This window comes from uncultured Psychroserpens sp. (genome assembly GCF_947492715.1).
Taxonomy (GTDB): Bacteria; Bacteroidota; Bacteroidia; order Flavobacteriales; family Flavobacteriaceae; genus Psychroserpens.
The window spans coordinates 1-191,164 of record NZ_CANLNS010000008.1; the positions used below are offsets into that span (position 1 = coordinate 1).

Annotated in this window: 168 protein-coding genes and 2 tRNA genes; 71 read left to right on the forward strand and 99 right to left on the reverse strand. The window is 34.0% G+C overall.

Features of this window, described 5'->3' with window-relative positions; translation table 11 throughout:
* A partial coding sequence (locus Q0787_RS16725; protein ID WP_298904024.1) for a T9SS type A sorting domain-containing protein occupies window positions 1-5,490 on the forward strand: 5,490 nt, incomplete at its 5' end.
* Between the two features lie 181 nt (window positions 5,491-5,671).
* Here Q0787_RS16725 and Q0787_RS16730 read toward each other — a convergent pair.
* Window positions 5,672-6,037 carry a hypothetical protein gene (locus tag Q0787_RS16730; protein WP_298904026.1) on the reverse strand — a complete coding sequence of 122 codons (366 nt, stop codon included), beginning with the start codon at window positions 6,035-6,037 and terminating at the stop codon, window positions 5,672-5,674.
* An 84-nt stretch (window positions 6,038-6,121) separates the two neighbouring features.
* The gene (locus Q0787_RS16735) at window positions 6,122-8,671 is read right to left on the reverse strand and encodes an ATP-dependent Clp protease ATP-binding subunit (protein WP_298904326.1); all 2,550 of its coding nucleotides are present in this window, start codon (window positions 8,669-8,671) and stop codon (window positions 6,122-6,124) included.
* A gap of 257 nt (window positions 8,672-8,928) precedes the next feature.
* On the opposite strand from Q0787_RS16735, the gene gyrA reads away from it, so the two are divergent.
* Together gyrA and Q0787_RS16745 are read left to right on the forward strand one after the other, a co-directional pair.
* A complete protein-coding gene (gene gyrA / locus Q0787_RS16740) occupies window positions 8,929-11,475 on the forward strand; it encodes a DNA gyrase subunit A (RefSeq protein ID WP_298904028.1) in 2,547 nt (848 codons plus the stop codon).
* A 29-nt stretch (window positions 11,476-11,504) separates the two neighbouring features.
* A complete protein-coding gene (locus tag Q0787_RS16745) occupies window positions 11,505-12,782 on the forward strand; it encodes a tetratricopeptide repeat protein (protein ID WP_298904030.1) in 1,278 nt (425 codons plus the stop codon).
* A gap of 56 nt (window positions 12,783-12,838) precedes the next feature.
* On the opposite strand, the gene Q0787_RS16750 is transcribed toward Q0787_RS16745, so the two are convergent.
* Window positions 12,839-13,588 carry a C40 family peptidase gene (locus Q0787_RS16750; protein WP_298904032.1) on the reverse strand — a complete coding sequence of 250 codons (750 nt, stop codon included), beginning with the start codon at window positions 13,586-13,588 and terminating at the stop codon, window positions 12,839-12,841.
* A gap of 9 nt (window positions 13,589-13,597) precedes the next feature.
* Complete coding sequence (locus Q0787_RS16755) at window positions 13,598-14,776, reverse strand: acetyl-CoA C-acyltransferase (protein ID WP_298904034.1); 1,179 nt, start codon at window positions 14,774-14,776, stop codon at window positions 13,598-13,600.
* A 157-nt stretch (window positions 14,777-14,933) separates the two neighbouring features.
* On the opposite strand from Q0787_RS16755, the gene Q0787_RS16760 reads away from it, so the two are divergent.
* The 3 genes from Q0787_RS16760 (at window position 14,934) to Q0787_RS16770 (ending at window position 17,256) form a co-directional block, all read left to right on the forward strand.
* Window positions 14,934-16,979 (forward strand): HDIG domain-containing metalloprotein, encoded by a 2,046-nt coding sequence (locus Q0787_RS16760; RefSeq protein ID WP_298904035.1) that lies wholly within the window; start codon window positions 14,934-14,936, stop codon window positions 16,977-16,979.
* 95 nt (window positions 16,980-17,074) lie between these two features.
* Window positions 17,075-17,158: transfer RNA gene (locus Q0787_RS16765), tRNA-Ser, on the forward strand.
* Between the two features lie 20 nt (window positions 17,159-17,178).
* Window positions 17,179-17,256 (forward strand) — tRNA-Pro (locus Q0787_RS16770).
* A gap of 431 nt (window positions 17,257-17,687) precedes the next feature.
* On the opposite strand, the gene Q0787_RS16775 is transcribed toward Q0787_RS16770, so the two are convergent.
* The 7 genes from Q0787_RS16775 to Q0787_RS16805 form a co-directional block, all read right to left on the reverse strand.
* On the reverse strand, window positions 17,688-18,152 hold the full coding sequence (locus Q0787_RS16775) for a T9SS type A sorting domain-containing protein (RefSeq protein WP_298904037.1): 465 nt from the start codon (window positions 18,150-18,152) through the stop codon (window positions 17,688-17,690).
* Between the two features lie 48 nt (window positions 18,153-18,200).
* The gene (locus Q0787_RS16780; RefSeq protein WP_298904039.1) at window positions 18,201-18,971 is read right to left on the reverse strand and encodes a hypothetical protein; all 771 of its coding nucleotides are present in this window, start codon (window positions 18,969-18,971) and stop codon (window positions 18,201-18,203) included.
* 23 nt (window positions 18,972-18,994) lie between these two features.
* Window positions 18,995-19,750: a hypothetical protein gene (locus tag Q0787_RS16785; protein WP_298904041.1), complete on the reverse strand. Its 756-nt coding sequence runs from the start codon at window positions 19,748-19,750 to the stop codon at window positions 18,995-18,997.
* 42 nt (window positions 19,751-19,792) lie between these two features.
* Window positions 19,793-20,263, reverse strand: coding sequence for a hypothetical protein (locus Q0787_RS16790; RefSeq protein WP_298904043.1), 471 nt, complete (start codon window positions 20,261-20,263; stop codon window positions 19,793-19,795).
* A gap of 37 nt (window positions 20,264-20,300) precedes the next feature.
* A complete protein-coding gene (locus tag Q0787_RS16795; RefSeq protein ID WP_298904045.1) occupies window positions 20,301-21,773 on the reverse strand; it encodes a tail fiber domain-containing protein in 1,473 nt (490 codons plus the stop codon).
* 9 nt (window positions 21,774-21,782) lie between these two features.
* Window positions 21,783-21,935: a hypothetical protein gene (locus Q0787_RS16800; protein WP_230937270.1), complete on the reverse strand. Its 153-nt coding sequence runs from the start codon at window positions 21,933-21,935 to the stop codon at window positions 21,783-21,785.
* Between the two features lie 114 nt (window positions 21,936-22,049).
* A complete protein-coding gene (locus Q0787_RS16805; protein WP_298904047.1) occupies window positions 22,050-24,833 on the reverse strand; it encodes a response regulator in 2,784 nt (927 codons plus the stop codon).
* A gap of 135 nt (window positions 24,834-24,968) precedes the next feature.
* On the opposite strand from Q0787_RS16805, the gene Q0787_RS16810 reads away from it, so the two are divergent.
* The 4 genes from Q0787_RS16810 to Q0787_RS16825 all read left to right on the forward strand — a co-directional run bounded on the left by Q0787_RS16810 (window position 24,969) and on the right by Q0787_RS16825 (window position 26,850).
* Window positions 24,969-25,382, forward strand: a complete 414-nt coding sequence (locus Q0787_RS16810) for a LuxR C-terminal-related transcriptional regulator (RefSeq protein WP_298904049.1) — start codon at window positions 24,969-24,971, stop codon at window positions 25,380-25,382.
* Between the two features lie 127 nt (window positions 25,383-25,509).
* Window positions 25,510-26,013, forward strand: coding sequence for a DUF4199 domain-containing protein (locus Q0787_RS16815; protein ID WP_298904051.1), 504 nt, complete (start codon window positions 25,510-25,512; stop codon window positions 26,011-26,013).
* A gap of 13 nt (window positions 26,014-26,026) precedes the next feature.
* On the forward strand, window positions 26,027-26,503 hold the full coding sequence (locus Q0787_RS16820) for an MGMT family protein (protein WP_298904053.1): 477 nt from the start codon (window positions 26,027-26,029) through the stop codon (window positions 26,501-26,503).
* A complete protein-coding gene (locus tag Q0787_RS16825; RefSeq protein ID WP_298904055.1) occupies window positions 26,500-26,850 on the forward strand; it encodes a nuclear transport factor 2 family protein in 351 nt (116 codons plus the stop codon). Before Q0787_RS16820 ends, Q0787_RS16825 begins: the two co-directional genes overlap by 4 nt.
* A 42-nt stretch (window positions 26,851-26,892) precedes the next feature.
* On the opposite strand, the gene Q0787_RS16830 is transcribed toward Q0787_RS16825, so the two are convergent.
* Window positions 26,893-27,372: a hypothetical protein gene (locus Q0787_RS16830; protein WP_298904056.1), complete on the reverse strand. Its 480-nt coding sequence runs from the start codon at window positions 27,370-27,372 to the stop codon at window positions 26,893-26,895.
* Between the two features lie 213 nt (window positions 27,373-27,585).
* Here Q0787_RS16830 and trxB point away from each other — a divergent pair, with 213 nt between their 5' ends.
* Together trxB and Q0787_RS16840 are read left to right on the forward strand one after the other, a co-directional pair.
* Window positions 27,586-28,563, forward strand: coding sequence for a thioredoxin-disulfide reductase (gene trxB / locus Q0787_RS16835; protein WP_298904058.1), 978 nt, complete (start codon window positions 27,586-27,588; stop codon window positions 28,561-28,563).
* Between the two features lie 67 nt (window positions 28,564-28,630).
* A complete protein-coding gene (locus Q0787_RS16840; protein ID WP_298904060.1) occupies window positions 28,631-29,143 on the forward strand; it encodes a flavodoxin family protein in 513 nt (170 codons plus the stop codon).
* 66 nt (window positions 29,144-29,209) lie between these two features.
* On the opposite strand, the gene Q0787_RS16845 is transcribed toward Q0787_RS16840, so the two are convergent.
* From Q0787_RS16845 to Q0787_RS16880, 8 genes are all read right to left on the reverse strand, one after another.
* Window positions 29,210-30,043 carry a DUF2807 domain-containing protein gene (locus Q0787_RS16845; RefSeq protein ID WP_298904062.1) on the reverse strand — a complete coding sequence of 278 codons (834 nt, stop codon included), beginning with the start codon at window positions 30,041-30,043 and terminating at the stop codon, window positions 29,210-29,212.
* A gap of 106 nt (window positions 30,044-30,149) precedes the next feature.
* Window positions 30,150-31,013, reverse strand: coding sequence for a hypothetical protein (locus Q0787_RS16850; protein ID WP_298904064.1), 864 nt, complete (start codon window positions 31,011-31,013; stop codon window positions 30,150-30,152).
* A gap of 21 nt (window positions 31,014-31,034) precedes the next feature.
* A complete protein-coding gene (locus Q0787_RS16855; RefSeq protein ID WP_298904066.1) occupies window positions 31,035-31,763 on the reverse strand; it encodes a head GIN domain-containing protein in 729 nt (242 codons plus the stop codon).
* A 29-nt stretch (window positions 31,764-31,792) separates the two neighbouring features.
* A complete protein-coding gene (locus Q0787_RS16860) occupies window positions 31,793-32,380 on the reverse strand; it encodes a TlpA disulfide reductase family protein (protein WP_298904068.1) in 588 nt (195 codons plus the stop codon).
* Window positions 32,380-33,174: a DUF4440 domain-containing protein gene (locus tag Q0787_RS16865; protein ID WP_298904071.1), complete on the reverse strand. Its 795-nt coding sequence runs from the start codon at window positions 33,172-33,174 to the stop codon at window positions 32,380-32,382. Before Q0787_RS16865 ends, Q0787_RS16860 begins: the two co-directional genes overlap by 1 nt.
* A gap of 89 nt (window positions 33,175-33,263) precedes the next feature.
* Window positions 33,264-35,096 carry a PspC domain-containing protein gene (locus Q0787_RS16870; protein ID WP_298904073.1) on the reverse strand — a complete coding sequence of 611 codons (1,833 nt, stop codon included), beginning with the start codon at window positions 35,094-35,096 and terminating at the stop codon, window positions 33,264-33,266.
* Window positions 35,096-35,434, reverse strand: a complete 339-nt coding sequence (locus Q0787_RS16875) for a PadR family transcriptional regulator (RefSeq protein ID WP_298904075.1) — start codon at window positions 35,432-35,434, stop codon at window positions 35,096-35,098. The genes Q0787_RS16870 and Q0787_RS16875 overlap by 1 nt, the downstream gene beginning before the upstream one ends.
* A gap of 164 nt (window positions 35,435-35,598) precedes the next feature.
* On the reverse strand, window positions 35,599-36,045 hold the full coding sequence (locus tag Q0787_RS16880; protein WP_298904076.1) for a DUF4870 domain-containing protein: 447 nt from the start codon (window positions 36,043-36,045) through the stop codon (window positions 35,599-35,601).
* A 144-nt stretch (window positions 36,046-36,189) separates the two neighbouring features.
* Here Q0787_RS16880 and Q0787_RS16885 point away from each other — a divergent pair, with 144 nt between their 5' ends.
* The 4 genes from Q0787_RS16885 (at window position 36,190) to Q0787_RS16900 (ending at window position 40,312) form a co-directional block, all read left to right on the forward strand.
* Window positions 36,190-36,648 (forward strand): DUF4442 domain-containing protein, encoded by a 459-nt coding sequence (locus Q0787_RS16885; RefSeq protein ID WP_298904078.1) that lies wholly within the window; start codon window positions 36,190-36,192, stop codon window positions 36,646-36,648.
* A gap of 59 nt (window positions 36,649-36,707) precedes the next feature.
* A complete protein-coding gene (locus tag Q0787_RS16890; RefSeq protein ID WP_298904080.1) occupies window positions 36,708-37,505 on the forward strand; it encodes a TIGR00266 family protein in 798 nt (265 codons plus the stop codon).
* Between the two features lie 103 nt (window positions 37,506-37,608).
* On the forward strand, window positions 37,609-39,930 hold the full coding sequence (locus tag Q0787_RS16895; RefSeq protein ID WP_298904082.1) for a T9SS type A sorting domain-containing protein: 2,322 nt from the start codon (window positions 37,609-37,611) through the stop codon (window positions 39,928-39,930).
* A gap of 184 nt (window positions 39,931-40,114) precedes the next feature.
* A complete protein-coding gene (locus Q0787_RS16900) occupies window positions 40,115-40,312 on the forward strand; it encodes a hypothetical protein (protein WP_230937252.1) in 198 nt (65 codons plus the stop codon).
* 55 nt (window positions 40,313-40,367) lie between these two features.
* Here Q0787_RS16900 and Q0787_RS16905 read toward each other — a convergent pair whose 3' ends face one another.
* A complete protein-coding gene (locus Q0787_RS16905) occupies window positions 40,368-41,306 on the reverse strand; it encodes a LysR substrate-binding domain-containing protein (protein WP_298904084.1) in 939 nt (312 codons plus the stop codon).
* 103 nt (window positions 41,307-41,409) lie between these two features.
* Here Q0787_RS16905 and Q0787_RS16910 point away from each other — a divergent pair, with 103 nt between their 5' ends.
* The gene (locus Q0787_RS16910; protein ID WP_298904086.1) at window positions 41,410-41,889 is read left to right on the forward strand and encodes a Dps family protein; all 480 of its coding nucleotides are present in this window, start codon (window positions 41,410-41,412) and stop codon (window positions 41,887-41,889) included.
* An 89-nt stretch (window positions 41,890-41,978) separates the two neighbouring features.
* Here Q0787_RS16910 and Q0787_RS16915 read toward each other — a convergent pair whose 3' ends face one another.
* Complete coding sequence (locus Q0787_RS16915) at window positions 41,979-43,469, reverse strand: hypothetical protein (RefSeq protein WP_298904088.1); 1,491 nt, start codon at window positions 43,467-43,469, stop codon at window positions 41,979-41,981.
* Window positions 43,470-43,597: 128 nt separating this feature from the next.
* Here Q0787_RS16915 and Q0787_RS16920 point away from each other — a divergent pair, with 128 nt between their 5' ends.
* The 3 genes from Q0787_RS16920 (at window position 43,598) to Q0787_RS16930 (ending at window position 47,395) form a co-directional block, all read left to right on the forward strand.
* On the forward strand, window positions 43,598-44,110 hold the full coding sequence (locus Q0787_RS16920) for an RNA polymerase sigma factor (protein WP_298904090.1): 513 nt from the start codon (window positions 43,598-43,600) through the stop codon (window positions 44,108-44,110).
* Between the two features lie 61 nt (window positions 44,111-44,171).
* Window positions 44,172-45,098: a FecR family protein gene (locus Q0787_RS16925; RefSeq protein ID WP_298904093.1), complete on the forward strand. Its 927-nt coding sequence runs from the start codon at window positions 44,172-44,174 to the stop codon at window positions 45,096-45,098.
* The gene (locus tag Q0787_RS16930) at window positions 45,095-47,395 is read left to right on the forward strand and encodes a TonB-dependent receptor (protein ID WP_298904095.1); all 2,301 of its coding nucleotides are present in this window, start codon (window positions 45,095-45,097) and stop codon (window positions 47,393-47,395) included. Before Q0787_RS16925 ends, Q0787_RS16930 begins: the two co-directional genes overlap by 4 nt.
* Before the next feature lie 85 nt (window positions 47,396-47,480).
* Here Q0787_RS16930 and Q0787_RS16935 read toward each other — a convergent pair whose 3' ends face one another.
* The 12 genes from Q0787_RS16935 to Q0787_RS16990 form a co-directional block, all read right to left on the reverse strand.
* On the reverse strand, window positions 47,481-47,900 hold the full coding sequence (locus Q0787_RS16935; protein ID WP_298904097.1) for a DUF2141 domain-containing protein: 420 nt from the start codon (window positions 47,898-47,900) through the stop codon (window positions 47,481-47,483).
* Window positions 47,901-48,067: 167 nt separating this feature from the next.
* The gene (locus Q0787_RS16940) at window positions 48,068-48,814 is read right to left on the reverse strand and encodes an SDR family NAD(P)-dependent oxidoreductase (RefSeq protein WP_298904099.1); all 747 of its coding nucleotides are present in this window, start codon (window positions 48,812-48,814) and stop codon (window positions 48,068-48,070) included.
* A gap of 65 nt (window positions 48,815-48,879) precedes the next feature.
* Window positions 48,880-49,440 (reverse strand): TetR/AcrR family transcriptional regulator, encoded by a 561-nt coding sequence (locus Q0787_RS16945; RefSeq protein WP_298904101.1) that lies wholly within the window; start codon window positions 49,438-49,440, stop codon window positions 48,880-48,882.
* Window positions 49,441-49,491: 51 nt separating this feature from the next.
* Window positions 49,492-50,511 carry a phytanoyl-CoA dioxygenase family protein gene (locus Q0787_RS16950; protein ID WP_298904103.1) on the reverse strand — a complete coding sequence of 340 codons (1,020 nt, stop codon included), beginning with the start codon at window positions 50,509-50,511 and terminating at the stop codon, window positions 49,492-49,494.
* A 46-nt stretch (window positions 50,512-50,557) separates the two neighbouring features.
* Window positions 50,558-51,076 carry a contractile injection system tape measure protein gene (locus tag Q0787_RS16955; protein WP_298904105.1) on the reverse strand — a complete coding sequence of 173 codons (519 nt, stop codon included), beginning with the start codon at window positions 51,074-51,076 and terminating at the stop codon, window positions 50,558-50,560.
* Window positions 51,077-51,156: 80 nt separating this feature from the next.
* Window positions 51,157-52,488, reverse strand: a complete 1,332-nt coding sequence (locus Q0787_RS16960) for a DUF58 domain-containing protein (protein ID WP_298904107.1) — start codon at window positions 52,486-52,488, stop codon at window positions 51,157-51,159.
* A gap of 17 nt (window positions 52,489-52,505) precedes the next feature.
* A complete protein-coding gene (locus Q0787_RS16965) occupies window positions 52,506-52,985 on the reverse strand; it encodes a hypothetical protein (protein WP_298904109.1) in 480 nt (159 codons plus the stop codon).
* 56 nt (window positions 52,986-53,041) lie between these two features.
* The gene (locus tag Q0787_RS16970; protein ID WP_298904111.1) at window positions 53,042-54,133 is read right to left on the reverse strand and encodes a MoxR family ATPase; all 1,092 of its coding nucleotides are present in this window, start codon (window positions 54,131-54,133) and stop codon (window positions 53,042-53,044) included.
* A 2-nt stretch (window positions 54,134-54,135) separates the two neighbouring features.
* Entirely contained in the window at window positions 54,136-55,332 is a 1,197-nt protein-coding gene (locus Q0787_RS16975) for a DUF4350 domain-containing protein (protein WP_298904113.1), read from the reverse strand.
* On the reverse strand, window positions 55,329-56,063 hold the full coding sequence (locus Q0787_RS16980) for a DUF4129 domain-containing protein (RefSeq protein WP_298904116.1): 735 nt from the start codon (window positions 56,061-56,063) through the stop codon (window positions 55,329-55,331). Before Q0787_RS16980 ends, Q0787_RS16975 begins: the two co-directional genes overlap by 4 nt.
* A 16-nt stretch (window positions 56,064-56,079) precedes the next feature.
* Window positions 56,080-57,018, reverse strand: coding sequence for a hypothetical protein (locus tag Q0787_RS16985; RefSeq protein ID WP_298904119.1), 939 nt, complete (start codon window positions 57,016-57,018; stop codon window positions 56,080-56,082).
* The gene (locus tag Q0787_RS16990) at window positions 57,005-57,982 is read right to left on the reverse strand and encodes a stage II sporulation protein M (RefSeq protein WP_298904120.1); all 978 of its coding nucleotides are present in this window, start codon (window positions 57,980-57,982) and stop codon (window positions 57,005-57,007) included. The genes Q0787_RS16985 and Q0787_RS16990 overlap by 14 nt, the downstream gene beginning before the upstream one ends.
* A gap of 23 nt (window positions 57,983-58,005) precedes the next feature.
* Between Q0787_RS16990 and Q0787_RS16995 the strand changes: the two genes are divergently transcribed.
* Both Q0787_RS16995 and Q0787_RS17000 read left to right on the forward strand, forming a co-directional pair.
* Complete coding sequence (locus tag Q0787_RS16995; RefSeq protein ID WP_298904122.1) at window positions 58,006-58,761, forward strand: RDD family protein; 756 nt, start codon at window positions 58,006-58,008, stop codon at window positions 58,759-58,761.
* Between the two features lie 144 nt (window positions 58,762-58,905).
* Window positions 58,906-59,517, forward strand: a complete 612-nt coding sequence (locus tag Q0787_RS17000; RefSeq protein ID WP_298904123.1) for a trimeric intracellular cation channel family protein — start codon at window positions 58,906-58,908, stop codon at window positions 59,515-59,517.
* A gap of 7 nt (window positions 59,518-59,524) precedes the next feature.
* On the opposite strand, the gene Q0787_RS17005 is transcribed toward Q0787_RS17000, so the two are convergent.
* The 3 genes from Q0787_RS17005 to Q0787_RS17015 form a co-directional block, all read right to left on the reverse strand.
* A complete protein-coding gene (locus Q0787_RS17005) occupies window positions 59,525-59,953 on the reverse strand; it encodes a hypothetical protein (protein WP_298904125.1) in 429 nt (142 codons plus the stop codon).
* An 83-nt stretch (window positions 59,954-60,036) separates the two neighbouring features.
* Window positions 60,037-62,184 carry a M3 family metallopeptidase gene (locus tag Q0787_RS17010; protein WP_298904127.1) on the reverse strand — a complete coding sequence of 716 codons (2,148 nt, stop codon included), beginning with the start codon at window positions 62,182-62,184 and terminating at the stop codon, window positions 60,037-60,039.
* Window positions 62,185-62,282: 98 nt separating this feature from the next.
* Complete coding sequence (locus Q0787_RS17015; RefSeq protein ID WP_298904129.1) at window positions 62,283-62,990, reverse strand: peptidylprolyl isomerase; 708 nt, start codon at window positions 62,988-62,990, stop codon at window positions 62,283-62,285.
* Between the two features lie 7 nt (window positions 62,991-62,997).
* Here Q0787_RS17015 and Q0787_RS17020 point away from each other — a divergent pair, with 7 nt between their 5' ends.
* Together Q0787_RS17020 and Q0787_RS17025 are read left to right on the forward strand one after the other, a co-directional pair.
* Window positions 62,998-63,636, forward strand: a complete 639-nt coding sequence (locus Q0787_RS17020) for a CoA pyrophosphatase (RefSeq protein WP_298904131.1) — start codon at window positions 62,998-63,000, stop codon at window positions 63,634-63,636.
* Between the two features lie 47 nt (window positions 63,637-63,683).
* Complete coding sequence (locus Q0787_RS17025; RefSeq protein WP_298904133.1) at window positions 63,684-64,481, forward strand: 1-acyl-sn-glycerol-3-phosphate acyltransferase; 798 nt, start codon at window positions 63,684-63,686, stop codon at window positions 64,479-64,481.
* Here Q0787_RS17025 and Q0787_RS17030 read toward each other — a convergent pair whose 3' ends face one another.
* From Q0787_RS17030 to Q0787_RS17040, 3 genes are read right to left on the reverse strand one after another with little or no spacing between them, the layout of a single operon-like run.
* A complete protein-coding gene (locus Q0787_RS17030) occupies window positions 64,482-64,970 on the reverse strand; it encodes a hypothetical protein (protein ID WP_298904135.1) in 489 nt (162 codons plus the stop codon).
* Complete coding sequence (locus tag Q0787_RS17035) at window positions 64,970-65,611, reverse strand: hypothetical protein (protein ID WP_298904137.1); 642 nt, start codon at window positions 65,609-65,611, stop codon at window positions 64,970-64,972. The genes Q0787_RS17030 and Q0787_RS17035 overlap by 1 nt, the downstream gene beginning before the upstream one ends.
* A gap of 4 nt (window positions 65,612-65,615) precedes the next feature.
* Window positions 65,616-66,110: an RNA polymerase sigma factor gene (locus Q0787_RS17040; protein WP_298904139.1), complete on the reverse strand. Its 495-nt coding sequence runs from the start codon at window positions 66,108-66,110 to the stop codon at window positions 65,616-65,618.
* Between the two features lie 136 nt (window positions 66,111-66,246).
* Here Q0787_RS17040 and Q0787_RS17045 point away from each other — a divergent pair, with 136 nt between their 5' ends.
* Window positions 66,247-67,518, forward strand: coding sequence for an NAD(P)/FAD-dependent oxidoreductase (locus Q0787_RS17045; protein ID WP_298904141.1), 1,272 nt, complete (start codon window positions 66,247-66,249; stop codon window positions 67,516-67,518).
* A gap of 130 nt (window positions 67,519-67,648) precedes the next feature.
* Here the strand turns inward: Q0787_RS17045 and Q0787_RS17050 are convergent, their stop codons facing one another.
* Entirely contained in the window at window positions 67,649-68,329 is a 681-nt protein-coding gene (locus Q0787_RS17050) for a lysoplasmalogenase (RefSeq protein WP_298904143.1), read from the reverse strand.
* Between the two features lie 138 nt (window positions 68,330-68,467).
* Between Q0787_RS17050 and Q0787_RS17055 the strand changes: the two genes are divergently transcribed.
* Window positions 68,468-70,618, forward strand: a complete 2,151-nt coding sequence (locus Q0787_RS17055) for a carboxypeptidase-like regulatory domain-containing protein (RefSeq protein WP_298904145.1) — start codon at window positions 68,468-68,470, stop codon at window positions 70,616-70,618.
* A gap of 49 nt (window positions 70,619-70,667) precedes the next feature.
* Here Q0787_RS17055 and Q0787_RS17060 read toward each other — a convergent pair whose 3' ends face one another.
* Both Q0787_RS17060 and Q0787_RS17065 read right to left on the reverse strand, forming a co-directional pair.
* Window positions 70,668-71,645 (reverse strand): DUF2268 domain-containing putative Zn-dependent protease, encoded by a 978-nt coding sequence (locus Q0787_RS17060; RefSeq protein ID WP_298904146.1) that lies wholly within the window; start codon window positions 71,643-71,645, stop codon window positions 70,668-70,670.
* Between the two features lie 119 nt (window positions 71,646-71,764).
* Complete coding sequence (locus Q0787_RS17065; RefSeq protein WP_298904147.1) at window positions 71,765-72,439, reverse strand: YceI family protein; 675 nt, start codon at window positions 72,437-72,439, stop codon at window positions 71,765-71,767.
* A gap of 158 nt (window positions 72,440-72,597) precedes the next feature.
* Here Q0787_RS17065 and Q0787_RS17070 point away from each other — a divergent pair, with 158 nt between their 5' ends.
* The 7 genes from Q0787_RS17070 (at window position 72,598) to Q0787_RS17100 (ending at window position 79,738) form a co-directional block, all read left to right on the forward strand.
* Window positions 72,598-73,143, forward strand: coding sequence for a nucleotide exchange factor GrpE (locus tag Q0787_RS17070; protein WP_298904148.1), 546 nt, complete (start codon window positions 72,598-72,600; stop codon window positions 73,141-73,143).
* An 8-nt stretch (window positions 73,144-73,151) separates the two neighbouring features.
* Entirely contained in the window at window positions 73,152-74,279 is a 1,128-nt protein-coding gene (gene dnaJ, locus Q0787_RS17075) for a molecular chaperone DnaJ (RefSeq protein ID WP_298904149.1), read from the forward strand.
* A 242-nt stretch (window positions 74,280-74,521) separates the two neighbouring features.
* The gene (locus tag Q0787_RS17080) at window positions 74,522-75,448 is read left to right on the forward strand and encodes an ABC transporter ATP-binding protein (RefSeq protein ID WP_298904150.1); all 927 of its coding nucleotides are present in this window, start codon (window positions 74,522-74,524) and stop codon (window positions 75,446-75,448) included.
* Window position 75,449: 1 nt separating this feature from the next.
* Entirely contained in the window at window positions 75,450-76,766 is a 1,317-nt protein-coding gene (locus Q0787_RS17085; protein WP_298904152.1) for an ABC transporter permease, read from the forward strand.
* Window positions 76,767-76,768: 2 nt separating this feature from the next.
* Window positions 76,769-77,650: a mechanosensitive ion channel domain-containing protein gene (locus tag Q0787_RS17090; RefSeq protein WP_298904154.1), complete on the forward strand. Its 882-nt coding sequence runs from the start codon at window positions 76,769-76,771 to the stop codon at window positions 77,648-77,650.
* 99 nt (window positions 77,651-77,749) lie between these two features.
* Window positions 77,750-78,571 carry a DUF6268 family outer membrane beta-barrel protein gene (locus Q0787_RS17095; protein WP_298904156.1) on the forward strand — a complete coding sequence of 274 codons (822 nt, stop codon included), beginning with the start codon at window positions 77,750-77,752 and terminating at the stop codon, window positions 78,569-78,571.
* 3 nt (window positions 78,572-78,574) lie between these two features.
* Window positions 78,575-79,738: a sigma-54 dependent transcriptional regulator gene (locus Q0787_RS17100; protein WP_298904157.1), complete on the forward strand. Its 1,164-nt coding sequence runs from the start codon at window positions 78,575-78,577 to the stop codon at window positions 79,736-79,738.
* Between the two features lie 3 nt (window positions 79,739-79,741).
* Here the strand turns inward: Q0787_RS17100 and Q0787_RS17105 are convergent, their stop codons facing one another.
* Complete coding sequence (locus Q0787_RS17105) at window positions 79,742-80,953, reverse strand: hypothetical protein (protein WP_298904159.1); 1,212 nt, start codon at window positions 80,951-80,953, stop codon at window positions 79,742-79,744.
* 56 nt (window positions 80,954-81,009) lie between these two features.
* On the opposite strand from Q0787_RS17105, the gene Q0787_RS17110 reads away from it, so the two are divergent.
* From Q0787_RS17110 to Q0787_RS17135, 6 genes are all read left to right on the forward strand, one after another.
* Window positions 81,010-81,888: a PPK2 family polyphosphate kinase gene (locus tag Q0787_RS17110; RefSeq protein ID WP_298904160.1), complete on the forward strand. Its 879-nt coding sequence runs from the start codon at window positions 81,010-81,012 to the stop codon at window positions 81,886-81,888.
* A 73-nt stretch (window positions 81,889-81,961) separates the two neighbouring features.
* The gene (locus Q0787_RS17115) at window positions 81,962-83,365 is read left to right on the forward strand and encodes a M20/M25/M40 family metallo-hydrolase (RefSeq protein ID WP_298904162.1); all 1,404 of its coding nucleotides are present in this window, start codon (window positions 81,962-81,964) and stop codon (window positions 83,363-83,365) included.
* 42 nt (window positions 83,366-83,407) lie between these two features.
* Entirely contained in the window at window positions 83,408-83,992 is a 585-nt protein-coding gene (locus Q0787_RS17120; RefSeq protein ID WP_298904164.1) for a hypothetical protein, read from the forward strand.
* On the forward strand, window positions 83,992-84,378 hold the full coding sequence (locus Q0787_RS17125) for a glyoxalase superfamily protein (protein ID WP_298904167.1): 387 nt from the start codon (window positions 83,992-83,994) through the stop codon (window positions 84,376-84,378). Before Q0787_RS17120 ends, Q0787_RS17125 begins: the two co-directional genes overlap by 1 nt.
* Window positions 84,375-85,910, forward strand: coding sequence for a carboxypeptidase-like regulatory domain-containing protein (locus Q0787_RS17130; protein WP_298904169.1), 1,536 nt, complete (start codon window positions 84,375-84,377; stop codon window positions 85,908-85,910). The genes Q0787_RS17125 and Q0787_RS17130 overlap by 4 nt, the downstream gene beginning before the upstream one ends.
* A gap of 4 nt (window positions 85,911-85,914) precedes the next feature.
* A complete protein-coding gene (locus Q0787_RS17135; RefSeq protein ID WP_298904171.1) occupies window positions 85,915-88,293 on the forward strand; it encodes a hypothetical protein in 2,379 nt (792 codons plus the stop codon).
* A gap of 43 nt (window positions 88,294-88,336) precedes the next feature.
* Here Q0787_RS17135 and lysA read toward each other — a convergent pair whose 3' ends face one another.
* Complete coding sequence (gene lysA / locus Q0787_RS17140; RefSeq protein WP_298904173.1) at window positions 88,337-89,542, reverse strand: diaminopimelate decarboxylase; 1,206 nt, start codon at window positions 89,540-89,542, stop codon at window positions 88,337-88,339.
* Between the two features lie 119 nt (window positions 89,543-89,661).
* On the opposite strand from lysA, the gene Q0787_RS17145 reads away from it, so the two are divergent.
* The 5 genes from Q0787_RS17145 (at window position 89,662) to Q0787_RS17165 (ending at window position 94,167) form a co-directional block, all read left to right on the forward strand.
* A complete protein-coding gene (locus Q0787_RS17145; protein ID WP_298904174.1) occupies window positions 89,662-90,318 on the forward strand; it encodes a hypothetical protein in 657 nt (218 codons plus the stop codon).
* Between the two features lie 139 nt (window positions 90,319-90,457).
* Window positions 90,458-91,648 carry an ADP-forming succinate--CoA ligase subunit beta gene (sucC, locus tag Q0787_RS17150; RefSeq protein WP_298904176.1) on the forward strand — a complete coding sequence of 397 codons (1,191 nt, stop codon included), beginning with the start codon at window positions 90,458-90,460 and terminating at the stop codon, window positions 91,646-91,648.
* Window positions 91,649-91,863: 215 nt separating this feature from the next.
* Complete coding sequence (locus Q0787_RS17155; RefSeq protein ID WP_298904178.1) at window positions 91,864-92,649, forward strand: hypothetical protein; 786 nt, start codon at window positions 91,864-91,866, stop codon at window positions 92,647-92,649.
* A 134-nt stretch (window positions 92,650-92,783) separates the two neighbouring features.
* Window positions 92,784-93,620 carry a hypothetical protein gene (locus tag Q0787_RS17160; protein WP_298904179.1) on the forward strand — a complete coding sequence of 279 codons (837 nt, stop codon included), beginning with the start codon at window positions 92,784-92,786 and terminating at the stop codon, window positions 93,618-93,620.
* A gap of 163 nt (window positions 93,621-93,783) precedes the next feature.
* Window positions 93,784-94,167: a hypothetical protein gene (locus tag Q0787_RS17165; RefSeq protein ID WP_298904181.1), complete on the forward strand. Its 384-nt coding sequence runs from the start codon at window positions 93,784-93,786 to the stop codon at window positions 94,165-94,167.
* Window positions 94,168-94,214: 47 nt separating this feature from the next.
* Here Q0787_RS17165 and Q0787_RS17170 read toward each other — a convergent pair whose 3' ends face one another.
* The 4 genes from Q0787_RS17170 to Q0787_RS17185 all read right to left on the reverse strand — a co-directional run bounded on the left by Q0787_RS17170 (window position 94,215) and on the right by Q0787_RS17185 (window position 96,726).
* The gene (locus Q0787_RS17170; RefSeq protein WP_298904183.1) at window positions 94,215-94,745 is read right to left on the reverse strand and encodes a hypothetical protein; all 531 of its coding nucleotides are present in this window, start codon (window positions 94,743-94,745) and stop codon (window positions 94,215-94,217) included.
* A 138-nt stretch (window positions 94,746-94,883) separates the two neighbouring features.
* Entirely contained in the window at window positions 94,884-95,585 is a 702-nt protein-coding gene (locus Q0787_RS17175) for a phosphoadenylyl-sulfate reductase (protein ID WP_298904185.1), read from the reverse strand.
* 81 nt (window positions 95,586-95,666) lie between these two features.
* Window positions 95,667-95,909 (reverse strand): DUF1456 family protein, encoded by a 243-nt coding sequence (locus Q0787_RS17180; protein WP_298904187.1) that lies wholly within the window; start codon window positions 95,907-95,909, stop codon window positions 95,667-95,669.
* Between the two features lie 7 nt (window positions 95,910-95,916).
* A complete protein-coding gene (locus Q0787_RS17185) occupies window positions 95,917-96,726 on the reverse strand; it encodes an alpha/beta hydrolase-fold protein (protein ID WP_298904189.1) in 810 nt (269 codons plus the stop codon).
* A 270-nt stretch (window positions 96,727-96,996) separates the two neighbouring features.
* On the opposite strand from Q0787_RS17185, the gene Q0787_RS17190 reads away from it, so the two are divergent.
* Complete coding sequence (locus Q0787_RS17190; RefSeq protein ID WP_298904328.1) at window positions 96,997-97,398, forward strand: TerB family tellurite resistance protein; 402 nt, start codon at window positions 96,997-96,999, stop codon at window positions 97,396-97,398.
* Here the strand turns inward: Q0787_RS17190 and uvrB are convergent.
* From uvrB to Q0787_RS17345, 31 genes are all read right to left on the reverse strand, one after another.
* Window positions 97,395-99,401, reverse strand: coding sequence for an excinuclease ABC subunit UvrB (uvrB, locus tag Q0787_RS17195; RefSeq protein WP_298904191.1), 2,007 nt, complete (start codon window positions 99,399-99,401; stop codon window positions 97,395-97,397). The genes Q0787_RS17190 and uvrB overlap by 4 nt on opposite strands.
* A 79-nt stretch (window positions 99,402-99,480) precedes the next feature.
* Window positions 99,481-100,125, reverse strand: a complete 645-nt coding sequence (locus tag Q0787_RS17200; RefSeq protein WP_298904193.1) for a hypothetical protein — start codon at window positions 100,123-100,125, stop codon at window positions 99,481-99,483.
* 7 nt (window positions 100,126-100,132) lie between these two features.
* Window positions 100,133-101,500 (reverse strand): amidohydrolase family protein, encoded by a 1,368-nt coding sequence (locus tag Q0787_RS17205; RefSeq protein WP_298904195.1) that lies wholly within the window; start codon window positions 101,498-101,500, stop codon window positions 100,133-100,135.
* Window positions 101,501-101,532: 32 nt separating this feature from the next.
* A complete protein-coding gene (locus Q0787_RS17210; protein WP_298904197.1) occupies window positions 101,533-102,876 on the reverse strand; it encodes a serine hydrolase in 1,344 nt (447 codons plus the stop codon).
* A 46-nt stretch (window positions 102,877-102,922) separates the two neighbouring features.
* Entirely contained in the window at window positions 102,923-105,106 is a 2,184-nt protein-coding gene (locus Q0787_RS17215) for an FG-GAP repeat protein (RefSeq protein ID WP_298904199.1), read from the reverse strand.
* A 6-nt stretch (window positions 105,107-105,112) separates the two neighbouring features.
* Window positions 105,113-107,005: a tail fiber domain-containing protein gene (locus tag Q0787_RS17220; protein ID WP_298904200.1), complete on the reverse strand. Its 1,893-nt coding sequence runs from the start codon at window positions 107,003-107,005 to the stop codon at window positions 105,113-105,115.
* Between the two features lie 11 nt (window positions 107,006-107,016).
* A complete protein-coding gene (locus Q0787_RS17225; RefSeq protein WP_298904202.1) occupies window positions 107,017-107,427 on the reverse strand; it encodes a lipocalin family protein in 411 nt (136 codons plus the stop codon).
* Between the two features lie 16 nt (window positions 107,428-107,443).
* Complete coding sequence (locus Q0787_RS17230; protein ID WP_298904204.1) at window positions 107,444-108,238, reverse strand: T9SS type A sorting domain-containing protein; 795 nt, start codon at window positions 108,236-108,238, stop codon at window positions 107,444-107,446.
* Window positions 108,239-108,243: 5 nt separating this feature from the next.
* Complete coding sequence (locus Q0787_RS17235) at window positions 108,244-109,224, reverse strand: hemagglutinin protein (protein WP_298904206.1); 981 nt, start codon at window positions 109,222-109,224, stop codon at window positions 108,244-108,246.
* A gap of 32 nt (window positions 109,225-109,256) precedes the next feature.
* Complete coding sequence (locus Q0787_RS17240; RefSeq protein WP_298904208.1) at window positions 109,257-110,480, reverse strand: hypothetical protein; 1,224 nt, start codon at window positions 110,478-110,480, stop codon at window positions 109,257-109,259.
* A 359-nt stretch (window positions 110,481-110,839) separates the two neighbouring features.
* Window positions 110,840-114,718 carry a hybrid sensor histidine kinase/response regulator transcription factor gene (locus Q0787_RS17245; RefSeq protein ID WP_298904210.1) on the reverse strand — a complete coding sequence of 1,293 codons (3,879 nt, stop codon included), beginning with the start codon at window positions 114,716-114,718 and terminating at the stop codon, window positions 110,840-110,842.
* A 76-nt stretch (window positions 114,719-114,794) separates the two neighbouring features.
* A complete protein-coding gene (locus Q0787_RS17250; protein ID WP_298904212.1) occupies window positions 114,795-117,122 on the reverse strand; it encodes a choice-of-anchor L domain-containing protein in 2,328 nt (775 codons plus the stop codon).
* Window positions 117,123-117,195: 73 nt separating this feature from the next.
* A complete protein-coding gene (locus Q0787_RS17255) occupies window positions 117,196-122,037 on the reverse strand; it encodes a T9SS type B sorting domain-containing protein (RefSeq protein ID WP_298904214.1) in 4,842 nt (1,613 codons plus the stop codon).
* 187 nt (window positions 122,038-122,224) lie between these two features.
* A complete protein-coding gene (locus tag Q0787_RS17260; protein WP_298904216.1) occupies window positions 122,225-122,527 on the reverse strand; it encodes a hypothetical protein in 303 nt (100 codons plus the stop codon).
* 437 nt (window positions 122,528-122,964) lie between these two features.
* Entirely contained in the window at window positions 122,965-124,806 is a 1,842-nt protein-coding gene (locus Q0787_RS17265) for a gliding motility-associated C-terminal domain-containing protein (RefSeq protein ID WP_298904218.1), read from the reverse strand.
* Between the two features lie 39 nt (window positions 124,807-124,845).
* Window positions 124,846-127,284 carry a T9SS type B sorting domain-containing protein gene (locus Q0787_RS17270; protein WP_298904220.1) on the reverse strand — a complete coding sequence of 813 codons (2,439 nt, stop codon included), beginning with the start codon at window positions 127,282-127,284 and terminating at the stop codon, window positions 124,846-124,848.
* Between the two features lie 7 nt (window positions 127,285-127,291).
* Entirely contained in the window at window positions 127,292-130,114 is a 2,823-nt protein-coding gene (locus Q0787_RS17275) for a T9SS type B sorting domain-containing protein (RefSeq protein ID WP_298904222.1), read from the reverse strand.
* A gap of 13 nt (window positions 130,115-130,127) precedes the next feature.
* Window positions 130,128-133,568, reverse strand: coding sequence for a T9SS type B sorting domain-containing protein (locus tag Q0787_RS17280; protein WP_298904224.1), 3,441 nt, complete (start codon window positions 133,566-133,568; stop codon window positions 130,128-130,130).
* 129 nt (window positions 133,569-133,697) lie between these two features.
* Complete coding sequence (locus Q0787_RS17285) at window positions 133,698-134,522, reverse strand: ABC transporter permease subunit (protein WP_298904226.1); 825 nt, start codon at window positions 134,520-134,522, stop codon at window positions 133,698-133,700.
* 55 nt (window positions 134,523-134,577) lie between these two features.
* Window positions 134,578-135,474, reverse strand: coding sequence for an ABC transporter ATP-binding protein (locus tag Q0787_RS17290; protein WP_298904228.1), 897 nt, complete (start codon window positions 135,472-135,474; stop codon window positions 134,578-134,580).
* Window positions 135,475-135,587: 113 nt separating this feature from the next.
* A complete protein-coding gene (locus Q0787_RS17295; RefSeq protein WP_298904232.1) occupies window positions 135,588-136,166 on the reverse strand; it encodes a HupE/UreJ family protein in 579 nt (192 codons plus the stop codon).
* Between the two features lie 12 nt (window positions 136,167-136,178).
* The gene (locus Q0787_RS17300; RefSeq protein ID WP_298904234.1) at window positions 136,179-136,697 is read right to left on the reverse strand and encodes a hypothetical protein; all 519 of its coding nucleotides are present in this window, start codon (window positions 136,695-136,697) and stop codon (window positions 136,179-136,181) included.
* A gap of 47 nt (window positions 136,698-136,744) precedes the next feature.
* On the reverse strand, window positions 136,745-137,770 hold the full coding sequence (locus Q0787_RS17305) for a heme A synthase (RefSeq protein ID WP_298904236.1): 1,026 nt from the start codon (window positions 137,768-137,770) through the stop codon (window positions 136,745-136,747).
* Between the two features lie 2 nt (window positions 137,771-137,772).
* The gene (locus Q0787_RS17310; protein WP_298904238.1) at window positions 137,773-138,222 is read right to left on the reverse strand and encodes a GNAT family N-acetyltransferase; all 450 of its coding nucleotides are present in this window, start codon (window positions 138,220-138,222) and stop codon (window positions 137,773-137,775) included.
* A gap of 70 nt (window positions 138,223-138,292) precedes the next feature.
* Window positions 138,293-138,691, reverse strand: coding sequence for a hypothetical protein (locus tag Q0787_RS17315; protein WP_298904240.1), 399 nt, complete (start codon window positions 138,689-138,691; stop codon window positions 138,293-138,295).
* The gene (locus Q0787_RS17320; RefSeq protein WP_298904242.1) at window positions 138,688-140,106 is read right to left on the reverse strand and encodes an HD domain-containing protein; all 1,419 of its coding nucleotides are present in this window, start codon (window positions 140,104-140,106) and stop codon (window positions 138,688-138,690) included. The genes Q0787_RS17315 and Q0787_RS17320 overlap by 4 nt, the downstream gene beginning before the upstream one ends.
* A gap of 23 nt (window positions 140,107-140,129) precedes the next feature.
* Complete coding sequence (locus Q0787_RS17325) at window positions 140,130-140,702, reverse strand: L-threonylcarbamoyladenylate synthase (RefSeq protein ID WP_298904244.1); 573 nt, start codon at window positions 140,700-140,702, stop codon at window positions 140,130-140,132.
* A gap of 41 nt (window positions 140,703-140,743) precedes the next feature.
* Window positions 140,744-141,472 carry a glycosyltransferase family 2 protein gene (locus Q0787_RS17330; RefSeq protein WP_298904246.1) on the reverse strand — a complete coding sequence of 243 codons (729 nt, stop codon included), beginning with the start codon at window positions 141,470-141,472 and terminating at the stop codon, window positions 140,744-140,746.
* 12 nt (window positions 141,473-141,484) lie between these two features.
* On the reverse strand, window positions 141,485-142,132 hold the full coding sequence (locus Q0787_RS17335; RefSeq protein WP_298904248.1) for a class I SAM-dependent methyltransferase: 648 nt from the start codon (window positions 142,130-142,132) through the stop codon (window positions 141,485-141,487).
* A gap of 25 nt (window positions 142,133-142,157) precedes the next feature.
* Window positions 142,158-143,114: a glycosyltransferase family 2 protein gene (locus Q0787_RS17340; RefSeq protein WP_298904250.1), complete on the reverse strand. Its 957-nt coding sequence runs from the start codon at window positions 143,112-143,114 to the stop codon at window positions 142,158-142,160.
* Window positions 143,093-144,145: a glycosyltransferase gene (locus Q0787_RS17345; protein ID WP_298904252.1), complete on the reverse strand. Its 1,053-nt coding sequence runs from the start codon at window positions 144,143-144,145 to the stop codon at window positions 143,093-143,095. Before Q0787_RS17345 ends, Q0787_RS17340 begins: the two co-directional genes overlap by 22 nt.
* Window positions 144,146-144,223: 78 nt before the next feature.
* Between Q0787_RS17345 and Q0787_RS17350 the strand changes: the two genes are divergently transcribed.
* Window positions 144,224-144,973 (forward strand): Kdo domain containing protein, encoded by a 750-nt coding sequence (locus Q0787_RS17350; protein ID WP_298904254.1) that lies wholly within the window; start codon window positions 144,224-144,226, stop codon window positions 144,971-144,973.
* On the opposite strand, the gene Q0787_RS17355 is transcribed toward Q0787_RS17350, so the two are convergent.
* Window positions 144,970-145,731, reverse strand: coding sequence for a glycosyltransferase family 2 protein (locus tag Q0787_RS17355; RefSeq protein ID WP_298904256.1), 762 nt, complete (start codon window positions 145,729-145,731; stop codon window positions 144,970-144,972). The two genes, Q0787_RS17350 and Q0787_RS17355, sit on opposite strands and share 4 nt — an antisense overlap.
* A 42-nt stretch (window positions 145,732-145,773) precedes the next feature.
* On the opposite strand from Q0787_RS17355, the gene Q0787_RS17360 reads away from it, so the two are divergent.
* Window positions 145,774-146,604 carry a glycosyltransferase family 2 protein gene (locus tag Q0787_RS17360; protein WP_298904258.1) on the forward strand — a complete coding sequence of 277 codons (831 nt, stop codon included), beginning with the start codon at window positions 145,774-145,776 and terminating at the stop codon, window positions 146,602-146,604.
* Here the strand turns inward: Q0787_RS17360 and Q0787_RS17365 are convergent.
* Genes Q0787_RS17365 through Q0787_RS17375 form a run of 3 tightly spaced genes read right to left on the reverse strand, consistent with a single transcriptional unit; the run spans window position 146,591 to window position 148,881 of the window.
* Window positions 146,591-147,649, reverse strand: a complete 1,059-nt coding sequence (locus tag Q0787_RS17365) for a glycosyltransferase family 9 protein (protein ID WP_298904260.1) — start codon at window positions 147,647-147,649, stop codon at window positions 146,591-146,593. The two genes, Q0787_RS17360 and Q0787_RS17365, sit on opposite strands and share 14 nt — an antisense overlap.
* Window positions 147,650-147,661: 12 nt before the next feature.
* A complete protein-coding gene (locus tag Q0787_RS17370; RefSeq protein WP_298904262.1) occupies window positions 147,662-148,054 on the reverse strand; it encodes a hypothetical protein in 393 nt (130 codons plus the stop codon).
* An 11-nt stretch (window positions 148,055-148,065) separates the two neighbouring features.
* Window positions 148,066-148,881 carry a 2,3,4,5-tetrahydropyridine-2,6-dicarboxylate N-succinyltransferase gene (locus tag Q0787_RS17375; RefSeq protein ID WP_298904264.1) on the reverse strand — a complete coding sequence of 272 codons (816 nt, stop codon included), beginning with the start codon at window positions 148,879-148,881 and terminating at the stop codon, window positions 148,066-148,068.
* Window positions 148,882-149,447: 566 nt separating this feature from the next.
* Between Q0787_RS17375 and ruvX the strand changes: the two genes are divergently transcribed.
* The 4 genes from ruvX (at window position 149,448) to mazG (ending at window position 151,823) form a co-directional block, all read left to right on the forward strand.
* A complete protein-coding gene (gene ruvX / locus Q0787_RS17380; protein WP_298904266.1) occupies window positions 149,448-149,861 on the forward strand; it encodes a Holliday junction resolvase RuvX in 414 nt (137 codons plus the stop codon).
* 65 nt (window positions 149,862-149,926) lie between these two features.
* Window positions 149,927-150,517 carry a peptide deformylase gene (gene def / locus Q0787_RS17385; protein ID WP_298904268.1) on the forward strand — a complete coding sequence of 197 codons (591 nt, stop codon included), beginning with the start codon at window positions 149,927-149,929 and terminating at the stop codon, window positions 150,515-150,517.
* Window positions 150,518-150,533: 16 nt separating this feature from the next.
* On the forward strand, window positions 150,534-150,959 hold the full coding sequence (locus Q0787_RS17390; protein WP_298904270.1) for a DUF5606 domain-containing protein: 426 nt from the start codon (window positions 150,534-150,536) through the stop codon (window positions 150,957-150,959).
* Window positions 150,960-151,049: 90 nt separating this feature from the next.
* Window positions 151,050-151,823 (forward strand): nucleoside triphosphate pyrophosphohydrolase, encoded by a 774-nt coding sequence (mazG, locus tag Q0787_RS17395; RefSeq protein ID WP_298904272.1) that lies wholly within the window; start codon window positions 151,050-151,052, stop codon window positions 151,821-151,823.
* A gap of 195 nt (window positions 151,824-152,018) precedes the next feature.
* On the opposite strand, the gene Q0787_RS17400 is transcribed toward mazG, so the two are convergent.
* On the reverse strand, window positions 152,019-152,999 hold the full coding sequence (locus tag Q0787_RS17400) for a M64 family metallopeptidase (protein ID WP_298904274.1): 981 nt from the start codon (window positions 152,997-152,999) through the stop codon (window positions 152,019-152,021).
* Window positions 153,000-153,193: 194 nt separating this feature from the next.
* On the opposite strand from Q0787_RS17400, the gene Q0787_RS17405 reads away from it, so the two are divergent.
* Together Q0787_RS17405 and Q0787_RS17410 are read left to right on the forward strand one after the other, a co-directional pair.
* Window positions 153,194-153,643: a hypothetical protein gene (locus Q0787_RS17405; RefSeq protein ID WP_298904276.1), complete on the forward strand. Its 450-nt coding sequence runs from the start codon at window positions 153,194-153,196 to the stop codon at window positions 153,641-153,643.
* Window positions 153,643-153,843, forward strand: a complete 201-nt coding sequence (locus Q0787_RS17410; protein ID WP_298904278.1) for a helix-turn-helix transcriptional regulator — start codon at window positions 153,643-153,645, stop codon at window positions 153,841-153,843. Before Q0787_RS17405 ends, Q0787_RS17410 begins: the two co-directional genes overlap by 1 nt.
* A 29-nt stretch (window positions 153,844-153,872) precedes the next feature.
* On the opposite strand, the gene Q0787_RS17415 is transcribed toward Q0787_RS17410, so the two are convergent.
* Window positions 153,873-154,553 (reverse strand): NAD-dependent deacylase, encoded by a 681-nt coding sequence (locus tag Q0787_RS17415; RefSeq protein WP_298904280.1) that lies wholly within the window; start codon window positions 154,551-154,553, stop codon window positions 153,873-153,875.
* Window positions 154,554-154,559: 6 nt separating this feature from the next.
* Window positions 154,560-155,777 (reverse strand): hypothetical protein, encoded by a 1,218-nt coding sequence (locus Q0787_RS17420; RefSeq protein ID WP_298904281.1) that lies wholly within the window; start codon window positions 155,775-155,777, stop codon window positions 154,560-154,562.
* A gap of 37 nt (window positions 155,778-155,814) precedes the next feature.
* Between Q0787_RS17420 and Q0787_RS17425 the strand changes: the two genes are divergently transcribed.
* The 3 genes from Q0787_RS17425 (at window position 155,815) to Q0787_RS17435 (ending at window position 157,560) form a co-directional block, all read left to right on the forward strand.
* On the forward strand, window positions 155,815-156,471 hold the full coding sequence (locus Q0787_RS17425; protein ID WP_298904282.1) for an RNA methyltransferase: 657 nt from the start codon (window positions 155,815-155,817) through the stop codon (window positions 156,469-156,471).
* A 184-nt stretch (window positions 156,472-156,655) separates the two neighbouring features.
* Window positions 156,656-157,180 carry an SRPBCC family protein gene (locus Q0787_RS17430; protein WP_298904284.1) on the forward strand — a complete coding sequence of 175 codons (525 nt, stop codon included), beginning with the start codon at window positions 156,656-156,658 and terminating at the stop codon, window positions 157,178-157,180.
* A 5-nt stretch (window positions 157,181-157,185) separates the two neighbouring features.
* Entirely contained in the window at window positions 157,186-157,560 is a 375-nt protein-coding gene (locus Q0787_RS17435) for a VOC family protein (RefSeq protein ID WP_298904286.1), read from the forward strand.
* Window positions 157,561-157,563: 3 nt separating this feature from the next.
* Here Q0787_RS17435 and Q0787_RS17440 read toward each other — a convergent pair whose 3' ends face one another.
* The 4 genes from Q0787_RS17440 to Q0787_RS17455 all read right to left on the reverse strand — a co-directional run bounded on the left by Q0787_RS17440 (window position 157,564) and on the right by Q0787_RS17455 (window position 161,833).
* Window positions 157,564-158,406 (reverse strand): carboxypeptidase-like regulatory domain-containing protein, encoded by an 843-nt coding sequence (locus tag Q0787_RS17440; protein ID WP_298904288.1) that lies wholly within the window; start codon window positions 158,404-158,406, stop codon window positions 157,564-157,566.
* A gap of 131 nt (window positions 158,407-158,537) precedes the next feature.
* Window positions 158,538-160,508: a DEAD/DEAH box helicase gene (locus Q0787_RS17445; protein ID WP_298904290.1), complete on the reverse strand. Its 1,971-nt coding sequence runs from the start codon at window positions 160,506-160,508 to the stop codon at window positions 158,538-158,540.
* 259 nt (window positions 160,509-160,767) lie between these two features.
* The gene (locus tag Q0787_RS17450) at window positions 160,768-161,220 is read right to left on the reverse strand and encodes a hypothetical protein (protein WP_298904292.1); all 453 of its coding nucleotides are present in this window, start codon (window positions 161,218-161,220) and stop codon (window positions 160,768-160,770) included.
* Window positions 161,221-161,257: 37 nt separating this feature from the next.
* Window positions 161,258-161,833, reverse strand: a complete 576-nt coding sequence (locus Q0787_RS17455; RefSeq protein ID WP_298904293.1) for a non-canonical purine NTP diphosphatase — start codon at window positions 161,831-161,833, stop codon at window positions 161,258-161,260.
* 125 nt (window positions 161,834-161,958) lie between these two features.
* Here Q0787_RS17455 and Q0787_RS17460 point away from each other — a divergent pair, with 125 nt between their 5' ends.
* Together Q0787_RS17460 and Q0787_RS17465 are read left to right on the forward strand one after the other, a co-directional pair.
* The gene (locus Q0787_RS17460; protein ID WP_298904294.1) at window positions 161,959-162,987 is read left to right on the forward strand and encodes a metallophosphoesterase; all 1,029 of its coding nucleotides are present in this window, start codon (window positions 161,959-161,961) and stop codon (window positions 162,985-162,987) included.
* Window positions 162,988-162,997: 10 nt separating this feature from the next.
* Window positions 162,998-164,395, forward strand: coding sequence for a TIGR00366 family protein (locus Q0787_RS17465; protein WP_298904295.1), 1,398 nt, complete (start codon window positions 162,998-163,000; stop codon window positions 164,393-164,395).
* A gap of 70 nt (window positions 164,396-164,465) precedes the next feature.
* Here the strand turns inward: Q0787_RS17465 and Q0787_RS17470 are convergent, their stop codons facing one another.
* Both Q0787_RS17470 and Q0787_RS17475 read right to left on the reverse strand, forming a co-directional pair.
* Window positions 164,466-165,119 carry a hypothetical protein gene (locus tag Q0787_RS17470; RefSeq protein WP_298904296.1) on the reverse strand — a complete coding sequence of 218 codons (654 nt, stop codon included), beginning with the start codon at window positions 165,117-165,119 and terminating at the stop codon, window positions 164,466-164,468.
* 25 nt (window positions 165,120-165,144) lie between these two features.
* On the reverse strand, window positions 165,145-165,423 hold the full coding sequence (locus Q0787_RS17475) for a hypothetical protein (RefSeq protein ID WP_298904297.1): 279 nt from the start codon (window positions 165,421-165,423) through the stop codon (window positions 165,145-165,147).
* 358 nt (window positions 165,424-165,781) lie between these two features.
* On the opposite strand from Q0787_RS17475, the gene Q0787_RS17480 reads away from it, so the two are divergent.
* Window positions 165,782-166,081 (forward strand): HPF/RaiA family ribosome-associated protein, encoded by a 300-nt coding sequence (locus tag Q0787_RS17480; protein ID WP_298904298.1) that lies wholly within the window; start codon window positions 165,782-165,784, stop codon window positions 166,079-166,081.
* Between the two features lie 25 nt (window positions 166,082-166,106).
* Window positions 166,107-166,526 (forward strand): HXXEE domain-containing protein, encoded by a 420-nt coding sequence (locus Q0787_RS17485; protein WP_298904299.1) that lies wholly within the window; start codon window positions 166,107-166,109, stop codon window positions 166,524-166,526.
* Here the strand turns inward: Q0787_RS17485 and rlmH are convergent.
* On the reverse strand, window positions 166,492-166,965 hold the full coding sequence (gene rlmH, locus Q0787_RS17490; protein ID WP_298904301.1) for a 23S rRNA (pseudouridine(1915)-N(3))-methyltransferase RlmH: 474 nt from the start codon (window positions 166,963-166,965) through the stop codon (window positions 166,492-166,494). The genes Q0787_RS17485 and rlmH overlap by 35 nt on opposite strands.
* A 69-nt stretch (window positions 166,966-167,034) precedes the next feature.
* On the opposite strand from rlmH, the gene nadC reads away from it, so the two are divergent.
* From nadC to priA, 5 genes are read left to right on the forward strand one after another with little or no spacing between them, the layout of a single operon-like run.
* The gene (gene nadC, locus Q0787_RS17495; RefSeq protein WP_298904302.1) at window positions 167,035-167,892 is read left to right on the forward strand and encodes a carboxylating nicotinate-nucleotide diphosphorylase; all 858 of its coding nucleotides are present in this window, start codon (window positions 167,035-167,037) and stop codon (window positions 167,890-167,892) included.
* Window positions 167,892-168,845, forward strand: coding sequence for a YihY/virulence factor BrkB family protein (locus Q0787_RS17500; RefSeq protein ID WP_298904304.1), 954 nt, complete (start codon window positions 167,892-167,894; stop codon window positions 168,843-168,845). The genes nadC and Q0787_RS17500 overlap by 1 nt, the downstream gene beginning before the upstream one ends.
* The gene (locus tag Q0787_RS17505; protein ID WP_366915897.1) at window positions 168,832-169,266 is read left to right on the forward strand and encodes a DUF2147 domain-containing protein; all 435 of its coding nucleotides are present in this window, start codon (window positions 168,832-168,834) and stop codon (window positions 169,264-169,266) included. The genes Q0787_RS17500 and Q0787_RS17505 overlap by 14 nt, the downstream gene beginning before the upstream one ends.
* 7 nt (window positions 169,267-169,273) lie before the next feature.
* Window positions 169,274-170,056: a hypothetical protein gene (locus Q0787_RS17510; RefSeq protein WP_298904306.1), complete on the forward strand. Its 783-nt coding sequence runs from the start codon at window positions 169,274-169,276 to the stop codon at window positions 170,054-170,056.
* Window position 170,057: 1 nt separating this feature from the next.
* A complete protein-coding gene (priA, locus tag Q0787_RS17515; RefSeq protein WP_298904332.1) occupies window positions 170,058-172,511 on the forward strand; it encodes a primosomal protein N' in 2,454 nt (817 codons plus the stop codon).
* A gap of 59 nt (window positions 172,512-172,570) precedes the next feature.
* Here the strand turns inward: priA and Q0787_RS17520 are convergent, their stop codons facing one another.
* Window positions 172,571-173,266: a LytTR family DNA-binding domain-containing protein gene (locus Q0787_RS17520; RefSeq protein WP_230937136.1), complete on the reverse strand. Its 696-nt coding sequence runs from the start codon at window positions 173,264-173,266 to the stop codon at window positions 172,571-172,573.
* 200 nt (window positions 173,267-173,466) lie between these two features.
* Between Q0787_RS17520 and rpsF the strand changes: the two genes are divergently transcribed.
* From rpsF to Q0787_RS17545, 5 genes are all read left to right on the forward strand, one after another.
* On the forward strand, window positions 173,467-173,805 hold the full coding sequence (gene rpsF / locus Q0787_RS17525) for a 30S ribosomal protein S6 (protein ID WP_298904308.1): 339 nt from the start codon (window positions 173,467-173,469) through the stop codon (window positions 173,803-173,805).
* A gap of 2 nt (window positions 173,806-173,807) precedes the next feature.
* Complete coding sequence (gene rpsR, locus Q0787_RS17530) at window positions 173,808-174,104, forward strand: 30S ribosomal protein S18 (protein WP_028873640.1); 297 nt, start codon at window positions 173,808-173,810, stop codon at window positions 174,102-174,104.
* Between the two features lie 13 nt (window positions 174,105-174,117).
* Window positions 174,118-174,567, forward strand: coding sequence for a 50S ribosomal protein L9 (gene rplI, locus Q0787_RS17535; protein WP_298904310.1), 450 nt, complete (start codon window positions 174,118-174,120; stop codon window positions 174,565-174,567).
* A 102-nt stretch (window positions 174,568-174,669) separates the two neighbouring features.
* Complete coding sequence (locus Q0787_RS17540; RefSeq protein ID WP_298904312.1) at window positions 174,670-177,789, forward strand: carboxypeptidase regulatory-like domain-containing protein; 3,120 nt, start codon at window positions 174,670-174,672, stop codon at window positions 177,787-177,789.
* Between the two features lie 63 nt (window positions 177,790-177,852).
* The gene (locus tag Q0787_RS17545; protein WP_298904314.1) at window positions 177,853-178,326 is read left to right on the forward strand and encodes a DUF6495 family protein; all 474 of its coding nucleotides are present in this window, start codon (window positions 177,853-177,855) and stop codon (window positions 178,324-178,326) included.
* Between the two features lie 2 nt (window positions 178,327-178,328).
* On the opposite strand, the gene Q0787_RS17550 is transcribed toward Q0787_RS17545, so the two are convergent.
* Both Q0787_RS17550 and Q0787_RS17555 read right to left on the reverse strand, forming a co-directional pair.
* On the reverse strand, window positions 178,329-179,234 hold the full coding sequence (locus Q0787_RS17550; protein ID WP_298904316.1) for a GyrI-like domain-containing protein: 906 nt from the start codon (window positions 179,232-179,234) through the stop codon (window positions 178,329-178,331).
* Window positions 179,235-179,425: 191 nt separating this feature from the next.
* Complete coding sequence (locus tag Q0787_RS17555; RefSeq protein WP_298904318.1) at window positions 179,426-180,664, reverse strand: ABC transporter permease; 1,239 nt, start codon at window positions 180,662-180,664, stop codon at window positions 179,426-179,428.
* A gap of 157 nt (window positions 180,665-180,821) precedes the next feature.
* Between Q0787_RS17555 and hisS the strand changes: the two genes are divergently transcribed.
* On the forward strand, window positions 180,822-182,192 hold the full coding sequence (gene hisS / locus Q0787_RS17560) for a histidine--tRNA ligase (RefSeq protein WP_298904320.1): 1,371 nt from the start codon (window positions 180,822-180,824) through the stop codon (window positions 182,190-182,192).
* Window positions 182,193-182,278: 86 nt separating this feature from the next.
* On the opposite strand, the gene Q0787_RS17565 is transcribed toward hisS, so the two are convergent.
* Both Q0787_RS17565 and Q0787_RS17570 read right to left on the reverse strand, forming a co-directional pair.
* The gene (locus Q0787_RS17565) at window positions 182,279-188,551 is read right to left on the reverse strand and encodes a choice-of-anchor D domain-containing protein (protein ID WP_298904322.1); all 6,273 of its coding nucleotides are present in this window, start codon (window positions 188,549-188,551) and stop codon (window positions 182,279-182,281) included.
* Window positions 188,552-188,800: 249 nt separating this feature from the next.
* Window positions 188,801-191,164: T9SS type A sorting domain-containing protein (locus tag Q0787_RS17570; RefSeq protein ID WP_298904324.1), on the reverse strand; the 2,364-nt coding region annotated here is incomplete at its 5' end.

Consider the following 191,164-nt stretch of genomic DNA (forward strand, 5'->3'; position numbering starts at 1 on the left):
TCATTCGAGCCAGGATCATTAGGATACACTAATGGCGGAACTGGAGCATGTGAGATTTCAGGATCAGTTCAAGGAGAGTTAAGTGGATCATACGATGAGTGTGGTGGAACTTTATATGTAGATTGGACTTACACTGATGATTGTGACAGAACAATCACAGCTAAGAAAACAATCACAGTATTACCAGCGCCAATGGCTGAATTTGATGAAGTGGAAGACATGGAGATTTCATGTGAAGAAGCGAATTCATACGAAGCAGGATCATTAGGATACACTAATGGCGGAACTGGAGCATGTGAGATTTCAGGAGAAGTTCAAGGTGAGTTAAGTGGATCATACGATGAGTGTGGTGGAACACTTACAGTGAACTGGACTTACACAGATGATTGTCAGAGAACAATCGAAGCTAGTAAGACTATTACTGTATTACCAGCACCAATGGCTGAGTTTGATGAAGTGGAAGACATGGAGATTTCATGTGAAGAAGCAAATTCATTCGAAGCAGGATCATTAGGATACACTAATGGTGGAACTGGAGCATGTGAGATTTCAGGATCAGTTCAAGGAGAATTAAGTGGATCATACGATGAGTGTGGTGGAACACTTTATATAGATTGGACTTACACTGATGATTGTGACAGAACAATCACAGCTAAGAAAACAATCACAGTATTACCAGCGCCAATGGCAGAGTTTGATGAAGTAGAAGACATGGAGATTTCATGTGAAGAAGCGAATTCATACGAAGCAGGATCATTAGGATACACTAATGGCGGAACTGGAGCATGTGAGATTTCAGGAGAAGTTCAAGGTGAGTTAAGTGGATCATACGATGAGTGTGGTGGAACGCTTACAGTAAACTGGACTTACACAGATGATTGTCAGAGAACAATCGAAGCAAGTAAGACAATTACTGTATTACCAGCACCAATGGCAGAGTTTGATGAAGTAGAAGACATGGAGATTTCATGTGAAGAAGCAAATTCATTCGAGCCAGGATCATTAGGATACACTAATGGCGGAACTGGAGCATGTGAGATTTCAGGAGAAGTTCAAGGAGAGTTAAGTGGATCATACGATGAGTGTGGTGGAACACTATATATAGATTGGACTTACACTGATGATTGTGATAGAACAATCACAGCTAAGAAAACAATCACAGTATTACCAGCGCCAATGGCAGAGTTTAACGATGTACAAGATATTTCTATAGCTTGTGAGTTAGCTAGCCAATATGAAGTTAATCCATTAGGATACACTAATGGTGGAACTGGAGCATGTGAAATTTCTGGTGAAGTTGATGGTGAATTAAGTGGAACATACGATGAGTGTGGTGGAACCTTATATGTAGATTGGACTTATACTGATGATTGTAATAGAACAATCACGGCAAGAAAAACAATTACAGTTGAGCCAGCACCAATGGCGGAGTTTGATGAAGTAGAAGACATGGAGATTTCATGTGAAGAAGCAAATTCATTCGAAGCAGGATCATTAGGATACACTAATGGAGGAACTGGAGCATGTGAGATTTCAGGAGAAGTTCAAGGAGAGTTAAGCGGATCATACGATGAGTGTGGTGGAGAGCTTTATGTAGATTGGACTTACACTGATGATTGTGACAGAACAATCACAGCTAAGAAAATGATCACAGTATTACCAGCACCAATGGCTGAATTTGATGAAGTAGAAGACATGGAAGTTACATGTGAAGAAGCTGCATCTGTACAGGCAGGATCATTAGGATACACTAATGGCGGAACTGGAGCATGTGAGATTTCAGGATCAGTAGAAGGAGAGTTAAGTGGATCATACGATGAGTGTGGTGGAACACTTACAGTGAACTGGACTTACACAGATGATTGTCAGAGAACAATCGAAGCTAGTAAGACTATTACTGTATTACCAGCACCAATGGCTGAATTTGATGAAGTAGAAGACATGGAAGTTTCATGTGAAGAAGCGAATTCATACGAAGCAGGATCATTAGGATACACTAATGGTGGAACTGGAGCATGTGAGATTTCAGGAGAAGTTCAAGGTGAGTTAAGTGGATCATACGATGAGTGTGGTGGAACACTTACAGTGAACTGGACTTACATAGATGATTGTCAAAGAACAATCCACGCAAGTAAGACAATCACAGTATTACCAGCACCAATGGCAGAGTTTGATGAAGTAGAAGACATGGAGATTTCATGTGAAGAAGCAAATTCATTCGAGCCAGGATCATTAGGATACACTAATGGCGGAACTGGAGCATGTGAGATTTCAGGAGAAGTTCAAGGAGAATTAAGTGGATCATACGATGAGTGTGGTGGACAGTTAGAAGTTGATTGGACTTATACTGATGATTGTGATAGAACAATCACAGCTAAGAAAACAATCACAGTATTACCAGCACCAATGGCTGAATTTGATGAAGTAGAAGACATGGAAGTTACATGTGAAGAAGCTGCATCTGTTCAGGCAGGATCATTAGGATACACTAATGGAGGAACTGGGGCATGTGAGATTTCAGGATCAGTAGAAGGAGAGTTAAGTGGATCATACGATGAGTGTGGTGGAACACTTACAGTGAACTGGACTTACACAGATGATTGTAATAGAACAATCACTGCAAGTAAGACGATCACAGTATTACCTGCACCAGCTGCAGAATTTAATGACCCAGGAGAAATGGAAATTTCTTGTACTGAAGCATTAGATTTTGAATCAACTCCATTAGGATACACTAACGGAGAGACTGGAGCATGTGAGATTTCAGGAGAAGTAGATGGAACAGTAATTGGAGATTACACTACATGTGGAGGATTCATATATGTTGACTATACATTTACTGATGATTGTGGTAGAAAAATTACTGCTAAGAAAGTAATTACTGTATTACCTGCAGAAGAAGCTGAATTTGATGAAGTAGAAGACATGGAAATTTCATGTGAAGAAGCTGAAACATTTGAAGCTGGATCATTAGGATACACTAATGGAGGTAGAAGTACATGTAGAATTGAAGGATCAGTAGAAGGTGAGTTAAGTGGATCATACGATGAGTGTGGTGGAACACTTACTGCTAACTGGACGTATACTGACGAATGTGATAGAACAATCACTGCTAGTAAGACTATTACAGTATTACCAGCGCCAATAGCTGAGTTTGATGAAGTAGAAGACATGGAGATTTCATGTGAAGACGTAGATTCATTCGAAGGCGGATCATTATCTTATAATAATGGTGCAACTGGAGCATGTGAGATTTCTGGATCAGTACAAGGAGTACCGCAACCTTTCGAAGGTAGCTGTGGATCTTTCGAGGTAGATTATACATTTACTGATGAGTGTGGACGTACAATAACAGCTAAGAAAACTGTAACTGTTATTGATAACGAAGCACCAGCTCCTACAGGAGTTTGTGATAATGAAACGATGACAATTGAAGGTTGTCCTGCAACTGCTGAAATCTCTTTACAAATTGGAGATGAAATTAGTATTGCAGATAGAGACTGGACAGTTGGAGGAATTTCAATTGAAGAACTTAACGGTACATTAGCGCCATGTTTCACAGATAACTGTGCAGCAACAAGTGATTTAACTTTCAGAGTAATCGGAAAAGATGCTGAAAGAAAAGATTGCTACGCTACACTTACTGTTACTTTTGAAGTAGAAGATACATGTGAAAACGTATCTGAGCCATTTACTTGTACATTTATTGTAGAAGATACAACGGCACCTACATTCAATGAAGAGTTGCCAGGTGATATTGCTATCGAGTGTGGAGAGGAAATCCCTGCTGCACCAGTATTAACTGCAAGTGATGACTGTTCTGATGCTACTGTGGATTATGATCCAGGTAACTTTAGAAGAGAGTGTAAAGCTGATGACGCTAGTAACCATACATTATGGATTGCTAATAACGGTGGGTTAGATGCATCTAACAGAAACTGGACATCAACTAGTACATCATCATTTGTACAATACTCAAATGGTACTGCTAAATTGACAGGAACAGTTGCTAACGTGAACAATGCTAATCAAATTTTCGAATTTGTTGCATGGTTTAAAGATGCTAGCACATACGAAGAGTGGACATCTATTCCTAATGCAGCGTCTCCAACAGGTTTCCGTCAAGCTAAACTAGACGCAGGAACTTCTAATGGAGCAACATTAGCAGATGCACAAACTTGGACTTATTACCTAATGGATGAATCTAAAGACAATAAGCTAGTTGGACAAGGCGATTACGCTGGAGTAGAGTTATCTCTATCTCATAACCCAACGAACTTAAGATATGGATTACAATATGGTGAGAAAGCTAGTTTACAAAGTAACGGATTAGGAGTGTCAACTTGGATTAAGATTCAAGGAGATTACAACGGAAACAGTTTCAATAGTAATGGTGATTTCAATATCGCATTATCTGATTGTGTTGAAGATCCTAATTTTGATCTTGAAGGACAATGTGATGCTACTATAGTACGTACTTGGACTGCTACTGATGCTTGTGGAAATGAAACTGTTCATACACAAACAATCACGATCAGTGACAATACGCCACCAGTAGTTGAGTGTCCAGAAGATGTAGATTTCGGTTATGTTACTGAAACTCCATCAGGATTTGCTGACAAAGCACCTTATACTGATAACTGTGGTACTTCTGGTCAGACACAAGTGTTCACCGATAGTGAAACTACTGTGACTCCAGGAGATGTTACTCAAGTAAGTACTGAGTTTAGATTTATATTCCAAGCAGGTTACATCTTAACATTTGGAGATGCACCAATAGGAAATGTAAACGACGCTCCGTATTATCAAGGATATGTTACTGATCTTAACGGGGTTCTATTACCTCAATACGGAAACTTTGAGTTAATATTCTTCTTCAATGGATTATTCCAAGACTATAGTATAGTTCAGAATGGTGAAGAAGTTGGATATGGACCAATGATTGATGGATTACCATCTTGTAACTCTGCAGATTGGTATGTAGAAAGTGTTAACGGTCACAACAAAGCATTAACTGTTGAGTGTGGTCAGTACGAATCTACAACTGAGTACTCATTTACACGTACATTCTACGCAGTAGATGAATGTGGAAACGAAGGTGAGTGTTCTGTAGAATACACTTGGACATCTGCTTCAAATGTATCTAGAAACGGAGAAGCTGAAGAAGGATTTGAATTCTATCCAACGAATAGAGATCCTGAGGCTAGAGTTGCTCATGATGTAACTGTAGACTTTAAGGCTTATCCAGTGCCATTTGATAAGGAAGTGAACATTTCATACTCATTTGAGTTTGATACTAATGTAACTATCGAATTATTTGATACTAAAGGTTTATTAATCTTAAGTGAAACAAATGATAGATATGTTACAGGTTCTAAAGACAAGACTACTTTTGACTTGTCAAGAATCTCGAACCAAATGTTCTATGTTAAGTTAACTACAAGTCAAGGATCAGTTACTAAGAAGATCGTATCTTCAGGTAAGAAGTAAATTGATAAATAATTAGGGAAATTCCCTAAGGGTAAATATTAAAGGCAGCTATTTTATAGCTGCCTTTTTTTGTTTAATACTTTTGCATTTAAAGTATATTTCTAATTCCATAATAGAGGTATAGTTTAAGAATAAAATATCAGGTGTTTATTGAGAAGAAAAATAATAATAACCATACAGGTTATACTGTTAGCGTTTGAGCCCAAGTAATGGCTTCGGGTAAGGTGTCAAATATTTCAAAAGGTTTACTAAGAAACAACTTCTCAATTTGCGCAGTGCTTTTTGCCATAAAGTTTTTTGAAACGACACAAAAGCCAACAAGGTTAGGAATCTTTGAGGTTTCCTTATAAATTGCGGGATCTACAGAATATGAATTTATTCTATGAGTAATATAAACAAATGCCTTGTTTTTGTAGTAATTATCAGCAATGTCTGTCAATACAGAATTATGTTCGACAGTAATATTTACGCCAGTATTTACCGTAACTACCATATAGTTATCGTAAATATAAACGTCGCAAAAATCAAGTTTAATTCTGTCTGTCATATTCTAAAGTTAATCATTCTAAAAATTTGAAACAAAAAAAAGCCTCTTTATTTAAAGAGGCTTTTTATAGAAAGTTACTTGAGATTATGACTCTTGTTGTTTTTCAGACTTCTCAATTTTAATAGTTAATTCATCAGACTTTGTATCTAAATCCATAGTAATTGTATCGCCTTCATGTAATTGAGAATTAATAATTTCCTCAGCTAAAGCGTCTTCAATATACTTTTGTATCGCTCTTTTAAGTGGCCTTGCACCATAATCCTTGTCAAAGCCTTTTTCAGCAATATAATCTTTTGCTTTCTTGCTTAACTTTAGTCTATATCCTAGATCTTTTATACGTTTAATGAGGTGAGCCAATTCGATATCAATGATTTTATTAATGTCTTCTCTGTCTAGAGCATTAAACACCATGACATCATCAATTCTATTTAGGAATTCGGGAGCAAATGCCTTTTTGAGTGCATTTTCAATAATACTCCTTGAATTGTCATTAGCCTGAGCTGTTTTAGCCGCAGTACCGAAACCAACACCTTGACCAAAATCTTTTAATTTCCTCGCACCAATGTTTGACGTCATTATAATGATTGTATTTCTAAAATCGATTTTTCGACCTAAACTATCTGTTAAGTAGCCATCATCTAGAACCTGTAAAAGCATATTAAACACATCTGGATGTGCTTTTTCAATTTCATCCAATAAGATTACCGCATACGGCTTTCTTCTTACTTTTTCCGTTAACTGTCCGCCTTCCTCATATCCTACATAGCCTGGAGGAGCTCCAATTAACCTTGAAATAGCAAATTTCTCCATGTATTCGCTCATATCAATTCTAACAAGTGCTTCTTCACTGTCAAATAGTTCTCGAGCCAATACTTTAGCTAACTGTGTTTTACCAACACCGGTTTGTCCCAAAAATATAAATGAACCAATTGGCTTATTTGGATCTTTAAGTCCAGCACGATTACGCTGAATAGCTTTTACAACCTTTGCAACGGCTTCGTCTTGACCAATAACTTTCCCTTTTATAAGTTCAGGTAATTGAGCTAATTTGTTACTTTCTGTTTGGGCGATTCTGTTAACCGGAATACCTGTCATCATTGAAACAACATCTGCAACATTATCTTCTGTAACGAGTTCTCTATGTTGTTTAGTTTCTTCTTGCCATTTTTCTTGAGCAATTGCTAAGTCTTTTTCAAGGCGTTTTTCATCGTCTCTAAGTTTTGCTGCCTCTTCATATTTTTGTTTTTTAACAACTTTGTTCTTAGTTTCCTTGACTTCTTCTAACTTTTTTTCTAGCTCTATAATTTGATCAGGAACATTTATGTTAGTAATATGAACACGTGAGCCGGCTTCATCTAAAGCATCTATCGCTTTGTCTGGAAGAAAGCGTTCGGTCATATATCTATTGGTTAATTTAACGCAAGCCTCAATAGCTTCTGGCGTATAATCAACATTATGATGCTCTTCATATTTACCTTTTATATTATTTAATATCTCAATTGTTTCTTCTACGGTTGTTGGTTCTACAATGACCTTTTGGAAACGACGCTCTAGAGCTCCATCTTTTTCTATATACTGTCTGTATTCGTCTAAGGTTGTTGCTCCAATACATTGGATTTCACCTCTTGCTAAAGCAGGCTTAAACATATTTGATGCGTCCAAACTACCTGTTGCACCTCCTGCACCAACGATTGTATGAATTTCATCTATAAAGAGAATAATGTCATCATTCTTCTCTAATTCGTTCATTACAGCCTTCATGCGTTCTTCAAATTGACCTCGATATTTTGTTCCAGCCACTAAACTTGCTAAATCTAAAGTAACAACACGTTTATTAAACAGTATTCTTGAAACTTTTCTTTTCACTATTCTAAGGGCTAGACCTTCAGCAATTGCCGACTTACCAACACCGGGTTCTCCTATCAATAAAGGATTGTTCTTTTTACGTCTACTCAAAATTTGGGAGACACGTTGTATTTCCTTTTCTCTTCCTACAACGGGATCAAGTTTACCTTCTTCTGCTAGAACTGTAAGGTCTCTTCCAAAGTTATCCAAAACTGGGGTTTTAGACTTTTTAGTTGATTTAGCCGAAGATTGTCCAAAAGGGTTCTCTTTAGCAGCCTCGTCTTCATTAGGCTCGTCATCAGAGAACGACTCAGATTTTGGAAGATCTATATAATCATCATCATTTGTAATCATAAATTTGAATTGTTCTTTTACATTATCATAATCTACCTTTAACTTATTCAAAAGTTTTGTGGTAGGGTCGTTTTCATTTCTTAAAATGCACAATAATAAATGTGCGGTATTAATAGATGTACTCTGAAATAATTTAGCTTCTAAAAAAGTTGTTTTCAGAGCGCGTTCTGCTTGTCTTGTTAGATGTAAGTTCTTCTTTTCGTTCGAAGCAGTCGTGATATTGGGATTGGCAGGGCTTAAAATTTCAACCTTTCTTCTTAAATGATTGAGGTCAATATCCAACGCATTTAATATATCAATAGCTTTGCCATTACCATCACGAAGAAGTCCCAGCATTAAATGCTCGGTACCTATAAAATCATGACCTAAACGTAAAGCTTCTTCTTTGCTGTACGCAATTACATCCTTAACTCTTGGGGAAAAATTATCGTCCATAGTAATCTCTTTCTGCATTAAAAATAATAAAATCTACCTATAAAAGGGCAAAAACTATACCTTAAATATAGTAGTAGTACTAATAGAGTGAAAAAACTTTACAAATTCAAAGTATTTAACAAGATACTTATTAAAAATCGAGCTTAAATTTGTTAATAAATAGTTCTAAATTTTGACTTTATAAGTCGCCCAAACACTATGAAAATCGTTATCTTAGCACGATTTGAAAACCTACAAAAATCTAATTTATATAATATATGGAAGAAGGAGAGAAATTGATCCCTATAAACATTGAGGATGAAATGAAATCTGCCTACATTGATTATTCAATGTCGGTCATTGTGTCACGTGCATTACCAGATGTTAGAGATGGTTTAAAGCCTGTACATAGACGTGTACTTTATGGAATGCATGAACTTGGTGTTAGATCAAATACTGCTCATAAAAAATCGGCAAGAATTGTTGGAGAGGTACTAGGAAAGTATCACCCTCACGGAGATACGTCGGTTTATGATGCTATGGTTCGTATGGCTCAGGAATGGAGTTTACGCTATATGTTAGTTGATGGTCAAGGTAACTTTGGTTCTATTGATGGTGACAGTCCTGCAGCGATGCGTTATACTGAGGCCAGAATGAAAAAGATATCTGAAGAAATGTTGGCAGATATTGACAAAGAAACGGTAGATCATAAATTAAATTTTGATGATACACTTCAGGAACCTACAGTACTTCCAACGAGAATTCCAGGACTTTTAGTAAATGGTGCTTCAGGTATTGCTGTGGGAATGGCAACCAATATGCCGCCACATAATTTATCGGAAGTTATAGAAGGGACAGTAGCTTATATTGATAACAATGACATTGAAATTGATGAGCTTATTCAACACGTAAAAGCACCAGATTTTCCAACAGGTGGAACCATTTATGGTTATGATGGTGTTCGAGAAGCCTTCAAAACTGGTCGTGGACGAATTGTAATTCGCGGTAAAGCTAGAATAGAAGAAGTACAAGGAAGAGAATGTATTATTGTTACAGAGATTCCTTATCAGGTGAATAAGGCAGATATGATTAAAAAAACTGCCGACTTAGTTAATGACAAAAAGATTGATGGTATTTCTCTTATTAGAGATGAATCAGATAGAAAAGGAATGCGAATTGTTTATGTTTTAAAACGTGATGCTATTCCAAATATCGTTCTAAACATGTTGTATAAATATACAGCATTGCAGTCTTCATTTAGTGTCAATAATATTGCCTTGGTAAATGGTCGTCCGCAATTATTGAATCTTAAAGAAATGATTCATCATTTTGTAGAGCATAGACATGAAGTTGTTGTTAGACGTACTAAGTATGAATTACGAAAAGCAGAAGAACGTGCGCATATATTAGAAGGTTTAATTATTGCTTCAGATAATATTGACGAAGTTATTGCTCTAATTCGTGCATCATCTAATGCAGAGGAAGCTCGTGCAAAATTAATTGAACGATTTAAACTTTCTGAAATACAAGCCAAGGCAATCGTAGAAATGCGATTACGTCAACTTACAGGTTTAGAGCAAGACAAATTACGTTCTGAATATGATGAGTTAATGAAGACTATTGATGATCTTAAGGATATTCTTGATAAGAAAGATCGTCGTTATGATATTATTAAAGACGAACTTCTTGTTATTAATGACAAATATGGAGATGAACGCCGTTCTCAAATTGAATATGCAGGAGGTGATTTGAGTATTGAAGATATGATTCCAGATGAGCAAGTAGTTATTACAATTTCTCATGCAGGATACATTAAAAGAACATCCCTTACAGAATATAAAACTCAAAATAGAGGAGGAGTTGGTCAAAAAGCGTCAACAACGCGTAATGAAGATTTCTTAGAGCACTTATTCGTAGGAACGAACCATCAGTACATGTTATTCTTTACACAAAAAGGAAAATGTTTCTGGATGCGTGTTTATGAAATTCCTGAAGGAAGTAAAACATCTAAAGGACGTGCCATTCAAAACTTAATTAATATTGAACAAGATGATAAAGTTATGGCTTTCATCTGTACTCAAGATTTAAAAGATGAAGATTATATCAATAGTCACTATGTAATCATGGCCACTAAAAAGGGTCAGGTGAAGAAAACCTCTTTAGAGCAATATTCTAGACCTCGAACTAATGGTATAAATGCTATTACTATCAAAGAGGATGATGAATTATTAGAAGCTAAATTGACTACAGGGAATAGTCAAGTAATGCTAGCTCTAAAATCAGGGAAGGCTATTCGTTTTGAAGAAGAAAAAACAAGACCAATGGGTAGAAATGCCTCTGGTGTGCGAGGAATTCGTTTAGCTAATGATGCTGATGAAGTTATCGGGATGATTGCCATTGAAAATCCGCAAGAAGAATCTGTTTTGGTGGTTTCTGAAAAAGGCTACGGAAAACGAAGCTATATTGACGATCCAGAAGATGGTGAAGCAATTTACAGAATTACAAACCGTGGAGGAAAAGGAGTTAAAACAATTTCCGTTACTGAGAAAACGGGTCATTTAGTAGCTATTAAATCAGTGACAGATGAAGATGATTTAATGATTATTAATAGATCTGGTATTGCCATTAGAATGGAAGTAAAAGATCTTCGAGTTATGGGAAGAGCAACACAAGGTGTTAAATTGATTAACCTAAAAGGTAGCGATTCTATTGCGGCCGTTGCTAAAGTGATGAAGGAAGATGAGGAAGAAAATGACACAGAGGATTCTGATATTCAAGATGTTAACAATAGTGGCACAACTCTTGATTCTAACGAAGAAGAATAAATTACATTAACACTAAAAATAACTTAATAATGAGAAAACAAATTGTAGTTGCTTTGGCACTTTTAGTTAGCACGATTTCATTTGCTCAAAAGAATGAAATAAAAGCTGCTGAAAAAGCAATAAAATCTGGTAACTATGCCGACGCTAAATCGGCTATTCAATCGGCCGAATCTTTAATTGGAAGCGCTGATGCGAAAATGAAAGCGAAGTTTTATTTCTTAAAAGGAAAGGCTTTTTACGCTGCAGGAGTAGGATCTAATGATGATATGGATACTGCGATCGAGAGTTTTAATAAAGCAAAGGAAATTGAAGCTCAAGCTGGAAAATTAAAGTATACAGAGGATATCAACGTCCTTAAAGGACAAATGCTAAACTCTGTTTTGACGAAAGCTCAGACACTACTTCAGAATAAAGATTATATGAAATCTTCTGCTAGTTTTGAAAAGGCTTATAAGATGTCTCCTAGCGATACATTGTACTTGTATTATGCAGCATCAACAGCAGTAACTGCTCAAGACTATGTAACTTCATTAAAGTATTATGAAGAATTAAGAGATTTAGGTTTTGAAGGAAAAGGATTTCAGTATTATGCAATGAATAAAGAAACTGGAGAGGAAGAATTATTTGATAATGTAGTGTTAAGAGATGCTTCTTTAAAGGCTGGAACTCATATCGTACCTAAAGATAAGGCAACACCTTCTAAATCTGCCGAAATTGTTAAGAATATTGCCTTAATTCATGTCTCAAATGGTGATAATGAAAAAGCATTAAAAGCAATGGCAGACGCAAGAGCTTTGAATCCAGATGACTTAGGACTTTTAATTTCTGAGGCGAACGTTCAATTAAAAATGGGAAATAGAGATCGATTTAAGGAACTCATGCAAGAAGCAACTGTACAAGATCCTAACAATGCAGAATTGCAGTACAACCTTGGTGTTATTGCTGCAGAAGCTGGAGAGAATGATGCTGCAAAGAAGTATTACGAGAAGGCCATTTCTTTAGACCCTTCTTATACAGATGCATATAATAACATGGCTGTTTTAATTTTAAGTGGTGAAAAATCTATCGTAGAAGAGATGAACTCTTTAGGAACATCTTCGGCAGATAACAAACGATATGACGAGTTGAGAGAAGAACGTAAAAAAATATACGAATCTGCAATTCCATTTTTAGAAACGACACTTAAGTTAAAGCCTAAAAATATCCAGGCTGCTCAAACACTTATGAATATTTACAGTGCAACGGCACAAACAGAAAAGTTTAAAGCGATGAGAGCTAGAGTTGAAGAATTAGAAGCGGGAAACTAATTGATTCATCTAACTAAGAATTAAAAAAAGCGACTAATTTTAGTCGCTTTTTTTAATTATATAATTTTCTTAATGACTCTTAATTTATGGGTGTGACTACGTTTATCAACATTGTAAATACCCGAATGATCTAATCGATCTATTCTAACCTTTCCATGGGCATGAATAATATAATTATCTTTCATAATAATACCTACATGCGTAATATGACCTTCAGAGTTATCAAAAAAAGCTAGATCTCCTGGTTCACTTTCTTCAATAAAACTTAAGGCTTGACCCTGAGTTGCCTGCTGCGAAGCATCTCTAAGCAGTTGATAACCATTAATCTTATAAACCATTTGGGTAAACCCAGAGCAGTCAATACCAAAAGGTGTTTTTCCACCCCAAAGATATGGTGCATTTAGGTAGGTGAATGCGGTGTTGAGTAAGTTCGATTTATCTTGTTGTTCAGCAATAGAGTTGCCATCAAAAGAATGTTCTAATAGGTTTAGACCATTTAAAGAAGACCCTAAAGGAATGGTATGTAATTGCTGATTTTTATCCTGAACAAATTCTATTAAATCGGTAGAAAGAATATGACTTTGTTGTTTGATTGTTTTATAAGCATCTTCATTAATTTCGAGATACTGTTTATTATCAATCCAACCTTCATATTTATCATAAGCAAGCCGAATTCTGCTCCAAGATTTACGTTGTTCAAGTACCTTGAAAATTTCACCATAAAGTACCTGTGAAACTAACTCACTTGGGTCACTGGGTTCAATTCTAAGAGGAACAATGCTCAGATTACAAATTCCGTATTGCATTAAGCTATATTAATTACGTTCAATTACTACTGCCGAAGCACCACCACCACCATTGCAAATAGCAGCGGCTCCAATTTTTGCATCGTTTTGTTCAAGAACACTTAACAATGTGATAAGTATTCTAACTCCAGAACACCCTAACGGATGCCCTAACGATACGGCACCTCCGTTTACATTAACGTTACTATCGTTAAGTCCTAGTATTTTCATATTGGCTAAACCAACTACAGAAAAAGCCTCGTTAAATTCAAAATAATCAACATCGTTGAGTGTTATTCCGGCTTTGTCTAAAGCCTTTGGTAATGCTTTAGCAGGCGCAGTTGTAAACCATTTAGGTTCGTGGGCTGCATCTGCATAACTTTTTATTGTAGCTAATGGTTTTAATCCTAATTCATTTGCTTTGTCTTTGCTCATTAACACCATTGCTCCGGCTCCATCATTTATTGTAGAAGCGTTTGCTGCGGTTACGGTTCCTTCTTTAGTAAAAGCGGGACGTAAAGCTGGAATTTTTTCCATTTTCACATTCGTATATTCTTCATCTTTTGCCACAATCACTGGTTCACCGCGACGTTGTGGTACTTCTACAGGGACTACCTCATTATCAAATTTACCTGCATCCCAAGCTGAAGCAGATCTATTATAAGACTGAATAGCAAAAGCATCTTGGTCTTCTCTAGAAAAATCATATTCTGCAGCACACGCATCAGCACATACTCCCATAGCGTTTTGGTCGTAGACATCAACCAAACCGTCTTTTTGCATACCATCTTCCATTTTGGCTGGACCAAATTTTGTAGCCGAACGCGCATGGTAATAATGAGGTATTAAACTCATATTCTCCATACCTCCAGCAACAACAATATCAGTATCACCAAGCGCAATAGATTGCGTTGCTTGCATCACAGTTTTCATTCCTGAAGCACAAACTTTGTTTATTGTAGTACACGGTACTGTATCTGGAATACCAGCATAAATGGCCGCTTGACGCGCAGGTGCCTGACCTGTTCCAGCCTGAACAACATTACCCATTAAAACCTCTTCAACCATTTCTGGTTTTAAATTAATTTTATCTAAAGCCCCTTTTATGGCAATGGCACCTAATTTTGGTGCAGGAATTGTTGATAAAGCTCCTAAAAAACTTCCTATTGGAGTTCTTGCAGTTGATACAATAACGACGTCTCTACTCATTTTAAATCTATTTTGTTTTGTAGCTGCAAAATTAATCATTTTTTAATAAAAAGACAGCTTCAATACGATAACATCGGTTCTATTATATTTTCTTACTTTTGAAAGTATTAGTACGTATTGCCCATAATTGTTAAATCGTACTTTAACTCCTATAATAATGAATGATTTAATTAATAAGTGGTATCGAAATCATGCACTTTTATATAAAGTGCTTTTGTTTTTAAGTACTACCTTTTTGATTGTTTATTTATTTCCGAAGAGCGGAAAATTTAAATATGATTTTGATAAAGGAAAGCCTTGGCAGTCTGAAAGTTTGCTCGCGCCATTCGATTTTGCCATAAAAAAATCTAATGAGGAAATTAAAAACGAACGGCAAGAGGCTTCAGAAAAGAGTGCCGTTTATTTCGACATTAATACTTTGGTTGAATCATCTGTTCTAAGTGACTATTCTGAAAAATTCAAAGCATCATTTAATGACAGTATTGTTAGGACACATCGTAATTTATATAGCGTAGGTGAATCTGCAATTCTAGATATTTATGAGTTTGGAGTTTTAGATGAAGATTATGACTATTTAAACGATAAGAATGTCATATTATTAGAACAGCAGACACAATATGATGAGACTCAATTTTCAAATCTTACAAAATTTGATGGGTTTAGAAGTGTTATTGAAAGGAAATTGGCAGACAATGGTTTATCTCGGTTTGATGCCACTTTTGTTTCCATGTTTTTTAATATTATAAAACCTAATTTAAGTTTAAATGCGTCCTTTACTCAAAATGCTTTAAATGAAAGGTTAGAAGGTATTTCGAGTGTTAGAGGTAGAATTGAGAAGGGAACTTTAATTATATCTAAAGGTGAGCTCGTTGAAGGGAACAAATACGATATCTTAACATCCTTGGAAACCGAATACGAATCTCAAGTTTGGAACGAGTCTAATTATAACTTAATTGTATTTGCCTATGCCTTACTTGTAGCATTGGCCTTGTTAATGCTTTTATTGTTTCTACGGAAATATAGAATGGATGTTTTCTTAGATAATACTAAAGTCACCTTTATATTCTTTAATATTTTATTAATGATTTTGTTGACCACATTAATCATTAATTATAATTCTCAGTATGTTTACGTAGTACCTTTGTGTATTCTTCCATTAGTTTTAAAAGCATTTTTTGACGCAAGGTTGGGATTATTTGCACATGTCCTTACAGTATTACTCTTAGGCTTTATTGTGCCAAATAGTTATGAATATATGTTTTTGCAAATTATTGCGGGAATCGTAACTATTTTGACCGTTTCAGAATTATACAAACGTGCCAACCTATTTATTTCAGTTGGGCAAATAACCTTAATATACATTATAGCTTATTTTGCGTTTTTTGTAATTCAAGAAGGCGATATCACCAATTTGAATCCTACTACTTTTGGACTTTTCGTACTTGGTGGACTGGCAACGTTATTTGTACAACCTCTCATCTATATTTATGAAAAGTTATTTGGTTTAGTCTCTGATGTTTCTTTATTAGAACTTTCAGATACGAATACAAAACTTTTGAAGCAACTTGCCAATAAAGCACCGGGTACATTTCATCATTCTTTAAACGTAGCCAATTTGGCTGAGGCATCTGCAAATGAAATAGGAGCGAACGCTATGCTTATTAGGGTAGGAGCATTGTATCATGATATTGGAAAGATGAAGAACCCAACCTATTTCACAGAAAATCAGGCTACAGGTATTAATCCGCATGACGAACTATCGTCTAGAGAGAGTGCCAAAATTATAATTGATCATACTTTAGATGGCATTGAGATTGCAAAGAAGCATAATTTGCCAGATCGAGTTATTGATTTTATTAGGACGCATCATGGTACAAGTTTAGTGTATTATTTCTACCGAAAAGAGAAAGAACTTAATGACGATACGAACGATGCAGATTTTAGATATCCAGGACCCCAGCCTTTTAGTAAAGAAACAGCCATACTTATGATGTGCGATAGTGTTGAAGCCGCTTCTAAGAGTCTTAAAGAGCCTACAACAACGAAGATTGATAAGTTTGTAGAAAGTATTATTAGCAAACAAATGGAAGATGGTCAATTTTTAAATGCGAATATTACCTTTAAGGAAATTCAATCTATCAAAAAAGTGCTTAAAACGAAGTTAGCCAACATATTCCATCTAAGAATTGAATATCCCGAATAAATTTTACTGAAAAAAATATAAAAAATTGTTGTGTTGTTGCTAATGAAAAGTTACATTTGCATCCCATTAAAAAGACGTTCTTTTTAAATTTTATTGGAGAGGTGCCAGAGTGGTAATGGAGCAGATTGCTAATCTGTCAACGCGTAAGTGTTGCCCGGGTTCGAATCCCGGTCTCTCCGCTTTTTTTGATAACCATTTTCGGGGTGTAGCGTAGCCCGGTTATCGCGCCGCGTTTGGGACGCGGAGGTCGCAGGTTCGAATCCTGCCACCCCGACCAGTTAAAGCAGAGAGGCTCTCGTAGAAAATTTATTTTCTTAAGAGAGCCTTTTTGTTTTTAGATAAAATTAAAGCGACACTTTAATTTGTAACAACCTACAATCAGGATCAGTGTAGCTAATCCTGCCACCTCGACTTTTTATAAAATCAATTAGTAGGAAAAACTTGGTAATCGTATAATTATCAAGCCTTTGTCATTTTAGGTAATCATTTAGTTTGATATGATTTAAAAATAATAAGTTACCTCTGCAGTTACCTTGTTTTAAAATGCCTTAAAAAGCTAGCCAAAATCATCTGATTTGACTTTTGTTTTTCAATATATAATTCTTAAAGCAAAAGTGTATGAAAACTTCAAATTTATTTAGCACTCTTTTTGGTTAAAACTTATGCTTTACAGCTCTTCGCTCTATGAGCACTCTTTTTAAATGAGCTTTAATAAGTGCTAACAATAATCTTTTTATTTATAACGAAATTTCCTGTCTTAAGTCTTAGAAAGTAAATCCCTGAAGATAGGTATCCAATTTTAACGTTATTAGTATTTTTAATATTAACTACCTTTTTACCTAAGCTATTATACATTTCAATTGAATCAATTAAAAGAAATGTTTTAATATTTATTTCTGATGTAGTAGGATTTGGAAAAATTAAAATACCATTTTCTTCAATATCATCTATTCCTAATGTAGTACTAAAACCGTCAGAATTTATAAAACCTTCAGATATATGTACATTACCTGCACTTAATTCTTGTACATTAACCTCGCCAATGGTGTATATAACTTGAATATTTCCAGAAATTATAGATGCACCACCGCTATCTAAACTAAACTTTTCTATGATTTGCGCTTGAGAAAAAACAGAAAAGCATATCACTATAATAAATGCAAACGTTCTCATAATACTATTTTCTTTTAAAAATTTATCTCTTCTTTTAATAATCATGTACTATTCGGTTGTAAGTAGTTGATAAACAATTGAAATCTGATCTGTTCGCATCACAGCTCCCCAATCATTATCTATTTTAAAGCCAATTATTTTATCATTATTATCTAACTCATAATCGTAAAATGATGAATTTTGAAAACCTCCATCATAGGTTACAGATGCTTCGCTAATTTGTTTTGACGATAAATAATATAGTGTTTCAAACTCTATTGATGATAAAATAAAAATAAGATGTAAGGGTACATGACTAGTACTAAAAATACCTTCTGAAGCATTTGGATTAGTAAAACTTAACGAACGTTCAATATCACCGCTCACAATTCTAGTTAGGTTATCTGAGCTATCAAAATAAAATACTGAAGAGGATCCCAATGTATAAATGTTATTGTCTGAATCGTAGGTTATGTCAAAACTATTGGAATTACTAGAGTTTACTAATTGTATACTGCTTAAGATATTATTTGTATAGAGGAACGTATATTGCAAAGACTCTCCTTTTGTTACTTGATTTATTTTGCCATTGCTGTATGTAATGTTATAACTTCCATCATCTATATTGTTGTATTGAAAATTTAAGTTACTAATTTGGTTTGCATCGTTATATTCAATTAAACATGTTCTTTGGTTATTATTGCCGTAAATCACATCTATTTGTTTAGGTATATACAGTTCTGTTGGTGGAGAGGCAGAATTGGTATAATCATCATCACTACTACAGCTAAATAATAAAAGGATAATACTCAAACTTATTTTTACTATTGTTGTTTTCATAGTTTAAAGTGGTTTATTGGCATTTAATTAATAGTTCTTAATTCATAATCTATAACAATATCTTCTATAACACCACTTTCAAGGTTTACTTTATAAGAAGAAATATTTCCATTTTCATCTAGCTGGTAATCTGAATAATTTTCTATTGTTCCTGCTCCGCTAAAATTAAATTGAACATTATTTATACGCTGATTAGCCAAATAATAAAACAGTTTTAATTCATTAGCACTAGCCAAAAAATGCATTGGTAAGGGCAAGGATGCATCTGGACTATACATGCCTTTATGACCTGAATTATTACTATAACTAATTTGTGTTAAAAAGAGACCATTATTTGCTGTGATTAGATTATGAGATGTATTAAAATAATACTCAGCTACACCATCTATCGTATATTTATTATTCATGGGCTCGTAGGCTACACTAAGAGTACCACCACCAACCTCATCTACGATACTACTTAATATGCCACTGGTATAGTGAAAAGTAATAATAGGCATTGTATTATTCAAGACTTGATATAGCCTGCCATCAGAATAAATTAATCCTATACTGAATGAGCTTCCGTTATAGTCTAATTGCAAACTGTTTATTTGGTTATCATCATTATAAGATACCTCCATCCCTCCCATATTTCCATCACTATCTGTAACGGTAACATTAGTTGGTAGATATATTTCTACTGGTTGTACTGGAGCCGTATTTCCGTCATCATCGCTACTACAGTTAACGGATGTAATTATTACACCACATAAAATTATTAGTCTTAGAGTTTTCATAGTTTTCATTTTTTTATTACCAATTCTACTTTAGCGTTTTATCTACTCAAAAGCAAAAGTTCCATAAACCTCTAAGTCATAATCTACTACACTGTCATAGAAAGTAGTTTCAGTATTTAACATCAATTGGGTATCTGTTACACTAACTGTGTCAAAGTTTATTACATCTCCACTTGTTTGTGTTAGAATCAAACTATCATCAGTATTTATTAACCAGGTAAATGGTGATTGTGCTTGAGGGTTGGTAAGTGTCCCCGTAAAATCTGAATTAAATACTATGGTAGTGCCTGACAAATCATCCATTATTCCGTCTTCTATTTCTTGAGAAGTTGCAGTGGAAGGCCCGGCATCTCTTATTTCTAGTACAGTAAAACTTTCTAAAGACCATGAGCCATGGCTCACAAGAAGTTGAGCCACTGTTGGTGGATTTTGGTTATTAGCATCATCATCACTGGAGCATGACCACACCAATGTGATACATAAAAATAAAATTACATACTTAGTCGATTTCATATTAACATGTTTTAAATTTTGATTTATTTTCAGAAGTCTAATTGTTTGTAGCTAGAGCTTCAAGGGCTAAAAGACGATTGTTTAAGTTATCTATTGTTCTTTGCTGTTCTTTGATAGCATTAATAAGAACAGGAATAAGTTCTATATAGTTTACACTTAGCATTTTTTGCTCATCGTTTCCTTCAACGACTATTTCTGAAATAATGGTTTGAATGTCTTGAGCAATAAGACCTAAGGATTTCCTTTTATGATCCTTACCCTTCCAAAAATACTGCTTAGGGTTTAGTTGTAGTACTTCATTTAACCCATATACAAGTTCCTCTATATCTTCTTTTAGGCGTTTATCTGATGAATGAACCACACTATTATTAATTTGTACTTCTCCACTAGTATGAACAGAAAAAATAGAAAAATCAGGGTTAAAGGGACTATTTATTCTAAAATAATTGAACCCTGGACCGGCAGCGTCGTCATCTAAATCAAAAATTATATCACTATTTGATTTTATTCTAATGCCAGAATCATTATCTCCAGGGTCCGAATAAATTCTCCCAAATTTTCCACCAAGTATAATGTCTGGGTTTATATCAATATCCTCACTATTTGTTGCTATTGCACTTGCTGTAATCCCAGCTTGATTGCCTTCAACAACAAGACCTGTATCGGAAGCTTCAATAACAGCTCCATCTCCAAAAGAGATTATTTTTAGACCATATTCTATATTGCTTGAATAAGTTTGTATTAAATGTTGTCCGTTTTTAAAAACGGTTAAGGCATTTGATCTTCCTAAAATACCAGTTGCATGATTGCCAATTTCAAATAAAGGATCTGTAGGCACCCAATTATTTGGGTTTCCTCCACCAATATTATAGCTACCAATTGCGGTTGAATTAAAAGATTCTGCTTGTGTTCCTCGCCCCATAGCTGTAGTGCTACCACCATTAGCGGTTGTAAAGCGACCAGATGTAAAAGCATTTTGACCCACAGCGCCATTATTATTATTGAACGTATTATTGATGCTTAAGTCTATAGAATTTTGCCCTATATTGCCATAATTATCAGGATTAATGCCCAATAATCGCCAACCTATACCATTACCTTCGTCTAGTGCCCCTAAACCATTAACATTAAATGCGTGGTGTGCATAAGGAACAGCTTTAAATGCTGTAGTTCCCATATCTATCAGACCAGAACCTGTATCAATTTGTACATTCAAAAAGTGTTCGTCTTTTTTCCAATCAACATCTTCTAAATTATTATTAGAATTACCTTCTCCTATATTTAAAATTATAAGTCCGTTTGCGTTAGTTGCGACTGATGTATGATCTTCTTGATAAACATTATTAGTTAATGCAGCTCCTTCATAAATAGTGAATTGTATACTTATGTTTTGATTGGCCAATACATCTCCATTACTATCTTTAACAACTGCTTTGTAGTTAATACCATTTTGACCTACGATTGTTAATACAGTACAAAACATTAATAAAAAAGTTAATAGTTTTTTCATGATACATACTTATGTTTTAAATGTTACTTGTTTTACTACTTTGTTTTTGTAAACGATGTGCAAGTCATAAACCCCTTTTTTTAGGTAGTTTACATTGATATAAATCTTATTGTCGGTAAACCGTTTAAGATCTCCTTTATATACTTTATTATACTTTGCCATGTATTCACTATTCAAATGTAAAGACTTGTATGACAAGCGTTTGTGAGATATGTAACATTAGTTGGTAAATATGTAACAACATACTTACTCAGCAGAAAAAAGAGGTTATTGGGATTATTTAGAGTTAGAAAATTCGGTGGGAGTACATCCAAATTGTTTTTTAAAACACTTAGTGAAGTATGAATGATCGTTAAAACCAACAGCGTAACCAACTTGTGAAACTATTGTATCAGAATTTTTAAGCATATCTGCAGCTAATTTTAAGCGTTGGGTTCTTATAAACTCTGAAGTAGATTGTCCAGTTAGTGCTTTTAGTTTTCTGTGTAACTGCATACGACTCATGCCTAATGATTGGCTAAAGACTTCAGTAGTAAATGTAGAATCTATCAGTTCGTTATCTATAACAGATTGTAATTTTTCTAAAAATTGTTCTTCAGTAGAGGTCACAGCAATATCTGACGGACGCAAAATGATTTCTTGGCTAAATCTTAATTGCAGTTGTTTGCGTAAAGCTATAAGTTTATCAACTTTGGCAGTTAAGAGTTCATTTTTAAAAGGTTTAGTAATGTAATCATCTGCACCTACATTAATACCTTGTAGCTTATTGGCATCACTAACCTTGGCCGTAAGTAGTATTATTGGTATATGACTAGTACGTTCATCTGCCTTTAAAGATTTGGTTAGTGCTATACCATCTGTTTCTGGCATCATAATATCACTTATAATTAGATCTGGTATTAATTCTAAAGCTTTACTAATTCCTTCTGTACCGTTTACTGCTTCAATAACCTGATAATTAACCTTAAAAATAGAGGCTATGAATGTTCTAACATCTGGATCGTCTTCAACTATTAATAAAACAGAAGCATCTTCCTTGATGGTGTCTTCTGAATTTGATGATAAACTTTCAAGTGCCTTGGGTGATAGCATTTCAACTATTTCATCTTGGTTATACGCATCCTTAGAAATAGGCAATCGTACTTTAAATACAATAGTTGACACATTAGCTTTTTCTATACTAATTTGTCCTTTGTGTAAATTCACTAATTCTCTTACCAAAGCTAGTCCTATACCCATACCTTTAGAACTATTATTTACTTGGTAAAAACGTTCAAACAATTTATTTAGATTAATCTCATTAAGATTATCTACCTTATTACTAATTGAGAATTCAAGCATGTTAGTATTAACATAAGATTTAATAGATATGATTGAGCCTTTTGCTGCATGTTTTATACTATTGGTCAATAAGTTTGCTGTTATTTTTTGAAGCATATCCGAATCAAACCAGGCTTCTTTTGGGACATCTAAATTATGATTTAATATGATTTGTTTTTGCTCAGCTTGAAATTGAAATACAGCTAATTGTTGTTGTAATATAGTTCTTAAATGTCCGTATGAAACCTTTAGTTGAGATTGCCCTGAATCAATCTTAGCCAATTCAGTCATTTGATCAACCAGATTTACAAGCCTATCCGAATTGTGTTGAACCAAAGATAAATTCTCTTTAATATTACTTGGTGTTTCGGGGTTTTGTAGTTGTTTTTCAATAGGTCCAGAAATTAAGGTTAAAGGTGTTCGCAACTCATGTGAAATGTTTGTAAATAAATTTGTTTTGAATATATCAAGCTCTTTTAATTTTTTATTTGTTTGTTGTCTATTCCTATAGAGAAAAAATAAAAAACCAGCAACGAGAAGAGATATACAAAGAGCAGCCATTAGAAGGTTGCGCTGATTTTGTTTTTGCTCCTCAACGAGTTTGTTTTGAGCTTTTAAAAGTTTAATTTCATTACGCTTATTAGCATTATCGTATTTAGCTTCTAACTCGGTTATATTTTCTTCATTCTTAACCTTTGTCATTTCTACGAATAACCTGTTGGCTTCTTTAGACTTAGAAAAGGCACTATCAAGTTTACCTAATGAAAAGTAGATGTTAGTGGCTACGTCATTAAGCTTAAAAAGATTTTCTCTACGTATATCAGTTCTTTTTTTATATAAATTTTCGGCTATACTTAGACGAATTAACCCTTTTTCGGGCCTTGATATCATATTATAAAAATTTGCTATTTGAAGATTCATGAGAGCAAGGTTCAAGGTATCTGTATGCATTTTATTCACTTCAATAGCCCTTAAATAGTTAATTTCTGCAGAGTCTATTTGTTTCATAATGTGATAGAGACTTCCGATATCGTTATAAATAACCGCTAGAGTTACATAATCTTGATTTTTTTTAGAGAGTTCTAATGCCTTGTTATAGTAAGTAATGGCATCAGAATAGTTTTTTCTAAATTTATTCAACACACCTTTTTGTAAATTTAATTTGGCCGCAGGGATCTTTAGATTAAATGAATCACATATTTTTAAACCTTGATTTATATGCATTTCTATTTGAGGAAATTGGCCAGCATCGGTCCAATTACTGGCTCTAAATAATAGGCCAGCTAGTCTGGTTTTGGACATAGCTAAAAGAAAAGGGTTAACATGATGCTTACTGGATAGAGAGTCTAGTTTAATATAATTGTTAAAGGCTAATTTATTTGTATCATTTTTATAATGGAATTCGCCTATTCTAAAATAGGTTTTTGCAAGAAGGTTGAAATATTTATTTTTTCTAGCTATTTGCTTTGCATTGATAAGATGGCTTAATGCATTTTGTTTGTTACTTTCAATATTGCTTAAGGAGAGAAGTGTATTTATTTGTAAACTGTCTACATCAAATTTTTTAGCTAATATTAAAGCTTGATTTATATAATATAGTGCACTATCTTTTTGTTTTGATTCATAAAATTGATCGGCCTTATTTATATTTGATTGTATAGTGGTAATTGCAATTTCTTCAGTTTGAGAAAAGCCAAAATTTATGCATAATACATATGTGATTACTAATATAGCTCTCATTACAAATAAGTTAGTAGAACTAAATATACTAAATATATAAGAGATTTTGAATTTAGTAAGTGTAATCTATGTACGGTATTAATTTCTTTTTTAATTTTAAAGTTATAGTATCAAAACATAATCTTTACTGTTTTTATGAAGCGTACAATTGTAATATTTGGAACCATTAGTGTAGTCGTTATACTTCTTTTTCAGGTAAGCAAGTTTTCATTAATGAATACTCAAGGTTTTAGCGATGTATTTCTTATTATATCTGGTATATTGTTCATTGCTTTGGGATATTTTATCACAAAACTTTTTTACGCCCGAAAGCATACCAATTCTATACAAGAAATTGATATAAAACGCATAAAAGAACTAAACATAAGCAAGCAAGAACTCAAGGTTTTAGGATTAATGTCTGACGGACTTTCCAATAATGAAATTGCAGAAACCCTGTTTATAACTGAAAATACAGTAAAATCTCATGTTTCAAAAATCTTATCTAAGCTTAATGCCAAGCGCAGAACTGAAGCCATAAAAATTGGTCGTGATTTAAATATTATTTAAATCTACTAATGATTTAATCAATCATACTTTCGAGTGAATTTCTTAAAATCACTCAAAATCATACTTTCGAGTGAGTTTGGATTTGCCCTAAATCTCTAATTTTAGTTTGAATTAATAAATTTATATTATGAGAAAATTTGTAATACACTATGGTATTATTGGAGCGAGCATTTCAATAGTATTTGGTTTATTGAATTGGTTTTTTATTGCTCCAAGATATGGTCCTAATATTTCTGAAACAATTGGTTACCTATCTATTATTGCTTCTTTACTTACTATTCCTCTAGGAATAAAATATTTTAGAGATAAATTAAACAACGAGTTTGTTTCGTTTAGTGAAGGATTTAAAATTGGTATAGGTATTACGTTTATAGCTTCTATAATTATGGGAATATATGGAATGTTGTTCTTTGCTATAGAAGGTGACCATTTTAAACAATGGCAGCAGCAATGGTTTACCGAAGCAGAACTTGAAAAAGCTCAAATGCATATGGCTACAATACCAGAGTATATGCAGTCACCAATTTTTCAAGGCCTGATTATGTTTATTATGGTCTTCTTAATAGGAACTGCTATTAATTTAACAAGTGTTTTGGTTTTAAAAAGTAACACTAAACAAGTACGTAATTAATAATACCTTGGTCATGGCTAAAAAGAAATCTTGGAGAGAAAAGGTTAATGATGTAGAAGAAAAAATACATACGATTACACCAGAATGGGAAGAAAGGTTAGGTAAAGGAAAAATACTTATACCAAATGCCCTAGATATTGAAAGAATAATTAATAAGACTAAAAAAGGAGAACTTCTTACTAACAATACTATTAGAGAGACTCTAGCTAAAGAAAAGGGAGTACAGGTAACAGCAGCTATTCCTACAGGTGTGTATTTAAAGTATGTAGCTCTTGCCGCTGAAGAAGAAAGAGAAACAAAAAAAGTAATAGTACCATACTGGCGCGTTCTTAAACCAGATGGATCAATAAATGTTAAGTTTCCTGGTGGAGCAGAGTTTCAGTCAAAGTTATTAGAAATAGAAGGGCATCGCATAGAACAAGGAATTGGAAAGAAGCCTCCGAAAGTTATGAATTATCAATTTCAATTAAAAAGAGATATAGATAAATGAAAATAATTCACCCTATTGTAAAAAAATGGTTTGATTGCTGGAACAATGGAGTTATTGAGGATTTGCCAATTGCAGACGACTTTAGTCATACAAGTCCATTTGGTACAATTACTCCAAAGTCTGAATATATGGATATCGTTTTAAAGAACAAAAATGATTTTCTTGGTAATACACTTACAATAATCAAACAAATTCAGGAAGATGAAAATGTCTGTGTTCAATTTGAGCAAAAGAATAAAAATACAGGCTTAGAAATGACAGTATGCGAATGGTATAACATTAAAGATGGTTTAATTAAGAATATCCATTCCTTTTATAACATAGGTAATGCTGAAATTAAAGGTTAATTAATTAGCTCCTATGTTTTTGAAATAGGAGCCTTATGACACCTATTCTATTCGCTTATAATTTTCAGCGTAAATACGATTGCCATCATCATCAATCTCAATTTGGCTAAATGTATTACCATTAATAACAAGTTCGTGTTTAAATTCTTTTTTCTCTTCAATAATTTTACTCATCATTTCAGAACCATATTCTAATATTTCAACGAGCTCAGAGCCGTTAACAGTATAACTGCCATAGCCAAACCATTCGGAAGAATCTGATGGGATATACTTACTCCACATAACCTTAGAGTCGGTATACATTTTTACTTGTCTATAGCCTTCACTGGTTCTAAAGGAATCTTTAATTTTATTGTCCATGTAATTGTAGTAGCCTACCAATTCCCAGGCACCTTCAAGCGGATTCGAATTATGTTCAACTTCAGAAACATCAATAGTAGCTTCTTCAACTTGGTGCTCTGGTTGCTCTTTGCAGGAAAAAATCAACAGTATAATTAGGAGTGATGAAATGATAGCTTTCATAATTTTGATGATTTTAATATGTGAATTACTTTAAATTTACAAAAAAACTACCAGTATTGCTAAAATCTTATTTGCATATTCAAACTAAAAATGGATTCAATTTATAATTTATAACATTGAAAAATCCAATATATGTATAACAACTGTTAATAACTTTGATGTAAGTTTTTGTTCAAAAAACCTACTTTTGCCTATAACAAATTGAAACAACATATGTCTGATACAATAGAAAAAGTAAAATGCCTAATTATAGGTTCAGGACCAGCAGGATATACTGCAGCAATATACGCCTCAAGAGCCAATATGGCGCCAGTACTTTATCAAGGAACGCAACCAGGAGGTCAATTAACAACAACAAATGATGTTGAGAATTTCCCAGGCTATCCTGAGGGAATTACAGGACCTGAAATGATGATAGAATTACAAAATCAAGCGGCTCGCTTTGGAACAGATATTCGAGATGGTTGGGTTACCAAAGTTGATTTTTCGGGAGATATCCATAAAGTATGGGTAAACGATACTAAAGAAATTCATTGCCAAACCGTAATTATTTCTACTGGAGCTTCTGCTAAATATTTAGGATTAGAGTCTGAACAAAAATATTTAAAACTCGGTGGAGGTGTTTCTGCTTGTGCCGTATGTGATGGATTTTTCTACAGAAACCAAGAAGTTGTAATTGTTGGAGCTGGAGACAGCGCGGCAGAAGAAGCTCATTATTTGTCAAAATTGTGTACTAAAGTAACAATGTTGGTTAGACGAGATGAGTTTAGAGCCTCGAAAATTATGGCTAATCGTGTTATTAATACACCTAATATTGAAATACTATACAATACTGAAACTGATGAGGTTTTAGGTGATGGTCAAGTGGTAACAGGCGTAAGAGCGTTTAACAATAAAACAAATGAAAAATTTGAAATCCCGGCAACAGGATTTTTTGTAGCCATTGGTCATAAACCAAATACTGATATTTTTAAAGCCTATTTAAAGCTAGATGAAACAGGTTATATAATCAATACACCTGGAACGGCTAAAACAAATGTAGAAGGTGTTTTTGTATCTGGTGATGCCGCCGATCATGTTTACCGTCAAGCGGTTACTGCTGCAGGTACTGGTTGTATGGCTGCTTTAGATGCTGAACGTTATTTGGCTGCTAAAGAGTCAGATTTTGAAGTGTCAACACCAGTTTACTAGGTGTAAATTTATAACTAAAAGAACATCCGAAGTCTAATATCTATTTAGCTTCGGATTTGTTATTTATATGAAACATAAAACCATAATTATATTAGGGAGCTCAAGACCTTTTGGTAATACTAGAAAGGTAGTGGATTATCTTATATCTCAAGGAAATGATATCGATTTGATTTCTTTGTCAGACTATAAGATTGGTTATTTTGATTATGAGCTTAAGAATGAGAATGACGATTTTCATCCGTTGCTAACTTCGATACTTAATTACGATACTATTTTGTTTGCGACGCCAGTATATTGGTACACTATGAGTGCGCAAATGAAAACGTTTTTCGATAGAATTTCAGATGTGTTAATTGGTGATAAAAAACCTTTAGGAAGGCAATTGAGAGGTAAAGTTATGGGCTCAATAAGCTGTGGGTCTGATGCCGAGATTTTCGAAGGATTTAAAATGCCGTTTGAACAAAGCGCGGCATATTTAGGAATGACCTACTTAGAACATGTTCATACATGGGTTTTAAGCGATCAAACAATTCCAAAAACGGTTGAGTCTCGTTTAAAGTCGTTACTCAATAAACTATAAAAGAACGTCCGAAATATTTAAACATTTCGGACGTTCTTTATAAGGTTTAAGACATTTAAAATAGTCTTATTTTTCTTTCTTCTGAAGTTTTACTGTATCTGTAAACTTATTAATTGTAATTTTTGGATTTCCGTAGAGATATACCTCACTAGAGCCAGTTGCTTCTATGACGATCTCATCAATAACTTCAACATACACGTCACTTGCCAATTCGGCAATGACGTTACAAGTTTTAGTTGTGAAATTTTTACCATTGAATTGAGAATTATTGTCGGTTCTTAGAGTTAAACTTTCAATGGTCCCTTCAACATCCGAATTAGCGCGTTGGTACAAATCCATTTTAACAGCTGTTGCATTAATCAAAGCATCCATCTTAGTGTTATCACTTATTTCAGCAGTAACATTTGTTGCTGTAATATTTAATTTCACCTTAGCTTTACCGGTACTTACAAAGCTAAAATCATCAGTTTTAATATTGAGATATGCTCGAGATGAACCACTGGTTTTTAGAGTGGCGTTGTTGAGTTCTAAAGATGTAAGAGATCTAACTTCACCATCATCTTTAACTTCAATATGAGAAAATCCATCGCTATAATTAACTTTAATATTTAGCTTTTTAGCTCTAATATCACGCGTTGTTGTTAATGTAAGGACGCTATCAACAACTTCTATGTTGATATATTCGTGTAGGTTGTCATCTGTTTCTATTTCAACCGACGGTTTTTTATTGTAAAATAATTCTACTTTAAAATCTTCACCAACTACGATTTTCTTGAAATCATCAATATAGGTTTGCTTAATAGTTAAATTTCTATCACCTTTTACTTTCTCAGTGTTTTGGGCAAAACCTGTAACTGTATAGCCTAAAACGACCAATAGAAATAATGTAACGTTTTTCATTATTATAAATTAAGTGTTATAACAAATATAAAACAAAAACCATCCCAAACTTAAAATTAAGCTTGAAATGGTTTTAATAAAGGTTGATTAGTTGGTTGTTAAACGTTTATTTTAATGCTGTTTTCAGAGTGTTTTCAATTCTTGGAGCATGACTAGAACCCATGGTCACAAAAACTGTTTTTCCTTGATTTACTTGCTCTAAAATGATTTGAATCATATGTTCATCTCTTGAGAGGTTAGAGCCGTTCCAAATCTCTTGTAAATAACCAGGCCATCCATAACCAGCATCGTGATGTCTCCAATCTTTATTAGGGAAATCTGTTTGCCATATGCTATCTACATCTTGCCAAGAGGTAATGGTATGTCGTAAATGATCATAATCGGTTCGTTCATCTATTAGTTTCTGTAGCGCATCTTCGGGATTATTCTGCCGTTCTTCTTTACTCAAACCATAAAATGGACGAAGTGCATAAAACATGGCTAATTTTTCAGCAGGATAGCGTTTTATCATGAGTTCAATTTCATCTTCTCGTGTTGGTTCCCATGTAAATAAATTTACATGATCCTTTTTTGCAAGCGCTGATGTTAGTCCGCTTTCTCCATAATGTTCTATAGGGTCTTGAAACCACTTAAATAAAAAACCAAGCCTACCTTCTACAAGAGCAACATCTGGTTTATTTATAGCCCAATAGTGTCTAATGGAATCAAATTGGGCATTTGACGGATCGTTTATATGCTCTACGCCAACAACTATAACCTTGCCTTTGTTTTTTCCGTAGACAGTATAGATGTATGGTCTACGATGGGTATTAATTATGGTTTTGTACGTCGTCATATCCATAACAGGCACTTCTAATGTGTATTGCGTTTCTGTTTTATAGAAAGCTGGTGATTTCCACATCACATTTGTAAAAAACAAGATTAAAATAAGCCCGAAAAAAACTAGAATAAACGTTACAATTTTTTTCATCACTTTGATTATACCTGGTTGTTATTGCTTTCTGATATTACCAGAAACACCATCATTAGTGTCAACAGATTCTGGGTTTCCATAATATTTTATATCGCCACCACTAGATGCATTGGCTTTTAATTTTTGTTTGGCATAAACAACAATGTCTGCACCACTGGTTACTGAAGCTGTACAGTTTTGCGATTTTAAATCTTTAGCTTTAATATCGCTTCCGCTTGTCGCTTCGGCATCGAGGTCATTAGTTGTTCCAGAAACCTTTAAATCGCTACCACTTGTTGATCGTAATGTCGTTGATTCGGCTTTGATGTCAATTTCTAAATCGGCACCACTTGTAGTAACAAGCTTTAAATTATCGGCAACAATTGTGTTTGTTGAATATACGTCACTACCACTTGTAGAGGTTATGAGATTAATGTCTTTTACATTGACCATAATTTTTTTAGCTTCAGAGCGTCTTATGTTTTCGTCAGCATAAATTTTTAAAACACCTTCTTCTATTTCAGTGATAATAATGTCATGAAGATTTTCGTCGGCCTGAACTTTTAGCATTGGCGAATCACTTTGTGTTAAATATACATCTAAGCCTCTGCTCACTGCAATTTGATTAAACTCGCCGTCGAGTGTACGTTCTATTGTGGATACGTTTCCATTCCCAGTAACACCTGTATCAAAATTGATATCGAAATTACAAGATGTTAGCAATATGCTAAATATTACTGCAATTGTGAATTTTGTTAATGTTGTCATGATTTTTTGATTTTAATAGATGATTATTATTAATTATTTTTTTTTAGAATTTTAGAAAATAAAGAATCTACTTTTTTAGAATTCCAGGGGGCAGCTCCTAAATGATGAAATTTAATTTCATTATTGTGAATGATATAAGTATCTGGAATGGAACCACCATTTTCTTGAAAAAAAAGAGGAAGATTTGTTTTATCTTTATAAGAGTATATAGGAAAACTAAATCCTTTGTTTTCAATAAATTCTGTAGCTTTATCTATATCTTCATATGTCAGTAAATAAAAATCTACGTTTTCCGATTTATCATATAGTTCTTGAATGGAAGGCATTTCTTCAATACAAGGTTTGCACCAAGTAGCCCAAAAATTAAGAAATACAATATTCTCATTGTTTTTTATGCTAACTTCTTTACCATTCTTAGAAGTTAATTTCATTTTATATAATGCTTCAGCGTCAAACGGTTGTTCTTTTTTCTCAGCTAAGAATTCATCGTTTTCGTATTGATTTAAGTATTCAATATAGGCTTGAGCTGAATTATGAGAATCTATTCGATCATATGCAAACCAAATGATTAATCCTGTAAATAAACCTATGCAAAATATAATTACTTTTTGTTTCATTACTGTTGTTTTATAGCTTCTTCAACGATGTTATCGTTTTCTCTTACGATAAACTTGTTGACTTTACCTTTAGCGTTAGTTATAAACTCAAAGGTTAAAGTCGATTTTTTATGTACGAATAGCGATGGTGTTTTCGCGTATATTTCAGTGTTTAATCCTCCAGCGTTAATGTGTAAACCTTTTTCAGTTCTTGATATAACTACGGTTCCTGATGTTTTGGCTTCATATTGACCAATATAAGAATCTAACAGTGCCTCAGATACTTTGGTATACTTTAATTCTGGTTGGTCTTGCATTTTATGATCGTAGCTCATTACGCGTTTTAAGCGCCATTCGCCATCTTCTAAAATCCATAGGTGAGAGAATTTCGCAATGCTTCCAGCAACTTCTTTACCGTTGGTGGTTTCAAAGAATTTATGCTCTCCTTTTTGCAATGCACCATATACTACGCCTTTGTTTTTTAATACAAATACCTCAAGGCTACCGTCTACCAACTCTCGTCTTGATTTTGTGGTATTGTCTGGGTTACAAATGCCATTTTTCATAGATTTGATAAACCCCTCTTTTGAGGTTTCTACACCACCAATATCATGATAAAACTCGAAATCTTCGGCAATTAGCTCCTCTAAATATTGAGTTTCACATTTATTAAAAGAACGCTCAAACAATAGGCTATCCTTTACTTTTAGCGTATTGTAAATTTCATTATGCTTTGTTACCTCTGGCTTTAATACCATGGTCATTCCGTAGAAAGTAATGGTAAGAATAATGAGTTTATATAGTAACTGTATCATTTTTTGATTGATTGAGGTTCAAATATTTAAAAAATGGTTGGTTAGTTAAATTTTAAATACCTGAACCGTTGATTGTTTATGATGAATTGTTAATTATCGTTGTCTTCGGTTGTAATTTCTATACCGTCGTCATCAATATTGACTTTCACATCTTCCGTCTTCGCTTTAAGTCCGTCACTATCAATTTGAAGACTGCTATTATCTGTTTTTGCTTTAATGCCATCCTCATCTATTCTTAGACCGTTTTCTTCATCATGGATGTCGATTTCTTCGGTTCGATAGTTTTCACCTTCTGGACAGTCTAAGCATTTTACATCATTGGTAATAATTTGAAGGTAATGTTCCTCCATATCATGATCAAGAATGTCATTATAATAGTAGTCGTTACTATGATAATTGTAGGTGTTTTTATCTGCATAAAGTACAGCGCCTTCTGGTAAATACACCGTAACTGTAACCGATTGACCTTTACGAGCTTCATTAAGCGGAAGTGTTAAATAGCTATCAAGTAAGAGTTCGTTATTTTGTAATGTATACTTATAACTAATACGTTCGGCTCTGTTTTTTGCATTAGCAAAATCTGATCCTCTTGCGCTACGTTCAATTCTAATTTTACCAATACTATCTTTAGTTGATCTAACAATAAGTCTTACACCTCTTGAGTATAGCACTTTGTTGTCATTCTCATCGTAAGCCGTATCAAATCCATAGTTTCTATAGTATCTATTTCTCGAGAATAAATCATTATCATCCATACGTAGACTTATGGTGTCGTTTGCCGTTATGGATGCTAATTTTTCGGTTTTAATTGAAGACCCTTCTTCTTTAAAACTAAGTCCAAATTTTGCCGACAAAATGATTAACGAGATAAATGAAATAAGCCATAACCCCAGTAATGTATACTTTGCTGCATTACCAATAGACTTAAGATTTGTAATTAATATTTTTAATCCAAGGTAAAATATAAAGAATGCGATAATACCTATAAAGAAAAATACGAGTAACGACATGAGCCAAACTGGCATGTTGGTTGCATCTGCAATATCAAAAAAGTTGGTTCCTGGAATATGTACATTATCTAAAAGATTTAGGCTAAATAAGCTTACAATTAATGAAATAATAGTAACGGCTCCAACTATCATTAGAATCACTCCAAAGAACTTTGCGAAAAGTTTCAAAAAGAACATAATGATATCACCTATAGTTTCAAAAAAGGAACTAGATGTTGATTTAATACGCTCACCTTGTTTAGGTATATCTGCTTTTTTTACACTTTCTGAAATAGAATCTGTAACATTAGATATAGAATCTGTAACACTAGACAACGAATCTGTTACGGTTTCAAAACCGCCTTTAATTTTTTTTTCGATGTTACTAATATTTACTGGCTCACCTTTCATCATTAGTTTTTCAGAAGTTGTCGTTGCTTCAGGTACAAAAATCCAAAGTAAAATGTATAAAAGAATTCCTGTTCCAGCACCAAATATGAGTAAGAACCAAATTAAACGAATCCAGAGCGCGTCAATACCGAAATAATGCCCTAAACCTGAAGATACACCTCCAACATAGGAATTGTCTGTATCTCTATATAATTTTTTAGCTGTAGATGAGCGTTGTTTTGAATATGAACGTTTTGGTTCGTCTTCAAAAATTTCATCGTCAACCAAATAATCTTCTGGTTGCCCCATGATGGTGATGACTTCATCTACTTCTTTATGGCCTATAACTTGTCTTTCGTTTTGAACACGTTCGCTAAAAAGTTCGGCGATACGAGCTTCAATATCTGATATGATTTCTGAACGACCTTGAGAGTCTGTAAATGAACGTTTTATAGCCTCAAGATAGCGTTGTAATTTTAAGTATGCATCTTCGTCTATATGGAAGAATATACCTGCTAAATTTATGTTGACTGTTTTATTCATTATTTCGTGTTTTTTTGTCTTGTTACTATGTTAACTGCGTTTTGTAATTCGTTCCAGGTAATGGTTAGTTCTTTTAAGAATAACTGTCCTGTTTCTGTAAGACCGTAATATTTTCTAGGCGGTCCAGATGTAGATTCTTCCCAACGATAATTGAGTAATCCAGCATTTTTCAGTCTTGTGAGAAGCGGATAAATTGTCCCCTCAACCACAAGCAGTTTTGCGTCTTTTAGCGTGCCTAAGATTTCCGCCACATAAGCGTCATCATCTTTTAATACTGATAAAATACAGTACTCTAATACGCCTTTTCGCATCTGTGCTTTTGTGTTTTCTATTTTCATAAGTTTCTTCTAGGTTTTTGTAAAAGTCTTATGCAATTCGCATTAAAGACGTTTAGATCATGTAATATGCTTTGATAAAATGCTCGTGTCATATTTTAATGAGATTAAATTTTAATAAACTGTTCATTTTTTGATTGATTGATTGATGATTAATTGATGAAATATTATTTTAAAAAATTGATTGTTAATGGGTAGTGGTATAATTCACCGTCTCTCGCTTTTAAACTAGCTATAACAATAAATACAAGTTCTAGTATAAATCCTATTATGGCAAGAAATGCTAAACCGCCAGTAATAAATAGAAGGGGAGAAGGTTTACCAATATTGATATGAAAATCATGAAATCCATGAAAATCAACAAAATCTAAACCGTTAAAAACTTTAAAAATGAAAAACGGAATTGATATGGTACCAAGAATTAATGTATAAAGCAAAATGCTTATTTGAAAATTAATGGCTTGCTTTCCATGAGTGTCTACAAATTCAGATTTGTCTTTGTTAACCATCCATAGTACTATAGGTCCGATATAGTTTCCTAAGGGAATTATAAACCTACTAAAGGTTGATAAATGAATGAATGTTGCGATGTTTTTTGAGTGATTGTCTGGCATGATTTTAAAACATATAGTAATTTCTTATACAAATATATGTCTAAAAACAGGTATTATGTTACGCATAGTACTTAAATTTAACATAATATTAACAAATGGTAGTGTCAATTATTTTCAATAAATTAGCTGAAACTTCCAGTAAATATGACCGTTTCACCTAAAAAACTCAATACTTTTTTATTATTTAAATTACCCTCCGCATATTTTTGTGGTGTACGTACTAAATCGTTAGATGAGAACAGTTGCGTAGTATCTGTTAAGCATAGATGGTTTAATCAAAACCCATTTAAGTCTATGTTTTGGGCTGTACAAGGTATGGCTGCCGAGTTAACCACAGGAGCCTTGGTCATGTCAAAAATTAGGAATAGTGGGCATAAAATTTCGATGCTGGTAGCAAGTAACAATGGATCATTTACAAAAAAGGCCACAGGTAGGATTACGTTTACTTGTAATGAAGGTAAAAACATTGATGAAGCTATCAAAAATGCTATTGCAACTGGAGAAGGTCAAACGGTATGGTTAAATTCAAAAGGTATTAATAGTGAAGGTATTCAGGTATCAGAGTTTAACTTTGAATGGACTATTAAGGTGAGAAGTAAATAGATTGTAACAAATAACAGATTCTTTAAACATATAGGTAATCAATTAAAAAACACAAACACATGACATCACACGAAATCGATTACAGAATTTACGGAGAAGAAATGCAATATGTCGAAATAGAGCTCGATCCTCAAGAAGGCGTTATTGCAGAGTCTGGGAGCTTTATGATGATGGATGACGGTATCAAAATGGAAACTATTTTTGGTGACGGTTCACAGAAAGACACAGGTTTTTTTGGAAAAATATTAGGGGCAGGAAAGCGTATTCTCACGGGAGAAAGTTTATTTATGACCGCATTTTATAACGACCTTTCTGGAAAGCGAAATGTCTCTTTCGCATCACCTTATCCAGGGAAAATTGTACCTATAGATCTAACCGAATATAACGGCAAATTCATTTGTCAGAAAGATGCCTTTTTATGCGCTGCAAAAGGGGTAAGTATAGGTATAGAGTTTTCTAAAAAACTTGGGAGAGGACTTTTTGGAGGCGAAGGCTTTATAATGCAAAAGCTAGAAGGAGATGGTATGGCCTTCGTTCATGCTGGTGGGACCATGGCTCGAAAAGAATTACAAGCAGGAGAAACCTTAAGAGTTGATACAGGCTGTATTGTTGGTTTTACTCAGGATATAGATTATGATATCGAATTTGTAGGAGGTATTAAGAACACCGTTTTTGGAGGCGAAGGTTTGTTTTTTGCTAAACTTCGTGGACCAGGAGTTGTTTACGTGCAGTCTTTACCGTTTAGTAGATTAGCTGGACGTGTATTATCATCATTACCTAAAGGAGGTAAGAGTAAAGGTGAAGGAAGTATACTTGGTGGTTTGGGTGATTTACTGGATGGCGACAATAGGTTTTAAATAACATTCTTGTAAGAAAATGATTAAAAAGGTTGTGTTTTGGACGCAACCTTTTTGTATTTTAAACATCCTATTAATAGATCGTCAATCAAACTATTAAATTATGAAAAACGTTTTCTTTTTTCTTATTGTACTAATTTCAGGTGTCGCTAGTCATGGCCAAATTGTGAGTATTCCTGATACTAATTTTAAGAATCAATTACTCAACTATACGCCATCAATTGATACTAATGGTGATGACGAGATACAAATTTCAGAGGCTGAGGCTGTAGCATCTTTAGAAGTTAGTAACATTTCATCTATAGTGGGTTTAGAAAGTTTTATAAATCTTATAGACCTTAAAATTACTTATAGTCATTTTACTTCTGGACTAACTATTCAAAATTTACCGAATTTAGAAATATTTGACCTGACTTATGTTGGTTTACCTAGTTTAAGCATGGTCAATTTGCCTAGTTTAAAGGAGTTTGAACTGGGGTATTTAACCGAAGGGAGTACTATAAATACTGTAGACTTTGATTCATGTAATTGCCCTGATATGGAACGTGTTTTTCTAAACCAAGCGTTTTACATTACGACTCTTGATATAAGTGATTTTATCAATTTAAAGTACTTAGGTATAGAGATAGCAGATAATTTTACTGAACTAGATATTTCTAATAATATCAATTTAGAAACCATCTTTCTCTATAATACTGGAATTTCACAACTAAATTTTAGTCAAAACTCCAATATCAAGAATATTAATCTATTCTATCATATTGGTATTTTGGAAATGGATTTAACCAATTGCCCAAATCTAGAACGTGTGGAAGCAGAGGAAGTTAATTTTTCTGAGCTAGACCTTAGTAATAGCCCTAATCTTAACATACTCTATTTGCAATCTGTTTACACTAGTGTTCTTAATATAAAAAATGGTACCACAGCTGAAGCAAGTTATATGTATTTTCTCTATGCGGATTATATTTGTGCCGATGATAACGAATTAGATGCAATAGTGGCTGAATTTGATCCTCAAACCAATAATAATCCTGTTATCAATTCGTACTGTTCATTTACTCCAGGAGGAAGTTTTTATACTATTGGTGGAGAAAATAAATTGGATGCTAATTCTGATGGTTGTGACAGTAATGATAATCTGTATCCGAGTTTGAAGTTTAATATTTCAGATGGAACAAATACTGGTACTTATATCTCAAATCCTTCTGGGAATTATAGTATTCCTCTTTCTGAAGGGATGCATACATTAACACCAGTTATAGAAAACCCAACTTATTTTAGTACGCCAAGCCCTTTAACGGTTAGCTTTCCTTCGGAAATGAGTCCGTTTAATCAAGATTTTTGTATTACACCTAATGGTGTTCATAATGACTTAGAGGTTTTTATTGTACCACTAACTGAGGCTATTCCAGGTTTTGATGCAACCTATAAAGTTGTTTATAAGAATGTGGGGAATACGTTGGTGTCTGGCTCTGTAGATTTTGATTACAGTTTCGATCGTGATTATATGGAATATGTATCATCTTTACCTTCGGAAATGTCTCATACTAATAATGTGTTGTCTTGGAATTATACAGACCTGTCGCCATTTGAGTCTAGAGAGATTGTAGTTACATTTACCCTAAACACACCTACGGATATTGATTTTCCACTTAATTTAGATGACGAGCTCAATTTTGAAGCCTTTATTTATCCTATTACAGGTGACGAGACTCCCGATAATAATGATTTCGGTTTAAAGCAAATTGTAGTCAATTCATTCGACCCTAATGATATAAGATGCTTAGAAGGTGAATTTATTTTACCTGAACGCGTTGGTGAGTACGTACACTATCTTATTCGTTTTGAAAATTTAGGAACGGCCAATGCCACAAACATTGTGGTTAAGGATAATATAGATCCTGCAAAGTTTGATATCAATACCTTGGTGCCATTAGATGGAAGTCATGCCTATTATACTCGAATTAATGAGAGTAATATTGTGGAGTTTATTTTTGAAAACATTAATCTGCCTTTTGATGATGCCAATAATGATGGCTATGTCCTTTTCAAAATAAAAACTTTAGAGAGCTTGGTATTAGGCGATCAATTTTCTAATCAGGCCGAGATTTATTTCGATTTTAATGCACCAATTATTACTAATAATTATACAACAGACGTGGCTGAAGAGAATTTAAGTATTCCAGATCATCAGGTCATGGCAATCTCAATGTTTCCAAACCCAGTGAATGACCTACTAAATATAGAAAGTACTGAGGTTTTAAATACAGCAGTGATTTATGATTTAAATGGAAGAACTGTATTAAATGTTGTTTTAAATACGAATCAAACACGATTAGACTTAAGTCAACTTACCGAAGGTGTGTACTTTTTAAAAGTGAATTCTAGTACAAAAACAAGAACTTTAAAACTCATAAAATCCTAGAGCTGCACTTGCGTTGAGGTGTTTTTAAAATAAAATGACCCATCTTTTTAACATATAATTGGCTGTTAATTTTTTTATTACTTCGTCAAGTGAACCGATTTTTTCACTACATTTAGAATGTAATAATAAATCAAACGCTTATAAAACAAATCTACTTTTTTTAAACCCTAAACCCAATTAAAGAATGGCAAGAGCAATGTTTGAGTACACTAAAACTGTACTTAATAAAGTTAGTTTCGACGCTACATTGTTCTGTAAAGAATTACAAAAGGCACTTCAAAGATTATTACCATACGAAATTGAAGAGCTTAAGATTTATATTAAATCTTTAATCTTACAGAACCCAGAATTAGATCAATGTTTAATCTTATTAAATGAATAAAAAAAAGCGACTTACGAGTCGCTTTTTTTAGAATTAGTAGTTTTTAGATGGCTTTTTATTTAGCTATCGGACTAATAATTTCAACGTTTTGAAATGCTATGGCGCCTCTAATAATACCAGATATGACATTGTGCAAGGCATCAATAATTTGCATTTTTAATTCGCTTTTGTGATAAATAATACTCACTTCACGAGCAGGTGAAGGTGCATTAAAATGATGTAACTTATTCGACATTTTCTCATTTAAATCGAGTGTATTTAAATAGGGTAGGAGTGTCATCCCTAGCCCTTCGTTAGATAACTTTACTAGCGTTTCTATGCTACCGCTTTCTAACTGAAATTTATCGTCTTCATGAGTTTTAAATGCTTTACATAGATTGATAACGCCATCTCTAAAACAATGACCATCTTCTAGAAGTAACATGTCGTTAATGTCTAAATCTGAAACGTCAATTTTTTTCTTGTCTTTTAACCTGTGATCGTCTGGAATGTAGCCAACAAATGGCTCGTAGTAGAGCACACGTTCCTTTATAGTATCATGTTCTAAGGGGGTTGCGGCAATGGCTGCATCTAAATGACCATCTGCAATTCTTGTGATAATTTCTTCTGTAGTGAGCTCCTCAATTTTAAGTTTAACTTTTGGATACTTTTTTATAAAAGTTTTTAGAAACATTGGCAGGAGCGTTGGCATTATTGTTGGAATAATACCAATTTTAAATTCGCCTCCAATAAACCCTTTTTGTTGATCTACAATATCTTGAATACGATCTGATTCGTCAACGATATTTTTGGCCTGTTGTACTATTTTTTTACCAACGTCGGTAAGTTCAATAGGTTTTTTACTTCTATCGAAAATAAGTATATCTAGCTCATCTTCAAGTTTTTGTATTTGCGTGCTTAGTGTTGGTTGGGTTACAAAACACTTCTCTGCGGCTTTAGTAAAGTTCTTATGTTCGGCTATAGCCAACACATAATGAAGTTGTGTTATTGTCATAGTTATTCATTTAGACTATAAAAATATAAAAACTATTTATAAAAACTATAATCAATTCAATTAATTATAAAATAAATTTGCATAAACAAAAACAATAGAAGATATGACACTAAATAGCATAGGTTTAGATACCCAGAAAACAAAAAAGATAACAGGAGATTTGAATTATCTCCTTGCAAATTTTCAAATTTATTATCAAAACTTAAGAGGTATTCATTGGAACATAAGAGGAAAACGTTTTTTTGATTTACACGTAAAATTTGAAGAGCTGTATACTGATGCCAATGTAAAAGTAGATGAAATTGCAGAGCGTATTTTAACGTTAGGAGCAACACCATTACATACGTTCGAAGATTACACGAAAGCGGCCAAAGTTCCTGTAGGAAGGCACATTTCAGAAGATGAAAAAGCCGTAAGACTTATTGTTGCTTCTTTAACCGAATTATTAAAAATAGAACGTCAAATTCTAGATGACTCAGGCAACGCCCAAGACGAAGGAACGAATTCTATGATGAGTGATTTCATTACAGAACAAGAAAAAACAGTTTGGATGATGAAAGCATGGTTGGGTGAAAGTGTATAGGATCCCAAACATTTAAGTAAAAGAAAAAACCCTTTCGAATAATCAATTCGAAAGGGTTTTATAATCAAGTTCAAAAATTCAACCAAATTTTATTCACAACCAGATTCAATATTTGTAATCCATTCTGCTGTACTTACAACTTCAGGTCCTTCTGGATTATCACATCCAAAGAATAACCATTCGCTTGCGAAATTACCTGAGTTGGTATTTACTGCTGCACCTACAGCTCCTGTTGGTGTAGTTACTATTTCCCATGTACCAGATGTTACAGAGTCGTTATTGATAGTAACATTTACGGTTCCATCTGCTCCAAATTCATAAATGTATTCCTGATCTCCAATTGTTACTGTCCAAAACTCACATTCAATTAAAAAATCTTCTATATCATCTTCAGAACAATCAGAAGGATTGTTTATATCTTCACATTCAACAAAGTCGTCTTCAGTAAATCCTTCACATTCTGCAACACATGCATTAGGGAATGTGATAACTTCGACTTGACCTCCTTCTTCAACTTCAACACATACTGGATCAAATTCTTCATCTAAACATTCTTCACATGGGATTTCTGTATCATCGCACTCAACAAAGTCTTCTTCATTAAATCCTTCACATTCTGCAACACATGCATTAGGGAATGTAACTGTTTCTATTTCTCCTGTAGCTGTTTCTATTTCAACACATACTGGATCAAATTCTTCGTTAAAACACTCATCACATTCATTACCTCCTTCATAGTCGCCAAAACAATCTTCTAAAATATCTTCAAATTCTTCAACATTGTTTACAGTAACAACTTCTTCATCTTCAGCTAATGTTACTTCAAATGGGTAAACAAAATCAAAATAGTAAGCGTCGTATAATGCTGTATCTAGTTCTTCTTGTGAGTTTACAGTAATTTCAACATTGTCATCTGTGATAATTGTTAATGGGAAATTAAATGTAAAACAATCTGTTCCACCAGGGCAATTGTAATCTTCTTCACAGTTTTCGGCGAAATCTTCTTGCGTAAATCCATCGCACTCTGCATAACATGCATTCGGGTAAGTCATTAAAAATGTTTCGCCATCTGGAGCCACAACTTCCACACAAACAGGGTTGTAGTCTTCAAAACACTCACAATCTTGTTCGTCAAAATCACAGTCATCTAATAAATCTGCAAATTCTTCTTCATTATTAATTGTTACCACTTCAATGGCATCAGAATCGTCATTATAAGTTTCTACATCAAAAGGAAATGCAACGCCATTAATGTATAAATCGTCTGTAGAGTTTATTAAAACTTCAACTAGATCTTCAAGACTATTTACAGCCACTGTAGTTCCGTTATTATAAGAAAGGTTCAATGGATATACAAAGTCAAAACAGAAATCGAAAACGATATTTCCGGTAGGGTTTTCTGTAGGAATCATATTTCCTTGAGAATTGAATTGAAGTCTCAACTGAGATAAAGACGTTGTAATAGACGCACTTTCATCTATGTTTTGTTCTTCAATTACTGGTTCGTCATTTGTACATGACGTAAAAACGCTCGCAATTAAAGCGAAACTTAAAAGAAATAATTTGAAATTTTTCATCATAGCAATTTTTAGATTAAATATGTTTTTGTCGATCAATCATAACTAAGACAACTGTCAAAAAAAATACCCTACTTTTCACTCTAAATTTTTTTTATTTAGTTTTGATGCATTCACTTTCAAACCAAATAATGCCTAAAGATCAACATAAAATATGTCATTCTGAAACTTTTGAATCCATCTATAAAACGTATGCGAAAGATCTAAGACGGTTTATATTTTTCAAAACTCAAGATATAGATAAGGCCGAAGATATTCTGCAAGAGACATTTATTAAACTCTGGGATAATTGTGAAAAGGTAAATTATGATAAGGTGAAGAGTTATCTGTATACAGTCGCGTCAAATACATTTTTAAATTCGGTGAAACATGAAAATGTTATTAAAAAACACCAACAAGGTTTAATTCATAAAACCACTAATGAATCTCCAGAGTTTATCATGTTAGAAAAGGAATTTATGGATAAGCTAGATCGAACCATCAATGGTCTGCCAGATAAGCAACGCGAGGTGTTTTTATTAAATAGAATTGAAAAAAAGAAATATAAAGATATTGCTCAACAATTAAATATTTCAATAAAAGCTGTAGAAAAACGAATGCACCTGGCTTTGGTGGTCATTAGGGAGGAGATTGGTAATATTTAAAAAAAATAAACATTTACGGTAGGGTTTTATTAATTGTAATTGTCTTTATATTAGAATACGCATGGAACAACAAGATTTACATAACGATAACGAGACATTCTTGGCTAAATGGTTAGCAGGAGAACTTTCTAATGATGTACTGAAAGCTTTGGTGACAGAAGAAGAGTTTAATTCTTATTTAAAACTAAAAAAAGGAATAGAGACTCATGAGAGATTAGAAGGGTCTATCGATGATTCTTTTGCTAATATTTCAGATCGAATTTCTCAAAAACATACCAAGGTTCGTCAATTAAATACGAATAGTTGGTTTATTGGCATTGCTGCCTCTATTGTGTTGTTTTTTGGATTGTTTTTTACTTTAGGAGATGATGTTAAGACGATAGAAACTAACTATGGCGAATATAAAACGGTCGCATTATTAGATGGGTCTGAAGTTATTTTAAACTCAAAGTCTACATTGACATATAATGAAGATGATTGGGCTTCTAATAGAACATTGACACTAGATGGTGAGGCTTATTTTAAAGTAAAAAAAGGAAGCACGTTTACTGTTGTAACTACCAATGGGGAAGTTAAAGTTTTAGGAACGCAATTTAATGTTAACTCAGTAAGCGATTTATTTGAAGTGGTTTGTTTTGAAGGAAAAGTGAGCGTCCTATCCAAAGGTGAAACTCACGTCTTGTTGCCAACATATTCTGTAAGAAGAATTAATGGCCATGGCTTAGAAACATGGGAAACTTCAGAAGCAGATCCAACATGGATACACGGAGAAAGTACTTTTAAAAGTGTACCATTAAACTATGTTATTTCGGCATTAGAATCACAGTTTAATGTGGTTATTGAGGCTAAAAATATTGATAAAACTATAATTTATACGGGTAGTTTTACTCACAGTGACTTAGACACAGCTTTAAAAACAGTGTTTAAATCTCTACAAATAAGATACGTTGAAAAAGAAAAAGGAAACATCTATTTGAGCACAAAGTGAAGAAATTGATTAACTGCATTTTACTAATTCTACCTGTTTTAGCCTTTTCGCAAGAAGAGGCTAAGTTTTACATCAATTTTGAAACTGAAAATATTCAAACTGCTTTTGATCTTATTGAAGATATTTATGACGTACGATTTTCATATAAAGATGCCGTTATAAAAGAGAAAACAGTTAGTTTAAAAAAAGAAAAGCGAACATTAAAACAAGTTCTTAAAGCTATTGAAGCGCAAACGGGCTTAACGTTTGAAATTATAGCAAACAGATATATTATCGTTAATAAATCTGAAACTCAAGTCAATGTTCAAGAACTTGAAAAAATTATTATTAATAGTTATCTCACCAAAGGGATATCCAAACGGAAAGACGGGTCCTATGAAATTAGTCCCAAAAGCCTAGGAATTTTGCCGGGTCTCACAGAACCCGATGTCTTAGAAAGTATTCAATTACTACCAGGAGTTGTTAGTCCAAATGAAACAGCTTCTGGTTTTTTGGTTAGAGGCGGTAAGATGGATCAGAATAGATTAATTTGGGATGGTATTAATATCTATCATAAAGGACATCTCTTTGGAATGATTTCTCCGTTTAATCCAAATGCTACCAAAGCGATTACTTTTATAAATAAAGGCTCTCATCCGCGCTATGGCGAACGAGCCTCTAGTGTGATTTCAATGAAAACGACATCTTCCATTGAAAACCGAATGAGTGCACAATTTGGGTTTAATGGTATTAATGGCGATGCCTTCATTGATATGCCAATTATTAAAAATAAACTGGGTATTCAGGCGTCCGTTAGATCAAGTTATACTGGCCTTTATCAATCTTATACTTTCGATAAACTTGCAGATAAAGTGTTTGAGAGCACCAAAATAGAAGATGGAGACAACCCCGATAATGATTTTAGTTTTTTAGATTATAATATCAAACTGAATTACAAACCAAATACTAATAATAGTCTGTATGCAAGTTTAATTTCAATAGACAACCAACTTAATTATACGGTTGGAGATTCTAATACCAATGAAAGTTTTAATGATATAATGTCTATTAAAAATTATGGTTATGGTGTAGGTTGGTACAAGCAATGGAATTCTAGGCTAAGTCAAAATACAACTGCTTATTTTTCAGAATATAATTTGAATTACAATTTTATTACCTCGGAAAATGAAACGCAAGTGTCAGACTTTGAAAAGCGAAATGTTATTTTCGATTCTGGTATTTCCACAGAGTTTACACAACAAATAAATACGCAAAATACAGCAACTCTGGGGTATCAATTCTCATTAAAGGATGTTGGCTATGCATTTTTAAATACAACCAACTTAGAGTTTGTTTTAGATGAAGATAAAACGGTTGTGAAATCTCATGCCCTTTATGGTAATTACAACTATAAAAATTCGAAACTCTTTGATGTATCCTTGGGAATAAGGGCATCATATTTTGAGGAACTTGAAACTGTTAGGATTGAACCTAGGTTGTTATTATATAAACAGCTATTCAAAAACATAAAGATTCAAATTTCAGGAGAAATTAAGAATCAAGTGATTAGCGAAATAGATGAGACCATAATTAGTGATTTATCTTTAGAAAATCGTGTTTGGCGATTAGCCAATGGTCGGGAGTTTCCAATAATTAAAAGTAAGCAAGTTTCTGCCGGATTTATATATACAAAAAACGGTTGGACCTTAGATGTGGATAATTATTATAAAACACTAGATGATATTACAGCACTTTCATTTGGGTTTCTTAATCCGAATAACAGTCAATTTAATTTAGGAGAACAGCGAATTTATGGCGTAGACGTTTTTCTGAGAAAACGATTTAGGGCTTTTAATTCTTGGGTTAGTTATTCTTTTAATAATTCTGAAAGTAAGTATCAAAATTTGAATAATGATCAGTATTTCGATTCTAGATCTAATGTAAGACACGCCGTTACAACATCGCTTAGTTATAAATTATCAAATTTTCAAGTGGCCTTAGGGTGGCGATGGCAAACGGGAAAACCATATACAGCTTCTACAAATGGTGTAGATGGTTTGGAGTTTAACAATGGTATTAATACAGAACGATTGCCAAATTATCATAGATTGGATATATCATCCACTTATGCGTTTAAATTTTCTACAGAAAGTCAATTAAGAGCCAAAATTGGATTCTCTATACGAAACGTTTACAATAATAAAAATCTCATTAGTAGAGAATATCGAGGCAACAACGATTTTAATTCTGAAATCGAAACCATAGATAGATTCTCTATTGGATTTACACCAAATATTTTATTCAGAATGTATTGGTAAAAAAAAAAGAACCTTATTAAGGTTCTTTTCTTGATTAACTAACTGGTTGATTGATTGATTGATTGATTGATTGATGAATTTTATATTAAAATCTGATAGACAATTTAATAGCGTCGTTGGCTAAGGTAAATTTGGCATCGTCATAAATTGGAGGACCAAAGCTTCTTGGATTGTTGGACATTCCGTAAGATTCTTTTGGCATTCCATTGTCTTCAAAATCCATTCTTTGATTTTCGTTTTCATCGTGCAATACCATAATGGCATAGTCTCCAGGCGCTACATTTTCAAAAGTAATAGTAGCCTTTCCGTCTTTAATTTTAGATTCGGCATTTTGAATTCCCGGACCTTTCATAAACGTGTCTTTTGTGTTTAAGGATACTAATAATTTCCCTGTATCGTTTTTAGCATTTTCAATGGTTACCGTTATGGTTTGTCCTTTTGAGTCTTGAGCAAAACCTAAAGTTGATACTAATGTTAGTGCGATTGATAAAAATAAAGTTTTCATGATATGATGTTTTAAATGGTTTGTTTGTTATTGATGAGTCAAATATCAAACGAAATGAAGACTTTGCATAAAGAGACTAACCGAATCGTCGTTTTTTATGTCCGAATTGTAAAAAAAAAAGCACATCGATTAAAATTGATGTGCCTTTTTTGTTGATTTAGAGTGTGTTAATTTCGTCCTGCAGTAACACCGCCATCAGTGTCCCAAATGGCTCCAGTAACCCACGAAGCTTTGTCAGATAGTAAGAATGTTATACTGTTTGCAATATCTTGTGGTGTACCATTTCTACCAATAGGATGAAATTCATTAAACCCTTCTAATGCTTTTTCTGCTTCCTCTTTTCCGCCAAAAACACCATGATAAACAGGTGTTTGCACAACAGCAGGAGATACAGCATTAACTCTAATGTTATAATCGGCCAATTCCATGGCTAAGTGCTGTGTTAATGAATGTAAGCCAGCTTTTTGCATAGAATATGCTGATGATGGCGTTGCTTTTACAGCTTGCTTTGCCCACATTGAACCTACATTAACTATAGAACCTCCAGAGGTTTCCTTCATTTTTCGTGCGGCAGACTGAGTGATAAAGAAGAAGCCTCTGTTAAGATCCAAATAAGAATCATAATCTTGTTTTGTATGATCTAGAAATGACTTTGGACCAAATATACCAGAGGCATTTACAAGGTAATCGAGATTGTCTAAGTCTTCTATTTTTGAGATGAGTGCTTCTACTTCTGAGGTCTCTGTGATGTCGATAGTGTGTTTTATGAGTTGGGCCTGGTCTGGTACTTTTCCTGTAGACCTACCTACAATATGTACTGTTGCACCTTCGTTTAATAAGTGTTGTGCTGTTTCGTAACCGATACCACTGGTTCCTCCAATGACAAGTGCTGTTTTGTTTTGAAATGTTTTCATAATTGAGATTTGTGTTTAATTACAGACAGACAAGTCTGTCTTTTTTAGTTTAAATTTTTTTAACTTTATAATAGTTGATTGCATATGGTTTTGGCCGACTCGATGGGCCATATATTATTTTGTAGATAACTTTCAGATACAGCACCTTCATATAATAGGTACACTTGTTTTGCCATGCCGTTACTTTGTTCTTCCGAACTCGTATCTAGGTTGTTATTAATTAATTCTGAAATATAACGCATCAAGACTTGTTTTTGCTTTAATATTTCATCTCTGATATGGACGTTTTCTTTTGGGATTTCAGAAATTGTATTAATACACCAGCAACCGTTAAACTCTTTTGAGTTAAAAAACGCCTCTAAATAATCGAACAGTGCCAATATGCGATTCTTTCCAGAAGGTCTAGCATCAACAAAGACTTTTATCTCCTCAATAAATAAGCTGTTTTTGTGTTGAAGATAGGCCACACAAATAGCTTCCTTAGACTTAAAATGATTATAAAGTGTTGCTTTAGCGATACCAGCTTCTTTAATGATTTCATTAATTCCAGTTAGGTTATATCCATTTTGATAGAATAAATGAGAAGCGGTTTGTATGATATGATCTTTAACTAAAGCATGTTTCATAGGACAAAGATATACAAATTTTTTAAAAACGGACAGACTTGTCTGTTTTTTTTATATCCACTCGTTTGCTATCTCTCTATCTATAGGTTGGTAATTAATATACTGAACTACTCTTGGTTTTGTCCCAGTATTTGGAGAACTGCCATGTGGTAACATCTGGTTCCAAATGATGAAGTCACCAGCATTTGCAGCAATGGGTTTCGGATCTAGTTCTTGTAAGTTAGATGTTCTAGGGTTTACTGTGCTTGGCAAATGCTCTAACCATTGGTCTATTTTCTTATGAAAGCCAGGTACTAAGGTAAAAGCACCTTGGTTTGCTGGTGTATCTGTTAAATAGAGTAAGCCTTGAAGTCCGAAAGGAATAGGTCGTTTTAAACTTACGTCCCAATGCAAATTAGGACCTGGGAATTGGTAGTTTTCATTTTCAGGAGGATTAAAACTCACACGATCATTACTCACAATTAATGTATTGCGATTCCAAAGTTGTTTATAGGCCGAATGAATTTTCTTTGAAAACCTATTTTTATCCAATTGAGGATCACGAAATAATTGCACCATTATACCTTGCTTTAAAGGATGATCGTTATACCAAGTTGCTGGATTGTTTGGGTCAATTTCTAATAATCCGTATATGAGATCTAAACTTGCTTTACAATCTGTTTTAGAAATGGCATTTGGAATAATAACATAACCTTCTTTTTCCCAATGTGCTATGGCTTTATCGTCTAGTATAGCGTCTTCATATGGTGTTTTCTTAACCTCTGATTCTGAACCTAGGATAGCTACATTAACCATAGCAATCATTTCTGATGATAAATTTCCATGGTCTCTAACCCAATTTTCAAAGGACTCGAATGAAGGTGACTGTTCGTAAATGTATTTGAACGTAGGTTCTATACCAATACCAAGCGCATCGAACACTGCTGTTACATAATTGTGTTTTAGTTCTATATTTTTATTCTGTATCCCTTGTTTTTTAAGTATAGTAGATGACCATATGGTTTTTAAATAAGCAATACCGAGAGTTCCTTGCTCTTGCACCTTGGAAATTTTAGTTTGCTTTTTTTTCATTGATATATGTATATTAGGTTGTCTAAAGTAATTATTAAAACAAATGTCACCTCCAAGTTACTAGAATCATTTTGGGTAGCCAAGGCAATGTAATTCTATTGATATCCCATGGTACATTATCTAGTAAAATATCAATCGTATTATTTTGAATAGCTAATTCGCAGGTATTGTTAAACCTTAGCAAACCTGGACGACGCAAAAATTGATCTCTTAATACATTGATGTTTGATTGCTTTAGGCTCTTCCAATGTCCTATTAAGGCTTCGAGTAACTCTAATGCCGACTTTTTTTCGGTAGTTGATAATGTTATGTGGTCTGGTAATGTATGGTTGATAGGCATACCACAGAGCAACTTTTGGATGATTAAATCTAATGAATTTAGATTATAGTCTTTTCCATTAGCCATGAAATTTAATAATAGAACAGCGCGTATTTGGTTGTCAGTATTTTTAAAACAATGACGCACATCTAAATAATCATTTGTTTTAAATAATTCAATAAGAAATGGATGGCAAAGAATTAACCCAGCGTTGTTGCAATGTAATTCTGAAATATCATTTACCATTCTAACCTGTTTTGACTATTGTTATAAAGGTAAAATATTTTGCCGTTATTGGTTATTTGGATGGTAAAGGTTTATGAGCATTAAAGTAAACCTCTTGCTTTAATTTCCAGATATTTATTAATGGTATCAATCGTTAGATTTTGAGGAGATGTTAAAATAGATTGAATACCATATTTTTGAAGCTCATTCACAATGAGTCGTTTTTCAAAGGCAAATTTTTCGGCAATAACCTTGTCATAGGCTTGTTGCACTGTTTCTGCTTTTTCTGTAATTATGTGGTTGAGCTCGGTGTTTTTAAAGAAAATGACCACCAATAGATGACTTTTAGCAATGCCTTTTAAATAGGGTAGTTGTCTGTGTAAACCATCTAAAGTTTCGAAATTAGTATACAATAGCATTAAACTTCGGTGTGTGATATTTCGTTTAACATCAGCATAGAGTCTACTGTAGTCACTTTCAAAGAAATCGGTATTAACGTTGTATAAGGTTTCTAAAATGAGATTCATTTGAGATGTACGCTTTTCGGCGACAACAATATTTTCAACCTTTTTTGAAAAGGCAAGAATTCCAGCTTTATCTTGTTTTTTTAAGGCGACGTTAGAAATGACTAGCGAAGCATTAATGGCATAATCTAAAAGTGTGAGTCTGTCAAATGGCATTTTCATAACGCGACCCTTATCAATTATAGAGTATATCGGTTGAGATTTTTCATCTTGAAACTGATTTACCATGAGTTGATTTCGTTTAGCTGTTGCCTTCCAATTTATGGTACGTAAATCATCACCTAAAACATAGTCTTTGATTTGTTCAAATTCCATGGTATGCCCAATCTTACGTATTTTTTTTATACCATATTGGTGTAAATTATTACTAATAGCAAGAAGGTCGTATTTGCGTAATTGCATAAAACTAGGGTAGGTTGGTACCATAGCTTTGTCATTATAAGTAAAGCGACGTGCAATTAAGCCAAAGACCGAAGTAACATAGATATTTAATTTTCCGAAGTGATATTCACCACGTTCAACAGGTCGTAATCTATATTCTATTTCTGACGTACTAGAGGCTTCTAGTTGTCGTTTGATATTAAAATCTCTAACCTGAAATTGCTCTGGAATTTCATCAATAATCGTGATGTTAACATTAAACGTGTAATAGTTGTTGATAATGATATGTATTGGATTCTCATCCCCATTTGAAAACTTTTCTGGGAGCACACGCCGACCTATAACACCATTTTTAGCTGCAAATAGAACAATAGTGTCTAAAAGGGTAAGGGCCACAAGAAGAAGTACCAATAATTTTACAATCGCAAAACCTCTAGGGAATATGAAACTCAGTACAAACAACACTATAATAGCGATGCAAGCATAAAAGAATCGATTTTGTAAGTAAAAAGGTTTGGTGCGTTTCAAATTGATTAATAGTTTTTTTAGTACGTGTTACTTGTTTTTCTAATATTTAGTTTGGTGTCATATGACTTGTTTCCTAGGCTATCTGTATGGTGTACAATATTAATGTCGTAATGATAACCATACTTACCACATAAAGTATCTAAAGTGTCTTTTTTCTTCTTAGCGATTTTTAAATCGGTTAAGTATTTGTTCAATGGTGCAAATGCAATGGCCAAAGGTCCTAATCCGATGCCCATAATAATTAAAGGAACTGTTGAAATTACACCTCTATCGAAAACATATTTCCCGATAAGAAAACCTCCAATAAACAGGGCAAGAGCTATAACAGAGTACATGATAATATGTCCAATCGTATCAGTTTTTGTTTTTAGAACGCTTTCATATTCAATATTTACTTTTTCTATTTGTTCTTTGAATTCGGACTCTAATTTTATAACACCACACTTATCCTGAAAATCAGGTTTTTTACCAGTTAAGCCACAGAGTGTACCTGTCATATAATCAACGATTTTATGATCACAAAGTTTACAATGTTGCGTTTGTTCCATTAGTCTTATCGTGGTATTTCTACAGCTTCTATGATTTGTTTTATAATTTGTTTGGTAGTAACGCCTTCCATTTCTCGTTCTGGTGTTACAATAACACGATGCTGTAGCACAGGGATTGCCGCACGCTTAATATCTTCTGGAGTTACAAAGTCTCTACCATCCATAGCGGCAAAGGCCTTACTTGCCTTTAAAATAGCGATTGAAGCTCTTGGTGAAGCACCTAGATATAAAAATGGATTACTACGTGTATTCACAATAATATCGGCAATATATTTAATAAGATGCGATTCAATAATGATTTGTTCTACCAAACCTTGAAATGTACTAATTTGAGCACGACTTAAATGCGCTTTTACCTGATCTGTTTTAAGGGTGCCTTTCAAGTTTTGTTCTCTATTTAAGATTTCAACTTCTTCATCTGCGTTAGGATAATCGATGTCTATTTTAAATAGAAAACGGTCTAACTGAGCCTCTGGTAGACGATAGGTACCTTCTTGCTCAACGGGGTTTTGCGTGGCTAAAACGATAAAAGGTAATTCCATTTTAAATGTATTGCCATCAATAGTAATTTGGCGCTCTTCCATAACCTCAAATAAAGCCGCTTGTGTTTTGGCAGGTGCTCTGTTAATCTCATCAATAAGAATCATATTGGAGAAAATAGGGCCTTTTTTAAATTCGAATTCCGAGTTTTTCATGTTGAAAACGGAAGTCCCTAAAATATCACTAGGCATTAAATCTGGCGTAAATTGAATTCTACTAAAATCGATAGCTAAAGATTTTGCCAATAACTTAGCAGAAATGGTTTTGGCTACACCAGGAACACCTTCGATGAGTGAATGTCCATTGGCTAAAATGGAAGCAATGAGCATGTCTATCATCCCTTTTTGACCAACAATGACTTTGCCTATTTCATTTTTAATAAGAGCAATGCCTTCTTGTAGTTCACTTAAATCAATACGATTTTTAAAACTAATATCCGTTTCAGCTGGCAAAGATTGGTCATCTATTGGTGATGTATTAGAATTTTCCGATGATGTTTCAGAATGCTCGTGCTTAGGAGTTAAATCTTCGTTTTTGTTGTCGTTTATATCTTCCATAATTATTTGGTATAAAAATCTTCTATAGCTTTATTTAGTCTTAACAAATCACCTTCGTTGCAAGTTGTCTTGGCTTTTAAATGTACAATTTGATTAATTAATTTTTTAACGTCGCTTTCTTCTTTACCAGATTTTAAAGATAAGTTTTTCACAAATTTATCATCTAAAATTTGAGTCTCTAGGTAATAGACTCTGCGTATATACTCTAAGAAATACGTAATTTTTTTCTCAATTAAATTATTGTGGTCTTTGGTTTCATAATAAAGATTACCAATTGTTTTTATAAAGGCTACCGTTGTGTTTTTAAGAGGTACCTTTATGTTTACAATACGCTGCCTTCTTTTAGCATTGAATATCATAAATAGTAGCGTTGCTATAAGTACGGTATACCAGGCCCAACGTAAGGCAGGTTGGCTAAATATAAAGCGTAATTTAGAGTCATTTAAACTTTGTCTGGTTTTATTTCTTGAGTCAAAATAAATCGTGTCGTCTTTTAAATAAGACATAACTGCTGATGCATACTTACGATTTGATTTTTTAAGAAGGTTATAATTAGTGAATGCCGTTGGTTGCAAGTGCAAGTAAAAATAACCATCTCCCCAAGATGTTTTTATAAAATTTACATGCTCTGAATCATCAAATTTTTGATAACCTAATACAGTAGTATATGAGGTGTCTATTTCAGAAAAATAAATATTACTTAAACCTTTTTCAATAGTAATTGAATCATTTTTGAGCGCAGGGTTACTAAATGAGAATTGAGATTGCCCTTCAAAGTCGAAATCGTTTTTAATTTTGAAACCTAAAGAATCTAGTAACTTATTTGGAAAGTAATTGCTAGACATGAATATGTCATTGCCATAGGATGCAAAGTCTAATAATTCTTGAGCAGAGGTTCCATCAATATTTGGGTATTCGTCAATGATCATATATGTTCCTGATGTCAAATACACGCTGTCTTTCCAACTATAAAGATTATCGAAAAACTCGTATGGTGTTGCTCTAATGTTTTCTATTTCGCTATCAGGAAATAGAGTACTTAACTCTTCATAAAATATAAAAGTTCCATAAGGGGTTTTATGTTTTTCGTTATAGGTTTTTTTCCAATTTATAGGTCTTGGTCGAGAAAATTCAACAGCCGCTAATCCCACTAATAGTAGTGCTAAAATCCCTAGATATATTTTTAATGTTTTACTCATTTCTTAATCGAATTTAAAAAGTGAGTAAATGCAGTTTTTGCCTTATTGAACCGTGTATTGTCAATATCAAATTCACCATACCATATATAGTTGTATAAGTATGATGTGTATGAAAACTCTTTTTTAGTGCTTTCATTTTTTATTTCGTTATAGTAATCACTATTGGTTTTTTCTACATCATAATCTATGATTTCGCTTTCTGAAAGTGTCTTAAGTAACCACAAGTAATAATATCTAATCGCCAATCTATAATTGTTGTTATGCTCTGCGTCTTTTATAAGCGTTACAAAATTGGTTTCGAAGATGTTGTTTTCTACATCTGTGACCGGAATTATACTCTTGTCTGATGATTTTCCAAATACCCAACTGCCTTCTCTATTTAGTACTGCTTTAACAATAAAAAAGACGACAAGCAAAACAATTACAATATAAAATATCTTAAGTATGACATCTGTAATATCGGCTGCTTTGGCATCAGAATTAATATTGAAAAGATCTCTAAAAACGTCAGAGAGCCATTGTTTAAATCGGGTCCACCAACCTGAGTTTTTGGCTGTACGTTCATAGATGAACTCGCTACTGTCGTATTTGTCCTTGAGGTCAGTATACTCGCGTTTATCTATTGGATCAACATCAATATATACAGAATCCTGAACTGTTTTAAAACCAGATAAATCCTCAAAAGTGGCAGTATTGGAATTGTAAGTTATTCCAAAGAGAAGAAGGATCATATGTAAGTACATATATCTACTCACCAGATCCAATTAAGTCAATGTCACTTTTAGTATTAATATTTTCATGATCTTCTTTAAGACCATAAAAAATAACACCTTGATTGAGTTGCATAATCACGCCCAGAAACGTGCTCACAATAAAGGTAAGCATCGATACCATAAGCATCATAACAGTTAAGGATCTACTAACTTCTTCGGGATCTGGATTAACACCAGGCTGAATATCAGTAAATAGATTTAACATCCCAAAAATGTAGGGTATAAGTGCCACTATATATTGAATAATATAACTCATGACATAAAATAATCCAGCACAACCAACAACTGCCCAAAATTTGGAACTCATTAATTTCCATGAATAGCCAAAACTTTCCCAAATGCCTCTTTTATTATCAAAGTATTCCATTAAAGCGCCTTGATAATATAAGGCTACGCCACCAACAAGGAGCGGCAATCCTAAAATACCAACTATTGTTATGGTCAGTACAAAAGCTAATAAGCCCAAAAATATGGCAAGGGGAATGGCAATAAGTATACCACACACCAGGAAAATTAACATTTTCCCAATATTATCTTTGTAAACATTTATAATATCTGATGCCGAAAAGTGTTTCCCATTATGCGCAGCATATAACTTTAAATATATTGGCATAAATGAATATGAAATGATACCTGCAATCAATCCAATAACTATAAATAGAAACGCAAACAAAAAGAATATTGCCCCATTTTGATTTAAATAGTCATCAATAACATTGGATGTACCATTAAGGCCGCTAAAAAGTATGTCTGTATAGAATTTACCTGAAAAATAGCTCATTGCCATTAAAATAATCAGGAAGATCCCGTTGATAATAAAGAAGTTTTTAAAGAGATGTCCTCCATTTTGTTTTAAAAATGAAAAGGTGTCTTGGAAAAATTCACCAAACCCTCTTGATTTATATAATTGCATATGCTTGTTTTCTTTTTCGGTTCACTATAAAAGGATAAACTAAATAGTAGTATGATATGAGACTTAAGGTGAATAAAATGATTCCAACAGACAACCAATTAGGCATTGTATTAGAATACCTAGTAACATAGCCTTCTAAAAAACCTGCTGCGATAGTAAAAGGAAATGTACTTATTAAAATTTTAATACCATTTTTCACTCCTGTTTTAAAAGATATTAATCGAGAATATGTTTTAGGAAAAAGAATACTTGCGCCAAGTATTAATCCGGCGGCACCTTCTATAACAATAGCGAAAATTTCCATAGCACCATGAATCCAAACCCCTCTAACGCTTTCCCAAAGCACCCCTTCTTGATAAAAGAAATATTGAAATGATCCCAACATAATGCCATTTTCGAGCATAACAAATGCCGTACCTAATCCACCTGTAATACCCAGAACAAAGGCTAGCATGCCTACTCGAAGGTTATTAAGAGTGATTCCAATAAAACTTCCCCAATTACTGCCACTTTTATAAACCGCAACAGGGTCTCCAGATTCTATGTTTTCTAAAGTACTGTTCACATAACCGTCCCCCAAAACTAGGCGCACAAACGAATCATCGTTGGCAGCAGAAAGAGCACCAATAGCAACAAAACTCAAGAATATGATGAATGCATATAGAACATAACGTCTATATTCGTAAATAATAAGTGGAACTTCAACTTTCCAGAAATGCACAAAGCGATTAGTGTCTTCCCGTTTTGTCTTGTAAATTTTTTGAAAAGCTTTGGCCGCTAGGTTGTTTAAATAAAGAATTGTTTTACTTTTGGGATAGTAAGTTTGAGCGTAAGACAAATCATTTACCAACTGAACATAAAGTGATGCTAATTCATCAGGATTTTTAAGACTTTTTCCAAAAATAGCTTTTTCAAAATTGAGCCATTTTTCTTTATTTTGTTTGATAAATGCAACTTCTCTCATACGCATTCAAATTAAAGCAATTAATGGTAGAGTTACAAATAAATACGACACAAAACGTCAATATAACCTTCGTCGCAGCAAGTGTTGGTGAGCGCATTTTGGCTTACACCATAGATTGGGTTATTAAAATTGCTTATATCGTTGTGGCATTTCAAATTGTATTCAATGTATTTGAATGGAACGATGCCATTGCCGATATGGATTATTGGTCGCAAAGGGCAATTTATATGTGTTTTTTATTACCCGTAATGTGCTACACGCTTTTGTTTGAATCTTTATTGGATGGTCAAACTATTGGTAAGCGAATTATTAAAATTAAAGTGGTAAAAATAGATGGTTACCAAGCTGGAATTGGTGATTTCTTTGTGCGCTGGATTTTTAGGATTGTTGATTTAAACTTGATTGGACCTATTTTTGGATCTGTAGTAGCGTTAATTACCGTTGTTTTAAGTAAACGAAGTCAGCGCTTTGGGGATATGACAGCAGGAACCTCTGTAATTACATTAAAGAATAAAGTTAATATTAGCCATACTATACTTGAAGAACTTGACGAGGCGTATACGCCTAAGTATCCAAATGTTATTAAACTCTCAGATAATGATGCAAGAATCATTAAAGAAACTTTTGTAAAAGCTAGGGCTTCTAAAGATTATGAAACACTCATTAAATTGAGAAAAAAGATTATTGAAGTTGTCGAAATTAAAGATTTCAATTCTAGTGATATTGAATTTATAGATACGATACTTAAAGATTATAACTACTACACTCAAAGAATGTAAAAACAGACTGTTATGTTCTGATTTTCATTAAATGTGCTTGAAAGACTTGTCTGATACTGTTCTATGACACTCCTAAATAAATTAACTTAACCAAGGATATACCAAATTTGCAACTTACTTTTGTAGAAAGAAAAAGAACGTATTATGTTTTTTCAAGTCGTTGATATCTTAGGAACTATTGCCTTTGCTATTTCTGGAGTTTTAGTGGCATTAGATAAGCGCATGGATGCTTTTGGTGTGCTCATTATAGCCTTTGTTACTTCAGTAGGAGGAGGTACACTTCGCGATATTATGATTGGTGTTACTCCAGTATCCTGGATGACTAATATGACCTATGTTTATGTGATTATAGCATCTGCAGTTTTTGCTGTTGTCCTTAAGAAACAGATAGGCTATTTAAGACGTTCGCTTTTTTTATTTGATACTATTGGTATTGGATTATACACAGTTGTAGGTATTGAGGCGGGCTTGGGAGCTGGCTTGCATCCTATTATTTGTATTGCTTTAGGAACAATGACCGCAAGTTTTGGAGGCGTTTTAAGAGATATTTTATGTAACGAAATACCTGTGATTTTCAGAAAAGAAATTTATGCAACAGCTTGTATATTGGGCGGTTTAGCATATTTCTTACTTCGTGAATTTGTTGCTGATACTAATTTTATTTTTGTTATCGCCGGACTTATTGTGATTATCGTTAGACTTCTTGCTGTAAAACTTAAAATTAGCCTGCCAAGTTTGTATAAAAAGGAAGAATAGGTCCCAATTACTGTTGTCGTTCTTCTATGGTTTTCCAAGTGTCCCAAATAGCTTTTAATTTTGTTTTAAAGGCTACAGAATCCTTGCTTAGTTCAATTTGATCAAAGACATCGTGCATTTCACCTCTTAAATTAGAATAATTGTCAGTTACCGTTTTCATAGCAATCCAAGCGTCTATATGGGTTTGAAAGGCGTTACTAAAGTCGTCTGGGCAATAATTAAAGTCTAAATCCTTTAAACTGTCAGTATAGTTCGTTATTGTTGTATTAAGCGAAAGGGTTTCGGTAGCATGGTTTCTAATATTCCCTAAAATACTATCCTGTTCTAAAATAGTCTTGATGCACTGTTCTTCGGAAATTGGAACCTTATTTTTTTCTTCTGAGTTTTTACAACCAAGAATTAACAGTAAGCATATAAAAATATAGTATAGTCGCATGTCATCTGGTTTTTAAAACGGTTCTGTTACTTCTAAATCACACCTTTTATCACAAACGATGTGATAAAAGGTGCGGAATGTAATTATTCTGTTGGTACAGGAAACCCACGATCGCGCATTAATGCTTCAATTTTGGCATCACGACCTCTAAAGAGACGATAGGCTTCGGCAGGATCCATTGAGTTTCTAGGAGCAAATAGATATTTCACCAACTTATCGGCTACTTCCTCATCATAGAATCCACCTGGCGCTTCTCTAAATGCTTCCGAAGCATCACTGGTTAAGACATCTGCCCACATATAACCATAATATGCTGTGGCATAACCTTCACCAGAAAAAACATGACCAAAATGCGGAGTTCTGTGACGCATTGGTAACTCGTCTGGCATGTCTAATTCGGCAAGCGCATCGCGCTCAAATTTATCGATATCTATATTGGTTGGGTCTGCAAGGTGCAACTTCATATCTATAAGCGCAGAAGCCAAATATTCTGTGGTACCAAACCCTTGATTAAAAGTAGATGCTTTTTTGATTTTTTCAACAAGAGAAGCAGGAATAGGCTCTCCTGTTTTGTGGTGTACTAAAAACTGATTTATAACTTCATCTGTAGATAACCAACGTTCTAAAAGTTGAGATTGAAATTCGGTATAATCTCTAACACCTCCATTTAATGTTGGATATTTCACATTACTTGAAAAGAAATGAAGCGCGTGACCAAATTCATGGAAAAAGGTTTCGGCATCATCCCAAGAAACTAATACAGCTTCTCCAGGAGCAGGTTTAACAAAGTTAGAATTATTTGAAGCTAATACATTGGTTTCGCCTTGATATGAAGTGTAACTTCTGTAAGTTGTTGCCCAAGCACCAGAACGTTTACCTTGTCGAGCAAAAGGATCCAAGTACCATAAACCAATATGCTTTCCAGTAGCCTTGTCTGTAACTTCCCAAACTTTAACATCATCGTGAAAGACAGGAACTTTACCTTCTTCAACAGGTGTGAACTTGTAGTTAAACAAGCGTCCAGCCGTATAAAATAAGGCTTCAGTTAGTTTATCAAGTTGTAAATACTGTTTAACTTCATCACTGTCTAAATCATATTTTTTTTGTCTTACCTTTTCTGCGTAGTAGCGGTAATCCCATGGTTCAATGGTAATATTGTCGCCATTAGCATTGGCAACAGCTTGCATATCTGCAACTTCTTCATCTACACGTGCAATTGCAGCAGGCCAAACTGCCATCATGAGATCCATTGCATTCTTAGGGTTTTTGGCCATACGATCCTGTAAACGCCATTCGGCATAATTATCATAACCTAATAGAGCAACGCGCTCTTTACGTAATTTTAAGATATCAGCAATAATTTTATTATTATCGTATTCGTCTCCATTATCACCACGAGCATAATAATTTGTCCAAACTATTTTTCTTAAATCACGTTCGGTAGAATACGTAAGAAAAGGATCCATAGAAGATCGAGTATTGGTAATGGCATATTTTCCTTCTTGACCATTATCTGCAGCTATTTTTGCGGCCGAGTTGATAAAAGATTCAGACAATCCACCTAATTGATTTTTATTGAGATACGTGATATAGTTTTCTTCATCATGAAGTACGTTATTCGAAAATTTAGTGTACAACGAAGATAATTCCTTATTAATTTCGGCATAACGCTTTTTCTTTTCTTCATCTAAATTGGCGCCATTCATTTCAAAACGCTTATACGTTAAATCGACTACACGCTGTTGATCAGCAGGTAATGGTGTTTTTTGAGAAGCATCATAAACTGCTTTGATACGTTGAAATAGCTTTTCGTTTTGTGAAATTTTTGAACTGTACTCAGATAGTTTAGGAGCTAATTCGCCTTGAATATCTCTAAATTCTGGCGAAGACATATTGCTACTTAAAATACCATAATAAGTAAAGACATGATTAAGTTCATCTGCAGAGGCTTCAAGTGCGGCAATGGTATTTTCAAAGGTTGGAGATGCTTCGTTATTAGCGATAGCTTCAACATCTTTTAATCCAATTTCCATTCCTGTTTCTATGGCTTCTTTGATGTCTTTTACATCCATTTTATCGAAAGCAGGCACACCTTCGTATGGTCCAGTCCATTCTTGTAATAATAGATTGTCACTCATAAGTTTTTTGTCTTCTGTTTTGGTGTCTTCTTTACAGCTAGCAAAGAGAATTAAACTACATATAATCGTAGTTTTTAGGGATTTTGAAATCATTAGAAATTTGTATTGGTTTTAAGTCTTTGAAGTTACTCAAAAATGACGACCTAAATCGTTGTAAATGTGTTAAAATCGAATCTAAAAAAACCGAAGGCTTAGTTTAGTAATTCGACACGCCTTATGTATACGTTTTTAAGAGGCCAATCAGAATTATCAGTATCTACATTGGCAATTCTATCGGCAACATCTAGTCCGCTTATCACTTTTCCAAAGATCGTATAATCACCATCCAATTGATATACATCTCTTAATGTAATAAAGAATTCATATGGAGAAGCCAGTTTATAAGGGTTATCAATGTCACTACTTGGCATAGATATGACACCTCTATCATGGCGAAATCCTCTTTTGGTATCTGTAGGCAACAGGTATTTGCCAATAAAGCGTCGTTTACGCATAACATCTCTGTCATCTGTGCTGCCACCTTGAATGATATAGTTTTCAATGACACGATAAAATTGAGTGTTATCGAAATAGCCTTTTTTTGTGAGGTAGATAAAATTGGCGCGATGAAATTTCGTTTCATTAAATAATAAGATATCAATGTTTCCATAATCGGTTACGATACGCACTTTATTTTCTTTATTTTCCTTTTCATACTGAAGAAAAAACTCCATGGTGTTGTCTTTGGTTAACAAGAACTCTTCGGTTGTGTCTTCGGAAATGGTATCTGTTTGTTCTGTATGACGTTCTATTTTGACCTCTGTAGAATCTATTGTTTTTACAGACGATTTATTTTGAGATTGTTTATCTTCACAATTGAAAATTAGTATAGAACATAAGCTTAATACAAAAAACCTCATAAGGGAAATGAATTTTGAAACGTTTATAAAATCGGTATCAAAAATAAAAAATCTAAATCTTCCAGGCGAAGACTCGCAATTTAAATTGTCGCCACCATTTAGGGGGAATTTGGTTAATGAGAATAGAGAAAAAATGAAGCACGCCAAGAAAGCTGGCGTTATGGCTTTGTTTTACCCTAAACATAAAGATACTTTTTTAATTCTGATTTTAAGGAAAACCTATAAAGGAGTGCATTCGGCACAGGTAGGTTTCCCAGGTGGTCGGTTTGAAGAAGAAGATGTCAACCTTCAAAACACGGCTTTACGGGAAACATACGAAGAAGTTGGTGTTGAAATGGATACTGTTGAGGTTTTAAAGCCAATGACATCATTATATATTCCACCAAGTAATTTTATAGTGGCTCCTTTTTTAGCGGTAACAAATGAAACACCAAGTTTTATAAAACAAGATGATGAGGTTGAAGATTTGATTGAAGTTAAACTCATTGATTTACTAGATGATAGAAATGTTTCTGATGTTAGAGTAATGACCTCTTATCAAGTAGAGTTAGAAGTTCCTGCTTTTATACTTAACGGTCATGTGGTTTGGGGAGCAACTGCCATGATGCTAAGTGAACTAAAAGACTTGTTAAAAAAAGCCCTTTAATATTAGATTTTTGTAAGTTTGTCTTTCCGCTTAATACAAAACAATTAATGGGATTATTTAAAAGAAACCCTTTTGGACATATACTTTTTGTAAAGAAATGGCTTATCAGAATCCTAGGTCTTCTTACACATCGAAGATTTAGAGGCTTTAACGAACTTCAAATAGAAGGTTCTGATATTATAAAAAATCTGCCAGATACTAATGTGCTTTTTATATCTAACCATCAAACTTATTTTGCCGATGTGATTGCTATGTTTCACGTGTTTAATGCAAGTTTAAGTGGTCGATTAGATAATATTAAAAATGTTGGTTATCTCTGGAATCCTAAATTAAATATGTACTATGTTGCGGCAAAGGAGACCATGAAATCGGGGTTAATCCCGAAAATATTTGCTTATACAGGTTCTATTAGTATTGAGCGTACTTGGCGTTCTAAAGGACAAAATATTAATCGCCAAGTGAAAATGAGTGATATTACAAGTATAAAAAAGGCATTAGATGATGGTTGGGTGGTTACATTTCCGCAAGGAACAACAACACCATTTAAGCCTATTAGAAAAGGAACAGCTCATATTATTAAGCAATATAAACCTATTGTTGTACCTATCGTTATTGACGGTTTTAGACGTTCTTTTGATAAAAAAGGGTTACGTGTTAAGAAGAAAAATGTATATCAATCTTTTGAGGTTAAAGAACCTTTAGATATTGATTATGACAACGAATCTATTGCTGAAATCGTTGAAAAAATAGAATTCGCCATCGAACAGCATCCTTCATTTTTAAAGGTTATTCCGCAAGAAGTTTTAGAAGAAAAAGAGCGCTTGAATAAACTTAGAGATTGGTAATTAATGTTTTGGGGAGACATCTTCTTTATGTTGCTCTCCACTTGCTTTCGTTTTAGCATGAGTTTTGCTTACGGCATCAAATAAAAATATCAAACCTAAAAACAGGAAAAACTTAGACCAGTCAAAACTTAGTGATAATACAATAAACAGAACCCCTATACAAAACATTGTATCTGAATTATCTGTTTGCTCTGTAGGAGATGATTTTCCTTTAATTTCGTTGTAAAGCGTTATAATTTTAGTCGCTACTAACGCTCCATTTTGAAACAAGTTTACAGTAATATTGCCATGTAACAAATGCTGTTTAGATTCTAAATGAAATGTTTGAAGTGTTCCATCAATATTTAAATTAAAGCTATGTACTCGTTTTCTAAGGGATAGTTTTTTTGAAATGCTCTGTCTGTCGAGTAATACAGTTTCAATCCCTAACCAATTTATACGATATGTAATAATATGATGTCCAACATTAAAGTCAATATGATTTATCATTAGACTTCAAGTTTCTTGAGTTCTCTATAGTTTCTATTAAGACTGCGTAGTAGAAGTCCATAAATTAACCAATAGAAAAGGAGTAATATACCTACGGCAATCACCAATGCTATAAGTGTTACTAGCGCAACTCCGAGGTAATATTTTAAAATGTCACCATTGGCTTCTGCCGCTTCGATAAGTGCTTTTGTAGATTCATCATGACTCAAAGCATATGGCATCATATAGGCAACACCAATAACTAAGACGGCAAGATTAAAACCAACATATTGTTTTACAGTACGTCTGGTTTTTAAAATGTTTTCCATTAAAGTTTTAGCATTATCTGTGGTGTTGATTGTTTTATAGTTCATGTAGAATCTGTAGAAAAAATAGGCAAGAATGGCATAAGAAATTATGCTAAGTATAATAAAGCCTGTAGCACTTTGTAAACCTTCGAATTCTTTATTCATGCCAGAGGCTTTTAATCCAATGGCCATAAATAACCAAAATACAAATTCTAGTATACTTATAATGAATATCCATTTTACTATGGAAGACGATTTTTGAAGAATCATCTTGTAAATCTCATTATAAGTTAATTTTGGGTATGCAGATTCTTGTTTCTGCCAATCCTTTTTTAGTAAATCTAATTCATCCATAGTGTTACGGATTTAATATTGTTCTTAATTTTTTCTTTACCCTATTCATTTTCACACGAGCATTAACTTCACTAATACCTAGGGTGTCGCTTATTTCACCATAATTTTTGTCTTCCAAGTACAAAAACACTAAAGCCTTTTCAATGTCATTTAATTGATGCACTGCTTTATATAATAATTTGAGTTGTTGTTCTTCGGTATCATCATAATCTTCCGATTTGATTTTAAAAGAAACCGACTCAAATTCTTGTGTTGTAATGCTACGTTTAGATTTCCTATAGAGCGTAATTGCAGTGTTTAATCCTACGCGATACATCCATGTACTAAACTTGGCATCACCACGAAACTTGGGATATGCTTTCCACAATTGTATAGTAATCTCTTGAAACAAATCATTATGCGCATCTTGATTATTGGTATATAATCGACATACTTTGTGCACAATGTTTTGATGCTTTTCAAGCAATTCAACAAAACTATGTTCTAGTTCTTTATCCAAATTATTGATCAGTTAGTTGTCTATAAGTAGTCTTAAAATTTAATTTGTTACAGCTGTGTTAAACATTAATTCAAAAATAAACTTTTCACGTACTTATATCGTATCTTTGTACGTGTTATTTTAAGTCATATTTCATATGAATATTCCACACTCAGATCTACCTCGTATTGTCATTATTGGCGGAGGTTTTGCAGGAGTAAATTTAGCAAAATCCCTTGCAAACAAAGACGTTCAAGTCGTACTAATAGATAAACATAATTATCATACGTTTCAACCTTTATTATATCAAGTGTCGAGTTCTGGATTAGAACCAGATTCGATTGCTTATCCTTTGAGGAAAATTATAAAAAGACATAAAAATTCATTTTTTAGATTGGCAGAAGTGCAGCAGATTCATAATGATAAAAATGAAATTCAAACAAGTATTGGAAACCTTCGTTATGATTATTTGGTAATAGCAACTGGTACCAAAACCAATTTCTTTGGAAATAGTGCTATTGAAGCCAATAGTATGCCAATGAAAAATGTACCACAAGCGCTCAACATTAGAAGTTTGATTTTGCAAAATTTAGAAAAGGCGGCTATCGCAAATACAAAAGACGATAGGAATGCATTTTTAAACTTTGTTATTGTTGGCGGAGGGCCAACAGGTGTGGAACTAGCAGGTGCTATAGCTGAACTTAAAAATCATATTCTTCCAAGAGACTATAGAGACTTAAACAGCGAAGATATGCAAATTCATTTGTTGGAAGGTGCTAATAGAGTGTTACCTCCAATGAGCGAGCACGCTTCAAAAAAATCTGAAACCTTTTTAAAAAGTTTAGGGGTTAATGTGCATACCAACACGTTTGTTAAAGATTACGATGGAAAAATAGTTACAACTAATTCTAGTTTGGTGTTGCATAGTGAAACTTTAATTTGGGCTGCAGGTGTTACGGGAGCTCCAATTAATGGATTAAACGCGTCGGCAATGATAGAAAGAGCAAATCGCTATAAGGTTAATCGTTTTAATCAGGTTGAAGGTTATGAACGTATTTTTGCCTTAGGGGATATTGCTTCCATGGCTACAGAACATTATCCAAACGGGCATCCTCAAGTGGCACAGCCAGCTATTCAACAAGGGAAACTTCTGGGGAAAAACCTTCTTAATTTAATACGTAATAAACCCTTAAAATCGTTCGTCTATAATGATAAAGGTTCTATGGCAACAATTGGTAGAAATAAAGCTGTGGTAGATCTTAAACATTTCAAATTTGGAGGTTTTTTTGCATGGTTTGTATGGATGTTTATACATTTAATGTCCTTGGTAGGTTTTAGAAATCGTGTTATCGTTTTTTTTAATTGGACTTACAATTACATTAATTTTGATAAAGCTGCAAGATTAATTATACGCCCTTTTAAAAAGTAATGCCTTGGGCGTTACCAACCTTTGTAATGGCAAAGGTCGGTCAGGCTATACACTATATCTTTTTACGTGTTCATGTTTTGCGTTGGCTTAGAGGATTTAAGCTGTCGTAAAAAGGATGCCGTTTCTATCCTTAACGCGAGGTTTTGGCTAATTTTAGAACCCCCAGAACAATTAAATACTGAGCAATCGCATAGGTAATCATAATACTAAAATTAGCATGTGTTAAGGGCGAATAAAATTTGTTTAGAGCAAGAATGCTATCAGATAGCATAAAAAATAACGCCCCTAAAAATACCAGAATAAAACTTAGTTTGTTTACACGCCCACGCCTTAAAAAAGCAGCTGTCGACATACTTAAAATCACCAACATATAAATAATAACAGGAATGAGCATATCGTTCAACCCATCTTTCAGAAAGTAGAATAACATAGTTGCGTAGAGCAATAAAATTATAATAAAACCAAAAGGTTTTATGGTTTTATTTCGATGTTTTAAAAAGGCAAAAACATACATAATATGAGCTATTAAAAAAGCAACTAACCCAAACAAAAAGTAGTTAGGTGATTGGTCTACAAACATGAGAAGAATATCACCTGCCAGCGAACCTACTAAGGCCAAACCTACAAAACTTCTAAGTTTCGACTCTATGTGTTTACTCTTCATCCAAAAGAATACTAATAGCGATATAACAATAGCAGGCTTACTAATGTAATGCCATGAACTGTAGTTTTGAGAGGTGCCTGTTATTAATTCGATAATAACAATAGTGCAAAAAATAAGACTAAAGATTTTTTCAGACTTTGAAAGCATAGTATAAAATGATTGTTTATCAAAAATATGCAATTCAGTAATGATTTTTAACAATTCGGTTAAATAGAATTTTTAATACTAGACTTCTTTTAGACTTTTGACCCATCAATCAAAACGAACAATTAAAACCATCAACCAATGAAGAATTTAATACTAATTTTAGCACTATTCATCTCATCAATGTTATGTGCACAATCAACAATAAGTGGTAAAGTCACCGATTCAAAGAATCTACCAATTATAGGAGCTAATGTTTATTTAGAAGGAACTTATGATGGAGACACAACAGATGACAAAGGTGATTTTAGTTTTGGAACTCAAGAAACAGGGTCTCAAACCTTGATTATTTCATTTCTATCGTATGAAACTAAAACTATAGTAGGAGACGTATCAACATTAAAAAACCTTCAAATAAAACTTAAGGAAGATATGGAGGCATTAGATGCTGTTGTTATTTCTGCCGGAACTTTTGAAGCTAATGATAACAGTAAGGTTTCTGTATTAAATTCATTAGATGTTGTAACAACAGCTAGCGCTTTAGGTGATTTTGTAGGCGCCCTGCAAACATTACCTGGAACATCAACAGTTGCTGAAGATGGTCGTTTATTTGTGAGAGGAGGTGATGCCAATGAAACTCAAATTTTTATTGATGGGATTCGCGTATTTACTCCATATACGCCAACGGCTAATAATACACCAACACGTGGTCGATATTCACCGTTTCTCTTTGATGGTATTACATTTTCAACAGGAGGATATTCTGCCGAATATGGAAACGCCTTGTCAAGTGTATTATTACTAAATACCATTGACGAACCAGATCAAGAAAAAACAGACATTGGTATAATGAGTGTGGGAGGAAGTCTAGGCCATACTAAAAAATGGGAAAAGACATCGTTGAGTGTTAATGCATCATATATCAACTTAGCGCCATATATAGCTTTATTTGACGATCGAAATGATTGGGAAAAACCTTATCAAGGTGCACAGGGTGAAGCCGTATTTCGTCAAAAGTTTGATAGTGGAATGCTGAAGTTTTATGCTGCTTTTGATGTGTCAAATTTCGATTTAACACAGGAGGATATTAACTTAACCGATGGCCTACGGTTTAAACTAAATAATAAGAATTTCTATACAAATGTTTCTTATCAAGGAGTGCTAGGTAATGGATGGTCACTGCTTTCAGGTATGAGTTATACAATTGCCAAAACAGATGTGACGGTTATTGATAACGATATTGAAGATGACGAGAATTCTGCCCATTTTAAATTAAAGCTAAAAAAACGTTTTAATAGTAGGTTTAAGTTAAATTTTGGTGTTGAACATTTTACAACCGATTTTGACGAAACATTTATAGGTAATGATATTAACGCATCATACGGCTTTAACAATAACAATACAGGGGCTTTCGTAGAATCAGATATTATCTTCAGCAAAGATTTTGCAATGAAGTTAGGAGTGAGAGCAGATCGTTATGGATTGTCTAGTGAGTTTAATGTTGCACCCAGAGTTTCAGTTGCATACAAGACTTCAGAAAACGGACAATTATCTGTAGCTTATGGAAATTTTTATCAAAATGCCAGTAACGAAATTTTAAAGTTCAATTCAGAAGTCGAAACACAAAACACAAAGCATTATATTATGAATTATCAATATGTTAATGATGGTCGAATATTCAGAGCCGAAGTGTATAGGAAAGATTATGACAACCTTGTAAAGTTCGATACAGAATTTGAAGGCTTCGATTCTAATTTTAATAATTCTGGTTCTGGTTTTGCACAAGGATTAGATGTTTTTTGGAGAGATAATAAGAGCATTAAAAACACCGATTATTGGGTGAGTTATTCATACTTAGATACAGAACGTAATTATCGTAATTATCCAAGTCGGGCACAACCTAATTTCGCTAATACACACAATTTTTCTGCCGTGGCAAAATACTGGATTGAAGATTGGAAAAGCCAGGTTGGCTTTAGCTATACCTTTGGATCTGGTAGACCTTACACCAATCCAAATACTAATGAGTTTTTAGGAGAGAAAACAAAAAGTTTTAACAGTGTTAGCTTAAATTGGGCCTATTTGTTGAGCCAACAAAAAATCCTGTATTTTTCTGTTAATAATGTGTTCGGATTTAAAAATATTAATGGATACCAATATGCTGATACACCAAGTATGAATGGTGTTTTTAACCGACGTGCTTTACGTCCTGCTCAAGATCAATTTTTCTTTGTAGGTTTCTTTTGGACCATTAGTGAGGATGGTACAGATAATCAGTTGGATAATTTATAATTGAGGGTAATCTCGAAATAAAAAGCGCAAACCTAATTGTTTGTGCTTTTTATTTATTGGGCTTAAAGCCACCATTATAACCACTACGTTCTAAAAGCTCTTCGCTATTAGCGATATCTAGCATAAATTCTATAGCTTTTTCTTTGTTCGATGCTTCATTATAATATTTTTCACAGATTTTAAACCCCATAAAATAGCCTAAATCTGGAGGAATGTCTTTTCGGTCATAATTGTAAAACCAGTCTGTTTTAATATACTTATAGTTGATGTCTAAATCGGTTTGGAATTTAATCCATAAATCGCCTTCATGAGCTTCCCCGTAATTATAGGTCTCCTGAGCTGATAATGGAAATTTCCCAGTTTGAAGATACATAAGGAAATCTGCCGAGCCCTCACAAATTGACTTCGATAATAAATTTCGGGTATTGATATTTTTCTGACTCACATGAACCTGCTCATGCACAATAAGAGGAATCAAAGAAGCATAATCATTTAGATTTTTTAATTGATCATCATTAAATAGAAATTCAGAATCAATAATTGGACTCATTGCATTTTTTTCGATTTCAATAATCATACTATTATCAATAACAGTTCCAGCTCTTTTAAACTGGCCAACTACAAAATAAATATCATTAAATTTTGCCTTCGAATAGGTTGTTTCAAAAGATTTTAAGTGTGTTCTTATGGCATTTTTGTCTTTTTTTGCATGGAGAGTTACATCTCTAATGGAGTTGTAGAAGATAGTGTCTTTTATATAGGTTGCGAAATCTGCAGCCGTCAAATTGTCTTTTTTAATAAGTAGTTGTAAACCTTTACTTCCTTTATCAATATATTCTTTTTGAATTATTTTGGCACGATCTGCATGATTTTTAAAATGTTTTGCTTGATCGTAGGCATTCCAGAAATTGTCAATGTCTTCAAAATGCATGTTTAAAGTATCACTATTCTTTTCAGAAGAACTGTTACAGCATACTAGGCTTAAAAATAATATGAAGATTAAACTACATTTTAAGAATACTCTCATGAAAGGTTTTGATATCAACGACAAGTATAAATAATTATTTCAACTTAAAAGTGTTTGTGAAAAAAAAAGCATTCACGATTGTGAATGCTTTTCTCTTGTTACTTATTACATGCTGTAGATTATGCTTTCTTCGCTTTTACAACAATTTTTAATTCCATATCATCGTTGATGAATTTGTCTCCTAAGTTATCAAAAACAGACTTAGACCCATAGTTAACTCCCCAAGTTGTTCTATCAATCGTAAAGGCTTCACTTTCTATCGTCATCATACCATCTGCATTGGTAATGGTTACAGGAAATGAAATGTTATGCTTCTGACCTTTAATAGCTAAATTACCTGATAATCTCGTTTTTCCAGCTGCCATTGCTTCAGTTCCAGTAATTTCAAATGCCGCTGTAGGAAATTTAGTCACATCAAAAAAGTCACCTTCTTTACCTTCAACAGTTCCCATTAAATGTGCTTCTAAATTTTCTTTGCCATCACCCGATTCTAAATCTGTAACAGAAATAGATTTCATGTCAATTAAAAAAGTACCACTTTGTAGTTTGCCATCGTCTGTTTTAAACACGCCATTTTCCAAATTGATCGTTCCAGAATGTGTTCCTGTAGGCTTGAAACCCTTCCAATGAATTGTAGATTCTGCTACATTTACAGTATATTTTTCTGATGTACTTTCGCTAACAGCAGCAGCTTCTGCATCACTTGTATTTGCTTCTTCTGCTTTATCTTTACAGTTCGTAAATGCAATTGCAATTGCCAAAATCATTGAAAATTTTAAAAATTTCGTTCTCATATTGTGTCTTATTTAGATGTTTTATGTTAACAAAAATACAGATTGCTGTGGGCTTCTCCAATTCCAAAGAAAATATTTTGGTGACATTTTGACATTTTAATAATAATGGCAGTACTTTTGCCATCTTTAAATCGAAGATTTATAAAATAATCCAGAAAATGAGTAAGAAAGATAAAAATCAAACTATAGAAGAACCTCAAATGCAAGACGATACCATTGAGAATACGAAAGACGCGCAAGCTGAAACTTTAAGTGTGGAAGAACAATTGCAAGAAGATTTGGCAAAAGAAAAAGATAAGTTCATGCGTTTGTTTGCCGAGTTTGAAAACTATAAGAAACGTACGGCCAAGGAACGTATTGATTTATTTAAGACGGCAAGCGAAGATGTTATGGTGTCAATGTTACCTGTTTTAGATGACTTTGAACGTGCTTTACTACATATTGAGGATGATAAAGAGGCCGAAGAGTTAAGAAAAGGGGTGTTGTTAATTTATAACAAATTACTGTCTACATTAGAGAAAAAAGGTTTATCAAAAATTGAAGTGTCTCAAGGTGATGCATTTAATGCAGATGATCATGAAGCAATAACCCAAATCCCTGCGCCTAGTAAAGACTTAAAAGGAAAAATAATTGATGTTATTGAAAAAGGATATAAACTGGGAGATAAAGTAATTCGTTTTCCTAAAGTTGTAATAGGACAATAATAAAAGACATGGCAAAAAGAGATTATTACGAAATATTAGGCATTAGCAAAGGCGCATCTGCTGCCGAAATAAAAAAGGCTTATCGCAAGATGGCTATAAAATTTCATCCCGATAAAAATCCAGATGACAAAGATGCTGAAGCTAAATTCAAGGAAGCAGCCGAAGCATATGAGGTATTGAGTGATGAGAATAAGAAATCACGCTATGACCAATTTGGTCATCAGGCCTTTGAAGGCGCTGGTGGCTTTGGAGGAGGAGGCATGAATATGGACGATATATTCAGTCAATTTGGTGATATCTTTGGTGGTGCTTTTGGAGGCGGAGGAGGTTTCTCTGGTTTTGGAGGTGGCTTTGGAGGAGGCCAAAGACGAGTGAAGGGAAGTAACCTGAGAATTAGAGTTGGATTAACGTTAGAAGAGGTTGCCAATGGTGTAGAGAAGAAAATTAAAGTAAAACGTAAAGTTCAGGCACCTGGTACAACGTATAAAACCTGCGGAACATGTAATGGGTCTGGTCAGGTGACACGAGTGACAAATACAATATTGGGTCGTATGCAAACGGCATCTTCATGTCCTACTTGTGGAGGAGCAGGACAAAGTATTGACAAAAAACCTTCTGATGCCGATGCTCAAGGTTTAAAGGTTCAAGAGGAAACTGTATCTGTGAAAATTCCAGCTGGAGTTGTAGATTCTATGCAACTTAAGGTGACAGGAAAAGGAAACGAAGCTCCAGGTAATGGAATTTCTGGAGACCTACTTGTTGTTATAGAAGAACAAGAGCACGACACACTAAAAAGAGAAGGAGATAACTTACATTATGATTTATATGTGAGCTTGCCAGATGCCGTTTTAGGAACGTCAAAAGAAATAGATACCGTTACTGGAAAAGTGAGAATTAAAGTTGAAGCAGGAGTGCAATCTGGTAAAATTTTGCGCTTACGCGGAAAAGGAATTCCTAGTATAAACGGTTATGGTAGTGGCGATTTACTCGTTCATGTTAATGTTTGGACACCAAAAACATTGAATAAACAACAGAAAGAATTTTTCGAAAATATGAGGAATGATGAGCACTTCGATCCAAAGCCTGAGAGCAGTGATAAATCATTTTTTGAAAAAGTTAAAGATATGTTTTCATAACAATACTATTTTTTAATAAAAAACACTATATTTGAATTATCACTAATTTCTATTAGTGGTAATTTTTCTTTTTCATAGCAATTTTTTCCCATCCTTAATTAGTTTTAAGGGTGGGTTTTGTTTTTTATAAATAAAAGGCAGTCAATACGGTAAAGGTTAAAAAATTAAATGGATTAGCTTCATTACATCGTTAACATTTTTATCTTTACCGATATTAATTAAAACCAATCTAAACCACGTATATGAATAACCTCTTAGTCGCTGATTCGGTATCCAAAAATTTTGGTGAATTTAGAGCGCTAAATGACGTCTCAATTGCTGTGCCTAAGGGTAGCATCTTTGGTCTTTTAGGGCCTAATGGCGCAGGTAAAACCACGCTTATTAGAATTATTAATCAAATTACCATGCCAGATTCTGGTCATGTTTTGTTAGATGGTGAGGCTCTAAGACCAGAGCACATTCAAAACATTGGATATTTACCCGAAGAGCGTGGCTTGTATAAATCCATGAAAGTAGGAGAGCAAGCTTTATATCTTGCCCAACTTAAAGGACTTACAAAACAAGAAGCTAGAAAACGATTAAAATACTGGTTTGAGAAATTAGAAATTGGCGATTGGTGGAATAAAAAAATTCAAGAACTTAGTAAAGGACAAGCTCAGAAAATCCAATTTATTGTTACTGTTTTGCATCAGCCTAAACTGCTTATTTTTGATGAACCATTTTCTGGTTTTGATCCAATAAACGCTAATTTGATTAAAGATGAAATTCTCCAACTTAGAGACGAAGGCGCTACAGTAATATTTTCTACCCATCGTATGGAATCTGTTGAAGAGTTATGTGATCATATTGCATTAATACACAAATCGAACAAAGTTTTAGATGGTAAATTAACAGATATAAAGCGTCAATTTAAAACCAATACGTTTGAAGTTGGTTTGCAAACTGATGCTATTGAAAATGTAACAAACGCTATCAAAGAAAAATTTGAAGTATTGCCAGCTACATTTAAAAACCTTAATGACGATGTAAAATTGAATGTCAAATTAAATGCTCAAGATAACTCTAATGACTTATTATCGTTTTTAACTTCAAAAGCAGAGGTGCACCATTTTGTTGAGGTCATACCTAGTGCCAATGATATTTTCATTCAAACTGTAAAAAATAATTAAGATGAACCATTTACCCCTTATTATAAAACGAGAGTATCTAACTAAGGTCAAGAACAAATCGTTCATTATTATGACCTTTGTGAGCCCACTAATTATGGTCGCGCTTGTGGCTTTGGTAGCTTATTTATCGCAAATAAATAACGATAAAGAGCGCGTCATATCAATATTGGATGAAACCGAAGAATTGAGTAGCGTTTTTGAGAATACAGAGCATACAACATATAACATACTTACAAGCGATACCAATCTCGAAACAGCTAAAGAATTGGTGAAAGCCAAAGAGGATTTCGGGTTACTTTATATAGAAAAAAGTCCAGATACGGCAAGTATCGTAGCCAATGTTAGGTTTTTCTCTGATGAATCCCCATCCTTATCAATAATGTCTGGACTAGAACGGAAAATAGAAAAAAAACTAACTGACACCAATTTGAAAAATGGAGGTGTAGATATTCAACAAATAAAGGCGTCCGAAGCCAATATAACTATTGCTCAAGAAACGTTTACAGGAGAAAAAACTTCAAAAATTGACAGCTATCTAAAGTTGGCATTTGGAGGTGCTGCAGGATATTTGCTATTTATGTTTATTATTATCTATGGTAATATGATTATGCGTAGCGTTATCGAAGAGAAAACAAGCAGAATAATTGAAGTGATTATATCTTCGGTTAAGCCAATTCAATTAATGATGGGCAAAATTATTGGAACGTCATTGGCTGGTATTACACAATTTGCAATTTGGGTTATTCTTGGTAGTATTTTAGTGTTTGCACTTACAGCAATTCTAGGAATAAGCATGGCCGATTTACAAACTCCACAACAAGAAATTATGAATCAAGCTATGCAAAACCCAGATATTGCTAATGAAGTGCAATTAGGTATGGCATCGTTCTTTAATTTGCCACTAGGGAATTTAATTGTAGCATTCATGTTTTTCTTTATTGGAGGATACTTACTCTATAGTTCACTTTATGCAGCCGTTGGCGCAGCAGTTGACAATGAAACAGATACACAACAATTTATGATGCCAATTATTATGCCGCTTATCTTAGCTGTATATGTGGGTATTTTTACGGTTATTGATGACCCACATGGAACGGTGTCAACAGTATTTTCATTCATTCCTTTTACATCTCCAGTTGTTATGCTTATGAGAATTCCATTTGGAGTTCCTATCTGGCAACAAGTATTATCGTTTGTTATTTTGGCTGGTACTTTTGTATTCACTGTGTGGTTTGCAGCAAAAATATATAGAGTGGGTATTTTAATGTATGGGAAAAAACCAAGCTATAAAGAATTGTATAAATGGATTAAGTATTAGTAATGCTACAAGAGTTGTCTAAAATAGAAGAAAAAATCACACAAAGTTCTACCTGGGAGTCTACACAAGAATTCCTTAATAAACATGTGGATTTTGGTGATAAAATAAGCATTTCTATTTTAGATGTTTTGGTTGTGATTACGGCAATATTTGTAACAACCATTATACTTAGGGTGGTACTTAAACTTATTACAAGACGCCTTCCCGCTGAAGATAAAAGCAGATTTAAAGTTGTATATGGATACTTTAGATGGCTCATATATGTGGTCATATTACTTATAACATTGCACTCAGTTGGCGTTAATGTTACCGCAGTTTTTGCTGCGTCTGCAGCGCTTTTAATTGGAATTGGTCTGGCCTTGCAAACTTTATTTCAGGATATTATTTCTGGTGTGTTTATTTTAATTGATCAATCTGTTCATGTTGGAGATATTATAGAAATTGAAAACAAAGTTGGACGTGTCGAAGAAATTAAATTAAGAACAACTCGTGCGGTTACAATAGACAACAAAGTTTTGGTTATTCCAAATCATTTATATCTTACAAATAGTTTATATAATTGGACTCAAAATGGGACACTCACTAGAGAAAGTGTGTCTATTGGTGTTGCCTATGGCAGTGATGTTCAACTGGTAAAGAAACTATTGCTTCAAGCTGCAAATACACATCCTGATGTTATTGATAAACCAGAACCAACTGTAGTATTTGAAGATTTTGGAGACAGTTCTTTAAATTTTAAATTAATTTTTAGCTTAGCAGATAGTTTTAAAGCACAATTTCCTAAGAGTGATATACGTTTTGAAATTGATAAACTCTTTAGAGTCCATAATATAACAATACCATTTCCTCAAAGAGATGTCCATATTATTCAAAAATCAGAATAGTATTAAGTCATTATCCATGTAACTTTAAAAATATGTATGAGTATTAAATCGTGTAAATTTCTTTTTATTTTGTGTGTTTGTTGCTTGTCACAATCAGTAATGGGGCAGCTTACAGATATTGCAAGATTAGAATATTCATTTATACCGAAAAGTAATTCTGAGGATCAATACACTAGAATAAGAGCATTGGTCAATTACCCCATTAAAACTAATGAAGATTGTTATTTAGTTATAGGTGCCGAATACAATCGAATTATTCTTAACCTAGAAGATAGCTACCCATTTGATAGATCGCTTATAGAAACAATTAATGTTATCGATTTAAATATTGGCTATACCTTTAAAACAAGTGAAAACTGGAGACTAGGATTGAGAGTTAATCCCAGAGTGGCTTCAACTTTAATTGATAAAATCACTTTTGAAGATGTTTTCTTGAATGGTGGTGTTTTTGCTATTAATGATAGAACAGACGACGAAAGCCTTAAACGACCTTATCGTTTAGTGTTAGGACTAACTTATAATACAACAACTGGAGTTCCATTTCCATTACCTTTTGTAAGTTACTATAGAAGAGTTAATGAAAATTGGTCGTTCTCGGCGGGCGTTCCAAAATCAAATATTAAGTACTTTTTTAATGAAAAAAGTATGCTTCAAACATTTGTGAGTTTAGATGGTTATTTTGCCCATTTACAGCGCCCACTTACAATAAATGGCAGGCAAATTGATAATATCTCTTTGTCTATCGCAGTTGGAGGTATTGGCTATGAGTATTTTTTCACGAAACATCTTGTTGCTTATGCTTATACTGGGTATACTTTTAGATTAAATAATGTATTACGTGATACAAATAGAAATGAAGTTTTTAAATTAGATGACGTAAACGCGTTTTATTTAAGAACCGGAATAAAATTTAAGATATAAAAAATGGCAAAGATTTTAGTAATAGAAGATGAAGCAGCAATTAGAAGAGTACTAGTAAAAATACTCTCGGAAGAAAACGATACCTACGAAGTAGATGAGGCAGAAGATGGCTTAGTAGGTATAGAGAAAATAAAGAAAGATGACTACGATCTTGTACTTTGTGATATTAAAATGCCGAAAATGGATGGGGTAGAAGTGCTGGAGGCCGTTAAGAAAATAAAGCCAGAAACTCCAATGGTTATGATTTCTGGTCATGGAGATCTTGATACAGCGGTAAATACTATGCGTTTAGGTGCATTTGATTATATTTCGAAGCCACCAGATTTAAATAGATTACTAAATACCGTGCGCATTGCTTTAGATAGAAAGGAACTTGTTGTTGAAAATAAAATGCTCAAAAAGAAAGTGAGCAAAAAATATGAAATGATAGGTGACAGTGATGCCATTTCACATATCAAAGAAATGATAGAAAAAGTATCTGCTACAGATGCAAGAGTACTAATTACAGGACCTAACGGAACAGGTAAAGAACTTGTAGCGCATTGGTTACACCAAAAAAGCGAAAGATCTAAAGGGCCGTTAATTGAAGTTAACTGCGCTGCGATTCCATCAGAATTAATAGAAAGCGAACTTTTTGGTCATGTTAAAGGCGCTTTTACAAGTGCAGTAAAAGATAGGGCAGGAAAGTTTGAAGCAGCTAATGGAGGTACTATTTTCTTAGATGAAATTGGAGATATGAGTTTGTCGGCTCAAGCCAAGGTCTTAAGAGCACTTCAAGAAAATAAAATTCAACGTGTAGGTAACGATAAAGATATTAAAGTAGATGTTCGAGTTGTTGCTGCTACCAATAAAGACCTGAAAACTGAAATTTCCGAAGGTAGATTTAGAGAAGATTTATACCACAGGTTAGCCGTTATTTTAATTAAAGTGCCAGCGCTAAATGATAGACGGGAGGATATTCCGTTGCTCGTTAATCATTTTTCTTCTAAAATTTCCGAAGAACAAGGAACAGCAAAAAAGGAGTTTTCAGATAAGGCTATAAAACGTCTTCAAGAGTACGACTGGACAGGTAATATTCGTGAATTGCGAAATGTTGTAGAACGCTTAATTATTCTAGGAGAGAAAGAAGTAAGCGAAAACGACGTGAAATTATTTGCTAGTAAATAATAGTTATAGCTCAAATATTATATTAATACCGGCTTGAATGTCGGGATTATTATTCACAGTAAGGTCTTGTTGTAAATAAAACGTCATAGATCCTTTCTTTTGAAATGTATACATTAACGTCCAATAGTTGTTGTTTTTATAAAGGTTTTCTGTTCCCATATTCCACGATTTAAATGAGGTGCCGTTTTTTGTAGGTATCAAATAATCAAATTCATCGGTCTTATATAAACTAGTTTGAATGTAAAAATCAAGACCAAATGCATGTCTTGTTTTTCCTTTTGAAAAAAAGTTATACTCAATAATAGTTTCAATGTTGGCTAGATAATCATTTGATGCAAACTCTACATTGCTAGACTTTAAATCAAATAAATTAAGTCTGTTAATACCAAGATTGAAACCAATATTAAAAAGACCTACTTGTTTGTAAGCATATTGCTTCATAGCGTTGATGCCAATACCAAAATCAATAGAACTATTATATTGAGACGTATTTAAGCCAACGTGAGTTGCGATATTAAAATATAAATGGCGCTCTTCATTTTTAAGGAATTCAGGATAAAATAAATGCGTAAACTCAAACCCGTTTAGAAAAACATCTCCACGTTTAATATTGACCTGATTATCGTTTCTGTCTTTAAATAGTAATGACGCTTTATTTTTTGGATATAAACCTCTGTCAAATGGATCGTCTCCTCCAGCAATATTATCGTGAAAAGATTCAATAAAATTATCGTTTGTAACTAAGGAAAAAGGTGCTTTTCCACCTGACAATAAAAAAAGACGCATACCAATTTTTAGTTCGCTGGTAGTATTTAATTTGAATCTGATATTAGGCCTAAAACCTTTAATAACACCATCACTAGCAACCTTTAACGATTTGGCGTCTAACGTATCTACATCGACTGCAAATTCTCTTACATGCCAAGGGAATTGACTGATAAAATCTCTATCTGAAGTTTGATTTGGTATATAGGCTACTACAGGAGGAGACCAAACATTTCCGCTTTCAACTGATAAGTCGATTTTTGTCGACTCAGTTGGTGCAAAGTTGAAATTTCCTTGAATTCTAGAAAGGAAAATACCACTTGGATGTGTAGAAACAACACTAGGCTTGAATATATTCGCAGTTTTATGGTATAAAGAGTCATGACCTTGACTAAATACAGTTAAAGTCGAGAAAAAAATAAGCAATATGACAATGAGACGATTATTCAAAATAATTTAAGTACTGTTAAAGTTTATTTTTATATTTAAAACTAAATTTGATTAAAATGAAAAAAATAGTGATAAATGATTTTAAAGTGTCTAAGTCATTGACTTTAAGTCAAATATCGACAAATTTTGATTTAGAAGCCAATAAAAACGAAATTGAAAAGGAATTAGAAGACGTTAGAGAAAATCTTGGTGATTTTCAAAATACAATTTATGCTCATGGTAAATATGCTGTTTTAGTTTGTATTCAAGGCATGGATACAGCAGGAAAGGATAGCATGATTAGAGAGGTGTTTAAAGATTTTAATACACGTGGTATTGTTGTACATAGTTTTAAAGTTCCTACCGAAATAGAGCGTAAACATGATTATTTATGGAGACATTATATCGCTTTACCTGCTCGTGGGAAGTTTGGTGTTTTTAATAGAACACATTACGAAAACGTTCTGGTTACAAGAGTGCATCCAAATTATATTCTAGGAGAATTTTTACCAGATGTAAATTCAATTGAAGATGTAAATGATGCGTTTTGGGACAAGCGATTTAAGCAAATTAATGACTTTGAAAAACACATTGCAGACAACGGAACCATTATTTTTAAGTTTTTCCTTCATATTTCAAAAGAGGAGCAAAAAAACAGGTTGTTGAGACGTTTGCATAAAAAAGAAAAAAACTGGAAATTCTCGCCTGGCGATTTAAAGGAACGAAAACTTTGGGATGACTATCAAGATTGTTATCAAGATGCTATTAATAGAACGTCTAAACCTCATGCACCTTGGTATGTAATACCTTCTGACGACAAGCCAACAGCACGTTATATTGTAGCTAAAATTATGTATGATACACTTATTCAATACAAGGATATCGTAGAGCCAGAACTGGAAGACGAGTTTAAAACTAATCTAGGTTTATACATTAAAGAGCTTGAGAATGAATAGTTTTTTATGATTTCTTTTTTAATCGTCATTGTTTAAAATAGTATATTTAGGCTTCAAAGTAAATTACCATCATATGAAGCGATTTTGTACTATCCTTTTACTTGCTATTACATTTCAAATTTCGGCACAAACCGATGCCGAAAATCTAAAAAAAGTGTACTCTAATTCCTTAACCAATGGCATGAGCTATCAATGGCTAGATCATTTGTCTAATCAAATTGGTGGACGCCTTTCAGGATCTTTAAATGCAGAGAAAGCAGTTCAATACACGAAAGAAGAACTTGAGAAACTAGGATTAGATAAAGTATGGTTGCAACCAGTAATGGTACCACGTTGGGTAAGAGGCGCACCCGAATTTGCTTATATTGAAACGTCTCCTGGTGTAACTACCAGCGTTAATATTTGTGCTCTTGGAGGCTCAGCAGCAACGCCTACAGGAGGGCTTAAGGCTAAAGTAATTGAAGTTAATACCTATAAAGACTTAGCGGCTTTAGGAGAAAAAAATATTAAAGGAAAAATTGTATTTATCAATAGACCAATGCAGGCAGATCTCATTAATACCTTTGAGGCTTATGGTGGATGTTCTGTTGAACGTTATGCAGGAGCTGCAGAAGCGGCAAAATATGGTGCTGTTGGTACTATAGTACGCTCACTTAATTTAAGATTAGACGATTACCCTCACACAGGTAGTATGAGTTATGGCGATTTGCCTGTTGGACAAAGAATCCCATCGGCCGCAATAAGTACAAACGATGCCGAATTATTAAGTGGTATGTTAGCACTTAATAAGGATATCAATTTCTTTTTTAGTCAGAATTGTAAACAATTGTCTGATGTACAATCTTACAACGTTATTGGAGAAATAACAGGAAGCGAATTTCCAAATGAAATCATTGTAGTTGGTGGTCATTTAGATTCATGGGATTTGGGAGATGGATCGCACGATGATGGTGCTGGTGTTGTACAATCTATGGATGTTTTACGTCTTTTGAAAGAAAGCGGAATTAAACCAAAGCGTACCATTCGGGCTGTGTTGTTTATGAACGAAGAAAACGGATTACGCGGTGGAAAAAAATACGCCGAGGTAGCCAAACAAAAGAATGAAAATCATGTGTTTGCATTAGAAAGCGACTCTGGAGGGTTTACACCAAGAGGATTTAGTTTTCAATGTAGTGAGGCTATGTTGGCAAAAGTACAAAGCTGGAGACCTTTATTTAAACCGTATTTAATTCATTTTTTCGAAGAAGGCTATAGTGGTGCAGATATTGGACCGCTAAAGAACGATGGTATCGTTTTAGCTGGTTTACGCCCTGATTCTCAGCGCTATTTTGATCATCACCATGCCAGTAATGATACGTTTGAACATGTGAATAAACGTGAATTAGAGCTTGGTGCTGCATCAATGACTGCTTTAGTTTATCTTATAGATAAATATGGTACTCAAACGATTTCTAACGAAGAAAAACTAAGAGACTAACATCTCGTATACCAATTTATATTTCAACTAAACCCATTTAAAATGAAAAACACGATTGTCATTATCGCACTTGTTATTAGTGCAATGTGTTACGCACAAGATACTTCAGAAGAAAAACTACCATATTATGAAGTTCCAGAATATTCAAAAGAGTTTACAGCTGGTACCATGGCAGCGAGGATGGTAGATGGATTGGGGTTCAGGTTTTATTGGGCAAGTGAAGGTCTTACCGAAAAGGATTTAAATTATAGACCAAGTAAAGACGTGCGTTCTTCAGAAGACACTATAGATCATATTTTAGATTTATCATATATTATTGTGAATTCTACATTAAAACAACCAAATAGTCGAGTTGATAAATCGAAGATGACTTATGAAGAAAAGCGTAAGCAAGCATTAATGAATTTGAAAACAGCAGCAGAGATTTTAAGAGGAAGCGACGATATATCTCAATATAAAATCATTTTCGGTGAGAATGAAATCCCGTTTTGGAATCAAGTTAATGGACCAATTGCTGATGCTATATGGCATTGCGGGCAGTTGGCTTCATTTAGAAGAATCACCGGGAATCCAATCAACCCTAATGTAAATCATTTTACAGGTAAAGTCAAAGAAGCTAAAGATTAATGGAAAAAGCATTTTTAAAACAAATTCATCCAGTTCTGCCTGTAAGGCATGTCATGAATGCTGTTCATTATTATGTGGATGAACTTGGTTTTAAACTTGCGTTTAAAGATGCTGGCGATGATCCTGGGTATGCAGGAATTATAAGAGATGGTGTTGAAATTCATTTACAATGGCATGATGAAAATGACTGGGTAGATGGTATGGATAGTGTGTTGTTGAGAATTTATGTTGAGAATGTAGATGCCCTATTTCAAGAATATAGCACTAAGGCAGTATTTCATGAAAACACAGAACTTAAAGATACCTCATGGGGAACACGTGAGTTTGGGATTTATGATAAAAATGGTAACGGTTTGGTGTTTTATAGAGATTTAAAATCATTATGAGTAATTTAAAAAAGATAATCATATTTGGTAGTTTTATTTTAGGCTCTGTTCAAGTCTTTTCACAAGGTGTTGAAGAGATTTTCTGTAAGCTCATTGAAGAGGGAACAAATTATCCGGTACCTTATGCAACCATCCAATTTAAAAATGATGGTAACGGTATTGTAGCTAATGTAGATGGTGATTTTAGAATTCCTTATCGCTACAAAACATCAAGAGATACTTTAATCATCTCATGTTTGGGCTATAAAACAGAAAAAATTGCGGTTGCCTCACTTCAGGATAAGAAGGTAAATTCAATACATCTTAGTCCAAAAATAGAAGCGCTTAACCAAGTACTTATTAAAGGTAAGAAAACGTCAATTAACGATCTCGATGCCTATACCATAGTTAAAAAAGCTGTGGCTAGTATTTCATTAAATTACCCCAAAACACCATATTCTTCTATCGGTTATTATAGAGATTATCAGGTTGTACGAGGAAATTATTACAATCTAAATGAAGCCATAATTGAATCATTTGATGCAGGCTTTGATACAGATATTATGACCGATGCCTATAATGAAAGCGCCATATTAAGTTATAAAGAAAACAACGAATTCTCAAGAGATTCTACCTTATTAATAGCCTATGATGGGGATTCAAAATATATTAAGAACACAACCTTGTCTGGGCAGGGAGGTAATGAGTTAGGTATTTTGAATGTTCATAACCCTATTCGGAATTTTGAACATATGAGTTTTTCATTTATATACGTTTTTAAACGCAAATTTTTGGAAAACCATGAGTTCGATCTTTCTCGTAAAGTATATCTTAATGATGATGTTATTTATGAAATTTCATTCAAAGCTAAACCTGGTTTAGTGGGCAGTAGTCACAAGGCTCATGGTAAAATTTTTATAGCCAAGGATGATTTTGCTATTCACAAATTGGAATATGTTGTACTTGAAACGAATAATATAAACCCACTATTTGAAGTCCTAATAGAATACAAACCTAAAGGTGATTTTATGTACCTTAATTATATCACTTTTAATAACAGATTTGTAGTGAGTAATAAATTTGTTTTTGATGTTGAAAGTGTTGATTTTAATGTTTATGAACAAGCCTTTTATCTGAAGTTTAATAATAAACTTGATACTACAACTGTAGATAGGAAGGACTTTAGATTTAAATATCAAAAGCGAAAACTAATGGTGAAGAAAGCCGAAATTATTGATCAACAAACGGTTAAAGTAACCATTGCCGATTGGAGTTTGCCAGAGACCATTGATGAAAATACCAATATGAGCGCATTTGATTATAGAGTGAAAAATATCTATGATGTTACTAATAGAAAAATTTTAAGTGCGCCAAAAATTGAAGCCTATCAATTTAGAGAATTTTTTGCTCAAGATGTTTTTGAAAATAGAGTTAAGCCCAATGATTTGAAGTTTATTTTGAAATATAAACCATTGTCTGAAGCCGCTATAAATCCGTTAGAGTCAAATAGTGATTATTGGATGAATACACCTTTAAAGAAAGCTAACAACTAATAAGATGAAGAACTTAATTATTCTAATATTGCTTGGAATGTGGCCTGTTATTGGTTTTTCCCAGGACACTAGTGACATTATAGATGCTTACGATGATTTTACAGACTTATCTAGAGAACAGGTTTATGTGCATCTTAATAAAAGCACTTATATCTCTGGAGAAATGCTTGGTTTTAATGCTTATGTATTTCTTAAAGATATCAAGCAACTTTCTACGAATACGGCAAATTTGTATTGCCAAATATTAGATAAAGAGAATAAGATAATTACAGAAAAACTGCTCATGATGAATCAAGGGGTGTCTCGTGGCGACTTCATGATTGACAGTACATATACGAGTGGAGAATACAAATTTAAGGCATATACCAATTGGTCTAGAAATTTTAGCAATGAACAAACTTATTTTCTTGAGACGTTTGATGTGATTAATCCAGATGATAAAATTAATGACAAACCAACCGATATTGATAAGTCTATAGATGTACAAGTGCTGCCAGAAAGTGGTCACTTATTGTTAGAAACATCCAATGTAGTTGGTGTAATAGCCAAAGATAAATTGGGTTTGGGTGTTCCTAATTTAAAGGTTGATGTAATTAACAAAGAGGGAGAGGTATTAAGCTCTATAACCTTAGATGATTTTGGGATAGGTAAATTTTTATTACATCCAATCAAAGAACAAGACTATAGTTTAGAATATTTTTATAACGACAAAAAGGTCGTTCAAACATTGGAAAAAGCTGAGCATAGTGGTGTTTTATTATCCATTAAAGAACTATCATCAGATAATAGTATTGGTTTAGTGGTAAAAACTAATGATGATGGTTTTAAGCGCTTTGGAAACAAAAATTTTAAACTTATTATTCATAATGGATCAAGTGCAACGGAAGCTATACTAGGTTTTAATGGGACTAAAGAATCTGTGACCTCAATCCCCTTAAGTGATCTTTATAGTGGGATAAACATATTTACCTTATTTGATGAACAAAATAGACCAATAGCAGAGCGACTGTATTTTAATTTTGAAGGCTTACCAGTGAACACTATTTCAAAGTCATCCCTGAGTCGAAAACCAAATGACAGTTTAGAAATTAAATTAGCATTACCTCATGTAGACCCTAAATTATTGCAAAATTTAAGTGTGTCTGTATTGCCTTCAAAAACAAAAAGCTATGCACATCATCAAAATATCATTTCTGCAGTATATCTGCAACCTTATCTAAAGAATGCAGTAGAACATGCCTCTTATTATTTTACTAATATTAGCAATAAGAAAAAATATGAATTAGATAATCTACTACTTACTCAAGGCTGGAGTAGTTATGATTGGACGACTATTTTTAATGCTGCACCAGAGCCCATTTATGATTTTGAGGTAGGGATTAATTATACCATAAATGCAAATAACAGTAAAGGTAAAAGCCTATTAATCTATCCTAATATTAATACTAAATCTGAAATATTAGTATTGTCAGAGCGTGAGAAAACATTCGAAAAACGAGGGTTTTTTCCGCTTGATGATGAGAAAATTAGAATAGGTGAAGTAAAACCTAATGGAAATGTGGGTGCCTCTAATGTGGTGCTGCAATTTTCGCCTTCTCAAGTTGCAAGATTTCCTACGGCTTATCTTCCTATGACAACACTTAAAGGTAACCAGTACGCCGCATCAAATCCCGATACTTTTGAGTTTGGAGATATTGAATCTTTGGATGAAGTTAGACTTTACGCCAAAAAGAAATATACAAGAATTGAAAAAATACAGAACAAAACACTTGGTAAAATCATAGATTTTGGGGAACACGAAAGACAGTTTTATAAAACCTTTGCGCAATTTATAAGTGAAAGAGGGTTTTATGTAGATGAAACCCCAAACGTGACTAATGGTGGAAAAGATTATTCTAGATTTCGGATTACAGCTTTAAATGTGCCCTCAATAAATGCAACGAAGATTCCAATAATTTACTTGGATGATGTGTTTTTAGTCGATTTTGATATTCTATACAAGTTTAGCATGGAACATGTTGATTATGTTGAGGTTAATAAAGGTGGTATTGGCGGAGGTATTAGAGGAGGAGCAGGTGTTATAAAAATATATACAGATCCTTTTAAGCAATTCAAGGTTAAGAAGAAGGTATCATTTACAACCTATAATATTCCATTGACCTACAGTACGCCTAAACGATTTTATGTGCCTAAATACAGAAATTATAAGTCTAACTTTTTTCAAGAATATGGAGTCATTGATTGGGTTCCTAATGGGAGATTAGATGACAATGGCAATCTTTATATTAAAATTCAGGATACTAAAACTCCTATTAACCTATTTGTTGAAGGCCTTGTTAATGGTCAAGAATTAATTTCTCAACGTATAGAATTAGACAACTAGAATTTAAAAAGCGCAAGACATTATCTTGCGCTTTTTTGGTTGGTTATAAATCAATAGCGACTTGGTTATGTATGATATCTTCAAAAGTTTCTCTTTTTCTAATCAAATGTGCCTTTTTGTTATGCCATAATACTTCGGCAGGACGATATCTAGAGTTGTAATTGGAAGCCATAGAATAGCAATAAGCTCCCGCATTTTTAAAGGCTAGTATATCGTCTTCGTTAATTTCATTGATGCGCCTATTGTTGGCAAAAGTGTCTGTTTCGCAGATATAGCCTACAACCGAATAGAAACGTTCACGACCTTTGGGGTTTGAAATATTTATAATCTCATGTTGTGCTCCATATAACATAGGTCTAATAAGATGGTTAAAGCCAGAATCTACTTGAGCGAAAACTGTTGAAGTCGTCTGCTTTACAACATTAACGCGTGTTAAAAAATAACCAGCTTCGCTTACCAGAAATTTCCCTGGTTCAAAGGCTAATGTAAGTTCCTTGCCGTAGCTTTTACAAAACGCATTGAAGCGCTTAGATAATTTGTTTCCTAATTCTTCTACATTAGTCTCTATATCTCCAGTTTTATATGGCACTTTAAAGCCAGATCCAAAATCTATAAAATCTAAATTTTTGAAATGTTTGGCAGTGTCAAATAAGATTTCACTGGCATATAAAAACACGTCAATATCAAGAATATCACTACCAGTATGCATGTGAATACCGTTAATATTCATTTGTGTGTTTTCAACAATTCTAAGTAAGTGCGGAATTTGATGTATCGAGATTCCAAATTTACTATCAATATGTCCAACAGATATATTTGTGTTCCCACCTGCCATTACATGTGGATTAATACGAATACATACAGGTGTTTTTGGATGTTTTGTTCCAAACTGTTCTAGAACCGATAGATTGTCAATGTTAATTTGAACACCTAATTCGGCTGCCCTTTCAATTTCCGCAAGTGACACACCATTTGGTGTGAAAATTATTTGTTCTGGCTTAAAACCGGCTTTTAGACCTAATTGAACTTCCTGAATAGAAACAGTATCTAGTCCAGAACCCAACTGATTGAACAACTTTAAAACAGAGATGTTAGACAATGCCTTTACAGCATAATTCAATTTTAAGTGTTTGACCTTACTAAATGCAGAGGTTAAACGTTTATACTGAAACTTAATTTTTTCGGCATCATAAACATAAACAGGACTCCCAAAGTCCTTAGCAACTTGTAATAAAGTATTTGGTTTCATTTGTGGTATTACTTAAATTAAATGTAGTTAAGTTGTCAAAATTAAATGTAATACCGCTTGAAAACATAAAAATGAAAAAATATTGCTAAATTTACACAAAATGTTAAATAATTAACAAATTGAAGACAATTGCATCTTGCGTACAGGAGATTATTGTGTCAAGCCCATTCTTAGAAGAAGGCCTGTCAAGACAGATTATTAATTTTTCTGCTTTGGCAGAGGACTTAAACAAACCTATTTCTGAGATGCTCAGAAAACCTGTGAAAAATGGAGCAATTATGATGGCTTTACGTCGTTATCAACAGCCACTTCATTTAGAAAAATCAGAACGTCTAAATAGAGTGTTTAAAAACTTAGGAGATATTACTGTACGGTCAAACCTTAGTGACTTTACATTTCAAAATTCAAATACACTCATCCATAGTCATTCTAAGGTATTGTCAAAAATAGGTGTGAATCATCAAATCTTTTATGCGTTCACTCGTGGCGTGTTTGAAAGCAATATTATTATTTCAACGTCTGAGCAAGAAAGTATTTCAAAGGCATTTAAAAATGAAGTGCAAATTGGATTGCAGGATAAATTATCTGCTATTAGTATTTATTTGCCCAAAGGCAATTCGAAAATCGCAGGATTATATTACCAAATATTTAAGCGTTTGGCTTGGGAAAATATTACGTTGTATGAGGTTGTTTCTACAACCAATGAATTTACAATTGTTGTTGAAGATTACTTAGTTGATAAAGCATTTTCAGTTATTAAACGTTTAAAGACCTAAGCATTCCGAATACTCAAATTAGAACGCCATAAATCAATATTAAAAACTATTGGTAAAAACTTTTAGTATGATTACTTTTGTGGTCGTAAAAAATGACTTCGGAAACTAATCGAAGACAAACCATAAATTTCAAAACCAAATGAATTTACACGAATATCAAGGAAAAGAATTATTAAGCAGTTTTGGCGTACGTATTCAGCGTGGTATTGTAGCACAAAATGCTGATGAAGCGGTTGAAGCAGCTAAGAAGTTAACTGAAGACACTGGTACAGGTTGGCACGTAATTAAAGCACAAGTTCACGCAGGTGGTCGTGGAAAAGGTGGAGGAGTTAAGTTGGCTAAAAGTTTAGACGACGTTAAGACAATTGCTGGTCAAATTATAGGAATGGACTTAGTAACACCTCAAACTTCAGCAGAAGGAAAACGTGTACATCAGGTATTAGTTGCCGAAGACGTATACTATCCTGGAGATTCTGAACCAGAAGAATATTACATGTCTGTATTACTAAATCGTAGTAATGGACGTAACATGATTATGTATTCTACAGAAGGAGGAATGGATATTGAGACGGTTGCAGAAGAAACACCACACTTAATTTTTACTGAGGAAATAGATCCAGCAACGGGTATTTTACCATTTCAAGCGCGCAAGGTTGCCTTTAACTTAGGATTATCTGGAGCAGCGTTTAAAGACATGACAAAATTTGTTACAGCTTTATATACAGCTTATGTAAAGTCTGATTCGTCTTTATTTGAAATTAATCCGGTTTTAAAAACCAGTGACGATAAAATAATGGCAGTTGATGCTAAAGTATCTTTAGACGATAATGCCTTATTTAGACATAAAGATTTAGCAGCATTGCGTGATTTACGTGAAGAAAACCCAATTGAGGTTGAAGCGGGAGAGAAAGGCTTGAACTATGTTGATTTAGATGGAAACGTAGGATGTATGGTTAATGGCGCAGGATTAGCAATGGCTACCATGGATTTAATTAAGCAAGCAGGAGGAGAGCCAGCTAACTTTTTAGATGTTGGAGGAACAGCAGATGCAGCTCGTGTAGAAGCAGCGTTTCAAATTATTCTTAAAGACCCAGCTGTAAAAGCTATTTTGATTAACATTTTTGGAGGTATTGTTCGCTGTGATCGTGTAGCTCAAGGTGTTATCGATGCTTATAAAAATATGGGAACAATCAATGTTCCAATCATTGTGCGTTTACAAGGAACTAATGCAGACATTGCTAAAGAATTGATTGATAATTCTGGATTAGATGTAATGAGTGCCACTGAGTTCCAAGAAGCAGCCGATAAAGTACAGACAGTTTTAGGCTAGAGTAGTTTAATTTATATATAAAAGGTCTCACAGATACGATTTATTTGTGAGACCTTTTTTTGTATAGAACTGTTTTGCACTGTCTAATTATTATCTTATTTCTATTGCTACTCTAACTCAATATATATTAAATGTTTAATTTTCAAGGACTAAGACGTTTCGTTTTGATAAATTTTTAATAACTTCATAGGAAACTAATTCAAAATTCAATTATTATGAAAAATCTATGTCTTCTCCTCATGTGTATGTTAGCCGTTAATTTAAGTTCAGGACAGGCCACTACCGCCGTTGAATGTAATCCAGGTGGATTGGCGCCAGGAGGTAGTATTACACCCCGAGATTTAACCAGTTCTACACCTTCTGATATTAAGTTAGAGATTCAAAACTTTAGAGGTTATTTACCTAATCAAACGTTTAATAACTTAAGTCATATACCTCAGGCAACATTTCAGAATGCAAGAATTACAATTAATGCAAATCCAACAATAGTATTGGCACGTTATAACCCTATGACTAATGCTTTGCAAATTAAGAGCAGCGATAAGGTTTATAATATTGTTAAGACCGATAATCTAAAACTAACGTTTTTAGCAACTAATCAAACGTATCAGGCCATTTCGTATGTAGATGATAATGGGAATAGCGTTATTGATTACTTTGTTTTTGATGGTAAGAATGCTGACAGCCAATTGCTTAAAAAAGTTGATTATAAATACACAAAGCCTAGAGTCGCGTCAAATACATATAGTGCAGATAAACCAGCTAAACTTAAAAAACAAGAACGTTTTTATGTGATGAATCAAAATAGAAAACTGGTTAACTTATCTACAAATAAAAAATCTATTAAAAGGGATTTTCCGAAGCAATCAGAATTAATTTTGGCTTTTATTAAAAACAATAAAATAAAAGCGAATAAGGAAAATAGTTTAAAAATGTTAGCTAATTATATTACGACACTCTATACAAATACAAATGACGGCACTCTAGTGGCTGCTAAGTAATCTGTTATATTTAACATCTAAAAAAAGCGCTCATATTGAGCGCTTTTTTTATGTTTTATTTGCTGTCATTGTAAGGATGTTCTGGCATAAAAATTGTGATGTTATTATACTATTAACATTATAAATTTAAGATTATGAAGAAAATTACAATTTTGGCACTTAGTGTTTTAATGGTAAACATTTGTGCTGCTCAGCTAAGTGGAGGAGGATCAACGTCTTTTAGCGTGAATAATGATAATCCGTTAGCAGGAGCTTATTTAACAGGACAAGGTATTTCGCCTAGTTATAAAAACCTTGGTAGGTTATTTGGGTGGAATACGATTTACAACGGTTATGGTAATCGTGGTTATGGAGGGTCAGATCTTAACCCAGTTATTTACAACTTAGATCGCTCGTTAAACATGCGATGGAGAAGAGCGAAAATATTTATTAATGGTCAGTTTAATCATTTCTCTGCTCGTTATAACCCTATTTCTGATGATATCGAAATTAAGGATAACGATAAAATATTCCAACTTATTAAAAGGAATAATGTTCAAATTACTTTTTTAGATAGAAATGAAACCTATATCGTGAAGCCATACAAAAACAACCTAGGTCAGGAGGTTGCAAGTTACTTCTTAATCGATGAGGATAGTAAGGCATCTGGATTGCTCAAAAAAAGAGTCTATAGCTATGTTAGTACCAAAACATACAAACGTAATCGAAGTGCTAGAACCCATAAGCCTATTAAATTCAAAATGGAGGATCACTATTATATTATAAATGATAATAAATTGGTGGCGTTAAGTACAAATAGAAAATCTATAAAACGAGATTTTCCTGAAGATGCTAAATTGATATTGACATTTATTAAGGAACATAAGATTAGAAAAAACACAAGAAACAACTTAAAAGTTCTAGCTACATATATTTCAAGATTAGAAACAAACACCTATGATAGAACGGCAGTTGCACTCCATACGTTTTAGTTAAACCTAGACTATCAATCTAAAAGAGCTCCCAATATGGGAGCTTTTTTATTTATGTTAAAGAACTATTAATCAATGTTAAACACTGTTAATTCATGTGTCTATTGTGTAACATTCCAAAATATTGGTCGTCATTTAAGTATCAATCATAAAACAATTCATCATGAAAACTTTAAAAATGTTAATACTAGTCGTAGCAGTTACGTTTAGTAGTGCGCTTCAAGCAAGCACAGATCCAATTAAAACTGACCCAGTTAAAACAATCAAGAAAAAGAAAAAAAGAAAATCTGTTGTGCCAAACTCTGTTGAGGCGACAATAGGAGATTTATTGAAAAATCCAACATTTAAATTTTACGAAGGTATGAGTGCCGATGTAGAAATTACGATTAACGAAAAAAATGAAATGGTGGTCTTATCTGTAGATACTCAAAACAAAGCATTTGAAAACTTTATTAAAACGCGTCTGAATTACAAAAAAATATCAAAGGACGCCATAACTTATCAAAGAAGATTTAAGTTTCCGGTAATACTTACTAAGAAAAAGTAACTAAGGGATTTTTGTTTAAAAAAGCGTTCATTATTTGGACGCTTTTTTTAATGCCTTTTAGTTTTTATTAATGTTTCTAAAGTCTTAGTCATTATTAAAGCTAATGTCTTATTCTCTTTAGAAATTAAAGGATGTATTTTTTTATAAATCTCTTGGTTTAATTCATTTTCGGGATGTGAGGCGTCAAAAATAAAGTAGAAAACGTCTTCAATGTCTTTGACTTTTCTTTTGGCAAGGACTTCGCAAATGGCCTCAGTATCTGTCTCAAAACGTTTGTAGATTTGAAATCCATTTTGTATATAATCGGCACCATAGAAGCCATCTATACACATATCAATGTACTTGTTATAATACTGTTGAGGTGGGACAGAGTTATTTTTGCTAAAAAAACTCACCCAAGGATGAGCTATATATAACATAGGTGGTGGTTCGTTATTCGCTTTGGCTTTATCATGGCTAAGTGTAGCATCGAGATATAAGAGATCTAACATCTTATCAAAAGAGTTAGGCATTGCACAAAAGAATTCACGCTCATAATTTTTCTTGGCATCACCTTCTGAAATTTCTGCCTTTTTCATTAAAGTATTTAATAATTTAATATGAGCTTCGTCAAAGGATAGTTTCAACTTGTCGCAATTTATAGTATGCTCTTGAGCATTTAATAAAATTGGCGTCAGTATACATATTAAAATATAAATGGACTTAAAATTCATTTTTTACAAATGTAATCCACATTCTGTTTTAGGGTTGTTATTCCATCGACCATCACGATCTTCACCTGGTACTGTACAATGTTTGCAACCAATAGAATGATAACCTTTGGCAACTAATGGGTGAAATGGTAAATCATGTGTTTTAATATAGGCATCTCGTTTCTCTTTAGAGATATCGAGTAAAGGATAAAATTTTAAAATCTCTCCACGCAATTCAAAAATATCTAAACTAGAGCGATGGTCACTTTGCCATTCCATTAAACCAGAGACCCAAACTTTATATTTGCTTTTGATAATATCTAGGGGCTTAACCTTGTTAATAGAGCAACAAAAATCTGGATTCTTTGTCCAAGTTTTATCTTTTGTTGTGAATTCATGTTCCTCTTTTAAGGCACTAATTGAAGAGACATTTAGTCCATAGCGTTTTGTCAATTCTTCTTTATACTTTAAGGTGTCATCAAAATGATATCCCGTATCAATAAAAAAGACCTCTTGCTTTTTGTTGACCTCAGAAAAAAGTTTAAGTAAAAAAGCTGATGTTGCTGCAAATGAGCTAGTTAACATAACTTCGGAAATATCAAAATCCTTATATAATTGTTCTATGCGTTCTGTAGCAGATAATGGTTTATACTTTGTGTTGAGTGCCTTTATTTCAGCTTCTGAAATGTTAGGGACTACTTTTTTTAGAGAGGAAATTTCAAACATAAGCGAACTTTAATACCATGCAAGGTAGTATACAATTCTGAAGAATTGACAAACACTATACATTTTTATGAGAATGATAATTTATGACTTCTTTTTTTGCGGTTTTGGCATTGGACCACGCAAATGAATAATTAATCCATTTAAAAAATTTCTTAAAATTTGATCGCCACATTCCATATAATTGGGATGATCTTCTCTTCTAAAAAAGGCGTTTAACTCGCTTTTAGAAACTCTAAAATCGACCAGCTCCAAAATTTTAATAATATCATCATCGCGTAATTTGTGGGCTACTCTTAGTTTTTTAAATATGTCGTTATTAGTCATGTTATTTCTATTTATCTTTAGTTAACCATTGAAATGCCTCAGGAAAATTAGAACTCCAAAGCGCTTCATTGTGCTCACCATCTTTAATTATTTTGTTTACAATACAATCTTGTTTAACCCCTTTCTTTAAAAGCAGTGTTACCATTTTTTCTTGATCGGGTACCATAGTATCACCTTCCTTATCTCCAACTAAAAAGAAAAATCTTGATGTTTTAGGGATTTTGGTAGTAGATGCCAATTCATAAATTTTATCACTTACCCAAAAGGAAGGAGAAAACACGCCTGCATTACCAAAGGTTTTAGGATATTTAACAGTTGCATAGAATGCCATTAAACCCCCTAAGGATGCTCCAAAAATTGTGGTGTTTCTGGCTTCTGATTTAGTTCTGTAGCTTAGATCTATATGAGGTTTTAAGGTATTTATGATGAACTGCATAAAGCTGTCACCTTTACCGCCACCATAAGTCTCATGAGGATACGGTGTTAACTCTTCTAAACGTTTACTATTACCATGTTCAATGCCTACAACGATAACCTCTTTATTGGTAAGCCTATCTAAGTATTCATCAATTTTCCATTCGCCAACATAGGAGGTTTGATCATCGAATAAATTTTGAGCATCAAACATATAAATTACAGGATACGAAAGTTGTGAGGTCGTATAAGACTTTGGTGTATAGACCCAAATCGTTTTAAGAGTATCTAATTGTGGTGCTTCAATTTTAAATGTCGATACATTTTTAGATGCTGTGCTTTGAGCATTACATAAGGTTGTTATACTTAGTAAGCACAATAAAAATAGTGTGGCGTTTTTCATGCAAAAATCAATTAAAACGAATGTACACAAAATTTAAGAAATAGGTACTATGCCGTTTATCGATAATAAATTTTGAAAGTCAAAAAATCGATGAACTGCACAATTTTTTTAAACAACTGATAATCAGGTGTTTAAAATTAAAATATGTATGAAAGTAAGAAAATAACGACGAATTGCACTTTATTTTTCGATGACTTACAAATTATAGAGGATTATAACCTAAACAAACCTCTTAAATTTATAAAACTAAAAATCATGAATCCCTCTAATATGATAAATCGTGTTGAAAAGCTTAGTCTTCTATCTGAAATGATAGCCTTTGCGCAGACAGACGAAAATATAAAATCTATTGAATATAAATTTCTTTCGAGTATTGCTAGGCAACTAGAAATATCTAAAGAAGATTTCGATTACTTATTTGAACATCCAGTTACCTATGTACATTTAAAATCACATAGCGAACGTATTGTCCAATTCCATAGATTAGTTTTGTTAATGAACCTAGATCATCAAATCTCTAATAAAGAATTGGTGAAACTCCATAATTTCGGATTACGAATGGGGCTAAGCCATGAATCTATTAATCGTGTTTTAGATTTAATGGAGAGCTTTCCGAATAAAATTGTACCACCAGACTTTTTAATTGATATCTTTAAAGTTCAGTATAACTAAGAAACTTTTAGCTTCTCTAACTTTGTTTGATAGGTTTTAATTTCATCACGCAATTGCGCAGCAATAATAAAATCCAGTGCCTTAGCTGCTTGTTCCATTAACTTTCGTTTCTCACGGATTTTTTTTTCTAACTGACTTTTTGTTAAGTATTCACTTTCTGGTTCTGCTGCTCTCGCTGCTTCCAATTCATAACTATACGTACTTACCGAGTTTTTAGACAACGCATTATCTAAACTCTTATTTAGGGCTTTAGGTGTAATATTATGTTTAGTATTGTAAGCAATTTGTTTTTCGCGTCTGTATTCAGTTTCGTCTATTGTTTTTTGCATGCTTTTCGTAATTTTATCAGCATACATAATAGCCTTTCCGTTAAGGTTTCTTGCGGCTCTACCTACAGTTTGCGTTAATGAACGCGTAGAACGTAAAAAACCTTCCTTATCGGCATCTAAAATCGCTACAAGAGACACTTCTGGTAAATCTAAGCCTTCACGAAGTAAGTTAACACCAACCAATACATCAAATAGTCCTTTTCGCAAATCTTGCATTATTTCAACACGCTCAAGGGTATCAACATCACTATGAATATAGCGGCATCTAATTTGGATACGATCAAGATATTTCGTTAACTCTTCAGCCATACGTTTGGTTAATGTGGTCACCAAGGTGCGTTCGTCTTTCTCAACACGTTGTTGTATCTCTTCTATAAGATCATCGATCTGATTTAAACTTGGGCGAACCTCAATGACAGGATCTAGTAATCCTGTAGGTCTAATCACTTGCTCTACATAAATACCGTCTGTCTTCTGAAGTTCATAATCTGCAGGCGTAGCACTTACATAAATCACCTGATTTTGCAAGGCTTCAAATTCTTCAAACTTTAAGGGTCTATTATCCATGGCAGCGGGTAAGCGAAATCCGTATTCTACCAAGTTTTCTTTTCTACTTCGGTCGCCACCATACATGGCGTGAACTTGAGAAATTGTAACATGACTTTCATCAACAACCATCAAATAATCATCTGGAAAATAATCTAGTAAGCAAAACGGTCTTGTACCAGGTTGACGTCCATCCAAATATCTAGAGTAGTTTTCAATTCCAGAGCAATACCCTAATTCGCGAATCATTTCCAAATCAAATTCGGTACGCTCTTTTAGGCGTTTTGCTTCGAGGTGTTTTCCAATGTCTTTGAAATAATCATGCTGTTTTACCAAATCATCCTGAATGTCTTTAATCGCATTTTGTAAGATATCTGGTGATGTTACAAACATATTTGCAGGATAAATATTTAAACGATCATAATGTTCAATAACCTCATTGGTTTGAATATTAAACTGTTCAATGTCTTCAATTTCATCGCCAAAGAAATGGATACGAAAGGCATCGTCGGCATAGCTTGGAAATACATCTACAGTATCTCCTTTTATTCTGAAATTTCCATGGTTGAAATCGGCTTCTGTTCTAGAGTATAAACTCTGTACAAGCTTGTGGAGTAAGTCGGTTCTCGAAATTTCTTGATCAATTTCCAGTGAAATTACATTCTTCTGAAATTCTACAGGATTTCCAATACCATATAAACATGACACTGAAGCGACAACAATAACATCACGACGTCCAGATAATAGGGAAGAGGTTGTACTTAAACGCATCTTCTCAATTTCCTCATTGATGGATAAATCTTTTTCTATATAAACACCCGAAACAGGAATATAGGCTTCAGGTTGGTAATAATCATAATAGGACACAAAATACTCGACGGCATTATCTGGAAAAAATTGCTTAAACTCAGAATACAGCTGGGCTGCAAGTGTTTTATTATGGGCTAAAACCAAAGTTGGTCGCTGTACTTCTTGAATCACATTGGCGACGGTAAACGTTTTACCAGAACCAGTTACACCTAATAAGGTTTGATAGGTTTCATTGGTCTCAATACCCTCTACTAATTGTTTAATGGCTTGAGGCTGATCTCCTGTGGGTTTGAATTCGGATTGTACTTTAAAACGCATCCTACAAAGTTACGATAAAGATTAACGGAAATCAATGGTCATTGAATTCTAAAAAAGAACTATTTTATTTCATAAGAAACTAAAGTAATTTTTCAATCTTTTTTTCTACATAAAAAGCACTAATAAGCGCAATTAGCATTGGAATTGCTACGGAAAACTCTAAATCTATAAAATCAAATTTAACAGCAATTCTTAGTACAGCCATTACGGCAAAACCAAATGCAAGTATCATTCTAAACGCATGGCGTTTTATAAAAAATAGATGGTTTTTATCGTTAGATTTTAAACGTTTAAAATCTCTAAAAACCATCAAAGCAAAGGTAAATGAAAATAGAAGTCTAGCTAATGTCCCTAAACTAATTTTAGATAAAATCAATATCAATTGAAATGTAGCAAAGGCAAATAATATAATTGGAAAAATAATAAGAATAGTATCTATTAATTTGGAGTATTTTCTTTTATGACGTAATGCTGAAATTGAAGTCAGCATACAATAAATTGTTGCCACACTTAGCAAAATAGCTAAAGGTCTAAATTCTTCAATCATGAATTTAACAATAGACAATGAAGCATAGAGCATTCCAAAAAAGAAAACACGCCCTCCAATGATGTGAAACCTAGAACCTTTTTTTGTGACAAGCGCTATGATACCACCTAGAAAGGCAATGCTTCCTATTATTGTATGTGACCATTGCGTGAAATCTATTACCATGAGAATTTTCATAATATTATTATTTTGATTTAGCCATGTTATAATGTAGTTCTATTTCAGACTCAGATAGCCCTAAAAACGTTGCGGCATTGTTGTAATAAATGTCTCTTTTTTGTTTCTCAGTAAGCCAATCTAAATTATAAACGATTTCAATATTTTTACGAATTGTGCCTACATAATCAGAACCAAACATTAAACGATTTCCTAGACCTTCTTCAAAAAGTTGTTTGACACGAGGTTCCCATATGGACTTTGGTGCAAACATACTCACTGCTGTTATTTCGCAATAGACGCGCGGGTGCTTTTTCATAACTTCTAAACATTCTTTAAAATAGCTTCCAGGATAATGCATTAAATAAATTTTGAGATTTGGGTATTTTTCAAGGATGGGGAGTAATAAAAGCGGATTTCCATAGGCTTCATTCCAATTTGGAGTCTCTTTCATATTTCTTTTAAACGGTCCTTTGTCTGCATGAAAACCGATTGGTATTTGATATTTTTCTGCTAGAGCCCAATAGGGATCAAAGCGTGAGTCGGCAGGATGGATGCCCATACTATGGAATGCCGTTTCTCCTAAGTATTTAAAGGTGCCATTTTTAAACATGTCTTCTAATTTTATAATATCTGGTAATTCATTGTCACATGGTTCGTCTTGTTCTGCTAATGGATTGCAGGGTAATCGTGTGCCACTCCAATGACGTTTGTCTTTTTCTTGCCATAGTTTTGCATATTTTATTGGACCGCCACCTAAAGCCAAAACAATATTGTTTTTATCAAATCGTTGACTCATCCATTCCAATTTTGCTAAATCTATATCTGGATTCATTTTATTATAATCTTCATTGTCCGCATAGCCTTTGGTAATGTGGATATGTACATCTATTATTGGTTGGTTTTTTAAGAAATCATCAATTTCTTTTTGTGAAGTTTCCTTTATTATGGGCACTTCTTTGACTGTAGAATGAAGATGACTAATTTTCCATTTGCCTTTAGTTTTCCTCCATATTTTTGTAACATACTCTTGTATTTTGGTACCCTCGTCGAGCGGATATTCGAGTGTTTTTATGGTGTAACCCGATTCATTGGTTAGTGGGTAAATATCAAGTGTAGATACCGTTGGTGTCTTAAAAGGCCTTGGGATTGACTTGCAAAACTTCTCAATAATGGTTTTAGAAGGAATCTTTTTACCATTAGCTAGGAACGAAATATCGTCTTCCATAGCTTCTAACACGCGATCGCATTGTCCTTTTTTAAAGGCCTCTTGCTCTTTAAATTCTGAAAGTTCTATCTCAGTTTTGATAATTTTTAGGTTTAAATTTTGAGCATTTAGAGAGTTAACAAAATTGAAAATGAGGCTTAGCGTAATAATGGTTTTTAGTGTTTTCATTATAGAAATTTTGATGTTTTAACTTATAGCGTTTAATCTTCTTTTATGCCTTCGAAACGGTCTGCTCCTCGCGATAATATGATACCCATTTCACCACTGTCATTTTCAGAAGGCAAAAACTCTGCTTTAGCTGGGAAATCTTTCACCATAAATACGGTTTGTGATTCTGGAAATAATTTGTCTGGTTTTCCATCACTAACAATAATGAATAACTGCAAGCCTTCTCTGAACACTTTAGCTCCAAATCCCTCTTTCATTCTGTAATTACCAACGTAAGAGTCTAAAGTTCCAGCGGTTAGTTTTGGTGTGTTCTTTTTATAGATATTAGCCGCAATATCAAAGATGATGTTATTGGTATTAATCACATTTACATCACTAATGTTTGATGCCACTAATATGAGCAAATCATCTTCTGGGAAATACATATCTGATGTGGAGTAGCCAAATATAAAACCGTTATGAAAAATGGCTGTTTTATTGAATTTTTCTCCACTATAAAAACCATAGCCATGCACTTCGCTCATGCCATTGTTTAGAACAAATGGAGACCATGCTTTTCGTAAAGTTGTTCTTGAAACGACTTTTGAATTCATTAAACCCTCGTACCATTTTGCTAAATCTTGAACTGTGGTGTGGATAGAACTTGAACCTCTAGTTTGATTCAATGAATGGTACCTTGCGTAGACAATTTTGTTATCCTTTAATTCATAGCCTGTAGATAAGTTTGGAATCACTTGACCTTCATTTGGAATGTATGAATCAGTCATGTCGAGTGGTTTAAATATATGCTCTTCAACGTACTCTGAATATGACATTCCAGATGTTTGTTCAATGATGTAGGCTAATACATTAAAGTTAAGATTACAGTAATCATGTCTTTCTCCCGGTTCAAATTTTATAACGTCTTTTTTAAAATAATTGAGAACATTCTCCATAGATTCAAAATAACGTCTGCCATCTGTATTTGCCCAAATAGTATCTGTATGACTTTTAAGACCAGAGGTATGAGACAACAAGTGTTTAATCTTTATTTTATCTCCATTTTTGGAATAGTTAGGAAGGTACTTGTTGAGATTATCTTCAAGAGATAGCTTTCCTTTCTCCATGAGTTGTAAAATACTCATGGCTGTAAATTCTTTACTTATACTCGCAATATTAAATGTGTTTTTGGTTTTCATATCAACATTGAGTTCGATATTAGATTTACCAAACGCTTTTTCATAAAGCACTTTGCCTTTTTGCTTTACATAAACAATTGCTCCGGGGCCATTTGTTTTTACGACATTGTTTATAATACGATCTATTTCAGCAGAATTAACTTGAGCTAAACTTATTGAGCTACATAAAATGAAGAAAATTGAAGTGATTATTTTCATAGTCTTTAGTTTTAGGAGCATATTAAATGCAAATCTTACATGAAGATTAATACTCAAAAACATATATTCTGTCATCAGAACCTAAAGTATAAATTGTGTTGTCAACAATATCATAACTTGTTATTTCAGCTGTGCCATTAATTATTGAAGATGTATTTCTAAAAAAATTGGTTTCATCTCTTTCGGCAGTGGTTAAGAAATCCAATTTATCTTCATCTATTGCTATATTTTTATAAACCAGTTTGTCATGACCACTATATGAATAACCGTTAGAATAATAACCACTTACATTTCCTGATAATGTTTCTTTTAACACCCAAAAACCGTCTTCAATTAGGTATGCATCAATACCGCCAACTCCACCAATATAAAGGTAATTTGGGCCCTCTAATCTAACTCCTCCATAAAATCCATTTTCTATTGGAGTTTCATTAAAAAACGTATTATTAGTTGACCAATTTCCACTAAATTTATTAAATATTGTTGCAGAACCAGCATTAGAAATACTGCCAAAACTATCTCCTGGTGCTCCGACAATTGCTCTATTTAAAGAAATATCTACAGAGGTTCCAAATCTATCTCCTAAAGTTGCACCTGGACCACTTAATGTCGCATTCAAAATATCATTTCCATCATATATATAGGCTTTTCCTGGTCCAGTTGTTACTGGCGTAAAGACATTTACTGAATATGCAGGTGCTCCAATTATCGTTTCATTTCCAAACATGGCAACAGAATGGCCAAAGCTATCGTCTATACTAGAATCAGGCGATTGAAAAACATGCCCATTCGACCAAAATCCAGATTGATAATTATACTCTTCTACACGATTATCATCGGGATCACCAATTAAAAGTCTATTTTCTGAAAGTGCTATACTCTGCGCATATGAATTGCGTGTTGACCCTAATGTACTATGAGATAATGATAATACATTTGACCAATTAGAGTCTGTACCTTCTTTATAGACATTCACATGTATAACATCGGTGATAATTGTTAGTGGAGGGATAAAAGTTGGATCAATAGTAGTAATTGTTTCTCTACTTTTAATAGCTATAAAATTTTGAGAAGCATACATGGCAGATGCAGATCCCGGGATACTCAGATAAAAGCTTGAATTTGGAAAATTAAATGTGCCTTGAACGCCATAAGGACTCGACGCGCCTCCAAGATTGATCCATTTAGTACCATCATAACCTTCAAAACTCTTATCAGTAGAATTATATCTTATGGTGCCTTCGCTAGGTGCTTTTTCGTCATCTCCAATTTTTAGTTTTCCGTTAATATGAACTTTTTGACTTGGGTTTGTTGTTCCAAAACCAGTATCTCCACCAGATTCTATTGTCATGTGTGACTCATCAGCAACACCCAAATGTAAATGGTTGGTCGAATAGAGCCTTGTTATACCAGCTCCACCACCACCTGTAGCGACGCCAAAACGCACATTATGAGTGCTATTTCCTATTCTCAGGTCGCCTGGATTTCCAGCATCGAGATTCCAATCTCCTCCCTTAACATCTAATCTTGCCTCTGGATCAGGAATACCAATCCCAACATCACCAGACATGCTTATTCGCATTTGTTCAGTAAAATCTAAAGTATTATCATCAAAAGTAGCGAAGAGAAAATTGTGCCCTGGAGCCCAAGACATAGATGGATCTGGAAATTGTTCGCTTCCACTAAAGAACCTAACATAACGTGATTTGTCGTTGTTGGAAAGGTTAAATCCAGATGCTTCAGTTTGGGATGTAGATCTTACATCTAAGGTGTGTTCTGGATTATCAGTTTTGATTCCTATATCATCATTTAACGTATGAACGCCATTTTCATTTTTAGTCCATGGATGATCTCCACTACTTAGAGCATAAGGGACTGCCATAAATTGTGTGGTTCCTAAATCTATAAGGCCACTACCAATATCTACTTGTACATTTAAGTAATGTTCGTCATTGCTCCATCTAACAGTACTAAAATCATCACTAGTTGTACCTTCACCTATATTTGTAATAATGAATCCATTGATATCTGTATTAACGGTATGGTTTTCTTGATATACATTATTAGAAAGTGCATCACCTTCATAAATAATAAATTGCACAGTTACAGGTTGAGATGCAATGACGTTACCGTTATTGTCTTTAATAAGGGCTTTATAATTTATTCCATTTTGTGCAAACCCTAAAACGGTACATAGTAAAAAGGAAATAAGCGTGTATGTTGTTTTCATAATGAACTAATTTGATTGGTTGTTTTCTAATTTTTCAATACGTGATAAGAGCGTTTTTAAAGTGTCATTAATGCCACTGAGTTCTGCAGTTTGCTTTAAGTTTTCGTCTCTTTGAGTTGTGATTATCTTTTGTTGTTCTTGAATGGCTTTAATAAGTATAGGGACCAAATCGGAATAGTACACACCTAAGCGTTTCAATTCTTTTTTAGTTAATTCACCAGATAGTTCATCTTTTTCCCAAGTATAACTTTTCACAACCTCAGGAACGAGTTCTAGTAAATCTTGCGCAATTAAACCGAGTTTGGTGTCTTGGTCTCTTCTATTTTTCCATTTGAAACTTACAGGGTTCATTTGTAATATTTCGTTCAACCCATAGTTTAAAACTTTAATATTTTTCTTTTCACGTCTATCTGACGTGTTTATTGTTCCATCTGTTGCCCAAACGCCAATCCATCTGTTGTCACTATTACCTAATCGGAAAGCATTATTCGTATTGGGAATTAAACTTGCATCGACGGACAATTGATTGGACCCTGTATCTTCTATGGTTTCGTTACCAATTTGTAATCGTCCATCAATATCCAAATCACCAAATTCATTAATGCTAACAACATTAGTGCCTGCGTCGTTTTGTATTCTAAAAGTTCCCGATTCACTACTATCGAAATCCAGTTGCACAACAACATCATCGTAACTTTGAAGAATCATATCACTACTGGTTCTAATTGGATTTGTAGAAATGATTCCGTCATCGTTTAAAATGTCTGGACCGATACTGCCTAATATGATATCTGGAATGTCACCTTGAGTCGCTACTGATCCTCCACTAGCATATATTCCAGCATTATCTCCGGAAATACGAGCTCCTTGATCATTTGCAAATATGACTAGCCCATCATCAATTGCACCATTTACTACAATACCATCATTACCAGCCGAAGTTATTATAAGCCCATCTCCACCTGAACCTACAATCTCAATTCCGTAGTCATTTGAATCATCTCCCGTTCTTATATTAAGTCCGTAATTGTTACTCCTTAGAGCTTGAGCCCCACTTTTAAATACTGTTAATGCGTTACTTCTGTTTGATGCTGATGATCCATTACCTATTTCAAATAAAGGATCATTATCATTCCAAACTGTAGCATTTCCACCGCCTAAATTATAACGTCCAATTGCCGTAGAATATATGGCATTTGCATTTGTACTTCGTCCCATTGCGGTTGCATATAGTCCTGAAGCTTGGGTAAGAAACCCCATTGTTGTCGTATAATTTTCTGAAGCTATTGTGCCATGCCCCAAAGCCGTTGAATAGTCTCCAAAAGCGACAGTATTTCTGCCAGTTGCAAACGAGCCTGTTCCTGTTGCTCCATAAGGATATATTAAATTCAATCCATTGGCATTAGAGACACTTAAATCGGTTGCATTATTTCCGATGCTACCATAACCTTCATCACCATCTGTAACAACACCTTCAAGACGCCAACCTGTTCCAGCTCCTTCGTTTATAGAGATTAAGCCTTCTTTGTTTAAGACTTCTATGGCATATGGCACCAGATTAAACCCGCTATTACCAAAGTCTACCAAACCATCTCCAAAATCTATTTGGACATTGAGATCCAAATTTCCAATGTCCCATGTTATTGTATCAAAAACACCTGTTATTGAAGAACCCTCACCAATAGTAGCTATGGCAATGCCATTATTGTCGGTAACTATTTGTTGTAATTCGCTATATAAGGTGTTACCTTCATACTGTATGCTAAACACCATATCTATACCTTGGGTATTTAGAATATTTCCGTTAGTATCTTTAATAAGCGCTTTGTAATTGATACCGTTTTGTGCTATAGAAGCTAACGCAACAAAAAAAGCTATAATTGTGAGTTTTGTTTTCATACTAAATGGGTTTATCCTTGAGTTTTATCAAATACTATCGTATCTCCAACATCATCTGTAACGTTTAATGTTGTTTCAGAAATACTATTTATAGTAGCAGTTATTGTTTCGCCACCTATGACAATATTTAAAGTATTTCCACTTAATGAATAGGTTGCGCTAACAACACCTTCAGATTCGCAAGGACCAGAAGCATCATCATAAGAATCAACATCCACTGTATTATTAGTGTTAAACTTAAATGAGGAGTTTTTTTCACAGTCAGTGAAATCGCCTGGTGTTTTAGATTCTAAGTACCATGTTCCAGACCTTAATAATTGAGCTGTTGTTTGTGTGTCTCCAGATGATGAGTCGTCATCATTACTACAATTAAAAGTTAAGAGTAAGATTAAAAGGAGACCAAATAAATTGTGTGTTTTCATGATTATATGTTTTAAATTATTTAATAATGATTTGTTTTGTTGAATCACCGATTGGAGTTTGAATTTTAAGGATATAGCTGCCCGATTCTAAATGGGCTACGCTTAGATTATTCGTGTTTTTTAGTGCAAGTATTTCTTTACCAAGAATATCATAGAGTGTGAGTTTTTCTATAGCTAACTCTGATGATACATGCAGTAGATCTGTGACTGGATTTGGATACACCGAAATGGTATAATTTTCTAGTTCAATATCTTCTGTGCTTAAAGTTTCAAACATAAAATTTTCTTGACCAGATGCTATGCCGCCATAATAATTTTGAGTGGTGGTCTCGTCAATATTGGCGTTGTAAAAACTATCAACAACACCTCCAAGTCCGATAGCAATGGGATCGGCATTGGTTAGGATTTCTATAGCACCTGATGTAGGTGAATTGCTTACATCAAAAGACACTAACACAATTGGGTTATTAGTGGTATGTGAGACTATTGATTGTCCAGGTGGTAAGTTTAGCACAAATGCGTCTCGCGTGCCGTCACCTAATCCAAAACCGCTTAATTGAGTTGCTGTTACTTCATTGAGTGTCCAATTTCGTCCATTAAATTGAGAGCTATTGATAATGTCTGCATTTCCAGCTGGAAGCATGATTGCAAAACCAACATCTGAGATATCGGTGTCGGTTCCATCAAAATCAGGAATTGCAACTATTGAGAAACTGTAATTGTCATTGTTTACAATACCAAATTGGTAGCTCTGAGACGTACCAGAAATGGTTATTACAAAAGCAAAAAGAAATGTGTAAAGATTTTTCATGATGTTTATTGTTTTGGTGGAACTGTTGTATTTATTGTAAATGTTGGTAGGTTTAAGAAGTTGCCGGGATGATTGAGTATATTGTCTTTAATAACATTACTGTCGTTTAAAGCGCCTGAAAACTTGGCTAAACCATCTAAGTCAATATCCTGAAAAAGATATCCTACAGAGGCATATGTAATAAAGCTTAAGATGTTATTGGGGTCGGCCAATATGAAATCCTTAATTGGGTTAACGTCATTATTTCCTCCAGAAAATATAATGCTGTCATCACCATTAGTATCTCCAGACCAAAGTGCTGTATCTCCAGAATTCAAAATGACCTGAGCATTGTTTCCAAAAGTTGAAAAACTATTGTCTGTAAAATCAACAGTAGTCGTACTGAGATCTGATAAATTAATGGCTGCCGAACTCATAACGCCAAGATGATTTCTGTGTTTTACAACAACAAAATAATTGGTCGGTGCGGCTTGCATAATAACAGAGGATACGCCATCTACATCCACAATATCACCATCACGCTGTACTAGGGCAGAACGACCGTTAATGAGACGTTGATTGTTATTTTCTGATCGCAACTCTAACCAAACCCAGTCTACTATAGCGTTGTTTCCTGTTACGTTAAATATAGAAGCGTTGCATGAGGCATTATCTTCGTATGGACTCGTAGTGGGTATACTGCCGTTTTCACGCAGGGCGTCATTCATTAAACCGTTTGTTGTTGGTATAAGTGATGGCCCCTGCAAAAACACAGTTGGATTAATTAAAATTCTAAATGCCGCGTTGATGAAACCTTCTGAAATAGAAACACTGGGTGTATTTATTTCTTGAACATTAACTTCGCCTAAGGTATAGGTGATTTGAATGTTTCCTGTTGTTGTAGAACGTCCTCCTGAATCAATACTAAACTTTTCTATAGTTTGAGCATTTAAATTCACTGAGGTTAAAAGAAAGAGTAGACCTATGTTGTATATGTTATGTATCATGAGTTTGATTATTTTTATTAGTAAATATCGATCTAGCAAATAGTAACAAAAATGACAACGAAATCACCGCCAGCAACACCATCATCATCACCATCAATGGTGAGATTATTTGCATCAAGAAGTTGATTGATGCCATCCCCTTTTAGAATTATTGGTACACCACTAAAACAATCTGCAGAAAGATCAAAATAGCTTTGATCTGTAGTAATGGTTAATCGTGTATCTCCATTAGACCAATTCATAGTTCCAGTGCCAGTACCATCATCTCCAATAAGTATTGAACTACCAATTACTGCAGAAGATATATTCATAGGAGCACTAAAGTCAATAGAAAATGAGATGCGACTACCAGAGATAAATGTGAAATCAGTATAGTTTTGAGTATCATTATCTGGTGCAGTAATTGTGGTTACATTAAATGAAGGGTTGTTATTAAGTATAACCCAATTATTACCATCATAACCCTCAAAATTTTTAGTAACGCTGTTGTAGCGCATTGTGCCCTCTGTTGGAGTGGTGTTATCGTCTGCGATTTTTATTTTACCGTTAACATCTAGTTTTTGTTCAGGTTCGGCATTAACAATTCCAATACGACCATTACCTCTTATAGACATGATGTCTCCATAGTTGGAGTTATAAATATTGAACCTGCTAGCTACAGGATCGTCATAAACAGATGCAGCTACAGCCCAAATAGAAGCACTATTACTACCTCCAAAATTTAATCGGGCAAAGTCTAATTGATCTTCATAAAGGAATAATTGAGGAGAGAAAATAGTACTGTTATGAAGAATTCTTGTTTTGGCATTTGTTGGTGTATTACTACCAATAGAAATGTTTCCTGAAACTCTATAAATATCAGCTCCAGATTTACTCCAAGATGCATCGGCCGAACTCAGGGCATAGGGCACTGTTTTAAATTGTGATGTTCCGGCATCTACAAGACCATCACCAGTATCGATTTCAACTTTTAGAAAGTGTGGATTGCTTCCCCAATCTATAGTTGCGAAATCGCCCAATGAAGAGGCACCTTCACCGATGCCAACTATTAGAATTCCATTGTCGTCGGTACTTTCAACATGCGTTTCTTGATATACATTTGTAGCGTTCTCACTTATGGTGAGTTGAAGTGTCACAGACTGATTGGCTATTACATTGCCGTTGTCGTCTTTAATAACGGCTTTGTAATTAATACCGTTTTGAGCATATCCTATGAGGATACATAATAAGAAAAATAGTGTGAGTTTCGTTTTCATAATGTGAATTTTAAAAGAAAAGGAAGCAACGCTAACTCCACGTTTTTTGTTACTCCCTTTACTCAACTGATTAATAGCTTCTTTACTATCGTTTGATAAATTTTATCGTCTTAATAATTTCATTTTTCAATAGAATATTGAGTTTGTATTTACCCGTTTTAAGATGGTCAATACTCAGGTATATCTTTTCATCTGTCTCTTTTGGATCCTTATTGTCCATCCTAAAAATGTGCTATTGAATTCTTGATTGATGTAAAATTATTGAGAAGGTATAGTTATGGATAGAAGATATGTTTCAAAGCATAGAACATATGTTACATGTATTGAAAATTAATTTTAAAAATCTGTAAATCAGTATGTTAGATTTTTGATATGTATTCGCTAGGTGTACAGTTGTATGCGTCCTTGAAGCATTTAATAAAATAAGAAGGAGTATTAAATCCAACCTGATAAGCTATTTCAGAAACTGTAGCATCAGATTTTTTAAGCAAGCCAATAGCTAATTTCAAACGTTGTGCTCGTATAAATTCAGAAGCACTCATGTTAACAATAGCTTTTAGTTTTCTATGGAGTTGTGTTCTGCTCATAAACATCGCCTCAGAAAACGCTTCACTGGTAAAATCAACGTTTGTGATTTTTTCGTCTAGAACCGTTTTTAATCGTTTTAAAAACTCAGCTTCAGTAGACGTAATAGACAATTCTGGATTAATTGTAAAATCTTTACTGAAATGTTTTTGAAGTTGTTGTCTGTTTTCAATAAGTTTTTTAACTCTTAATTTGAGTTTATCACTATTAAAAGGCTTCGTAACATAAGCATCGGCTCCAGTTTTTAAACCTTCGATCTCGTTGTCATCACCAACCTTAGCTGTTAAGAGGATAATTGGAATGTGACTTGTTAATTCGTTATATTTTAGATGATTACATAGTTCAATACCGTCTTGAATTGGCATCATCACATCACTAATAATAACATCAGGGATATATTGTATGGCCATATCAATACCAACTTGGCCATTTTCGGCTTCAATAATGTTGTAGGTATTATTAAATATTGACGACACAAAGGTTCTAATGTCTTTATCATCTTCAACAACGAGTAAGAGTGGAGCATCAGCATTTTTATTCACTTCAAGATCCAAAGTCTCTAAGGTTGTTATGATTTTCGATTCATTTTTCATTTCCGAAACCTCAAATGCATTTTTATGAATTGGTAAGGTAACCGTAAATTGTACTTTGTTTTGATCTACAGTATTAGCTGTTATGCTTCCTTTAGATAAATTTACCAGTTCTTTTACCAATGCGAGTCCAACACCAACGCCATCGGACGCTTCATCATCTTGATAAAACCGTTGGAATAGTTTTTCAAAGTCTTTTTTAGAAATGGTCTTATTTATGTTAATTACGGATAAAACGAGATTGTTTTCCAACGCATTAGCATCTATAATAATTGTACTTTGCTCTGGGGCATATTTAATAGCATTTGATAGAAGGTTGGAGGCAATTTTTTCTATAAGATCGGTGTCGTACCACACATTCTTTAGGTTTTCAATATTGCTATCGATTTTAATATGTTTTTCATTGGCTTTATACTGAAATGCTGCTACGATTTGTTTAAGAAGAATATTAAGATTTCCTTCCTCTACTTGTAAACGCAATTGTCCTGAATCGATGAGTGATAAATCCAGCATTTGATTCACCAGATTAAGTAATCTGTTAGCATTTTGTTTTACTAGGTTGAGTTCTTCACGATCTGAAGGTTCAAGCGTTTCTCTAGAAAGTTGATGATCAATAGGTCCAGAAATGAGTGTTAATGGCGTTCTAAATTCGTGAGAAATGTTAGTATATAACTTTGTTTTGAATTCATCTATTTGTTTTAGCCGCTCCGTTTCTGCGTGCTCTAAACGTACTTGTGTTTCTAACTTCCACTTGAATTTAAAATAGCTAAATATTGCAAATATGACTAAGGCCAGTAAGAGTCCGTAAATGGTATAGGCCAAATTGGTTTTATACCATGGTTTCAATATGACAAAAGAGTATCTCGCTGGCTCTTTATTCCAAATACCTTCATAGTTACTTGAAGTCACTAAAAAAGTATATTTATCGGCAGGTAAATTGGTATAATGAGCAGCATTATTATAATCGGGTTTTGACCAATTGTCATCATGATTAAGTAGTTTGTAACGAAACCAGTTTCTTGATGGCTCTGAAAAATGCAAACTAGCGAAAGTAAAGGTTATTGTATTTTGGTCATGACGAAATGTAGTCATTGGCACCATTTCTTGCTCTTCATTGAAAATTTCGAATTTAGAGATTACGGTCTTAGGTTGTACCGTATTGGTCGAGAGACTGCTAGGAGAAAACCAATTAATGCCTTCTAATCCTCCAAAGAAAAGTGTACCATCGTTACTTTTGAAATAGGCACCAGTATTGAATTCAAACGATTGTAAACCGCTATGTTCTGTATAGTTTTCTACATAAAACTTTTGTTTGTCTAAAGGATTAAATCTGGTAATACCTTTATTTGAGCTTAACCATAAATTGCCCTTTTCATCAGGTAAAATAGCATAAATTACATTGTTGGATAGACCAAATTCCATGGTGTACGATTTGATGCTTTTGTTTATCGGATGATATCTTATCAAACCGTTTCCATTTGTTCCTACATACAAGTATCTGTTATCGTAGTATAAGGATTTTATTTTATCAGGAATCGAGGTTATAGGATTAATCGTTTTTGATTTAGTATCAAAAATGAAAAGCCCATTATTTTCACTACCAATCCAAATGATGTTATCTGTTCCCTTTTCTAAGGTTCTTATATTATTAGAAGTTAAGCCAGAATTATCGGAGGTAAATTGTTCCAAAACCCCTTTATCCTTATCAAATAATATAATACCGCTATCTCGTGTGCACATCCAAAATTGATTGGAATTGTGTTTTAAAATTTTCCAAATCGTTTCTCCTTTTAATGCTGATATTGTTTCAAACTTACCAGAAGAATCTAAGTATTGTAGACCTTCACCTTGATGACCAATCCAAAGATTGTTACCATCAGACAACAAACTCATTATCCTACCACTTGCCAGATTTGAGTTTTGTGTGGTATAGGTTTTATAAATATTTTGGTCTAAATTAATTGAGGTTAAACCTTTTCCGGAAGTACCAAGCCACATTGTCTTGTTTGCGTCATATGTAATAGCTCTTATAACATCAACTACTACGTTTTTCGGTGTTTGGCTATTAGTAATCACATTAAACTTAGTAAGGTGTTCGTCATAATAGCTCAAGCCAGCACCATCTGTTCCTAGCCATACTGTGCCAGTGTAATCTTGATACAAGCAAAGAACGTCATTATAATGCAGAGCATAAGCGTTGTCTTTGTTTTCTGTAAAATGTTCAATCTGATTTGTTTTCTGATTTAAAATATATAAGCCATCACCATATGTTGCGATCCATAGGTTATTGTTATTGTCTATTAATAAATCTTGGATGTTTAAAGTAGGAGGTAAGTTTGGGTGTTTAAATTGTTTGAAACCTTCAGAATCTATAGGTTTGTAAAACAGTCCATGACTAAAACTACCCAACCATACCGTATTATTTTTGCAAACTGAAAGTGCACTGAAATTAGTAAGATTGCCTTCAACGTTAATTTTCTCAATAGTATTTTCTTTTATTAAAAACACATTTGAAGACGTCGCGATATAGTTATCTGAGTTCAACTCAATAATATCGTAAGTATTTAAACTGTTAATCTCGTTTTTAAATACACTTACAGTATCTTTTGATTTAGCATCTATTTTGTGCAAACCATTACCAAAGGTGCCAATATAATAATCATCTTTTGTATTTTGAAAAATAACACTGGTATTGGTTATGCCGTTAATTGTTTTAAATTCTTGACTTTTGGTATTAAATTTTTCTAAGATACCAGAGTTGCTTATAATCCATAAATTACTATCTCTATCAACATATATTTTACCAAGTTTACTATAAGTTGGCCTTGTAACGTCTTCAAATTGTTTATTAAAAAAAGTGAATTGCCTGCCATCATATTTGTTGAGTCCATCCTGAGTTGCAAACCACATATAGCCTGTAGAATCTTGAGCGATAGAAACCACACTATTTTGAGATAAACCTTGAGCTACTGTTAATTCACGAAAAGATTTTTGTTTTGAATCCTGGGAAAAGCAACTAAGGCCTACCAAAAAAAGAAGAACAACGTAAAGGATTCGATTCATTAAGAACTCATATTTTGTACTTAAAGTTAAGTAATAATAATAAATATGAGTTTTTTGAGTGATGCTTTTTAACGTATTAGCGTCTCAATGCAAAGTGGCCGGTAAAAGTTCTGCCATCAATTAAGGTTACCGTAAACCAGTAGTCATCACTTGGTAAGGCTTGGCCATTTAGGGTGCCATCCCATCCCACACTTTCGTTATCAAACTGTGTGAGTAGCTTTCCGTAGCGATTAAAAATCTTGATATCTGTCCCTTGATTAAACTCCGAATTAACTCCATATACTTGCCAGCGTTCATTATAAGGATCGCCGTTTGGTGTAAAGAATTTTGGAAACCCGAGCACAGAAATTACTTTTTCGGTAATCCCACAACCGTTAATATCACGAATAAACACGGTATGAAAACCTGGTGCAACATTAGTAAATATCGATGACTCTTGATATGTTCCATCCGGATTGTCTAAAGCAAATTCATAGTCACCCTCACCTGAGACCTCAATACTCACCGTATTATTGTTTGAGCCTTCGGTTACCACAATATTGTCTATAGTCGCTACATTAGAAGGTAAAACAGTTATAGTTCTGCTTGATGAACAGCCATTAGGATCAGTCACTATAACCGTATAGGTTCCAGGTTCGTTAATATCATTAAATGTAGTATTTACAGACGTGGTCCCTCCGTTAAATAACCATTCGTAATAATAATTATTGGGCAAATCATTTAATACGCCACCAATTAGTGTAATGGTTTCAGGAAAGGTATTGAGGCAATAGATGACTGTTTCATCTTCCATTAATATTGGTGTGTAAAGTACAATAAGGTCGGCAGTGGAGATAGCATAGCATTGATTATTACTCTCAACTTTTACAAATATTGTTTGTATGTCCTGTGTTGTATTTTGGAATGTATTTGCTAAGGCATTGGTGCCTAAAAATGCATCTTCTTCGGTTTCATAAAAACTTACGGTTGCATCCACTGGAATTTGAGGCGCTATTGCTGTTCTTATATCGTTCAAGTTAAACGTTGTAAATCCATCAATCATATCATCGTCGCAGACTTCTAGAGGCGCAATATTGATGATGTTGTTTGAAATTTGGAGCTCTACTTCGGCAACACTATAACAATTGGCTTGGTTGACAACTCTTGCATATACCGTTTGGAATGGTATTGTATTTTGAAAAATATTGGCACCTACTATGGCATTGATATTTTGCTCGGCATCATTTTCGTTTAAGAAAAAATCACTAATAAAAACAGAAGAATCATTATTGGTTACGGCTCCTTCGATATCAAATAGATTATACTGCGTTAAACCATCCTGATTTTGATCACATTCTATTAATACCGAATCAAAGACTATTGGGTTTTCGGCGTATTCAATAATGACTTCACCAAATAAAAGGCAAGTACCTTTGGTAACCTCTACACTATACAAACCTGCATCATCAACCTCTAAGGATGCATTGGTTTCTCCAATAATTTCAACATCATCTTTAAACCATCTGTAGGTATTTGTTGCACCAGGTTCGTTAGTTTGAACTACAAAGGTATCGTCACCGCATATTGCCGTTCCGTTGGCAATTAAGCGATCTGGACCTAAATCTGTTGAAAGTCTAAAACTACCAGCTTCAAGAAATACAGCAGAGTCAAACCGAAAATTTTGTTCATCAGCAATAACCAACTTCACATGATAGGTTTGATTAGGTATAACATCGGCTGTTGCCGTTAGTATGGTCGTTTGTCCATTAAAATTTATAGGAGATACAGCACCATTAAAACCTTCAAAATAGGCTTCGTTTTCTGCATCACAGCCTGGAAGATCTGGGTGTACAGTGGTGACCTTAACAGGTGTTTGTGTTCCAGGTACTAAAGCTATGTTAGTGTATTGTTGATCTCCTGCAGGTCGTATCAAAAAACCGAAGAGATCGGAAAATTCACAGGTATTTGGATTGCCGTCTTGATATTCTTCCGAAGCAAAAATATATCTAAAACTAATTTGAGTAGCCACAGAAGTAAAGTCGAACTCTAAGATTGTGGCATTCGTAGTGCCTGTTTCATTAAGAATAGTTTCCAAATCGTTGTCACCATTCCAATTTGCAGCGGTATCATCACTCAAACTCGTATTTGGTCCAGGAACATTAGAAAGTCTACCAGTGCTCATTACGATTCCAGTTTCGAATGGAAATGATGTTCCAGTAGCATCAAAAAAGCCATAACTTTGATCTGAGTTGTCAAAATTTCCACCTACAACATTAGTTACAACCACGTTATCAATACATTCACTGTCAATGAGTATGTCTTCTATGAGTTGTTGCGGTGTAAATGATTGCGCATCTACGGTAATGTTTTGCCCAAAAACAGAGAACGAAAACAGGAATAATATAACTTTAAAAATGGATTTCATTTGCAATTTTTCCGATTGCAAAGATACACATTGAATGCCTAGTTATGCTTTAAAAAATGTTAAGATTAATAGATTATAAACGTAAAGAAAAGTGACCTTTAACCTGAAAAGATATATTGTCTTTTTTAACATTGGCTACAAACCAATAGTCATTTGCAGGCATTAAATGTCCGTTGTATTGACCATCCCAACCTCTTGAATTTGAGTCTAGGGTCTTGAGTAATTTTCCGTAACGATCATAGATGTATACAATTGTTCCAGTTAAAGTTTCTACGCCAGTGATGTGCCAAGTGTCAAAGTAACCATCGTTATTTGGTGTAAAGAATTTTGGAGCATCGATGACAACAATTTCTTTAGTCACTTCAGAACAACCATTTAAATCGATAATTGTTATTGTGTGATATCCTAGGCTCACATTTTCAAAAAAGCCAGTTTCTTGAGGAGGATCGTTGTCCAGTTGATAGAGATAGTTACCTATACCACTAATGGTTACAGTGATGTTATTTGGATCCGAAAAATCAACAGTCTCTGTAATTTCGATAGTTGCTGCTTCAGATTCTGATACAGAGAATATACGTGTTGTTTCACAACCATTAGGAGTTGTTACGGTTACAGAATATGTTCCAATTTGAGTAATTTCTATTTCTGGTGTCGTTTCATTTGTAGACCATAAATAGGTGTCTCCTGCATTATTAGTGTTTGCGCTTACTATTAGTGGTAAATTTTCTAAACAGATGACCTGGTCATCAATATCTACAACTGGTTTATCAAAAACAACAGTCATAAATTGAGTGGTGCTATGGCATCCAGTTATATTATGTTCAACACGAACGAATATTGTTTCACCATTAATCGCTTCGTAAGTTGTTCCTAAATCGGCAGTGCCATTGTTGGCAGATATAGCATCGTTATGATATGTGACTGTAAACGTGTTTGGATTTTGTCCTCCTAGTATTTGAGCATTTTGTTGTGTTAAATCAAAGGCAAAGAAACCATCAAAGTCATCATCACAGGCCTCTAAACTGTCAGGTTGATTTGCAACAGGCAAAGGATTCACTTGTAAGTTGAACTCATAAATAGTAAAACAATGTGTCGTAGAAAACTCTACTCTTGCAAATAAAGCATCGTTATTCGTTTGATAGTTATAATTGCTGTCTAAAGCATTTTCTTGATTACGCGCGTCCATTTCCGAGGCATAATAACTTACCAATACATTGGCAGTTTGATCGAGTAGTGTGGCGTCTATTTCAGATAAATCGAATTGGTTATTTTCATTGTCACAAATTTGATACACACCAAAGTCGTTAATAGCAGGAGGTAAGTTAACGTCTAACTCTAAAGGTACGGCTACAAAACAATCAGATATTGTGTTAGTAACTCTAATAAAAACCGTTTGAGGATTGGTGAGATTTGTATAACTACTAGGATTTTGAATGGCATTGGTATTTGCTTCTAAATCATCTATAGTTTCAAAATAGGTTACTGTAATATCATCTTGTCTCACATCCAGAATGTCAAATTCGGCTTGTGTGATATCAAAGGTTACAATACCATCATAATCTTCATCGCACATTGTAATTTGTCCTGCAGGATTTACTTCTGGCGATTGAATAATGTTTAATTCAAAACTTGTAACTGAATTACAAATCGTACCATTATCTATAACCACAAAAATACGTTGTGGATTTACAGTATTTGTAAACTGTAGCGGTAAGGCATCAATACCATTTTCGGCATTAGATAATGATGTGTAGAATGTAACATCTAGCGTATCGTTAATACCTTCTGAAATCTCTTGAACTCGCGTGCTTAGGTCAAAAGTTTCAATCCCATCATTAGATATATCATCACAGACGAACCAGTCTGTTGGTTCATTGTATACAGGATTTGTTCCAACTTCTATTATAAAAGATGAGGTTCCGTAGCAATCAATATCTGTTATGTTTTGAACACGAACAAAAATAGTTTGAGGGTTAGATACGTTTTGATAGGCTACAGTTTTATCAATAGCATTTGTGTTGTTATCTGCATCCGACTGATTTAAAAAGTAACGTGTTTCTTTTCCTGCTTGACCGTTTAAAATTTCGGCATCCTTTGTTGAAAATATAAAATCTCCAATCCCGTCACTTTCATCTTCGCAAACTTTGTAATTTGAAATAGCCTCAAAAATAGGAAGCGTGTTCACAATAACTTGAAAGTTTTCTGTAGAATAACAACCCGTGATTGTGTTTTCGATCCTTGCAAAAATTGTTTCTGTACTGGCAGAGTAGGATGATGCTGAACCAATAACGTTTGTATTTAAGTCTGCATCAATTTGCGTATTATAAAAAGTAATATCCCTGTCGGCAGTATCTGCTACTAATTCTGAAATTTTAGAATTCAAATCAATTATAGACATACCATCTTGATCATCATCACAGATAACAATATCCATAGGTTGATTTGATAAAGGTGCAGGCAGTACTTCAATTTCAAAAGAATTTATATCTGTACAAAATGTATCGTTAGACGTAATTCTTGTGAAAAAAGTTTGCGGATTAGATATGTTAGTATAAATAGTAGGTAAGGGGTTAGTATTGTTATCTGCATCATCTTGAGAGGCAAAGTAAGTTACTGTAAAATTAGGCAAACCATTGGTTACTAAAAGATCATAAGCACTTAAGTCTATTGGAGTAAAGCCATCCTGATCTGTGTCACACTCTGTTTGATTTTCAATAGGAGCAAACTCTACTATAGGGTTTATGAGTAATTCAATTTGAGATATTTCTTGACATACAGGACTGGTAAGCGTAATGTATAAAATTTGTGGATTCGTAGTAGGTATAAACGGAACCGAAGTATCAATTGGGTTAACTTGGTTGTCTCTGTCTTCTTCAGTAAGATAATATGCAATATCAACATCATATTCCATCACGTCTTCAACATCAAAGATGATAATTTCGGTAATATTATTTAAATCGAATTCTTGAATGCCATCATTGTTTTCATCACAGTGATTAAAATCTCTTATATCTGTTGCTGTCAATAATAAATTGGTATGAATCTCAATAGGTGTTGTAGAGGCGCAACCTGTATTAGAGTCTTCAACTCTAATAAATACAGTCTGTTCATCACTGTTTATGTTGGCATAATTAGAATCGTCTGCAATAGGGTTTATACCTAGATCTGCATCCTCTTGAGTTTCATGAAAGGTAACTGTTACACCAGTCAAACCTTCTAAGACATTATTAATTATTGATGTTAAGTCGAAATTTGCAAAACCATCATGGTCTATGTCACAAGCTTCTATATAATGATTATCTGTATTTATGACAGGGTTGTTTAATACTTCAATATCTAAAGTTGTTGTTGTTGAACAGCCTGTATTTACATTCGTAACATTTACAAAAAGTGTTTCATTAGGGTTGGTGTTAACATAAGGCATTGGAATAGCGTTAACGCCATTATTTGCATCATCTTGCGTCAAATGGTACGTCACAGAGAGATCAAAGTTGCCATTAGTAATTTCATCGTCTTTTTGAGATAGGTCAATTGTGGTAAACCCATCGGCAGTGCTATCATCACAAGTCGTTAAAATTGTAGGTTGTGAAACAACAGGTAAAGGATTAACAACCAAGTCAAAATTTTGAAAAGCCAAACAACCATTTGTTGTGTCTTCAATTCTTATGAAGATGGTTTGAGGGTTAGATGTATTTTGAAATGTGCCAGATATGGCATTTGTGGCATTTTGAGCATCATTAGATGAGAGATGGTAGGTTACAGCGTAACTTGAAGCAGGAACTGCCGCAATGACCTCTGTATCTTTTGAAGATAAATCAAAAAGTTCCATTTCATCTGCACTAGGATCATCACACAATTCATAGTCTGATATAGGTTCAGCAGATTGCGTTGAACTTAATGTAACATTAACGTCATCTTCAATAAGACAGGTTGAACCTGCTAATGGTATAGAAATCTCTACACGGTAATTACCAGTTTGTGAGACATTAAGCGTTGGTTGCGATTCTCCTGACATAAGAACATTATCTTGAAACCAAGCATAGGTTGCTTGTGTGTTTTCGATATCACCATTTAGAGTAACTTGATCAGCACATGTCTGGATATCTGCACCTAGGTCAACAGTAGAGTTGAAACTGTTCCCTTCTATGAATACTGCCGAATCATAATTTTTATCTGTTTGATCGGCTATAATTAGTTTGATATGATACTGAACATTTGGTTGTATGCTTGCAGTAGCAGTCATTACAGTTGTACGACCATTATAATTGGTGTCGCCAAGGTTGTAACCTTCAAAAAATTGGTGGTTTGAAGCATCACAAAAGCCAACAATTTCGTCGTGGATTGTATTTGTATTTACTGGTGTTGAAGTTCCAGGTATAACAGCGATATTTACATATGGATCGTTAGTTCCAGCTTGTTTAATAAGAAAAGCAAAACCGTCTGAGTACTCACAAGGAAAATTACTGAAGTACTCTTCCGAGGCTAAGATGTAATTAAACTGAATTTGGTTCGCTACCGAAATAAAATCGAATTCTATAGACGTAGCATTTAAAGTTCCCGTAATACCTAAAGTGGCCTCTAAATCTGGATCTGTAGTCCAATTGGGTTGCCCTTCATTTAATACAGCAGTATTAACAGTATTCCCTCCAGATGCCGCATTTCCAGTTGATAGCATAATACCGTTTTCAAAAGGAAAGTTAGAACCAGCGCGCTCAAAATATGCAAAACTATTGAAGCCATTAATTTGACCATTAAACTGAGATTGAATATTTGATGTTTCTACACAACCTTGAATAAGGTTGTTTTCAATAAGATTTTGTTCTGAAATTGAATTATCTATACTAATCTGCTGTGCACCAATTGTGAAGCATAAAAGACATGCGATAATGTTGAGGGATTGTTTCAAAAATGTCATTTGTAAGCGGTTAAGTTATGATATTATAATCTTTTAGTTTGGGACTTGAATGATTATACATATGCTGTTCGCTCGAAAAGTAATTGTAATTTAGACGAAATACAAAAAAAGACGACGAAATGCATTAAACTTTAACATTAATAGCATTCTGACCTATGATTTTTTTAAAATTGAACGCTATTTTTATTTAATTATTAATTTGAATCATTTCTAAGTTTATAAATTCGTCGGCATTTTCATCATACTTTTGAAAATGAACGGCTTTAATTTTTTTAGAATAATTTACTTTCAAGAATGTCACGAATTTCGTTTTCAAATGGGATGGAATCTTAAAATCTTCATCGACGCAAAAGCAAAAGCCAGAAAAAGCACTTCCACCTAAAGAGACGTTATTGTCAATAGCAAAATCTATAAACTCATTGATATAGTTTTCATTAAGTTGATTTGTAATCGTTTCTAATAATTCTAGCTTAAAACAGAGTTCTCTCATATAGTGAAATTCTAAACGTTTAACATATTTATGGTAAATTAATGAAAAACGCAAAACGACGAAACATTTGGGGCTTATGTTCCGTCGTTTAAATTAATAGCCAATTTTTGTGTTTTACACAGGAATTTGGACTACAACGGTATCATATTCTCAATTGACTAACGTTAAGATTTGGAGCTGTTTCTCCCGAGAAAAATACGTCGTTGTAGTACCAAGGTAGGTTCCTGCTAGCTTGTTATAAGTCGGTGATATGACTTACTAATTTATAATAGATTGGGTTGAACCATTTCATATATATTCGTTTGATCGATGCACATGCAATTTGAAAATTATAGAGGGAAAGACGACGAACATCGCATTCAATTCTTAAAGGAAATTAAGTTATAATATGTTAAAACACAAAAAAATAAGATGAATGACTTTAAATTTTAACATTTCTAGTAATTTACGTACACCCAGCCTACAAGTGGACGATAATTTGCATCATTGAGGTTTAGTACATAAAAATAAGTACCTACAGGAACAAGTTTACCATGATTGTTTAAACCTCTATTTATTAAACCATACCATTTTTTATTATTGTCACCTTCAAAAATTAAAGTACCATAACGATTGAAAATTTTTAGTTCATGATTTTCAAAAATGTCATACAAACCTTGAATGTTAAACCAGTCATTTTTGCCATCATCATTTGGAGAAAATCCTTGAGGGACATATGGCGGACAGTTTTCTACAGACAAATCCATCTGGTAGGCATCATAACAAGGAGGATTGTCAACCTTAATGAATACTGTCATGGGGTTGCTTATGTTTGAATAGGCTTGCGGATTTATAATTTGATTTTGATTAGACTCTAAATCATCAATTGTTTCATAAAACTCTGGTTCAATAGCCGAAGTGACTGACGCTTGGAAAAGTGCGACTAAATTAAACGTAGCACTACTGAAGCCTTCATTACAAGCAATTTCATTTGGTAATGTTTGAATTGGAGGAACAACTAACAGTTCAATAAGTTCATCATCAATATTGTTATTTTCGTTTATTTCTATAATTATTCCATTGCCAGTACCATCATCGTCTACAACTAGTGTTAATAAAAATACGTCTCCTATATTATCGGGTAGGACAAGGGTGATTGTACCTGTTTCTGAACCGTCTATTGCAATATCATTTTGGGTTTGTGCCTGCCCTATAAGAATACCATCTGCATAAAAGGCAATTGGCGTGTTAACAGGCAAAGGATCTGTGCTATTGGTATTAAATACAGTATAATCTACCATTAAACTTCGATCACCACAATTGATTATATAATCGTCTATCGCAATTGTAGCATCGGGTAATTGGCTATTTAATACGGTTACTATGTTATTTATAATGATTAGGTCTGCTCGAAAAACACCAAATTCATCAAAAGCTCCTGTTGTCATTTTTATGGTAGCACTTGTATCTCCAATATTAATATTGTCCTGAATGCTGTAAACATCGAGGTCGGCATTATAAAATGTATTAGAGTTAGTAAAGCTATTGGTGCCATTAAAAGCATTATCACTTAAATTAAGAGGCGGATTTGATAATACATTATCATTAATTGATAAGGTCTCACCGAAATTTAAGTTATTATCTCCTTCCCAAGCCAAAAAACCAATTTTAGCGCCTTCATTATCAATAACGTTAAGGTTGTCTATGGTAATTGTTTTTTCTTGATTGTTTCTATTAATAATTTCTAAACCTTGATATAAGTTAAGTTGATTTAGTGGAAGTGTGCTATCTTCATAGATGATATAAATACTCCAGCCTGCAAAATTGGTTCTATTATTGCAAAAGCCAGGTGTGTTGGTCAAGGTATCTGTTAAATCTAGGTCAGACAATTCGTAAATAGTATTTCCTTCGGAAAGTATAATATCAGTAATTTCCGCATAAGAAGAAAAATAAGTAAGCGTATCTGTAAAAGGTTCGGAATAGTCTACTGTGTAAGTGTCTTCAGCATCTATCGAAATTCCGTTAAGTATGACGTTGGTATCACCAGTTCCAGATCCAGCCCAGTATAAATACGCTGCAACAACAGTTCCAGAAGAAGTTAAATTTAATGTAGCACTAGAAGACTCTAAAGGAAAACAAAAGCTGTCGTCTAAATTATTTTCAAACGGATTGAGTGTGTTACCAATAGCTGTATAATCATATCTGCCATTAAATTGTTGGAATAATTCAATGTCTTGCGCAAATGAGGGAATTGTAAAAACAAAGGCTATGATTACTGTTATGTATGTTCTAAACCTCATTTGACATATATTATAAAAACCAATTTACACAAAATTTAGTTAGCGTTTTAGAGCAAAATGGCCTTTTAACGTTCTTCCATCTTGCAAATTAACCACAAACCAATAATCGCTTGCAGGCATATTAAAACCTTCAAAGGTCCCATCCCAACCAACACTTAAAGGGTCTAATTCTTTAAGTAACTTTCCAAAGCGATCAAAGATGAGTATTTGTGAATTGGGTTGAAAGTCTGCCGAAATGCCTTTAACCTGCCAATGCTGATTATAGGTGTCACCATTAGGTGTAAAAAACTTAGGAAACCCAATAACAGAGACAATCTCTTCAACAATTCCACAATCGTTTTCAATATCGCGAACATAAACAGTATGGAATCCAAAACTCACATTCTCGAAGATATTACTTTCTTGGTATGGTCCGTTAATATCATCAAGTGCATATTCATAAATACCGTCACCAGAAACAAAAACAGAAATGGAGTTGTTATTGGTTGCATCTGTCACTTCAATATTAGTAAACGTTGCAACGTCTGAAGGCGATACTGTAATGGTTCTATCTTTAAAACAGCCATCTGTAGAGGTAACTCTTACGGTGTACGTTCCTGGTTCATTCACCTCAATTTCAAATTCATCTTCTCCAGTAGACCAATCGTAATAATAGTTGTTAGGAGTATCGTCAATAAGACCTCCTGTTAAGGTAATGGTCTCAGGGAAATTATTGAGACAGTAAAAGACTTCTTCTTGAATAACAATGTTTGGCAATTCGAAAACCGCGAGTTGAATGTCACTAATACCAAAACAAGCATTCATATTCTCAACACGCGCATAAATGATTTGGCTACCTGGTATTGTATTGACAAAGTTATTACCTAGAGGATTGTCTTCAATTAATGCCTCTTCATAGGTTTCATAAAAGGTCACATCTAAATCGGCAGGTAATCCAAACAGAATATCGTCTAAGGCATTAGACAAATTGAAGTTATAAAAGCCATCTTCAGTACCATCATCATCACAAACTTCTAAAATGGCATTGTTAGAAGACGTAGAACTCGTCTCTAAAGTGAGCTCGGCAATATTGGTGCAGCCCGCAACTGTGTCTGTAACCAGAGCATAAATGGTTTGCGGATTGAAATAATTTTCAAAAGCATCGGCATTAAGTTCATCTTCGTTGTTTTCTAAATCGGCAAGCGATACATAGAAATTGATGGTTCTATCGGTTGCACCACCAGTTATATCGTCAAAGGCTTCGTTAAGGTCAAAAATGGTAAAGCCTTCAGGAATCCCATCTTCATCACATTGAATAAGCGTAGAGTCATTAGCTTCAGGAATAGGGTTAACCGTTAAATTTAGAGGAAAAACACCAATACAATCATTCGCAATTTCTTCTATTCTAACAAAAACCTCCTGATTATCAGCCATAGTATTTTCGAACATTGCCGCAATCGGATTGGTGTCATTTTCGGCATCGTTCTCTGTTGCGTGAAATGTGACCGTAAAATTATCAGGGTTTTGACCATTTAAAATTTCAGGAACGGTAGCTTCCAAATCAAACTCGGCTATCCCATTAGCAATGTCTCCATCACTATCATTATCGCAAATGCTTAAATCATTTGGCGGATTGGCATTTATGCTTCTTACATTAAGATCAAATTGAGTTGTGACAAAACATTGTGAAATTGTATTTTCGATTCTGGCGTAAATAATCTCAGCACTATTTGTATTGGTATATGGACTTGCAATAGGGTTGTTACCGAGAATGGCATCACCTTCTGTGGTATGATACGTCACTACAGTATTGGTTTGTGCTCCAACAATAGCAGGAGTGTTTTCGTTTAAATTAAATGAAGCGATACCATCATCAAAAGGCGCTTCATTATCACACATATCAAAAGAAAGTGAGGCATCATTAGTTGGGACTTGTGGCTCTGGTGATACAGGGAATTGAGCAGTTCCAGTCCATTCTAAACTAAAAGGACTATTACCAACAGGTCTATCGATTACTATATAATAGGTCTCTCCAGCTTGGACGGTAATCCAACTTACAAAACTATTTCCATCTGCTCCAGGACCTTCTGAAACGTCCGTCTCTGGATCACTCATCCCAGTTAAATTATTACCTTGATTCGCAGCAGCCGGATTTGTGGTAGAACACCTAATGGCTTGACCAAGGTTTGCACAAGAATTTGTAGGGCCAAAAACAGAAAAATCGTAATCTTCATTGATGCTGGTGCTATTTGGTGTTAATACAAAACCTAAAGTTCCACCTTGTTCAAAAGTAAGTCTAAACCAGATAGTGTTGTTTTCTACCATACCACAGGCATTGGAGAATGTATCAACATTTCCAGTACCGCTCACATCTAAATCTACATTAGAATTTCCGCAGATTTGAATAGCATCTACACAATCATTTGGGGTTTGTGCATAGAATTGATTAACAAGTAAAGAGACAATGATTAATACTAATAATTTGGGGGTTCTGTTCATATAGGTTTTAGCGCTTTAAAGTGAAATGTCCTTTTAATACTCGACCATCTTCTAATGTAATGACATACCAATAATCATTTGTTGGCATATCGAAACCATTAAAAGTACCGTCCCAACCTGAACTTAAAGGATCTAGTTCGATGAGAAGTTTACCGTAACGGTCAAAAATTAAAATTTGGGTATTGGGTTGAAAATCTGTTGAAATGCCTTTGACATTCCAAAATATATTATGTGTATCTCCATTTGGTGTAAAGAATTTAGGAATCCCAATAACGGATACTAATTCTTCTACTGTTCCGCAGTCGTTTTTTGTATCTCTAACATAAACAGTATGAAATCCGAAAGCTACATTTTCAAACAGACTACTGTCTTGATAAGGTCCAATAGGGTTATCTAATGCATATTCATAAGTGCCTTCTCCTGTGACTTCGACAAGAATAGAGTTGTTGGATGTAGCGTCTGTAACGAGTATATCTGTAATCGTTGCAATGTTAGAAGGAAGAACATTAACTGTTCTATCAACAAAACAACCATTTGTATTACTAACTCTTACAGTGTAGGTTCCAGGTTCATTTACTTCAATTTCAGATGTAGTTGCACTAGTAGACCATTCATAATAATAGTTGTTTGGTAAGTCGTCAATAACACCTCCAGTAAGCATAATAGTTTCGGGAGATGTATTAAGACAATAATACAATGTTTCGTTTGCCTCAACATTTGGAAGTTCGTAAACGCTTAGCTGTAATTCGCTAATGCCATAACAAGCATTTTCGTTTTCAACTCTTGCATATACTGTTTGTGAATAAGGAGTCGTATTAGAAAAACTAGTGTCTAGAGGAAAGCTCTCTACTAAAGCATTCTCATAGGTTGAATAATAGGTAACGGTTAATCCATCAGGCAAACCAGCCAAGATACTGTCGTTTGCATCGGTGAGATTAAACGTTGTTAATCCATCATTGTCTCCCATGTCGCAATCTTCCAAGGTGGCGTTATTAGCATTCGTGCTACTCACTTCTAAGGTGACTTCGGAAATATTAATACAACCATTTTCGGTATTTTTTACAACCGCATAGATAATTTGCGGATTTGAAGTATTCGTATAGTTTACGGGAATTGGAGCGACTTCGTTTTCTGCATTAGCGAACGTTTCATAAAATCGAACTTGAACGCCTTGAGCATCATTAGAGACGTCCTGAATAATTTCACTTAAATTAAATGTAGTGATATTATCAGTGTCATCGTCACATTGAAATATAGTCGCATCATTGGCAACGGGAATATCCTCTGTAGATAGTAAAACTGTTGCACTCCCTTCAATTGGGCAACCACCATCATTTGGTTCAATAAACACTTCATAAAAGCCTGGACTATTAACCTCTAAAATAAAACCGGTTTCATCATTTAATACAACACTATCTTTAAGCCAAGTATAAGTTGCACCATCAATATTATTGGCGGTTAAGTTTTTGCTCTGTCCGCCACATAAAAAGACTTCACATTTACTTAATCCGTTGTTTACAATATCGATTCGTCTATTAAACCATTGTCTATTAATTTGAGGTAAAGTGGTTCGTACTGTATTTTGAAGATCCTCGTTGATGTCAATTAAAAAACTAAATTCAATATAGTTTATGTTGTCTAAATTATTAACATCCGGATTACTAACGACACTCATGTAACGCAAGTAATCTTCATTATCACTATCAAAGGTTAGATTGGTTCTGTAAATTTTATTGTCGTTACCAAGCTGTAAGGCATCTGCTGTGGCTATACCTTGTTCTTCCAGTATTTCCATAGAATCAGCAATGTTATCTGCATTTAAATCCCATCTTAAAAACCGCTTCGGAACATCAAAATCTATCGAATTTCCTTCTGAAGTAATTGCATAAAGCCAATCGCTCAAAGCAGAAAACTCTAGAGTGACCGGATAATCATTACCATTTTGACCAAAAAAGACATCCTTGCGATTGTCAATCATCCCTGTATTATTATCAAAATCATAGAGATGGATACTTCCTGGATCTGCAAATTGCGTATCAGAAATAAACGCACCATGCGCAATGGCTATTTTTGTTCCATCGGGAGATGACTTAAGTTGCCCATGTCCATGATAATAGGGCTCTCCAGTTGAATTAAAAACCCCTATTTCTTGTAAAGGCGCAACCGTAGAAATTATCGGATTTGGATTAACACCATTCTCGTCCATTTTAAAAGCGTAGAAATTTGATAAGAAATGTGTAATAATCCAATACGAGTTGCAGTCGGAGCCTCTAACAGCCGTTAACATCCAACTTGTTTTTACAATGGCTTCATTAGTTGACAATGGGTTATAGGTAATCAACTCTATATTTTTTTGCGACGGAATAACATCGCCCAAGCCATTGTCTAATGACATGTCGATTTCAGAATAATTTAAACCGCTATTTTCACCATCATCAAAAAGATTGTTTGGGCCTTTAAAATCTATTGTAAAAATAAAGTATCTACCAGGATTATTAGGTTTTGGTAAGATTATAGAGTTTTTAAATCCTTTTAAATCGGTGCCATTAAGTAAGCTGGCATTAGGAAATTGTGTGTGATTTTTATTCCAGATGGTTCTACTATCTGAATAAAATAATAGATTGCCATATTTATCTGAAATCGCCGATGGAAAATGTTCAAAGCCAGTTTCATCACTTATGACCATTCCGTTGGTATCTGTTACTACATTATTGTCGCAAAAATTGAAATTAACACCAGCATTTTGATTAAAAAACCAATACGACCCTTCACTTTGGCTAAAACTAACAAAGCCAATTAAGAGGATAATATATTGGATTTTATATTTCATATTTTTTTAAATGTTACCGTTTTAAGGCGAAATGACTTTTAAATATACGACCATCTTCTAGGGTTACTACAAACCAATAATCGCTAGACGGCATATTAAAACCATTAAAAGTTCCGTCCCATCCAGGACCAAGCGGATCTAATTCTTTAAGTAACTTTCCAAAGCGATCAAAGATGAGTATTTGTGAATTGGGTTGAAAATCTGCCGAAATGCCTTTAACCTGCCAATGCTGATTATAGGTGTCACCATTAGGTGTAAAAAACTTAGGGAATCCAATAACAGAGACAATCTCTTCAACAATTCCACAATCGTTTTCAATATCGCGAACATAAACAGTATGGAATCCAAAACTCACATTCTCGAAGATATTACTTTCTTGGTATGGCCCATTAATATCGTCAAGTGCATATTCATAAATGCCGTCACCAGAAACAAAAACAGAAATGGAGTTGTTATTGGTTGCATCTGTCACTTCAATATTAGTAAACGTTGCAACGTCTGAAGGCGATACTGTAATGGTTCTATCTTTAAAACAGCCATCTGTAGAGGTAACTCTTACGGTATACGTTCCTGGTTCATTCACCTCAATTTCAAATTCATCTTCTCCAGTAGACCAGTCGTAATAATAGTTGTTAGGAGTATCGTCAATAAGACCTCCTGTTAAGGTAATGGTCTCAGGGAAATTATTGAGACAGTAAAAGACTTCTTCTTGAATAACAATGTTTGGCAATTCGAAAACCGTGAGTTGAATGTCACTAATACCAAAACAAGCATTCATATTCTCAACACGCGCATAAATGATTTGGCTACCTGGTATTGTATTGACAAAGTTATTACCTAGAGGATTGTCTTCAATTAATGCCTCTTCATAGGTTTCATAAAAGGTCACATCTAAATCGGCAGGTAATCCAAACAGAATATCGTCTAAAGCATTAGACAAATTGAAGTTATAAAAGCCATCTTCAGTACCATCATCATCACAAACTTCTAAAATGGCATTGTTAGAAGACGTAGAACTCGTCTCTAAAGTGAGCTCTGCAATATTAATACAGCCTGTTGTTGTATCTGTAACCAGAGCATAAATGGTTTGCGGATTGAAATAATTTTCAAAAGCATCGGCATTAAGTTCATCTTCGTTGTTTTCTAAATCGGCAAGCGATACATAGAAATTGATGGTTCTATTTGTTGCACCACCAGTTATATCGTCAAAGGCTTCGTTAAGGTCAAAAATGGTAAAGCCTTCAGGAATCCCATCTTCATCACACTGAATAAGTGTTGTGTCAATAGCATCAGGCGAATTGTTCACGGTAAGAATAAACGAATCTGTGCTATAACAATCTGGATTAGCATTATTTTCGATACGCACAAAAACCTCTTCTAGATTAGGCGTTGTATTGGTATAAACATTTGGAAACGCGCTAGTATTGTTGTCGGCATCTTCCTGCGTTGGATGATACGAAATGGTATAAAGTGCCTCATCTTGCGGACCTAAAATACCTGCATTTAAATCTTGTAAATCGGTATTCGTAAATCCGTCCATATTGTTCCCATTAAAGTCGTTGTCACAAACTGTGATATCATCTAATGTGAGAATCACAGGGCTTATAAATACGCTTAAGCTAAATGAAGTCGTGGCAAAACAATTTTGATTATCGTTGTTGTCTACACGTGCATAGATGATTTGAGGGGTTTCGGTATTTTCAAAGGCGCCAATAATTTCATTTTCGTTAGTATCTGCATCTTCCTGTGAGGTATAATAATGTACGGTATATTGATTAGGATCTTGCATGCCTAAAATATCAGTGTCTTGAACAGTAAGGTTAAAAGTGGATGTTTCAGACGCATCACAAACAACAATATCTTGAGGTTGCGTGGCAGTAGGAATATCAAAAACGCCAACAACGGCTTCGCCTTCAATAGGACATTCTCCGTTATTTGGTTCGATAAAAACTTCATAAAAACCTGGGCTATCAATTAAAAGCTCAAAAGTACTCTCTGGTACAATGACATCATCTTTCATCCAAGTATATGTCGCACCAGGCACATTTTCTGCAATTAATGTGTAGCTATCTCCTGTACATAATTTTAACTCAGTAGTGCTAATACCATTTTGTATGATATCAATTTGCGAATTAAATAAGGATTGGATAAAAGGAGGAAGGCCAATGCGGCTTGCGTTTTGAAACCCACCATTAACATCTAATAAAATGCCCGTTTCATCATAGTTCGTTGCAGCTCCAGTGGCTTCAGGATTGTTGATAATACCGATATAATCGCCAGAAGAATTAAAATTTGCAAAGCTAATCTGTGCTCGATATATACGTTTGTCCAGTCCTAATTGTAAAGCACCAGCACTTAATGAAAACGAATTGTGAATTAAATTAATTGAATTGGGGATATCAGCACTTTCTAAATCCCATTGATAAATACTACTTGCTCCATTACCTTGTTCGCCTGCACCAACTGTAGCATATACTTTTCTGTTTTCTGAAGAGAATTCAACGCCATAAGGGCTGTCACCATTTTCTGGACCATATAATTCAATAGAGTTTGAAACGATACCTGTATCATTATCAAAATCAAATAAATAAACACCTCCAGGAGCATTACCTGCTGTTATGGTAGCAAAGCCAAAATGAGCAACGGCCAGTTTCGTGCCGTCAGGAGATGCCTTAATATAACCCAGTGAATTTCTGCGATAACCAGATATGGGAACTGAAGGGCCAACAGTTGAAATAACTGGCGTGGTATCTACGCCATTTATGTCTACTTTAAAGGCATAAAATTTATCTGTAAAATGAGTAATTACCCAAAATGAAGAGCAGTCATCTGCTTTTACGGCAGTGATTTTTTCTGAACATTTATAGGCAACTTCTTGAGGGTTAGTAACGTCATAAGTTATTAGAGGTACATTTTTTTCGGTATCTACCACATCGCCTAGACCTCCATTTAGTGTGATGTCAACTAATGAATAATTGAATCCATTATTAAATCCGTCATCGGCATTAGGGACCGAACCACCACTGTCGTAATTACCAGTAAACTGATTAGGGCTCACACTTGCATTATCATGATGAGGTTCATCAACTGTGAAAATGTAATATTGAGTTGGATCTTGAGGTTTAGGAACGATTAGGCCAGACGAGGTGCTAGACGGGTCTCCTAAAAGACCAGTGCCTCCAAAGTAATCACCATTTGGCATTATTTCATGATTTTGATTCCAAACCGTTTGGCCATCAGTATAAAATAATAAGTTTCCGTTAGGGTCAGAAATCGAAGTACACCCTTCAAGCGTATTAATTTGACCGTCAGTAATGGCACTAACTGAACCAGTTCCTGCATCAAATTGGAGGCCGGCGTTTCTGCCAAAATACCAATACGATGCTTCTTGTTGAGCAAATGTGAGGGCAACAGAAAGTAGCGTTATAAGGATTAAAACGGATCTCTTTTTCATGTAATATTTGCAATTAGCCTAGAAGTGTCAGTTATTAAACAGTTTCGGCGTTGGAAGTCCTACTTTTTTCTTCGGAAAATTAACAACATTAAAACATGCAAACAATAGACACCTAAGCCAATAAAGATATTACAAATCTCGCTTTTTTAATAATCTATACGATAAAAAGATAAATAAGGCAGTCCAAGCCATTACAATTGCGATCTCATGCCAATGTACGCCAAAGTCATACAAGAACTCTTGACCGTTAGGTGCTTTTGAAATAGCAATTCTTTGAAACGGTTGATCGATGAGCTTGTACATTGATTTTAATGGGAAAAAGTTTTGAATTTTTTCAGCAAGATCAACATCTGCTCTCCACGTTATGAGTCCGAAAATAATCCACTCCAAAATATAGAGTACGAATAAAAATGCTAAGGCAAATGCCGAGCGTTTTACGAGCATTCCTAAGAATAGACATAAACTAAAGAATCCTACAAGTTTCAAGAAATAGGCGAATAGAAATTCGGTTTCTCTAAAAATAAGATGCGCCTCATTAATGCTCGAATAATAGAGACCTATACAAAGGCAAATTATGAATATTAAAATAGTAGCAACTGCCGAGAAAAATACAATCGTATAGAATTTAGACAGTATAAATTCCTTTTTACTCAAGCCATCGATGAGGTTCTGTTTGAGCGTTTTATTGCTATATTCATTACCAATCATACTTACGACGACGATGGCAAAAAAGAACTTAAATTGCGAGGCAAAAAACGTCGTGATATGCCATACTATAGGAAAGTTGAAAAGCCCATAATCTCCTAGTTCTAAGACGAAAAACCCAAAGAAGTTAATTTTAAGAGATGACAGAATAATTACAAAAAAGGGTAGAATGAATGATATAAAAATAAGAACCTTACTCGCTCTATTGAGGAGTAATTTTTGAAGTTCTAACTGTAATAATCTAAACATGGTGGTTGGTTTTTTATAAGATCTGAAATGATTTCAGACCGGTTTTGATTGATGATTAATTGTTGTCTGTTAATTGCAAGAATTGTTCTTCCAAACTTTCTTTACGTTTAACAAGATGAGATAGGACAATGTTCTTTTCAAACATTAAGATATTGAATGTTTGTGCATCCATAGGTTCATTTAAAAACGCCGTGATTAAGCCGTCTTCAACCTTTATATTTCCAAATGATTTGTGATTTTCAAGTAAGCCTATTAAATCATCGTGTTTTTCGGATTTAAGCTCAAAAAAGCCATGACTAGAAATCATCTCATCAACACGACCAGAATACAGCTTTTCTCCTTTTCTAAGTACAACAACATGAGAACATACCTTTTCAACTTCATCCAGAAGGTGAGATGCTAAAAGTATAGTGGTTCCTGAGTTGGCAATATCTTTTATGATTTGACGTATTTGATGAATTCCTTGAGGATCTAGACCGTTTGTAGGTTCGTCAAGTATTAAAATTTCAGGATCATTAAGTAAAGCCGAAGCAATTGCTAAACGCTGTTTCATACCTAATGAATAGGTTTTGAACTTATGATCTTTTCGGTCTAAAAGCCCTACGACTTCTAGTTTTTCGTGAATTTTACTTTGATCTACACCTTTTATTCTACAGACGAGCTTTAAATTTTGTTCGGCTGTCATGTAAGGATAAAAATTTGGTCGTTCTATAATAGCACCCACTTTTTTAAGCGCATCATGCGTTGTAACGTTGCCATCAAACCAGTGAAAGTCACCAGATGTTTCGTTGACCACATTTAAAACGATTCCAAGTGTTGTTGATTTACCACTTCCGTTTGGTCCTAAAATGCCATATACATTGCCCTTATTAATAGTAAACGACAAATCTTTAACAGCAGTGAGGTACCCAAATTTCTTGGTAAGATTGTTAATGGTTAAAATTGATTCCAAAATTTGATTGATTTTTCTGTAGGGTTTTTGCCTACAGTGGTTGATTATTTAAGTAAGACGACTAGAAATTAGATTTGTTACAAAAAAGGTATTGACCACATTTTGTGATGAACTTAATCTAGAAATAATAGTTTCAATACGAATATCGTAATTATTAAGTTTACACCAAGTCTTACCCATTTTGTATGCTTTTTTGCAACGATAGCAACAATAGAAATTAGGGATAAGAATCCAGCGACAATAAGTAATTGAGCAAGTTCAATACCAACATTAAAGCCTAAGAGCGGTAAAACAATAGACTCATCGTCAAAAATTAATCTTTTAATGTAATTGGAAAAACCAAGACCATGAATGAGTCCGAAAGCCAACAAAATAAGATAGGTTATTGTAAGCTGTGGTTTGGTGTTTTTGTCTTTTAAAATGACCCAAAAATTATGGATGCAACTTAGTAAAATAGTAATAGGAATAAGGGCTTCAATATGATCTGGATTTATAGAAACCATATCGAGGCCAGATAAAAATAGTGTAATGCAATGACCAATAGTGAATGCAGTTACAAGTCCTAAGATTTTTTTCCAATCTTTAAACGTATAGAGTAAGCAAAATGAGAGAATAAAATAAAAATGATCTAAGCCTTCGGGATCTAAAATATGGTTAATGCCTTCCTTTAAATAAAACCAAAAATCACTCATTATTACTACAGATTAATTCCAGTTTTCGTCAAAATCTAAATTGTCATAATCACCAACATCAATATCATCATCAAGTCCGTCAAAATCATCATTTAAGTCATCGGCTTCGAATGATTTTTCTGGAGCGGCATCTGGAATTTGACCATGCACAAACATAAGGTTAGGGTAGTCGGTACCATCGGCTTCATCTACAATTTCAGCTAGTTCCACATAGAAAGTCCACATGCTTAAAAAATCATATACATAAATGAGTTTAGTTTGCGCCTCATGAACAACTTCATTTAATGTTGTTTCGGCCATAACACGCACTGCGTTTGGTCCTTCACTGACATCAAACATAGAAATTTCTTCACCCTGTTCCCAGGTGTCATTACTAAGATAAAACGACGCCATTTCTAGTCCGTCAAAACCAAAAGACTGTGTTATCGTATTGTGTAAGTCTTCAAGCGAGTCTGTTTCTCGAATTTCGATATCTCTAAAAATATCGTCTTCGGTATCGTTATCAAGTATAACCCTAAATCTGTAAATCATTGTCATCAATTATGCCGCAAAGATACTACTAATGTACAAATAAAGTTTTAAGTTAACAGTGCTTTTTTATGGCGACTTTCAAGAAAAATATAAAACTGAATACCAAACATTACAAGAGCAATTACAAGATGTAGTGGTTGCGATAAGAAAGGGAAATCGAAGTAGTACATGACCATACCAGTAACAATTTCGGCAATGATACATAGCATTAATAATCTTGTTTTTCCATAGCCTAAATTATATTTTCTATGACGAAGATACAGCCAGCCGTTTAAAAGTAAAACAAGGACAGAAAAGCTACGATGCACATAAAATTTCAAAGTGGGATTACTAAGCCATTCTGATTTTACGTAACCAATTGCTTTAACCTGTTCATCAATAAGTTGTCTTACTTGAGTTCCAAGAATAATCTGAACTAATGATAATAGGATAGCGGCTAGGATTACATTTCTAAATGTTACATCGAATTTTTGATCTTTGAATGTTAGTTTTGAAGCATAAATTAAATACAATATAAAAGCAACAATGACCATTGCCATGACCATATGAATGGTGATTTTGTATGGTGCTAAATTAGAATCTACAACCGTTTTACCCAGCCAGGCTTGAAAGCCCATTCCAAAAACAGTGGCAACAGAAATAATAGTTAACCATTTATTTTTTCGCCATAACCAAAAAGATAAAAATGTAAATATGAGAATTGGAATGCCAGACAGCGCACCACACAATCTGTTTATATACTCTACCCAAGTGTGTGTTGGATTAAAAGTTGCATAATCATGCTTTGTATACGTTTCCCAATTATTGAGGTTAATGGTTTCGGAAGATTTAAAATCTTTGGTAGCAACAAGTAATGCTTCGTCTTTGATAATAACGATGCCCTTTTTATAGGTTTGATTAGGTTTAAATTGCAATTGAGATACATCGGTAGGAGGTATGTAATATCCAAAACATTTTGGCCAATCAGGGCAGCCCATACCAGAGCCTGTCATACGAACAACAGCACCTGCAATGATAACGAGATAAACAAGAACTAATGCTATTTTGGCAAATCTTCTAAATGATTTTTGCATAATTAAATTAATTTTTCAAAACACAAACTGTTATCCATATTTACATATTGACCATACTTTGGGATAATTGTGTATTTGTTTTTTTTATAAAATTGAACGGCCTCTTTTTGGCGAATACCCGTTTCTAAAACACAAGATGAATAATTGAGTTCTTTAGCCCAATTTTCAAGGTGGTTTAAAATTTTTGTTGCAATGCCTTGGCCTCTTGTTTTTGGCATGGTATACATGCGTTTAATTTCAACACTAGAATCACCAAAACGTTTAAAGGCACCACAACCTACAGGTTGGTCGTTTAAATAGGCAACAACAACGTGCTCTAAAATAGTAATGCCATTAAACTGGTTATAAAACTCGTGCTCATCGCCATCTGTTATTTTTAGATAAGCATCTAATTTTTTAACCAGACCGCTAAAATCACTATTTTTTGAATCTGTTCTTATGATTTTAATCATAATGGTGCATTTATATTGTCACTCCAAAGATGTACTTAGGTCATTAGATATCGTCAGGAGTGTTCTATTATTAAGACTTGTTCTTTATTAATCTAATTGGTATTTGAAATTTATGCTGAAATAGTTCCCCATTTGTTCTATATGATACATTAAGATCATACGTGTTTTGACCTTTATAATAGTCCTTGCGCGAAAGGATTTTTAAATACATATTACCATTATGACTACTCTTGTCAATGCTCACTCCAACACCAGTTATTGCCAATTTTGACGGGTTAATATTTGTAAGTTTTAATGTGGCATAATTGGTAGATATGTCGTCTGTATTAATAAGGAGTTCATTATTAGGAATCAAAAGTTCTATACTTTGATCACCTTTTTTATAGGAAAATCTTGAGCTTTTGCAGGACATAACAGTTAAGAGTATAACCGTTATTAGAACATTTCTTATGTTTTGAGCTACACTCATATATTCGCTTTTAAGCCAAGTTTTTCTCCTGCTTTGAGCATTAATTCAAATGCCGCATTATAGTCATTAGGAATCTCACCCTCTAGAATGGCCTCTTTAATAACTTCCTTAATTTGACCAATTTCTCGAGATGGTTTAAGATTAAAAGTCTTCATAATTTCTTCTCCTGAAATTGGAGGTTGAAAATTACGCACATGATCCCGTGCTTCTACCTCTTCAATTTTTTGGCGTACAATTTTGAAGTTATTATGATACTTATTAAACTTTTTAGGATTCTTTGTAGTAATGTCTGCTTCGCATAATGTCATTAAGTCTTCAACATAATCTCCAGCATCAAAAACTAAGCGCCTCACTGCAGAATCTGTAACAATATCTTGTGCAAGTACAATAGGACGTGAGCTCATAAACACCATTTTTTGAACGAATTTCATTTTATCATTCAATGGCATTTTAAGTCGTTTAAACAAATGATATACCATCTTGGCGCCTTCAAATTCGTGCGCATGAAACGTCCAACCTATTTTTTTACTAAATTTTTTTGTAGGTGCTTTGCCAATATCGTGAAGAAGAGCCGCCCAACGTAACCAGAGATTGTCTGTTGTTTTGGCAATATTATCAACCACTTCTAATGTGTGATAAAAATTATCTTTATGTGTTTGTCCTTCAACTTCATCAATACCTTTTAATGCAGTTAGCTCGGGCATTATGCTTTTTAAGAGTCCTGTTTTTTCTAAATGCAAAAAGCCAATTGAAGGTTTATCACTTTCAAGAATTTTATTGAGTTCAACAACGATACGTTCTTTAGTAATGATGTTAATACGATGATTATGTTCAGAAATGGCTTCTAAAGATTTCGCTTCTATTGTAAAATTAAGTTGCGTAGCAAATCTAATAGCTCGCATCATTCTTAGTGGATCATCACTATACGTAATTGCTGGATCTAAAGGTGTGCGAATGATTTTATCTTTAAGATCTTGAACACCATTAAAAGGATCAAGTAACTCCCCAAAATGTACTTCAGATAAATTTAAAGCCATAGCATTAATTGTAAAGTCGCGTCTGTTTTGATCGTCTTGAAGGGTTCCGTTCTCAACAATTGGGTTTCTACTATTTTCGGTGTAAGATTCTTTACGAGCACCAACAAATTCGATATCCATACCTTCATAGACAAGCATTGCTGTGCCATAGGTTTTAAATACCTGAACTTTTGGTTGGTTTGGTAAATTTTTTGAAACTTGCTTAGCAAGGGCAATACCACTTCCTATAGCAACAACATCAATATCTTTATGCTTACCCCGATTTAACATGTAGTCACGAACGAAACCACCTATAACATAAGTGTCTAGGCCTAATTCTTTTGCAGATGTTGTGATAACCTCAAAAATGGGATGTTGTAATGCTTGCTTATAATTCATTGTTACAATTGCACGAAACGTACTTACTCTCGTATGATTTTTATACAACCATCACTATCCAATTTAATTATCGAGGATGGCACTGTGTCACTTTTTTCGTCTTGCAAATTTACGACATAGTCAACACCTTTTAAAATCTCTTCACTTATTTCTTTAAATGATGCTGGTGTTGGTTGACCGCTAATATTAGCCGAAGTTGATACGAGTGGTTTTTTTAATAATTTGATGAGTTGTTCACAAAACGAATGCTTTACAACTCTAATAGCGATTGTATTATCTGGTGCTATTAAATTTTCGGCAACTCCCGCAGGATTATCATAAATAATGGTAGTTGGTCTTACTGCCAAATCTAAAATATTGTATGCCAAAGAAGGCACATTGTCTATATGTTTTTCTAGCATTGAATAGTTGTTGACCAGACAAATTAATGCTTTCGAATCTGCACGTTGCTTTAGTTGGTATACTTTTTTTACGGCTTCAAAATTAGTAGCATCACAACCAATACCCCAAACAGTATCTGTTGGGTAAAGAATAAGTTTTCCTTGCTTAAGAGCAGACAAGGCGTTTTCTATTTCAATAGTATTTATGGTCGCCATATGATATTTCAGAAAAGCAAATGTCGAGAATTTTTCTTAGTTTATTTGTTTTGTCGAGACCAACCTGTTCTTGTTTCTAATGAATTGATATAATACAATTCCTCTTCATCTAAGTTATTAGAGTCAATGTACCAAGGCAAATGTCTTGCTTGAAAGGGTTTTTCAGTTCTAAGTGTTAAGGTTCTGTGATCTCTTTGCCCGAGTTTAGAAAACGGACGATATAGGGCAAAAGTAGTATCGATTGCTGCCATATAGACGTTCTCTTCAATGGCGTTTTCGAAAAATTTACTTTCCCATTCAATAACTTTTTCTTTATTATCGTAGTTGTCAGGTAAATCGTTGATTTTCAATGAAAAACCTACTTTGTGAGCCTTAGGATATTTTTTTAGCAACCCGTAGAAATGCTCTAAAAAATTGTCTGGGCATTCCTCAATTGGAACAACATCGGGATCTGTGTATACATAATACGATGTCACAAATTTTAACCACAAACCACTTTTCCAAAACGCTTTTGAACCAAAGTTTTTTTCAAGGTAATGTACTTCGTAAGGTGTGCTTTTATAGTATTCGAGGAGCGGCGGATAGGTTGACTTGTTATCTAAAATATGGATGTTTGTGTACCCGCGCTTTTCTAAAGCCTCAATAAGTTTTAAGGTTGTTGTTAATCTGTTATAGTTGTTTATGAAAACAGGAATTTTTTTGAAATCACTTGGCGATTTACCAAATAATAATCTAAATAATTTTGCAAAAACATTCTTGAATTTCCTCATGATATAGGTCTGCTATTTCGCTTTTCTCGCCACAGTTGCATATTGCACAAAAAACATATCTGTCGCTGTAAATAATAAAGGGATGTTGTAAAGATAAGGTTTTATTGATCTTGTTTTATTAATGCCTTTGTGGGTTACGACTTCATAGCCTAAACGCTCATACATGTTCCTAATACTTTTTTTAGTAAACCAGCGTAAATGCGTTTTATCCATAACACCACTTCGTTCGTATTCCCAACTCTTATTAATGACTAACTTTTTTAGGGCACTGTGATACCTCATGTTTGGTATAGAACTTATGATAATACCATTTTCTGTTAACTTAGATTGTATATTTTCTAATACCCATTCCGGATCAACAAGGTGCTCTAAAACATCATTACAATAAATGACATCAAAATGATTATCGGGTAAACTCTCGATGAAGTTCTCACATGGTCCAATAAAAACTTTGTCTAAGACTTTTTCGGCTTGTTTGCCGTGATCTTCCATATATTCAATGCCCCAAGTTTCCGTTTTATATTTTTCCTTAATAAGTGCCGCAAATGCACCTTCACCACAACCTACATCTAAAACAGTTTTGGCATTAGTAGGAAAAAACTCGAGCATTTCCTCTCTTGTGTTTTTATAATATGTATTTGATTTGTTATTATAGTCCATTATATACTTTGTTGATGGTTATAGGTTATTCTTGATTTATTTTTTGTTTTTGTTTTAAAGATTTTGACAAAGGTGCGCCAATTAAAAAGATATAAAACAACTGCCAATATTGAGGTTTGATGATAGAAGTGAAAAAATAACGAATACTGTAATAGATTAGAAGAATTTTATGATGGAGCCAACCAAAGTGTTTTTTTATATAATACAAAAGCGCTATTTTCTGTTCTATTTTAATAGCTATGTTCTTCTTTATACTGGCACTTTTATAATGTATATACTCTAAATCTGGCAACAGATAAGTATACTTTTTTAGTTGCTTTAAAAGCCTTCTACTCACATCGGATTCTTCATAATATAGAAACAAATTAGTGTCAAAACCACCTATATGATCAAAATCACTAGCATCAATGAACATAAAAGATCCTTGTACATAATGCACTTTTGTAGGCTTATCGTACGTTTTTTTTCTGTTGAGATAGGTAGATGGAAATAAAGTTTCAAGTAATGGTCGTCTTAAAATTTCGCGTTGAATAGATGAAAAGTGATCTATGGTTACTCTAAACTTCTTATGCTCATCTAACATTTGAGGAGAACATACAGCCGCATCAGGAGTACGCTCCATGAATTCTTTTAATCGCAGTAAACAATTCTCACTCACTTGCAAGGTGTCATTATTAATAAACGCATAATACTTACAGGTCGAGGCATATTGAACACCTAACATGTTTCCTGCTCCAAATCCTACATTTATTTTACTTCTTACAAGTTTTGCTTGTGCAACATTTAATTGATCAACGCCAGTTTTTAATGTCTTGTAATCATCAAGTTTTGAGGCATTATCAATAACTATGATTTCATAGCTAATGGTATCTCGCGTATTTTCAATTATAGATTTAATACAATCTATGGTATATTGAGACGTGTTATAATTTATTAGAATACAGCTTACATCAATCATGGTTAATCTAATATTGCTTGCCAATATTTAGCAATGTTTTCAGGTAAATAAAATACAGATTTTTTCTTAGCTTGTTGCGACATTTCCTCATTAAAACGATCAAGTCCGGCAACCTGTTCGAGCATTGGTATTATGTGTCCTTCATTAAAAATATAGCCGATATCTTTGGTGATAATTTCATTTGGACCTGAATGATTAGGAGCAATTGGAATTAAACCCTGAGCCATACTTTCAATAATAATCAAGCCAAATAATTCTTCCCACTTTCTATTTCTTTTAGAATTTAGCAACACATACTCATGAGTGCTCAATAGCTTGGCTAAAGCGGTTTTGTTAGATGTATGCTTTATGTAATTGATATTATCATGTTCTTTTGCATGTTCTTCAACCAGTTGTTGCTGAGGTCCTTTTCCAACTATCGTAATTGAACATTTAGGATGATTAGAGAAAAATTGAAGTATCTCATCAATACCCTTTTGAGGCACTAATCGTCCAAGGTAAATAAAACTATGGCGTGTCCTATTAGGTTCAATATCTTGTGTAAAAGCCTTATCTATAGCATGACAAACAACACTTATATTATTATCTTTTATAGTATATTTTTCTAACAGCTGAGATTTACTTTGTTGGGTTACTGCAAATATGTGCGTTACCTTATCTTCCAGAAAAGATTTCCAAGTTGCAAATACCTTAGGCGAATTGTTCTTGGTTTTAGGATGAAAGTTCTTATCCCAAAACGTCCAAGACGTGTGATAATACACTTGATGCTTATCCAGATAGCTTAATAAACTAACCAATTTAGAATCAAAAGGAGCAATACCTAAAACGATTTTTTTGTCTTTAGAAAATAATAAACCAATCATGAAAGCGGCATTAGTAAGTTGCTTTCTAAAGAGTTTAAAATTAAATTTGGTCAATGATTTTACTAACTTACTCAACACAGAAAACTCGCGATACTCAAGATGTATATGTTCTTGTTGAAGCAAAAACTGTAAGGCAGTATAGTGACTGTCGGCACCATTTTTATGTAAGATATAGACCGTTTGTTTTGGCATTATAATTTATGATAAGCTTGTTGCAAATGTAGTGGATAATTTTATAATTTTACCCAATGAATAAATATCAGGTTGGAGTTGCATAAATATCGAGAAGAAATAGCTAAAATCATAGCCAATCAAGCCAATGAGAATTCAGCAAAGACCTTACAGTCTGATAGAAATTTAGTGACCAAACATACTTTGGGTGATGGCAGGGAAGTTGTTATTAAGGCGTTTAAAATCCCAAATTTAATCAATAAAATTGCTTATCGCTATTTTAGAAAAAGCAAGGCAAAGCGCTCCTTCGAATACGCCTCTAAACTAAAGGCACTTGGTGTTGGTACACCAGAACCTATTGAGTATATTGAGAATTTTAATTGGTTAGGATTACGAACAAGCTATTATATAAGTTCGTTTGTAGCCTACGATTTGACATATCGAGAATTAACCACAGATTTTGAAATTCCTGATCATGAAGACATTCTAAGAGCGTTTACGAGATTTACGTTTTACTTGCATCAAAAGGATATAAATTTTTTAGATCATTCACCTGGCAACACGCTCATTAATAGGAGAGATGGTAGCTACGATTTTTATTTGGTTGATTTAAATAGGATGGAATTCCAACCTATGAGCTTTGAAACCCGAATTAAAAATTTCGCTAAACTTACGATTCATAAATCTATGATTGAGACTATGAGCGATGAGTATGCGAAATGTTCTGGGGAATCTTACGATACCATTTTTAATTTGATGTGGAACTTCACTCAAGAATTTCAGAATAAATACCATCGTAAAAGACGGCTCAAGAATAAAATTTTATTCTGGCGAAAGAAGAAGTCTTAGGCTTTTTTCTTATAAAGTTCTCTCAACTTAGAATACTTTAAGAATGTAATATTTGCCGTTTGCTTGCAAATGACATAACCATTAAATCCATCTAAAAAACCTAGCCTTAAGATATACGATTTGAAAAATGCCCAACACGGATTTATGATAATTTTCCAAATAGGTGCTTTTTTACCTAAATCATAATAAGATTGGGCTGATATCGTTGAAAAGCGCTCTATTTTTTGGTTAAATTCTGAATAACTCTGGTAAGTGAGATGTAAAATATCCCCTTTTAGCTTTCCTCTTGATGAGGTCGATGTGTGCAACTTAATTTCATCGTGAGGATTTATACCTTTCCACATTCCTTTTCTTCGGTCAAATACACGTAATTTTTTGTTTGGATACCAATCTGAATGCTTAATCCATTGTCCGCAAAAGTTATTAAAACGATTGCAGTAATATCCATCAAATTGCCAATTGGTTTTTAAATGACGAATAGATTCTTGAAGTTGTTCTGAAAGAGATTCATCGCCATCTAAGGAAACAACATGGTTATAAGTTGCTTGTTCTAGGGCGAAATTTTTCTGTTCGATATAGCCTAAGAACTTCTGTTCAATGACTCTAGCGTTATAGCGTTCACAAATCGATTTTGTTTGATCTGTTGAATAAGAATCGACTACTAAAATTTCGTCAACAACATCAATCAGCGAGCGCATACAGTTTTCTATATTCCTCTCTTCGTTGTAAGTTATAATAACTGCCGAAATCTTAATCATAAGTACCTAAAGTATTTGGTAAAAATAACTATTTTTGAAACAATGAAAACCTTTGATGTCTCTATTATCATAAGTACTTATAATAAACCAAATTGGTTGCAAAAAGTGCTGTGGAGTTATAATCAACAAACTATAAATGATTTTGAAGTTGTTATTGCTGATGATGGTTCTACAGAAGAAACCAGAGCTTTAATTAATGACATGAAGACAAAGATGAGTTATCCAATCATACATGTTTGGCAAGAAGATAATGGGTTTCAGAAAACTAAAATTTTAAATAAAGCCACTGTAGCGAGTAGAGGTGATTATTTGATATATACAGATGGCGATTGTCTTGCGCGAGCTGACTTTATTGAAACACATTTAGCACATAGATCTAAAGGCTGTGCGCTGTCTTCAGGTTATTTTAAACTCACCAATAAGGTTTCAAACCTTATTGGTCTAGAAGAAATAAATTCACAGCAATGTTTTGATAAGTCGTGGTTGCTGTCTCATGGCCAGCCAAACTCCTTTAAGATGAACAAACTCACAAGGTCTAAATTTAAAGCAGCGCTTTTAAATTTTATAACACCTACTAAAGCCACCTTTGATGGGATGAATGCATCTGCATGGAAAGTTGATATTTTGACTGTAAATGGTTTTGATGAACGCATGCAATATGGAGGGGAAGATAGAGAATTAGGAGAGCGTTTGATGAATTATGGTATCAAGTTTAAGCAAATTCGTTACAGCGCTATTTGTTTGCATTTGTTTCATGAAAGAGCATATGTTACCTCTGACATGATTAAAAAAAATGATGCTATTCGTAAAACAACCAAACAAAACAAGGTGATTAAAACACCGTTTGGGATAGAATCAGTTAAAACTGTTTAAGGTATTGTTTTAGCTTCGGAATGATATATTCTGGAGGAAAGCTTTTATATAAAGAAAAAACGTTATTCTTAGCTTCTTTTAATGTTTTTCCTTCGTACAGTTCTGGTTTAAAGTCTTTTAAATGCACTGATATATTTGATGTGTCATTTTCAAACATATTCCAAGACTCCTTAGAAATCCATGGTGAAAACACTGTAAACGTCGGAATATTTAAGGCTTTTGCCATATTAATGGCACCTCCTTCATTACCAATGAGTGCAGTACAGTGATGTGTAATGGCTAAAAATTCGCGTAAGCTCTTTCCGAAGACATCAAAAAAGATATGTGTCTTAGTGTTAGCATTACAAAAGTTATAGATGGTTTTGGCTTCGTCAATTTGTTTTGGAATATAATTAAATAAAATCTGCCCACCAGTGTCTTCCACTATCGTATCAATGAGGTCTGCCATATGAGGAAGAGGATAGGTTTTATTTTCTCCGCTCCCTAACACACTAATCATGAATATTGATTTCGTTAGGTCGATATTAGCATTTAATAAAAACTGTTTTGAGGTTTCAATTTCTTTGGGTGTTAAATACACTTTTGGTTTAATGTATTCTGGAATATTTTGGCACAGTGGTTTTAGAAGTTGCAATCGGTGTTCTATGGCAACACTTGCCTTTGTTTTTGGTGTTTTAGGTTCTTTAAACGTGTGCGTGTAAAAGTGACTCGTGTACCATTTTTGCTTCGAAACTTTGATTTTTGCCCCCGAAAACTTGGTCATTAAATTACTCGATAGCTTAGAGTAAACATCCACAACGGCGTCATAGCGCTCCTTTTTTAAGGACTTTAAAAATGAAAGAAACGCCGATTTGCTTTCTTCCATCTCTGGTGTATAGAATAAAAACTTGTCAATAAACGGATTGTTTTCAACTACAGGAAATGTATGAGAATTAATCACATAGTGAAGCTCTGCATCTGGATGTTCGGCTTTTATAGCTTCAAATAAGATGCTTGTTGTGAGTACATCACCAATCATTTTTTGTTGTATGACTAAAATCTTCAAATCGTTTTCTTTTTACTCCTTTTTATAATTGTCAAAATTTATGCCGTTGGTTTTAAAAAATGGGTTCTCAAATTTAAAGGCATTCTTAGTCACTAAACCAATATCTATTTCAACATAGTCACCATGAGTCGCTGTTGCCATTAGATATGATTTTCCATTTATGGTGAGACTCATATTAATGGCGCCAACTTTTACCGTGTAACTAGGCTCGTAAGTCAAAGAAGCTATTTCTTTTTTGAATTGTATAAGTTGTTTCTTGTTTAAAGTAAACACTCCAGAGTTATTAGACATTTCGACGTTTTCAATGGCGTCGATATCTACAAAATCAATAAAGTGCAATTCTTGATTTTTACCGCAAGAAACGGTTACAATACATATTATAAAAAGGATAACTTTATTATTCATTTATGTGCGAATTAAACGGCCACATCATACTCACGAAGGGCATCATTTAATGACGTTTTTTTATTCGTACTTTCTTTTCGTTTCCCAATAATTAAAGCACAAGGGACGTTGTAGTTTCCAGCAGGAAATGTTTTGGTATAACTGCCAGGAATCACAACTGAGCGCTCTGGAACGATACCTTTCATTTCAATTGGTTCTTCACCTGTAACATCAATAATTTTTGTGCTCATTGTCAAGACGACATTAGCTCCTAAAACAGCTTCTTTTTCAATTCTTACGCCTTCCACAACAATACAGCGAGAGCCAATAAAGGCACCATCTTCTATAATAACAGGAGCAGCTTGCAGTGGCTCTAAAACACCACCAATTCCAACGCCACCAGACAAATGAACATTTTTGCCTATTTGAGCGCAGCTACCAACTGTAGCCCAAGTATCTACCATAGTACCTTCATCAACATAAGCACCAATATTTACGTAACTAGGCATTAAAATTGTGCCTGGTGATATATAAGCGCCATGTCTAGCAACAGCATTAGGTACAACCCTTATTCCGCGTTTTTCATAATCGCGTTTAAGCGGTATTTTATCGTGATATTCGAAAATACCTGCTTCTAAGGTTTCCATTTTCTGAATTGGGAAATAAAGAACTACTGCTTTTTTTACCCATTCATTAACTTGCCAACCGTCTGCAGTGGGTTGTGCCACTCTCAACGTACCTTTGTCTAATAGGTCAATCACATGTCTAATACTTTTGATAGTGTTTTCATCTGATAGTAATGAACGATCATCCCAAGCGTTTTCTATAGTTTGTTGTAGTTGTTTCATATCAATTTTTATCTGCTATTTGCACAAAGATAATAGTATAATCTCTTAGAATAACCACTTGATAAATAAAAAAATAAAATATATGTGACCTTTTAAAAAGTGCTGTGTCTTAATTAATGTGAATTATTAATAGTCGGGCATTTTCCCTAAAAAAATATGCTTTGACACTTTAATAATTAATAGCTAATTTTTGTGAAAACTCTCCTTCTCCCTTAGGAGAGTTTTCTATTTTTTTTAGAATCATGTGACCTTTTAGAAAAAGATGTGTCTAAATAATTGGTTTTGAGTTAATAATTACGACAGCCCTATATACCCTTTTTTTATAATAGCATTATTAAACCTTTCTAAGTCCCAAGAAAGGTTTTTTGCTTTTTTTATAATTTAATGTGACTTTTTAAAAATAGGTGTGTCTTAATACTATAACATGAACTGTTTAAGGTAGAGGGTGAATAGTTTCATGGATTTATTAATAGTTGATTATTTTAGAACTCTTCTTTGACCTACAAAGAAGAGTTTTTTTATGGTATTAGAATGGATAAACAGGATTATAAGATTAACTTTGCAACATGGCGAGAATATTAGCTTTAGATTATGGGACCAAGCAAACTGGAGTAGCAGTTACAGATGAGTTGCAAATTATTGCATCTGGTCTTACTACTGTTCCTACTAAGGAATTAATGCCTTTTTTGAAGACATATGTTTCTGAGGAGAATGTAGAACTACTATTAGTAGGAGAGCCTAAGCAAATGAATTATGAAGCATCTGAAAGCGAGGTATCAATTTCAAAGTTTCTAAATGCATTAAAAAAAGAAATACCGCATATTCCTGTTAAGCGCGTAGATGAACGCTTTACTTCAAAGATGGCTTTTCAAACAATGATTGATAGTGGTCTTAAAAAAAAGCAACGTCAAGATAAAACGCTAATAGACGAAATTAGCGCAACAATTATTCTGCAAAGTTATTTATACAATCCTTCTTAAAACCATCTTAAAAGTTCTGAAATAATAATAAGAATTGTATTTTTGCACCCGAAAATTACTATATAATGATATTACCAGTTGTAGCATATGGCGATCCAGTTTTAAGAAAAAAAGCGAAAGCTATTACAAAAGACTATCCCAATCTCGATGCCCTCATTGAGAATATGAAAGAGACAATGTATGGTGCTTATGGGGTTGGATTGGCAGCACCTCAAATTGGTTTACCTGTACGCATTTTTTTGGTAGATACCGAGCCTTTTTCTGAAGACGATGCGTATTCGGAAGAAGAGCAATTACAGCTTAAAAATTTTCAACGCACATTTATCAATGCAGAAATTCTTGAAGAAGAAGGAGATGAATGGGCATTTAATGAAGGCTGTTTGAGTATTCCTGATGTGAGAGAGGATGTCTTTAGAAAACCTAAAGTAACAATTAGATATCGGGACGAAGATTTCAAAGAACATGTTGAAGTTTTTGATGGGTTGATTGCTAGAGTAGTACAACACGAATATGACCATATTGAAGGTATTTTATTTACAGATAAACTATCATCTCTAAAAAAACGTTTGATTAAAGGGAAATTGACAAATATTTCCAAAGGAAAAATAAAAGTAGATTACAGAATGCGTTTTCCGCTAATGAAAAAGAAACGCTAATACTGAAAAAATTAATATGAGTTTAGATAAAATACTTTCCATTTCAGGAAAACCAGGATTATATAAAATAGTAGCGCAAACACGTAATGGTTTTGTGGCAGAATCTTTAATTGATAAGAAAAAAATGGCAGTGAATATTCATAACAACATTAGTGTGTTAAGTGAAATAGCTGTGTATACATTAACAGAGGAATTACCTTTAAAAGAGGTTTTTAAAAAAATTAGAGATAAAGAAAATGCCCAAACAACGTCTATTAGTCATAAAGATTCTAAAGACACTTTAGAAGAATATTTCTTTGGTGTGCTACCAGATTATGATGAGGATCGTGTTTATGCTAGCGATATCAAAAAAATTGTACAATGGTATAATTTACTTCAGAAACATGATATGCTAGACGCCTTAGAAGAAGGTGATGAAGTTACTGCAGACGAAGAGGAATAGTCGTCGTTAATAGATTGTTCATATTAATATTCATTTAGAATTTCTATCCGATAGAAAGGGTTGTATTTTTGAAGTTTAATTTCAAATAATATGACTGATAAAACGTCGCAGTTAGATGCCTTTGAGCGCCTTCTCGTTATCATGGATGAGTTGCGTGAACAATGCCCTTGGGATAAGAAACAAACAATACAAACACTACGTCACTTAACAATCGAGGAAGTTTACGAATTAGGTGATGCTATTTTAGATAATGATCTTGAGGAAGTTAAAAAAGAACTTGGAGATGTGTTGTTACATATTGTCTTCTATTCGAAAATAGGTAGTGAATCAAATGCTTTTGATATAGCAGATGTTTGCAATAGCATTTGTGATAAACTTATAGATAGGCATCCTCATATCTACGGAAATGTAACTGTTAATGACGAAGAAGACGTTAAGCGCAATTGGGAACAGTTGAAGCTCAAAGAAGGCAAGAAAAGTGTTCTAGAAGGTGTTCCTAAAAGTTTGCCAGCGATGGTCAAAGCGAATCGTATTCAGGATAAGGTTGCAGGAGTTGGTTTTGACTGGGAAGAGCCACATCAAGTTTTTGAAAAGGTGAAAGAAGAATTAGAAGAATTACAAGATGAAGTTCATGCTGGTCATCAAGATAAGATTGAAAGTGAGTTTGGAGATGTACTTTTTTCAATGATAAATTATGCACGCTTTTTAAAGATAGATCCAGAAAGTGCTTTAGAAAGAACAAACAAAAAATTTATAAAGCGTTTTCAATATTTAGAACAAAAATCTAAAGATTTAAATCAACCATTATCTGAGATGACACTAGCACAGATGGATGTTTTTTGGGAAGAGGCAAAAAAAATATAATTTTTTTTTACTTGTCGTAATCCAAAACGGTACGAATACTCGTATATAAATCAGATAGGAACTTTTAATAGTTTCTTAATCATAAGTAGGTAATCTTAATGTTGTAGTTAAGCGGACGCGTTAAGATTTAAAATTTAGTTTAGTTAGGGGTAAAATCCTGTCTGTTAGTCAGACAGGATTTTATTATTTATAGACTTACTCAACCAAACAATTATTAAGTTTTATGTCTTTATTAAGATTGATTGGTTTTCGATTTTGTGAAGGATTGTCGTTTATTAAAAAATCTTCAAAATTATATGTTAATCCTCTAATTTGCAGTATTCTCTTTACTATAGATTCTCTGCTTGGAGCATTGAAGAGTCCAGTGTTTCCACGCATAATACTACCTTCTTCAGGCCTCCATGTATTAAATTGATGATATGCTCCACCTTCAAAAGCACCTACGTTTTCATAACCTGAATGTCCAATAAAATGTTTCCATTTAATGATCTCTAAATTATCGGTGTTATCCATATTGGGATAGTCGGTGTGCGGAGTGCCAGTGACATTGAGGAAATAATATTCATCCCCTAAACCACCAAAAGCATGTCCTACTTCATGTAACATTGTGCCGCGTTCACCATTTCCAAACACGGCGAGGTTACTATAGCGACCAGCTGTGCCGCCATTAACATTGTTTACAGACATTAATATGAGGTCTTTATCTGTTCTATTTCGGTTTTTTACTTTAAAGACATAGTCGTTTACAGATTGCAGGTCTTGTATAATTGGATGTAAAGCATTTGAATATGGAGTTATTGTTGTCAAATGACTATCAAAAGGTGTATCTACTATAAAAGTATTTCCATGAGGAGTGATTTCGGATTCGGCATATATGATATACGCATTAAAATGATTTTTATAAAATTTGAAAGGTTCATGTTGAAATAAAAATTCTATATTTTCTAAGGCATGTTCTCGATACCTGCCTTGATCTTTTTTTAGTTCATTTTTAACATAACCATCTCCCATAAATATGATATTGATACCATGAGTGGCATCGTTTTCAAAAACGATTTCAACCTCGCCATCTCTATAATAGGTGTTGTCATCATTTAGGTTTTCGATGATTGCATCTTTGGAGCAGGAAAAAATGAATAGGAAGAGTATAATAATTAATTTGTAAGATTTTGACATGACACTTTATTTTTTTTGGTTATTCTATTTACAAGTTCTATACTATAGTCTCAATGGCTTTAAAAGGTTGCGTGATGGTCTAGACTATTTTGAAATAGGGAAGAGATCAAAAAATTTGTGTAATTCAAAAATGTAAAGTATATTTGTCATATCGTAAAAATATTTTTACTTAATATAAAATATATTTGTCAATTATGGGTAAAGAAAGAATGATAAATTGTGAACGTAATCAATTTCAAAAGTTGATTAATTTTAGACTACCACATGTTTTTATGACCGTAGGAATTGTTATAGTATTGTTATCTATAACAATTATGTTTGTTAGAGCTTTTGTTTTGGAAGGTGATTTTCTGTGGTTAAAACATCTCTTGCAAAAAACAATGCTAGTAGGTATGTTAATAATGTCTTTGTCTAAAGATAAAGAGGAAGATGAAATGACTATAGTGCTAAGAGCTCAATCTTATGCGATTGCTTTCGTTATTGGTGTTATTTATGCATTGGTTATGCCTTACGTAGAATTTGGCGTGTCTAATGTAATGGATTCTAATGGACAAGCATTTAAGGATTTAGGAGATTTTCAGGTTTTGCTGTTTATGCTTATGATACAGCTCTTATTTTATCATAACTTAAAACGTTATAGATAATGGAAAATACAATTAAAGTAGAACGTGCTATTTTGAGTTTAACGCAAGATGATTTGGCCAAGAAGATAGGAGTGTCGCGTCAAACTATTAACTCTATAGAAGCCAATAGATATGTGCCATCAACAGTTTTAGCATTAAAATTATCTGATGTTTTTGGGAAGCCTGTTAACACATTTTTTAAACTCTCTGATAATGATTAGAATAAGTTTATTTCTTGTCCAGGTTATTGTTATTGTTGTTCTAATAGTGTTATAAACGTTTTCATGCCTTTAGTGGCTGTTTCGGCAATAACAGTAAGTCGCGATTGGCTGTCAATAGATGGTTTAGGATCTATAAAGTATATAGGTGTTTTAGGTGGAGCATAATGCATTAAACCTGCTGCAGGGTAAACTTGCATTGACGTGCCAATAATTAATAAGATATCTGCTGTTCCACATATCTCTGCCGCATTTTCAATCATTGGTACATCTTCACCAAACCAAACAATATGTGGTCTTAGCTGATGACCGTCTTCACAGAGATCGCCCAATATTAAATCTGTGTTCCATGATTTTATACTATTGCTGTGTTTTGAACTACGAACTTTCAATAATTCGCCATGAAGATGAATAACATTATTGCTTCCTGCGCGTTCGTGTAAATCATCAACATTTTGAGTAATAACACTTACCTTATACTTTCCTTCTAGTCCTGCCAAATCATAATGAGCACTATTAGGCTTTACATCATGTAATTGCCTACGACGTTGGTTATAAAATTCTAAAACAAGTTTCGGGTTTTTTGCAAAACCTTCAGGTGTAGCCACCTCCATAACATCATGACCTTCCCATAATCCATCGGCATCTCTAAAGGTTTTAATACCGCTTTCGGCACTTATTCCTGCGCCTGTTAAAACGACTAAATGTTTCATTTCGAATTATTTTTTTTCTTTTTTCTTCTTCCAGGTTTTAAAATCTTTGGATTTAGAAAATGCTTCAAGAATATTTTCCCCGTATTCGTCATCTTCTACAATGTATTCTATGAGTGATGATTTTTCATAACCCTCATCTACTAAGAAATCTAAATATTCAACGGCTTCTGGATAGTTGTTCATCAGGACTAGCGTATTGAGATAACCAGCTTGTCCTTCAAAAAAATCTGGATAATTTTCAGATGTATATTTAAAAAAATTGAGCGCTAAATCATAGTTTTGATCTTCAAAAGCAACACAGGCTTTAATATAGTTTAAAAAATCATCCTCTGTTTCATTTTGCAACTGATTAATAACTTGAATGGCTTCAAAATATTCTTCTTTGTAAATGTGATAGTCAATCTTGTTTAAGGCAATTGTTGGATCGTCACGATGCACGTTAATTAATTCTTCTAAAGACTTTAAATATTTCTCCTCATCAATATGGCTGGCGATTAAAGCCTTGAAAATAAGAAGGAATTTCTCTTTAGCCATATCAGATTTTAGTCCGTCCATAATCTCATATGCCTTAACATAATTACCTTTATTGTTAAATAATAAGGCTCTAAACAATTCTTTAGATTCTTTATTTTCAGAAGATTCTAAAAGCCCAAATAATTTTTTTTCGGGCATTGTAATTGTCATCATTCTACCTAGTGTTTCAGTAAAATGCTCTCCAGACAAATAGACGTACATGTCAGAAAATTGTATTTCGTCACCTTCTTTATAGATTCTATAATCGTGATAATTCATGCCAGTTTCAGCAGAATACATTCTAAACAAGGCGTAATACGTCTGTGATGATAAATCGTAACGATAACTAATAAAATCATAATATGACCCATTTTCTACTTCGGAGATAATTTCATTTGGAAACGAGGTCATAGCCTGCTTCATACCTAGTACAAGATCTTTTACAAAACTATCATTTCGATCTAGCGACGGACTGGACCTCAAAATGCGCTCAAAAAAAGTATCATCATTAAGTTTTAGAATAAAGGCATCTGGATCATTATTATGAATTGTAGATGAAATGTACTCTCCAAATTCTAAAACTTTTTGCGTGTTTTCGGCACTATATGCAACCGTATCAGTGCGTACTTCTTTGGCTTCATTTTGTGCATTAGAATTTAAATAACTAAATAATGTAACTGAAATAAATAGTAATCGTTTTTTTAATCCCATTGAGTTTTTATATTTTCATAAATATAAATCATTTTTGATGATAGACGTAAAACTTTTGCAACATCTTGAAACTTACTTAACAGAGCAACGAAAATCAACGTTTCTTAGAGTGCTGTCTCAACGTACGAAGCATTTTACTGTAGCTACAGAAGATGTTTATCAATTGCATAATACTAGTGCTGTAATTAGGAGTTGTGACGTTTTTGGAGTGCAGGAAGTGAATATTATAGAGGAACAAAACACAAAACGAATTGATAGAGAAATTGCTATGGGCGCTCAAAAATGGGTAGATTTAAATCGTTATCATTCTGTAAAAGAAGCCATTCAGGATTTAAAGGCAAAAGGCTATCAGATTGTGGCAACAACACCACATGAGAATGATAGTTTACTTGAAGATTTTGATGTCCGTAAGAAATCATGTTTTTTCTTTGGAAGAGAAATGAGTGGGCTTTCGCAAGAGGTTATTGATGCGGCCGATTGTTTTTTAAAAATACCAATGGTTGGGTTTACAGAGAGTTTAAATATATCTGTATCTGCTGCTATTATTCTTCAAGATGTGACTACAAGATTAAAACGAACAGAGGTAGCATGGCAGCTTTCTGAGACAGAACAATTAGAAAAACGCTTAGATTGGTGTAAAAAAACCATTAAAAGCTATAAGCAAATTATTGAGCGTTTTTATCAAACCCAATAATTTATTAACTTTAAGGAAACAAACTTATTAATTCAAGATGAAGTTAAATCCCTATTTAACCTTTAATGGTTAATGTAAAAAGCCTTTTGAAGAGGTGTTTTGGGGTGCAAATTTGGAATGTTAACCGATAAATTTGGTGTACGTTGATGGTAAGTGAACCACATTAACAATAAATTTTAATATTATGATAGTTCTTTACATTTTAGGAGGAATATTACTTCTCTTTATATTATTGGCATTAATCGCCCCAAAGCGCTATACAGTGAATAGAAGTACGGTTATTGATAAACCATTGCCAGAGGTGTTTAATTATTTAAAACATATTAAAAATCAAGACCATTGGTCACCATGGAAAAAGAAAGATCCAAATATGAAACAAGAGTTTGTTGGTACCGACGGACAAGTTGGTTTTATTGCTAAATGGGATGGTAATAAAGAAGTTGGACTTGGAGAACAGGAGATCATGAATATTGTAGAAAATGATAGAGTAGAAGCAAGACTTCGCTTTTTTAAACCATGGAAATCTGAATCTGATGCTGTTACTAAAGTTGAAGATCTGGGCGATGGAAAGACAAAAGTAACTTGGGGTTTTTCGGGTGTTAATAAAGTACCTGCAAATATCTTTATGATGATGTATAATGTTGATAAACATGTAGGTAAAGATTTTGAAGAAGGTTTAGCTAGTTTAAAAGATATATTAGAAGCGTAGTAATTATGGAAAATAATATGGTAGGATGGTTTGAAATTCCTGTGCATGACATGGATAGAGCCAAGTTGTTTTATGAATCGGTTTTTAACGTAGATATCGCCATTCACGATTTTGGAGGTATGCTTATGGGTTGGTTTCCTTTTGATGAGAAAAAGCCTGGAGCAACAGGAACATTAATAAAGCAGGAGAGCTATGTCCCTAGTCAAGAAGGAACTTTGGTATATTTTATGAGTAAGGATGTGCAGCAAGAATTAGATAGGATAGAAGATGCAGGTGGTATTATATATCAGCCTAAAACTGAAATTTCTCCCGAACATGGATATATGGCTGTTTTTATTGACACAGAAGGTAATAGAGTGGCGTTGCACTCTCAAAAGTAGTCTTTAAAATCGTCCCGACTTATTTCTGTTTAGTATCTTATATTCTTCATAACATTCGCTAATGGCATCTAGAATCTGAAGGTCATTGGCAGATTGAATAAAGTCTTTTGAGTAGTTACATTGGTTAACGATTTCATCGAGATCAAAACGATCTACCTGTAATAAAACCATGAGCATTTCTCTATCAAAACGAGAAGCAAGAAGGTTTCTTATTTCATCGTCTTTTTTCATTTTTTTTAGCCTTCGTAATTCACGAGGCTTTTTTCCGAACATGTTATGCAAAAAATCGGCAGGATTAAAAATAGCTCCTAAAACTTTACTAACTGCATTAGGCCTGTTATTTCCAGCTTCATAGCCTTTATTTGATAATCCTGAAATACTGTATCTGTAATTAGATTTGATAGGTACTTGCTTAACATCTATCTCTAAATATCCTGTGAGCTTAAGTTGATTAACCACAACTTCCTCTAAAGCAAGTGCTAATTCTGTCATACCTATTTTAGTCTCTCCAAATTTTAACCAATCGTTGGTTACTCTCACTTTGATCGATTTGTATCCTAGATAAGACAAGTGAAGTGTATCATTTAACTGAGCTTTGATTTCAAAATTACCACTATCGTCAGTTGAAGTACCTATAACCTGATTAAGGTTTACGATGTTTACACGACTTATGGGTTTATCTGTACTTAAATCAATGATCGTACCTTTCACACTAGTCGCAACTTTCACACTAGTAGAATCTTGACGTGTGGAGTCTTTAGGTTTAGTGTTCTCATTTGTAGTGTCTTGGGAGAATCCAATACTCGTCACAAAAACAAATAATAAGAAGGTAAATAAATATTTCATATACACTATTATGTGTTAAAAGTAGTAAACAAATTGCATACCACTATAGCAATAGACGTAAATTTGACTTAATATTAACAAGATGGTTTAAAAAAACCTCGCAACTAAGTTACAAGGTTTTTTATTTTATCTTAACGTCTAGAGCGTCTTGGTCTGTCAGAACCTGATGAGCTTTCTGAACGTCGAGGTGATCTTGATTCTCCACTAGATTGTCGTCTATCACTTCTATTACCTGAATTTTCACTAGAACGTCTGTCGCTTCTATTTCTTGAATCGCCACGTCTTCCCATATTTTCACTAGAACGTCTATCGCTTCTGTTACTAGAACCTGAATCGTTACGTCTTCCTGAGTTTTCTGATGATCGTCTATCACTTCTGTTACCAGAACCTGAATCACTACGTCTAGATCGTCTTTCTCCTCTTGGCTTGTCGTCACGTCTACGTCTTCCACCATCATCACGTCGTCTTCCACCTCGATTTCTTCCGCCTCCTCGATCTTCGCTCACCTCTACATTTACAAAACGTCCATTATGCTTAAAATCTGTGAAAAATGTTAGTACTTTTTCTTGAATGCCTTTTTCAGTATTAAAGAAAGAAAAACTATCCTTTACATCTACTTTAAAAACATCATCTCGACCAAGTTCTAAAACTTCTTTTAAGAAATCTTTTAATTTCATCCAATCGTAACCGTCTTTACGACCCACGTTAATAAAATAACGAGTTTCGTTACCGCTTCCACCGTAACCACGACCTTCACCTTCAGAATCTCTAGATGAACTTGCTACATTAAGGTCTTTAGATTTTTGATAATAATTAAAGAAACGAGAGAATTCTACAGAGAAGAATTTTTTAATTAACTCATCCTTATCGGTGTCTTCAAATAGCTCATTTATAGCAGACAGATATTTGTCAATCTCGTGATTAACTTCTGTATTGTTAACTTTATTCGCAAGCGACATTAATTGTACTTGACAGATTTCCATACCATCAGGAATTTCTTTTTTCTCAAATTCCTTTTTTATAATACGTTCAATACTTTTGATTTTTCGTACTTCACTTTTAGATACAATAACCATAGAAACACCTGTTTTACCGGCACGACCAGTACGACCAGAACGGTGTGTATAGGTTTCTATTTCATCTGGTAATTGGTAATTGATTACATGGGTAATATCGTCTACATCAATTCCACGAGCAGCAACATCTGTTGCTACTAACATTTGAATTTGCTTATTTCTAAACGATTTCATGACAAGATCACGTTGATTCTGACTTAAATCACCATGTAAAGCTCCTGCACTGTAACCATCTTCAATAAGGTTTTCAGCCACTTTTTGAGTATCACGTTTGGTACGACAGAAGATTACAGAAAAAATATCAGGATTGGCATCTGCCAAACGTTTTAAAGCCTGATAACGATCTCTAGCATTAACTAAATAATATTCGTGAGAAACCTGACTCGTACTTTCATTTCTGTTTCCTACTGTAATCTCAGTAGGATCATGCATAAAGTCTCTAGCAATTCGTGCAACTTCTTTTGGCATTGTAGCCGAGAATAACCACGTATTTTTATCATCAGGTGTATGTGATAAGATATCAGTAATATCTTCATAGAATCCCATGTTTAGCATCTCATCGGCTTCATCTAAAACCGAATATTCAATTTTAGAAATATCAACCATATTTCGGCTAATCATATCTTTCATACGACCAGGAGTAGCCACAATAATTTGTGCACCACGTTTTACTTGGCGTGCTTGATCTGTAATACTCGCTCCACCATAAATAGCTACAACATTTAAACCTTTACAATGCTTTCCGTAGAGTTTTAATTCATTGGTAATTTGTAGGCAGAGTTCTCGTGTCGGTGATAAAATTAAACCTTGAGTTGTTCGACTATCAATGTCGATTTTTTGAAGCATTGGAAAACCAAATGCAGCAGTTTTACCAGTTCCTGTTTGCGCTAAGGCCACAAGATCTGAATCTTCTTCTAATAAAATTGGGATTGCTTTGGCTTGTACATCACTAGGGGTTTCAAATCCTAAATCGTTAATAGCAGCCAGCAGGTCTTCATTAAGACCGAGTTCTTGGAATGTGCTCATTCTTTTGTTTGTATTCGATTATGTTCTTTGGTGTTACAAAAGAAGCGAATCGACATACTAAACACTTAAACTTCTAGGTAACACATCCTCACTCTGAGGAATTTAACGTCCCGATCCTTCGGGGATTTCAAGGTGCAAAGATAGACTATTATTTGGATAATCAATATGTGGGCGTTTTAACACGCTCTCGCAAGTCGCTTTTTTGCAAAAGAGCTCCAACAATTGCTCCATCGTTAACGCAGGTTTTGGAGGTTTTAATTCAATATTTGAGAACAATATAATCGTTAGACCATTTTAAAATATCAAATGTTTTGGTTTTAGAATTCCATTGTTTTGTTGTTCTATCAAGGTCTTTGTAATCTATGACTACCTTATTTTTTAGAAGCCTAATATCCAAAATGGCTCTTCCGTGCGAAGCCCCTGTAATGCAAGGAACTGCATAACGATAGTGAAGTTTTCCAGATTTAAAACTTATATGTTCTCCGTAAATGAATCTCCTGTATTTTTTACGTTGACGACTTTTCTCTCTTGGAGTGAGTGCATTATAAGTGCGTTCTATATTGGGTATACTAAACAATACAACGGTATCACGTTCTACCCAATTTTTTGTACGCCATACATTATTATGTAATATTTTTAGTGAATCAATGTTCTGAGAAAAGCTTATTGAACAAAATAGAATAAAACCAAAAGCAAGTATTTTATGTTTCATATGATACTAATTTTTGATATAGCATCAAATATCTTGCCTAAATAGAATTTAAAAAAGCAACCAATAAACGTACTGCTTTTCCACGATGTCCAATCCGGTTTTTTTCTTCCATTACCATTTCTGCGAAAGTTTTGTTATAGTCTTCAGGTTTAAAAATAGGATCATAGCCAAAGCCTTTTTCTCCTTGCTTTGTGGTGGTAATAGCGCCTTTACAGAGCCCTGTAAATGTTTCTAGTTTGCCATTAAGATGTAATGCAATAACCGTTTTGAATTGCGCATCTCTATTCGGTTTTCCTTCAAGGTTTTTAAGCAGTAAATTCATGTTATCATTACTGTTACGCTGCGCTCCAGCATAACGTGCACTAAACACACCAGGTTCATTATTAAGTGCTTTAACTTCTAAACCTGTATCATCTGCAAAACAATCAAATCCGTAATGTTCTTTTACGTATTCCGCTTTTTGAATGGCATTACCCTCTATGGTAAGTTGCGTTTCAGGGATGTCTTCAAAACAGCCAATGTCTTTTAAACTTAGAAGTTTAATGTGTTGTGGGACTAGAGCCTGGACTTCTTTAAGTTTGTTTAAATTATTAGTAGCGAAAACGAGTTGCATAGTATGTTGAAATTGAGTCTCAAAAGTAGTGACTAAAGTATGAATTGTAAAAGAGATAGTGCTTAGATAAAGCAGATTTATTTTTCAATGAAAATGTTTCCTATCTTAGACTCAAAATTTTGAAGATGTTAAAAAAAATAATTTTATGTTTTGTGTTTTTGAACCTCACGTTTTTAAGCGCACAATCAAAATCTGATGATAATTTGAGTATGGTTAACGATGGTCCATATGTATTTATAGAAGACGATCGATTAGTGGAAAAAAACGTTGTAAATGGCGTACTCAAAACAAAAGATTTGAAGATTGATGCTTATGAAACAACATTTAAGCCTGAGGTTTCGGTATATAAAGATGTTGAACAAATAGTAGCCTTGAGTGATATCCATGGACAATTTGATCTTGCGGTTGAAATTTTAAAGAATAATAAAATTATTGATAAGAATCTCAATTGGATATTTGGAAAAGGACATTTAGTGATTGTTGGAGATATTTTTGATCGCGGTCCAAAAGTAACAGAGACCTTATGGTTTGTTTATAAACTTGAAAAACAAGCGAAAGCCCATGGTGGAAAGGTTCATTTTTTATTAGGAAATCATGAATTTATGGTGCTACATGATGACCTCAGGTACATTCACAAAAAATATCAAGAGGCCTCAAAAATTTTAAAATTAAGATACAGTCAGTTGTTTGATGTCAATACAGTTTTGGGTAAATGGCTGAGATCAAAAAATACGATGGTCAAAATTAACGATAATGTGTTTGTTCATGGCGGAATTTCACCCGATTTCTTGCTTGAAGATTTCGATATAGAAGTCACCAATAAATTAATGCGAAACTCTATCGATCGCGATAAAACAGAAATGAGATCTACTGACTTTTACGATAGGTTTTATGGGCAGAATGGACCTATTTGGTATAGAGGTTATTTTTATGATGGACTAAAAGACGAGGCTATTGTTAAAATTTTAAGTCAGATTAATGCTAATCATGTGGTTGTTGGACATTGCTCTCAAAAAGAGGTGCTTCAGTTGTATGATAAAAAAATATTAGCCGTAGATTCAAGCATAAAAAAAGGCAAGTATGGTGAAGTATTGTGGATTGATGCCGAATCCTATTCAAGAGGAACTAAAGATGGTAAAAAAATAAAGCTCTAATTATTGAACTATGCTCACTAAACTCGGAGAAAAATTTACAGACCTGTTTCAAAAATACATGCCAAGTGCTTTTGTGTTTGCTATTGTTTTGACTTTGTTAACGGCTTTATGTGCCTTGCTTTGGACAAACACTAGTCCAATAGATGTTGTGAAATCATGGTATAAAGGTTTTTTCGAATTGCTCAGTTTTGGAATGCAAATAGTGCTCATTATCATTACAGGGTTTAGTATCGCACTCTCTCCAAAAATTAAACGCGCTATTGAAAAACTTGCTGTGTATATCCATACACCCAAACAGGTGTATTTGTTTGTTTTGGTGATGGGGACCTTATTGTCTTTTGTAAGTTTTGGATGGATTGTAATTACATGTTTATTAGCTCGCGAATTAGCTCTAAAAGTTAAGGGTGTTAATTATCCATTCTTAATCGCATGTACTTATTTTACCTTTGGAGGTTGGGTGAGCGGACTGTCTAGTTCAATTCCGTTACTCCTTAATACAGATGATAATTTTCTCATAAAAAAGAATGTACTGTCAACAGTCATTCCAACAAGTTATACTTTGGGTTCAACACTTAATATTGCTATGATAGCAGTGTTTTTATTAGTGCCACCATTGTTGTTTTTAATTTTAATCCCTAAAAACACCAAGGGAAAAGAACTCAAAGATTTATTAAAACCAGGTTACGAATCTCAAGAAGAATCGATAAAAGAAGAAGCTGAAAGTTTTAAACTTCCTATGAAAGCTATTTCAGATACCTTAAATAATACCCCGCTATTATCGTTACTCATTTTTGCCATGGGTTTAGCTTATATCGTGTATCACTTTGCTACAAATGGATTTGATGTGAATTTAAATATTATGATATTTATCTTCTTAATGTTAGGGCTTTTGATGCATAAAACTCCAATGCGTTATAGCGTGGCAATGAAACGGGCTAGCGGCAATATTTCTGGCGTATTATTTCAGTATCCGTTTTATGCTGGTATTATGGGAATAATGATATATACTGGGATTGGAGAAGAACTAACAGAAGTACTACTGTCTGTAATGACAATAGATACTTATCCGTTTTATGCCTATCTCACTGGTGGTGTTGTTAATTTTGCAATTCCATCAGCAGGAGGGGAGTTTGCAGTTGTTGGTCCTAGTATGATTGAGGCTGTAAAGGATTTAGGAGCTGGGCTTCCTCCAGATCAAATTACTGAAATGGTTTCGAGAGCATCGATGTCTGTGGCTTTTGGGGAGAGTCTAAGCAATATGTTACAACCCTTTTTTATATTATTGGTATTGCCTGTTATGGGAGCTGGAGTAAAATTACAAGCTAGAGATATCATGGGGTATTTGGTTTTGCCGTTTCTAATCTTTTTCATTATTCAAGTGCTAATGGTCTTATATATACCATTATAAAAACCCTATAGAGATTTAAACGAATCTCTATAGAGCTTTTAAGTTAGGTTATTATCTTATTTCAGATAATCTAGTTTGGGAATTGTTTAATAAAAATGGCTGGATCTCCACCAGAAACGGCTGTATAGCCAGTTTGAGAAAATCTATCACCATCTTTGGTTTTTCCAGATATAATGATACGTTTCATTCCGCTCGAAATTTCACCTATACGACGACCACTATCAACTTGTACACCCATTTCGTGTGGTGTACCAACTCTTGTTGCTATAATGTTACCACTGCCATTTTCTATGAGTAAACGTTGACCAATGGCTGGAGGTGGAAATAACTGACTTACAGTGATATCTGTTAAGGCACCTAGTTTAATATAATCAGATTCGTTAACTGTAGCTTCATCGACATGACTATCTGCACTTGACGCAACAAGGGTTTTGGTGCGACCAAATTTTGGTTGATTAGAATTATCTAAACAATACATCCATGGCGTGGTGAATTTGTCTCCAGATTCTGTTTCGCCAGTGGCATAATATTGAGAATGAACATTTAATGGGTTCTCTTTTCGGCCTTCATCTGTTAAATCAAGGTTGTAAAAAATACTAGTCATTAATGTACCTACTGAATATACTCCTGAAGCACCTGTTAAGATAACCTCAGATAAAGGTTCATTTGGGTTGAAGTAAGCAAAGACGCTTACATTTTTAACTTTTACTGGTAAAGGTTGCATAATAATATGTTTTTAAGGTTAATAATTAATTTATGTTTTGAATACTTGTGATATGAGCCTTACCATCAAGAGGTTGATAGATACTTACTATTGCAGATCCATTAATAGGATATCTAACTGCAGCTTCTGTATTACAAAAGAACTTATAGTTGGTTCCAGCTACAAGTTGTTCTGATACCGCTACAGGTGTATAGGTTACACCTAAAAGTCCATCTAAGGCTTCATTAAAAGCAGATGTTGCTTCTTTACTAATTGTACATGAATAGGGTGAATATGCACCAACGAGGTTTGAGGTTTTTGACATGATTATTGTTTTTACGTTTTTCTTACTCTTTTTTTTTGACTGTATATAGTCTAAGGTTTTTCAGATAACACCTTTCACATAGAAATTGACACGTAGCTACTGGTTAATATTTCTATTTAATCTCTAGTTCAAATATCTGACAATCAATGAGTTTATAGTAGATGGTATTGTCTTGTTTTAAGGATTAGGTTAAAATACCTAAGCATTGCGCTCTTTACGTGTTTTGAAATTCAATTGGGAAGTTTTGTTCTTTTTTTATTATAAAAAAAACACAAATTCTTTAAGAGATTTATCATTATAAATTGGCTAATTTTTCGTAAATTAGAATAACGAAATTAACCTAAAAACGAGAATGATTATGAATGTAAACTTTCAATATGTAGATGTAGATAAAAGTGATACCCTAAGCGCTTTTACAAGAGAGAAACTAGCAAAACTTTTTAATAGATATGAATTTATCGTTGGTGCAGATGTGTTCTTTAAAAAAGATCTTAATGAACCAATAAATAATGCGATTTGTAGTATAAGGTTGAGTTTGCCTGGTCCTCGACTATTTGCAACATCCAATGAAAAGAAACATGAAGTGGCCGTGCGCCAAACGATTAGTGATTTAGAACGCCAACTTAAGAAACGTAAAGAAATTTATAAGGTGTATTAATTCACTAAAAAATTAAAATAATCTCATGCCTGAAAACATTGCAGATAGTAGAATTTCAAAAGTGTTCTTGCTTCTGGTTTGTTTTCAGGCTTTGCATTCTATAGAAGAATATATAGGTAAACTTTGGGAAAATTTCCCTCCTGCAACTTGGTTAACTGGTGTGGTATCAGATGATCATCATTTAGGGTTTTTAATCATCAATATTGGGTTATTTGTTGTAGGGCTAATAAGTTGGTACGTTCTGGTGAAGCCAAATCACAAATTAGCAAAATTTCCCATTATAGTTTGGATCTTAATAGAGTTAATGAACGGTGTTGGACATCCGCTTTGGAGCATCATGCAAGGCTCCTATACGCCTGGTGTTCTAACGGCACCTTTTCTGCTTATAACAGCTTTATATTTAATAAAACTTATCTATGATGATAGGGTTCGTTTTTCAAAATAGTAAAACCTCTGTACAACTGCTCGATAACAAATAATCGAATCATTTGGTGAGAGAATGTCATTTTAGACAATGCTACTTTTCCACGTGCTTTTTGATACACTTCAGACGAAAAACCGTAAGGTCCACCAATAACGAAAACCAATTGCTTAATACCAGAATTCATATGTTTTTGTAAATACTGGGAAAAGGCAACAGAATCAAACTGTTTCCCATTTTCATCAAGTAAAATAAGTACGTCAGATGTATTGATTTTATTCAATATAAGTTCGCCTTCTTTTTGTTTTTGCTGATCTTCGCTTAAATGCTTTGTCTTTTTGAGATCTGGTATGATTTCAAATTCAAACTTTACATAAAACCCTAAACGTTTTTGATAATCATCAATTAACGATTGTAAATCCCTATGGTCTGTTTTGCCTATAGCAAGAAGTTTAATTGTCATGTTTCAAAGTTAGACTTTTTTGAAATTTTTTAAGTTGCAATTGCTATTTTTACATGAAATATCTAAAACATGATTTCACAAGAACAATTTGATAAAGAAATAGAAGGCATCATAGCAAATGCGATTAGAGAAGATGTAGGTGACGGTGACCATAGTTCTTTGGCCTGTATTCCAGCTTCGGCACAAGGAAAAGCTAAGCTTTTGGTTAAAGATGATGGCATTATAGCAGGTGTTGAGTTTGCTAAACAAGTATTTGCTTATGTAGATGCAAACATGAAAGTAGAAATGCTAATACAAGACGGGAGTCAGGTGCGTTATGGAGATATTGTGTTTTATGTTGAAGGTGCGTCACAGTCTATATTAAAAGCAGAACGACTAGTACTTAACGCCATGCAACGTATGAGTGCAATTGCTACAAAGACAAAAAAGTTTGTAGACCTTTTGGAAGGAACTGGCACTAAAATTTTAGATACAAGAAAAACAACTCCGGGAATAAGAGCCCTCGAAAAATGGGCCGTAAAAATTGGGGGAGGAGAAAATCATCGATTTGCACTATATGATATGATAATGCTAAAAGATAATCACATTGACTTTGCAGGTGGTATAACAAAAGCCATTAATAAAACGAAGCATTATTTAAAAGAAACTAATCGTGATCTAAAAATTATTGTTGAAGCAAGAGATTTAAATGAAATTAAAGAAATTTTAGAAACAGAAGGCGTCTATCGTATTCTCATTGATAATTTCAATTATGAAGACACACGAACAGCTGTGAAATTAATTGGAGATCAATGTTTAACAGAATCTTCAGGAGGCATTAACGAAAAAACCGTTAGAAATTATGCCGAGTGTGGCGTAGATTATATTTCTTCGGGCGCATTGACACATTCGGTTTATAACATGGATTTAAGCCTGAAAGCTGTTTAATGTCAAAGCCTTTAAAAGAGATATTGAGCAATATTCCCATAGTAAATCACATTGTAGATATACTAAGAAAAATAAAGCTGCCCGCGCTTCAAGGACTAACATTATATGATTTACTAGAACTCTATGCGATAGGGATTTTTAAGGGAGCACTTACAGCAAGAGCAAGTGCAATTGCGTTTAGTTTTTTTACAGCTATTTTTCCCTTTTTATTGTTTGTACTTATCTTAATGCCTTATATACCCATTGAGGGCTTTCAAAATGAGTTTCAACAATTTTTAACCTCGTTTTTGCCACCACAAACATCAGATTTTTTCTTTTCTAATATCTTCGAAAATATTGAAAATACAGAGCGTGGTGGTTTATTGTCATCTGTTTTTATTGTGTCTATTTTACTAATGGCAAATGGCGTTAATGCCGTGTTTTCTGGATTTGAGAATTCGTATCATCAAGAACTCACTAGAAATATATTTAAACAATACCTCTATGCTCTTGGTGTGGCATTGATATTGGCCTTACTGGTCATTCTAACTGTTGCTTTTTTTGGATATTTCCAAATTTATGTCATTCAACCGTTATACGAGCAGTTCGATAGTCTTCAGTATCCAACCAATGATGCCAATGTGTTTTGGGTGGTGTTTGCAAAGTATTTGTTCTTTGTTTTTATGGTGTATATAGCCACTGCTACCTTGTATTACTTCGGAACGAAAGAAGGACGTACTTCAAAGTTTTTCTCAATTGGTGCTTTATTTACAACGCTATTAATCATATTAACATCCTATTTGTTTGGTATTTATATTGAAAACTTCTCACAGTACAATAAGCTCTATGGTTCTATTGGAGCTTTGTTAATTTTACTATTGTATTTATGGCTTAATGCTAATATATTGTTGTTGGGTTATGAACTAAATGCAACGATTAGACGTTTAAAAAAGAAAAGATATGATGAAGAATAATAAATATTACCTAGTTGTATTGATACTTTTGATGACTTTAACGGTATCTGCTCAAAGTGTACTCGGAAAATGGAAAACCGTTGATGACGAAACAGGAGAGGAGAAATCTATCGTTGAAATTTATAAGGAAAATGGGAAAATCTACGGAAAGATTATCGAAATTTTTGACCCCGAGAAACGAGATTTGCCATGCAAGTTTTGCAAAGGAGATGATTATAATAAACCTGTTCTGGGTTTAAAAATCATTAAGGATATGGTGAAATCTGGTAACGCTTATAAAAAAGGAACCATTACAAACCCCGAAGATGGAAAGACATATGAGTGCCGATTAAAACTTGATGGAGACAATAACGATCGACTTCAAGTTAGAGGTTATATCGCTTTTTTCTATAGAACGCAGTATTGGTTAAGGGTACAATAAGTATAATATGGCATTAGGTATTGTAATTGTTCTTTCTTTCGTCGTCGGTCTTGCCTTATTGCTTTATTTTCTTTTAGGTTTCGAAAAGAAGTCAGGAGACAAAGATCAAGAACAAATGCGTAGAAGTTTAGAAGAGGAGTATATTTTCCATCCCGAAACAAATGCTAAGATAAGTTTAGAACAAGCCGAATCTGGTGAATGGGATGTTAACGGCAACGAATTTTGGGAGCGATCTGAAGAGGACATTAGAAAATTTGCTTTTGAAGATCAAAAGATTATGGAGCGAGCGTTAAATTATCTTAGGTCAAGTAAACGGTTTTTAAAAGCCGAGCCTCTAAATGATGAGAGCATAGAGACCTTATATCAAACCAAAATACTCAACCAAACCGAAAATTGGATTTACAGTGATATATTTTATTTTGATTCTGGTTATGTGTTTGCGCCACATTTAAAAGGAGAGTACAAATTGGTAATGTGGCTAAGGATTGATGCCATAAACGGGCATTACTATTTCAGAGAGAAAACAAAAACCGAAGCCTTTTTTGATAAAATCAGAAATGATGATGATATAAGTCTAATCAATTACGAGTGCTATACCTTTAAGCGGTCTAATCAAATAACACGCGTTAAAGACCTTATGAGTAAGCTAAGTGGTTTTAATCACTTAGAGATAGAAATTATGGACAATAATCTATTTATTAAAACAGATCGGTTGATAAACAAAGAAGATGTCATTACCTTTGAAAAGATTTTATCAATCTTGTATAGAGACATCAAACCGTTCCACTGAGCTGAATTATTTTATCAACGTCATATTGCCAATTCCCCTTGCTAAGAGTTTTACCTATGCCATTACTCAGGCAGAAGCTAACTTTTTGCAGCCTGGTATTCGCGTGTCTGTTCCTTTCGGAAAAACAAAAATTTATACAGCACTGGTCATCGAGGTACATAATGATGCTCCTTTGACTTATGAAGCAAAAGAGATTCATCAAATTTTAGACGATACTCCTATTGTAACACAAGTGCAATTACAACATTGGAGGTGGATTTCAGAGTACTATATGTGCACATTGGGAGATGTCATGAGAGCCGCTTTACCAAGCGCTTTTATTTTGGAAAGCGAAACAGTTATTTCCAAGAATGATAAGACGATTATTAATGACGAAGATTTAAAAGATGATGAATTCGTTGTATATGAAGCCTTACACCATCAGTCGTCATTAAAGATTCAGGATTTGATGTCCATTCTAGATAAAAAGAATGTCTTGCCAGTTATTAAGCGATTGCTCGATAAAGATGCCATTTCAGTGCAAGAAGAAATATATGAGAAGTACAAACCCAAATTAGTACGTTATGCAAAATTAAATGCTTCCTTTTCTACGGAAATAGGATTGCAAGAATTGCTGTCCGATTTGAGTAGAGCACCAAAACAGAGAGATGTCATCATGACTTTGTTTTCTATTTCGGCGCAAACGAAAAAACCTGTTAAGGTATCTGATTTGATTTCTGAAAGCGGCGCATCATCTACCATAGTTAAAGCACTAATAGATAAAGAGATTCTGGAAGAATATCATATTCAAACAGATCGTGTTCAATATGAAGGTGGCACAAACGAAGATTCAAAACATTTAAACGCACATCAAGAAAATGCTTTAAATGAAATTATTGAATCTTTTGAAAATCAAAACATTACGCTTCTTCATGGCGTGACATCATCGGGAAAAACAGAGATCTATGTAAAGCTCATTGAAACCCAACTAGAAGCTAAAAAGCAAGTCTTGTATTTATTGCCAGAAATAGCTTTAACAACGCAATTAGTTGAGCGCCTTCAGTATTATTTTGGGGAAAAAGTAGCTGTATTTCATAGTAAGTATTCATCACATGAACGTGTTGAGGTTTGGAATAATGTATTGAGAAATGCTCCAACAGCACAAGTTATTTTAGGAGCACGTTCTTCAGTATTATTACCATTTAATAATTTGGGATTAATTATTGTTGATGAAGAACACGAATCATCATACAAACAATTTGATCCAGCGCCAAGATACCACGCTCGTGATACTGCTATTGTGTTGGCTAGTATCTTTAAGTGCAAAACTTTATTAGGTTCGGCTACACCTAGCTTAGAGAGTTATTTCAATGCAAAACAGGAGAAGTATGGGTTGGTGACATTGAACCATCGTTATAACGATGTGCTTATGCCAGATATTGAGTTGGTGGATATTAAGGACAAGCACAAACGTAAGCGCATGCAAGGTCATTTTAGCGATCGACTCATTGAAGAAATGACAGAGACCTTAAAAAATGGCCATCAAATTATCTTGTTTCAAAATAGGCGTGGATTTTCTCCAATTGTAGAATGTCATACCTGCGGTCATTCTCCTCAGTGTCCAAATTGTGATGTAAGTTTGACGTTTCATCAATATAAAAACCAACTACGTTGTCATTATTGTGGCTATAATACAGTAATGCCAAAAACATGTGATGCTTGTAGTAGCCACGAATTAGATAGTAAAGGGTTTGGAACCGAACAAGTAGAGCAGGAGGTAAAGCAACTATTTCCAGATTATCAAGTGGCGCGTATGGATTTGGATACAACACGCGGTAAATATGGTTATGAGAAAATTATAACGGCTTTAGAGCAAGGGCAAATAGATATTTTGGTTGGAACCCAGATGCTTACTAAAGGATTGGATTTTAGAAATGTAAAACTTGTAGGTATTATGAATGCCGACAATATGCTCAATTATCCAGACTTTAGAGCCCACGAACGTAGCTACCAATTAATGACGCAGGTATCCGGTAGAGCTGGGCGCACAGAAGAACGCGGGAAAGTATTGATACAAACATATAACCCGTATCATAATATATTGCAACAAGTGTCTACCAATAATTACTTGCAGATGTTTGAAGAGCAATTAGATGAGCGACATATCTATAAATATCCGCCAATTTATAGAATGATAAAAATTACGCTAAAACACAAAGATTATAATCGTGTTAATGTTGGAGCAGATTGGTATGCGAAATCACTACGAACCGTATTTAACCAAAATGTACTTGGCCCCGAGTTTCCTCCTGTGGCTAGAATTAGAAATCAATATTTAAAGCACATATTGGTAAAGATTCCACAGAAACAATCTTTGGGAAAAACAAAAGAAGCTATTATTAAAATTAATAACAGCTTCCTGAGTGTAAAAGATTTTAGGGCAATAAGAGTAATTTTAAATGTCGATAATTATTAAAAAGCTAATTAGTTAGGTTAGTTATAAGTTATATCTTCAAACTATTAGTCTTAGCGCCTTTAAATATTGTTAAGAGCGTCAACAAGTTGGGTTTTCTTGTTTCTACTTAAAGGAATCTCATAAGCACCAACTTCAACATTTTTACTGTTAAATCGATCAACCTTGTCTAGGTTTACAATATATGATTTATGGATTCTTAAGAATTTACCTTCTGGTAATTCGTGCTCGAAAGCTTTCATAGTAGATAAAACGACTAAGCTATTTTCTTCAGTAACTAGTTTAACATAGTCACCAAGAGCTTCAATCCATTTGATATCTTTAATGTAAACTTTTCTCTTTTTTAGATTACTTTTGACAAAGATGTGTTCGCCGTCAGTTTCATTGAAATCAAGCTTTAATTTATGTTGCTCTAGTGCTTTTTCCACAGATTGATTAAATCGTTCCCTAGTAATAGGTTTTTGAAGATAATCGGTGGCATCATAATTAAAAGCTTTAAATGCGTATTCAGTTTTACCTGTAACGAAAATAATTTGGGGTTTGTTGTTGAGTACATCGAGTAGCTCGAAACCATTAAGAACAGGCATCTCAATATCTAAGAAGATTAAATCTACTTTATGAGTATTAAGTCCATTCTTGGTCTCTAATGCGCTACTATATTCTGCAATAAGGTTAAGAGAGGAATGATTCTCTATTAACTTTACAATCGATAAACGTTGAATCGCAGAATCATCAACTACTACACAGTTTAAAGTCATAACATTATTTATATTTTAGGTTAAGATATCGACAATAGTACGAAAAATTCGGATAAAAACCAAAAAACATCGGTAAAGTGTGAATTTTAACATTATTTTAACATTATCGTGATACCCGAAATTTTATATACAAAAACGTTGCCAGAAATATAAATTATAGTTATTTTTGCACTCATTTTTAACACAATAAATAGATTTTTATGAATCATTATGAAACTGTTTTCATCTTAAATCCCGTTTTATCTGATGACCAGATAAAGGAAACAGTAAAGAAATATGAAGATTTTCTTGTTTCTAGAGGAGCGAAGATGGTAGCCAAAGAAGATTGGGGCTTAAAAAAATTAGCTTACCCAATCCAAAACAAAAAAAGTGGTTTTTATCACTTATTTGAGTACACTGTAGATGGAGAAGTAGTTAATCCATTAGAAGTAGAGTTTAGACGTGATGAGCGTTTTATGCGTTACTTAACAGTAAAATTAGACAAGCATGCGATTGCTTGGGCAGAAAAGAGAAGAAAAAGAGATAAACAAAAAGCGTAATTATGTCTTCAATAGAACAACAAGCAAAAGGAAAGAAAGACGGAGAAATTAGATATTTAACTCCGTTGAACATTGACACAAGCAAAACGAAGAAATATTGTCGTTTTAAGAAATCTGGAATCAAGTATGTAGATTACAAAGATGCAGATTGGCTATTAGGTTTTGTAAACGAGCAAGGTAAAATTTTACCAAGACGTTTAACAGGAACATCTTTAAAATACCAAAGAAAAGTATCTGTAGCTGTGAAAAGAGCGCGTCACTTAGCGTTAATGCCATACGTAGCAGATTTATTAAAATAAAATACCAATAACTATGGAACTTATATTAAAACAAGACGTTGAAAATTTAGGATTTAAAGACGATATTGTAACAGTTAAGAACGGTTATGGTAGAAACTTTTTAATTCCTCAAGGACAAGCAGTAATGGCAACGTCATCTGCAAGGAAAGTCCTAGAAGAAACTTTGAAGCAAAGAGCTTACAAAGAAAAATCAATTATTGATGCAGCAAATAAAACTGCAGAAGCTATTAAAGATTTAGAAATTAAAATTTCTTCTAAAGTAGGTACTGGAGATAAATTATTTGGATCTGTAAATAATATTGACTTAGCAAACGAATTACAAAAGACTGGACATGAGATAGATAAGAAGTTTATCTCGGTTGCTGGTGGAACTGTAAAACGTTTAGGAAAATACGAAGCTGTTGTAAGATTACACAGAGAAGTATCAGTAAATTTACCGTTTGAAGTAGTTGCTGAATCTTAGGTAGTTAACAACAAAGGTTAATAAATACAGAAGGCTGTTCATTTGAACAGCCTTTTTTTATTTAACTTTATGCTAATCTATATTAACCAAAAACTAAATCAAATGAAAAAACATCTCATTACAACTTTTATGTTGATGTTCATAACTATGGGCTTTGCTCAGGTTACAACATCTAATTTAAAAGGAGTCATTTTAGACGAAAGCGCCCAACCCTTACCTGGAGCTAACGTCGTTGCCGTTCATACTCCAACAGGTACAAAGTATGGGGCAGCCACAAACTTCGATGGTCGTTACAACATTATTAATATGAGGGTTGGTGGGCCTTATACCATTACGATATCTTATGTAGGATATAAAGAACAGGTGTTTAATGATGTGTTCTTAACATTAGGTAAAACCGAAAATATTGATTTGCAAATGACACCAGATAGCGAACAACTTGACGCTGTTGTCATAACGGGCTCTACTACTGGAACCTTTAGCACAGATAGAACTGGTGCTGAAACTTCTGTTGGTAGGCGTGAATTAACAAGGTTACCCACAATTACAAGATCTACAAACGATTTTACAAGGTTGGAGCCAACGGCCAGTGCTGGTTCATTCGGTGGACGTAATGACCAATTCAATAATTTCTCTTTAGATGGTGCTATTTTTAATAACCCTTTTGGTCTTGATGCTGCTCAACCAGGTGGTCAAACAGAATCTACACCAATATCTATAGACGCTATAGACCAAATTACGGTGAGCACAGCACCTTATGATGTTACACAAGCTGGTTTTACAGGTGCTTCTGTAAATGCGGTAACAAAGAGTGGAACCAACGAATTTCATGGTACTGTTTATGGCTTCTTTAGAAATGAAGACCTTACAGGTGGAACCGTTAGAGGAGAGGATGTAGTAAAACCGAAATTAGAACAAAATCAATACGGGTTTAGTATTGGTGGACCAATTGTAAAAAATAAACTGTTCTTCTTTGCTAATTTTGAAAAGGATGAGCGTACCGATTTAGGAAGTAACGGTTGGACACCAAACACAGGTAGTGGCGCTATTAATGAGTCGCGTGTATTGGAATCTGATCTTATTGCAGTTCAAAATGCACTATTAGATATAGGATATAATCCTGGAGCTTATCAAGGTTTTACTTACGCAGCCGAGTCTAATAAAGGAATTATTAAATTAGATTGGAATATAAATGATAATAACAGATTAGCTGTAATTTATAATTTCCTAAATGCATCAAAAGAAAAGCCTGCACACCCAACGGCCTTAGGATTTAGAGGTCCGAGTGCAAATACATTACAATTTGAAAATGCAGGTTATGAAATTAACAATAATATAAGATCTGTTCAGTTAGAGTTAAACTCTACATTTTCTGATGAAGTTTCAAACAAGTTTCAGTTTGGATTTACACATTTTGATGATTTTAGAGATCCATTATCTACTCCAGCACCTACCATTACTATTACACAAGATGGTTCTAATTATATTATTGCTGGACATGAACCGTTTTCTATTAATAATAGACTAGACCAAAAGGTGCTTCAGTTTTCAAACAATATGAACTATTTTAAAGGAGATCATACATATACGATAGGTTTTGCTTTTGAGAAATTTCAGTTTGACAACTCGTTTAATTTAGGCGTTTATGGAGCGCAAGGGGTGTTCTTTCCAACGACAACAATGGATGGCTTCCAAGACTTAGTAGACTCTGGACAGTTACAAGATCTGTACAACCAAGCTATTGCTGCGCATGCTTCTTTATCTTCAAATCCTGTTGGAGGTGTTGGAGGTTTCGCATTGGCAGAAACTAATGTGGGGCAAATGTCATTTTATATGCAGGATGAGTGGAATCTTACTGAAAAGTTTAAATTAACTTATGGTGTGCGTTTTGATAAACCTTTGTTTTTTGATAGTGCAGAAAAAGCTCAAGATGTGATTGATGTAGCTTGTTGTTATGCACCAGATATTCCATATGTCAACCCTAATACTGGCGAAACAGTATTTTTAGATAATACACAAATGCCAAATAGCGATTGGTTAATTTCTCCAAGAGTTGGATTTAACTATGATGTCAAAGGCGATCGATCATTACAACTTAGAGGTGGTTCTGGGTTATTCACAGGACGTTTCCCATTTGTATGGTTAGGTAACCAAATTGGAAATCCAAACGTTTTCTTTTACCAAGCTGTTGATCCAGATTATAAATTCCCACAAGTATGGAGAACTAATCTTGGTACAGATTATAGATTCGAAAATGGTTTAATATTAACAGGAGACGTGTCTTATACCAAAGATATTAATGGTGCTCATGTACAAAACTGGGGATTATTACCTCCTTCAGGAACTTTGGCAGGTGTTGATAATAGAGCCATCTATACATCTAACGATATTATTAACAATGCTTACGTTTTTACAAATTCGGATAAGGGTAGAATTTGGAACGCCTCTCTAAAGGCTCAGAAATCTTTCGATAATGGTTTGTACACTATGTTAGCTTATAGCTATTTAAATGCTAAGGATGTCAATTCAATTGAGGCCGAAATTACTGGAGATGCATTTGCATTTAATCCTGCTTTAGGAAACGTAAATGACGATGTGCTAAGTTACTCTAGATATGGCGATACACATAGATTTATTGGTGTTGCTAGTAAGAAATGGACTTATGGTAAAGATAAATGGTCAACAACGATTTCAACATTTTTTGAATATGCTCGTGGTGGTCGTTTTAACTACACCTATGGAGGTGACCTTAATGGAGATGGATCTAACTTAAATGACCTTTTGTATATACCAACTGCAAGTGAAATATCTCAAATGCAATTTTCTGGTGCTGGTCAAGCCGAGGCTTTTGAGGCTTATATTCAACAAGATGATTACTTAAGTGATCGAAGAGGTCAGTATGCAGAACGTTATGGCGCATTAGCACCTTGGAGAGGTCGTTGGGATCTTAAATTACTTCAGGATTTTAACTTTAAAGTGTCAGGAGACAAAGTGAATACGATTCAACTAAGTATTGATGTATTAAACGTTGGGAACTTAATTAATAGTGATTGGGGTGTTATTCAACAGCCTATAAGTGTACAACCATTAGGTGTTGTTGTTGATCCAGGTACAAATGTACCAACATATACATTTAATTCAGATTTACAAGAAACATTTAGCTACGATACGAGTTTAGCTTCAAGATGGCAAGCTCAATTTGGAGTACGATATATCTTCTAAATACTAGATAAATTCATTAAATTTGCGCTCTTAATTTTAAGAGCGCATTTTTTTTAATATCCTATGAAGTATTCAAGACTTACAAAAGAACAATTTGAAGAGTTACATCAAGAGTTCATCAATTTTCTAGCGACCCAATCTATAACAGCCGCTGAATGGACAGATATCAAAGCTAACAAGCCAGAAGTGGCAGAGCAGGAACTTGATGTTTTTAGTGATCTTATCTGGGAAGGTGTACTTTCAAAAGTGGTGTATTTAGAGCATATCTCACCACAGCAAATGCACTTATTTCATTGTACTGATAAACATATGCGTCTCATTGCACTTAAAGTAAAAAAAGAAGCTATAGACATTACAACAAATGAAGGTTATACTTGGTTTAGGGATAATCTCATGTCTGATGAGGTTGAGTTCTTTACAGCGAAAAAAGAGTATTCTGATGATAAAGGACAAGACAAATTTAAATTAATACAAGAGGGAGCAAATATCACCAAAGGACAGTTGTATCAGTATTTTGAAAATTTAGTGAGCAAGTAAGTCTAAGCTACAGGAATGTACATATCCACAATACATTTCTTTTCTGGATGCTCGTTAAAATCGTTATGATAGATTTCAAAAGGTGGTTCATTTCGTTTTTTATAACCATTGTCATTCATCCATTTAAATAAATACATCCAGGTTGTTGGAAAAGCATCAATACCAATGATATAATGGGCTTTAATATATAATCCACCATTCAATGTTGTCGAAATAATCTCACCACTAGGCTTTATTGGAGCCTCAACTAATAAGCAGGTACACATTCTAACCTTGTCTGGTGCTGTAATTTTGAAGCTGTCATAAAAAATAGTAGCCATCTTAAAATCTGGTGTACGCAATAAACCTTGCTGTCCAGCCCATTCTAACAAGCGATTAAAACTGGGGGCTATTTGCGTTTTTCCGATACAAGTAATTCCAGCCGTATGGATGTTTTTAATTGTTTTTACTTCAATGTTTGAGGTCATAACCGAGTCGTTGTTTTGATTGTTATGACAAACATAATCTTCAAATGTTGTAATAGGTTGCCCATTCTTGCTTTTCATTTGACTAATCTTGCTATATTTTCCTTTACTACTGCTTCGGAAATTGGACGGACTCACACCATAGAATTTTTTAAATGCTCTTGTAAAAGACGAATGACTTGTAAATCCATAGTGGGTTGATAATTCTGAAATGGTCAAATGTTCACGATGTAATAAATCGGCAGAGGCCTTTTCTACACGTTTTCTAGCAATGTAACTATTAAGAGTTTCACCAGTAAATACTTTAAAGATCCTATGAAAATGATATGGCGAATAATGGGCGATTTGCGAAATCTGATCTAACGATAAGTCACTTTCAAGATGATTTTCGATATAATGTAACGCTCTATTTATACTTTTTATATGATCTCGCGTTAGCGTCATTTAATGTTGTTCTATGTTAATAATATCTGGGTAATAAATATAAATAGTAATTATTAAACTAGCCCGAACATTGTTCTAATATTAAATTCCATAGACTAATAGATATAGAATAACCGAACCTATATATATTCAAAGATGATTAAAAATTATCAACTCTCATTTTCGTAAAAAGCATTCGATTATCTTAAGCGTTACTCATAACGCAATGACTCAACAGGATCGAGTTTAGCTGCTTTATTTGCAGGATAAGAGCCAGAAATCACTGCAACTACAAAAGTAATAATGCTCGCCCAAATCATAGCTCCCCAAGGGATTACGAATTTAAAGTCGACCGCAGCAGCAAAAATATAACCAATAAGAATACCTAAAAGAATACCTAAAAGCCCACCCAATTGCCCAATAATGATAGTCTCAATAAAAAATTGAAAAGCAATGGTACGACGTTTAGCACCTAATGATTTGCGCACACCAATTTCACGAGTACGTTCCGTAACAGAAACTAACATCATATTAAGAAGGGCTATTGTAGATCCAAAAATAGTAATCACACTAATCACCCAAGCAATTTTGCTCAATACAGATGTCATTTCACCAACGCGATTAATTAAGTCGTCGCTTTTTTCTATTCCAAAATTGTTCTCCTCCACAGGATTGAGTCCTCTAATGTTTCTGAATAATAAAATAGCTTCATCTTGAGCGCCCTCAAGCATATCCTTTTTTTCAGCCTTGATACTCAGACTATAATTAATATTTGGATTGGTAAAAATGGTACGTGCTTTTTGAAGTGGCATGAGCACACGTAAATCCTGATTGTTTCCAAATGTAGAGCCTTTCTCTTTTAAAACACCAATGACTTTAAATTTCGCGCCTCTAACGCTTATGGTTTTATTTATGGGATTAACATCTGCTAATAATGCTTTTTGAAGATCACTACCTATAACACAAACACTATTACTGTTCTCAACATCAAAATAATTTAGTGCACGACCTGTTTCAACTTCCAAACCAGAGTTTTGAATAAAGTGTTCATTCACACCATAAACTTGAACCTCAGGATCGGTTTTTTCATTTTCGTATTTTATTTCTGCTGTTCGCGTCCCTAAAAAGGCGATAGACGTTTTAGTATACGGAAACACATAATCTTCTTCAAACTCTTTAACTTGTCTGTAATTAATCACAGGGTTTATTTTTCGAGCCTCATTGCCACGTCGTTGCGTGTTAAACTCATAACGCTGAATATTAAAGGTATTGGCTCCCATTGAAGAAAAATCACTTGAGATGGTGTTTTCTAATGCCGAAACAGCACTTAAAATACCAACTAGGGCAGTAATACCAATGGCTATGATTAAAATGGTAAGAATAGTTCGTAGCAATTGACTTCGTATAGAATCAAATGCAATTCGGATATTTTCTCTAACTAATGAAAACATAGGATTACGTTAAAAAAGTTGGTTACGTTTTATAGTAAGACTACTAAACACCCATAAAGTTACTATAAAATTGAAATAACTTTCTAATCCATCTAAAATTTATAATATTTTTGTGACGAATAAGAATTTTAAATGATCCGATACTTCGGAAAGTAATATGGCACAAAAACCGAGCATCCCAAAAGGCACAAGAGATTTTAATCCACAAGACGTGGCCAAACGTAACTATATCTTTAGTACCATTCGTAGCGCGTTTGAAACTTTTGGATTTCAACCTATTGAAACGCCAAGTTTCGAAAACTCCAGTACCTTAATGGGGAAATATGGAGAGGAAGGTGATCGCTTGATTTTTAAGATTTTGAATAGTGGGGATTATTTGTCGAAAGTGGATAATAAATATTATTTAGACAAGAATTCAAGTATGCTCACACCATATATTTCAGAAAAGGCTTTGAGATACGATTTAACTGTTCCTTTTGCTAGATATGTCGTACAACACCAAAATGAGATTGACTTTCCGTTTAAACGTTATCAAATCCAGCCTGTTTGGAGAGCCGATAGGCCTCAAAAAGGACGTTTTAGAGAGTTTTATCAATGTGATGCCGATGTTGTAGGAAGTAATTCTTTATGGCAAGAGGTAGAGTTTGTGCAGTTATATGATGCGGTGTTTACAGCATTAGGTTTACATGGTGTGACAATTAAAATCAATAACCGTAAAATCTTATCTGGTATTGCCGAAGTTATTGGTGCTCAGGATAAGCTCATCGATTTTACCGTAGCTCTAGATAAACTCGATAAAATAGGAGAGGAGAAGGTTAAAGAAGAAATGTTGGGCAAAGGCATTCCACAATCAGGAATTGATAAGCTCCAACCATTGTTTTCTTTATCTGGAGATTTTGGTGCTCAAGTAACAGAACTAAAATCTATTTTGGAAACTTCCGAAGAGGGAAGACAAGGTATCGAAGAATTAGAATTTATCAATAAGGGTATCGAAGCTCTAGGTCTAAAAACAGCAACACTTCAGTTAGATGTCACCTTAGCTCGTGGTCTTAATTATTATACAGGTGCTATTTTTGAAGTTGCTGCTCCAGAAGGTGTGAAGATGGGATCGATAGGTGGAGGAGGTCGTTATGATGACTTAACTGGTATATTCGGACTTAAAGATATGAGTGGTGTTGGTATTAGTTTTGGTTTAGACCGCATTGCCCTGGTTTTAGAACAGCTTAATTTATTTCCTGAAACCATTACCAATACAGTGAAAGTGATGTTTATAAATTTTGGAGAAGCAGAAGGTATGGCGAGTATGAAGGCGATTAAAGTGCTACGCGAAAACGACATAAGTGCCGAGTTGTTTCCAGATAAAAAGAAAACAGTTAAGCAATTTAATTATGCCAACAAACGCAACATTCCTTTTGTGGTATTAGTAGGAGAATCTGAACTAGCAGATAATACTTATACTTTAAAGAATATGGCTTCTAGCGCACAGGAAACCATAACACTAGACACACTCATTTCTGCATTAAAATAAATAAGTTAATTAGATAAAAAAAAAGCCTCAATCCGAAAGGAGAGAGGCCGTTTTTAAGTTAAGATCACGGTAGATTTGGGTCTATTTTATTTCACCAAAACTTTCTTCGATAACAAACCGCTTAAAGTATTTATCTTAATGATGTAAGTTCCAGTGCTCAGGTTCTTAACTTCGTATTCAGAATAGTCCAGTTCTGAAATATTTTCAATTGTCGTAATATTTTGTCCTATGATGTTAAATAATTGAATGGACTTCACATCAATAAAATTAGGATTCAATAGTACAATGCTTTCTGTGTCATTGCTATAGAAAACATCTAATGTTTTCAATTCGTCATCATCAACACTTAACGAATCACCTTCGCTAAAGGTTAATTTAAACCTATTTAAATATTCACCTGCAGGAAGGAAGAATTGGAAATCACCTTCACGTAGGTTATGGTATGTACCATCTTCAGTGTCATGAATAAAAATATCAATATCGTCTGGTACATTTTCAAGATCATCAATTGTAATCGTATTTAGACCATCGTCACTCACTTTTATACCTAAAGGATATATCGTGTTTTCTTCGGCCAAGTTACTACCTTGAATGATGTATTTTTCATCATCAATCATCCAGAATAAATCATCCATTTGATTGTCATAGATTTTGGCATCAAATGCCCAATCAAATCCCATTGTAGTTGCACCATCAATAGTTAATAGTAACTGTCTATGAATAGTATTTACAGAGTTGAATCCAATTCTAAATTTCATACGATCATCAATATCTTCCGTACCAGCTCCTGCAACACTATTATTAGAATTTGAATTTCTAACAAATACAGACGTTCCAGTAGATTCTTTTCTATAGACACGTTGACCGTTATTAAAGTTAATTGTACCCGTACTTTCTCCAACTACAAAGAATCCTTGACTTACTGGGATATAACGTGCAGGAAGTTTGGTAGGAGTTCCACCTGTAGCAACATCTGGATCGTTAGTTCCTAAAGAAGGGGCTCCAACACCACCAGAGAAATTATAGGTTGCATATCCACCCTGATATTCAGAAAGTATATGAGATCCTCCTCCCCAATGTTCCCAGAAATATAGTGTACCACTTATTAATGGATCTGCACCAGCACCAGTAATGTTTGGTCCATTATCTGTTATAAACTGATTCGCGTCAATTGCAGAAGCATAAGGATTTCCAACTAAATAATCGTTACCCGCATTTAAGGTTAAATTCACGTCACCATTATTTGGTTTTCCAAGGAACACATAGTTTTGTTGATCCACTATAGTACCAGATCCAGGTCCTTTCATTGTGAAACCTTCACCAGCTAAAAGCGTACCGTTACGTCTTACATGCTGCCATGCTGAGTAATCATCATCTAACTGATTGGCAAATTTCCAAATCCAGTAATCTGCAATGCTTATGATAGCACCATCAGATCCATCATATCCAGAGTTAACAAAGTTAATTGGGTTAACACCATCAAACATAACATCTGTAACGGTATAAGCGTTGTTGTTTGTAGTACCATTGATTTCTCCAACAGGAGTAGACCAGTAGTTATAAGTATATAAATCGGCTGTACCTTGTTGATCTTTTTCTAGAGAACCTGTTGAGGTTGGATCTAAATCACTACCAACGGTTTGAACAAGTTGAGACTGACCTTCTAAATCAATTTTCCCATCAAGTTTTAAATAGTGAGATACAGTTAAACCATTTCCTGCAGCAGAATCTGCGTTATCACCATCAACTGTTAATTCACCAGCATCTACATATAAACCTAATACTTGACGATCTCTTCCAAGAACGATTTCAGTGTCAATAGTTACGTTGTGGCCTATTCTTACAATATTCCAGTCAATTGGTGTTGTTCCATCCACTACTGATAATTCGTTAGGTAATGATTGAACCGTATTATTTAACCAAGTGGCTTCTGTAGTCCAATCACCATTTCCTTGAGATTCATATGGTAATGGAGCTGTTTGTCTGTCTACAGTATCTAAGTTTCGTAATGCACCTTGATTTCCATTACCTGAAGCATCCTCAGTATTTGTATAGGTATATACAGACATTGGATAGTAACCAGCTAAATCAGACCAAGGAATGGTTGCTACATCGTTTTTCGTAATCGTAGTTGGTAATTCTTTACCAGCTACAAATGCTGCATTATCTTCAATTTCTTGATTCATGATGAAACGTAATTGATCTACAGTAAGTTCTGTATCCCAAACACGTACTTCGTCAATATTTCCTCTAAAGTGTTGTGTTGGTGTGTTTTTACCAGCGGCTGCAATATAGAACGACTCATCTGTATCTATTGGAGCTGTTCTATTTGCTTGATTATCAAGCACACCGTCAATATATAAAAATAGTCTGGTGCCATTATAGATGGCTGCAACATGATGCCATTCATCGTCAGGAATAGCGGCTCCTGTTGTTAGGGTTTGATTAGAACCGTTTTTCCAGAACATTTGTATTCTGTTATCGTTTAATATTCTAAAGTCATAACCTGTTGAGAATGCTGCATCCCTTTTAGATATAATTGATTTTGTTCCACTATCACCTGCATCTCTTTTTATCCAAGCTGAAATTGTAAATTCAGTAGTGTTAAGGTCTAGCGCATCTTCCATATCTACATAGTCAACCAAACCATCAAAATATACTGAACGCTCAACAATAACTTGAGGTGCATATCCAAAGGTGATGAATTTCGTATTGTCAAAATCGTATTCTGTTTCAAGATTACCATTACCATCAGGAGTCATAATTCTATAATCTGCCGTAGGATCAAAAACTCCTGTATTTGAGATGAACATATAGTAACTTCCTGGAGGTGTAATATTTCTAATAGCATCTTGAGGCAGTCTTACTTTTACAGTTGGGATATCACCTCCCGTTTCAACAACTTTCCAAACACGTTGCATTGCTGTAAATGAAACATCAGTAGTTAGGGCAGGAGAAATACCTGCACTCATATTTACAGTAATCATTGATGCAGCTAAGTTGAGGTCGGCTCCATTATTTCCCCATACGAGGTATTCTTTATCATCAAATGTTGTGGCATTAGACACAATATTATCTCTATTGGTGTCGTAAATTTCGGTTAATCCCATTGTGAGAACACCTTCAATTCTTCCAGTTCCATCTGCGGCATCATTAACACTTCTAGATTGTTTCTGATTTAATTCTGAAATATCATCTCTACCAATACCAGCAATATCATAGTTGAAACCAGCATTTGCAGACTGATCCCAAATAACACTACCATCACTATTTACATAATCTTGAGATGTACCATTAACACCTAATGTGATACCATATTTAACGGCTAAGTAGGATTGTATTCTGTTGCGTTCTTGAGTTAAATCTCCATCTGCTCTTCTTGAGTCATAAGTGATAACTTCCGCAATTCTACCATCAAAGCTACCATTCCAGTACTGACTTCTACCTAACCAGTAACGACCATTATTAATCATTTTGTATAGAGGTAAATCATTAGTTTCGTTACCAACTTGATTGGCGTTGAAATATAATTCCATGTCAGTATCTCCTGCATTTTGTCTTACGTTGATAATATGAATTTGATTATAGTCTGTACCTGAGTTTGTATCTGCTCTACCATAACCCTGTTCTGTTGGATTAGATGGTGTTTCGCTGGTTGTTGATATACAGTAAGAAAGTCTTTCGTTTTCAAATCTTGCCGTATAGCCACCATATCCAAATCCTGTAACATCTTCAGTAAAGGTGTTACCAGCTGGATCAGAACTGGTAAACGTATCTAAAGGAATCATGGTTGTAGTAATGGTAGGGTCAGGCATTATTACCACAAAGAAATCGTTGGTATTGAAACCACCCGTACCTTTTAGTTCGTCTCGACTTCCATCATTAATGACATAGGTCATATCTCTATTGGCTGTCGTATTATCGTTTTCGAAATCAATTACAGGGTTAAAGTTGAAATTTCTTGCAACACTATTTCTATAAACAGGTTCTTGTCCTGTAACCACAGTTTCTGCATTGTTTCCTTTTCCATTATCTGCCCAAAGGCTAACTAATGAACCATCTGAAGCATATGTTGTACCATCAACCTGATCTGCTTTTAACCATAGATCTAGGTTAGAAGTTATACCTCCTGGAGCTACGGTTGGTGTGCAATAGGATACTCCTGTAATTTCAATGTCATCTAAATTGACATGGTCATTATCTGCACTGGCATCACAACGCACTCTAAATTGAGAATTGTTACCAACAGGGAATGTGTAATCTGTACTCATTAGAGTTACTGTTTTACTGTACCCTATATTGCCCGAAGATTCAAAATCTGCATCTTTATTGGCTACGATACCACTTACAAATGTGGCTACTATCGTCCAGTTTGTTCCACCATCGCTACTGTATTCTACGAAGAAATCTTCTCCGGTTTCCATACTGTTGGGTTTAAAGAAGAATTTAAAATCTACTTTATTGTAATTTGAAAAATCAAATAATGGAGAAATAACTGAAGAGGCAGAACCTGTAGCATCGTCATCTCTAATTTGTAAACAGTATGCTCCTCCGTAGGCCCAAGTTGTACTATTGAATCTTGTAGCATCTACACCTCCAGACGTCCATCCATCATATCCGCTTTCAAAATCTGCACTGTGTATGGCATAGGTTCCACAAGGAGGTGGTATGAAACCAGTACCTTGTATACTAAAGTTATATGGGTTTTCATCGCTATCGTTGTTACCAATAGATACTGTAGCTGTTCTCGTTCCAACAGCACTTGGATCAAAAGTAATGGCAAAAGTTGTAGTTCCGCTTGCTGCAATTGAATTTGAAGGAATTGTAGTCACCGTAAAATCTGCAGCATTCGTTCCGCCAATAGTAACATATGGGGAAGCCCCAGATAAGGTTAAGTTAGCAGTTCCTGTATTTTCTATTGTAAAGGTATTGACGTTTGTTCCACCAGCGATATCAACAGTTCCGAAGTCAGTATCATCTAAACTTGAAGGAGAGGCATCGCCATCAGTAATGGAGTTTGAATTTCCTTGAATGTCGATTTCTGGTGCAGGTGTGAAACCTGTTCCCTGAATATTAAAATTATATGGGTTTTCGTTCGAATCACCATTAACGATACTTACGTTAGCAGTTCTTAGACCATCTGCACTTGGATTGAATGTAATATCTAGAGTTGTACTGCCTGAAGCAGCTACAGATGAAGCAGGAGCAGAGCTTATTGAAAAATCTGCTGCATTTGTTCCACTTATCGTAACACTTCCAACTGATAGGGAAGTTGTACCTATATTTTGAATTGTAAATGTATTTACGTTTGTACCTGCTGCTGTGTTAACAGAACCGAAATCGGTATCGTCAGAAACATCGGGAGTAACATCTCCATCAACTATACTTACTGCATTACCTAGTACATCTATTTCTGGACCAGATATTACTGTAGTTGTTAATGATATGTCATCAATCGCCATATCACTTCTGTAATCATTCGTAGTTAGACCCCTAAAACGAATCATAACTGTCTGTCCTACATAACTCGTTAAATCCAAATTAACTAAATTCCATGCTTGACCATGACTTGTTTGAACTTGTCCCGTTTGAGACCATAATGTTGTTGGATAACTAAGACCACTGTTGGTACTTAGTTCAACGTATAAACTTCCCATTCCAGAACCATACATGTGATAATAAAAAGAGAATTGTGCTGTACCTGCCGCAGTTAAATCAAAGCAAGGACTTTCTAAGTTATGTGTGTCATTATAATTAGGGTTACTTCCTTCTGTAAAGTAGTAGTAAGTTCCGCCATTAGCGCCACTTGGTCCTGTACTATTTGATGGTGTTCCACCAGACCTATAATCCCAGTCATTGGTATCACCCGTATCCTGAGTCCATAAACCTAATCCAGATTCAAACCCTTCATTATAAGGAAAACCAGATACCGTTGAGGAACAAGTACCTGAACATCCTCCTGAAACGTTAAAAAAGACTGGGGCTGCACCACCAGATGTAGCGGCATCTCCATTTTGATTAATAACTACTGAACCACCTGAAGTTATAGTAATATTATCTGCTCCATCCCAACCATCATTGGAAGTATCATACATTATCATATAGTAGTTATTCAAATCTGCTAAACATCCTAATGATACCGTTGTTGAATAGCTATTATTAACTCCTCCAGTAAACCCGTTGTCTATTGTGCTTATTAATACACCACTAGGATTGTATATCTCAACCCTATTTTCGGAAGAGTAGGCTGGCCAATTAACGGATACTTCAACATATGAAGTTTGTGAAAAAGTAAAATTCGAAAACAAAAGCATACAACATACCATTGCATACCTTCTAAGCGTAGTAGAAATTTTCATAAGCGGTTAAATTTTAGTTTGGGACTAATAAATTTATGATACAAATCTATTGTTAAACTCTATGAAATGCAAATTTAATCGATGAAATGCATCAATAATTTTTTAATTACTGATTATCAGTTAGTTGTAAACATCTCTTTTTTTGTTTTTATTTAAAATTGAAGGTTTTGTTACTGCCTGTAGTTTAGTTGGTTACAAAAAAAAAGGCCGAATTATTTAATTCGGCCTTTTTTTAATTAAGCTATTGTTTTAATATTTAATTAGCTTTTTAGTTACAATGATACCATTAACTCTACTCGATATTTTAATGAAGTAAGGAGCTTCTTCAAGTCTATCAAGGTCATTAATAGTTATAGAGCCATCAATACTTGATTTTGTTTTCTTGTAAACAACTCTACCATTTAAATCGTAGATGTTAATTTCAAACGCATTCCCATTTAAACTTAAAGGCAAGCTAATAGTAATCGTCGTATTAAACGGGTTAGGTTTAATTGTAACATCTCTACTATTTAAATCTTCAGTATCTAATGTGTTATCATCCATACCATCACAATCTTCATCTATTCCATTATCTGGTATTTCTATAGCTCCAGGATAGATTTGATCATTAGTGTCATCACAGTCTGTATTGTCTAAAACATATCCTACAGGTTGTGTACAATCAATAACTGAGTTGTCTGCATCACCGAAACCATCATTGTCAGTATCAGCATAGTATATAATGCCTGTTCCGTTATCAGTTACATTCCACGAACAAGTCGTATTATTAAACGTTGCAGTCTCATAACATTCTGTTGCTGGTTCTGCTGGCTGTGATCCAGTTACATCCCACGAACAGGTCGTATTATTAAATGTTGCCGTTTCATAACATTCTGTAGCAGGTTCTGCTGGTTGTGATCCAGTTACATCCCACGAACAAGTCGTATTATTAAACGTTGCAGTCTCATAACATTCCGTTGCAGGTTCTGCTGGTTGACTACCAGTTACATCCCATGAACACGTTGTATTATTAAACGTTGCCGTTTCATAACATTCCGTTGCAGGTTCTGCAGGCTGACTACCAGTTACATCCCATGAACACGTTGTATTGTTAAACGTTGCAGTCTCATAACATTCTGTTGCAGGTTCTGCTGGTTGTGATCCAGTGACATCCCAAGAACACGTCGTATTGTTAAAGGTTGCAGTCTCATAACATTCTGTTGCAGGTTCTGCAGGCTGACTACCAGTTACATCCCATGAACACGTCGTGTTATTAAATGTTGCCGTTTCATAACATTCCGTTGCAGGTTCCGCTGGCTGACTACCAGTTACATCCCATGAACACGTTGTATTATTAAAGGTTGCAGTCTCATAACATTCTGTTGCAGGTTCTGCTGGTTGTGATCCAGTGACATCCCACGAACACGTTGTGTTGTTAAACGTTGCAGTTTCATAACATTCAGTTGCAGGTTCTGCAGGCTGATTACCAGTAACATCCCATGAACACGTCGTATTATTAAACGTTGCCGTTTCATAACATTCAGTTGCAGGTTCTGCAGGCTGATTACCAGTAACATCCCATGAACACGTCGTATTATTAAACGTTGCAGTCTCATAACATTCTGTTGCAGGTTCTGCTGGTTGTGATCCAGTGACATCCCACGAACACGTTGTGTTGTTAAACGTTGCAGTTTCATAACATTCAGTTGCAGGTTCTGCAGGCTGATTACCAGTAACATCCCATGAACACGTCGTATTATTAAACGTTGCCGTTTCATAACATTCCGTTGCTGGTTCTGCTGGTTGCGTACCAGTTACATCCCATGAACACGTTGTATTGTTAAATGTTGCCGTTTCATAACATTCCGTTGCAGGTTCTGCAGGCTGACTACCAGTTACATCCCATGAACACGTCGTATTATTAAACGTTGCCGTTTCATAACATTCAGTTGCAGGTTCTGCAGGCTGATTACCAGTAACATCCCATGAACACGTCGTATTATTAAACGTTGCAGTCTCATAACATTCCGTTGCAGGTTCTGCAGGCTGACTACCAGTTACATCCCACGAGCAAGTTGTATTATTAAAGGTTGCTGTTTCATAACATTCTGTTGCAGGTTCTGCAGGTTGCGTACCAGTGACATCCCACGAACAAGTCGTATTATTAAAGGTTGCTGTTTCATAACATTCTGTTGCTGGTTCTGCTGGTTGACTACCAGTAACATCCCACGAGCAAGTCGTATTGTTAAAGGTTGCCGTTTCATAACATTCAGTTGCAGGTTCTGCTGGTTGTGATCCGGTCACATCCCATGAACACGTTGTGTTATTAAACGTTGCAGTCTCATAACATTCTGTTGCAGGTTCTGCTGGTTGTGATCCAGTTATATCCCATGAACACGTTGTGTTATTAAATGTTGCCGTTTCATAACATTCTGTTGCAGGTTCTGCAGGTTGCGTACCAGTTACATCCCACGAACACGTCGTATTATTAAACGTTGCAGTCTCATAACATTCCGTTGCAGGTTCTGCAGGCTGACTACCAGTTACATCCCACGAGCAAGTCGTATTATTAAATGTTGCAGTCTCATAACATTCAGTTGCAGGTTCTGCTGGTTGTGATCCGGTCACATCCCA

Excerpts from the sequence above, each read along its gene's own strand:
- Q0787_RS16730 (WP_298904026.1), bottom strand. The coding sequence starts at position 6,037 with ATGACAGACAGAATTAAACTTGATTTTTGCGACGTTTATATTTACGAT.
- Q0787_RS16735 (WP_298904326.1), bottom strand. The coding sequence starts at position 8,671 with ATGGACGATAATTTTTCCCCAAGAGTTAAGGATGTAATTGCGTACAGC.
- gyrA (WP_298904028.1), top strand. The coding sequence starts at position 8,929 with ATGGAAGAAGGAGAGAAATTGATCCCTATAAACATTGAGGATGAAATG.
- Q0787_RS16745 (WP_298904030.1), top strand. The coding sequence starts at position 11,505 with ATGAGAAAACAAATTGTAGTTGCTTTGGCACTTTTAGTTAGCACGATT.
- Q0787_RS16750 (WP_298904032.1), bottom strand. The coding sequence starts at position 13,588 with ATGCAATACGGAATTTGTAATCTGAGCATTGTTCCTCTTAGAATTGAA.
- Q0787_RS16755 (WP_298904034.1), bottom strand. The coding sequence starts at position 14,776 with ATGAGTAGAGACGTCGTTATTGTATCAACTGCAAGAACTCCAATAGGA.
- Q0787_RS16760 (WP_298904035.1), top strand. The coding sequence starts at position 14,934 with ATGAATGATTTAATTAATAAGTGGTATCGAAATCATGCACTTTTATAT.
- Q0787_RS16775 (WP_298904037.1), bottom strand. The coding sequence starts at position 18,152 with ATGAGAACGTTTGCATTTATTATAGTGATATGCTTTTCTGTTTTTTCT.
- Q0787_RS16780 (WP_298904039.1), bottom strand. The coding sequence starts at position 18,971 with ATGAAAACAACAATAGTAAAAATAAGTTTGAGTATTATCCTTTTATTA.
- Q0787_RS16785 (WP_298904041.1), bottom strand. The coding sequence starts at position 19,750 with ATGAAAACTCTAAGACTAATAATTTTATGTGGTGTAATAATTACATCC.
- Q0787_RS16790 (WP_298904043.1), bottom strand. The coding sequence starts at position 20,263 with ATGAAATCGACTAAGTATGTAATTTTATTTTTATGTATCACATTGGTG.
- Q0787_RS16795 (WP_298904045.1), bottom strand. The coding sequence starts at position 21,773 with ATGAAAAAACTATTAACTTTTTTATTAATGTTTTGTACTGTATTAACA.
- Q0787_RS16800 (WP_230937270.1), bottom strand. The coding sequence starts at position 21,935 with ATGGCAAAGTATAATAAAGTATATAAAGGAGATCTTAAACGGTTTACC.
- Q0787_RS16805 (WP_298904047.1), bottom strand. The coding sequence starts at position 24,833 with ATGAGAGCTATATTAGTAATCACATATGTATTATGCATAAATTTTGGC.
- Q0787_RS16810 (WP_298904049.1), top strand. The coding sequence starts at position 24,969 with ATGAAGCGTACAATTGTAATATTTGGAACCATTAGTGTAGTCGTTATA.
- Q0787_RS16815 (WP_298904051.1), top strand. The coding sequence starts at position 25,510 with ATGAGAAAATTTGTAATACACTATGGTATTATTGGAGCGAGCATTTCA.
- Q0787_RS16820 (WP_298904053.1), top strand. The coding sequence starts at position 26,027 with ATGGCTAAAAAGAAATCTTGGAGAGAAAAGGTTAATGATGTAGAAGAA.
- Q0787_RS16825 (WP_298904055.1), top strand. The coding sequence starts at position 26,500 with ATGAAAATAATTCACCCTATTGTAAAAAAATGGTTTGATTGCTGGAAC.
- Q0787_RS16830 (WP_298904056.1), bottom strand. The coding sequence starts at position 27,372 with ATGAAAGCTATCATTTCATCACTCCTAATTATACTGTTGATTTTTTCC.
- trxB (WP_298904058.1), top strand. The coding sequence starts at position 27,586 with ATGTCTGATACAATAGAAAAAGTAAAATGCCTAATTATAGGTTCAGGA.
- Q0787_RS16840 (WP_298904060.1), top strand. The coding sequence starts at position 28,631 with ATGAAACATAAAACCATAATTATATTAGGGAGCTCAAGACCTTTTGGT.
- Q0787_RS16845 (WP_298904062.1), bottom strand. The coding sequence starts at position 30,043 with ATGAAAAACGTTACATTATTTCTATTGGTCGTTTTAGGCTATACAGTT.
- Q0787_RS16850 (WP_298904064.1), bottom strand. The coding sequence starts at position 31,013 with ATGAAAAAAATTGTAACGTTTATTCTAGTTTTTTTCGGGCTTATTTTA.
- Q0787_RS16855 (WP_298904066.1), bottom strand. The coding sequence starts at position 31,763 with ATGACAACATTAACAAAATTCACAATTGCAGTAATATTTAGCATATTG.
- Q0787_RS16860 (WP_298904068.1), bottom strand. The coding sequence starts at position 32,380 with ATGAAACAAAAAGTAATTATATTTTGCATAGGTTTATTTACAGGATTA.
- Q0787_RS16865 (WP_298904071.1), bottom strand. The coding sequence starts at position 33,174 with ATGATACAGTTACTATATAAACTCATTATTCTTACCATTACTTTCTAC.
- Q0787_RS16870 (WP_298904073.1), bottom strand. The coding sequence starts at position 35,096 with ATGAATAAAACAGTCAACATAAATTTAGCAGGTATATTCTTCCATATA.
- Q0787_RS16875 (WP_298904075.1), bottom strand. The coding sequence starts at position 35,434 with ATGAAAATAGAAAACACAAAAGCACAGATGCGAAAAGGCGTATTAGAG.
- Q0787_RS16880 (WP_298904076.1), bottom strand. The coding sequence starts at position 36,045 with ATGCCAGACAATCACTCAAAAAACATCGCAACATTCATTCATTTATCA.
- Q0787_RS16885 (WP_298904078.1), top strand. The coding sequence starts at position 36,190 with ATGACCGTTTCACCTAAAAAACTCAATACTTTTTTATTATTTAAATTA.
- Q0787_RS16890 (WP_298904080.1), top strand. The coding sequence starts at position 36,708 with ATGACATCACACGAAATCGATTACAGAATTTACGGAGAAGAAATGCAA.
- Q0787_RS16895 (WP_298904082.1), top strand. The coding sequence starts at position 37,609 with ATGAAAAACGTTTTCTTTTTTCTTATTGTACTAATTTCAGGTGTCGCT.
- Q0787_RS16900 (WP_230937252.1), top strand. The coding sequence starts at position 40,115 with ATGGCAAGAGCAATGTTTGAGTACACTAAAACTGTACTTAATAAAGTT.
- Q0787_RS16905 (WP_298904084.1), bottom strand. The coding sequence starts at position 41,306 with ATGACAATAACACAACTTCATTATGTGTTGGCTATAGCCGAACATAAG.
- Q0787_RS16910 (WP_298904086.1), top strand. The coding sequence starts at position 41,410 with ATGACACTAAATAGCATAGGTTTAGATACCCAGAAAACAAAAAAGATA.
- Q0787_RS16915 (WP_298904088.1), bottom strand. The coding sequence starts at position 43,469 with ATGATGAAAAATTTCAAATTATTTCTTTTAAGTTTCGCTTTAATTGCG.
- Q0787_RS16920 (WP_298904090.1), top strand. The coding sequence starts at position 43,598 with ATGCCTAAAGATCAACATAAAATATGTCATTCTGAAACTTTTGAATCC.
- Q0787_RS16925 (WP_298904093.1), top strand. The coding sequence starts at position 44,172 with ATGGAACAACAAGATTTACATAACGATAACGAGACATTCTTGGCTAAA.
- Q0787_RS16935 (WP_298904097.1), bottom strand. The coding sequence starts at position 47,900 with ATGAAAACTTTATTTTTATCAATCGCACTAACATTAGTATCAACTTTA.
- Q0787_RS16940 (WP_298904099.1), bottom strand. The coding sequence starts at position 48,814 with ATGAAAACATTTCAAAACAAAACAGCACTTGTCATTGGAGGAACCAGT.
- Q0787_RS16945 (WP_298904101.1), bottom strand. The coding sequence starts at position 49,440 with ATGAAACATGCTTTAGTTAAAGATCATATCATACAAACCGCTTCTCAT.
- Q0787_RS16950 (WP_298904103.1), bottom strand. The coding sequence starts at position 50,511 with ATGAAAAAAAAGCAAACTAAAATTTCCAAGGTGCAAGAGCAAGGAACT.
- Q0787_RS16955 (WP_298904105.1), bottom strand. The coding sequence starts at position 51,076 with ATGGTAAATGATATTTCAGAATTACATTGCAACAACGCTGGGTTAATT.
- Q0787_RS16965 (WP_298904109.1), bottom strand. The coding sequence starts at position 52,985 with ATGACAGGTACACTCTGTGGCTTAACTGGTAAAAAACCTGATTTTCAG.
- Q0787_RS16970 (WP_298904111.1), bottom strand. The coding sequence starts at position 54,133 with ATGGAAGATATAAACGACAACAAAAACGAAGATTTAACTCCTAAGCAC.
- Q0787_RS16975 (WP_298904113.1), bottom strand. The coding sequence starts at position 55,332 with ATGAGTAAAACATTAAAAATATATCTAGGGATTTTAGCACTACTATTA.
- Q0787_RS16980 (WP_298904116.1), bottom strand. The coding sequence starts at position 56,063 with ATGATCCTTCTTCTCTTTGGAATAACTTACAATTCCAATACTGCCACT.
- Q0787_RS16985 (WP_298904119.1), bottom strand. The coding sequence starts at position 57,018 with ATGCAATTATATAAATCAAGAGGGTTTGGTGAATTTTTCCAAGACACC.
- Q0787_RS16990 (WP_298904120.1), bottom strand. The coding sequence starts at position 57,982 with ATGAGAGAAGTTGCATTTATCAAACAAAATAAAGAAAAATGGCTCAAT.
- Q0787_RS16995 (WP_298904122.1), top strand. The coding sequence starts at position 58,006 with ATGGTAGAGTTACAAATAAATACGACACAAAACGTCAATATAACCTTC.
- Q0787_RS17000 (WP_298904123.1), top strand. The coding sequence starts at position 58,906 with ATGTTTTTTCAAGTCGTTGATATCTTAGGAACTATTGCCTTTGCTATT.
- Q0787_RS17005 (WP_298904125.1), bottom strand. The coding sequence starts at position 59,953 with ATGCGACTATACTATATTTTTATATGCTTACTGTTAATTCTTGGTTGT.
- Q0787_RS17010 (WP_298904127.1), bottom strand. The coding sequence starts at position 62,184 with ATGATTTCAAAATCCCTAAAAACTACGATTATATGTAGTTTAATTCTC.
- Q0787_RS17015 (WP_298904129.1), bottom strand. The coding sequence starts at position 62,990 with ATGAGGTTTTTTGTATTAAGCTTATGTTCTATACTAATTTTCAATTGT.
- Q0787_RS17020 (WP_298904131.1), top strand. The coding sequence starts at position 62,998 with ATGAATTTTGAAACGTTTATAAAATCGGTATCAAAAATAAAAAATCTA.
- Q0787_RS17025 (WP_298904133.1), top strand. The coding sequence starts at position 63,684 with ATGGGATTATTTAAAAGAAACCCTTTTGGACATATACTTTTTGTAAAG.
- Q0787_RS17030 (WP_298904135.1), bottom strand. The coding sequence starts at position 64,970 with ATGATAAATCATATTGACTTTAATGTTGGACATCATATTATTACATAT.
- Q0787_RS17035 (WP_298904137.1), bottom strand. The coding sequence starts at position 65,611 with ATGGATGAATTAGATTTACTAAAAAAGGATTGGCAGAAACAAGAATCT.
- Q0787_RS17045 (WP_298904141.1), top strand. The coding sequence starts at position 66,247 with ATGAATATTCCACACTCAGATCTACCTCGTATTGTCATTATTGGCGGA.
- Q0787_RS17050 (WP_298904143.1), bottom strand. The coding sequence starts at position 68,329 with ATGCTTTCAAAGTCTGAAAAAATCTTTAGTCTTATTTTTTGCACTATT.
- Q0787_RS17055 (WP_298904145.1), top strand. The coding sequence starts at position 68,468 with ATGAAGAATTTAATACTAATTTTAGCACTATTCATCTCATCAATGTTA.
- Q0787_RS17060 (WP_298904146.1), bottom strand. The coding sequence starts at position 71,645 with ATGAGAGTATTCTTAAAATGTAGTTTAATCTTCATATTATTTTTAAGC.
- Q0787_RS17065 (WP_298904147.1), bottom strand. The coding sequence starts at position 72,439 with ATGAGAACGAAATTTTTAAAATTTTCAATGATTTTGGCAATTGCAATT.
- Q0787_RS17070 (WP_298904148.1), top strand. The coding sequence starts at position 72,598 with ATGAGTAAGAAAGATAAAAATCAAACTATAGAAGAACCTCAAATGCAA.
- dnaJ (WP_298904149.1), top strand. The coding sequence starts at position 73,152 with ATGGCAAAAAGAGATTATTACGAAATATTAGGCATTAGCAAAGGCGCA.
- Q0787_RS17080 (WP_298904150.1), top strand. The coding sequence starts at position 74,522 with ATGAATAACCTCTTAGTCGCTGATTCGGTATCCAAAAATTTTGGTGAA.
- Q0787_RS17085 (WP_298904152.1), top strand. The coding sequence starts at position 75,450 with ATGAACCATTTACCCCTTATTATAAAACGAGAGTATCTAACTAAGGTC.
- Q0787_RS17090 (WP_298904154.1), top strand. The coding sequence starts at position 76,769 with ATGCTACAAGAGTTGTCTAAAATAGAAGAAAAAATCACACAAAGTTCT.
- Q0787_RS17095 (WP_298904156.1), top strand. The coding sequence starts at position 77,750 with ATGGGGCAGCTTACAGATATTGCAAGATTAGAATATTCATTTATACCG.
- Q0787_RS17100 (WP_298904157.1), top strand. The coding sequence starts at position 78,575 with ATGGCAAAGATTTTAGTAATAGAAGATGAAGCAGCAATTAGAAGAGTA.
- Q0787_RS17110 (WP_298904160.1), top strand. The coding sequence starts at position 81,010 with ATGAAAAAAATAGTGATAAATGATTTTAAAGTGTCTAAGTCATTGACT.
- Q0787_RS17115 (WP_298904162.1), top strand. The coding sequence starts at position 81,962 with ATGAAGCGATTTTGTACTATCCTTTTACTTGCTATTACATTTCAAATT.
- Q0787_RS17120 (WP_298904164.1), top strand. The coding sequence starts at position 83,408 with ATGAAAAACACGATTGTCATTATCGCACTTGTTATTAGTGCAATGTGT.
- Q0787_RS17125 (WP_298904167.1), top strand. The coding sequence starts at position 83,992 with ATGGAAAAAGCATTTTTAAAACAAATTCATCCAGTTCTGCCTGTAAGG.
- Q0787_RS17130 (WP_298904169.1), top strand. The coding sequence starts at position 84,375 with ATGAGTAATTTAAAAAAGATAATCATATTTGGTAGTTTTATTTTAGGC.
- Q0787_RS17135 (WP_298904171.1), top strand. The coding sequence starts at position 85,915 with ATGAAGAACTTAATTATTCTAATATTGCTTGGAATGTGGCCTGTTATT.
- lysA (WP_298904173.1), bottom strand. The coding sequence starts at position 89,542 with ATGAAACCAAATACTTTATTACAAGTTGCTAAGGACTTTGGGAGTCCT.
- sucC (WP_298904176.1), top strand. The coding sequence starts at position 90,458 with ATGAATTTACACGAATATCAAGGAAAAGAATTATTAAGCAGTTTTGGC.
- Q0787_RS17155 (WP_298904178.1), top strand. The coding sequence starts at position 91,864 with ATGAAAAATCTATGTCTTCTCCTCATGTGTATGTTAGCCGTTAATTTA.
- Q0787_RS17160 (WP_298904179.1), top strand. The coding sequence starts at position 92,784 with ATGAAGAAAATTACAATTTTGGCACTTAGTGTTTTAATGGTAAACATT.
- Q0787_RS17165 (WP_298904181.1), top strand. The coding sequence starts at position 93,784 with ATGAAAACTTTAAAAATGTTAATACTAGTCGTAGCAGTTACGTTTAGT.
- Q0787_RS17170 (WP_298904183.1), bottom strand. The coding sequence starts at position 94,745 with ATGAAAAAGGCAGAAATTTCAGAAGGTGATGCCAAGAAAAATTATGAG.
- Q0787_RS17175 (WP_298904185.1), bottom strand. The coding sequence starts at position 95,585 with ATGTTTGAAATTTCCTCTCTAAAAAAAGTAGTCCCTAACATTTCAGAA.
- Q0787_RS17180 (WP_298904187.1), bottom strand. The coding sequence starts at position 95,909 with ATGACTAATAACGACATATTTAAAAAACTAAGAGTAGCCCACAAATTA.
- Q0787_RS17185 (WP_298904189.1), bottom strand. The coding sequence starts at position 96,726 with ATGAAAAACGCCACACTATTTTTATTGTGCTTACTAAGTATAACAACC.
- Q0787_RS17190 (WP_298904328.1), top strand. The coding sequence starts at position 96,997 with ATGATAAATCGTGTTGAAAAGCTTAGTCTTCTATCTGAAATGATAGCC.
- uvrB (WP_298904191.1), bottom strand. The coding sequence starts at position 99,401 with ATGCGTTTTAAAGTACAATCCGAATTCAAACCCACAGGAGATCAGCCT.
- Q0787_RS17200 (WP_298904193.1), bottom strand. The coding sequence starts at position 100,125 with ATGAAAATTCTCATGGTAATAGATTTCACGCAATGGTCACATACAATA.
- Q0787_RS17205 (WP_298904195.1), bottom strand. The coding sequence starts at position 101,500 with ATGAAAACACTAAAAACCATTATTACGCTAAGCCTCATTTTCAATTTT.
- Q0787_RS17210 (WP_298904197.1), bottom strand. The coding sequence starts at position 102,876 with ATGAAAATAATCACTTCAATTTTCTTCATTTTATGTAGCTCAATAAGT.
- Q0787_RS17215 (WP_298904199.1), bottom strand. The coding sequence starts at position 105,106 with ATGAAAACAACATACACGCTTATTTCCTTTTTACTATGTACCGTTTTA.
- Q0787_RS17220 (WP_298904200.1), bottom strand. The coding sequence starts at position 107,005 with ATGAAAACAAAACTCACAATTATAGCTTTTTTTGTTGCGTTAGCTTCT.
- Q0787_RS17225 (WP_298904202.1), bottom strand. The coding sequence starts at position 107,427 with ATGAAAACACACAATTTATTTGGTCTCCTTTTAATCTTACTCTTAACT.
- Q0787_RS17230 (WP_298904204.1), bottom strand. The coding sequence starts at position 108,238 with ATGAAAAATCTTTACACATTTCTTTTTGCTTTTGTAATAACCATTTCT.
- Q0787_RS17235 (WP_298904206.1), bottom strand. The coding sequence starts at position 109,224 with ATGATACATAACATATACAACATAGGTCTACTCTTTCTTTTAACCTCA.
- Q0787_RS17240 (WP_298904208.1), bottom strand. The coding sequence starts at position 110,480 with ATGAAAACGAAACTCACACTATTTTTCTTATTATGTATCCTCATAGGA.
- Q0787_RS17245 (WP_298904210.1), bottom strand. The coding sequence starts at position 114,718 with ATGAATCGAATCCTTTACGTTGTTCTTCTTTTTTTGGTAGGCCTTAGT.
- Q0787_RS17250 (WP_298904212.1), bottom strand. The coding sequence starts at position 117,122 with ATGAAATCCATTTTTAAAGTTATATTATTCCTGTTTTCGTTCTCTGTT.
- Q0787_RS17255 (WP_298904214.1), bottom strand. The coding sequence starts at position 122,037 with ATGACATTTTTGAAACAATCCCTCAACATTATCGCATGTCTTTTATGC.
- Q0787_RS17260 (WP_298904216.1), bottom strand. The coding sequence starts at position 122,527 with ATGAGAGAACTCTGTTTTAAGCTAGAATTATTAGAAACGATTACAAAT.
- Q0787_RS17265 (WP_298904218.1), bottom strand. The coding sequence starts at position 124,806 with ATGAGGTTTAGAACATACATAACAGTAATCATAGCCTTTGTTTTTACA.
- Q0787_RS17270 (WP_298904220.1), bottom strand. The coding sequence starts at position 127,284 with ATGAACAGAACCCCCAAATTATTAGTATTAATCATTGTCTCTTTACTT.
- Q0787_RS17275 (WP_298904222.1), bottom strand. The coding sequence starts at position 130,114 with ATGAAATATAAAATCCAATATATTATCCTCTTAATTGGCTTTGTTAGT.
- Q0787_RS17280 (WP_298904224.1), bottom strand. The coding sequence starts at position 133,568 with ATGAAAAAGAGATCCGTTTTAATCCTTATAACGCTACTTTCTGTTGCC.
- Q0787_RS17285 (WP_298904226.1), bottom strand. The coding sequence starts at position 134,522 with ATGTTTAGATTATTACAGTTAGAACTTCAAAAATTACTCCTCAATAGA.
- Q0787_RS17295 (WP_298904232.1), bottom strand. The coding sequence starts at position 136,166 with ATGAGTGATTTTTGGTTTTATTTAAAGGAAGGCATTAACCATATTTTA.
- Q0787_RS17300 (WP_298904234.1), bottom strand. The coding sequence starts at position 136,697 with ATGATTTACAGATTTAGGGTTATACTTGATAACGATACCGAAGACGAT.
- Q0787_RS17305 (WP_298904236.1), bottom strand. The coding sequence starts at position 137,770 with ATGCAAAAATCATTTAGAAGATTTGCCAAAATAGCATTAGTTCTTGTT.
- Q0787_RS17310 (WP_298904238.1), bottom strand. The coding sequence starts at position 138,222 with ATGATTAAAATCATAAGAACAGATTCAAAAAATAGTGATTTTAGCGGT.
- Q0787_RS17315 (WP_298904240.1), bottom strand. The coding sequence starts at position 138,691 with ATGAGTGTAGCTCAAAACATAAGAAATGTTCTAATAACGGTTATACTC.
- Q0787_RS17320 (WP_298904242.1), bottom strand. The coding sequence starts at position 140,106 with ATGAATTATAAGCAAGCATTACAACATCCCATTTTTGAGGTTATCACA.
- Q0787_RS17325 (WP_298904244.1), bottom strand. The coding sequence starts at position 140,702 with ATGGCGACCATAAATACTATTGAAATAGAAAACGCCTTGTCTGCTCTT.
- Q0787_RS17330 (WP_298904246.1), bottom strand. The coding sequence starts at position 141,472 with ATGAGGAAATTCAAGAATGTTTTTGCAAAATTATTTAGATTATTATTT.
- Q0787_RS17335 (WP_298904248.1), bottom strand. The coding sequence starts at position 142,132 with ATGGACTATAATAACAAATCAAATACATATTATAAAAACACAAGAGAG.
- Q0787_RS17345 (WP_298904252.1), bottom strand. The coding sequence starts at position 144,145 with ATGCCAAAACAAACGGTCTATATCTTACATAAAAATGGTGCCGACAGT.
- Q0787_RS17355 (WP_298904256.1), bottom strand. The coding sequence starts at position 145,731 with ATGATTAAGATTTCGGCAGTTATTATAACTTACAACGAAGAGAGGAAT.
- Q0787_RS17360 (WP_298904258.1), top strand. The coding sequence starts at position 145,774 with ATGAAAACCTTTGATGTCTCTATTATCATAAGTACTTATAATAAACCA.
- Q0787_RS17370 (WP_298904262.1), bottom strand. The coding sequence starts at position 148,054 with ATGAATAATAAAGTTATCCTTTTTATAATATGTATTGTAACCGTTTCT.
- Q0787_RS17375 (WP_298904264.1), bottom strand. The coding sequence starts at position 148,881 with ATGAAACAACTACAACAAACTATAGAAAACGCTTGGGATGATCGTTCA.
- ruvX (WP_298904266.1), top strand. The coding sequence starts at position 149,448 with ATGGCGAGAATATTAGCTTTAGATTATGGGACCAAGCAAACTGGAGTA.
- def (WP_298904268.1), top strand. The coding sequence starts at position 149,927 with ATGATATTACCAGTTGTAGCATATGGCGATCCAGTTTTAAGAAAAAAA.
- Q0787_RS17390 (WP_298904270.1), top strand. The coding sequence starts at position 150,534 with ATGAGTTTAGATAAAATACTTTCCATTTCAGGAAAACCAGGATTATAT.
- mazG (WP_298904272.1), top strand. The coding sequence starts at position 151,050 with ATGACTGATAAAACGTCGCAGTTAGATGCCTTTGAGCGCCTTCTCGTT.
- Q0787_RS17400 (WP_298904274.1), bottom strand. The coding sequence starts at position 152,999 with ATGTCAAAATCTTACAAATTAATTATTATACTCTTCCTATTCATTTTT.
- Q0787_RS17405 (WP_298904276.1), top strand. The coding sequence starts at position 153,194 with ATGGGTAAAGAAAGAATGATAAATTGTGAACGTAATCAATTTCAAAAG.
- Q0787_RS17410 (WP_298904278.1), top strand. The coding sequence starts at position 153,643 with ATGGAAAATACAATTAAAGTAGAACGTGCTATTTTGAGTTTAACGCAA.
- Q0787_RS17415 (WP_298904280.1), bottom strand. The coding sequence starts at position 154,553 with ATGAAACATTTAGTCGTTTTAACAGGCGCAGGAATAAGTGCCGAAAGC.
- Q0787_RS17420 (WP_298904281.1), bottom strand. The coding sequence starts at position 155,777 with ATGGGATTAAAAAAACGATTACTATTTATTTCAGTTACATTATTTAGT.
- Q0787_RS17425 (WP_298904282.1), top strand. The coding sequence starts at position 155,815 with ATGATAGACGTAAAACTTTTGCAACATCTTGAAACTTACTTAACAGAG.
- Q0787_RS17430 (WP_298904284.1), top strand. The coding sequence starts at position 156,656 with ATGATAGTTCTTTACATTTTAGGAGGAATATTACTTCTCTTTATATTA.
- Q0787_RS17435 (WP_298904286.1), top strand. The coding sequence starts at position 157,186 with ATGGAAAATAATATGGTAGGATGGTTTGAAATTCCTGTGCATGACATG.
- Q0787_RS17440 (WP_298904288.1), bottom strand. The coding sequence starts at position 158,406 with ATGAAATATTTATTTACCTTCTTATTATTTGTTTTTGTGACGAGTATT.
- Q0787_RS17445 (WP_298904290.1), bottom strand. The coding sequence starts at position 160,508 with ATGAGCACATTCCAAGAACTCGGTCTTAATGAAGACCTGCTGGCTGCT.
- Q0787_RS17450 (WP_298904292.1), bottom strand. The coding sequence starts at position 161,220 with ATGAAACATAAAATACTTGCTTTTGGTTTTATTCTATTTTGTTCAATA.
- Q0787_RS17455 (WP_298904293.1), bottom strand. The coding sequence starts at position 161,833 with ATGCAACTCGTTTTCGCTACTAATAATTTAAACAAACTTAAAGAAGTC.
- Q0787_RS17460 (WP_298904294.1), top strand. The coding sequence starts at position 161,959 with ATGTTAAAAAAAATAATTTTATGTTTTGTGTTTTTGAACCTCACGTTT.
- Q0787_RS17465 (WP_298904295.1), top strand. The coding sequence starts at position 162,998 with ATGCTCACTAAACTCGGAGAAAAATTTACAGACCTGTTTCAAAAATAC.
- Q0787_RS17470 (WP_298904296.1), bottom strand. The coding sequence starts at position 165,119 with ATGCAACCTTTACCAGTAAAAGTTAAAAATGTAAGCGTCTTTGCTTAC.
- Q0787_RS17475 (WP_298904297.1), bottom strand. The coding sequence starts at position 165,423 with ATGTCAAAAACCTCAAACCTCGTTGGTGCATATTCACCCTATTCATGT.
- Q0787_RS17480 (WP_298904298.1), top strand. The coding sequence starts at position 165,782 with ATGAATGTAAACTTTCAATATGTAGATGTAGATAAAAGTGATACCCTA.
- Q0787_RS17485 (WP_298904299.1), top strand. The coding sequence starts at position 166,107 with ATGCCTGAAAACATTGCAGATAGTAGAATTTCAAAAGTGTTCTTGCTT.
- rlmH (WP_298904301.1), bottom strand. The coding sequence starts at position 166,965 with ATGACAATTAAACTTCTTGCTATAGGCAAAACAGACCATAGGGATTTA.
- nadC (WP_298904302.1), top strand. The coding sequence starts at position 167,035 with ATGATTTCACAAGAACAATTTGATAAAGAAATAGAAGGCATCATAGCA.
- Q0787_RS17500 (WP_298904304.1), top strand. The coding sequence starts at position 167,892 with ATGTCAAAGCCTTTAAAAGAGATATTGAGCAATATTCCCATAGTAAAT.
- Q0787_RS17505 (WP_366915897.1), top strand. The coding sequence starts at position 168,832 with ATGATGAAGAATAATAAATATTACCTAGTTGTATTGATACTTTTGATG.
- Q0787_RS17510 (WP_298904306.1), top strand. The coding sequence starts at position 169,274 with ATGGCATTAGGTATTGTAATTGTTCTTTCTTTCGTCGTCGGTCTTGCC.
- Q0787_RS17520 (WP_230937136.1), bottom strand. The coding sequence starts at position 173,266 with ATGACTTTAAACTGTGTAGTAGTTGATGATTCTGCGATTCAACGTTTA.
- rpsF (WP_298904308.1), top strand. The coding sequence starts at position 173,467 with ATGAATCATTATGAAACTGTTTTCATCTTAAATCCCGTTTTATCTGAT.
- rpsR (WP_028873640.1), top strand. The coding sequence starts at position 173,808 with ATGTCTTCAATAGAACAACAAGCAAAAGGAAAGAAAGACGGAGAAATT.
- rplI (WP_298904310.1), top strand. The coding sequence starts at position 174,118 with ATGGAACTTATATTAAAACAAGACGTTGAAAATTTAGGATTTAAAGAC.
- Q0787_RS17540 (WP_298904312.1), top strand. The coding sequence starts at position 174,670 with ATGAAAAAACATCTCATTACAACTTTTATGTTGATGTTCATAACTATG.
- Q0787_RS17545 (WP_298904314.1), top strand. The coding sequence starts at position 177,853 with ATGAAGTATTCAAGACTTACAAAAGAACAATTTGAAGAGTTACATCAA.
- Q0787_RS17550 (WP_298904316.1), bottom strand. The coding sequence starts at position 179,234 with ATGACGCTAACGCGAGATCATATAAAAAGTATAAATAGAGCGTTACAT.
- Q0787_RS17555 (WP_298904318.1), bottom strand. The coding sequence starts at position 180,664 with ATGTTTTCATTAGTTAGAGAAAATATCCGAATTGCATTTGATTCTATA.
- hisS (WP_298904320.1), top strand. The coding sequence starts at position 180,822 with ATGGCACAAAAACCGAGCATCCCAAAAGGCACAAGAGATTTTAATCCA.
- Q0787_RS17565 (WP_298904322.1), bottom strand. The coding sequence starts at position 188,551 with ATGAAAATTTCTACTACGCTTAGAAGGTATGCAATGGTATGTTGTATG.